General features: G+C 35.4%; 225 protein-coding genes, 1 tRNA gene and 1 pseudogene (1 of these 227 running past the window's edge). 127 read left to right on the top strand and 100 right to left on the bottom strand.

The window, feature by feature from the left end; translation table 11 throughout:
* Positions 1–308, bottom strand: partial view of a DUF7935 family protein gene (locus OMO38_RS01415; protein WP_264748464.1) — the 5' portion only. Its footprint begins 205 nt before the window's first position; the window shows 308 of its 513 coding nt (coding positions 1–308); it begins with the start codon at positions 306–308; its stop codon lies beyond the left edge, outside the window.
* A 293-nt stretch (positions 309–601) separates the two neighbouring features.
* Here OMO38_RS01415 and OMO38_RS01410 point away from each other — a divergent pair, with 293 nt between their 5' ends.
* The gene (locus OMO38_RS01410) at positions 602–1,261 is read left to right on the top strand and encodes an FkbM family methyltransferase (RefSeq protein WP_264748463.1); all 660 of its coding nucleotides are present in this window, start codon (positions 602–604) and stop codon (positions 1,259–1,261) included.
* 4 nt (positions 1,262–1,265) lie between these two features.
* Here OMO38_RS01410 and OMO38_RS01405 read toward each other — a convergent pair whose 3' ends face one another.
* The 8 genes from OMO38_RS01405 to pepE all read right to left on the bottom strand — a co-directional run bounded on the left by OMO38_RS01405 (position 1,266) and on the right by pepE (position 8,538).
* The gene (locus tag OMO38_RS01405; RefSeq protein WP_264748462.1) at positions 1,266–2,198 is read right to left on the bottom strand and encodes a phytanoyl-CoA dioxygenase family protein; all 933 of its coding nucleotides are present in this window, start codon (positions 2,196–2,198) and stop codon (positions 1,266–1,268) included.
* 70 nt (positions 2,199–2,268) lie between these two features.
* The gene (locus tag OMO38_RS01400; protein WP_264748461.1) at positions 2,269–3,186 is read right to left on the bottom strand and encodes a hypothetical protein; all 918 of its coding nucleotides are present in this window, start codon (positions 3,184–3,186) and stop codon (positions 2,269–2,271) included.
* Positions 3,183–3,860, bottom strand: a complete 678-nt coding sequence (gene radC / locus OMO38_RS01395; protein WP_264748460.1) for a RadC family protein — start codon at positions 3,858–3,860, stop codon at positions 3,183–3,185. The genes OMO38_RS01400 and radC overlap by 4 nt, the downstream gene beginning before the upstream one ends.
* 26 nt (positions 3,861–3,886) lie before the next feature.
* Positions 3,887–4,459, bottom strand: a complete 573-nt coding sequence (locus OMO38_RS01390; RefSeq protein ID WP_264748459.1) for a murein L,D-transpeptidase catalytic domain family protein — start codon at positions 4,457–4,459, stop codon at positions 3,887–3,889.
* 63 nt (positions 4,460–4,522) lie between these two features.
* A complete protein-coding gene (locus OMO38_RS01385) occupies positions 4,523–5,191 on the bottom strand; it encodes an ABC transporter ATP-binding protein (RefSeq protein ID WP_264748458.1) in 669 nt (222 codons plus the stop codon).
* Positions 5,192–5,267: 76 nt separating this feature from the next.
* A complete protein-coding gene (locus OMO38_RS01380) occupies positions 5,268–6,425 on the bottom strand; it encodes a sensor histidine kinase (RefSeq protein ID WP_264748457.1) in 1,158 nt (385 codons plus the stop codon).
* Between the two features lie 5 nt (positions 6,426–6,430).
* Positions 6,431–7,804, bottom strand: coding sequence for a D-alanyl-D-alanine carboxypeptidase/D-alanyl-D-alanine endopeptidase (dacB, locus tag OMO38_RS01375; protein ID WP_264748456.1), 1,374 nt, complete (start codon positions 7,802–7,804; stop codon positions 6,431–6,433).
* A gap of 41 nt (positions 7,805–7,845) precedes the next feature.
* Positions 7,846–8,538, bottom strand: a complete 693-nt coding sequence (gene pepE, locus OMO38_RS01370) for a dipeptidase PepE (RefSeq protein ID WP_264748455.1) — start codon at positions 8,536–8,538, stop codon at positions 7,846–7,848.
* Between the two features lie 192 nt (positions 8,539–8,730).
* On the opposite strand from pepE, the gene OMO38_RS01365 reads away from it, so the two are divergent.
* Together OMO38_RS01365 and fsa are read left to right on the top strand one after the other, a co-directional pair.
* Positions 8,731–9,279 carry a tetratricopeptide repeat protein gene (locus tag OMO38_RS01365; protein WP_264748454.1) on the top strand — a complete coding sequence of 183 codons (549 nt, stop codon included), beginning with the start codon at positions 8,731–8,733 and terminating at the stop codon, positions 9,277–9,279.
* Between the two features lie 192 nt (positions 9,280–9,471).
* Positions 9,472–10,125 (top strand): fructose-6-phosphate aldolase, encoded by a 654-nt coding sequence (fsa, locus tag OMO38_RS01360; RefSeq protein ID WP_264748453.1) that lies wholly within the window; start codon positions 9,472–9,474, stop codon positions 10,123–10,125.
* Between the two features lie 48 nt (positions 10,126–10,173).
* Here fsa and OMO38_RS01355 read toward each other — a convergent pair whose 3' ends face one another.
* The 5 genes from OMO38_RS01355 to pdhA form a co-directional block, all read right to left on the bottom strand.
* Positions 10,174–11,019: a GLPGLI family protein gene (locus OMO38_RS01355; RefSeq protein WP_264748452.1), complete on the bottom strand. Its 846-nt coding sequence runs from the start codon at positions 11,017–11,019 to the stop codon at positions 10,174–10,176.
* Positions 11,020–11,032: 13 nt separating this feature from the next.
* Positions 11,033–11,878: a GLPGLI family protein gene (locus tag OMO38_RS01350; RefSeq protein ID WP_264748451.1), complete on the bottom strand. Its 846-nt coding sequence runs from the start codon at positions 11,876–11,878 to the stop codon at positions 11,033–11,035.
* A gap of 14 nt (positions 11,879–11,892) precedes the next feature.
* Positions 11,893–12,759 (bottom strand): GLPGLI family protein, encoded by an 867-nt coding sequence (locus tag OMO38_RS01345; protein ID WP_264748450.1) that lies wholly within the window; start codon positions 12,757–12,759, stop codon positions 11,893–11,895.
* Between the two features lie 158 nt (positions 12,760–12,917).
* Positions 12,918–14,537 carry a pyruvate dehydrogenase complex dihydrolipoamide acetyltransferase gene (locus OMO38_RS01340; protein ID WP_264748449.1) on the bottom strand — a complete coding sequence of 540 codons (1,620 nt, stop codon included), beginning with the start codon at positions 14,535–14,537 and terminating at the stop codon, positions 12,918–12,920.
* A gap of 94 nt (positions 14,538–14,631) precedes the next feature.
* Positions 14,632–15,633 carry a pyruvate dehydrogenase (acetyl-transferring) E1 component subunit alpha gene (gene pdhA / locus OMO38_RS01335; RefSeq protein WP_264748448.1) on the bottom strand — a complete coding sequence of 334 codons (1,002 nt, stop codon included), beginning with the start codon at positions 15,631–15,633 and terminating at the stop codon, positions 14,632–14,634.
* 126 nt (positions 15,634–15,759) lie between these two features.
* On the opposite strand from pdhA, the gene OMO38_RS01330 reads away from it, so the two are divergent.
* Both OMO38_RS01330 and OMO38_RS01325 read left to right on the top strand, forming a co-directional pair.
* Entirely contained in the window at positions 15,760–16,407 is a 648-nt protein-coding gene (locus tag OMO38_RS01330) for a phosphatase PAP2 family protein (protein WP_264748447.1), read from the top strand.
* Positions 16,408–16,458: 51 nt separating this feature from the next.
* Positions 16,459–16,932: a BlaI/MecI/CopY family transcriptional regulator gene (locus OMO38_RS01325; protein ID WP_264748446.1), complete on the top strand. Its 474-nt coding sequence runs from the start codon at positions 16,459–16,461 to the stop codon at positions 16,930–16,932.
* A 124-nt stretch (positions 16,933–17,056) separates the two neighbouring features.
* On the opposite strand, the gene OMO38_RS01320 is transcribed toward OMO38_RS01325, so the two are convergent.
* Positions 17,057–17,437 carry an RNA recognition motif domain-containing protein gene (locus OMO38_RS01320; RefSeq protein ID WP_264748445.1) on the bottom strand — a complete coding sequence of 127 codons (381 nt, stop codon included), beginning with the start codon at positions 17,435–17,437 and terminating at the stop codon, positions 17,057–17,059.
* A gap of 348 nt (positions 17,438–17,785) precedes the next feature.
* Between OMO38_RS01320 and OMO38_RS01315 the strand changes: the two genes are divergently transcribed.
* From OMO38_RS01315 to OMO38_RS01260, 12 genes are all read left to right on the top strand, one after another.
* Positions 17,786–18,181, top strand: coding sequence for an acyl-CoA thioesterase (locus OMO38_RS01315; protein WP_264748444.1), 396 nt, complete (start codon positions 17,786–17,788; stop codon positions 18,179–18,181).
* Entirely contained in the window at positions 18,178–18,747 is a 570-nt protein-coding gene (locus OMO38_RS01310; RefSeq protein ID WP_264748443.1) for a helix-turn-helix domain-containing protein, read from the top strand. The genes OMO38_RS01315 and OMO38_RS01310 overlap by 4 nt, the downstream gene beginning before the upstream one ends.
* A 199-nt stretch (positions 18,748–18,946) precedes the next feature.
* On the top strand, positions 18,947–21,685 hold the full coding sequence (locus OMO38_RS01305) for a heavy metal translocating P-type ATPase (protein WP_264748442.1): 2,739 nt from the start codon (positions 18,947–18,949) through the stop codon (positions 21,683–21,685).
* A gap of 138 nt (positions 21,686–21,823) precedes the next feature.
* Complete coding sequence (locus OMO38_RS01300) at positions 21,824–22,555, top strand: DUF72 domain-containing protein (RefSeq protein ID WP_264748441.1); 732 nt, start codon at positions 21,824–21,826, stop codon at positions 22,553–22,555.
* Between the two features lie 115 nt (positions 22,556–22,670).
* Positions 22,671–23,537: a polysaccharide deacetylase family protein gene (locus tag OMO38_RS01295; protein WP_264748440.1), complete on the top strand. Its 867-nt coding sequence runs from the start codon at positions 22,671–22,673 to the stop codon at positions 23,535–23,537.
* Between the two features lie 178 nt (positions 23,538–23,715).
* Positions 23,716–24,375: a YggS family pyridoxal phosphate-dependent enzyme gene (locus OMO38_RS01290; protein WP_264748439.1), complete on the top strand. Its 660-nt coding sequence runs from the start codon at positions 23,716–23,718 to the stop codon at positions 24,373–24,375.
* Between the two features lie 273 nt (positions 24,376–24,648).
* On the top strand, positions 24,649–25,833 hold the full coding sequence (locus OMO38_RS01285; protein ID WP_264748438.1) for a sigma-54-dependent transcriptional regulator: 1,185 nt from the start codon (positions 24,649–24,651) through the stop codon (positions 25,831–25,833).
* Positions 25,834–25,905: 72 nt separating this feature from the next.
* Positions 25,906–27,270 carry an MATE family efflux transporter gene (locus OMO38_RS01280; RefSeq protein ID WP_264748437.1) on the top strand — a complete coding sequence of 455 codons (1,365 nt, stop codon included), beginning with the start codon at positions 25,906–25,908 and terminating at the stop codon, positions 27,268–27,270.
* 58 nt (positions 27,271–27,328) lie between these two features.
* Entirely contained in the window at positions 27,329–27,847 is a 519-nt protein-coding gene (locus OMO38_RS01275; RefSeq protein ID WP_264748436.1) for a GNAT family N-acetyltransferase, read from the top strand.
* Complete coding sequence (locus tag OMO38_RS01270) at positions 27,844–28,368, top strand: GNAT family N-acetyltransferase (RefSeq protein ID WP_406567257.1); 525 nt, start codon at positions 27,844–27,846, stop codon at positions 28,366–28,368. Before OMO38_RS01275 ends, OMO38_RS01270 begins: the two co-directional genes overlap by 4 nt.
* An 87-nt stretch (positions 28,369–28,455) precedes the next feature.
* Positions 28,456–28,995, top strand: coding sequence for a GLPGLI family protein (locus OMO38_RS01265; RefSeq protein WP_264748435.1), 540 nt, complete (start codon positions 28,456–28,458; stop codon positions 28,993–28,995).
* 2 nt (positions 28,996–28,997) lie between these two features.
* Positions 28,998–29,279 carry a hypothetical protein gene (locus OMO38_RS01260; RefSeq protein WP_264748434.1) on the top strand — a complete coding sequence of 94 codons (282 nt, stop codon included), beginning with the start codon at positions 28,998–29,000 and terminating at the stop codon, positions 29,277–29,279.
* A gap of 144 nt (positions 29,280–29,423) precedes the next feature.
* Here the strand turns inward: OMO38_RS01260 and OMO38_RS01255 are convergent, their stop codons facing one another.
* The 3 genes from OMO38_RS01255 to era form a co-directional block, all read right to left on the bottom strand.
* A complete protein-coding gene (locus OMO38_RS01255) occupies positions 29,424–31,826 on the bottom strand; it encodes an alpha/beta hydrolase family protein (protein WP_264748433.1) in 2,403 nt (800 codons plus the stop codon).
* A gap of 237 nt (positions 31,827–32,063) precedes the next feature.
* The gene (locus OMO38_RS01250) at positions 32,064–32,489 is read right to left on the bottom strand and encodes a DoxX family protein (RefSeq protein ID WP_264748432.1); all 426 of its coding nucleotides are present in this window, start codon (positions 32,487–32,489) and stop codon (positions 32,064–32,066) included.
* 67 nt (positions 32,490–32,556) lie between these two features.
* Positions 32,557–33,432 (bottom strand): GTPase Era, encoded by an 876-nt coding sequence (gene era, locus OMO38_RS01245; protein WP_264748431.1) that lies wholly within the window; start codon positions 33,430–33,432, stop codon positions 32,557–32,559.
* Between the two features lie 228 nt (positions 33,433–33,660).
* On the opposite strand from era, the gene OMO38_RS01240 reads away from it, so the two are divergent.
* Entirely contained in the window at positions 33,661–34,224 is a 564-nt protein-coding gene (locus OMO38_RS01240) for a Crp/Fnr family transcriptional regulator (protein WP_264748430.1), read from the top strand.
* Between the two features lie 210 nt (positions 34,225–34,434).
* A complete protein-coding gene (locus OMO38_RS01235) occupies positions 34,435–34,761 on the top strand; it encodes a DMT family transporter (RefSeq protein ID WP_264748429.1) in 327 nt (108 codons plus the stop codon).
* 97 nt (positions 34,762–34,858) lie between these two features.
* On the opposite strand, the gene OMO38_RS01230 is transcribed toward OMO38_RS01235, so the two are convergent.
* The 5 genes from OMO38_RS01230 to gpmI all read right to left on the bottom strand — a co-directional run bounded on the left by OMO38_RS01230 (position 34,859) and on the right by gpmI (position 39,723).
* On the bottom strand, positions 34,859–35,626 hold the full coding sequence (locus OMO38_RS01230) for a class I SAM-dependent methyltransferase (protein ID WP_264748428.1): 768 nt from the start codon (positions 35,624–35,626) through the stop codon (positions 34,859–34,861).
* Positions 35,626–36,435: a type I methionyl aminopeptidase gene (gene map / locus OMO38_RS01225; RefSeq protein WP_264748427.1), complete on the bottom strand. Its 810-nt coding sequence runs from the start codon at positions 36,433–36,435 to the stop codon at positions 35,626–35,628. Before map ends, OMO38_RS01230 begins: the two co-directional genes overlap by 1 nt.
* Before the next feature lie 91 nt (positions 36,436–36,526).
* The gene (locus OMO38_RS01220) at positions 36,527–36,958 is read right to left on the bottom strand and encodes a BT0820 family HAD-type phosphatase (protein WP_264748426.1); all 432 of its coding nucleotides are present in this window, start codon (positions 36,956–36,958) and stop codon (positions 36,527–36,529) included.
* Between the two features lie 97 nt (positions 36,959–37,055).
* Entirely contained in the window at positions 37,056–38,033 is a 978-nt protein-coding gene (locus OMO38_RS01215) for an acyl-ACP desaturase (protein WP_264748425.1), read from the bottom strand.
* Between the two features lie 148 nt (positions 38,034–38,181).
* Positions 38,182–39,723, bottom strand: coding sequence for a 2,3-bisphosphoglycerate-independent phosphoglycerate mutase (gpmI, locus tag OMO38_RS01210; RefSeq protein WP_264748424.1), 1,542 nt, complete (start codon positions 39,721–39,723; stop codon positions 38,182–38,184).
* 265 nt (positions 39,724–39,988) lie between these two features.
* Here gpmI and OMO38_RS01205 point away from each other — a divergent pair, with 265 nt between their 5' ends.
* On the top strand, positions 39,989–40,312 hold the full coding sequence (locus tag OMO38_RS01205; protein WP_264748423.1) for a translation initiation factor: 324 nt from the start codon (positions 39,989–39,991) through the stop codon (positions 40,310–40,312).
* Positions 40,313–40,314: 2 nt separating this feature from the next.
* On the opposite strand, the gene OMO38_RS01200 is transcribed toward OMO38_RS01205, so the two are convergent.
* The 3 genes from OMO38_RS01200 to OMO38_RS01190 all read right to left on the bottom strand — a co-directional run bounded on the left by OMO38_RS01200 (position 40,315) and on the right by OMO38_RS01190 (position 45,462).
* A complete protein-coding gene (locus OMO38_RS01200; protein WP_264748422.1) occupies positions 40,315–41,214 on the bottom strand; it encodes a leucine-rich repeat domain-containing protein in 900 nt (299 codons plus the stop codon).
* A 95-nt stretch (positions 41,215–41,309) separates the two neighbouring features.
* Complete coding sequence (locus OMO38_RS01195; RefSeq protein ID WP_264748421.1) at positions 41,310–43,463, bottom strand: alkaline phosphatase PhoX; 2,154 nt, start codon at positions 43,461–43,463, stop codon at positions 41,310–41,312.
* Positions 43,464–43,614: 151 nt separating this feature from the next.
* Positions 43,615–45,462: a cytochrome-c peroxidase gene (locus OMO38_RS01190; protein ID WP_264748420.1), complete on the bottom strand. Its 1,848-nt coding sequence runs from the start codon at positions 45,460–45,462 to the stop codon at positions 43,615–43,617.
* A 141-nt stretch (positions 45,463–45,603) separates the two neighbouring features.
* Between OMO38_RS01190 and OMO38_RS01185 the strand changes: the two genes are divergently transcribed.
* A complete protein-coding gene (locus OMO38_RS01185; RefSeq protein ID WP_264748419.1) occupies positions 45,604–46,458 on the top strand; it encodes a nucleoside phosphorylase in 855 nt (284 codons plus the stop codon).
* Positions 46,459–46,578: 120 nt separating this feature from the next.
* On the opposite strand, the gene OMO38_RS01180 is transcribed toward OMO38_RS01185, so the two are convergent.
* A complete protein-coding gene (locus OMO38_RS01180) occupies positions 46,579–47,817 on the bottom strand; it encodes a hypothetical protein (protein WP_264748418.1) in 1,239 nt (412 codons plus the stop codon).
* Between the two features lie 333 nt (positions 47,818–48,150).
* On the opposite strand from OMO38_RS01180, the gene OMO38_RS01175 reads away from it, so the two are divergent.
* A complete protein-coding gene (locus OMO38_RS01175; protein WP_264748417.1) occupies positions 48,151–48,450 on the top strand; it encodes a hypothetical protein in 300 nt (99 codons plus the stop codon).
* 121 nt (positions 48,451–48,571) lie between these two features.
* A complete protein-coding gene (locus tag OMO38_RS01170; RefSeq protein ID WP_264748416.1) occupies positions 48,572–49,378 on the top strand; it encodes an enoyl-ACP reductase FabI in 807 nt (268 codons plus the stop codon).
* Between the two features lie 162 nt (positions 49,379–49,540).
* On the opposite strand, the gene OMO38_RS01165 is transcribed toward OMO38_RS01170, so the two are convergent.
* The 6 genes from OMO38_RS01165 to OMO38_RS01140 all read right to left on the bottom strand — a co-directional run bounded on the left by OMO38_RS01165 (position 49,541) and on the right by OMO38_RS01140 (position 60,366).
* The gene (locus OMO38_RS01165) at positions 49,541–50,980 is read right to left on the bottom strand and encodes a glycoside hydrolase family 30 protein (RefSeq protein ID WP_264748415.1); all 1,440 of its coding nucleotides are present in this window, start codon (positions 50,978–50,980) and stop codon (positions 49,541–49,543) included.
* Between the two features lie 94 nt (positions 50,981–51,074).
* Entirely contained in the window at positions 51,075–51,881 is an 807-nt protein-coding gene (locus OMO38_RS01160; RefSeq protein WP_264748414.1) for a glycoside hydrolase family 16 protein, read from the bottom strand.
* Positions 51,882–52,078: 197 nt separating this feature from the next.
* Positions 52,079–54,301, bottom strand: a complete 2,223-nt coding sequence (gene bglX / locus OMO38_RS01155) for a beta-glucosidase BglX (RefSeq protein WP_264748413.1) — start codon at positions 54,299–54,301, stop codon at positions 52,079–52,081.
* Positions 54,302–54,466: 165 nt separating this feature from the next.
* Positions 54,467–55,897, bottom strand: coding sequence for a glycoside hydrolase family 30 protein (locus tag OMO38_RS01150; protein ID WP_264748412.1), 1,431 nt, complete (start codon positions 55,895–55,897; stop codon positions 54,467–54,469).
* On the bottom strand, positions 55,898–57,445 hold the full coding sequence (locus OMO38_RS01145; RefSeq protein WP_264748411.1) for a RagB/SusD family nutrient uptake outer membrane protein: 1,548 nt from the start codon (positions 57,443–57,445) through the stop codon (positions 55,898–55,900).
* Positions 57,446–57,456: 11 nt separating this feature from the next.
* Positions 57,457–60,366 (bottom strand): SusC/RagA family TonB-linked outer membrane protein, encoded by a 2,910-nt coding sequence (locus tag OMO38_RS01140; RefSeq protein WP_264748410.1) that lies wholly within the window; start codon positions 60,364–60,366, stop codon positions 57,457–57,459.
* Positions 60,367–60,541: 175 nt separating this feature from the next.
* Here OMO38_RS01140 and OMO38_RS01135 point away from each other — a divergent pair, with 175 nt between their 5' ends.
* The 3 genes from OMO38_RS01135 (at position 60,542) to OMO38_RS01125 (ending at position 63,738) form a co-directional block, all read left to right on the top strand.
* Positions 60,542–61,726: an MFS transporter gene (locus tag OMO38_RS01135; RefSeq protein ID WP_264748409.1), complete on the top strand. Its 1,185-nt coding sequence runs from the start codon at positions 60,542–60,544 to the stop codon at positions 61,724–61,726.
* 22 nt (positions 61,727–61,748) lie between these two features.
* Complete coding sequence (locus OMO38_RS01130; protein ID WP_264748408.1) at positions 61,749–62,489, top strand: NUDIX hydrolase; 741 nt, start codon at positions 61,749–61,751, stop codon at positions 62,487–62,489.
* A gap of 70 nt (positions 62,490–62,559) precedes the next feature.
* Complete coding sequence (locus OMO38_RS01125; protein ID WP_264748407.1) at positions 62,560–63,738, top strand: acyl-CoA dehydrogenase family protein; 1,179 nt, start codon at positions 62,560–62,562, stop codon at positions 63,736–63,738.
* 57 nt (positions 63,739–63,795) lie between these two features.
* On the opposite strand, the gene OMO38_RS01120 is transcribed toward OMO38_RS01125, so the two are convergent.
* The 4 genes from OMO38_RS01120 to rsmG form a co-directional block, all read right to left on the bottom strand.
* Positions 63,796–66,495 carry a PD-(D/E)XK nuclease family protein gene (locus tag OMO38_RS01120; protein ID WP_264748406.1) on the bottom strand — a complete coding sequence of 900 codons (2,700 nt, stop codon included), beginning with the start codon at positions 66,493–66,495 and terminating at the stop codon, positions 63,796–63,798.
* Positions 66,492–67,028: a DUF922 domain-containing protein gene (locus OMO38_RS01115; protein WP_264748405.1), complete on the bottom strand. Its 537-nt coding sequence runs from the start codon at positions 67,026–67,028 to the stop codon at positions 66,492–66,494. Before OMO38_RS01115 ends, OMO38_RS01120 begins: the two co-directional genes overlap by 4 nt.
* On the bottom strand, positions 67,028–67,435 hold the full coding sequence (locus OMO38_RS01110; protein WP_264748404.1) for a hypothetical protein: 408 nt from the start codon (positions 67,433–67,435) through the stop codon (positions 67,028–67,030). Before OMO38_RS01110 ends, OMO38_RS01115 begins: the two co-directional genes overlap by 1 nt.
* 65 nt (positions 67,436–67,500) lie before the next feature.
* Positions 67,501–68,136 carry a 16S rRNA (guanine(527)-N(7))-methyltransferase RsmG gene (gene rsmG, locus OMO38_RS01105; protein ID WP_264748403.1) on the bottom strand — a complete coding sequence of 212 codons (636 nt, stop codon included), beginning with the start codon at positions 68,134–68,136 and terminating at the stop codon, positions 67,501–67,503.
* 173 nt (positions 68,137–68,309) lie between these two features.
* On the opposite strand from rsmG, the gene OMO38_RS01100 reads away from it, so the two are divergent.
* The 4 genes from OMO38_RS01100 to OMO38_RS01085 all read left to right on the top strand — a co-directional run bounded on the left by OMO38_RS01100 (position 68,310) and on the right by OMO38_RS01085 (position 71,108).
* The gene (locus tag OMO38_RS01100) at positions 68,310–69,503 is read left to right on the top strand and encodes a pyridoxal phosphate-dependent aminotransferase (protein ID WP_264748402.1); all 1,194 of its coding nucleotides are present in this window, start codon (positions 68,310–68,312) and stop codon (positions 69,501–69,503) included.
* A gap of 247 nt (positions 69,504–69,750) precedes the next feature.
* Positions 69,751–70,383: a peroxiredoxin gene (locus tag OMO38_RS01095; RefSeq protein ID WP_264748401.1), complete on the top strand. Its 633-nt coding sequence runs from the start codon at positions 69,751–69,753 to the stop codon at positions 70,381–70,383.
* A 125-nt stretch (positions 70,384–70,508) separates the two neighbouring features.
* The gene (locus OMO38_RS01090; RefSeq protein WP_129537019.1) at positions 70,509–70,817 is read left to right on the top strand and encodes a thioredoxin family protein; all 309 of its coding nucleotides are present in this window, start codon (positions 70,509–70,511) and stop codon (positions 70,815–70,817) included.
* A 42-nt stretch (positions 70,818–70,859) separates the two neighbouring features.
* The gene (locus OMO38_RS01085; protein ID WP_264748400.1) at positions 70,860–71,108 is read left to right on the top strand and encodes a DUF6952 family protein; all 249 of its coding nucleotides are present in this window, start codon (positions 70,860–70,862) and stop codon (positions 71,106–71,108) included.
* Between the two features lie 142 nt (positions 71,109–71,250).
* Here OMO38_RS01085 and OMO38_RS01080 read toward each other — a convergent pair whose 3' ends face one another.
* The 3 genes from OMO38_RS01080 to OMO38_RS01070 form a co-directional block, all read right to left on the bottom strand.
* On the bottom strand, positions 71,251–71,937 hold the full coding sequence (locus OMO38_RS01080) for a Bax inhibitor-1/YccA family protein (RefSeq protein WP_264748399.1): 687 nt from the start codon (positions 71,935–71,937) through the stop codon (positions 71,251–71,253).
* Positions 71,938–71,963: 26 nt separating this feature from the next.
* Entirely contained in the window at positions 71,964–72,422 is a 459-nt protein-coding gene (locus tag OMO38_RS01075; RefSeq protein WP_264748398.1) for a peptidylprolyl isomerase, read from the bottom strand.
* Between the two features lie 284 nt (positions 72,423–72,706).
* A complete protein-coding gene (locus tag OMO38_RS01070; protein ID WP_264748397.1) occupies positions 72,707–73,741 on the bottom strand; it encodes an acyl-CoA reductase in 1,035 nt (344 codons plus the stop codon).
* A gap of 59 nt (positions 73,742–73,800) precedes the next feature.
* Here OMO38_RS01070 and OMO38_RS01065 point away from each other — a divergent pair, with 59 nt between their 5' ends.
* The 8 genes from OMO38_RS01065 (at position 73,801) to OMO38_RS01030 (ending at position 81,796) form a co-directional block, all read left to right on the top strand.
* Positions 73,801–74,151 carry a 4Fe-4S dicluster domain-containing protein gene (locus OMO38_RS01065; RefSeq protein ID WP_263001857.1) on the top strand — a complete coding sequence of 117 codons (351 nt, stop codon included), beginning with the start codon at positions 73,801–73,803 and terminating at the stop codon, positions 74,149–74,151.
* 117 nt (positions 74,152–74,268) lie between these two features.
* On the top strand, positions 74,269–75,333 hold the full coding sequence (gene serC / locus OMO38_RS01060) for a 3-phosphoserine/phosphohydroxythreonine transaminase (protein WP_264748396.1): 1,065 nt from the start codon (positions 74,269–74,271) through the stop codon (positions 75,331–75,333).
* A 108-nt stretch (positions 75,334–75,441) separates the two neighbouring features.
* Positions 75,442–76,401, top strand: coding sequence for a D-2-hydroxyacid dehydrogenase (locus tag OMO38_RS01055; protein ID WP_264748395.1), 960 nt, complete (start codon positions 75,442–75,444; stop codon positions 76,399–76,401).
* Between the two features lie 7 nt (positions 76,402–76,408).
* A complete protein-coding gene (locus tag OMO38_RS01050) occupies positions 76,409–77,650 on the top strand; it encodes a DUF1015 domain-containing protein (RefSeq protein ID WP_264748394.1) in 1,242 nt (413 codons plus the stop codon).
* 295 nt (positions 77,651–77,945) lie between these two features.
* Positions 77,946–79,343: a M28 family peptidase gene (locus OMO38_RS01045; RefSeq protein ID WP_264748393.1), complete on the top strand. Its 1,398-nt coding sequence runs from the start codon at positions 77,946–77,948 to the stop codon at positions 79,341–79,343.
* A 116-nt stretch (positions 79,344–79,459) separates the two neighbouring features.
* Positions 79,460–79,924, top strand: a complete 465-nt coding sequence (locus tag OMO38_RS01040; protein ID WP_264748392.1) for a hypothetical protein — start codon at positions 79,460–79,462, stop codon at positions 79,922–79,924.
* A gap of 19 nt (positions 79,925–79,943) precedes the next feature.
* Positions 79,944–81,302, top strand: a complete 1,359-nt coding sequence (locus OMO38_RS01035; protein WP_264748391.1) for a M20/M25/M40 family metallo-hydrolase — start codon at positions 79,944–79,946, stop codon at positions 81,300–81,302.
* A 17-nt stretch (positions 81,303–81,319) separates the two neighbouring features.
* Positions 81,320–81,796, top strand: coding sequence for a hypothetical protein (locus OMO38_RS01030; protein ID WP_264748390.1), 477 nt, complete (start codon positions 81,320–81,322; stop codon positions 81,794–81,796).
* A gap of 96 nt (positions 81,797–81,892) precedes the next feature.
* Here OMO38_RS01030 and OMO38_RS01025 read toward each other — a convergent pair whose 3' ends face one another.
* Together OMO38_RS01025 and OMO38_RS01020 are read right to left on the bottom strand one after the other, a co-directional pair.
* Positions 81,893–82,696 (bottom strand): hypothetical protein, encoded by an 804-nt coding sequence (locus OMO38_RS01025; RefSeq protein WP_264748389.1) that lies wholly within the window; start codon positions 82,694–82,696, stop codon positions 81,893–81,895.
* A gap of 188 nt (positions 82,697–82,884) precedes the next feature.
* Complete coding sequence (locus OMO38_RS01020; protein ID WP_264748388.1) at positions 82,885–84,051, bottom strand: aspartyl protease family protein; 1,167 nt, start codon at positions 84,049–84,051, stop codon at positions 82,885–82,887.
* Positions 84,052–84,466: 415 nt separating this feature from the next.
* Here OMO38_RS01020 and OMO38_RS01015 point away from each other — a divergent pair, with 415 nt between their 5' ends.
* The 3 genes from OMO38_RS01015 (at position 84,467) to OMO38_RS01005 (ending at position 85,970) form a co-directional block, all read left to right on the top strand.
* Complete coding sequence (locus OMO38_RS01015) at positions 84,467–85,210, top strand: DUF6261 family protein (protein WP_264748387.1); 744 nt, start codon at positions 84,467–84,469, stop codon at positions 85,208–85,210.
* 104 nt (positions 85,211–85,314) lie between these two features.
* A complete protein-coding gene (locus tag OMO38_RS01010; protein WP_264748386.1) occupies positions 85,315–85,608 on the top strand; it encodes a type II toxin-antitoxin system HigB family toxin in 294 nt (97 codons plus the stop codon).
* Between the two features lie 5 nt (positions 85,609–85,613).
* Positions 85,614–85,970 carry a helix-turn-helix domain-containing protein gene (locus tag OMO38_RS01005; RefSeq protein WP_264748385.1) on the top strand — a complete coding sequence of 119 codons (357 nt, stop codon included), beginning with the start codon at positions 85,614–85,616 and terminating at the stop codon, positions 85,968–85,970.
* A gap of 44 nt (positions 85,971–86,014) precedes the next feature.
* On the opposite strand, the gene OMO38_RS01000 is transcribed toward OMO38_RS01005, so the two are convergent.
* Positions 86,015–86,596 (bottom strand): hypothetical protein, encoded by a 582-nt coding sequence (locus OMO38_RS01000; RefSeq protein ID WP_264748384.1) that lies wholly within the window; start codon positions 86,594–86,596, stop codon positions 86,015–86,017.
* A gap of 146 nt (positions 86,597–86,742) precedes the next feature.
* Here OMO38_RS01000 and OMO38_RS00995 point away from each other — a divergent pair, with 146 nt between their 5' ends.
* A complete protein-coding gene (locus OMO38_RS00995; RefSeq protein WP_264748383.1) occupies positions 86,743–88,545 on the top strand; it encodes an ABC transporter ATP-binding protein in 1,803 nt (600 codons plus the stop codon).
* A gap of 288 nt (positions 88,546–88,833) precedes the next feature.
* Here the strand turns inward: OMO38_RS00995 and OMO38_RS00990 are convergent, their stop codons facing one another.
* The 3 genes from OMO38_RS00990 to OMO38_RS00980 form a co-directional block, all read right to left on the bottom strand.
* On the bottom strand, positions 88,834–89,838 hold the full coding sequence (locus tag OMO38_RS00990; RefSeq protein WP_264748677.1) for a peptidylprolyl isomerase: 1,005 nt from the start codon (positions 89,836–89,838) through the stop codon (positions 88,834–88,836).
* 79 nt (positions 89,839–89,917) lie between these two features.
* On the bottom strand, positions 89,918–90,430 hold the full coding sequence (locus OMO38_RS00985) for an FKBP-type peptidyl-prolyl cis-trans isomerase (RefSeq protein WP_264748382.1): 513 nt from the start codon (positions 90,428–90,430) through the stop codon (positions 89,918–89,920).
* A 249-nt stretch (positions 90,431–90,679) separates the two neighbouring features.
* A complete protein-coding gene (locus tag OMO38_RS00980) occupies positions 90,680–91,753 on the bottom strand; it encodes a branched-chain amino acid aminotransferase (protein WP_264748381.1) in 1,074 nt (357 codons plus the stop codon).
* An 84-nt stretch (positions 91,754–91,837) separates the two neighbouring features.
* Here OMO38_RS00980 and mnmD point away from each other — a divergent pair, with 84 nt between their 5' ends.
* The gene (mnmD, locus tag OMO38_RS00975; RefSeq protein ID WP_264748676.1) at positions 91,838–92,512 is read left to right on the top strand and encodes a tRNA (5-methylaminomethyl-2-thiouridine)(34)-methyltransferase MnmD; all 675 of its coding nucleotides are present in this window, start codon (positions 91,838–91,840) and stop codon (positions 92,510–92,512) included.
* Positions 92,513–92,634: 122 nt separating this feature from the next.
* The gene (locus OMO38_RS00970) at positions 92,635–93,051 is read left to right on the top strand and encodes an NUDIX domain-containing protein (RefSeq protein ID WP_264748380.1); all 417 of its coding nucleotides are present in this window, start codon (positions 92,635–92,637) and stop codon (positions 93,049–93,051) included.
* 22 nt (positions 93,052–93,073) lie between these two features.
* On the opposite strand, the gene OMO38_RS00965 is transcribed toward OMO38_RS00970, so the two are convergent.
* Positions 93,074–93,781, bottom strand: a complete 708-nt coding sequence (locus OMO38_RS00965) for a DUF4294 domain-containing protein (protein WP_264748379.1) — start codon at positions 93,779–93,781, stop codon at positions 93,074–93,076.
* Positions 93,782–93,833: 52 nt separating this feature from the next.
* Here OMO38_RS00965 and chrP point away from each other — a divergent pair, with 52 nt between their 5' ends.
* Entirely contained in the window at positions 93,834–94,910 is a 1,077-nt protein-coding gene (chrP, locus tag OMO38_RS00960; protein ID WP_264748378.1) for a chryseobasin maturation metalloprotease ChrP, read from the top strand.
* Positions 94,911–94,954: 44 nt separating this feature from the next.
* Entirely contained in the window at positions 94,955–95,605 is a 651-nt protein-coding gene (rpe, locus tag OMO38_RS00955) for a ribulose-phosphate 3-epimerase (protein ID WP_264748377.1), read from the top strand.
* Between the two features lie 352 nt (positions 95,606–95,957).
* Here rpe and OMO38_RS00950 read toward each other — a convergent pair whose 3' ends face one another.
* From OMO38_RS00950 to OMO38_RS00925, 6 genes are all read right to left on the bottom strand, one after another.
* Positions 95,958–96,374, bottom strand: a complete 417-nt coding sequence (locus tag OMO38_RS00950; protein ID WP_264748376.1) for a nucleoside-diphosphate kinase — start codon at positions 96,372–96,374, stop codon at positions 95,958–95,960.
* A 329-nt stretch (positions 96,375–96,703) separates the two neighbouring features.
* Positions 96,704–97,630, bottom strand: coding sequence for a ribosome small subunit-dependent GTPase A (gene rsgA, locus OMO38_RS00945; protein WP_264748375.1), 927 nt, complete (start codon positions 97,628–97,630; stop codon positions 96,704–96,706).
* A 101-nt stretch (positions 97,631–97,731) separates the two neighbouring features.
* Positions 97,732–98,814: a bifunctional 3-deoxy-7-phosphoheptulonate synthase/chorismate mutase type II gene (locus OMO38_RS00940; protein ID WP_264748374.1), complete on the bottom strand. Its 1,083-nt coding sequence runs from the start codon at positions 98,812–98,814 to the stop codon at positions 97,732–97,734.
* Positions 98,815–99,190: 376 nt separating this feature from the next.
* Positions 99,191–99,772, bottom strand: coding sequence for a hypothetical protein (locus OMO38_RS00935; protein ID WP_264748373.1), 582 nt, complete (start codon positions 99,770–99,772; stop codon positions 99,191–99,193).
* 38 nt (positions 99,773–99,810) lie between these two features.
* Complete coding sequence (gene dnaX / locus OMO38_RS00930; protein ID WP_264748372.1) at positions 99,811–100,896, bottom strand: DNA polymerase III subunit gamma/tau; 1,086 nt, start codon at positions 100,894–100,896, stop codon at positions 99,811–99,813.
* A gap of 85 nt (positions 100,897–100,981) precedes the next feature.
* Complete coding sequence (locus OMO38_RS00925; RefSeq protein ID WP_264748371.1) at positions 100,982–101,611, bottom strand: TetR/AcrR family transcriptional regulator; 630 nt, start codon at positions 101,609–101,611, stop codon at positions 100,982–100,984.
* Between the two features lie 780 nt (positions 101,612–102,391).
* Between OMO38_RS00925 and OMO38_RS00920 the strand changes: the two genes are divergently transcribed.
* The 7 genes from OMO38_RS00920 to OMO38_RS00890 are packed head-to-tail and all read left to right on the top strand — an operon-like array spanning position 102,392 to position 107,576.
* Complete coding sequence (locus OMO38_RS00920) at positions 102,392–103,066, top strand: MarR family winged helix-turn-helix transcriptional regulator (RefSeq protein ID WP_264748370.1); 675 nt, start codon at positions 102,392–102,394, stop codon at positions 103,064–103,066.
* 1 nt (position 103,067) lies between these two features.
* Positions 103,068–104,531 carry a phytoene desaturase family protein gene (locus OMO38_RS00915; RefSeq protein WP_264748369.1) on the top strand — a complete coding sequence of 488 codons (1,464 nt, stop codon included), beginning with the start codon at positions 103,068–103,070 and terminating at the stop codon, positions 104,529–104,531.
* Between the two features lie 11 nt (positions 104,532–104,542).
* Positions 104,543–105,379, top strand: coding sequence for a phytoene/squalene synthase family protein (locus tag OMO38_RS00910; protein WP_264748368.1), 837 nt, complete (start codon positions 104,543–104,545; stop codon positions 105,377–105,379).
* Positions 105,380–105,406: 27 nt separating this feature from the next.
* The gene (locus tag OMO38_RS00905) at positions 105,407–105,874 is read left to right on the top strand and encodes an SRPBCC family protein (RefSeq protein ID WP_264748367.1); all 468 of its coding nucleotides are present in this window, start codon (positions 105,407–105,409) and stop codon (positions 105,872–105,874) included.
* A 1-nt stretch (position 105,875) separates the two neighbouring features.
* Positions 105,876–106,334: a sterol desaturase family protein gene (locus tag OMO38_RS00900; RefSeq protein ID WP_264748366.1), complete on the top strand. Its 459-nt coding sequence runs from the start codon at positions 105,876–105,878 to the stop codon at positions 106,332–106,334.
* Between the two features lie 4 nt (positions 106,335–106,338).
* Positions 106,339–107,055, top strand: a complete 717-nt coding sequence (locus OMO38_RS00895; protein ID WP_264748365.1) for a lycopene cyclase domain-containing protein — start codon at positions 106,339–106,341, stop codon at positions 107,053–107,055.
* Between the two features lie 41 nt (positions 107,056–107,096).
* Complete coding sequence (locus OMO38_RS00890) at positions 107,097–107,576, top strand: hypothetical protein (protein WP_264748364.1); 480 nt, start codon at positions 107,097–107,099, stop codon at positions 107,574–107,576.
* 74 nt (positions 107,577–107,650) lie between these two features.
* On the opposite strand, the gene OMO38_RS00885 is transcribed toward OMO38_RS00890, so the two are convergent.
* Both OMO38_RS00885 and OMO38_RS00880 read right to left on the bottom strand, forming a co-directional pair.
* On the bottom strand, positions 107,651–108,358 hold the full coding sequence (locus tag OMO38_RS00885) for a DUF421 domain-containing protein (protein WP_264748363.1): 708 nt from the start codon (positions 108,356–108,358) through the stop codon (positions 107,651–107,653).
* A gap of 139 nt (positions 108,359–108,497) precedes the next feature.
* A complete protein-coding gene (locus OMO38_RS00880; RefSeq protein WP_264748362.1) occupies positions 108,498–108,767 on the bottom strand; it encodes a hypothetical protein in 270 nt (89 codons plus the stop codon).
* A gap of 188 nt (positions 108,768–108,955) precedes the next feature.
* Between OMO38_RS00880 and OMO38_RS00875 the strand changes: the two genes are divergently transcribed.
* From OMO38_RS00875 to OMO38_RS00825, 11 genes are all read left to right on the top strand, one after another.
* A complete protein-coding gene (locus OMO38_RS00875) occupies positions 108,956–109,333 on the top strand; it encodes a DoxX family protein (RefSeq protein WP_264748361.1) in 378 nt (125 codons plus the stop codon).
* Positions 109,334–109,428: 95 nt separating this feature from the next.
* Positions 109,429–110,592 (top strand): cytochrome-c peroxidase, encoded by a 1,164-nt coding sequence (locus tag OMO38_RS00870; protein ID WP_264748360.1) that lies wholly within the window; start codon positions 109,429–109,431, stop codon positions 110,590–110,592.
* Positions 110,593–110,798: 206 nt separating this feature from the next.
* Complete coding sequence (locus OMO38_RS00865; RefSeq protein ID WP_264748359.1) at positions 110,799–111,293, top strand: hypothetical protein; 495 nt, start codon at positions 110,799–110,801, stop codon at positions 111,291–111,293.
* Positions 111,294–111,397: 104 nt separating this feature from the next.
* Positions 111,398–112,549 (top strand): ABC transporter ATP-binding protein, encoded by a 1,152-nt coding sequence (locus tag OMO38_RS00860; RefSeq protein WP_264748358.1) that lies wholly within the window; start codon positions 111,398–111,400, stop codon positions 112,547–112,549.
* A gap of 21 nt (positions 112,550–112,570) precedes the next feature.
* Positions 112,571–114,478 carry a hypothetical protein gene (locus tag OMO38_RS00855; protein WP_264748357.1) on the top strand — a complete coding sequence of 636 codons (1,908 nt, stop codon included), beginning with the start codon at positions 112,571–112,573 and terminating at the stop codon, positions 114,476–114,478.
* 66 nt (positions 114,479–114,544) lie between these two features.
* Positions 114,545–115,069, top strand: a complete 525-nt coding sequence (locus tag OMO38_RS00850) for a Crp/Fnr family transcriptional regulator (protein WP_264748356.1) — start codon at positions 114,545–114,547, stop codon at positions 115,067–115,069.
* A 51-nt stretch (positions 115,070–115,120) separates the two neighbouring features.
* A complete protein-coding gene (locus tag OMO38_RS00845) occupies positions 115,121–115,657 on the top strand; it encodes a DinB family protein (protein ID WP_264748355.1) in 537 nt (178 codons plus the stop codon).
* Positions 115,658–115,757: 100 nt separating this feature from the next.
* Entirely contained in the window at positions 115,758–116,363 is a 606-nt protein-coding gene (locus OMO38_RS00840) for a DUF2911 domain-containing protein (RefSeq protein WP_264748354.1), read from the top strand.
* Between the two features lie 17 nt (positions 116,364–116,380).
* The gene (locus tag OMO38_RS00835; RefSeq protein ID WP_264748353.1) at positions 116,381–116,911 is read left to right on the top strand and encodes a GNAT family N-acetyltransferase; all 531 of its coding nucleotides are present in this window, start codon (positions 116,381–116,383) and stop codon (positions 116,909–116,911) included.
* 189 nt (positions 116,912–117,100) lie between these two features.
* Positions 117,101–117,469: a cupin domain-containing protein gene (locus OMO38_RS00830; RefSeq protein WP_264748352.1), complete on the top strand. Its 369-nt coding sequence runs from the start codon at positions 117,101–117,103 to the stop codon at positions 117,467–117,469.
* Positions 117,470–117,471: 2 nt separating this feature from the next.
* Positions 117,472–117,702, top strand: a complete 231-nt coding sequence (locus OMO38_RS00825; protein ID WP_264748351.1) for a hypothetical protein — start codon at positions 117,472–117,474, stop codon at positions 117,700–117,702.
* Between the two features lie 205 nt (positions 117,703–117,907).
* On the opposite strand, the gene OMO38_RS00820 is transcribed toward OMO38_RS00825, so the two are convergent.
* The 3 genes from OMO38_RS00820 to OMO38_RS00810 all read right to left on the bottom strand — a co-directional run bounded on the left by OMO38_RS00820 (position 117,908) and on the right by OMO38_RS00810 (position 119,622).
* Positions 117,908–118,651: a dienelactone hydrolase family protein gene (locus tag OMO38_RS00820; protein ID WP_264748350.1), complete on the bottom strand. Its 744-nt coding sequence runs from the start codon at positions 118,649–118,651 to the stop codon at positions 117,908–117,910.
* A gap of 129 nt (positions 118,652–118,780) precedes the next feature.
* Entirely contained in the window at positions 118,781–119,116 is a 336-nt protein-coding gene (locus tag OMO38_RS00815) for a hypothetical protein (protein WP_264748349.1), read from the bottom strand.
* Between the two features lie 74 nt (positions 119,117–119,190).
* The gene (locus OMO38_RS00810; protein ID WP_264748348.1) at positions 119,191–119,622 is read right to left on the bottom strand and encodes a type I restriction enzyme HsdR N-terminal domain-containing protein; all 432 of its coding nucleotides are present in this window, start codon (positions 119,620–119,622) and stop codon (positions 119,191–119,193) included.
* Between the two features lie 8 nt (positions 119,623–119,630).
* Here OMO38_RS00810 and holA point away from each other — a divergent pair, with 8 nt between their 5' ends.
* The 5 genes from holA to OMO38_RS00785 all read left to right on the top strand — a co-directional run bounded on the left by holA (position 119,631) and on the right by OMO38_RS00785 (position 123,633).
* The gene (holA, locus tag OMO38_RS00805) at positions 119,631–120,668 is read left to right on the top strand and encodes a DNA polymerase III subunit delta (protein WP_264748347.1); all 1,038 of its coding nucleotides are present in this window, start codon (positions 119,631–119,633) and stop codon (positions 120,666–120,668) included.
* Positions 120,669–120,744: 76 nt separating this feature from the next.
* Positions 120,745–121,731: a hypothetical protein gene (locus tag OMO38_RS00800; protein WP_264748346.1), complete on the top strand. Its 987-nt coding sequence runs from the start codon at positions 120,745–120,747 to the stop codon at positions 121,729–121,731.
* Between the two features lie 245 nt (positions 121,732–121,976).
* Positions 121,977–122,918, top strand: coding sequence for a thioredoxin-disulfide reductase (gene trxB / locus OMO38_RS00795; RefSeq protein ID WP_264748345.1), 942 nt, complete (start codon positions 121,977–121,979; stop codon positions 122,916–122,918).
* Positions 122,919–123,039: 121 nt separating this feature from the next.
* Positions 123,040–123,408 carry a fluoride efflux transporter CrcB gene (crcB, locus tag OMO38_RS00790; RefSeq protein WP_264748344.1) on the top strand — a complete coding sequence of 123 codons (369 nt, stop codon included), beginning with the start codon at positions 123,040–123,042 and terminating at the stop codon, positions 123,406–123,408.
* Positions 123,409–123,548: 140 nt separating this feature from the next.
* Positions 123,549–123,633: transfer RNA gene (locus tag OMO38_RS00785), tRNA-Ser, on the top strand.
* A gap of 353 nt (positions 123,634–123,986) precedes the next feature.
* On the opposite strand, the gene OMO38_RS20265 is transcribed toward OMO38_RS00785, so the two are convergent.
* The 3 genes from OMO38_RS20265 to OMO38_RS00770 all read right to left on the bottom strand — a co-directional run bounded on the left by OMO38_RS20265 (position 123,987) and on the right by OMO38_RS00770 (position 126,488).
* Positions 123,987–124,715, bottom strand: a complete 729-nt coding sequence (locus OMO38_RS20265; protein WP_319804171.1) for a T9SS type A sorting domain-containing protein — start codon at positions 124,713–124,715, stop codon at positions 123,987–123,989.
* A 389-nt stretch (positions 124,716–125,104) separates the two neighbouring features.
* A complete protein-coding gene (locus tag OMO38_RS00775) occupies positions 125,105–125,845 on the bottom strand; it encodes an SDR family NAD(P)-dependent oxidoreductase (RefSeq protein ID WP_264748343.1) in 741 nt (246 codons plus the stop codon).
* Between the two features lie 76 nt (positions 125,846–125,921).
* Entirely contained in the window at positions 125,922–126,488 is a 567-nt protein-coding gene (locus tag OMO38_RS00770; RefSeq protein ID WP_264748342.1) for a Crp/Fnr family transcriptional regulator, read from the bottom strand.
* Positions 126,489–127,500: 1,012 nt separating this feature from the next.
* Between OMO38_RS00770 and OMO38_RS00765 the strand changes: the two genes are divergently transcribed.
* The 7 genes from OMO38_RS00765 to OMO38_RS00735 all read left to right on the top strand — a co-directional run bounded on the left by OMO38_RS00765 (position 127,501) and on the right by OMO38_RS00735 (position 132,352).
* The gene (locus tag OMO38_RS00765; RefSeq protein ID WP_264748341.1) at positions 127,501–128,280 is read left to right on the top strand and encodes a tetratricopeptide repeat protein; all 780 of its coding nucleotides are present in this window, start codon (positions 127,501–127,503) and stop codon (positions 128,278–128,280) included.
* Positions 128,281–128,398: 118 nt separating this feature from the next.
* On the top strand, positions 128,399–128,650 hold the full coding sequence (locus OMO38_RS00760; protein WP_264748340.1) for a hypothetical protein: 252 nt from the start codon (positions 128,399–128,401) through the stop codon (positions 128,648–128,650).
* A gap of 111 nt (positions 128,651–128,761) precedes the next feature.
* Positions 128,762–129,199 (top strand): hypothetical protein, encoded by a 438-nt coding sequence (locus tag OMO38_RS00755; protein WP_264748339.1) that lies wholly within the window; start codon positions 128,762–128,764, stop codon positions 129,197–129,199.
* A 355-nt stretch (positions 129,200–129,554) separates the two neighbouring features.
* Positions 129,555–130,469, top strand: a complete 915-nt coding sequence (locus OMO38_RS00750) for a hypothetical protein (protein WP_264748338.1) — start codon at positions 129,555–129,557, stop codon at positions 130,467–130,469.
* A gap of 436 nt (positions 130,470–130,905) precedes the next feature.
* The gene (locus OMO38_RS00745) at positions 130,906–131,508 is read left to right on the top strand and encodes an SMI1/KNR4 family protein (protein WP_264748337.1); all 603 of its coding nucleotides are present in this window, start codon (positions 130,906–130,908) and stop codon (positions 131,506–131,508) included.
* Positions 131,509–131,816: 308 nt separating this feature from the next.
* The gene (locus OMO38_RS00740) at positions 131,817–132,029 is read left to right on the top strand and encodes an HNH endonuclease signature motif containing protein (protein WP_264748336.1); all 213 of its coding nucleotides are present in this window, start codon (positions 131,817–131,819) and stop codon (positions 132,027–132,029) included.
* 11 nt (positions 132,030–132,040) lie between these two features.
* The gene (locus OMO38_RS00735; protein WP_264748335.1) at positions 132,041–132,352 is read left to right on the top strand and encodes an SMI1/KNR4 family protein; all 312 of its coding nucleotides are present in this window, start codon (positions 132,041–132,043) and stop codon (positions 132,350–132,352) included.
* A gap of 358 nt (positions 132,353–132,710) precedes the next feature.
* Here OMO38_RS00735 and OMO38_RS00730 read toward each other — a convergent pair whose 3' ends face one another.
* The 4 genes from OMO38_RS00730 to OMO38_RS00715 all read right to left on the bottom strand — a co-directional run bounded on the left by OMO38_RS00730 (position 132,711) and on the right by OMO38_RS00715 (position 136,550).
* Positions 132,711–133,271 (bottom strand): hypothetical protein, encoded by a 561-nt coding sequence (locus tag OMO38_RS00730; RefSeq protein WP_264748334.1) that lies wholly within the window; start codon positions 133,269–133,271, stop codon positions 132,711–132,713.
* 282 nt (positions 133,272–133,553) lie between these two features.
* The gene (locus OMO38_RS00725; RefSeq protein WP_264748333.1) at positions 133,554–133,898 is read right to left on the bottom strand and encodes a hypothetical protein; all 345 of its coding nucleotides are present in this window, start codon (positions 133,896–133,898) and stop codon (positions 133,554–133,556) included.
* A 531-nt stretch (positions 133,899–134,429) separates the two neighbouring features.
* A complete protein-coding gene (locus tag OMO38_RS00720; protein ID WP_264748332.1) occupies positions 134,430–134,915 on the bottom strand; it encodes a YcxB family protein in 486 nt (161 codons plus the stop codon).
* Positions 134,916–135,839: 924 nt separating this feature from the next.
* Complete coding sequence (locus OMO38_RS00715) at positions 135,840–136,550, bottom strand: DUF429 domain-containing protein (protein WP_264748331.1); 711 nt, start codon at positions 136,548–136,550, stop codon at positions 135,840–135,842.
* A 62-nt stretch (positions 136,551–136,612) separates the two neighbouring features.
* Here OMO38_RS00715 and OMO38_RS00710 point away from each other — a divergent pair, with 62 nt between their 5' ends.
* A complete protein-coding gene (locus OMO38_RS00710; protein WP_264748330.1) occupies positions 136,613–138,121 on the top strand; it encodes a gluconokinase in 1,509 nt (502 codons plus the stop codon).
* Positions 138,122–138,734: 613 nt separating this feature from the next.
* On the opposite strand, the gene OMO38_RS00705 is transcribed toward OMO38_RS00710, so the two are convergent.
* The gene (locus OMO38_RS00705) at positions 138,735–139,631 is read right to left on the bottom strand and encodes a helix-turn-helix domain-containing protein (RefSeq protein WP_264748329.1); all 897 of its coding nucleotides are present in this window, start codon (positions 139,629–139,631) and stop codon (positions 138,735–138,737) included.
* Positions 139,632–139,892: 261 nt separating this feature from the next.
* Here OMO38_RS00705 and OMO38_RS00700 point away from each other — a divergent pair, with 261 nt between their 5' ends.
* From OMO38_RS00700 to OMO38_RS00685, 4 genes are all read left to right on the top strand, one after another.
* Positions 139,893–140,150 (top strand): cyclophilin-like fold protein, encoded by a 258-nt coding sequence (locus tag OMO38_RS00700; RefSeq protein ID WP_264748328.1) that lies wholly within the window; start codon positions 139,893–139,895, stop codon positions 140,148–140,150.
* Between the two features lie 117 nt (positions 140,151–140,267).
* A complete protein-coding gene (locus tag OMO38_RS00695; RefSeq protein WP_264748327.1) occupies positions 140,268–140,756 on the top strand; it encodes a (R)-mandelonitrile lyase in 489 nt (162 codons plus the stop codon).
* A gap of 10 nt (positions 140,757–140,766) precedes the next feature.
* On the top strand, positions 140,767–141,831 hold the full coding sequence (locus tag OMO38_RS00690; protein WP_264748326.1) for a carboxymuconolactone decarboxylase family protein: 1,065 nt from the start codon (positions 140,767–140,769) through the stop codon (positions 141,829–141,831).
* 2 nt (positions 141,832–141,833) lie between these two features.
* A complete protein-coding gene (locus OMO38_RS00685; RefSeq protein ID WP_264748325.1) occupies positions 141,834–142,403 on the top strand; it encodes a sugar O-acetyltransferase in 570 nt (189 codons plus the stop codon).
* 360 nt (positions 142,404–142,763) lie between these two features.
* Here the strand turns inward: OMO38_RS00685 and OMO38_RS00680 are convergent, their stop codons facing one another.
* From OMO38_RS00680 to OMO38_RS00665, 4 genes are all read right to left on the bottom strand, one after another.
* Positions 142,764–143,435 (bottom strand): hypothetical protein, encoded by a 672-nt coding sequence (locus OMO38_RS00680; protein ID WP_264748324.1) that lies wholly within the window; start codon positions 143,433–143,435, stop codon positions 142,764–142,766.
* Between the two features lie 177 nt (positions 143,436–143,612).
* Complete coding sequence (locus OMO38_RS00675; protein ID WP_264748323.1) at positions 143,613–144,533, bottom strand: helix-turn-helix domain-containing protein; 921 nt, start codon at positions 144,531–144,533, stop codon at positions 143,613–143,615.
* 60 nt (positions 144,534–144,593) lie between these two features.
* Positions 144,594–145,424: an SDR family NAD(P)-dependent oxidoreductase gene (locus OMO38_RS00670; RefSeq protein WP_264748322.1), complete on the bottom strand. Its 831-nt coding sequence runs from the start codon at positions 145,422–145,424 to the stop codon at positions 144,594–144,596.
* 131 nt (positions 145,425–145,555) lie between these two features.
* On the bottom strand, positions 145,556–145,942 hold the full coding sequence (locus OMO38_RS00665) for a winged helix-turn-helix transcriptional regulator (RefSeq protein WP_191734872.1): 387 nt from the start codon (positions 145,940–145,942) through the stop codon (positions 145,556–145,558).
* Positions 145,943–146,017: 75 nt separating this feature from the next.
* On the opposite strand from OMO38_RS00665, the gene OMO38_RS00660 reads away from it, so the two are divergent.
* Positions 146,018–146,905, top strand: a complete 888-nt coding sequence (locus tag OMO38_RS00660) for an NmrA family NAD(P)-binding protein (protein WP_264748321.1) — start codon at positions 146,018–146,020, stop codon at positions 146,903–146,905.
* A 67-nt stretch (positions 146,906–146,972) separates the two neighbouring features.
* On the opposite strand, the gene OMO38_RS00655 is transcribed toward OMO38_RS00660, so the two are convergent.
* The 4 genes from OMO38_RS00655 to OMO38_RS00640 all read right to left on the bottom strand — a co-directional run bounded on the left by OMO38_RS00655 (position 146,973) and on the right by OMO38_RS00640 (position 150,916).
* Positions 146,973–147,650 (bottom strand): type 1 glutamine amidotransferase domain-containing protein, encoded by a 678-nt coding sequence (locus tag OMO38_RS00655; RefSeq protein ID WP_264748320.1) that lies wholly within the window; start codon positions 147,648–147,650, stop codon positions 146,973–146,975.
* Between the two features lie 186 nt (positions 147,651–147,836).
* The gene (locus OMO38_RS00650; RefSeq protein WP_264748319.1) at positions 147,837–148,919 is read right to left on the bottom strand and encodes an alkene reductase; all 1,083 of its coding nucleotides are present in this window, start codon (positions 148,917–148,919) and stop codon (positions 147,837–147,839) included.
* Between the two features lie 28 nt (positions 148,920–148,947).
* Positions 148,948–149,841, bottom strand: coding sequence for an NmrA family NAD(P)-binding protein (locus tag OMO38_RS00645; protein ID WP_264748318.1), 894 nt, complete (start codon positions 149,839–149,841; stop codon positions 148,948–148,950).
* 133 nt (positions 149,842–149,974) lie between these two features.
* Positions 149,975–150,916: an NAD(P)-dependent alcohol dehydrogenase gene (locus tag OMO38_RS00640; protein ID WP_264748317.1), complete on the bottom strand. Its 942-nt coding sequence runs from the start codon at positions 150,914–150,916 to the stop codon at positions 149,975–149,977.
* A gap of 393 nt (positions 150,917–151,309) precedes the next feature.
* Here OMO38_RS00640 and OMO38_RS00635 point away from each other — a divergent pair, with 393 nt between their 5' ends.
* Both OMO38_RS00635 and OMO38_RS00630 read left to right on the top strand, forming a co-directional pair.
* Positions 151,310–151,654, top strand: a complete 345-nt coding sequence (locus tag OMO38_RS00635) for an EthD domain-containing protein (RefSeq protein WP_264748316.1) — start codon at positions 151,310–151,312, stop codon at positions 151,652–151,654.
* A gap of 244 nt (positions 151,655–151,898) precedes the next feature.
* Entirely contained in the window at positions 151,899–152,864 is a 966-nt protein-coding gene (locus tag OMO38_RS00630) for an NADH:flavin oxidoreductase/NADH oxidase (protein ID WP_319804169.1), read from the top strand.
* A gap of 414 nt (positions 152,865–153,278) precedes the next feature.
* Here OMO38_RS00630 and OMO38_RS00625 read toward each other — a convergent pair whose 3' ends face one another.
* From OMO38_RS00625 to OMO38_RS00615, 3 genes are all read right to left on the bottom strand, one after another.
* Positions 153,279–153,650 (bottom strand): winged helix-turn-helix transcriptional regulator, encoded by a 372-nt coding sequence (locus tag OMO38_RS00625; RefSeq protein WP_264748315.1) that lies wholly within the window; start codon positions 153,648–153,650, stop codon positions 153,279–153,281.
* Between the two features lie 225 nt (positions 153,651–153,875).
* Positions 153,876–154,598 carry a helix-turn-helix domain-containing protein gene (locus tag OMO38_RS00620; RefSeq protein ID WP_264748314.1) on the bottom strand — a complete coding sequence of 241 codons (723 nt, stop codon included), beginning with the start codon at positions 154,596–154,598 and terminating at the stop codon, positions 153,876–153,878.
* Positions 154,599–154,813: 215 nt separating this feature from the next.
* Positions 154,814–155,503, bottom strand: a complete 690-nt coding sequence (locus OMO38_RS00615) for a DUF2490 domain-containing protein (RefSeq protein WP_264748313.1) — start codon at positions 155,501–155,503, stop codon at positions 154,814–154,816.
* A 382-nt stretch (positions 155,504–155,885) separates the two neighbouring features.
* On the opposite strand from OMO38_RS00615, the gene OMO38_RS00610 reads away from it, so the two are divergent.
* Positions 155,886–158,678, top strand: coding sequence for a SusC/RagA family TonB-linked outer membrane protein (locus OMO38_RS00610; protein WP_264748312.1), 2,793 nt, complete (start codon positions 155,886–155,888; stop codon positions 158,676–158,678).
* An 11-nt stretch (positions 158,679–158,689) separates the two neighbouring features.
* A complete protein-coding gene (locus tag OMO38_RS00605) occupies positions 158,690–160,105 on the top strand; it encodes a RagB/SusD family nutrient uptake outer membrane protein (protein WP_264748311.1) in 1,416 nt (471 codons plus the stop codon).
* Between the two features lie 62 nt (positions 160,106–160,167).
* Here OMO38_RS00605 and OMO38_RS00600 read toward each other — a convergent pair whose 3' ends face one another.
* Positions 160,168–161,187, bottom strand: a complete 1,020-nt coding sequence (locus OMO38_RS00600; RefSeq protein WP_264748310.1) for a T9SS type A sorting domain-containing protein — start codon at positions 161,185–161,187, stop codon at positions 160,168–160,170.
* Between the two features lie 94 nt (positions 161,188–161,281).
* Between OMO38_RS00600 and OMO38_RS00595 the strand changes: the two genes are divergently transcribed.
* The 14 genes from OMO38_RS00595 to OMO38_RS00530 all read left to right on the top strand — a co-directional run bounded on the left by OMO38_RS00595 (position 161,282) and on the right by OMO38_RS00530 (position 171,654).
* Positions 161,282–162,448: a cytochrome-c peroxidase gene (locus OMO38_RS00595; RefSeq protein WP_264748309.1), complete on the top strand. Its 1,167-nt coding sequence runs from the start codon at positions 161,282–161,284 to the stop codon at positions 162,446–162,448.
* 88 nt (positions 162,449–162,536) lie between these two features.
* Positions 162,537–162,668: a hypothetical protein gene (locus tag OMO38_RS00590; RefSeq protein ID WP_264748308.1), complete on the top strand. Its 132-nt coding sequence runs from the start codon at positions 162,537–162,539 to the stop codon at positions 162,666–162,668.
* Between the two features lie 651 nt (positions 162,669–163,319).
* Positions 163,320–163,955, top strand: a complete 636-nt coding sequence (locus OMO38_RS00585) for an XAC2610-related protein (protein WP_264748307.1) — start codon at positions 163,320–163,322, stop codon at positions 163,953–163,955.
* A 117-nt stretch (positions 163,956–164,072) separates the two neighbouring features.
* Positions 164,073–164,840: a hypothetical protein gene (locus OMO38_RS00580; protein ID WP_264748306.1), complete on the top strand. Its 768-nt coding sequence runs from the start codon at positions 164,073–164,075 to the stop codon at positions 164,838–164,840.
* Entirely contained in the window at positions 164,827–165,435 is a 609-nt protein-coding gene (locus tag OMO38_RS00575) for a hypothetical protein (RefSeq protein WP_264748305.1), read from the top strand. The genes OMO38_RS00580 and OMO38_RS00575 overlap by 14 nt, the downstream gene beginning before the upstream one ends.
* A gap of 175 nt (positions 165,436–165,610) precedes the next feature.
* Entirely contained in the window at positions 165,611–166,036 is a 426-nt protein-coding gene (locus OMO38_RS00570) for a hypothetical protein (RefSeq protein ID WP_264748304.1), read from the top strand.
* A 24-nt stretch (positions 166,037–166,060) separates the two neighbouring features.
* Positions 166,061–166,285: a hypothetical protein gene (locus OMO38_RS00565; protein ID WP_264748303.1), complete on the top strand. Its 225-nt coding sequence runs from the start codon at positions 166,061–166,063 to the stop codon at positions 166,283–166,285.
* 10 nt (positions 166,286–166,295) lie between these two features.
* A complete protein-coding gene (locus OMO38_RS00560; RefSeq protein ID WP_264748302.1) occupies positions 166,296–166,985 on the top strand; it encodes a hypothetical protein in 690 nt (229 codons plus the stop codon).
* Positions 166,982–167,815, top strand: coding sequence for a hypothetical protein (locus OMO38_RS00555; RefSeq protein WP_264748301.1), 834 nt, complete (start codon positions 166,982–166,984; stop codon positions 167,813–167,815). Before OMO38_RS00560 ends, OMO38_RS00555 begins: the two co-directional genes overlap by 4 nt.
* Positions 167,816–168,296: 481 nt before the next feature.
* Complete coding sequence (locus tag OMO38_RS00550; protein ID WP_264748300.1) at positions 168,297–168,461, top strand: hypothetical protein; 165 nt, start codon at positions 168,297–168,299, stop codon at positions 168,459–168,461.
* Positions 168,462–168,676: 215 nt separating this feature from the next.
* The gene (locus tag OMO38_RS00545; protein WP_264748299.1) at positions 168,677–169,288 is read left to right on the top strand and encodes a hypothetical protein; all 612 of its coding nucleotides are present in this window, start codon (positions 168,677–168,679) and stop codon (positions 169,286–169,288) included.
* 11 nt (positions 169,289–169,299) lie between these two features.
* A complete protein-coding gene (locus OMO38_RS00540; protein ID WP_264748298.1) occupies positions 169,300–169,806 on the top strand; it encodes a hypothetical protein in 507 nt (168 codons plus the stop codon).
* 35 nt (positions 169,807–169,841) lie between these two features.
* On the top strand, positions 169,842–170,888 hold the full coding sequence (locus OMO38_RS00535) for a PCMD domain-containing protein (RefSeq protein ID WP_264748297.1): 1,047 nt from the start codon (positions 169,842–169,844) through the stop codon (positions 170,886–170,888).
* Position 170,889: 1 nt separating this feature from the next.
* Positions 170,890–171,654 (top strand): porin family protein, encoded by a 765-nt coding sequence (locus OMO38_RS00530; protein ID WP_264748296.1) that lies wholly within the window; start codon positions 170,890–170,892, stop codon positions 171,652–171,654.
* Positions 171,655–171,729: 75 nt separating this feature from the next.
* Here the strand turns inward: OMO38_RS00530 and OMO38_RS00525 are convergent, their stop codons facing one another.
* The 4 genes from OMO38_RS00525 to xyl3A form a co-directional block, all read right to left on the bottom strand.
* On the bottom strand, positions 171,730–172,449 hold the full coding sequence (locus OMO38_RS00525) for a DUF3667 domain-containing protein (protein ID WP_264748295.1): 720 nt from the start codon (positions 172,447–172,449) through the stop codon (positions 171,730–171,732).
* A gap of 264 nt (positions 172,450–172,713) precedes the next feature.
* A complete protein-coding gene (locus tag OMO38_RS00520; protein WP_264748294.1) occupies positions 172,714–173,634 on the bottom strand; it encodes a helix-turn-helix domain-containing protein in 921 nt (306 codons plus the stop codon).
* 64 nt (positions 173,635–173,698) lie between these two features.
* Positions 173,699–174,472 carry an SDR family NAD(P)-dependent oxidoreductase gene (locus tag OMO38_RS00515; RefSeq protein ID WP_264748293.1) on the bottom strand — a complete coding sequence of 258 codons (774 nt, stop codon included), beginning with the start codon at positions 174,470–174,472 and terminating at the stop codon, positions 173,699–173,701.
* A gap of 787 nt (positions 174,473–175,259) precedes the next feature.
* Positions 175,260–177,887 (bottom strand): xylan 1,4-beta-xylosidase, encoded by a 2,628-nt coding sequence (gene xyl3A / locus OMO38_RS00510; RefSeq protein ID WP_264748292.1) that lies wholly within the window; start codon positions 177,885–177,887, stop codon positions 175,260–175,262.
* A 356-nt stretch (positions 177,888–178,243) separates the two neighbouring features.
* Between xyl3A and OMO38_RS00505 the strand changes: the two genes are divergently transcribed.
* Entirely contained in the window at positions 178,244–180,451 is a 2,208-nt protein-coding gene (locus OMO38_RS00505; protein ID WP_264748291.1) for an ATP-binding protein, read from the top strand.
* A gap of 187 nt (positions 180,452–180,638) precedes the next feature.
* Here OMO38_RS00505 and OMO38_RS00500 read toward each other — a convergent pair whose 3' ends face one another.
* From OMO38_RS00500 to OMO38_RS00480, 5 genes are all read right to left on the bottom strand, one after another.
* On the bottom strand, positions 180,639–181,541 hold the full coding sequence (locus OMO38_RS00500) for a carbohydrate kinase family protein (RefSeq protein ID WP_264748290.1): 903 nt from the start codon (positions 181,539–181,541) through the stop codon (positions 180,639–180,641).
* Between the two features lie 330 nt (positions 181,542–181,871).
* Entirely contained in the window at positions 181,872–183,098 is a 1,227-nt protein-coding gene (locus OMO38_RS00495) for an FAD-dependent monooxygenase (RefSeq protein WP_264748289.1), read from the bottom strand.
* A 136-nt stretch (positions 183,099–183,234) separates the two neighbouring features.
* Entirely contained in the window at positions 183,235–184,116 is an 882-nt protein-coding gene (locus tag OMO38_RS00490; protein WP_264748288.1) for an AraC family transcriptional regulator, read from the bottom strand.
* Between the two features lie 573 nt (positions 184,117–184,689).
* Positions 184,690–184,926: a hypothetical protein gene (locus OMO38_RS00485; RefSeq protein ID WP_264748287.1), complete on the bottom strand. Its 237-nt coding sequence runs from the start codon at positions 184,924–184,926 to the stop codon at positions 184,690–184,692.
* A gap of 524 nt (positions 184,927–185,450) precedes the next feature.
* On the bottom strand, positions 185,451–186,293 hold the full coding sequence (locus tag OMO38_RS00480) for a helix-turn-helix domain-containing protein (protein WP_264748286.1): 843 nt from the start codon (positions 186,291–186,293) through the stop codon (positions 185,451–185,453).
* A 372-nt stretch (positions 186,294–186,665) separates the two neighbouring features.
* Between OMO38_RS00480 and OMO38_RS00475 the strand changes: the two genes are divergently transcribed.
* Positions 186,666–189,362 carry a PAS domain-containing protein gene (locus tag OMO38_RS00475; RefSeq protein ID WP_264748285.1) on the top strand — a complete coding sequence of 899 codons (2,697 nt, stop codon included), beginning with the start codon at positions 186,666–186,668 and terminating at the stop codon, positions 189,360–189,362.
* Between the two features lie 113 nt (positions 189,363–189,475).
* Here OMO38_RS00475 and OMO38_RS00470 read toward each other — a convergent pair whose 3' ends face one another.
* Together OMO38_RS00470 and OMO38_RS00465 are read right to left on the bottom strand one after the other, a co-directional pair.
* A complete protein-coding gene (locus OMO38_RS00470; protein WP_264748284.1) occupies positions 189,476–190,456 on the bottom strand; it encodes a manganese catalase family protein in 981 nt (326 codons plus the stop codon).
* A 313-nt stretch (positions 190,457–190,769) separates the two neighbouring features.
* Positions 190,770–191,774, bottom strand: a complete 1,005-nt coding sequence (locus tag OMO38_RS00465) for an SDR family oxidoreductase (RefSeq protein ID WP_264748283.1) — start codon at positions 191,772–191,774, stop codon at positions 190,770–190,772.
* Positions 191,775–192,051: 277 nt separating this feature from the next.
* Here OMO38_RS00465 and OMO38_RS00460 point away from each other — a divergent pair, with 277 nt between their 5' ends.
* The 13 genes and pseudogenes from OMO38_RS00460 to OMO38_RS00400 all read left to right on the top strand — a co-directional run bounded on the left by OMO38_RS00460 (position 192,052) and on the right by OMO38_RS00400 (position 205,510).
* Complete coding sequence (locus OMO38_RS00460) at positions 192,052–193,167, top strand: alpha/beta hydrolase (RefSeq protein ID WP_264748282.1); 1,116 nt, start codon at positions 192,052–192,054, stop codon at positions 193,165–193,167.
* Between the two features lie 118 nt (positions 193,168–193,285).
* Positions 193,286–194,410 (top strand): catalase family protein, encoded by a 1,125-nt coding sequence (locus tag OMO38_RS00455; protein WP_264748281.1) that lies wholly within the window; start codon positions 193,286–193,288, stop codon positions 194,408–194,410.
* Between the two features lie 370 nt (positions 194,411–194,780).
* Positions 194,781–195,158 carry a response regulator transcription factor gene (locus tag OMO38_RS00450; protein ID WP_264748280.1) on the top strand — a complete coding sequence of 126 codons (378 nt, stop codon included), beginning with the start codon at positions 194,781–194,783 and terminating at the stop codon, positions 195,156–195,158.
* Positions 195,159–195,317: 159 nt separating this feature from the next.
* A complete protein-coding gene (locus tag OMO38_RS00445; protein ID WP_264748279.1) occupies positions 195,318–196,112 on the top strand; it encodes an alpha/beta fold hydrolase in 795 nt (264 codons plus the stop codon).
* Positions 196,105–197,217 (top strand): PAS domain-containing sensor histidine kinase, encoded by a 1,113-nt coding sequence (locus OMO38_RS00440; RefSeq protein ID WP_264748278.1) that lies wholly within the window; start codon positions 196,105–196,107, stop codon positions 197,215–197,217. The genes OMO38_RS00445 and OMO38_RS00440 overlap by 8 nt, the downstream gene beginning before the upstream one ends.
* A gap of 112 nt (positions 197,218–197,329) precedes the next feature.
* Complete coding sequence (locus OMO38_RS00435; RefSeq protein WP_264748277.1) at positions 197,330–197,686, top strand: RNA polymerase sigma factor; 357 nt, start codon at positions 197,330–197,332, stop codon at positions 197,684–197,686.
* A 533-nt stretch (positions 197,687–198,219) separates the two neighbouring features.
* Positions 198,220–198,717, top strand: coding sequence for an RNA polymerase sigma factor (locus OMO38_RS00430; RefSeq protein WP_264748276.1), 498 nt, complete (start codon positions 198,220–198,222; stop codon positions 198,715–198,717).
* A gap of 12 nt (positions 198,718–198,729) precedes the next feature.
* Entirely contained in the window at positions 198,730–199,533 is an 804-nt protein-coding gene (locus tag OMO38_RS00425; RefSeq protein ID WP_264748275.1) for a hypothetical protein, read from the top strand.
* 158 nt (positions 199,534–199,691) lie between these two features.
* Positions 199,692–201,830 carry a M4 family metallopeptidase gene (locus OMO38_RS00420; protein WP_264748274.1) on the top strand — a complete coding sequence of 713 codons (2,139 nt, stop codon included), beginning with the start codon at positions 199,692–199,694 and terminating at the stop codon, positions 201,828–201,830.
* A gap of 377 nt (positions 201,831–202,207) precedes the next feature.
* Positions 202,208–202,648, top strand: coding sequence for a hypothetical protein (locus tag OMO38_RS00415; protein ID WP_264748273.1), 441 nt, complete (start codon positions 202,208–202,210; stop codon positions 202,646–202,648).
* A gap of 15 nt (positions 202,649–202,663) precedes the next feature.
* Positions 202,664–204,397: pseudogene (locus tag OMO38_RS00410) on the top strand (RagB/SusD family nutrient uptake outer membrane protein).
* A 9-nt stretch (positions 204,398–204,406) separates the two neighbouring features.
* The gene (locus OMO38_RS00405) at positions 204,407–204,847 is read left to right on the top strand and encodes a metallophosphoesterase (protein WP_264748272.1); all 441 of its coding nucleotides are present in this window, start codon (positions 204,407–204,409) and stop codon (positions 204,845–204,847) included.
* A gap of 54 nt (positions 204,848–204,901) precedes the next feature.
* On the top strand, positions 204,902–205,510 hold the full coding sequence (locus OMO38_RS00400; RefSeq protein ID WP_264748271.1) for a metallophosphoesterase family protein: 609 nt from the start codon (positions 204,902–204,904) through the stop codon (positions 205,508–205,510).
* 254 nt (positions 205,511–205,764) lie between these two features.
* Here OMO38_RS00400 and OMO38_RS00395 read toward each other — a convergent pair whose 3' ends face one another.
* Both OMO38_RS00395 and OMO38_RS00390 read right to left on the bottom strand, forming a co-directional pair.
* Positions 205,765–206,859 carry an NAD(P)-dependent alcohol dehydrogenase gene (locus OMO38_RS00395; protein WP_264748270.1) on the bottom strand — a complete coding sequence of 365 codons (1,095 nt, stop codon included), beginning with the start codon at positions 206,857–206,859 and terminating at the stop codon, positions 205,765–205,767.
* Between the two features lie 309 nt (positions 206,860–207,168).
* Entirely contained in the window at positions 207,169–207,999 is an 831-nt protein-coding gene (locus tag OMO38_RS00390) for a phosphatase PAP2 family protein (RefSeq protein ID WP_264748269.1), read from the bottom strand.
* A gap of 270 nt (positions 208,000–208,269) precedes the next feature.
* On the opposite strand from OMO38_RS00390, the gene OMO38_RS00385 reads away from it, so the two are divergent.
* A complete protein-coding gene (locus OMO38_RS00385) occupies positions 208,270–208,749 on the top strand; it encodes a hypothetical protein (protein WP_264748268.1) in 480 nt (159 codons plus the stop codon).
* 67 nt (positions 208,750–208,816) lie between these two features.
* On the opposite strand, the gene OMO38_RS00380 is transcribed toward OMO38_RS00385, so the two are convergent.
* Together OMO38_RS00380 and OMO38_RS00375 are read right to left on the bottom strand one after the other, a co-directional pair.
* Entirely contained in the window at positions 208,817–210,205 is a 1,389-nt protein-coding gene (locus tag OMO38_RS00380; RefSeq protein ID WP_264748267.1) for a DASH family cryptochrome, read from the bottom strand.
* A 378-nt stretch (positions 210,206–210,583) separates the two neighbouring features.
* A complete protein-coding gene (locus tag OMO38_RS00375) occupies positions 210,584–211,213 on the bottom strand; it encodes a nitroreductase family protein (RefSeq protein WP_264748266.1) in 630 nt (209 codons plus the stop codon).
* Positions 211,214–211,314: 101 nt separating this feature from the next.
* On the opposite strand from OMO38_RS00375, the gene OMO38_RS00370 reads away from it, so the two are divergent.
* The gene (locus OMO38_RS00370; protein WP_264748265.1) at positions 211,315–211,683 is read left to right on the top strand and encodes a winged helix-turn-helix transcriptional regulator; all 369 of its coding nucleotides are present in this window, start codon (positions 211,315–211,317) and stop codon (positions 211,681–211,683) included.
* Positions 211,684–211,845: 162 nt separating this feature from the next.
* Here the strand turns inward: OMO38_RS00370 and OMO38_RS00365 are convergent, their stop codons facing one another.
* From OMO38_RS00365 to OMO38_RS00350, 4 genes are all read right to left on the bottom strand, one after another.
* A complete protein-coding gene (locus tag OMO38_RS00365) occupies positions 211,846–212,364 on the bottom strand; it encodes a DUF2911 domain-containing protein (RefSeq protein WP_264748264.1) in 519 nt (172 codons plus the stop codon).
* Between the two features lie 27 nt (positions 212,365–212,391).
* Positions 212,392–214,083 carry a sodium:solute symporter family protein gene (locus tag OMO38_RS00360; RefSeq protein WP_264748263.1) on the bottom strand — a complete coding sequence of 564 codons (1,692 nt, stop codon included), beginning with the start codon at positions 214,081–214,083 and terminating at the stop codon, positions 212,392–212,394.
* Between the two features lie 100 nt (positions 214,084–214,183).
* Complete coding sequence (locus OMO38_RS00355) at positions 214,184–216,688, bottom strand: PIG-L family deacetylase (protein WP_264748262.1); 2,505 nt, start codon at positions 216,686–216,688, stop codon at positions 214,184–214,186.
* Between the two features lie 381 nt (positions 216,689–217,069).
* Positions 217,070–217,489, bottom strand: a complete 420-nt coding sequence (locus OMO38_RS00350) for a pyridoxamine 5'-phosphate oxidase family protein (protein ID WP_264748261.1) — start codon at positions 217,487–217,489, stop codon at positions 217,070–217,072.
* Between the two features lie 205 nt (positions 217,490–217,694).
* Between OMO38_RS00350 and OMO38_RS00345 the strand changes: the two genes are divergently transcribed.
* From OMO38_RS00345 to OMO38_RS00305, 9 genes are all read left to right on the top strand, one after another.
* Positions 217,695–218,231: a hypothetical protein gene (locus OMO38_RS00345; protein WP_264748260.1), complete on the top strand. Its 537-nt coding sequence runs from the start codon at positions 217,695–217,697 to the stop codon at positions 218,229–218,231.
* 200 nt (positions 218,232–218,431) lie between these two features.
* A complete protein-coding gene (locus tag OMO38_RS00340) occupies positions 218,432–219,106 on the top strand; it encodes a hypothetical protein (protein ID WP_264748259.1) in 675 nt (224 codons plus the stop codon).
* Between the two features lie 225 nt (positions 219,107–219,331).
* The gene (locus OMO38_RS00335; protein ID WP_264748258.1) at positions 219,332–219,955 is read left to right on the top strand and encodes a zinc-ribbon domain-containing protein; all 624 of its coding nucleotides are present in this window, start codon (positions 219,332–219,334) and stop codon (positions 219,953–219,955) included.
* Positions 219,956–220,171: 216 nt separating this feature from the next.
* On the top strand, positions 220,172–220,312 hold the full coding sequence (locus OMO38_RS00330; protein WP_264748257.1) for a hypothetical protein: 141 nt from the start codon (positions 220,172–220,174) through the stop codon (positions 220,310–220,312).
* A gap of 98 nt (positions 220,313–220,410) precedes the next feature.
* Complete coding sequence (locus tag OMO38_RS00325) at positions 220,411–221,130, top strand: hypothetical protein (RefSeq protein ID WP_264748256.1); 720 nt, start codon at positions 220,411–220,413, stop codon at positions 221,128–221,130.
* Between the two features lie 260 nt (positions 221,131–221,390).
* Positions 221,391–222,635, top strand: coding sequence for an amidohydrolase (locus OMO38_RS00320; protein WP_406567272.1), 1,245 nt, complete (start codon positions 221,391–221,393; stop codon positions 222,633–222,635).
* A gap of 14 nt (positions 222,636–222,649) precedes the next feature.
* Positions 222,650–223,318, top strand: coding sequence for an ankyrin repeat domain-containing protein (locus OMO38_RS00315; protein ID WP_264748254.1), 669 nt, complete (start codon positions 222,650–222,652; stop codon positions 223,316–223,318).
* A gap of 68 nt (positions 223,319–223,386) precedes the next feature.
* The gene (locus tag OMO38_RS00310; RefSeq protein ID WP_264748253.1) at positions 223,387–224,241 is read left to right on the top strand and encodes a helix-turn-helix domain-containing protein; all 855 of its coding nucleotides are present in this window, start codon (positions 223,387–223,389) and stop codon (positions 224,239–224,241) included.
* Positions 224,242–224,398: 157 nt separating this feature from the next.
* Positions 224,399–226,393 (top strand): PAS domain-containing sensor histidine kinase, encoded by a 1,995-nt coding sequence (locus tag OMO38_RS00305; RefSeq protein WP_264748252.1) that lies wholly within the window; start codon positions 224,399–224,401, stop codon positions 226,391–226,393.
* Between the two features lie 197 nt (positions 226,394–226,590).
* Here the strand turns inward: OMO38_RS00305 and OMO38_RS00300 are convergent, their stop codons facing one another.
* Positions 226,591–227,076: a hypothetical protein gene (locus OMO38_RS00300; protein WP_264748251.1), complete on the bottom strand. Its 486-nt coding sequence runs from the start codon at positions 227,074–227,076 to the stop codon at positions 226,591–226,593.
* A gap of 240 nt (positions 227,077–227,316) precedes the next feature.
* On the opposite strand from OMO38_RS00300, the gene OMO38_RS00295 reads away from it, so the two are divergent.
* Positions 227,317–228,348, top strand: a complete 1,032-nt coding sequence (locus OMO38_RS00295) for an alpha/beta hydrolase (RefSeq protein WP_264748250.1) — start codon at positions 227,317–227,319, stop codon at positions 228,346–228,348.
* A gap of 181 nt (positions 228,349–228,529) precedes the next feature.
* On the opposite strand, the gene OMO38_RS00290 is transcribed toward OMO38_RS00295, so the two are convergent.
* The gene (locus OMO38_RS00290; protein WP_264748249.1) at positions 228,530–229,918 is read right to left on the bottom strand and encodes a toxin-antitoxin system YwqK family antitoxin; all 1,389 of its coding nucleotides are present in this window, start codon (positions 229,916–229,918) and stop codon (positions 228,530–228,532) included.
* Positions 229,919–230,113: 195 nt separating this feature from the next.
* Complete coding sequence (locus OMO38_RS00285) at positions 230,114–230,347, bottom strand: hypothetical protein (protein WP_264748248.1); 234 nt, start codon at positions 230,345–230,347, stop codon at positions 230,114–230,116.
* Positions 230,348–230,686: the final 339 nt, after the last annotated feature.

Here is a 230,686-nt window from a genome sequence, read left to right as displayed (position 1 = left end):
AACTGTTGAGAAGAATTATACTCAAACTCTTCATTAATCGTTCTTTCCGTAAGAAATACAAATTCATGAGCTGCCAGATCTTTATCAAATTTCTGGATAAGATTGGAAGGTTTGATTCTTTCTAAAAACAGAGTCATTCTTTCATAAGAATGCGTTTTATTTTCAGAATTAGATTTTACAGAAAGTAATTTGATTTCCTGATTTTTTAAATTAATATAGGTATAGACAAACTGTCTCAGCAAAACCAAAAAAGGAATCGCCACAATCAATGCAAAAGCGTACGGTAAATAGTCTGAAAAATCTGTCATAATTTGAGGAAGCAAAATTACTAAATATTTGTTATTTAATCGTTATTTTAACAAGTTTTAATAAAAGCTTTGCCCACAAGTAATTAGAGAAGATAATAAATCGTCAAAACTCAGTTATTTTCAATGAAATTTAAAGTAATTTTACGCCACCGAAATCCCCAAAATCAAGCATGTCTCTTAAAAATTACGTTTCAAAATTTCTTTTTAGCTCAAAGATAAGTCACAGTTTTAAATCGTGGGTTTCTCTCATAGTAAACTCAAAAAGATACAGCTCTAGATTAAAGGAAAACACTTTGGATCTTAAAGACAATGAAACTTTTATTTATCATTTAAAAAGTGGATCTAAAAAATTCGATCTTTTCCTGAGAACATTTAAGGGAGATATCGGTGTTTTTTACGAGATATTTTGGATGAAAACATATGCACAGCATCTGTCTCTTTTAAAAACAAATCCGAAAATCATTGTTGATTTGGGAGCACATATCGGGATGACTTCCATCTATTTATCATTGAAATATCCCGATTCAAAAATATATGCGGTTGAAGCCTCACTGGAAAATTTCGAACTGCTAAAAGTAAACACAGGCTCATTTAAAAATATCATCTGTGTAAATGCTGCTGCGTATTTTGAAGACGGCTTTGTGAATTTCAGCAATGATGAACTTTCGTACAATCAGAAAATTTCAGAAACGGGAGTGTCTACTAAAGCGATCTCAATAGAAACTTTGCAAAAGAATTTTGAAATTCCCCATATTGATCTTATGAAAATAGATATTGAAGGTGGAGAAATTGATTTACTGAACAGGAATAATTCATGGCTTTCAGAAGTTGACAATATCATTATAGAAATTCATCATCCTTATACTTCGTCAGATTTAAATAAAAATCTAATGCCATTTGGATTCAGTATCAAACGAAATGAAGATTCTGTTCTGACGCTGACAAAAGACTAGTGATTTACAACTCAAAAAGTGCAGGTCGCTGCGTAACCTCATGATAACAGACACTCTTTTCATCAAAGTAATGATAAACAAGACTTTTTCTGGTTTTTGATTTGTCCAGATGTGGCTCTCCTCCGTGCAAAATATTGGCATGCCAGATAAGTAAATCACCCTTTTTACCTCTGAAAACTTCTTTTTTCAACCCCAATTCTTTTACTTTGCCTTCCAGGAATTCTTCATAGGCCTTGTAACTCTTCTTCCCTATTTTGAAGGTTGAACCTTCATTATCATAGTCAGAATTTAAAAAATATGGTAGCTTATGACTTCCAGGGATATAATGTAGCGCACCGTTGCTTTCATCAACATCTTCAAGTGCTATCCAAACTCCCAGCAGACCGCCGAGCGGATAAGTCGTCATATGAATACTGTCTGAATGAGTTTTCTGCTGACTTCCGTTGATGAAATTGATACTTTGAAAGAGCTTTGCCTGACCGTCTATTAGTACTGAGAGAAATTCTAACAGCTGTTTGTCATTTCCGATATTTTTTACGATTTCCGAGTGATGAATGACGAACATTAATTTACCACCATATCGGAATTTCACTGTTCCATCAGATATCAGCTTATCAATTTCGCTGTTGATCTGATCAGCAATTTTTTCAGTCAGAAAATTTCTCAGTACCAAAAAGCCTTTATCATCAAATTCGAGAACAGAATTTTGATTTTCATGACTTAGATTTTTGTAAAGATCCGTTTCCAACAATTTTGAATAATCAACCTTCCTTTCATTGGCAGGAAGATTTGAAAAATCTTTGCTTGAGATACTCGAAAAATAACTTTTATCCAGTCCGAACTTTTTATAAAGCGGAATATTATGTTTCAGTTTTTTCTTGTTAAAAAAATTGTAAACGATATAAGGAAATTTATAAGTTCTGATTTTATTGAGCATCTCTGGATTACATTGATAATTACTGTATAAATTTAAGAATAATATTTAGAATTAATCTAAACTAGAATCTTTATTTATTCAAAAATCTGAAAAGGTATTTCGGGCTTAACCATTTAAATAATAACTCCTTTTTAGTAGACTCAATAACAGGAAATGGTTTCAGTTCGGGGCGGAAACCTCTGAAAAATTCTTCAACATTCGGTAATTCACTTCCTTCAAAATCAAAAATCTTCTGATTGATATTTTCTTTAATCACCTGATCGATAAGAATGGAAGCTCCGGAAAGTTTCACATAATTTTTATCATTGAATGTTCCCAGCAAAGCATTTGTTTTGTCGTCTGAATACACTGCGATGACATTGATAATCGCGCTTTGATAGTAATAAGCATAAAAATGGACAAATCCAGAGTGAAATAAATCTTCGAAAATTTTAATAAAACGAACGGTATCCCCTTCTTTATCTGCACCAATTAAATGAGATTGAATAAATTCCTGCGCATCTTTAAAACTGATTGTTTTCACTGTTGAATCAGCAAGAATTTCAGGCTCCGAACGCAGTTTGCGTTTTCTTTTCGGAGAATATTTTGAGTAGATACTTGCATAAGAATCAGGATAAATGATGTAATTTTTTTTCTTTTTTAAATCTGAATGAAAATTATTCGCATCATTAAATGGATAAATTCTGATAAGATAATTTTTTTCTAAGTAAGAGAGAAACTGTTCATTAATTTCAACAGAATCTTTGGCTGAAAAAATTCCCACTTGCTGACAAAGCATAGGATTGTGAACAATTTTAAGTCCAAATTTATACACAAAAGGTATGGGCATTACTGCTTCATAATCATTATAGATTAATAATTCCCACTGTTTATCCGAAGTGATATCCAGAAAATTACTTGCTGCAGAATATTTCCTTTGTTCAGAACTTTCTAAGCATTTGGTATATTTCGCAAAATCAATTTCTGCGTATTTTAATCTTCTGATCATAATATTCCTTCGTCGGCGAAACTTAAATAAGAATTTTGGGTAATGATGAGATGATCAAGAAGCTGGATATTCATAAGATTTCCGGCTTCTTTTACTTTTTTGGTGATGCTGATGTCTTCGGCGCTTGGTTTTAGATTTCCTGAAGGGTGATTGTGCGAAATGATAATTCCTGTGGCAAAGTGTTCTAGAGCTGTTTTAAAAACAATGCGGAGATCAACAATTGATTGGTTAATTCCACCCTGAGTTAGCTGTGCAACATGAATGACCTTGTTGCTTTGATTTAAAGATACTGCCCAGAATTCCTCTGTTCTAAGATCAGCCAAATGAAGCTTAAAAATTTGATAAGCATCTTTACTGCTGGAAATTTGAGGTTTTTCAGGAATTTCCTGTGCTGCTCTCCGTCTACCAATCTCCAGAGCTGTTGCTATAGAAATTGCCTTTACCTCGCCAACTCCTTTAAATTTCATCAGATCTTTGATCGTCAGTAAACTCAGTTGGTGCCAATTGTTGTTGACCGAAGCTAAAATTTTTCTTGCAAGTTCCACTGCTGTTTCATCTCTACTGCCGCTTCCCATAATGATCGCCAGAAGTTCAGAATCAGAAAGTGAATTTTTACCTTTCAGCAAAAATTTCTCTCTAGGTCTGTCGTCTTCGGCAAGAAATTTAATAGACATATTGTGCGAATTACTTGAAAATTAATTTAATAGAATGCGTATAAAATAATTGGTTTTTGCGACCTGTCGATATACTTGGCTGTTTGATCAAATGCAGTTTTTGAGAGCATGGGACAGCCCAAACTTAAACAGGCCAAATTCTCTGATTCCCGGTTTGGAATACAGTGATAAGAATGAAGAACAATCGCACGCTGCATCGCATTGCTGTTGGTAGAATCTAAACCTTGTAACCGATATGCTTTTCCAAACTTGCCGACATAATTTTCACGGATTTCATACTTTCCTAATGAAGACTGATAAGAACCCTCTACGTTTGAAAATCTGAGGTCATTTGATTTAGAAATAACAGAACCCGAACCGTGAGAAACGACTGCCTTCTGCAAAATTTTATCATTTTTCAGATCGTAGACGAAATATCTGTATTTCCCGGAATGCGTTTTAAAATTAATAAAAACTGCAATATCCTGATTGTAATTTTTCCCTTTCAGAAAATCTCTGATTTCAGAAACTTTTGATGCAGGCAAAACCAACTGACTTTGCTGAGATTGTGTTTCTGAACACGAAAAAACAAAAAGAAACAGGTAAAGAAGTTGTTTCATCAAAAGTGTTTTTAAAATTGTACTACTAAAAGTTATCAGCACAAGCTTACCGCAAACAGCAAATTATTCAATAATCAGCCCGTCTTTCATCACCAGTTTTCTGTCTGTAATCTCCGCCAAATTCGGGTTATGAGTTACGATGACAAAAGTCTGGTTGTACTTATCTCTAAGATCAAAAAACAATCTGTGAAGATCATCAGCGTTTTTCGAATCTAAATTTCCCGTAGGCTCGTCAGCATAAATGATTTTAGGAGAATTGATCAGCGCTCTGGCTACCGCAACTCTCTGCGCCTCCCCACCTGATAGCTGATTGGGCTTATGATGTAATCGCTGTGCGATTTTCAAATCTTCAAATAGATCGTAAGCTTTTTCTACAGCTTCTTTTTCATTGGCTCCAGCAATTTTTGTCGGAATTAAAACATTCTCCAGCGCAGTAAATTCCGGAAGCAGCTGATGGAACTGAAATACAAAACCTATATTCTGATTTCTGAATTTTGATATCTGCTTATCACTCATGTTGATAAATGATTCGCCATTGAGTTCGATTTCAGTGTTATAGTTTTTTGGACTAGAGGGACTGTCTAATGTTCCTAAAATCTGTAAAAGAGTAGATTTTCCTGCTCCGGATTCCCCAACAATCGAAACAACTTCACCCGCTTTGATGTGAAGATCAACTCCCTTTAAAACTTCCAGACTACCATAAGATTTATGGATATTACTTGCTCTAATCATGCTTCAAAAATAGTGATTTTTTTTCGCTTTTGGCTTTTTTGAAATAAGGTTTTAGCATCCTTCATTTGTTAAAAAATTATCCTTTTTTAATAATGATTCTGAAGGTTGTTCCTTTTCCAACTTCAGTCTGTGAAATTTTTATATCCCCGTTGTGGTATTCCTGCACTACTCTTTTGGCTAAGCTTAAACCCAATCCCCAACCGCGCTTTTTTGTAGAATATCCCGGCTTGAAAGCATTTTGCGCTTGGTACTTTGTCATCCCGCTGCCATTGTCTTTTACTTCTATCAAAATATTTTTGTTTCGTTCAAAAACTGACATTTGTAAAATTCCCTGTCCTTTCATCGCATCAACGGCATTCTTAACTAAGTTCTCAATCACCCAACTCATCAGGATTTTATTGTGCGGAACGAGAATATTATACGTTGGCAGTAAAAGAGTAAAGTTGATTTTTTTAGAAATTCTTGTTTTCAGATAGTCATAATTTTCCTGAATGGTTTCATTAAAGTTCATGTCATTTAATTCCGGGACCGAACCAATTTTAGAAAATCTTTCTGAGATTGTTCTCAGCCTTTCAATATCTTTTTCAATCTCGTGTACGCCGTCTGACTCAGGGTTTTCCAGTTTCATAATTTCCATCCATCCCATCATTGAAGACAGAGGAGTTCCAATTTGATGGGCAGTTTCTTTCGCCAGACCAGCCCAAAGATAACCTTCATCCGTTTTTTTGACAGTCCGTAAAAACCAGAATGAAAATAAGAAATAGCATAATACAAAAAATCCTAAAAGGAAAGGTGAATACTGTAAATTGTTCAGAATTTTTGAATTGTCATAATAAAGAAACTGATTATTACCGTTAGAAAATTCGAGTTCAATAGGCGGATATTTTTTTGCCATCCGTTTAGCCAAGTCAACAATTTCCTGATTGCTGTTTTCGTATTCTTTCGAGATGTTTTTATGCTCTATCACCTGATCATTTTTGTCTAAAATAATAACAGGGATTGTAGTATTTGAACTGTAAATAGTGAGAAGCAGTGACTGAACTTCCAAACTGGAAGATGTTGCTTCCTGCTGAAATTTTATGGCACTTACCAAAATATCAACTCTCCGCACTTCTTCTCTTCTTAAATAATTAATGACCAACGTTGAAGCAATCACAATAGCAATCACAACGAGCGTCATCAGAGAAAAAATAAACCAGTTGTTGAATCTCGAAAATATGGATCTTTTTTTCAAATTAATTATTTTAAAACATTTAAAATCTTCTGCAGCTCAGTACTTCCGCTTCCTTCATAATTGTTAATAATGATTGAATAAACATATTTTTTACCGTCTTTTGCACTGTGATATCCTGCGTAAGATTTTGTATCTCTCATCGTTCCGCTTTTCATTTTCATTCCGTTATCCTGAGTGGGAAATCCTTCATAGTAAGAATCGAACCAGGTTTGCTTTTTCGCGTATAGTAAGGCCTGAACTTCTGCCTTAGCGGAAACATAATTTTGTGGCGAAAGTCCGCTACCGTCAGCGAAATTAATCATGTTTGAAATTATTTCTTTCGATTTCCAAAATTCTTTCAGATAAGCGACTCCACTTTTGAAACTTGAATTTCCTTTCTTCTCCTTCCCTAAAGTCTTGATTAAATTTTCTCCGTACATATTGACAGATTTTCTCAGGAACCAATAGACTATTTTGTCTAGAGTTGGTGATTCATAAGTGAAAATAATATTGCTTTTGGGGAATTCTAAGATTTTCTTTCCTTCAATTTCAATCTGAGTACTGGTCATTACTTTTCCTGAAAATTCAATTCCTGAATCTTTTAGCCACTGCTGAACTTCTAAACCCAGCTGTAAAGGAGGATTAGGCACAGAACCTGAAACCGTAGTGATTTTTCCTGCAGGTAAATTTCCGTTAATCAATGCGACGTCAGAATAAGGGGAAGTAAAAATCAGACTCTGATCAGAACTTCCGGCTGCTTTCAGGTCATTTAACCATTTAATTCCCGCTAACGGATACGAAAAACTTTTAAAATCTGTTCCGCTGATGTTGATGTCAAATTGATTTTCTCTCCAGTTAATTCCCCAGACTCCGGCTCCGTAGTAATTTCCGAAATCGTCATACGGCCAACCTCCAGGAATGGTCTGATGATCAAAATATGAATCGTCAACAATCAAATCTCCGGATATTTTTTTAATTCCTGATTTTTTAATCGCATCTAATAATTTTTGTTTAAAATTTTCAGGTTTGTAGCCATCATATCTCCAGCTTCCTAAAGTTGGATCACCATTAGAAGTAATAAAGAGGTTCCCATTTAAATTCCCATTTGAAATTGTACCAGAATATGCCGAACTTGTTTTGTAAGTGAAATTTTTGCCTAAAGTTTCTAAAGCAGCTGCAGCAGTGAAAATTTTCTGTGTAGAAGCAGTTGAAAGTCCTTTACTTCCCTGATAATCATAAACAGCATTTCCGCTTTCATCAGCAACATAAAATGACAGGTTAGACGAAATTGCCGTACTGGAATTCATCAGTTTTTTGGTTGCATCATCCAGTTTTTGGGTGATGTTTTGGCTGAATAAAATTTGTGCGGAAAAAGTAAGAATGGCAAACGATCTTTTCATTATTGTGATGTTTATTCAAATATAAAAATTATGAAATAAAATTACAGCTGACTGCCAGATTCAATTTCGTAAGGTTCTTTATCTTTCTCAAAAATTCTTGTCAACTCATTACCTTCTACGGTTATTGTATCATTAATTCTTCTGATCCAGTTACCTTCGCGCAAGCCGACAACCTTCATATCATTTTGTGTCAAAAATTCTTTTATTCTGGTTTCTCTCGTTTCACCGTTATGTCTAAGTTCAGGATTTGGATCTAAATAATGTGGATTGATGTTAAAAGGAACCAATCCCATACAGTCAAAACTTGGCGGATAAACAATGGGCATATCATTCGTTGTTTTCATAGTTTGACCGCCAATATTACTGCCTGCACTGCAACCGAGATATGGTTTTCCGCTTTCAATATTTTGTTTTAATATTTTCATCAAATTTTCCTCATGCAGGTTTTTTACCAATAAAAATGTATTTCCGCCTCCCGTAAAATATCCTTCTGCTTCGTTAATGGCTTCAGTTTTATTATCAAATTCATGAAGACCTTTCACCTTTATATTAATCGTCTCAAAAAAAGACCTTGCTTTTTCTGTATAATCATCATGAGAGATTCCGCCGGGTCTGGCAAAAGGAATAAAAATAATTTCATCAATTCCGTGATATAAATTAATTAATTCTTCTTTTAAATATTCTAAATACGCTCCACCGAAGAGTGTGGAAGTTGAAGCTAAGATGATATTCATGACAGATTGTAAATAAATTGTGACAAAACGTTCTGTGACAAAGATAAGTTCAAAAGATAACGATTCAAAAATTTAGTTAAAAAATAATTCCTGATATTAATAATTTCTAAAAAAACTTAAACCTTCTAAAATTTCTGGTTTTATGGAATTATAATTGAACATTTAAATTAGAATTTTAAAAAATGTAAGATTATGAAAATGATTAAAAGTAATGTTAGAAATCTTTTTTTAGGTTTAATGCTTGCTGGAACTGCAGGTTTTGTGAACGCACAGACTACTACGGAAACAGCAAATACAGCAACAACGAGTCCGGCTCAAACTAACCCGACTATTGATGCACTCAAAAAACAAGTAGAAACAAATCCGAAAGATGCAGAGTCGTTGTCAAAACTAGCTACAGCATATCAGGACGCTTCTGACTGGCCAAATGCAGTCGATACCTGGAAAAAAATATCTGTTTTATTGCCAGATTGGGCACCATCTTACTACAGCCAGGGATATGCGTATCAATCTGCTAAAGATGATGCCAATGCAAAAATTGCATACGAGAAGTATATTTCGACTGTAAAACCAGAAGAACTTGAACAGAATAAAAAAAGTCTGGCATACGCCTATCTGTATATTGCCTTTGCAGAGCAGCAGACAAATCCTAATAAGGCAAAAGAATATATTGCGAAGTCACTGCAGTATGATCCGAGCAATCAGGACGCTGTAAAACTCAGCAAGGCCTTAAATTCATAGTATAGTAAAATCCGGAAACATCTCCGGATTTTTTCTTATATTAAAGATGATGAATGTAAAATTATTCTATTCAGTGAAAAGGATGTGAGATGGACAATATATTTGATGGCTTTGATAGTAACACATTTCGTAACATCTGATCAATCTTTAATTAAGAAGTATTCATTATCTTTGTAAGAATAAATCTATCATATGAAATTTTTTATTGACACTGCTAATTTAGAGCAAATTAAAGAAGCTAAAGACCTTGGTATTTTGGATGGTGTAACCACAAATCCATCATTGATGGCAAAAGAAGGCATCAGAGGTGCTGAAGCAATTAAAGATCATTATAAAGCTATTTGTGAGATCGTAGACGGAGATATTTCTGCTGAAGTGCTTTCTACTACTTACGAAGAAATGATCAAAGAAGGCGATGAGTTGGCTGCAATTCACCCAAACATCGTGGTGAAAATTCCAATGATTAAAGATGGTATCAAAGCATTAAAATATTTTTCTGACAAAGGAATCAGAACCAACTGTACTTTGATTTTCTCTGTTGGACAGGCGCTTTTAGCTGCTAAAGCAGGTGCATCTTACGTTTCTCCTTTCCTTGGAAGATTAGATGATATTTCTACTGACGGTTTGAATCTAATTGAAGAAATCAGATTGGTATTTGATAACTACATGTATGAAACTGAAATTTTGGCAGCATCTATCCGTCATTCAATGCATATTATCGACTGTGCAAAGATTGGTGCAGATGTGATCACTTCGCCACTTCCTCCGATCTTGAGTTTATTGAAACACCCGTTAACAGACAGCGGATTGGCTCAGTTTATCTCAGATTCTCAGAAATTAGCTTAAAATTAAGTTTAAAATATGAACGCCCGAAACTAAGGTTTCGGGCGTTTTTTACTGTAGCAAATCGAGTTCCGACAGATTATTGTCTTTTGCATTATTTTCTTTTGCTCTTTTCTCCTGATCACGCATCATTTTTTCAGCATCGAGCTCTTTTCCATTGCTGTCTGTAAATTTAACGCTGCCACCTCTAGACATCAGCTGTCTCATCCCTTTTGTGGGATTATTTCTTGCGTCTATAAACTGTTTTTTATATTTGTCCTGACTGAGAATAATTAAAGGGTCGTATCTTTTGCGATTATCGTCGCTTATCCATACGTCTTCTGCCTTCAGTCTCTTTACTTCTTTTAAAACAAATGAATGTGAATTTGTTCTGTCTTCAATTTTTACAATCAATCCCGGTAAACCATTGAATTTATACGGGCCATCCTGAATAGGAATTTCTGTGGTAAACCAGGCTATCCATTGTCTGCCGGCAAAATTCCCCACAGCCTTCTGAGCATTAAACTCTCCTACTTTTTGTTGATCAGGAAGAATTTTCCAGTCAATTTTTCGACCATCAGAAACTTTATACTCATCCATATCAATTCGGTTAAAGAACTGAATTTTATAATCCGGATATGTTTTTTCTACGATATGCTGAACACTTCCAAACGTTATCCCCTGAAAATCGTTGCTACCTCTTTTATCTATTTCTCTCATGAGTGAATCTGCCAAAACCTTGTCCCGGCTGTAAAATTTCGAACCGTTTTTTGAAATATCAAGATACATCAGTTCAGTTATAGATCTGTCTTTTGCTGTAGAATCGGTCACAAATTTGTATTCATAGCTGAATCTTTGATTTTGTGCATACAAAAGAATACCTGAAAAAGTAAAAATTGTAAGTAATAGGTTTTTCATCAGTACTTTAAAATTATTTTAATAAGTCCAATTCTAATACATTATTGTCTCTGGCATTATTTTCCTTGGCTGCTCTTTCTTTGTCTTTAATTAATTTTTCAATATCCAGAGGTTTTCCAGACTCATCAATTATATTTATTTTTTGATTACTTGAAACTATCTGTCTTAAACTTTTAGCCGGATTATTTCTAAAATCAAGAAACTGTTTTTTATATTTGATCTCATCAAGTGAAATTGTTGCATTGAAACTCTTTATTTTATTGTCACTTTCCCATTGATAATCTATAGGAAGTTTTTTGATTTCTTTTAATACAAAAGAATGCGATTGGGTTTTATCCTCCAATTTTACAATTAACCCCGGAAGACCATGAAATTTATAAGGTCCATCCTGAATCGGCACATCAGTTGCAAACCACGCCGTCCAGATTCTTCCTGCAAAATTAACGGAAGCTTTCTGAGTATTCAATTCACCTATTTTCTCTTTATCGGGCAGTATTTTCCAGGCTAATTTTCTCTTTTCGGTAACCTTGTACTTATCCATTTCAAAAACGTTGAAGAACTCAATTTGGAAATCGGGATATGTTTTTTCAACTACATAATGCACCAATCCATAATCTAATCCTGAAAAATCTCTCGCATTTTTTTTCAATCTGTCCTGATGTATGGAATCTGCTATGCTTTTTTTCAAACTGTAAAATTTAGAACCTGTTTTAATGGCATCTAAAACCATGAGTTCAGTTTCAGATTTACTTTTTTCAGTAGAATCTTTTACAAATTTATACTCATAAAGGAAACGCTGGTTTTGTGCGGTAAATTGTAAACTGAAAAATGACAAAAATGTGATAAGTAATGTTTTCATTTGGATGTTCTAAATTATTGTAATAAGTCTAATTCCAACAGATTGTTGTTCTTCTTATTGGCTTCTAACTGTTGTTTTTCTCTTCTTTTCATCATTTCATTGGTATCGATAATTTTTCCCGAAGGATCTTTCATTTCAATTTTTCCGCCTTCTGCTAAAAGTCCACGAAGTCCTTTATTTGGATCTGCCCTGTTATCCAGATATGCTTTTTTATATTTTTTATCGTTTAAAACAATAAGGGGTTCATATCGTTCTATATCCTTTAAACTTTTCCATTCTTTTTCATTCCCAAATTTAGCCACACCTTTTAATTCAAAAGTATGTGATTTTGTTCTGTCTTCCAGTTTTACAATTAAGCCCGGCAGACCATGAAATTTATACGGTCCATCCTGAATGGGAATATCTGCAGTAAACCAAGCAGTCCAGACTCTACCGACATAGTTGCAAGTTGCTTTCTGAGTGGTAAACTCACCCACCTTTTCATTTTCCGGCAATATTTTCCAGTCTATTTTTCTGGATTCCTGGATCATATATTCCGAAGAACCTAAGCGTGTAAAATATTTTACAGAGTAGTCTGGATAGTTTTTTTCGATCTGATATCTTATTTTTCCCTTGCTTTTAAATCCCTTTAAATTAATATGATTATCGAAACCTCTCGACTGTTTTTTAATCTCTGCATCCATCATTGAATCAGATTCAAACACTTCTCTGCTGTAGAACTTTGAGCCGTGAGGAAAAACTTCTAAAAGCATGATTTCTGTTGCTGTTTTATCTTTTTCTGTAGAATCGATGACAAATTTATACTCATAAGAAAAACGCTGATTCTGTGCGTAAGATGAGATGCTTAAAAAAGACAGTATTCCAATAATGATTCTCTTCATAGAATTTTTTTTCACTAAAATAGGATATTATTTTTAAAAGACAATGCTTTAGGGTTTAGGGTTTAGGGCAAAATTAGAGAATAAGATGTATGATTTTATAAATTTTAAACAAAAAAACCTCCCGAAATGAGAGGTTTTAGTATAATATAAAAAGAAAATTACAGTAACAAAGTTAGTGGGCTTTCTAAATATGTTTTTAAAGTCTGTAAGAACTGAGCTCCCGTAGAACCGTCTACCACTCTGTGATCACATGCCAATGAAAGCTTCATAATATTTCCTACTACGATCTGACCGTTCTTTACGATCGGTTTCTCGATAATTGCACCTACAGAAAGAATTGCAGCGTTTGGTTGGTTGATGATACTTGTGAAAGTTTCAATTCCGAACATTCCTAAGTTTGAGATAGAGAATGTAGAACCTTCCATTTCGTTTGCTTTAAGACCTTTAGATTTTGCTCTTCCGGCCATATCTTTCACAGCAGCAGAAATCTGAGTGTAATTCATCTGATCTGTATTTTTCAGAACCGGAACCACCAATCCGTCAGGAATTGCAACTGCTACTCCGACATTGATGTTTCCTCTGTGAATTACTTTATCTCCTGCCCAGCTTGAGTTCACCTGTGGATGTTTTCTTAAAGCAACAGCTGTCGCTTTAATCACCATGTCATTGAATGAAATTTTAGTATCTGGCAATGAGTTGATTTCTTTTCTCGCTTCAATCGCTTTATCCATGTTGATTTCAACCATCAGATAATAATGAGGAGCAGAGAATTTACTTTCAGAAAGACGTTTCGCAATAATATTTCTTACCTGAGAGTTTGGAGTTTCTGTATCTTCTCCCTGCACAAAGCTTAAAGCAACCTGCGCTGCTGCATTACTTTGTTGAGCCGTAGCAACTTCAGTTTTTTGTGAAGGCTGATAGTTTTCAATATCTTTTTTCACAATTCTTCCGTTTTCACCAGAACCCTGTACGCTATGGATATCAACACCTTTATCCTGAGCCATTTTTTTAGCTAAAGGAGAGATTGCCACTCTGTCAGACGATGATGCATCAGTAGTTTGTGCAACCGATTTCTCTTCAGCTTTCGCTTCAGATTTCTGTTCAGCTGGTTGATCTTCAGATTTTGATGCCGGTTTTGCGGCACCTACTCCAGAAACATCAGTTCCTTCAGGACCGATAATTGCTAAAACGCTGTCAACGGGTGCAGCTCCACCTTCTTCAACACCTTGCTTCAAAAGAACGCCGTTGAATTCAGATTCGAAGTCCTGAACAGCTTTATCTGTTTCGATCTCAGCTAGAAGATCTCCTTCTTTCACTGTATCTCCAACATTTTTGTGCCACTTAGCTACTTTACCTTCTGTCATTGTATCAGAAAGTCTTGGCATTGTAATTACCTCTACACCTGCAGGAACTTCTGCTGAAGTTTGCTCAACGCTGGTAGATTCATTTTCAGTTTTAGATTCTTCTTCAGACTTTTTTTCTTCAGAACCACCTTCTGCTGCAGGAGCACTACCTCCTTTTAAAGAAGAAATATCTTCACCTTCTTTACCGATAATTGCCAGAATAGAATCAACTGCCGCTGCAGAACCTTCTTCTACTCCTACAAATAAAAGAGTTCCTTCAATTTCAGATTCGAAATCCTGAACCGCTTTATCCGTTTCAATTTCAGCTAAAATATCTCCTTCCTTTATTTTATCTCCTACTTTTTTATGCCATTTCGCCACTTTACCTTCCGTCATAGTGTCGGAAAGACGTGGCATTGTAATAACTTCTGCCATATTTTTTTTAATTTGAAAATTTGGGAATTTGAAAATTAAAAAAGGATGTATTTACGAACTCATTTTCAAATTTTCAAATTAACTTAATTATCGTTTAGTTTTCTAATTGGTCTAAGAATGGATAATCTTCCTGAGCGTAAACGTACTCATAGATTTTCTCTGCAGTCGGGTACGGAGAATTTTCCATAAACTCGATGCACTCTTCTACGAAATCTCTAGATTTGTTATCTGTAGCTTCTAATTCTTCTTCAGTTGCCCAGTTGTTTTCTAAGATTCTCGCTTTGATTAATTCAATAGGATCATCTTTTTTAGCAATCGCAACTTCATCCTTAGATCTGTAAGGTTCTGCATCAGACATAGAGTGACCTCTGAAACGGTAAGTTCTTGCTTCGATGAAAGTTGGTCCGTCTCCTCTTCTAGCTCTCTCAATAGCCTCATAAGCAGCTTCAGCCACTTTCTCAGGATCCATTGCATCAACAGCTAAACAAGGCATTTCGTAACCTAATCCTAATTTGTAGATATCTTCATGGTTAGCAGTTCTTTTTACAGAAGTTCCCATTGCATACTGATTGTTTTCAACCACAAATACTACAGGAAGTTTCCAGTTCATTGCCATGTTGAAAGTTTCGTGAAGAGATCCCTGTCTTGAAGCACCATCTCCGAAGAAACAGATGTTTACTGCTTTTCTGTCGAAGTATTTGTCTGCAAAAGCAATACCTGCACCCAAAGGAATTTGTCCTCCTACAATACCGTGTCCTCCGTAAAAACGGTGTTCTTTACTGAAAATGTGCATAGATCCGCCCATACCTCCGGAAGTACCCGTAGCTTTACCACAAAGTTCTGCCATAATTCTTTTTGGGTCTACTCCCATTGCCATCGGATGGATGTGACATCTGTAAGCAGTGATCATGCTGTCTTTAGTTAAATCCATTGCATGCGTAAAACCAGCCGGAATAGCTTCCTGACCGTTGTACAAATGTAAAAAACCTCTGATTTTTTGTTTTAGATAAAGAGAACGGCATTTGTCTTCAAACCTTCTCCACATTGTCATATCTTCATACCATTTCAGGTATACCTCTTTAGAAAATTCTTTCATGTGCTAGCTTCTTGCTTATTTATTATGAAATAGTTGAGCAAAAATATAAAAAAAACTTTGTTTTTATTATATATAGAGCAATTGTTTTTTTAGTTATAATGTTATATTTACATCACAAAGTTCACTATGGAAGAAAAAAAGACCTCTTTACTATACATTGTTTCAAGAATTATCTCCGATTTTTTTAATCCTTTAGTCTCTTTGGTTATCTATTTTGTGTATTTCAGTATTCAGAATTATACGTTTAAAGAATCATTTACCCATTTTCTTCCTATCTTACTGATGACTATTCTTCCGGTAATAATTTGGATTGTCTGGAATGTAAAAACCGGACGATATACCAATATGGATGTTTCAAACAGAGTACAGAGAAAAACATTATATATATTCATTGCAGTGTGTATTATTTCCTATCTGACATTTAATTATATTAAGAATGGATTTATAGACTTCGTAATGCTTTTTATTTTGGTACTTCTTTTTGCGTTACAATTCAGCAATTTATATATTAAAAGTTCGATGCATACTGCATTCAACGTGTTTGTTTCCGCACTGTTCTTTGCCTTTGACGTGAAAATTGGTTTTGCCTGGCTGGCAATTGCAATTTTGGTAGGAATTACAAGAGTTATTCTTAAAAGACACACTGTAAAAGAAGTTTTTATGGGTGCAGGCATCTCTGTTTTAGTTTCTTTTCTTTATCTTTATTGCAACAATAAGTATCAGCGCAATGATTTACCTACTGAGGTGATACCTGTGGAAACAACAATCAAATAAAAGTTTCCGTGTTAAAAGGATACTTTATTACTTATAAATTTCAGTTCAAATATGAAAATAAATCATCTTACTTCAGCAGAAGAAAACTTAATGAAGCTTTTTTGGGACTTAAATTCATTCTATCTAAAGGATGTTATGGAAAAACATCAAGAACCAAAACCACATCAGAATACAGTTTCCACTTATCTTAAAATATTGGTTGAAAAAGGTTATCTGTCGACAGAAAAGGAAGGAAGAATTTTCAAGTACAGTGTTATCGTGCCTTTCGACGAATACAAAAAGTTTATTTTGAGGGAGCTTACTCAGAATTTTTTCAACAATTCAGGAAAAGAAATTTTAGAATTTTTATTTAAAGAAAATCTGGTTTCTCAAAATGACCTCAAAGAATATTTCGATCTTAAGATTGAAATGAAGCCTGTAAAAGTAAAAGCGCCTACCTTAGAATTCGCAGAAGAAATTCTGAATCCTAAGAAAGACAAAAAAGGAAAAGAAAAGGATAAGAAAAAGAAGAAGAAAAAAGATTAATACTTAATGGATTGCATTTTATTATGGATGCCTGTTACACAGTAATCTAACTGTAATAGAACAACAATTTATTTTCCCTCAAGTAAAGACATAAAAAAAGCGGCTTAAAAGCCGCTTCAATTTTTTACCAACGACTTCCGCCGCCTCCGTTACCTCCACGGTTGTTGTTGTTTCCGTAACCACCTCCAGAGTTACCTCCTCCACGGTTGTTACCATAACTTCCACCTCCGCTTCTGTTATTATCAAAACTTCTTCTTGGTTTTTCTTCTCTTGGCTTAGCCTCAGACACGTTAAGAATCTTACCGTTAAGTTCTTTTTGATTAAGAGCTTCGATAGCTTGAGCTCCTTCTTCGTCACCCATTTCTACGAAACCGAAACCTCTAGAACGACCAGTTTCTCTGTCTGTAACAATTTTAGCAGATGATACATCGCCAAATTCTGCGAATAAATCGTGCAACTCATATTCTTTAGTTGCGTAATTGATGTTTGAAACAAAAATGTTCATTGTAAAAAAAAAATTAAAAATTAATATAAATTCTGGTATAAAAGAAAAGCAACATAATAATGAACATAATATTGATTCCTGATATAAACGATTGCAAGATACAATTAAATTAAATAAATCAAAACTTTTTTTAAACTATTTCAACAAATGTAATTAATTTAATATTAAATTAACATAAAGCTTACCATATCAACAGTTTATAGAACTGAAAAACTTTTGTTACAGTTGATTTCAGACCGGTTTAATCACTTTATTGAGATCATATATCTACGAAATAACCTTAATAAATTCTGTAGAAAGCAATATTTCAGTTTTAAACATTAAATTTGTACTGCAAATAGCAATTACATGAATTACCACACGAGAAAATGGGTAAAACCTGAAGATTTAAATCCTAACCAATCACTTTTTGGAGGAAAATTATTACAGTGGATCGATGAAGAAGCCGCTTTGTATGCTGTAATACAGCTTGAAAATAAAAAAGTAGTCACCAAATACATTTCAGAAATCAATTTTGTAAGTTCTGCAAAACAGGGTGATATTATTGAAATTGGAATTGAAGTTTCAGCATTTGGTTCCACTTCTCTAACTTTAAGATGTGCGGTGAGAAACAAAATGACTCACCAAACCATTATCACTGTTGACAGAATCGTAATGGTAAACCTCGATGAAGATGGCAATCCTTCTCCACACGGAAAAACTAAAGTCGAGTTTGTAAAAGACAGGTTAAGTAATCAGTCATGAAAATCTTCATAAAAAATATGGTATGTAACCGTTGTATTACAGCGGTTGCAAATATTTTTGAAAAATCTGAGATTCAATTTAGCACGATTCAACTGGGAGAAGTTGAAACTGCTTCTGAAGTCTCAGAAAGTGATCTCAACCAATTGCAAAGTAATCTTGAAGAAATTGGCTTTGAAATTATAAAATCTCCTTCCCAGCAACTTATTGAAAATGTTAAAAATCTGATCATCTTAAAAATAGGCCGATTAGATACAGATGAAAATTTTGTTCTTTCAAATTTTTTAAGTGATGCATTACATAGAGATTACAGTTCTTTATCTAAAGTATTTTCTCAAAATGAAAAAACTACGTTAGAGCAATATTATATACTTCAGAAAATTGAAAAAGTCAAAGAACTTTTGTTTAATAATGATTTTACTTTAACCGAAATCGCCGGACACATGGGCTATAAAAGTGTACAACATCTTTCAACCCAGTTTAAGGCTACAACCGGCCACACTCCTACTGAATTTAAAAAACTGAAAGTACTTGACAGAAAACCGCTGGATTTTGTCGGTGTGCTGTAACTTTAGAATTTTGTAAAAAGTTTAAGTGTGACAGATCCATTATTCAACTTTAATTTCTCAATATTATTCTTAAGACACTCAAACACTACAGAGCGAGCACCCTTCTACCTAAAAAATCCCCAATTCTATAACTATTATCCTTAAAATTATAACAGTCTTCCATTTTCATTTTGGAAATTTGTAAAATAAATCTAGGATTATGCAAAAGGAATATAAAGTTTTGGGAATGACCTGTTCAGGTTGTCAAAAGATAATTTCCGAAAAACTCAACAGTTTGGAACATATAGAAGCTGACATTAACCTCCAAAATAATACGGCAGTCATTAAATCTGATCAAGAAATTGATTTAAATGAATTAAATAATGCCTTAGACGAAATAGGAAATTATCAGCTTGAAGACCCAGACAATCCGGAAAAAGCTTTACAAAAACCTCAGGACAGGGTTTCACCATCATCGGTTTATTACTGCCCGATGGAATGCGAAGGCGAGAAAGTGTACTTCAAACAAGGTGGTAGATGTCCGGTTTGCAATATGTTTTTAGTTCCTATTGAAGAAAAACTGGCAAAAGATCCTAATTTTAAGCCTGTTTTTTCTAAAACGAACCTACCCAAAAATTTCAAAGACCACATAGGAGATTATTACTGTCCGATGTTCTGCGAGGGCGATCAAATTTATGATGAAAAAGGCGACTGCCCGGTTTGCCATATGCATCTGGAAGAAATCACCGAGGATATGGTAAAAAATTCAGTTTCAAATCACCATTCTCACTCACAAAGTCAACATCAGGAAGCTCCGAAAGTTACAGATGATATGGCAGGAAAATATTACTGTCCTATGTTTTGTGAAGGAGATAAAACGTATGATTCCAATGTAGGTTGCCCTGTCTGCGGAATGGATTTGGTAAAATATCCCGATAAAAATGGAGATGGCGGCGAAGATGAAACTTTCAATATTTTGAAAAGAAAATTTATCACATCATTGGCATTTACAATTCCGGTTTTCATTTTATCCATGGGTGGAATGTTGATCAATTTTCCGTTTTCACATCAGATTCAAGGGTATATTGAACTGATATTAACGCTTCCTGTCCTGTTTTATTCCGGATGGTTTTTAATGAAGAGAGGTTTTGTTTCATTTAAAACATGGAACTTAAATATGTTCAGTTTAATTGCTTTAGGCGTTTCTGCGGCATTTATTTTCAGCATTATATCTCTCATTTTCCCTGATCTGATCCCACATGAAATCCGTGGTCATGGTCATGAAATACCACTGTATTTTGAGGCAGTTTGTGTGATTATTACTCTGGTTATTTTAGGGCAATTGATGGAAGCTGCTGCTCACAAAAGAACAGGAAACGCTATAAAAGAATTGATGAATCTTTCACCGGATGAAGCTAATCTGATAGTAAATGGCGAAGAAAGAAAAGTCCCATTATCAGAAATAAAAATTGGAGATCTACTAAAAGTAAAACCCGGAGAAAAAATTCCTGTTGACGGAAAAATCATCGAAGGAAATTCTGTAGTTGACGAAAGTATGATTACCGGCGAACCTATTCCTGTTGAGAAAAATTTAGAGGATAAGGTGACCTCTGGAACGATCAATGGCAATCAGGTTTTCATGATGAAAGCTGAAAAAGTGGGTGATGAAACCTTGCTTTCAAAAATTATTAAAATGGTCAATGATGCAAGCAGAAGCCGAGCTCCGATTCAGAAACTGACCGATAAAGTAGCGAAAGTTTTTGTTCCGGTTGTGATTTTAATTGCAGTCTTAACGTTTGTTTTATGGCAATTTTTTGGCCCTGAAGGCAAAAAAACTCTGTTTGCTTTTGTAAACGCAGTGGCCGTTCTTATCGTTGCCTGTCCGTGTGCTTTAGGATTGGCAACGCCGATGTCTCTGATGGTTGGAATTGGTAAAGGTGCAAAGAATGGCATCTTAATTAAAAACGCCGAGGCACTTGAACAGATGAATAAAGTAAACGTTTTAATTACCGATAAAACAGGAACTTTAACTGAAGGAAAACCTTCGGTTGAGCACATTGAAACTTTAAATAATGACGTCCATTTACTTTTAAAATTAGCTTATTCATTAAACCAAAATTCAGAACATCCACTGTCAAATGCCGTGATAAAGAAAGCTCAAGAAGAAAATATTTCGGCGGAAAAAGTAAGTGATTTTGAAAATATTTCCGGGAAAGGTGTGAAAGGAAATATCAGTGGGAAAACCGTTTACTTAGGAAATGAAAATCTTTTGATTTCAAATAAAATTCAAATTCCCGAAAGTTTAAAACAGAAAGCTGTAGAAATTCAGTCAAAAGCGTATACGATTTCTTATGTTGCCCGGGAAAATGAAGTTTTAGGATTGATCAGTTTTACAGATAAAATCAAAGAAAGTTCGCGACGAGCAGTCGAATTACTTCTCAATGACGGAATAGATGTCATCATGATGACCGGTGATAACGAACACACCGCAAAAGCCGTTGCAGATGCTCTTGGTATCAAAAATTTTAAAGCCAACTCTCTTCCGGAAGACAAATTAAATGAAGTAAAAAAACTCCAGCAGCAGGGAAAAATAGTTGCTATGACTGGCGACGGAATCAATGATTCTCCTGCCTTAGCTCAAGCAAATATCGGGATTGCTATGGGAACCGGAACCGATGTCGCAATTGAAAGTGCAGAAATTACTTTATTGAAAGGTGATTTAATAGGAGTTGCCAAAGCGAAAATTTTAAGTGAAAAACTGCTTAAAAACATTAAAGAAAATTTATTCTTTGCCTTTATTTACAATGTTTTGGGGATTCCTATCGCGGCAGGATTGTTGTATCCTTTTTTCGGAATATTACTGTCACCAATGATTGCAGCGGCAGCGATGAGCATCAGTTCTTTATCTGTGATTTTAAATTCGCTGAGATTAAATTCTGTTGATTTAAATGTGAAATAAATCTTTTTGAATATTCTGAAAATTGCTCAAAAAGATATGAAATAAAGCAGATTTTTGCAGACCACAAATATTAATAAGGCACTTTAAAAACAGAGTCATTTCGATCTCAGAGAGTTTATTAACTATTGATCTTTTACAATGCAAGAAAAAAACCTTTACATCGGTTGCTCAGGATTTTACAACAATGATTGGAAGGGAACTCTGTATCCGGAAGAAGCAAAAAGTAAAGATTATTTAAGTTTATATGCTCAGCAGTTCAATGCAGTTGAAATCAATTCTACATTTTACAGAAAACCGACTGCCAAAACGCTTCAAAAATGGTTTGATGAAACTCCGGAAAATTTTAAATTTTTCATTAAAATTCCGAAGACTATCTCTCATGAAAAAAGATTGGAAAACTGCAGAGAAGACATCGGTGAATTCTGCACACATATTCAGACAAATTTAAACGAAAAACTTGCAGGATTTCTTTATCAATTTCCACCTTCATTTAAGAACACTGAGGAAAATTTGAATCTTATTTTAGAGAATATTGATGATCAGTTTTTAAACGTTATTGAGTTCCGCCATGAATCCTGGTGGGACAGTGAAATTTTTAAAATTCTACAGGAACATAAAATTATATTTTCCGGCGTAAGTTTTCCGACAAAGCTGTCAGAAGATGTTATAATTAACTCTCAAGATGTACTTTACTACCGTCTCCACGGAAAACCGGTCCTTTACAAGTCGGAATATTCTGAAGATTTTTTAAATGATCTTGCACATAAAATTAAAGATTCAAAACTAAAATCATTTATTTTTTTCAATAATACCTGGGGAATTTCGGCTGTAAAAAACGGGCTCTATCTTCGGCAAATATTGACTCAATAATTTTTATTAAAATTAAATTAAATCTTAAATTTTTTCACCATTATTGGTATTACAATTGCTAAATTTAAAACTTGAAAATTAACATTTTTTAACAATTTAATATCCATCAATTTCCATGAATAAAACTTTTGTGGAAAAGTCTTTCAACAGGACTTTTCTAGGGATGGTTGCAGTATTCGGTGCAACTTCAATTTTGTTTACAGGTTGTAATCAGAAAAAAGACAAGAAAGAATCTGAAACGGTGATTTCTAAAAAACCTCCCGTCGCAAAGCAAGTTTTGAAAATTGATGATGATGAAATCATTTCAGATAAAAGAGTTATTTATCTCACATTTGATGACGGTCCCAATCGTGGGACAGAAAACCTTCTTAAAATTCTTCATAAACGGAATGTTTCAGCCACAGCATTTTTGGTTGGTGAACATGCTAACGGGAGTATAAGCCAAAAACAGGATCTTGAATCTCTCAGAAAGGACAGATTAATTGAATTGTCTAATCACAGTCATACGCACGCTCACAATAGATATACGGACTTTTATCGAAATCCCGCATTAGTCGTTCACGATTTCGATACAGCAAAAGACAGTTTAAAATTAAAAAATAAAATCGCCAGAACACCGGGAAGAAACATCTGGAGACTCAACAATATTACCTGCACTGACATTAAAAGTTCAAAAGAAGCTGCAGACAAATTAAAGCTTGCCGGTTACAAAGTAATCGGCTGGGATCTTGAATGGAAACCCACAAACAGAATGCAGCTTAAAGATAATCATCAGGTGATGCTCAAAAGAGTAGACAGTATTTTTTTCAATGATCTTGAAAAGACGTCAAGACATTTAGTTTTTCTTACTCATGATCAATATTTGACCGATGCGGATTCTGTTAACGAACTCGATTTGTTTATAGAAAAACTCCAGAAAACAAATCGTTTTGTATTCAGAAAAATCTCGGAATATCCTAAAATTAATGAAGTTTTAAATTAATTTAATCTCCCACAGATCTCACGGATTTTCACAGATGATTGCGTTTAATTACAATGTCACATACATATCTGTGAAAATCTGTGTGATCCGTGGGATAATTTTGCATATAAATTTAAAATCTAAAAGTAATTCCATTATTTAATAGTTTTTCTTTTCTAAATTTCAGAAATTTGCAGGTATGAGTATTCAGGAAAATTACAACAAGATAAAAAATCAACTTCCTTCTGAAGTTGGATTGGTGGCGGTTTCGAAAACACATCCCGTTTCGGCGATTCAGGAAGTGTATGATCTGGGTCAGAAAGTTTTTGGTGAAAATAAAGTGCAGGAACTGGTTGAGAAATATCCTCAGCTTCCAAAAGATATTCAGTGGCACTTAATTGGGCATCTTCAGACCAACAAAGTAAAATACATTGCCGAATTCATTGATACTATTCAAAGTGTAGATTCTGAGAAGCTCTTACACGAAATCAACAAAGAAGCAGGCAAGTACAGCCGAAAAATCAACATTTTACTTCAGGTAAAGATTGCCGAAGAAGATACAAAATTTGGATTGGAAATTGAAGAAGCCAAAAACCTATTTGAAAAATTTGTAAACGGTGAATTTCCAAATGTAGAAATCACAGGATTGATGGGAATGGCAACTTTTACGGAAGATGAAAGTCAGGTAAGAAAGGAATTTCAAAAATTAAAGAGTCTTTTTGATCATTTAAATACAATCAGGCCGTTGCAAACACTTTCGATGGGAATGAGTGACGACTTCCCTATCGCTATTGAGTGCGGAGCCAATTCTGTACGTGTGGGCTCAGCGATATTCGGAAGACGAGATTATTCGATCTAAATATCTATTTCAACAGTTCAGGCTGCATTAATTTTCCCATTGAGTACCGCATTTCAGAACATTGAAGTTGTAAAGGTTTTATTCTATCGCGTGAACTCTTGTCGAAGATCTTTTAAATCTGTATACTATTCAAGAACTTTAAAAACTGATTTTCAGTAAAACCGTTAATATTATTTATATCATTGAGAAAATTAGGCTTTAAAATGAAATGCAATACACTTTTGGGAACGATTTTTGCTAATACTCAACCAAAAAATACCTAAATTTGCGACTATGCAAAAAATCCTTATTGTAGAAGACGAAAAAGCAATCTCCGGGGTACTTCACAGTATTCTTTCGGATGAATTGACCGAATACGAATTTGTTATTGCTGAAGACGGCCTTGAAGGCTACAAACAGGTTGAGAAAGAAGACTTTGCCTTAGTAATTTCAGATATCAAAATGCCTAAAATGTCAGGAACTGAGTTTTTGAAACAAAGCTTAGTGTTAAAGCCTGAGTCAACGTTTATTATGATTTCAGGTCATGCCGATATCGATTCTGCGGTAGCTTGCTTAAAGGATGGAGCTTACGATTTTATCTCAAAACCAATCGACATCAACCGATTGATTACAAGTGTGAAAAATGCTTTAGTAAAGGAAACTTTAAAAAAAGAAAATAAAAATCTTCAGACCGAAAACAAAACCCTGAAAAGAAAAGTCAACAAGAAATACCAGATGATTGGTGAATCTGCTCCGTTGAAAAAAATTCAGGAGATGATTGAAAAAGTGGCTGTTTCTGATGCAAGAGTTTTAATTACCGGTCCGAATGGTGCCGGAAAAGAACTGGTGGCTCACGCTATTCACAATCTAAGTGAAAGAGCGAGAGGCCCGATGGTAGAAGTAAACTGTGCTGCGATTCCTTCTGAATTGATTGAGTCTGAACTTTTCGGTCACGTTAAAGGTTCATTTACAGGTGCTATCAAAGACAAGCAGGGGAAATTTGAACAGGCTAATGGTGGTACTATTTTCCTGGATGAGATCGGTGATATGAGTTTAATCGCTCAGGCAAAGGTTTTAAGAGCACTGCAGGAAAGCAAAGTTTCTCCGGTAGGAAGCGATAAAGAAATAAAAGTTGATGTAAGAGTTCTTGCAGCAACTAACAAAAATATGGCGAAAGAAATCGAGGCTGGAAGATTCAGAGAAGATTTGTATCACAGATTATCGGTTATCGAAATCTACGTTCCGCCTTTGGATGAGAGAAAAGAAGATATCAAATTGTTGGTAGACCATTTTTCTACTTTGATTTCTGATGAACACGGTACAGCTTTGAAAAAGTTTGATGAGACTGCTATTGACGCTTTAAAAGCGCTGTCGTGGACAGGAAATATCAGAGAGCTGAGAAACGTTGTGGAAAGATTAATTATTCTTGGAGGAACTACAGTTTCCGAAGAGGATGTTGCAAGTTTTGTGAGAAAATAATTTAATTATTAATTAAAATAAATTATAAAAAATTTGCAGTATCTATACTGCAAATTTTTTTTGTAAAATATCATGAGTTTTTTAAATAAAAATTACACGAAAGAAGCCCTTACTCTGGCACTTCCAGTAATGCTGACCCAGGTTGGGCAGGTTTCTGTAAACCTTTTTGACAATATCATCGTCGGCAGATTGTTAGGTGCGGATGCACTGGCATCTGTCTCTTTGGGGAATGCAGTGTTTTTCTCCATGTTTGTTTTGGCACTGGGATTTTCTTTTGCTATTCCGCCTTTGGTTTCTGAGGCACATTCTCAGAATGACCGCAAGACTATCAATTCGGTTTTCAGTCACGGTTTTGTAATCAATATGACTGTCGGAATTATTCTGATGCTGGTCTTGTTTGCCGGATTACCGCTACTCTACCATTCTGGTCAGCCGGCGAAAATCATTCCGGATACAGCAGACTTTTTATGGATTATGGCGATCAGTATTGTTCCGTTTATGGCATTTCAGACTTTGAGAGAAGTATCTGAAGGTTTATCCTATACAATTGGAGTGACCAAAGCGACTATTATTGCGAATGTTATTAATATCGTTTTAAATTACGTGTTCATCAAAGGACTTTGGATTTTTCCTGAAATGGGTGTGAAAGGTTCTGCATTGGCAAGTTTAATTGCCAGAATTTTCATGGTAGTTTTCCTTTATTTTGTTTTAATGAAAGAACCGAAAACAAGATTGTACATCAAACAGTTTTCACTGAAAATGCAGGTTTTTTCTAAGCAGATGTTTGAGAAAATGGTAAGATTAGGTTTCCCGACAGCCTTACAGATGTTCTTTGAAGTGACGGCTTTTGCGGCAGCAGCATTTATCTGCGGGCTAATTTCTTCGCATGATATCGCTTCGCACCAGATTGCATTAAGCATGGCATCTTTTACCTTTAACTTATGCATTGGTTTCAGTGTGGCTTCAACAGTAATGATTGGCAGAAAACTCGGTGAACAAAACTTTGTAGAGCTAAGAAAAATAGGAATTAACAATCTGAAAATTGCTTTTCTTTTTATGTGTATTTGCGGATTAATTTTCGTTCTGGGACGAAATATTCTGCCTACATTTTTTACAAAACCTGAAGAAGTAGAAGTGATTATGCTGGCTTCTAAACTGATGATTATCGCAGCATTGTTTCAGCTATCTGATGGAATTCAAGTAACAGCTTTGGGAATGCTGAGAGGTTTGCAGGATGTGAAAATTCCGTCAATAATTACGTTTATTGCGTATTGGCTCATTACCATTCCTTTAGGATATTTTCTTTGTGTCACCTTAAAAATGGGCGCTTTTGGAATGTGGATCGCACTCGGATTGGGATTAACGATCTCTGCATTTATGCTGGTCAAACGTTTCCTGGATATGTCTGCCCGAAGACTTAAATCAAATAAATTATAATATTGAAGCGGTCTTTGGATCACTTTTTTTTGATTATCTTTAAATTTCAATATTAACGATGAAAGATGTAATTGAAACTGAGCGATTGTACTTAAGAGAATTTGATATCAGCGATGCAGAAAGTTTTTTCGAATTAAATTTGAATCCAAATGTTATAAAATACACTGGAAATTCTGCGTTTAAAGATATTGATGAAGCTAAAGTTTTTCTGGAAAACTATTCTGATTATCAAAGAAATGGTTTTGGAAGATGGGCAGTCATCAATAAATCAACGCAAGAGTTTCTCGGTTGGTGCGGATTGAAGTACAGTGAGGAACTGGATGAAACAGATATTGGCTTCCGGTTTTTTGAACATTTCTGGAATCAAGGTTTTGTTACTGAAAGCGCAAAGGTCTGTATCGATTATGGTTTTAATGAATTAAATATAAAAACAATCATCGGAAGAGCTATGAAGGAAAATATTGCTTCTATTAAAGTCTTAGAGAAGATTGGACTTCAATATGAAAGAGATTTTGATTTTGATGGTCATGACGGTGCTGTTTATTCAGTTAAAAATAAAAATCATTCAGTAAAATGATGCAAGATATTATACTTAGACAAATTGGGACAGACGATGTTGAAGAGCTGCAAAAAATTGCAAAAGAAACTTTTTACGATACTTTCTCGCCTCACAATACAGAGGAAAATATGGCTCAATACATGGCTACAGGTTTTACCACTGAGAAGTTAACCTCAGAAATCCAAAATGAAAATTCAGAATTTTTCTTTGCATTAACCAAAGAAGAAGTGATTGGTTATTTTAAAGTGAATTTAGGAGATGCCCAAACGGAACTGCAGGATAAAAACTCTCTAGAAATTGAAAGAATCTATGTTTCAAAAGATTTTCACGGGAAAAAAGTAGGACAGATTCTTTATGACAAAGCATTGGAAATTGCCAAAACAAAAAATTTAGATTATGTCTGGCTGGGTGTTTGGGAAGAAAATCTCAGAGCGGTTCAGTTCTATAAGAAAAATGGTTTTGTAGAATTTGACAAACATATTTTCAAATTTGGAAACGAAGATCAGACTGATCTTATGATGAAAAAAGAATTAAAATAAATTAAAAATTCAAGTGGGCGAATCGTCTTACATTTTCCACGGGAAGGGGATATTTTATATATTTGTCCAGAAAATTATATGAACGTAATGCGAAAATCCCTTACTCTTATCGGCTTTTTAACCAGCCTTTTTTCGTACTCACAGACTAACAGATTTGTATACGAATTGCAATACCGGAGAGATTCTACTGAAGATTACAGAAAGACACTGATGAATCTGGATATTTCCGCCAAAACAGTTAAGTTTTATGACCAGACGTTTGCTGAATATGATTCTATCAACAAAGCCGCCGGGACTACCGTATCAAAATACAGCACCAAAACAGATCAGATTATCTCAAGAGAAATCAATTCTAATAAAAATAATTGGTTCAGAGATTTTTTCGACTACTTTGTTGTGAAAACCAATGATGAAATGGCGTGGAAAGTGATGCAGGAAACCAAAAACTACAACGGCTATTTATTACAGAAAGCTGTCACCAATTTTGGTGGCAGAAGTTGGACTGCATGGTTTTCAAAGGAAGTTGATATCAATGAAGGACCTTACAAATTCCGTGGACTTCCGGGTCTTATTTTTCTTTTGGAAGATACCGAAAAAAACTTCAGCTATCAACTTAAAAAAATGTAATATTGCCGCAAACATATGATACGAATGATTTTGTGGAAACTCATTTTGGCAAAAAAGCCATTACTGTCACCAATCAGAAATTTAAAGCTTACTTGGAAGATTTATACTTAAATCCTACAAGAATGCTTTCTGAAAACATAAAAAATGGAGGTAAAGCCAACTTTAAAAATGAAAACATAGAATCCATAGAAGAACTGAACAGCAAAAAAGGAATGCTTCAAAATGGCATTAAAGGCAGATATATTTTTATTGAAAAAGATAAGCAACCGAATTTTAAAAAGTAATAATTAGTGAAATTTGCTTTTTAAATTTTTTGGCATATTTAAAATGACAAAAATCCTATATTAATGCGATTAAAATAGTTTAGTAAGTCTAAGAGACAAACGACTTTAAAAAAAACCTCGCTCAATTGAGCGAGGTTTTATCATTTATTTCTTCAGACATTTCTCAAGAAACTGATCCTGCTCCCAAAGCAAATGAAGAATATTTTCTTTTGCTGCATAGCCGTGAGATTCTTTTGGCAGAAGAACCATTTTCACAGGTGCTCCTAAATTTTTCAAAGCTTGAAAATATCTTTCGGTCTGTAAGGTAAATGTTCCCGGATTGTTGTCTGCATCACCATGAATTAACAACATTGGCGTTTTCATTTTATCTGCATTCATAAACGGTGACATCGTGTTGTAAATTTCCGGAACATCCCAATAGTTTCTCTGTTCGCTCTGGAAACCAAATGGCGTTAAAGTCCTGTTGTAAGCACCGCTTCTGGCAATTCCACATGCATAATCTTTAGAGTGTGTCAGAAGGTTGGCCGTCATAAACGCTCCGTACGAATGTCCACCGACTGCCACTTTATTTCTGTCGATGTATCCCAGCTGATCTACAGCGTCGATTGCAGCTTTTCCGTTGGCAACCAATTGAGGAATGAAGGTATCGTTGGGTTCAGTTTTTCCTTCCCCTATAATTGGGAAAGCAGCATCATCCAGGACCGCATATCCTTTTGCCGTCCAGTATACAAATGAACCGTAATATGGGAACGTAAAATCGTTCGGGTTCTGTGTGTTTTGCCCGGCTGTATTTTTGTCTTTATATTCTGTAGGATAAGCCCAAATCAATAAAGGAAGTTTTTCTTTCTTCGCCTTTCTGTCGTAGTTGGCAGGTAAATAAAGAGTTCCCGTTAAAGTCACTCCATCGTTTCTTTTGTACGTGATTACTTCTTTGTAAACATCTTTAATGCTTTCAAAAGGATTGGCAAAATTGGTAACTGCTTCAGATTTGTTCGATTTGATATTTTTCTTAAAATAATTCGGATACTGACTTGCCGACTGCTGAATTGTCAACACCTCTCCTTTTGAAGGATTGATGATATCGATGATTTCTTCTTTGGCTCCTTTGAGATTTGATGTGTAGAGTCTTTTCTTCTTTAAAGATTTCATGTCCATTTCATCGATGAATGGATGCTGTCCGTCTTTGGTGAATCCCGCACCGATCAAATAAGCTTTATCACCTTTCATGTCTAAAACGTATCTACCGAAATCATTTTTAGTAGTATTGAAACTTCCCGGATCGCTGTAGACGTCCTGGTAATTTCGGTCTTCAATCACCTGAGATTTTCCGTCATTTAAATCTACCAGATAAGATTTTGTATTTCTGGTGTCGTACCAACCTTCAGAAACGATCGCATAATGATTATTTGTCCAGCTTGTACCTTCATATCTCTGTTTTGTTTTAAAGAAAGACTTTGGCTGTGCAGTAAACGGAGCTTCCCAGGTGAAAACTTCATCTCTGAAGTCAACGGTCTTAGACTGATCGCCACCATCCAAAGCTTCGGCAAAAACTAAAGTTGCAGGCTGGTCGGCTCTCCAGCTCATGTCTCTTTTTCCTACTCTTACTGAAGAAAAACCTTTCGGCATGATTTCATTTAAAGGAACTTCATTCACCACCTTCACTACATTTCCTTTCGTATCGTAAACAGTTGTCGTCATTGGAAATCTGCTTAGCGGAACGATATATGAAAAAGGCTTTTTAAGCGTAGTGAGCATCAGATAATTCCCATCCGGAGAATAACTTATTCCGGCAAATAAATCCTGATCCTTTATCTTTTTTAGATTTCCACTCAAATCTGCATTGTATAATTCTGATGCAGTGAGAATCTCAAAGTTCTTTTCATCCTGTGGATTTTTAAGCAAATCCTGATAGGTTCTGTTCTGCGAAACTTTTCCGTCCGCTGTAGAAACGATGGGTCCTGTTGGAAGATCTTTTGAAGAATCGGTTAATTTTGGTCTGTTTTCTGGAAGAACTTTAATCAGAAAACTTTGAGAATCCTTCATCCAGCTGTACGGATTTCCTAAGTTGGCATTCAAATTATCTTTGGTAATCTTTTTCGCTGTAGCAGTTTCTAAGTCAACCACCCAAAGTTCAACACCTTTATCCGTGGTATTCGTGAAAGCTAATTTTTTCTCGTCGGGCGAGAATGACGTATTGGTAATTTTAGGATTTGTCGGTAGACCTTTGACCTGAACTTCCGTTTTATCATTCATCTTTCTCACTTTCAAATTGTAAGAATAAGATGTTGAACTTGAAATATTTGTTACCGGATTAATTCTCAAACCACCCAGTTTCATTTCCTGCTGATTGAGATCGTCGAGTGTTTTGTAGGTCGGTCTGTATACAAAAACCACCCAGTCTTTTTTCGAGTTGGTCAAAACACTTGGCGGCCTGTCGTAATCTGCAAGTTTAAGGATTTCTGCAGAAGGTTTTTGGTAAGAAATATTTTCCTGCGCCTCGTAGAAGTTGAGAAACGCAAGCAAACAGATGGTTAGTTTGATCTTCATTATCTTTTTTGATTTTGCACGAATTTAATGAAAAGTATTTAACCAAAAAAGTTGCTTCAAATTATATTGAAAACTTAAATGCTGTAGTTCATATAAATCTGTTTAAAATTTTTAAAAGACAAAAATTCGTAATCCAAACACACTTTTTAACAAGATTTATTTTCGTTTTACTTAAAAAACTGACACAAAAAAAAGCGGCAAATTTATTTGCCGCTCTATATATTTTAAATGTTCATCTTACCAATCTGAGGCTCTTCTTCTTTTTTCAATCATTCCATCTATTGAGAATCTTCCAGCGCCCAGTATAACCACAAAAGTGTATATAGTCAGGTAAAGCAGAGCAAGTTCTCTTTTCGCAAATGGATCTCCACCATGCACTACAAATCCTGCAATAATCATGGTAAACATCAAAAATCCCGCTGCGATTCTTGTAAACAGTCCTAAAATGAAAAAAATTGAACAGACAAATTCCGCAAAAACAGTTAGAAATAATGTTGTTCTCAAACCAAGACCTAAAAAATTAAATTCAGAAGCACCTCCATCCAGCAATGTCTGAAGTTTTGGGAAACCATGAGACAACATCGCAAAACCTATAAATAATCTTACTATCAATAAAACGATGTCTATGTATATGGGATTAGTTTTTAAGTTTGAATAGCTCATTAATTAAAAATTTAGTTTAAAGGTAATAAAAATCTTTTAATACAACGATGAATATTGACTTTTTAGTCTATCGGTATCCGAAATTTTTCAAATCTCTGTCGTTCTTTCTCCAGTCTTTTTTTACCTTAACAAACAGATTCAAATGGATTTTTTTTGAGAAAAATTTCTCTAAATCTATTCTTGCTTCTGTACCTACTTTTTTAATCGCTTCCCCTTTATGACCGATGATAATTCCTTTTTGGGTATCTCTTTCTACATAAATAATCGAATCGATAAAGATAATTCCTTCTTTTTCTTTAAACATTTCGGTAACCACTTCTACAGAATATGGAATTTCTTTGTCGTAATTCAAAAGAATTTTTTCTCTGATCGCTTCATTTACGAAAAATCTTTCAGGCTTATCAGTGTACATATCTTTATCATAGTACGCCGGACTTTCCGGTAACATTGATTTCAATTTTGGCAAAATAACATCAATATTAAAGGCATTTAGCGCTGAAATGGGAAGAATTTCTGCCTTAGGAATTCTTTCGTGCCATTCAGTAGCTATTTTTTCTAGTCCTTCCTGGTTGGTCTGGTCGATTTTATTTAATAATAATAAAACCGGTACCGGAATCTTATTTAATTTTTCAATTAGAAATTCTGACTGTTCAGCTTTATCGGTAACGTCCACAATGAATAAGAAAACGTCAGCATCCTGTAAAGAATCTTTCACAAAATCCATCATTTTTTCCTGCAAACCATATTTCGGATCTAAAACTCCAGGAGTATCAGAAAATACGATCTGTAGGTCTTCTTCGTTATAAATTCCAAAAATTCTATGTCTGGTTGTCTGTGCCTTTTGGGTAACGATTGCCAGTTTTTCGCCCATCAATTGATTAAGAAGGGTAGATTTTCCGGCGTTTGGCTTTCCAACAATATTTACAAATCCTGCTTTATGCATATAAAAAAATTAAGTCGCTTTTATTACGATTCGCAAAGTTAGTAAAACAAAATCGGTCTTGTGGTCTATATTAAAATTAGATGTTGAAAAAAGTCTATTTTGTTCGATACATTATAAAAAAATAACAAAACATTTAACCGCAAAAGATTCTAAAGGATTTACAGAAAATAGAAATTTTTAAAAGCTTGCAAAAGGTAAAATGCTTATTTTGCATGATTAAATTTCTTTATGAATATTGATGGAATAATTGATAATATCTTCCCGCTTCCTGCAACTTCAAAGCAAAAATTGAAGCAAAATATCACGGAGGTAACACATCCAAAAGGTTTTATTTTAATGGAATCTGATAAAGTTGTTCCTTATATTTATTTTTTGAAAAAAGGAATTGTCCGTGCATTCGCTCCGTCAGAAAATAATGACATCACATTTTGGTTTGGAGCAGAAGGCGAACCTGTGGTTTCAATGAAAAGTTACGTTGAAGAAAAACCCGGATATGAAAGTATTGAACTTTTGGAAGACTGTACACTGTATCGACTGGAAACTTCAAAGCTGAAAATTTTATACAACGAAGATATCCATATTGCCAACTGGGGGCGAAAATTTGCTGAACGGGAACTGATAAAAACTGAAGAACTGATTATTTCAAGACAGTACAAAACAGCTCTGGAGCGGTATAAGGATTTGCTCAGAGATAAACCATATCTCATTCAGAGAGTTCAGTTGGGACATATTGCTTCTTATCTGGGAATCACCCAGTCTAGCCTGAGTAGAATCCGTGCGGAAATAAGGTGATTTTTTCACATTCACTGAATATGTAGATGATATAGTTTTTTTTAAAATTGATCTGCTTGATTTGCTAAATATTCGGGATGGCATTTCTATTTAAATTAAATATTTCTTTCTAAATAAAATTTGATTATCTCTAAGATTCATTTATTTTTTAACAAATGTAAAATTTAGAGCCAAACTAAATCATCAACTTTGTGCTTTAAATTATTACTCATGAATTGGATTATTTTAATTATTGCAGGACTGTTTGAAGTTGGATTCACAGCATGTTTAGGAAAAGTGAAAGAAACAGCGGGAAACGAAATGTACTTTTGGTTTGGTGGTTTTTTAGCGTGTCTTACAATCAGCATGCTTCTCTTGATTAAGGCAACTGAAACTTTACCTATCGGAACCGCTTATGCAGTATGGACAGGAATTGGCGCCGTGGGAACCGTTCTAATGGGAATTTTAGTTTTTAAAGATCCTGTAAGTTTCTCGAGAATATTTTTCATCTGTACACTGATCGGATCGGTAATCGGATTGAAAGCAGTTTCTCATTAAATTTAATACAAATTGAAATAAATTTTTTCACAAATTTCACAAATATAAAGTCCGAGATAATATCAACAAAAACGTCTTCATAATTGAAGACGTTTTTTTATTTTTTATAAACCACAGGTAAAATCTCGTTGTGATTGAGTCCGTATTTTAAAATTTCTGCATCTGAGAATTGTTTGGAGTAGAAATTGGGTTCAGTTTCAAAACCTGCATTTCTTAAACGGTCAAAATAATCCATCCCATACCAACGCACGTGATCGTACTGCCCAAAATGTTTCTGACGTTCTTTCGGATCTTTAATGGTAAAATCTTCGTAAGTTTTCTCCAAAGAATTTTTCATTGGAACCTGAATAATTCCCCAGCCTCCCGGTTTCAGAACACGGTAGAGTTCGCTCATCGCCTTTGCATCGTCTTCTATATGCTCTAAAACATGATTACAGAAAATGACATCAAAACTTTCATTCTCAAAAGGTAAATCTAATATATCGGCCTTTACATCCACAATCGGTGAGTACAAATCTGCCGAAATGTAATTGAGATTGCTCATTCTTTTGAATTTTCTTAGAAATTCCTGTTCGGGAGCGATATGTAAAACTTTACAGTTTTTTATGAAAAAATCGGTTTCATTCTGAAGATACAGCCACATCTGACGGTGTCTTTCTAAGCTTAAAGTTCCGGGCGACAAAGCATTTTCCCGCTGTTTTCCGTAACCGTACGGTAGAAATTTCCGGTATGACCTTCCGTCAATTGGATCAAAAAACTGATCCCCTTTGAAGAACTGATAAATTAAAGGACGCGCCCAGACACTCATCTGAATAAGCATCGGACGGGGTATTTTATTGAGTAAAAACTTGGTCAGCTTTTTCATTAAAATTCCATTTGGAATGGCTTTTCTTCATCGCTTTCGATGCCTAAAGCTTCATAAATATATTTAAAGGTAGAAAGCAAAACCGGTTTGCCATTCACCACAGCAACGTCGTGTTCAAAATGTGCTGAAGTTTGATTATCAAGCGTGGTAACCGTCCAGCCATCATTGTGAAATTTCACTTTTTCAGTTCCCAGATTAATCATCGGTTCAATCGCAATCGTCAAACCGTCTTTAATCACTTTGCCGCTACCCTGTTTTCCGTAGTTCGGAACACTTGGATCTTCGTGCATTTTTCTGCCTAAACCGTGGCCAACCAATTCTTTAACCACACCATAACCTTCTCTCTCACAGTAGGTCTGAATCGCATGAGAAATGTCTCCAATTCTCTTCCCTCTTACACACTGTGCAATTCCTTTGTAAAGAGAATCTTTGGTAACCTGAAGTAATTTTTTGATCTCAGGTTTTACTTCACCAATTTCAAAAGTATAAGCGTGATCACCGACAAAACCATTGAGAACGGCTCCGCAGTCTACAGAAAGCACATCACCTTCTTTAATTTCTTCCTTACTTGGAAAACCATGAACAACCTGCTCATTAGGTGAAATACAAAGTGAATACGGAAAACCTCCATATCCTAAGAATGCAGGTTCAGCACCGTGATCTTTAATAAAGTCGTGTGCTAATTTATCTAAATATAAAGTGGTAATCCCTGGTTTGATTTCTTTCGCCAACATTCCTAATGTTCTGGAAACCAACTGAGCACTTTCTCTCATCAGACGAATTTCGTCTATTGTTTTTAATTGAATCATTTTTTTACTTAAAATGTATCAACCTAACAGAATATGGGTATAACAATTGTTGATTTCCAGATCGTTATAATAAACTGCTACATTGAAGATATTACCAGAAAAGACCTTTTTTCTTTTCTTTTTTTAATTTTGAATAGGCTAAAACCTCTTTGCCATCTACACGGAATTCTATTCTTTCGTTAATAATATTATAGATCTCTCCCCATCCAGGAAAGCCTCCAATATTTCTGTCATCGATAAACCAATCTGCATCTAATTTTCTGGACTGTGTTTCGCTATCAAAAACTTCACCTTCAAAACTTGAATTGATCGCATAAAATTCAATTCCGTTTTTTCTACAGAATTCTACAGCTTCATCAAGAGTTTTGCCGTGTCTGTAGGTCCAAAGGATCAATCTATACCCTTGAGACTGCAATTTTTTCAACGTTTCAAACGCAAAAATCTTAGCTTTCCCAATTCCGGGATATGCATCATCCACGATTGTTCCGTCGAAATCTACAGCAATTTTTTTATTACTAACCATTTTGTTGTTTTTTAGCTTGGCAAAGATAATAAATAATTAAAAGAGTGCCGAAAAAACATCCGGCACTCTTATTTATAATTTATTGTTAAAAATAAAATTAATGTTTAACCCAACTGAACTGAAACTGTAAGTCCGGAGTAGAAACCCTGTCTGTGATTTTCTGTAATCTTGACGGAAGTTTCATTAAATATTCCTGAGCCTTTTCAGCTTTTTCAGTAAGACCTGTTACGTGTTCGATTTTCCATTCGTCTAACAGATCTTTCATGATGTTGATATAATCCTGACCTGTATAAACCATACATCTCTGCGCCGCATCTGAAAAATGTCCCCAAAGTTCACCTGCTTTCTGCCCAGACTGTCTCATCAGGTGAGCCGGCATTACAATTTTTTTGCGCATCATATCTTCAAATGCAAGAATCATTTCTGAAGGATCTAATTCAAGAATTTTTGCTACGAAATGTTTGTAAGCTTTTGCATGTCTTGCTTCGTCTGCTGCAATCACGCCGCACATTTTTGCTAATTTTCCGTTACCGGACTGTTTTGCTAAAGTACCTACTCTTCTGTGAGAAATATTGGTTGCAGTCTCCTGAAAACTTGTGTAAACAAAATTTCTGTAAGGATCCATGCTAGTTCCCAAATCAAAACCATCGCTGATCAAATACTGTGTTGTAATTTCAACCTCACGCATATTCACTCTTCCGCACAGATAAAGATATTTGTTTAGTAAATCTCCGTGACGGTTTTCTTCACCGGTCCAGGATCTTACCCAGTTTGCCCAGCCTACTTTTTCTTCCTGGTCTACGCCATCTACGCCCATTAACCAAGATTCGTAAGAAGGTAAAGCTTCCTCAGTAATACAGTCACCAATTAACGTCACAAAAAGATCATAAGGCATCTCCCGTGCAAAAGTCTGAATTTCTTCTAAATCGTATCTAAAGTCTTCACTTGAAGGATCCGGTAAATAGTCTGATGGCTGCCAAATCTTTTCTATCGGCGTCAAAAATTTATCCAGAAAAGAACCTACTTCCTTTTCCAAAATACCCATTACCTCTTTTCTTACGAGCTTATTGTACATTCTTAAATACGTTTATAATTTACAAAGATATTAATATTTTATTATTTAAAGCATAATATCCTATGTCTGTCATAAAATGTTTGATTAAATCAAAAAAAAATACCGCAATCTTTACAGACAACGGTATAAAATTTATAATCGTATATAATTAGCTGACTAAAATATCTCCAGTCATTATCGCCGGAATTTCAACGCCCATTACCGATAAAATTGTTGGAGCCATATCACCCAGTTTTCCTGGTTTTAAATTCCACTCGCGATCTTTATCCATTACAATCAAAGGTACTAAATTGGTTGAATGCTGTGTGTTTGGCGAACCATCTGCATTAATCATTACATCAGAATTTCCGTGATCAGCAAGAATAAATACTGCATAACCATGCTCATAAGCTGTTGTTGCTACTTTTTCAATACATTTATCTACGGTTTCTGCGGCTTTTACAGCAGCTTCAAAAACTCCTGTGTGACCCACCATATCTGTATTTGCGAAATTCAGACAGATAAAATCTGCAGTTTCATTTTCAAGTTCAGGTACGATAGAATTGGTGATTTCGTAAGCAGACATTTCCGGTTTTAGATCGTAGGTTGGCACATCTTTCGGGCTCGGGCACAACAATCTTTTTTCACCGTGAAATTCTTCTTCACGACCTCCTGAAAAGAAAAAAGTAACGTGTGGATATTTTTCTGTTTCTGCAATTCTAATCTGAGATTTTCCGTTTCTTTCCAGAATCTCGCCCATCGTTTCGTGCAGAACATCTTCATCGAAAACTACTTTTACATTTTCATAAGTTTTGTCGTAGTTCGTTAAGGTAACGTAGTGAAGATTTAATTTTCGCATAAAATATTCCGGCATATCATGCTGACAAAGAACTTCAGTAATTTCTCTTCCTCTGTCGGTACGGAAATTAAAGCAAATCACCACATCATTATCAACGATCTTCCCTACAGGAACTTCATTTCCAATCTGAGTATCTTTAACTAAAATAATCGGTTTGATAAATTCATCAGTCACTCCTTCATTATAAGAGTTCTGTATAATTGAGGCTGCGTTGGTCGTTCTTTCTCCTATTCCACTTACCATTGCATCATACGCTAATTTCACACGCTCCCAACGTCTGTCTCTGTCCATTGCATAATATCTTCCGATCACTGACGCCAAAGCTCCAGTTGTCGTACTCATGTGCTCCTCAAGTTCTTCAATAAAACCTAATCCTGAGTGCGGATCACAGTCTCTACCGTCTGTAAATGCATGTACATAAACATTTTCATGCAGGCCATATTCACTGGCAGCTGTTAGTAAACCTTTTAAATGGTTGATATGTGAATGCACACCTCCGTTGGAAACCAATCCGATAAAGTGTACATTTTTCTTCTCTGCCTTGGCATAAGCAAATGCTTCCTGAATTACCTCTTCGTGGCCTAACGTTCCATTTTCCACTGCCATGTTGAGTTTCACCAAATTTTGATACACTACTCTTCCGGCACCCAAATTCATGTGTCCCACTTCGGAATTCCCCATCTGTCCTACTGGAAGTCCTACTGCGAGGCCACTTGCCTCTAATGTTGTATGTGGATATTTTTGATAACAGCTATCTATAAATGGTGTATTTGCCTGAGCTAATGCAGAAACTTCAGGGTTTTGACCCAAACCCCATCCGTCAAGTATTGCTAATATTGCTTTTTTTGACATTTTAATTTATTTTTTTAACAAACAAATTTATCGATTTTGAAATGAATTGAAGAATTTGAACAACTTAAATTTTTATTAAAAAGCTTCATGTTTCAAACTCATTTAGAATATAAATTGTTTTTAGTAATTATCTGTAGAAGTAAATGCGATCCGTAGATTGATTATTTTCCACAGACTGTACAAATCAGAACAGATCATTTCTTAAGAAGTTTTTTATGCTTTAGATAAATAATATACTTTTTAAATATTTTATTAATTTTGCTCTATGGATTTACGTGATCAACTCAAAAACCTTTTTCCTGAGCATGAAGAGCAGGAATTTCAGATGCCTGAAGAACAGTTTAAGCAGAAAGAACCTTTAGTTTGCAAGTTTGAAAAGAAAGGCAGAAACGGGAAACCGGTAACCATCGTTGAAGGATACGAAGGAAGTGAGGATGACCTGAAAAAGATTTCAAAAAAAATAAAAACCACACTAGGTATCGGTGGTTCTGAAAAAGACGGAACAATCATTATTCAGGGAGATAACCGTGATAAAATCATGACGATTCTAAAGGACATGGGTTTTAAAACAAAAAGAGTCGGCGGATAATATTAAAAATAAATCTGCGTTTGAGGCAGGGATTCCTTCAGCTCTTGAATTGTTGCTTTTTCCATTGGGTTCCCTACTAAAATCAGTGTCTTCAAATTTTTAAGCTGTTGAAATTCTTTCGGAAGATCCGTCAGTTGATTGTTAGCCAAATTGATGCTCACAAGATTTTTTAAGCCTTTTACTTTAGACGAAATATCTTTAAGATTATTATTGCTCACATTCAAAAATTCTAAATTTTTAGATTTAAATAAATCATCAGGAAGTTTGACAATCGAATTTTGCTGAAGTTCGAGATATTTTATTTTTCCGGGAAATCTCACGTCTGAGAAATCATTAATCTGGTTGGATGAAAGATTTAAATATTTTAAATTTTTGATTTGATCTAAATTTTCTGACACAAAACTTATTTGATTGCTGCTGAGATTGATTTCTTCTAGAGAAGGAATTTCAAGCAATGCTTCAGGAAAAACATTGAGACTATTGGCATCAAAGTGTACTGTTTTCAAGAATTGAAGTTTTGCAAGATTAGGATTTATCTTTGTAAGACTGTTTAGATTGATTGAAAAACTGGTCAGTTTTGTAAGCTCACCAATTTCATCAGGAATAAATTTGATGCTGTTGGCGTTGACATTGAGTATTTCAAGTTCTTTCAGACTGAAGATTTCCTTGTCCATTTTCTCCAGTTTGTTTCCCATCAGATTCAGAAAAAATACAGAATCCATCTTAACAAGATCAGGAGGAATATTGAAGATCCCTTTATCTCTGAAACTCATACTGTAGACTGTCTTTTTACTTTTCAACGCGTCTTCAATATTGGTGTAGGTTGGATATTTTAAAGGATCTATCTGTGCTTTCAATTGATAAGCAGACAAGAGCATGATCATCAGAGCTAATCTTTTCATTGGATTTTTTTTTAAAATGATTTAAAAGCGATTTGTAAAAACAAAAAAAGCCACCGACAAAGAAACTGCCGGCAGCTGAGTAAGAAAGTAAGTAATTATTTTTTGAGAATTTTTACAGTTTTCTGGAAGCCTTCCGCTTCAATATTCAACATCAAAACTCTTGAAACCTGAAGTTGAGATGTGAAATCTAAATTTACAGATGAACTGTTTTCCGTGAATTTCTTTTGGTAAACAATTTTCCCATCCATGCTGTAAGCTGTTACCTGAAGATTTTTCAAAGTCTTAGGAGAATTGATTTTTACCAGTCCTGAAGTAGGATTTGGTGACACTGTAACTTCCGTTTCCTTTACTGTTTCTGTTGTTCCCAGAACGGCACTGGTTCCTAAAAACTGTTGTAAGGCAACGACCATAGTCGCAGATTTTCCTTTGTAGTCGATAACGTTTCCGGTAGCATCAATATCTGTAGCAATGGTAGAGTTTGGATGTTGAATAGAGAAGAAACCAAATTTATGATCCGGTGTAAAAGTAAGACCCGTTGGTTCTGAACCTGCAGGCATAGAAGCAAACAGTCTTACTTTAGGATTTGCCTGCGTGTGATCTGGAGCAACCACCCAAATGTAATTTTTGCCACCATCCTGAAGAACCCATAGATTTCCAAGTTCATCAAACGTTAAATTGTCATTTCCAGATCCCCAGGATTCAGTTTTCATACCGTCTGAAGTATTGAAAGAATATTGTGTAGTAGAGCCTCCCACAAAGGTTTCTACCTGAGAAGCAGTGGTTCCGTTATCCTGCATACGGTACACTTTGCTTAGGCCTTTAGCAGTAAAATATATTTTGCCGTCAATAGGGCTGATTTCAACATCTTCAATTCCATTAAACTGCGTTCCGAGCAGTGAAGACGCCAAGGTTGTCGTATTGTTTTGATCTGCCTGAGTTTTATTAGGAATCTGAACCCACGTTGCAGTCGTGGCTACAGGATTACCATTGCTAAGACCTTGATCTAATTTTAGTACATATAAATTTCCTGAAGAAAGATCGTTTGGTGTATCCATGACGTACTTGTACACCATGTGTGTTCCGCCATCTTCACCGTAGTAAGCTACCGTCCCGGCATTATTGATCACCACATTTTCGTGATTCATAATTCCCATCTGCCAAAGTTTATCTTTAGTTCCATTCGGATTATGAGACATTACCTGAGCCGTCACAGGATCAATTTCCACCAACCATCCGTAATCTTTGTAACCATCACCATTAGTGTCATTACCTGTCACCGATTCTTCAGCAGTGATAATGGTTCCCCAAGGTGTTACGCCACCTGAACAGTTTCTGATCGTCTGTACCAAACTTGTGGCAGAGAAGGTCACTCCTCTTGATCTCGTCAGCTCCCAAAGTTTAGAAGTAGAATTATAATTAATTTCAGCCATCGTCACTCCACCGGGATTGGTCTCATGATTTACAGAAAGATAACCGTCTGTACTGCTTGCATTTTTAGCTACATATCCTGTAAAGTCATTAAGTCCGCCAACGAGTCCACCACCTTCTGTGTAGGCGTCACCTTCTTTTAAAATCATTTGAAATCTGTGCTGGGAAGGAATAATCAGTTTTGAAGTCTGAGTAGTCGGCACAATAGAAGTAAAACAGCTGATGTGAGTTCCTGTACAGGCTGCAGGTGGTGTGACTACTGCAGAATTTTTTAAATAAGCATCAACTGTTAAGTCTGAACTTCCTGAGCTTCTGTTATGTAATTCTATTGAGATTCTGTTAACTCCCTGTACAAATTTATTTTTAGGAATAGAAAATATGTTGATGGCTGTTTCAGCAGCACCATCTATTGTTGTGCTTGATAAAGTAGTGTGCGTCACTACTCCGGCAGGCATGTTATCTCTGATGACTTCTTCTCCGTTGAGATAGACGATAATTCCGTCATCTCTTCTTATTCCAAATTCCATCGTATTGGTAAGATCAGCAAGGTTTACTGTGAAATCTTTTGTAAAATAAGCGGTCAGCAAACCAGTAGCACCATTATGAATAACCGTTGTCACAGGATCGCCGTAACCCAAAGGTCCGTTTCCGGATGCCCACGATGATGTGTCATAATTTGCATCTTTCCAGGTGCTGGCAAGAGCGATGTCATTGTCGTTAAATTTCCAGGATGATCCCAAAGGAAAAATCGTAGTTTGTGCCTGAACTATTGATGCTGTCGTCAATACAAGTGCTGCAACTGAAAGTAGTTTTCTTTTCACTTTTTAATACTTTATTTTTTCTGTTGCAAAACTATTTTATTATCCTCAGCCCTCTGTTAATAAGGTTTTAATTAAATCAATGCAAATATTAATTAATCTCAAACCTTATGTTACGTGGATTAACTTTATGTTAAATCGCCTAACGTTTAAATTATCTTTCTTTTGCTTTACTGATATCCGTCAGTGAATTCAGGAATGCAATAATCTGTTGGATTTCAGTTTCAGTCAGATTTAATTTATCTGCGGGTAAAGTCTGATTGTTGATGCTTAAACCTAAACCTTCTGCCCCACCTTCGTTGTAAAAATCCAAAACTTCTTCAAGAGTACTGAAAGCGCCGTTATGGAAGTAAGGCTTCGTTAGAGTAATGTTTCTTACCGTCATTGTTTTAAATGAGTTTTCGTAGATCCACGAATCTTCTTTTTTTACATTGCTTTTTATTCTTCCCTGATCAGAATCAATTTCTAACGGAGATTTCCTTATTGGATTTTTTGTCACTCCCAAAACTTCAGATTCATTTTCATTAAAAAACGGCGGAACCAGCCCTGAAAAATGAGGAGCAAAATGGCAGGTTGCACAGTTGGCTTTTCCCATGAAGAGATTAAAACCTTTTTTAGCGTCCTCTGAAATTTCTTTTTCATTTCTCATAAAACGGTCAAAATCACTGTCGAATGAATGTAAAGACGCCACATAAGAACTCAGAGCTTTAGAAAAATTCTGTTTGCTAACCTCTCCCTCTGTAAAGGCCTTGCGGAAGGCTTTCTTATACTCAGGTTTATTTTTCAGCTTCCTGACGATGCTTTCATAGCTTGTATTAAACTCCTCATTATTATAGATAACATGCTCTGCCTGCTGTTCAAGATAAAAAGCGCGCATATCGTAGAAAAATCTCTTGGCAAAAACAGCATTATAAAGTGACGGTGAATTTCGTAGAACTGTTTTTCCTTCCACATTGCTCAAAGATTTGGTTTTAAGATCGGTAAATGCATTTTCAGGAAGATGGCACGATGCACAGCTCATTTTTCCGCTATCGCTGAGATTCTGATCGTAGAAAATTTCTTTTCCCAGTGCCCGTAAGTTATCATTGTCTTCAGAATCTTTTAGAATGGTAAAAAAGTATGGATCGAGAAAATCACTGCTGAAAAAGTTTTTATTGGCTACATTCCATCCCGAGAATTCTTTGAGATCGTCCGTATTTCCGTCCCAGCTTCCCAATTCTTCATACAATGGCTGCAGATAATTCTTATAAAATTCAATGCGGTCAAACGTTTCAAAATCTCTGTTTTTATTTAAATAAACAATGCTTTCATCTAAAAGTTGCTGAGCTTTATCAGAATTATAATTTTTAAAATAAGCATCATCCTCCATATACTTTTTCATTCCTTTTAAAGCGGAAGCAGCTTCTTCGGAAATATTCAGCGAGCCCGGCGTATCAAATCCTGTTAATCCCAAAGTATAGATTCTGATTAATTCGATTCTTAACGGCAGTGTTTTGTTATTACCTTTACTTAAACCATTGGTGATTGAGCTTAAATAAAAATTATTATAATTGTTGTATAAATAATCTGTGATCTCAATGATTTTATTTTTCTGGTCGGCTACATCATCAGAAAAAATCAGTTCATTCAAAACCTGCAGGCCTTCAGGCGGAAGTGTGTAGGCAGTAGTTCCGGCAGCTTCTATTCTGAATAATGGTGCTGCGTTGAGATGCGTTTTAGAAAATTCGGGATAATGATAAGCGATAAAAAATTCGATTTCTTTGTATGAATTCCGGGTTTTTCTCAATGAGTTCTGAAGCTGTTCTGCATCTATTTTATCTTCTCTGAAAAGATAAACGTCGGTTTTTAAACTTTCAAGATGATTTTTAAAACTGAATAAACCCTGGGCAACAAATGTCTTTTCGTTTCCAAATCCTTTGTGAACCGGATTGAACGACATTGCGGCAATGCCAATAAATGTAACAAGAATAAATAAAGGATAAAAACGTGCGAAATTTTTCATCCGCAAAACTATCATCCAAACGTTACCGCAGTTTTAACGAAAAATTAAATAATGTTTATATTTTGCTTCATTTAATTTTCAGTAATTTTAAATCCCTGAAAAATTCGGGATACAAAATCTCAATCTAACTATCTAAATAATATGCTCAATAAACTAGCAGCCTCAGAACTGGTACTGAATGAAGACGGAAGTGTTTACCACCTGAATCTTTTACCCGAAGATATTGCCGATAAAGTAATCCTTGTAGGAGATCCGGACCGTGTTCCGAAGGTTTCAAAATATTTCAACACCGTAGAAATAAAAAAGAACAAAAGAGAATTCTACACCCACACCGGAACGCTGCGTGGTGAAAGAATTTCTGTGATGTCGACCGGCATCGGAACAGAAAACATCGACATCGTTATGAATGAGCTTGATGCTCTGGTGAATATTGATCTTCAGAAAAAAGAATTTAAAACCGACCACAAAACTCTCGAGCTTTTCAGAATGGGAACCTGCGGCAGCGTAAATCCCGACGTACAGGTCGATAATATGCTGGTGACCCAAAATGTGGTAGGTCTAGACGGACTGATGCATTTCTATCATGATTACAGTTTTGAAAATGAATTTTCCAGAAACTTTTTAGAAAAATTTCCTTACGAAAAGATTAAGCCGATGCTCTATTTCTCTGAATGGTCTGAAGATCTTGGTGAAGTTTTCAAAGATGCAAAATACCATGGCAACACGGCAACCTTTCCAGGATTTTATGCGCCACAGGGAAGAGAGCTCCGTTTAAAAGCCTTAGATGACAAATTCCTTGAAACTTTAAATGACCTGGGCATCACCAACTTTGAAATGGAAACTTCTGCCATCTATGCTTTCTCTAAACTCTTAGGTCACAAAGCCATCACCGTGAACAACGTGATCGCCAACAGGAGACGTGGAGAGTTCTCAGCAGATCATCACAATTCTGAAAAAAGACTGATTGAATGGGTTTTGGAACGGGTAATTAATTAAACTCAGTTTTATTGTAAGCTGATCATTTTAATAATACGAACAAAAGCAGGATTTTTAGATCCTGCTTTTCTATGTTTGCATTTTACGCAAAATATTAAAAAATTATACGTCAAAATTGATTTAAAACTCATTAATCGTTACATAAAAATGGCCATGCGTCAACGTAGCAGAGCCACTCGTGATATTTGTCAAATTAATCTGAACATTTGTTGCAGAACTCAGTCTTGCATTCGTAATCGAGAAGGTTGTGTTGCCCACAAAATCCGGTGCCGGAGTTACCGTTATGGTCGCTCTTGTAGACGAAGGTTCATTTCCGGCTGGAATAATGATATCATAAACTGTGGTCTGCCCGGAATTTAAAATATTTGTTCCGCCAGTATAAGCTTCGAAACTGATTTGATTTTTTTGAATACTTCCCTTTGTACCCAACTTAAACTGCCCGCTGACATCAATTTTAGTATTCACATTTGGAGTACTGGTTCCGATCCCTACATTAGCAATAGAGTTACCAAGAATGATTGCATTCGCCTGATTGGTCGTAGCGTTATAGCCAACGGCTGTAGAAAACTGACCGGTTGCATTTGCTCCAGATCCTAAGGCTGTAGAATTTTCGCCGTTTGTTTGAGAATTAAACCCTAAAGCTGTTTCACTATTAGAGTTTGTTTTAGAATTAAAACCTAAGGCGATAGACTGAAAACCAAAAGCCTTTGAATTCGCACCGATTGCTGCACTCTCGTTTTTATTAGTCTGCGCATTCGTTCCCAAAGCTACAGAGCTTTGTCCCGAAACATTGGCATTGGTTCCGATAGCAGTACTTTCATTAGCTGTTGTAACAGCATTATTTCCTAAAGCTACGCCATTCATTACTGTGCTGGAAGATGTTCCAAAGCTTACCCCACCATTTGTACCTAACCTGCCGAAGTTTGCTGAATTTACTTTAAATACTAAGTCGTCAAAGTTGACAGTACCCAGTGAAAGATTGGTATTTGCTCCACCGTAGTTTCCAGGATTGTTTCCTGTCGTCGACCATCCACCTGTATTGATACTGGTATTATTACCACTGTTGCTGCTGGCAGATAATGCATTCCACTGATTATTACTCCAGAAATACATTCCGGCCGGAGTAAATCCCCCAGTTCCATTATTCCAAATTACTAAACCTGTAGCAGGCGATGGAATTGTTACAGCATCGTTCACAGAAGTTAAGGCAATGCTTGTAAGCAAAAGACCTTTATTTGGATTATTCAGATGTAGAATCGCAGAATTATCTGGCGTAGAAGTTCCTATCCCTACTTGTGCGTTTATTTTTGAAAATATACATGCACATAGAAGGGAGATGGTTATTAGTTTTTGGTTCATCTCTTAGTTAAAATCTTGTTTCGGTGCAAAGGTAGGGATTAAATACCATAATTCCCACAAATAGAGACATTTACATCATTCTTGTGATTATTCTTTATTAATCTGGGAATTTTAACTAATTATTTTTATTTAAACTACAATTCATGGGTAATAAAAAACGTAAGTCCTGCGACCAGAAAAATGGTGATAACATCACTTTCGTAATTTTTGACTGTGTATATCTTAGGTATGATTCGCCAATTTAAATTTTATGAAAACTTTAACAACCTTTAATTTCTTTAGGAATAGTTCTTGTTTATTCTACAGTATATAACACTTAAATACTATATTATTATGGACAATCAAGATTACAACAAAGCAGAAAAAGCAGTAGATAACACAGAAAATGCATTAAGAGATACAGCAAGTGATGCAAAGTGGAAAGTAAGTGACCTGGCTGATAAAGCTAGAGATTATATCAAAGAAAAACGTGATAATGACCAGGAAGCTACACAGGAAGACTGGCTAGACAGAGTAAAAGCTAATGCTTCTGATACATGGGAAGATATCAAAGATGGCGCGAGCGATGCCTGGGAAAAAACAAAAGATGCTGCTGAAGATGTGAAAGCAGAATGGAACAAAAAAACGAATTAGAAAAATTCAGTCTTTTAAATATATTCAAAGAAAACGGAGTCTTTTTACAAAGGCTCCGCTTTTTATTATGTGCCAAACATAAATTATTGCTACATTTGTAAATATTAAACATTAAAAAATTATGTCATACGGTTTACTTAAAGGGAAGAAAGGAATTATTTTTGGAGCCCTTAATGAACAATCTATCGCATGGAAAGTTGCTGAGAGATGCCATGAAGAAGGCGCTGAATTTATATTATCAAACGCTCCTATCGCACTTAGAATGGGAGAATTGAATGGTTTAGCAGAAAAAACAGGTTCTGAAGTGATTGGTGCAGATGCAACTTCTACTGAAGATCTTGATAAACTTTTTGATGCTGCGATTGCAAAATTCGGGAAGATAGATTTTATCCTTCACTCAATAGGAATGTCCGTGAATGTAAGAAAAGGAAAACATTATACTGATATGAATTACGACTGGACAGAGAAAGGCTGGGATATTTCAGCAGTATCTTTCCATAAAGTAATGCGTACGGCTTGGGCGAAAGACTGTATGAATGAGTGGGGAAGCATCCTGGCTTTAACTTATATTGCAGCTCAGAGAACATTCCCGGATTACAATGATATGTCTGACAACAAAGCATATCTAGAAAGTATCGCAAGAACTTTCGGATACTACTGGGGTGACAGAAAAGTACGTGTAAACACGGTTTCTCAGTCACCTACTGTTACTACTGCTGGTAGCGGAGTAAAAGGTTTTGGTGGTTTCTTAGGATATGCGGAAGATATGTCTCCACTGGGGAATGCTTCAGCACTTGAATGTGCAGACTACTGTGTAACCTTATTCTCAGATCTTACGAAGAAAGTAACGATGCAGAATTTATTCCATGACGGAGGATTCAGCAACACAGGAGTTACCCAGAAAGTAGTTGAAAAATATGATATTTAATAGAAATTAAATTTCTAATGACAATAAGCAAAGCCAAAGTATTTTACTTTGGCTTTTTTGTTTTAAAATTTCAGATTCAAAAAACTTATCTTTTTAGAAAAGCAAAATCGGCGGCACCAAAGGTACCGCCGATTCCTAATAAAAATGTTAATATGAAGTGTGTTATAAGATTACAGTCTGAATAGAATGGGCAGGTGCAGATAATTTTGCAGACATTCCTTCAATCCAGAGATTGGTATCGATATCAGTTTCAGAGTCATTCATAATCACTGTTACCAGCTGTCCGTTTTCATTCATAAACGTTGTAGAGGTTAAAGCGGCTCTGTTTGACGATGTCCCGATTCTCTGCGCATTTGGTTTAATGTATTTAGAAACGTGACCGACATAATAATATTCATAGGTATAGTGAACCTCTCCTGTTTTGGTATCGGCAATAATTGGGGCAAAACAGAAATTTCCAACATGATTGGGTCCGCCTGTTTCATCCAGAAGAACGTTCCAGTCAGTCCATAAAGCAGTTCCTTTATTGAAATCGTTGATCATATTTCTTCCATACAGTTCGCCTAAACTTACGTCGTAGATTTTGGTTAAATCGAACTGCTCTTTACATCCTTCAGTAAATGCTAAAAATTTATCCGGAAAAGCCCTTTGAGTTTCCAATAAATTATCAAACAGCTGAGTTTTGTTGTTCCATGTTTCGTACCAGTGATAACCGATTCCGTGAGCGTATTTTGAAGTTTCAGGATCGCTTAACGTTGTGGTGGCTCTTTGGTAAATCAAATCACGGTTGTGATCCCAAATCATCACTTTTTTATCTTTGAAACCATTTTTCCAAAGCGTAGGTCCTAAATTATTTTTAAGAAACTCTCCTTCTTCTTCAGCCGTATAGATGCAAGATTCCCAAGTCTGCGTTGCCATTGGCTCATTCTGAATGGTCAGACCCCAAACATTGATTCCTCTTTTTTCGTATTCTTTAATAAATTTCACATAATAATCTGCCCAGGTTTGGTAAAACGGATTTTCCAATCTTCCCCCCTTCAGCATATTTTTATTAGATTTCATCCACGACGGTGGACTCCAAGGTGAAAAGTAAAAGGTAAAATTGTTCCCGATTGCCTTTTGAGCTTCTTTGATCATTGGAATTTTAAACTTTTCATCATGCGCAACGTTGAATGATTTTAAAGTTTTATCATTTTCAGTCACATATGTGTAAGAATCGCTGGAGAAGTCACACGAATTCATATTGGTACGAACGACAGTGTATCCCAAACCGTCTTTCCCATAATAAGCTTCAATGATTTCTTTCTGCTTATTTTTTGGAAGTTTATAAAACGTTTCTGCCGAAGCATCTGTAATCGCACCTCCGATTCCGATTAATTTCTGATATTTAAAATCAGGATCAACAAAAATGCAGGCATCTGTTTCTTTTGGCTGAGCCATTTTTTCAAATTTCACAACTCCCTTGTCAACCATTTTTTCACTGGTTTTAGAGTTGGTCAAAATTACTTTTGCTGTTTTTCCTGCATTTTTTTTCCAGTAATTTTGTGCGTTTGCATTAAAAGCCATTCCTATAACAAAACAGCTTACCACTAATTTCTTCATTATTTCTTTTCTTATATATTTAAATCATCGTGTCTAAATTTTCTCTTGAAACTTTATCCACCCTCCAGAGAGGAAATTGTATTTACTTACACTATTAATTTTCGTACACTCTTACGTAATCAATCTCATATTTCTGCGGAAAAACAGAATCGTCAATTCCTTCTTTTCCACCCCAAAATCCGCCCACGGCCAGATTTAGAATAATAAAATAAGGCTGATCAAAAGGCCATGATTCATACGTCTTTTCTTTATTTTCATAGGTGAAAAACTTCTGATCATCGATATAGACATCAATTTTTTCAGGCGTCCAATCCGCTTTGTAGACATGGAACTTTTCGCTGGCATCTTTTACAAACAAAGTGTCTGTCTTCTGGGTATTGATGATATGATTATACTTTTTAGTGTGAACCGATGCATGTACAAATCCTTGGTTGAAACCCACATGTTCCATAATATCCAGTTCACCGTCATCCGGCCATTCTTTCATATTTTCGCTCATCATCCAGATGGCAGGCCATGTTCCCCGACCTTTCGGAAGTTTGGCGCGGACTTCAACTGTTCCATATTGAAATGAAAATTTTCCTTTCGTTAAAAGTCTTGCCGATGTATATTTATTCTTTTCCCAGTTTTCTTTTTTGGCTTCGATCACAAGATTTCCGTTTTCTATTCTTGCGTTTTCCAATCTGTTTTTGGTATAAAACTGAGCTTCATTATTTCCGTAACCGTCGCCACCTACATCATAGTTCCATTTGGTGGAATCAGGCAAGCCTTTGTAATTAAACTCGTCGCTCCAGATTAATTTTCTGCTTGAATCGGGTTTGTGGGATGCACAGTTTAATGATGAAAAAACTAAAGTTCCTCCGATGATTAAATGGAAAATATGTTGAATATTTATTTTCAAAATTTTAAGTTTATTTTTTAATGTTTTCAAAGTTTGTCATGCTGGAAGCATCTCTACAAAGATTATTTAGATTCTTTGACTGCGTCGAACCCTAAGATTTCAGAATGATAAACTCAAAATTAAAAGTTTTCAAAAAACACTCAGTTTTCTACCACCAAAAGCGGGTTTCATCCCGCTCTTAGTTTATAAAATCATATTTATTTTTCCCAGGTAATTCTTTTGGTGTGAACATTTTGAGAATCGGTTCCCACCATAATGTCAAATTCTCCGGCTTCCCAATCATAGTTCAAAGTATCATCATAGAATTTTAAATTTTCAGAAGTCAACGTAAAATTGACCGTTTTGCTCTCTCCTTTTTTAATGAAAACTTTTTGAAAGCCTTTCAATTCTTTCACAGGTCTTACCACTTTTCCCACCAAATCTCTGATGTACAGTTGCACCACTTCTTCCCCATCGTAATTTCCGGTGTTGGTAACAGCAACATTGATGTTTAAAATTTGGTTTCCTTTCAGACTTGCCGAACTTAATTTCATGTCAGTATATTTAAACTGAGTATAACTTAAACCATATCCAAATGGAAATTTCGGGTCGTTATCCAGATCGATGTATGCGGAAACATAATTTCTGTCCGTATTATTTTTCGCAGGTCTTCCGGTATTGTAGTGATTGTAATAAATAGGAACCTGACCCACCGTTCTCGGAAAAGTCATCGGTAGTTTGCCACCCGGATTAACAGTGCCGAAAAGTACGTCAGCAATTGAATTTCCTGCTTCTGTTCCAAGCCACCAGGTGTAAACAATGGTTGGGATATTGTCTGCTGCCCAATCGAAAACCAATGGTCTTCCTGCGTTAATCATTAAAACAATCGGTTTTCCAGTCTTGGCAATTTCTTTCAGTAAATCTTCCTGAACACCAGAAAAATGAAGATTGCTTCTGCTCTTTGCTTCACCGCTCATGGCGTGACCTTCGCCTAAAGTCATAATCACAACATCTGCTTTTTTTGCCGTTTCCAAAGCTTCAGCAAACATTGATCTGTCCTGATCATCAACGTTAGCGCCTTTTGCATACAATAATGTCGAGTTTTTGTCTAACTGATTTTTAATACCATCAAACTGTGTTACAATTCTTTGGTCATCATCTTTAAAAGCCACCGACCAAAAGCCGTGATTGGCGACCGTCTCTTTTCCAAAAGGTCCAATTAATGCTACAGTTTTTGTCGACTTTGAAAGCGGAAGAATATTCTTTTCATTTTTTAGCAAGACAATACTTTTCGAACCAAATTCTCTTCCGAATTTTCTGTGCTCCTGATTGTTTAACTGTTCTTTCTGTCTCTTCTCACTGCTGAATCTGTAAGGATCGTCAAATAATCCCATCTCAAATTTCTTAACTAAAATTCTTCGCGCTGCATCATCAATTAATTTTGGATCAACTTTTCCTTCCTGAACTAATTTCGGAAGTTCGGCCATGTAGGCACGGCTTTCCATATCCATGTCGCTTCCGGCGTTGATGGCTTTTTCTGCAGCTTCTTTATTGTCTTTGGCGTAACCGTGAGGAACCATTTCACCGATGCTTCCCCAGTCCGAAACCACAAAACCTTTGTAATTCCATTGACCTTTTAAAATATCTCTTAAAATATATTTGTTGGCAGTGGCTGGAATTCCATTGATATCGTTAAATGAGTTCATAAAAGTTGCCACGCCAGCTTCCGCAGCTGCTTTAAAAGGTGGCAGATACGTTTCATGTAATTGTCTTAAACTCATGTCAACAGAATTATAATCTCTCCCGCCAACTGCTGCTCCATACGCTGCAAAATGTTTTGCACAAGCCATAATCGCATCAAGATTTCCAAGACCTTTCCCCTGAAAACCTCTGATTCTTGCCAAACCAATCTGCGTTCCCAAGTAAGTATCTTCGCCCGAACCTTCCATCACTCTACCCCATCTCGGATCTCTTGCAATATCGACCATCGGAGCAAACGTCCAGTGAATTCCGTACGCGGAGGCTTCTGTTGCGGCAATTCTTTCAGATTTTTCAATTAAATTTAAATCCCAACTCGCCGCCTGACCCAAATTCACCGGAAACGTTGTTCTGTAACCATGAATCACGTCCTGACCGAACAACATCGGAATTTTTAATCGTGATTTTAACGCCAGTTCCTGAAATTTTCTGGTCTCCTCTGCTCCTGCCACATTTAGCATAGAACCGACTTTCCCTATTTTAATTTCATTTAAAACATTTGCAGAATTAGAATTCTGAGGACCTGTGGCATATTCAAAACCACTGTACTGAACGAGCTGACCTATTTTTTCTTCTAAAGTCATTTTAGAGAGAAGCTCAGAGACTTTCTGGTCGATTGTTTTCTGTCCGAATACGTTGAATCCGAATGCTGTAAAGGTTAATATGAAATAAAGTTTTTTCATTGTAATTTAATTTCTGCTGGAAACTTTAATTAATTTTTAACGCAAAGTCCACTAAGATTTTTTAGCAAATAATTCTGTTGATTTTTAAATTCGCTAAGGCGTTCTACTTAGCAAAAAACACAGAGTTTTCATTCTAAAATTTTTTAAATTCGTCATTTTTAAAATTTAAAAAACATATGTAGCAACAGAACTTGCTGTAATGTTTACTGGAGCTGTTTTGTTGTTATATTTAATATTAAAATTTCCGTCTGTTTTACTGTAATTTTGAACAATCAAAACCGTTTTTCCTTCAGGAGTTTTAAAAGCAACTGTGGACAGGTTATCTGTCTGCGTTGAAGAAATTCTTTGTGAGTTGGCAGGAACAAATTTCGAAGCGTGTGCAATGATATAATATCCTACATTTCTTGTGAAGTTTTCTCTATCTGAAACCGTGATGGCACCTTTGCATTCTGTACAACCTCCCGGAGTGTGAGGTTTGAATTCAGCATCATTGGCCAGGTTCCATTCCAAAGCAATTTTGCTCCAGTTTCTCATCGAACCGATAATTACATTTTTTGTGTGCCAGTTTAAATCTCCATCAAAGGTTCCTTTTGAGCCAGTCCATTGTTCTGTGAAGTATAAATTTTTGTTCGGATGAGATTTGTAAACAGTACTTAAAGCTGAAATATCGCCTTCGTACAAATGAAAAGCTGAACCATCGATATATTGGTTTGCTTCAGCATCGTTTAAAATATTAATAGCGTATTCCGGTTTGTTGCAATTGTGATCGTAAACCACAATTTTAGTTTTAATTTTATTTGACTTAAAAATGGGTCCCAAACTTTGTTTGATAAAATATCTCTGCTGATCTGAAACCATCAGTAAACTCGGATTGTTTCCGGGATGCAAAGGTTCGTTTTGTGGAGTTACAGCATCGATTGTTATTCCTTCTTTAGCCATTCCCTGAATGTATTTGACAAAATAGTTTGCATAAGTATCATAAAACTCAGGTTTCAGGCTTCCGCCAATTGATTTACCGTTATCTTTCATCCAAACAGGAGGCGACCAGGGAGCTGCAATGATTTTGATTTTCGGATTGATTGCTAAAATTTCTTTTAACATCGCAATTAAATCTTTATCTCTTGCCAGACTGAATTTAGATAAAGTGGGATCTGCCTGTCCCTGAGGCAAATCATCGTAAGAAAAAACTTCGCCATCCAGATCAGAAGCGCCAATACTTAATCTTAGATAGCTGATCGAAATCGAATTTTCATCTTTCCCGAAAAGTTCGTTCAGTAATACTTTTCTTTTTGCCGGTGAGAGACGGTTGATTACTTCAACGCTTCCGCCAGTTAATGTATATCCGAAACCGTCAACATATTGAAACTTTTGAGAATCATCAATTTCAATATTCTGAAAATTATTGGATGTGTTTACAAAAACTAAGGGCAATTGTTGCTGCAATTTTATGCTTTCATCTCCTTTTGTAAGCCAAGACTGAACCTGATCTTTAGTATTTATTGCAGATTTGCAAGAAGTTAAAGGCAAAAGTACCACACCGCTAAATAGCAGTGCAGTACTCTTTAAAAAGAAACTATATGATTTTTTACTTAACATTTAATAATTAGGATTTTGTACTAATGCTGTATTTGTTAGTTCGGTAAAAGGAATTGGCAAAATTTCATTTTTACCAGCAGTAAATCCTCTCGCTCCTAATTTTGCCGGAGCATCACCCCATCTTACCAAATCAAAGAATCTGTGACCTTCGCCAGCTAATTCTCTCCTTCTTTCATCTTTGATCGCCTGCAAAGAAACTGGTACAGATGCTAAGCCAACTCTTGCTCTGACAGCATCTAACAATGCCTGTGCTCTTGCTCCTGATCCGTTTAATGCTTCTGCTTCCATTAAATAAGTATCAGCCAATCTGATAGCAATGTAATTTTGGCGGAAGTTAAGCTCCGAGGCTCCCGGTAAAGTAGTTTTATCCGCAGTTTTAGGTAGATATTTATTTAGGAAATATCCTGTATCTCTGAAACCTCCAGAGTATGTTATCTTATTTTCCTGTTTGAATTTTTTAGCATTAAAAATAGTCGCATCCAAACGAGGATCATTCTGCATGAAATTAAATAAATCTTCAGTAACAGGATTAAAACCCCATCCTGAAACCAGATCTGGTGCATTATTAGGAGGTGTTGTAGGAGGAGTCGTCACAACACGTCCATAAGAAATAATTCCAACCATTTGATTAACAGAATTTCCTTCATCTTTACCAGAGCCCCAAAATCCCCAATCTGAATTTCCTTTATTGGTATGCATTACCTCTAAGACAGATTCTGTACTAAATTTATTATCAACAACCCAAAGCTCAGAAAAATTCGTAACCAGTTTATATCCGTATTGACTTGTACCTCCCGGAGTTCCATTGACCATCTCGAACTGAGTTGCAGCGTCGCTATATTTTTTATTGTACAAATAAATTTTACCTAAAATAGCACGAGCTGTACCTTGTGTAATTCGACCTTTCTCTCCTCCATTAGCTGTCATCGGAAGATCTGCAATTGAAGAAGAAATATCAGTTTCTATCTGGGTATAAATATCAGAAACTGTTGCCTGAGGGATATTATAATAATCATCCGTATACTTAATTGTTTTTAGAATCAAAGGTACTTTACCGAATATTCTTACTAACTCAAAATAATATAATGATCTTAAAACTTTTGTTTCAGCGACAAATCTCTTTCGAGTCTGATCATTCATATCAGCATTTGGAATTCTGTCTAAAAGCAGGTTTGCCTTTGCGATTCCCTGATAATAATCTTTCCAATAACTTGCAGGCATGATGATAGGATTGATTGTGAAATTTGACATTCCCTGAATACCAGCACCATCAGTCGAACTACCACCACCTGAAAAGAAATCATCAGATCCTGCGTTAAAAAAAGTTACATTATTTTCAAAACCTCCTGAATATTTTCTCAGCATATCATAAACAGCAACTAAACCACCAAAAGCTTGCTCTTCGTTTTTGAAATAGTTTTCAGAATCAAAAGTTCCTGTATTTTGTACATCTTCTAGATTTGAATTATTACAAGAGACGGCTCCAAAGCTGAAACCAGTTAGTAACAAAACAGTAAGACTTTTATATATAAATCTTTTATTTTTCATTTTTTCTTAAATTAAAATTGAACATTAGCACCAAAAAGGAAAGTTCTCGACTGAGGATAATATGCTCTGTCTATACCAAAAGTATCACCTCCGGCAATTTCAGGGTCATAACCTGTATACTTTGTAAATGTCACAAGATTTTCACCAGTTACATAAAATCTCACCTTACTTGCACCTATGGTTTCAGAAATATTTTTTGGAAGTGTATAGCCAATCTGCACTAATTTCAGACGTAAATAATCGCCTTTTTGCAAATAATAGTCAGACATTCTTGTATAGTTTTGATTAGGATCATCTCTCGTAACTCTCGCAATAGTATTGGAAGTACCAGCACCTGTCCAACGATCAAGAATTGCAGTTTGGTAATTAGCATCCTGAATATCTAATCTTCTCAAACCTTGAAAAATTTTGTTTCCTGCCTGCCCTTGAGCAAAAAGCATAAAATCAAAGTTTTTATAGTTCATGTTCAGTGTAAATCCAAAAGTATATTTTGGAACAGAATTTCCTAAATTTACGTAGTCATCTTCATTAATTCTGCCATCTCCATTCACATCAGTCCTTTTGAAGTCTCCTGGTTTTGCATTGGGTTGAATTAAACCTCCATTTGCATTTTTATAGGCATCAATCTCTGCCTGAGTTTGGAAAATTCCGGCATTTTGAAAACCATAGAAAGAACCATAAGAAGAGCCAACCTGCAATCTAGAAACTGCACCCATTGATTGAAAAGATGCAAAATTTTCAAATATTTTATCATCTTCTAATCTTGTAATTTCATTCTTTAAAAAGCCTAAATTTCCATTAGCAGATATTCCAAAATCATCCCAATTCTTTTTATAACCTAAGCTTACTTCAATCCCATTGTTGTTCATATCCCCGATATTTCTCCACGGGTTATTGATTAAACCTAAATATCCTGGAAGATTTATTCTTCTTAAAATATCCGTAGATTTTTTCTTGTAAACATCAACAGTTAAATCAAAGTTCTTAAATAGCTTTAAATCTGCTGCGATATTTAGTTGTGAAGTTTTTTCCCATCTCAGTTCAGGGTTTTCTAAAGTACTCGGTGCATAACCAATGTGAATATTATCATCACCAAAAGAATAGTTACTTCCAGGAATTAAGAAATTCGCATACTGAAAATCATCAATTGCGTCATTTCCAAGAACTCCGTAACCACCTCTAAGTTTAAAACTATTCACTACATTATTTTCTGGCCAAAAACTTTCGTTCGATATATTCCAACCTAAAGACATTGCAGGAAAATTTCCCCAATGGTACGCTCTTGCAAATTTTGAAGAACCATCTCTACGCATTGTCCCTGTAAAAAGATATCTGTTATCATAATCATAAACAACTCTTGCAAAATATGATGTTTTGTGAGTTTCTTTGCCATCCCAAGCATTTGTACTTCTATCTTTTTGAGGAATCTCAAAATTGAAAGAAGCATCTTGCCAATTATCCACAGGAAGATTAGTGTACGTTACATTTTGTCCGGAAGAAATATTATACTCGTAATATCCCTGTCCTAATAAAACATTTAAATTATGCAGTCCAAATTTATTCTGATAATTTATTGTATTTTCAATATTCCACTCAAATTTCTTTTGGGTCTCTCTAAAAAGGTTATTAAATGAATCATTTTTAGCCGAAGGACTTAAATAAAATTTAGGGGTAAAACCTTGATTTCCCCAATAAGACAATTTTCCATTAAGGCTTGATTTTACTGTAATATGATTGATCGGTTTTAATTCTGCAAAAACATTGGCAACCATATCGTCTGACCAATTGTATCTTCCCAACTGAGTTTGTTGAAAAGCTAATGGATTTGACATTTCTTTATTCACATAATGTGAAATACCATAAGGATTTCCTAATGCATCTCTGACAATATAGGGATTTGTATAATCACTTGGAAAAGGCTGCTGAGAGATTCCATTGGTAACTGTTACAGGAGTTAGAGGATCTAAGTTAATCGCAGAACTTAAAGGTCCTCCAAACTCCCCATTAGAATTAATTCCCTGAGATTTTGTGTGGGTATATGCAAAAGTTTGTCCGATTGTTAAATAGTCAAACACTTTATGAGTCGAGTTGATTCTTGCATTCAATCTTTTGTAATTAGAAATATCTCGCATTACAATACCTTGTTGCTCGTATAATCCAAAAGAAGTATAGAACGTAGATTTATCACTTCCACCACTAATACTGAAATCATGAGAAGAACGCTGAGCACTATTAAAAATCACATCCTGCCAATCTGTTCCTTTACCGTATGCTGAAGGGTTTGAAAATAAAGGATCCCGTCCGTCATTCACATTAGCTTCATTCATGATTGTTGCATATTGAGAAGCATCAAGTAAATCTAATTTCTTAGCAGCACTTCCAACACCGAAAAAACCATTATAAGAAAAATTCAATCTTCCTTTAGCTCCTTTTTTTGTGGTAATAAGAATTACGCCTTTTGCAGCTGAGACCCCATATATTGCGGCTGAAGCACCATCTTTCAGAATTTCCATCCCTTCGATGTCAGCTTGGTTAAGCCAGGCAATATTGTCTACCACAATACCATCTACAACCCATAGTGGATCATTACTTCCTGCCCCGAAACTGGTAATACCACGCACTCTCACAGTTGCTGGAGATCCTGGTTGACCGGAATTCGATATTACAGAAACACCCGCAGCTCTGCCTTGTAACACCTGCTCTGGTCTACCCGCCGGGATATCCTCGATGTCTGAAGCTTTAATACTTGATATCGCTCCTGTCACATTACTCTTTTTCTGAGTTCCGTAACCAATCATAACTACTTCTTCGATTTTCTGTTCCTTCTGAACAGTGTCTGTAGGTGTAGTCTGTGCACTGAAATTTGCCGTAAAATAAAGGGCGGCAATGATTCCTAAACTTCTTGATATTTGTACATTCATATACAGTTAGTTTTTAATTCTCAAATTGAGACAATAAAAATATATTTTTTTTTGATTAATTAACATTTATTTAATAATTATTTTAATATTTCCACTATTTTTGGGGTCTCAAAGGCATAAATAGATGGTTATAATTAGTTAAAATTGACTAAAAAACATTAAAAAAAATCCCCAAATGAGCGTTAAGCAACCCAATATTTCTCTTCCCTTGAAACTTACTTTCCTTATTTTTTCGATGGTGCTAAACTGTATGGGGATCGTGATACTGCAGCTTTCGGAACAAAATATCACTTATGACAAATTGGGATTTCTAGAATCTTTTAAAGACATACCCATTGCTGTCTTCTCCTTATTCGCTGTTAATTTTATCGGCAGATTTGGAACAAAAAAATCGCTGATCTTTGCGTTAATGTTAGTAGGTGTCTGCTCTCTGTTTTTGCCTTTCGTTGAAGTTTTTTGGTTTTTCAAGCTGTGGTTTGCGATCATCGGAACCTGCTTTGCTATCGGAAAAATCTGCGTATACGGAATTATCAGAAACAATATGACCGAAGAAAAATCTTTAGCTAAAATGATGAACAGCGTTGAAGCATCGTTTATGATCGGTATTTTTGTTGTTAATACGGGTTTTGGATGGCTGATTTCCAGTCAATTCGGTGAGTATTGGAAATTTGGATTTATGTCGATTTCCCTCATTTCATTTTTTACGGTCTATCTTTTCATGAAATCTCAGATTGCCGAACCGGAAAATAAAAATATCAGAGTCCTCCCCGATTTATCAGGATTCGGAAAACTTCCCTTCATTCTATTTTTTGCGGTAAGCTTTTTCATAATTTTTATTGAACAGAGTTTTAATTCTTGGCTGCCGTCATTTTATAAAGATCATTTGAAGGTCAATTCTTTTTTCGCACTGCAGGCCTCGTCATTTCTCGCACTTTTTTCATATACTGGCAGAACGATTACTTCAAAAATTATTCACAGATTTTCATTAGCAAGATATTTTATGATGTGTCTGTTTATAATTATTTCTTTGCTGATAATTATTTCAGTTATTCAGTTCAGTTTTACAGAAAATTCCAAAATCCTGTTATTCCTGTTTCCGATTATCGGATTGTTTCTCTCACCTCTCTATCCGGTGATTAACTCAAAGATGATCGCAAAAATTGGTAAAGAGAAAATTAATACATTTACTTCTTTAATCGTAATTGTTTCATCAGTCAGCAGTTCTATCAATTCTATTTCAATTTCATTATTATTTAAAAATCAGATACTTAACTATTATTCACTGTATATTTTGGGGGCAGTAATACTTGTTTCTGTGTTAGCATATTCTTATTTTAAAATTAGCATGAATAAAATTTAAAAAATAATTTTATTTTTACCGCATGAAAACTGACCATAACAGAAACATTGAAACCCTTAAAGAACTTGTAGAGAGCAAAGACTTTATTCCCAATCTATCCGTAGACTGTACGATATTTGGTTTCCATGATAACATTCTGAAAGTTTTGTTGCTCAAATACCATGATCTCGATCTTTGGTCCCTTCCCGGCGGTTTTGTGTTTATCGATGAAGATCTCAGAGAAGCTGCAGATCGCGTTTTGTATGAAAGAACACATCTTAAAGGCTTGTTTCTGGAGCAGTTTCATACATTTGGCAGACTAGACCGTACAGAAAATAATGTTCACCGAACGTTGATACAGAATAAAGGTCTTGATGTTCCCAAAGATCACTGGATTTTACAGCGTTTTATCACAGTAGGTTACTGCAGTTTGATCGATTTTTCTCTTACCAATACTTTCCCCGATGCATTTAACGAAACCTGCGCATGGTTTGAAGTAAGTAAACTTCCAGCGATGGCTTTTGATCATGACAGAGTAATTGCTGAAGGCCTGGAATATCTACGTAAAAATATTGATACTCAAATAGCTGCAAGTAATCTTTTGCCGGAGAAATTCACAATGAAAGATCTTCAGTCTCTATACGAAACTATTTTAGGTGAAAAATTCAGACGAAATAATTTTCAGCGTAAAATACTGAGCATGAATTCTTTAGAAAGAATGGAGAAATTATTCGATGGTTCAGCCAACAAAGCACCTTTTCTTTATAAATTTATCAAAAAGTAGTTTTTATATTTTTCTTAAAAAATTTTCGCAGACCAATTGAAAAGTATTATTTTTAGGAAAATTAAACTACATGTCATATTATCCTCTTACGAGCATTCCCGATTATTTCGGAATTGATGCTTTACTTACCGAAGAACACAAGCTTATCCGCCAGTCAGTAAGAGATTGGGTAGAAAGTTTTGTAATGCCGAATATCGATCAGGCTGCCCAGGACCACACAGATTTACCTGGTTTAATGAAAGAATTGGGGAAAATCGGAGCCTTGGGACCTTACATTCCTGAAGAGTATGGTGGTTCAGGCCTTGATCAGATTTCCTATGGACTGATAATGCTTGAACTGGAAAGAGGAGATTCGGCAGTACGTTCAGCTGCTTCAGTACAGAGTTCTTTAGTAATGTTTCCTATTAATGAGTTCGGTTCTGAAGAACAGAAAAGAAAATATTTACCCAAGTTAGCTTCAGGTGAAATGATTGGTTCTTTCGGTTTGACAGAGCCTAATCACGGCTCAGATCCTAGTTCTATGGAGTCTCAGTTTAAAGATATGGGAGATCATTATCTTTTGAACGGTGCCAAAATGTGGATCACCAACTCGCCTCTTTGCGATATTGCTGTGATTTGGGCTAAAAATGAAGACGGAAAAGTACAGGGACTGATTGTAGAACGGGGCATGGAAGGTTTTACAACGCCTGAAACTCACAACAAATGGAGTTTAAGAGCTTCGAAAACCGGAGAATTGGTTTTTAATAATGTAAAAGTTCCTAAAGAAAATCTGCTTCCGGGAGTTACAGGATTAAAAGGTCCATTATCTTGTCTAAATTCTGCCAGATACGGTATTTCATGGGGTGTTATCGGAGCTGCAATCGACTGTTACTGTACAGCTGTGCAGTATTCTAAAGAAAGAAAACAGTTCGGTAAGCCAATTGGAGCATTTCAGCTGCAACAGAAAAAATTAGCCGAGTTTTTAACTGAAATCACTAAGGCTCAGTTGCTTTGTTTACAGTTAGGAATGTTGAAAAATGACCACAAAGCTACGCCTGCTCAAATTTCTATGGCCAAAAGAAATAATGTAAAAATGGCAATTGAAATAGCAAGAGAATCCCGTCAGATCCTGGGCGGAATGGGAATCATGGGTGAATTCCCGATGATGAGACACGCAGCCAACCTAGAATCGGTGATTACCTATGAAGGAACACATGATGTTCATTTATTGATTACAGGTTTGGATATTACAGGTTTCAACGCTTTTTAAAAACAGTAATTTCGAAAAAATAAAACTTAAGGTGGCTGAAATTATCAGTCACCTTTTTTAATAATTATAAACCTTAATCTTTTCAGTAAAATGAATATCGGGATTCAAAATTTCCAAAATCAGACTTTGAACTGATTTCATTGCATCATCAAGATTTCCTTCTGCAAATTCAAGAGATACAACTCCTTTCTTGGCGTCAGCAAAACTCCAGATTCCTGTATCGATGGGGAAGCCCCAGAATTCCGGTAAACTTTGAACCACGTACTGATAGATACAGAGCTGTAACGCCTGTTTCCTTTCATCTTTATGAAAGTAATTATCAATGTTATCAGAATCTATTTTTACTGTTAAATTTTTAATTTTTGCTGTTTTATAATCGATAATTCGTACGGTTCCATTTAATCTGTCGATTCGGTCTATAAAACCGAAAAATGAGACTTTATCTTTTTTAGCTTCATCCAAATAAAAATCTACGCTTTCGAATCTTCTTTCAATATCGATTATCTCTAATGAATTCCCCTGCTTAATTAATTCCAAATCATGATTGAGAATGTTTTCAATTACCTTTTTGGCAATTGCTCTGTGGATGAAATTCATTCCCTTATCATAGAACTCCGGTTGGTGCTTCAGCTTCTCAATTGCAACGTTTATATATTCATCAATCTGTTTAATTGATTTCTCTAAATCATTTAACTTTAAAACTTTACCTTTTATAACTTCATATATTTCTTGAAGTGAATAATGTACAAGATTCCCGTAGTTTCTGATTGAAAGTTCTTCTTCAATCTCATCCGTTTCAGAAGTATTCAGAATTTTTGACAGGTAAAAATCAATAGGATTATAGAGGTAGCTAGTGAGATGTGATGCCGAAACTTTTTCTTTCCAACTTTCAAGTTGCTCAATAACGATATCAGTTTTTGTAATTTCAATGGGCTGACTCGAAATAGGTTCCGAAGTATTTTCAACAATCAAATGTTCAATATGATGATTACTTTCCATTTCAATCTGTGTGACAAAACGGCTTTTTTCACCTGTATTGACACCTGAACTCAATGCATTAAACATCAGATGAATATTTTTTGCATCCTGAATTAACCTGTAAAAATGATAGGCATAAATACTGTCGTTCTCAAGAAAAGTATGAAGATCAAAATGCCTTCTGATATCAAATGGAATGTAGGTATTCTGCGAATTACCGAGTGGTAATTTTCCTTCATTTACAGAAAGCAAAATAACATTTTCAAAATTTAGCAGACGGGTTTCCAAAAGTCCCATCACCTGAAGTCCTTTCAACGGCTCTCCCTGAAAATCGATACTTTCTGAATTGATGTGCTGATTAATCAAGATCTCCAGCGTCTCCATTTTAATTTCAAAATTATACGGAGTTATCTGATTTTTGATGACCCTAAATGAATTCTCGAAATGGGAAACATTTTCATACTGTATATCATCAAGTTCCATCCATTTAATTTGTTGACAATACACAATTAATTGATCTAAAAACTGATATCCGGAGTCCGCTTTTTGTAACAGATTAAAATATGACAGATCACTCAGCAATTCAGAAAATAAACCCGCAGAAATGTAAACAATATTCCGTTCTTCAATCTTAGATTTAAAATCACTGATTACCTTTTCATCTTCATCCGTTTTCGGAAGCTCTTCCAAAATCGGGAAAATATCACGGTAATAGTACGATGATTTATTCTTTTCTAATTGTTTCTGAAGATAAAAAAGCTGTTTAACCGCATTCGAAAATGACAGGTTTTTCAGTGGAAAACCCATAGTAATGTTAAGATTTTCAACACTGTGCATCACATCCAAACTCGCAGGTAAAAGATTTTCATCAAGCAGAACTACTGCTGTATTAGTGAATGTCTTATTATCTATGTCTTTAAACAAATCGGGAAGCACTTTCGTCTGTGTAACATTCCCAGATACTTCGTAGATTTTTATGCTTTTAGGCTGGTTAAAGTCATCCTCAATCCAACTGAAGGCTCTGTTGTCATTGAACTCTTTCCACAGTTTATGACTTCTCAGAAACTTACCGGCTTCCTGTCTTTCATCATCAAAATAGTAGCGATCCGCCTGAAAAAAGCACTGCGCCTTATCCCACTGCAACAGATTTCTCACAAGCTTCTCTTCTACGGGTGTGAATGCATTAAAACCACAAAAAATAAAGTGTTGATCTGTGTTTTTAGCAAAATCAACTATTTTTGCTTTTGCAGACTCATGAATCATCCCCGGAGTTGCCCAGTTTTTTTCTTTTAATTCCTGCTTCAAAACAGGCAGAAAAACATTCATATTTCTCCAGAAGTTCAGAAACTTTTTTCTCGGAACTTCGTCTTCATCACCTAAATCCTGAGCCCAGTCTTTTATACGCTCCTCGTCAAACATATACCGCAGAACTGCAGCATCGCTCTCAGAAAACTTCAGAATATCGTCCCAGTCCTTCTGCAAGGTCGGAAACCATTTCAAAAAATCCGCAAAATCATCTTTGGGAATAAGATTGAGAGTTTTATAAACATCGAACGCAAACAGCCACAAAGCAATCCCTTGGATCGTTTGTTGATTAACGATGTCGCCAATCAGTTCTTCGATAGTAAAAAAGTTGGGAAGAAATCCCGAATAATTATTTTCTTCTAAAATCTGCCGTATAAAAACGATAGGTCTTTTACCTGGCAAAACGATATTAAAGTGAGACAGATCGATGTTTTGCAAAAGCAATTCATCTATGATCTTATTAAGAAATTTCAAGGTTTTTGGTAGTTTTTTAATTGTTCGAGCTCATCACTGATCATCACATCATATTCCGACTGCTTCTCTCTGTTCATACCATGTTCTGTAACACCGTCATACAAAGCCTGAAAATTTTTGTAGTCTTTAATGATTCGGTTATAAATTGGCTGAAAATATTTATCGTAATCGCTGGTCGTCTTTATTTTTGCGATAATCTCTTTTCTTATTTTCCTGGCGTAAATTTCTGCAATATCAAAATGTTTCTGCTCATGGTTCAAAACATAATCATTGATCCTTTTCTCGTCCTTCCAGGATTTATCTTCGTTAAAAATTGTTTCTATATTTACTTTTGCAGCTCCTTTCGGATTAGAAGATTTAACAACAGAATACACCCAACCACAATGAGTGTAGGCTACAATATCTTTTCCGTGCTGGTTATTAGTTTTACTTTTAAAATTACTCCACACTAATTTCCTGTCTTCCTTCCACTCCACCCGCTGACTCCATAACACATTAGAAATCAAAATAAAAGCTAATAATATACTCCTCATTATTCTACTACAATTGTTTTTGTAATCCAACTATTATCCCCTTTCCAAAATCTAAAAGTATACGTTCCTGCCTGTTGCGGACTGAAATTAAACTGATTGGCCGATTTGTGAGTCGATTGCGTACATACTCCATTGGTATTGAACTGATAAGCAGTAACATCCCTTTCAAAATTTCCGGTGTGAATGTAATCATAACCGTAAAATCCCTGACAGCCTGATGTATAAGTAGAGTAAGTTCTGATACTCTGTACAGAATAAACATCCATGGTGTCATTAACGATTGCTACACTGTCAATCTTTACTTTATCTACTGACTGAATAGTTTCATAATCATCGTCATCTTTACAAGATACTAATGAAATTCCTCCGAAAATAACAGCCAGACCAATGTTTAAAAACGCTTTCATAGTATTGCAAAAATTTATAATTATTAAACGTAAATTACTAAAATTTATTCCATTCAACTACAAAATTATGAATTAAAATTACCTTTAGATAAATAAACCACTTTCTTGGTATCAAAAAAATCTTCATCGAAATAATTCTTAAGGTTAAAAAGCTCACATTTAAGTCCAGCTAATTCTTCCGCTAAATCTCCACCCTTTAGATATAATACTCCATTATGTTTGGGATTGAACTGTTCTTTTTCGAATTTACCTTTCAGCCATCTTAAAAATTCAGGCATCTGCGTTACAGCACGGCTTACCACAAAATGAAATTTTTCTTTCACTTTTTCAGCTCTTCCATGAATTGCTGTAACATTTGTTAAGCCTACTCCTTCTGCAACTGCATTTACCACTGTGATTTTCTTTCCAATCGAATCAATCAAAGTAAAATTCGTTTCAGGAAACAGAATCGCCAGAGGAATTCCCGGGAAACCACCGCCTGTTCCAATATCCAAAACCTTAGTACCGGGAGCGAATTCCATTATTTTAGCCACTCCTAAAGAATGAAGAATATGCTTTTCATAAAGCGATTCCATATCTTTTCTGGAAATAACGTTGATTTTCTCATTCCATTCACCATAAAGGCTTTCCAATTTTAAAAATTGCTCGGTTTGTTTTTCGGAGAGTTCCGGGAAATATTTCTGAATTAATGCTATTGACATACGAAGTAATATAAAAGGCAAAAATAAGTTTTATTTCATATTTAGATAATGTTTTTTAGAGATAATATGTACGCAAAGGTATTTTTCAATGCTTAATTTCCCAAATATAGCGAGTCACATTTCCTTAACATTTAGTTTTTATATATATTTGTTACAAACGACAAAAAGAATACATGAATAAACTTTCAGACCGAGTAAATAGATTAGGATACTCTCAGACTTTCGTAATGTCAAATAAGGCCAGAGAAATGAAGGCTAACGGAATTGACGTCATTTCTTTAACATTGGGTGAACCGGATTTTGATGTTCCGGATAACATCAAACAGGCAGCATTTGACGCAATCAATGAAAATTACAGCCACTACTCGCCTGTTCCCGGATTTTTGGAACTTCGCCAGGCGATTTCAGATAAATTACAAAGAGACAATCAGCTGGATTATAAACCTTCGCAAATTTGTGTTTCAAACGGTGCAAAGCAAGCAATCATCAATGTTTTGGCGGCGATAATCAATGATGGGGATGAAGTAATTCTTCCAACTCCATATTGGGTGAGCTATGATGAAATGGTAAAAATGATGGGTGGAGAATCGGTAATGCTTCCCACTTCTTATGTTACTGATTTTAAGATCACAGCAGAACAGCTGAACGAAGCCATCAACGATAAAACAAAGGCAATTCTGTTCAGCTCACCATGTAATCCTTCAGGTGGATATTATACATTCGACGAATTGAAGTCTTTAGCAAAAGTTATCGCCAAATATCCGCATGTGACGGTAATTTCCGATGAGATTTATGAGTACATCAATTACGAGACAAAAACTACATCTATTGCTCAGTTTCCTGAGATTTATGAGCAGACTGCAGTAATCAACGGAATGTCTAAAGCATTTGCAATGACTGGCTGGAGAATCGGATATTCTGCATGCCCGGAATGGTTGGCAAAAGCTTGCGAGAAAGTTCAGGGACAAATGACAAGCGGCGCAAACACAGTAGCACAGAGAGCTTCGATTGTCGCATTAAAAACTGATCCTTCTGAATACAGATATATGATTGACGCTTTCGAGCAACGAAGAAATGTCATGTTTGATTTAATGAAAGAAATCCCGGGATTCAAAGTTCTTTTACCGAAGGCAGCTTTCTATTTCTTTCCTGATATTTCTTATTACATTGGAAAAACTCTTAATGGTATAGATATTAAAGATGCAGACGACTTCGCCATGTTCCTGCTAGAGCACGCTCACGTAGGCTGTGTTGGCGGTGTATCATTCGGAAGTCCTGAATGCATCAGATTCTCGTATGCCGCTTCTGAGGAGGAGTTGAGAGAAGCGATGAGAAGAATTAAAGACGTTTTGGAAAAAGCGGTTTAAAAGTTTAAATATTTTAAAATATTGATCAGATTTAAGAAGCATCTTAAATCTGATTTTTTTGTCATAGATAAAAGCTTTACATAAACGAGAAATAAATTTCTAATACCTTGAATGTTATTAGATTCGAGTTTCATAAAGTATTTTCCCTCAAAAACAATTATAGATTTTATTAATCGATTACTCTTATTTCAATAGACAAAACTGTGTATATTTGCACCATTAAATATTAATTATAAAACAAGAAAATATGTCTTTAGTAGGTAAAAAATTTCCAAACGTAACGATTGACGCAATGTCTGAAATGGGTGATGATCTTAAAATCAACATCTTTGAAGAAACTACAAAAAACCAACAGAAAGTAATTTTGTTCTGGTACCCAAAAGATTTCACTTTTGTTTGCCCTACTGAACTACATGCTTTTCAGGAGGCTTTAGGTGAATTCGAAAAAAGAAACACTAAAGTAATTGGTGCTTCTTGCGATACAAACGAAGTACACTTTGCTTGGTTGAACGTTTCAAAAGACAACGGTGGTATTGAAGGAGTTACTTATCCACTTTTAGCTGATACTCACAGACAGTTGGCGAATTTATTGGATATCGTTGATCAGGATCTGGAATTTGACGAAGAAGGAAATGAGTATTTCACAGGTTCAAACGTAACTTACAGAGCAACTTATTTGATCGACGAAACTGGAAAAGTATTCCACGAGTCTGTGAATGATATGCCTTTGGGAAGAAACGTAAAAGAATATTTAAGATTAATCGATGCTTATACTCACGTTCAGAAGCACGGTGAAGTTTGCCCTGCAAACTGGGAAGAAGGTAAAGATGCAATGAAAGCTGACAGAACTTCTACTGCTGAGTATTTGGCAAAGAACTAACATAATGTGTTAATTTGAAAATGAGATAATTTGAAAATTAGTCGCATGATTATTTAAAAATTATCTCATTTTCTATTTAATGACATTCTCAAATTAATAGATTTTCAAATTTTCAAATTGAAATTATGTATACAGAATTAACAGAAGATACGCTTCAGAATATTGTAAGTGACAACGAAAAAGTTGTGGTACAGTACGGAGCAACATGGTGTGGTAACTGCAGAATCATGAAGCCAAAATTCAAAAAACTGGCTTCAGAGAATGATGCAATTCCATTTTTATATGTAGATGCAGAAAAACTTCCTGAAAGCAGAAAATTAGCTAAGGTTGATAATTTACCAACTTTCGCTATCTTCAAAAATGGTGAATTGGTAAATCAGGTTCAGTCTAACCAGGCTGAGAGCTTAATTAATCTGTTTAACGAATTGTCATAAGAATCTGCTTAGAGCAAATTTTTGACTTTTAAAAATTTACACATGAAATTACCTGTAATAAGACAGTTTTACCAAAACCAAACTCCTGAAAATCTTGAAAAAACTTTAGAAGTTTTGGAAAGTTTCAGCGAATTCAGAGGTACAAGTGAAGAAGATTTAAATGTTGCCGGAGAATTGATCACCAATATCTGCGGAGCTTTAGAAGTTCACACCAACGTACAGAACGGTATGAGCGAGAAAGATGCTTTAAATTCTTTCGCGCAAAAAGTTTTAGGATCTATTGACAAATAATAGTTAATTATTTTAAGATTTAATAATTGAAATATTTAAAAGATCAATTCAAAAAAAATCCCGATGAATTAACATCTGGATTTTTTTTGGTTTAAAAGTTTTGAAAATTTGTTACTGAAAACATATCAGTCTCCAATTTTAATTAGCTTCTTCTGCTCATTAAAATTCTTAAGATATACCAGAATAGTAGCATAATGGAAGCGAAAAGCTGTAAAGCTGCCCCTACGTATTGCTGTGTTCCATAAGTATCTTTCAGTTTACTTGTTTCATAAAGAATTGAAGCTGACGCTAAAATTACCATTCCTACAGAGAACCAAAGCCCAAGGTTAAAACCGAAAATCATTCCGGCTACGATCAGTCCGAGAGCAATAAAACCACCGATGGTAATAATATTTCTAAGGAACGAAAAATCTCTTTTAGAAGTAAATGCTACTGCGGAAATCCCCGCAAACATTGCAGTGGTTAATAACGCAGCCTGCATGATAAGATTACCAGTCCCGTCTTGAAGTAACGCCACAGAAATCATTGGTAGAAAGATTACTGCATATAACAAAACTGACAGTCCTAACCCAACATACTGAGTAGACCTGCTTTGAGATAAAGACCACTTTGAAGCCATAAAAGATCCTAACCAAAATACACCTAAGACCAAGAGCCAGCTGTACCTCTGCCCGACCATCATGTAAATAAGTTCTGCAGGAACAGTCTGCAATAAAACAGTTTCAACACCCGCAAAAGCTAAAATTGCCAACGCGACATGTAAATAGGTTTTCTTGTAAAAACTTGCCTTGTCAACATCTGTTGAATGCGCAACTAAAACATCTGTCATTATATTATATTTTATTATTTTAAAATTTATTTTGTCTGTTTATAAGGCTTGATGCCCATAATTTTTCCATCTTCCTCGAAAATTGCTGTGATTACCTCTTTAGGATCAGGTTTCGTTTTATCATCTACATATTTATATTGAATCATCGGAAAATTTTCACCGGTCATAAAAGACTGATAACCCGTTTTATAAATCATTAATTTCCTGTTAAAATTAATATCTTGCGCAAGTTTGTCATATACCTTATCGGTAACTTTAGATTTTGTTTTATCAGAAATCATACTTGCCATAACTACTTTATCAGATGCTTTTAAAGCAGCGATAAACTGCTCAAACTTCCCATTGAAAAGTTCTTTCTGTTTCTTATCAAGCTCCAACTTCTGCTCTGTCGTCCGATTATCTTTAATCACCTCTGCTGTTTTTACCTTTTGAGCAAAACTTAATTGTAAAGCTACAAGAGACAAAATGATTGCTATTTTTTTCATTCAATATTTTTTCGTTGATAGGTAAATTTAGCAATAAAAAATTAAAAGAACATATTAAACTTTGTGTGATCCAATCTGATGAAACCATTTTAAATCTTACCTATAAAAATCCTTGTAGTCGTAAAACGTTTTTTCATCCCGTAGATTACACATATTTCACGGAATTATTGCTTAAAATAAATCTGCTAAATCCGCTGAATTCGCGAGAGAAATGTTTCTTAAAAGGTAAATTTCATTTTTATTTTCTTTACAGCTCTGCGAATCCGAAAATCTGTAAGAACACATCAGATAACCTCCAAAAACTGCATTGTATCTGCATTATCAGCGTAAGTATCGAGCCCTGGATTCTGAGCTTCACCAAAATATACTGTTTCAATTCCCAAATTATTCTTGCCCACCACACACTGGATATCTTCATTATTTTCCTGAATAAAATTCTTCACGTCTTCCAACGAAGAATATCTGCTGAAATGAATCACAGAAAGCGGACTGAAAAGTTTCTCATCTTCTTTCAGCATGACAAAATTGTTATCCCAGAATTGATCCTGATTCAGAAGGTAGACCGCACGATTGTAGTCGTAATTGTTGGCGTACTTATTATGATTAATAATTTCTTTAAAATCAATAAAACTTTCAAAAACCCTGTCGATCACAAAATCTTCAGGAATAAAAAGTCTCGTCACATTTCTGCAGCCCAAACCAAAATACTGGAAAATATCCTGAGCCAAAAGTTTCAGTTCTTCTTCCGTCTCATCACCTTTTATGACAGCGACCGATGTTCTGTTTTTTCTGATAATGCTTAAATGATTTTTAAAATAATATTCCAGATATCTTGCAGTATTATTACTACCGGTAGCAATCACAGCATCGAAATCTGTGAGTCTTTCAACAAACTCATATTCAATTTCGTTATCCGAAAATTCTTTCCATTTTTTAAGTAAAAACGGAATCATCTGTTTGTCTTTTGACGATAATTTGATCAACGGTATATGATTGCTCAGCACCACAGAGATCACATCATGCCATCCTACCAATGGTATGTTTCCCGCAAGAATTAATCCTACTTTCTTTGTAGTTTTCGAGGTTGAATATTTGGTAAGCCAGGCATTCAAATTTTCTTCAGTCAGCAAATCCGACCATTGCTTTAAAGCAGATTTTTGATTCTCTATGGTAAACCAAGGATTTTCTATTTCAGATTTTTTCACGACTGATTCAAATTCAGAATCATTTTCGTTAAAATCTTCAGTATTTTCTGCTAAATAGCTCTTAATATAATCACTTAATTTAATAAGTCCTAAAACTTGTTTTTCGATATTCATAATTACTGTAAAAGTGGGGAATATTTTGTAATTTTGTGCAAATTTAAAAAAAATTAGCGATGGCTATTAAAATAACTGATGAATGCATTAACTGCGGCGCCTGCGAACCAGAATGTCCCAACAATGCAATATATGAAGGAGCAGTAGACTGGAAAGCTTCCGAAGGTACCGAGCTAAAAGGTACCGTGACATTACCATCGGGTTTAACGGTTGATGCGGATTCGCCTCAGGAACCGGTGAGTGACGATGTTTATTTCATTGTTACAGATAAATGTACAGAATGTAAAGGCTTTCATGAAGAGCCACAGTGTGCAGCGGTTTGCCCTGTAGACTGCTGTGTGCCGGATGAGGATCATGTAGAATCTGATGAAGCACTGCTAAATAAAAAAGCATTCTTACACGGTGAATAAAAAATACACCGTCTCATACATCATGAGACGGTTTTTTTAACTTTATATTTAAATAAATCTATTTAGAAATAGCAGATTGAGAAATCAGCAAATCTCAACAAAACAAAAAGTAAAAATATGAGCAAAAAGCACAATTTCAGCGCAGGACCATGTATCTTACCTCAGGAAGTATTCGAAAAATCAGCAGAAGCAATTTTAGATTTTAACGGAATCGGTTTATCTCTTCTTGAAATTTCGCACCGAAGCAAAGATTTTGTTGCGGTGATGGATGAAGCTCGTGCCATCGTAAAAAGACTGATGAATCTTGGTGATGATTATGAAGTTTTATATTTGGGAGGCGGCGCAAGTCTGCAGTTTGCGATGGTTCCTTACAATTTGATGAAAGTGGGCGGTAAAGCTGCTTATTTAGATACAGGCACCTGGGCTGCAGGAGCAGTGAAAGAAGCTAAAAAAGTTGGAACAGTAGATGTTGTAGGATCTTCAAAAGACGAAAACTACTCTTTTATTCCTAAAGATTATACAGTGGGTTCAGAATACGATTATTTCCACTGTACTTCAAACAATACGATCTACGGAACTCAAATGAAATCATTTCCTGAAGTTGATACACTGATGGTTTGCGATATGAGTTCTGATATTTTCTCAAGACAGTTAGATTTTTCTAAATTTGATTTAATCTACGCAGGAGCTCAGAAAAATATGGGTCCTGCAGGAGTGACTTTAGTGGTGATCAAAAAAGAAATTTTAGGTAAAACAGGAAGAGAAAATATGTTCTCAATCTTGGATTATTCTCAGCATATTTCAAAAGAGTCAATGTATAATACGCCACCGGTTTTCCCTGTGTATGCATCTTTACTGACTTTACAACATTTAGAAAACAACGGTGGAATTGCAGCTGCAGAAGTAAGAAACGAAGCAAAAGCAAAACTTTTATACAGCGAAATCGACAGCAATCCACTGTTTGAAACGTTCTGCGTTGAAGAAGACCGCTCGTTGATGAATGTTTCATTTAAATTGGTTGACGACAGCAAAAAAGAAGAATTTGATGCTGCGTGGAAAGCTGCAGGCATCAGCGGACTGAACGGTCACAGAAGTTTAGGGGGATACAGAGCGAGTATGTATAACGCCTTACCTATTGAAAGCGTGCAGGTTTTGGTAGATGTGATGAAGTCAATAAAATAACTTAAATTAGGCAACGCAAAAATTGAAAGATGACAAGATTAAAATTATTAAGTGAAATCAGTGAAATTTTTAATAATTAAATCTTTAAATCCTTAAATTGAAAAAAATATGAAAGTCTTAGCTAACGACGGAATTTCCAAAGCAGGAGAACTTGCTTTAAAAGAAGCAGGTATCGAAGTGCTCGACAACAGAGTTGCACAGGATCACGTTATAAATTTCATTAATGAAAATAACGTAGACGTTCTTTTGGTGAGAAGTGCCACCAAAGTAAGACAGGATTTAATTGATGCTTGTCCTTCGCTGAAAATCGTCGGAAGAGGCGGTATCGGAATGGACAATATCGATGTGGAATATGCCATTGAAAAAGGTTTGTACGTTATCAACACTCCCAACGCATCTTCAAGATCAGTGGCCGAGTTGGTGTTTGCACATTTCTTTTCTTTAGCAAGATTTTTACATGAATCGAACAGATTAATGCCGTTGGAAGGAGATACTCATTTCAATGCTTTAAAAAAATCTTTCAACAATGCGTATGAACTTTCAGGTAAAACTTTGGGAGTGATAGGATTTGGAAGTATTGGTCAGGAGGTGGTGAAAATGGGAATTTCTTTAGGAATGAAAGTAAAAGTTCTGACGAGAAAACCAAAAACAAAAACCATCAGTCTAAGTTTTTTTGACGGACAGACTGTTGATTTCGAAGTTACATCTACCAATGATACTGATGCCTTCTACAAAGACACAGACTTTATCAGCATCAATACGCCTAAAACAAATGAATACGTCATTGACACTCCGGAATTTGAAAAAATGGAAGATGGTGTGTTTATTGTAAACACTGCAAGAGGCGGTGTGCTGAATGAAGTAACGCTTGTTGATTATATTGAATCAGGAAGAGTTGCCGGAGCAGCACTGGACGTTTTTGAAACTGAACCGACTCCTGAACTGATTTTATTAATGAATCCTAACCTGTCTCTTACACCCCATCTTGGTGGAAACACCTTAGATGCTCAGGAAAAAATCGGGGTAGAGCTTGCCGAACAGATTATTGAGATAAAAAAGAAACTATAAATAATATATGCCAGTTTTTAAACCTTTCCGCGGAATTAGACCTCATAAAGATCATGAGGCTACATTTCCTACTCATCCTTTAGATAATTTCACTCAGGCTGAAATTACAGAAAAAGCGCAAAAAGAAAAGACTTACATCAATATGATTAAACCCTATGTTGTAAGTAAATCTAAAGATGTAGACCGGAATTTAAGGAAGATACGTTCAACGTTTGAAGAACTTTTGGATGATAAAACACTCGTTCAGGACAGTTCGTCTTACTATTTATATGAGCAGATTTACCCTAATAAACAGGTTTTCAGAGGACTTCTGGGTCTTGCAAGTATTGAAGACTTCTGGAGCGGAAAAATCAAGAGGCATGAAAGTACCATTCCTCAGCGTAAAGAGAAATTGGCTCACTATTTAGATAAAGTAAACCTTCAGGCAGAACCTGTATTGCTCACCTATCCTTCCAATTCAAAGATTGAATTATTGATGAATCATGAAGAGAAAAACGTTCCCATTTTTAATCATGTGGATACTGTGGGCATCAGACACAAAATCTGGAGAATCGACAACCGTCTGAAGCTTCAGCAGTTCAAAGAAGTGATTGATCAGATCGATTCTTTCTACATTGCTGACGGTCACCACAGAATTGGTTCTACGGCACTTCACGCGAAGCGTCTTAAAGATAAAAATAAAAGACATAACGGTACTGAAGCCTATAACTTTGTGTATAGTTTTATTGTATCTAACCAGTCGATTAAAATTCACGATTACAACAGAATTGTGAGCAGCATTGGAGATTTAACTACAGAGGAATTCCTGAAAAGTCTTGAGAAGTATTTCTTAATTCACGAAAAAGAAGAAACTCCTTACTATCCGTCGCAGAAATTCCACATTTCTATGTACATCGATGGGAAGTTCTACTCTCTTCACGTAAAGCACGATCTTCGTTCTCAGGAGATGTCTTTGGATAATTTAGATCATCATCTTTTGGATAAATATATCATTCAGAATATTCTGAAGATTGAAGATTCAGACAGCTCAGATCAAATCTCTTACATTAAAGGAAGTTCAAACATCGAAGGCATCAAACTCTTAAAAGAAAAAGTAGACAGCGGTGAAGGTAAAGTAGGATTTGGAATCTATCCTGTGAGTTTTAATGATATGATTAAAATCTCTGACCTAAAACTTCGTATGCCTCCTAAATGCACATTTATCGAACCAAAACTGGTTACTGCATTATTAATGTACGACATGAAATAATTGGCTGCTCACGATTGGTATTTGGCTTATGGCTTTCCAATTGAAGGGAAAATTAATGTATAATATTCCTCAAAATTATTAATGATTTTGAGGATTTTTTTTATCACTAAATTTTTATTTAAATTAAAATCTTAAAGTTTTTGCTAGGTAAAAACGCCTTATAAAACTTTAAAACAGTTAGTAATTAAAAAAATCTTTGCGAACTTTGGCTTAAAATATACAACCAAGATCAAAATCTAAAATACTTACTTAATTTTTCTTTATTTTTATGCACCGAAAAGAAAAGGTCAGTACAATGAAAAAAATTCTGCTCATCATATTTCCACTCTTTTTGAGTGGATTTTTATTTTCTCAAAAGAAGCCCGTAAAAAAGCCGAAGCCGATTCCGAAATTTAATTACATCGATGAGTTTAAGAAAATTTCAGATGAAATAATGGTCAACGGAACTGCCTATGATAATCTTGGGGAACTGACGAAAGGTGTTGGCCCACGTTTCAGTGCCAGTCCGGGGTATGCAAAAGCCACAGAATGGGCAGAGAAAAACCTTAAAGAAGCCGGTGCAGAAAACATTTGGAAACAGGAAGTGAGAGTTCCCGTTTGGATCAGAGGCCGGGAATCTTTACAGATCAAAGCCGGAAACGGTGAATGGAAAAACATCAGAATGCTTTCTTTTGGAAATTCTGAAGGGACTGGCGGAAAAGATATGATTTACGATATACTTTTAGTTAATGATGTTCAGGAATTGGTGAATCTGACAAGTGCACAGGTAAAGGACAAAATTATTTTCGTCAACTATCCTATCGACCAGAAATTGATCAGTACTGTAGACTCGTATCTGATTGCCGCAAAATCTAAACTGCTTTCTGCTTCAGTGATCGGAAAAAAAGGCGCAAAAGGCTTAATTATCAGATCTCTGACAACTGCCTCAGACGATATTCCACACGCAAAACAGATTTATTATGAACCTGAAGATAAAGTGAAAATTCCGGCAGTTACCATTGGAGTAAAATCTGCAGATGAACTGGAAAAACTTTTAAAAAAGCAAACCGTAAAAGCAAAATTGAACATGACCGCCGAGTCAAAAGGCGAAACCGTCAACCACAATATTATCGGTGAAATTCCTGGGAAAAAAGATGCAAAAGTGATCGTTCTGGGTGCTCAGCTCGACTCATGGGATTTTGCGGAAGGTGCGCATGATGACGGCTCGGGAGTTGTTCAGTGTCTGGAAGTTTTAAGAGCTTTCAAAGCTTTAGGCTACGATAATAATCACACCATAAGAGTTGTACTCTACGCCAACAGTGAAAATGGCGGACAGGGCCGTGAAACCTACGCTGCGCAGGTTAAAAAGAAAGAGGAAAAGCACATCATCGCTTTGGGTTCAGATTCCGGAGGATATTCTCCAAGAGGTTTTTCTCTTGATATGTCGCCACAGAGACGCCGTCTGATTTTCCCGTGGAAAGAATATTTTCTGCCTTACGGAGTTTACGATTTCGACCAGACCTACGCCATTCAGGATATTGCCCCTTTGAAAAAACTGGATATCCCATTGATGGAACTGGTAGTCGACACCCAAAGATATTTTGACTACCATCACTCAGAAAAAGATTCTTTCGATAAGGTGAACAAGAGAGAATTACTTTTGGGAGCCGTTGTAATGACGCAGATGGTTTTTATGATTGATAAGAATTGGTAGATTAAGTAGTAATAAACCAAACTTTGAACTGCTTAAATTATTAAACATCTTTTAAAGTTGTAGCAAAAATCAAGGATCTTAATTTCATTCTATTATTTTTTCAACACCAAAAAAAAATGGAAATCAAGCAATTAAATTTAAATTCAGATAAAATAAATAATGAGAAGCTTAAAAGTATCTACGCTCAGTTTGAAGAGCTTTTGGAAAAAATTAAGCCAAAGAAAATTTCTGATCAGACAAAATACTTTATCAATGGAGAGATTGATCAGATAAATTCAACAGCTTTAGGTGATACAGCTTTATTTAAATTATTAAAGGATAAACAAAATAGCATAATCAAACACCTGGAAAAAGAATATAAGATTGTTCCCAAAAACTATTATAGGAATCTATGGCTGGCCGTCGGAATGTCTGCTTTCGGACTTCCTATCGGAACATTGTTCGGTCTAATTTCAGGAAATATGGGTCTGTTGGCCATCGGTTTACCTATTGGTTTGGGGATTGGAGTTGCCGTAGGAACATCAATGGATAAAAAAGCACTGCAGGAAGGCAGACAGATTGATGTTGAAATAAAATATTAAGTAAACCATTCCTAATTTTATGAAAAAACTTCTAGCAACCGCCACTTTACTTCTAAGCCTAAACCTTTTCTCGCAAACCTGGGAAGACTCCATACAGTTCAACAGAATTTCAACAGAAATTTTAAATAAAGGAAAGGCGTACAACGAACTTAGAGATTTAACGAAAAACATCGGTCACCGTTTAAGCGGATCCGTGGCTTATGAAAAATCGGTGAAATGGGCTGAACAAAAACTGAAAGAAGCAGGCGCTGATAAAGTATGGCTTCAGGAGGTAATGATCCCGGTTTGGGAAAGAGGTAAAGAATCATTACATATTAAAAGCGGCAATGGGAAATGGACGAAACTCAAAATGCTTTCCCTCGGAAATTCTGAAGGCACAAAAGGAAAAGATGTCTCTGGAGAAATCATTATGGTAAAATCTTTTGCCGAATACGAAAAACTCAGTTCAGATCAGGTAAAAGATAAAATTGTTTTCTTCAACTACCCTTTCAGTCAGTCGTACATCGAAACGTTTAAAGGATACAGCGATGCGTCTGCTTACCGCTCAACTGCAGCTATGTTGACCGCAGAGAAAGGCGGAAAGTTTGCCATCGTGAGATCACTGTCATCAGCATTTGATGACGTTCCACATACCGGCGGGATGAGATACAAAGATGGTACTGCTAAGATTCCTGCCGTAGCCATTGGAAATACAACCGCTGATGAACTTGAAAGTCTTTTAAAATCAAATAAAATCACCGCAAAACTCAATTCCAACTGTGGAATGAAAGGGGAAAAACTTTCTCATTCTGTCATCGGTGAGATCACGGGTAAAAAAGATCAGAGCGTTATTGTTGTGGGCGGCCATTTAGATTCATGGGACGTAGGCGAAGGTGCGCATGACGACGGAGCGGGAATTGTTCAGAGCATTGAAGTTTTAAGAACATTTAAAAATTTAAACATAAAAAATAATCATACCATAAGAGTGGTGTGTTTTGCCAATGAAGAAAACGGCGTAAAAGGTGGACAGCAATATGGAAAAACCGTTAAAGAGAAAGCTGAAAAACACCTTTTTGCCCTGGAGTCTGATGCCGGAGGATTTTCTCCAAGAGGTATTGCGCTGGAAATGGATGATGCCAAAAGAAATCAGATCAAAAGCTGGTCACCTCTCTTTCTGCCTTATGGAGCCTACGACTTCGAAGGCAGATATTCCGGGACAGATATTTATCCGTTGAAAGATATGGGAATTCCTACGGCAGAATTGGCACCCGATTCCCAAAGATATTTTGATATTCATCACACCGAAGAAGATACTTTTGAGAAAGTGAACCGAAGAGAATTGTTGCTCGGTGCCACGGTGATGACGCAGATGATTTATATGATTGATAAGAACTGGTAACAGATAATTACGATCTGATGAGAGCTTTATATTTTTTAATCTTTATTCTATTTAACCCATATTTTAATGCTCAGGAGAAAATATTCGGAGAGTATAATAATGATTTTGGCGAAAAACTTATTTTGAAATCAAATTACACATTTGAATACTATTGGAACTTCGATCTTGCATCAAGCTGGAATATTGGCACTTGGGAAATTGATGGAGGTAAGAACATTTATTTAAAGGTTAATGAAATAAAAGATACTTTAAAATCTGATAATAGAATTGAAATGGTTTTGTCTTCAGATAAAATATCAAATGAGATAACCAGTAATGAATATGCATTAAATTTAATTTCTGGTGGAGGTCAAAGTCGCAATTTACCTCCAAAAAAACTTTTCCATAAGGACAGTAAGCTATTTACTTTTTCTAAAACAGGAAAAATTCAAAATAAAAAAATAAAATCATTAATAAAACCTACTGTTAATTTAAAACCTTGGTTCGAAAAATAAAAAAGGTAATAATCACAAAAATTCTCGATACGGTTTTCTTCAAAAACCTACTCGAATTGACGGAGGTAAATAGTAAAATTACCGTTCATTTATAAATCAATTAAACTGAAGATTAACGTTTTTTAATGAACTCTCTTTCTTAACTTTTATTAAATCTGTTATATAAGTTCCCATTACAGGAATCGCCATGCCATCACGAATCTCATAAAATGGAGACAGATACTCCTTTTTTTGATTTGTATCCATTTTTGAAATATCAATCCACGCTGATTTATCAAATTCCATTCTCTCAGCCTGCACCGTTTTATTTTTGATAAATTGATCATATTTATACGGATTACCGGGGCTTGCCCATTTCCCTTCCTTTGTTTTATACATATCAAGATATTGATATTTCGAGTGATAAAGTTTGCCACAATATTCTCCCACAAAGAGCAGAACATTCTGATATTTACTAAAAGATGGTGTGCCGTAATGATCATAAGCTTTAAATTTAATACTGTCATTTATAAATTTACCATAAACTTCAGTATCTACGCTGTATACACAATCGAATCCGCCACCATCTAAGGGTATCACATTACAGTAATACGGATCGGATTCATAATTCATTTTTATTTTCTGTCCGATAAATATATAAAACTGAGTGGGAACTTTCTGCTCACATGCTACATAGGGAACGCAGGGTTCAGGTACCAATTGAACTTTTATATTCTTTGTAATAATATCCGAAACAAGATATTTTTGCGTATAATATTTATACTTGGCAAAGACCAGCGTATCTGTAAGTTTCGCCACTATGCTGTAATTTCCAAGGCTGTCTGCATGTGTTACATACTCCTTGTTCTTCGTAAGATTGAGATAATCATCATTGTCCCAATTTTTTGTTTTGGCTTCCATCTCACGATGTTTCCTTAATGTATCATTTACAGTAATGTGAACATAATTCCTAAATTTTGTAGTATCTCGTGCGATTCCTTTTACTAAAATTTTTTGTGCAAAAGACTGAAACGACAATAATAATATAATAACGAAAATAATTTTATTCACCATGTTTTGTTTGATATGACTATTAATTATTGACAACCTTAATTCAAATACTCCTTCTTCAGTACCGTAAAATCTAAAACCTTCCCATCCCTTTTCACTTTAACGGTAATTGAATCGGTGCTTTTTTCTACTCTGTTCAGCAGATACTGACATGAAGATTCTTCATTTAAATTCTCAAAACTGGTGTCGTTGATGCTTAAAATTTCGTCATCAATCTTTAATGGAACATCATTGCCCTGAAAGACCAGCACCACTTTCGCTTTTAAATCAATAAAACGGTATGCAAAACCAAATGATTCCATTTTTGAAGGAGAGTTTTTGATGCGGTGGAGATATACTTTGTTATTTTCCCAATCGATAATAAATTTAAATTTCTTCAGAAATTCGTTGCCAACCAAACTGGAATTACCGGTCATAATGATTTCGTTTTCAAATTTCTGTCCGGCAAGCATCAGGTCATTAGCCCTGAAATGGTAGGATGACAGTGGTTTTCCGGTTCCGAAAGCGCCTACAGAATTAACGCCGTACGTTTCTACGAATTTTACTTTACCATTTTTAGGATCGTAATTATTTTCGGCAATTTTGATGCTTCCGGTAAATCCTGTATCGAAAGTGAGATTGATTTTTTTATCTAAAATCTGAGATTCTATAATAGGTGTTTTTTGAGGTTTTGGTTTAAAAGAGAAAACAGTTTCATAGCCTTCTGTTGGAAATTGCTTCAGATCTTTCGTAGCCTCGAGCAGGTTTTCAGAATAATTGATTCTCCAGAAAAGCTTCGCCATCTGATTGGCTCCGATGATGCCGTCAATCTGTAAACAGCCGAATTCATGACCCTCCAGATCAACCACCACCGCGCCGATATTTTTAAAAACAATTTGGTCTACAGTCATTTCCGGAAGTACTGTAAAGACCTGTTGCTGCTTATTTTTCTGAGAATCTCCTACATTTCTTTTGTGCTTTTCTTTAAGATTCAGTTCGCTGTACACCGCATTTGAAATGACGGTTGGCGCACCTGTATCAAACAGAAACTGATAAGGTTTTCCGTTAATGCTTACTTTAATTAAAGGAAGTTCGTTGGCAAATGTAAGGTTGATCTTCTCGACAGGATTTTTCAGTACCGCTTCCCCACTTTCGAAAAACCGTTTTCCCTGCGCAGAAACGGATGCAATGTAACATATAAAAAAGAGAAGCAGATTTTTCTTCATGGTGTTATTTTGCACTAAAATAGGGAATTTTTAATAATATGTAAAGATCAACTCGATTCCAGGTGAGTAATTAAGTTTTCTCAGGCATTTCAGCTCAACATAAATTCAGGTATAATTCACTTTAATTTTTTCCAAAAAAATATACTCCCAATTAAAAATTTTAATATTTTTGAATAACACAAAACAAAATACGATGAAAAAAATGCCACTTTGCTTCCCCCTGTTTTGGGTTTGCCATTTCCCAAATTGTGAACATCAAAACCCAAACAAGTTCTCAGTTTCCCAACTTGGGAAAGTCTCCCTCTGAAAAAATTAACCCCGTCCCAATTTGGGAAAGCTTCCCCCGAAACAGATTTTCCCAAAACACACCTATTTTTTTATTGAAATATTTCTAAAACTTCTTAAAACATAAATTATGAATAACAGTAAACTAAGCAGTCTTCATTTGAACGGACTGCAAAACGCAGAATTCGGTCAGTTGATCGTAAGATTTTTTGAAGATTTCAGCAGTTCATCGCTGGATGTCAATGCTGATTTAGATTTTAAAAAGCTTTATGACGCATTGCAATTGCAGATTCCGACGTACAATGCTGCGCTGGATCAGGTCAAAGCAAGTGAAGAATCGAAACAGATTGCAGCATTAGACCATACAAGGGATATGGATGTGCAGGCGCTCCGTTATTCTTTAAAACCTTACAGAAACTCCAGAAATCAGGCTGAGACAGATGCGTTTACAGCTCTGAATCTGCTTCTGTCTGAGTATAAAGATGTGGAACATGAATCATACGAATCTGAAACCAACAAGCTTAACTCCCTAATCAGCAGGTTGCAGGCTACAGAATATGCTGCTCGTGTTACAGCATTGGGAATTGAAAAATTTGTCACTCAGTTGGCAGATTCTAATACGGTTTTCAATAATCTGTTTTCACAAAGGTCTTACAAGACTTCGCAGAAAGTCGTTTTTGATGTTAAGGCCTTAAGAAAATCTCTCACAGATGATTATAAAAAAATGACTGCCTACATATCAGCTCTTGCATCAGTAAAAGAAGATGCATACCACAAAGATGTTCTTGCAATCATTAATAACGGAAGAACTTATTTTTCAAATGTAGTGCTGGCAAGAAGAACTGCCGGTAAAAACAATGTGAAAAAGCCTTAAATGAAAGCCGCCCGACGAGGGGCGGTTTTTTTTTAACTTAAGTATAGGACAATCAAAATTCCCATTTTGGGAATTAATTATATATTTGTAAAATCATTACACAGATGCGAGTAATTTCAAAAAGGATATTGCGGGAGTTTTGGCTTATCCATGCGGACTGTGAGCAGCAACTGAAATCCTGGTATCAGGAAGCTGATGCTGCTGTTTGGAAAAATATAAATGAACTTCGATCTGATTTTCCCAGTGCGAGTATTCTGGAAGATCACCGTGTTTGTTTTAATATTAAAGGAAATCACTACAGATTAATTGTGAAAATAAATTTCAATTATCAAATGATTTGGATACGGTTTATAGGAACCCACGCAGAATATGATAAAATTAATGCAAACAAGATTTAAACAAAATGAATATTAAACCTTTGAAAACTGAGAGCGATTATAACGATGCTCTGGAAAGGCTGGAAATGATTTTCCATGCAGAGCCAGATACTTCTGAAGGCGACGAATTGGAAATTTTAGGAATCTTGATAGAAAAATATGAAAACGAGAATTTTCCTATAGAACTTCCTGATCCCATTGAAGCCATCAAATTCAGAATGGAGCAACTTAATTATTCTCAAAATGATTTAGCTGAAATCATAGGATTAAAGAGCAGAGCAAGCGAAATTCTCAATAAAAAAAGAAAGCTTTCTCTGGAAATGATCAGAAAACTTACTGAAAAGCTGCATATATCTCCAGAGATTTTAATTCAGCCCTATTAAAAATATTACTTAAAAAGCGACTCTTACGAATCGCTTTTTTAAATTTATATCTTATCCAAAATCTTTTTTGGCAGAATCTTCGTCAGCTGAGATTTGTATTCTTTTTCGGCAAGTACAAGCTTCCATGATTTTCTGTCTTTTGAAACCACAACAGCTTTCATGGGAGCATTAATGAGATAAGAACCTTCTTTCGCATTATAAGCCGCATTCCCTTTACCATATTTTGCAATCAACATCTCACCAATTTTTTTTTTCATATCCTCATTCATTGAGCTGACGTCTGCTTTCAGTTTTAAATAATAACTGGTCAGAGAAAAATATTCACCGTCAACCAAATCCGGTTTTCCGACTGAAGCAAACTTCATATCCTGCACATCTATTTTTACAAAGGGATTGTTATAGGTCATGTTCAGCAGTTGCGTGACCTGATCTTTGGGAACCACAGTGAAGAATTTAGGGTAAATACAGCTGATGGTCTGATCTAATTTTTTGTACTTAATCGTATTGGCAAAATAAACTACAGACTTTCTGATTGCCTGTTCGTCTTGGTTACCTTTGGTTTGACCAAAAACAATGGATGAAAATATAGTGAGTAGTATTGCGATTAATCTGGTTTTATTCATCATGTTTTGTCAATGTGATTTAAAAATTCGGTGTTCAAATATATGTAATTTTCCGCCTTAAATTCTCATAATTCTTATGCTCTAAATCTATATTTATACGGTTCTCTATCCGATTTATATCAGTAATTTTGCAGGCAGTTATTTTAAGAATGAAAACATTATTACGTTATTTAAAACCTCATAAATGGTTGATGATTTTGTCATTGGTATTGGCAACCATCAATCAGGTATTTTCTTTATTTGCACCGGCAATTACCGGGAATATTCTGGATCAACTGGTAACTCATCCTAATTTTTTTGATAAAAATAAATTGTTACCCAGAAACTTGAATCAGTTTTTTTATGGCACTGATCTGTATCATGGTGCATTTTATTTTCTTGGTTTGTTAATCGGAACAGCGATGATCAGCAGAATTGCAAAGGCTTTTCAGGATTATGTGGTGAGTGTAATCACACAAAAATTCGGAGCCAATATTTTCACGGATGGTCTTCAACATTCGATGGCGTTGCCTTACCAGGAATTTGAAGATCAGCGAAGTGGCGAAACGCTTTCTGTTTTAACGAAAGTAAGAGAAGATTCTGTGAAATTCATCACCAATTTTATCAATATATTTTTCGGAATTTTGGTGAGCATTATCTTCGTTTCGGTGTATGCCATTCGCCTGCACTGGTCGATTATGCCGGTTTATGTTGTAGGAATTTTCCTGATTGCATTTATCACGAATTTATTGAGTAAAAGAATAAAAAATATCCAGAAAACAATTGTTACCGAAACTACAGGCTTAGCAGGAAGTACCACCGAAAGTCTGCGTAATATTGAGATTGTAAAAAGTTTGGGCTTAACAAAACAGGAAGTGAAACGTCTGAACAACAATACGTACAAAATCCTAGGACTGGAACTTAAAAAGGTGAAGAGCATCCGTTCTTTAAGTTTTATTCAGGGAACGATGGTGAATTTTCTTCAGCAATTGATTACACTTACTCTACTGTATTTAATTTTCAGAAATATCGTTACTCCGGGACAGTACTTATCATTAATGTTCTATGGATTCTTTATTTTCGGACCAATGCAGGAAATAGGAAACATCATCATCTCATATCGTGAAGCGGAAGCGTCACTGCATAATTTTGATACCCTCATGCAGAAACAGGTTGAGGAAAAGCCTCACACTCCGAAACAGATTGGCGCGGTTGAGAAATTAGAGTTTAATCATGTAGCTTTTCAACATCAGAGCGCTTCTTATAAAGCTTTAAACAATATCTCCTTCGAAGTAAAGAATGGAGAAACTATTGCCTTTGTCGGCCCAAGTGGATCTGGAAAAAGTACGTTGGTAAAATTATTAGTCGGATTATACAGACCGAAAGAAGGTTCGATTTTTTATAATGGAATTAACGGAAAAGAGTTTGATTTTGATGAACTGAGAAATCAGATTGGATTCGTAACGCAGGATACTCAACTTTTTGCTGGAACCATAAAAGAAAACCTGCTGTTTGTGAATCCTAATGCTACCGGTGAGGATCTTGATTTGGCTTTAAAAAAATCCAGCGCAACTGCATTAATTGAAAGAGCAGAAAACGGAATTGATACCGTGATTGGCGAGGGCGGATTAAAACTGAGCGGTGGTGAAAAACAGAGAATCGCCATTGCCAGAGCTTTACTGAGAAAACCAAATCTGTTGATTTTTGATGAAGCGACATCCGCTTTAGACAGTATTACAGAAGAGGAAATTACTTCAACGATTAAAGAAATTTCAGAAGAAAAAGAACAGATCACTGTATTGATTGCTCACAGACTGAGTACCATTATGCACGCAGATAGAATTTATGTTCTCGAGCGTGGTAAAGTGATTGAGACGGGTTCGCACGAGAATCTTTTAGATTTAAAAGGATTGTACTATGCGATGTGGAGACAACAGATCGGAGAAAGAAAAATAGTTACACCGGCTCCTTAAATCTCATTCAAATTGAATATTATTAAAGTGAAAAAGCGTTCTCAGGAACGCTTTTTTTGTGTTCATCAACTACAAAAAATTTGTTCTCAGGGCAAAGGAAATTAATCCGATGCTGTAATTAATGATTAAATATATACAATTGGTATTTAAAAATGATTTGAAGTATAAATTAAATATCGGAACTGAACTTCTTGGGAGTTGATAACATAATATGATTGTTATGCTAAAATTTTTCAATAAAAAAGCCGTCTCATAAGAGACGGCTTTCATTCTTTATATTAGATTCGATTAAGGAACTTTTACCAATTCCACATCGAAAATCAACCAAGCGTTTGGCGGAATTACTCCTCCTGCACCTCTTTCTCCGTAAGCCATAGCCGGTGGAATCAACAGGGTAGCAGTTTCACCTTCTTTTAACAAAAGAATTCCTTCGTCCCATCCTTTGATCACTCTACCTGTTCCTACAGGAAACTCAAGAGGCTCACCTCTTTTAAATGAAGAATCGAACTCAGTTCCATTCGTCAATTTCCCTGCATAATGTACAGAGATGTTATCACCAGCTTTAGGAGCTTTACCTTCAGTCTTCTTAGTGATTTTGTAGTAAAGACCAGATTCAGTTACCTGCATTCCAGCTTTAAGATCTTCGATCGCTTTCTTTGCATCAGCTTCAGCTTTCTCGGCCACAGCCTTGTTGTTGGCAGCAATTTTAGATTTACCTTCATTAAAAGTTTTTGCAGCATCGTAACCTTTGTACTCGTCACCTTTACTGAAAATGCTTACTTTTTCAAGTACGATATCAGTTTTTGGTTTGTCCTGAGCACCTTTTTCAACATTAGCAATTTTGTCGATTACATCATCTCCTTTTACAACTTCACCAAAGATCGTATGTCTACCGTCTAACCAAGGTGTTGCTACTTCAGTGATGAAGAACTGAGAACCGTTGGTATTTGGTCCTGAGTTAGCCATAGAAAGGATACCTTTTCCTGTATGTTTAAGGTCGTTTTTCTCGTCCTCGAATTTATATCCTGGATCTCCCATTCCTGTTCCCTGAGGATCTCCTCCCTGAATCATGAAATCTTTGATCACTCTATGGAAGATTGTTCCGTCATAAAAAGGAACACCTTTCGCCTTTGCTTTGTTATCAATTTTACCTTCTGCAAGACCAACAAAGTTAGCCACAGTCACTGGTGATTTTTTGTCTTCAAACTTCACGATCAGGTTACCTTGAGTAGTTTGTAGATTGGCGTAAAGTCCGTCTTTAAGCCCTTCGTAAGTTTCTTTGTCTACGTTCATTTTCTTATAAATTGGTGTACAACTTAGCAGCGAAACACTTGCTGCTGCCAGAATTATATTTTTGTTAAACAATTTCATTTTATAGAACTTTTAATTTTATAATTAAAGGAATATCGTTATCTATTTTATTCTCATCTCCGAAAGTTCCGTATGCCAGTGATGACGGCACCAGAAGCGTTACTTCTTCTCCATCATTCATATATCTCAGTGCATTTTCTACCGCTTTCAGCTCATCAAAATGACCGAATCTTGCATCATTTCTCTGGATAGATTTATCGTAAATCTTAGTCTGATCGAAATCGTACAGATCGTATGAATATGAGATTGGAGAATCATCAGGTCTTCTCTGTCTCTTGTCAAAACCTTCTACCGTCGTCCAGTAATTAAGCTGGGTTGGATAAAATTTAATATCCTGACTATTCACCCAATCCTGAATCTGCTGTCTTTCTAAAGAATTCAGATTTTTCATGCGGTTTCTTGAAACATCGAGATCACTCTTGCTTAATACTCCGCCTACAGGTGGATGCACCTGTGGTTGTGTTCTTTTGCAGCTTAAGAGCCCCAGTACGGATATGAGAAGTAATTTTTTCATAAAAACTTTTGCGAAAATACGCATTTCGGGAATGATTAACAAAACTTGATGAATTTATTAAAATAAAGTTTGAGAATTTTAAACTTGTATTTTGCTCTCTCGCAGATTTTATAGATTTTCTTGATCGATACGTTTGAAAAAAACCTTCCAGATCAACTTGATCTGTTGAATGTTAATTTAAACTTCAATTGGAAACAGACAAAGCCAGGAAAAATCCTGGCTTCGTGTATATTATTTACTTAATTGAAATTAAGCTGTTTCTAAAACATCTTTTTCAACCAAAACTCTCCATCCGAAAGGATCTTCTGAATGGTTAGTCTGTAAGTTAACCAAATCATTTTTCAGAGTAACTGCAAAGCTTTCTTCGTCTGAAAGTCTCGGTAATTCCAATTTCTCACCATTGTAACCTAGCGCTTGGAAAACCGTAGTAACTACCGCTGTACCTACGCCCCAAACTTCTTTTAATGTTCCGTTTTTCTGAGCTTCTACCACATCTTTCACTTTAATAGGTTCTACTTTTACTTCAAAACCTCTTTTCTCAGCCAGCTGAATAAAACTGTCTCTTGTCACTCCGTCTAAGATTTTTTCAGAAGTCGGTGGTGTATAAATCGTGTCATTAATTCTTACGAAAACATTCATTGTTCCACTTTCTTCGAAGTATTCGTGAGTAGCATCGTCTGTCCAGATAATTTGATCATACCCTTCTTCGATTGCCAACTGAGTCGGATAGAAAGAAGCTGCGTAGTTTCCTGCTGCTTTTGCTGAACCTACTCCACCACTTGCCGCTCTTGAATAGTGATCAGAAATTTTAACTGATACTGGTTCTGTGTAATACATTTTTGCAGGTGTTGCCACAATTGCAAACATATATTTATTGGCAACTCTCGCTTTCAAAGCTTCTTCTGTAGCAAAAATTAGCGGTCTGATATATAAAGAAGTACCCTCACCCTGAGGAATCCACTCTCTGTCAATATTGACTAAAGCTTTAAGACCATCCAAAAATATTTCTTCAGTAACTTCCGGCATTGCCAGACGTTTTGCAGATTTATTGATACGCTCAAAATTCTTTTCGGGCCTGAAAAGGAAAACCTGTCCATCGTTGTCTTTGTAAGCTTTCATGCCTTCAAAACAAGCCTGTCCATAATTTACACCCATCATCGCAGGCGTAAACAACAAAGGACCATAAGGAACCAATTTCACATCGCCCCATTTACCGTCTTCATATTCACAGATGATCATGTGATCACTGAAAGTATTTCCAAACGAAAAATTATTGGGATCGAAAGTAGAAATTCTAGAGTTTTCTGTTTTTTGAATTATCATTTCTTAAAATTTTTATGATGTTCTACAAATTTAACATAATTTTTCAAATATAAAAATTTTACATTAAATTTGAAAAAAAATACTTTGGAAAGAGAAATAAGAACCACAAATGATGGTAGTAAAACGCTATTTATCAATGAGTTAAATGAGAATTACCATTCACACCACGGAGCGCTTCAGGAAGCCGAACACGTGTTTATCAAAAATGGATTAATTTTAATAAATGATTACGAAATTAACATTTTAGAACTCGGTTTTGGAACAGGTTTAAACGTTTTGGTGACAATTAATGAATATTTAAAAACTGACAAAAATCATACAATCAACTATTTTACACTTGAGAAATACCCGATAAATGAATCAGAAATCGAAAATTTAGCCTACTTCGATCATTTTGATAACCCAGAATTAAAAAATATTTATCAGAAAATTCATCAGGTGGACTGGGAAAAATCCGAAGAAATTATTAAAGGTTTTAATTTAAAAAAGATTCAGTGTGACTTTTTTGAATTGAAAAACATTGATTTACCGAAGATTAATCTTGTGTACTTCGACTGTTTTGGCGCAAGAGTGCAGCCTGACCTTTGGGAAAAGCCTTTATTTGAAATGGTTTCTGACAAAATGAGTGTAAACGGATTGTTAACAACCTACTCTTCTAAAGGCAGTGTAAGAAGAATTCTACAGGAGCTTAATTTTAAAGTTGAAAAGAAACAGGGGCCACCAGGAAAAAGAGAAATGATTAACGCTGTAAAATTATAACCGGATATTGTGTAAGTGAGAAGATATTTTTCTACTATTAAATACTACATCATTGTAATCTTTGAGCTTTCAATATTTACCTTAAATATTTTTCCTTATTTTAGCTATACAAAATATTTAATATGATTGACAAGATCAATGTGAGGGTCTATGCATGTGCAGTGAAAGACAATAAAGTTCTTACGCTTTTTGAAGAATATGCCGGACAGCCTTTGCTGAAATTTCCCGGTGGAGGATTGGAATTTGGAGAAGGTTTAACAGAGTGTCTGCACCGTGAATTTGATGAAGAACTCAACGTCAAGATTGAAGTTTTAGACCATCTTTATACACAGGAAGATTTCTTAGTTTCAAGATTCAGAGAAAATGAGCAACTTCTTACTATATATTATCTGGTAAAAATTACCAATGAAGAAGATTTTCTGATACTTGATCCATGTATCGAAAAAACAGAGTGGCTTCCGATAAATACTGAAGTTAATCCTTTTACACTTCCGGTTGACATAATTGTTTTTGAAAAATTAAAAGAAAAATTCCTGTAAGATCACTTACAGGAATTTTATATTATTTAGAGGCTCTGAAATCTTTTGCTCCCGGATAAGGCTGTAAATAACCCGAATTCCAGTTGGATTGTAACAAGGATTCTAAAAACTCGTCGGTTCTGTTTTTATAAGGATTATATCGGTCTTTCAAATCAATATCTGCCATTTTGCCTTTTACATTCCACCAGAATGCACTCCATCCTCCACGCATTTCTTTAATAATCTCAAATACATTTTTGCCTGTAGCTCTGTTCATTAATTTAGCAAAAACCTGACCTTCTGTAGTAGTTAAATCTCTCAGCTGTTTCTCATATTGGTCAGCGAGCATGTTCTGTCTGTCTTTAATGTATTTTCTTTTTGCTGCTGTATCCATGACAGTCATTTCCTTTTGAATATCTCTATATTGCTGAAGAGCTGTTAAGAATAAAGGATAAACACGGTACAGTTTTTTGTTGAGGAAAAAATAATAATTTTTATCTAACTGATTGTTGAACTTGGGCTTATTGAGTAAAACCAATTCATCCATCACAACTACAGTTTCTCCGTTTATTTCGTAGATTTTAGCTTTCTGTCTTTCATCATAGTAGTATTGATTGCCAAATTCATCGGTTTTTAATAATTCCTGTGGATACTGATTTAATGGTTTAGCAATAATAGAATCACGCTGCTGACTAAAAAAAGCAGCACTAAAAAAGAAGAGAAAAAGAAAGGTGATTTTGTGAAATTTCATTATTTTTACACGTATTACAACGAAATTTAACTACAAAAATCATTCCTCAAATATGAAATTCGAGAAGAAATCATTGAAATTTTTAGAAAAATATTTAAATACTTCATCACCAACAGGATATGAACATAGAGGTCAGGAAGTTTGGATGAATTACATCACACCGTATGTTGATAAAATTGAGGTTGATCATTACGGAACTTGCTATGGAATTATTAATCCTGAGGCAGAATTTAAAGTGGTAATTGAAGCTCACGCAGATGAAATTTCATGGTATGTAAATTATATTACCGATGACGGATTGATCTATGTGATAAGAAATGGCGGTTCAGATCAGACAATTGCTCCTTCAAAAATTGTTCACATTCACGGAGAAAACGGAATTGTAAAAGGCGTATTTGGCTGGCCGGCGATTCACACCAGAAGTGCAAATCAAAATGAACCCACTCCAAAAATTGAAAATATTTTTATCGACTGCGGAGCAACTACCAAACAGGAAGTTGAAGAACTGGGAATATTTGTAGGATGTATGATTACTTACCCAGATGAATTTTTCGAGATGAACGACCGTTACTTCGTCTGTAGAGCTTTAGATAACAGAATTGGTGGATTTATGATTGCTGAAGTTGCCAGACTTTTAAAGGAAAATAAAAAACAGCTTCCTTTTGGTCTTTACATTACTAATTCCGTTCAGGAAGAAGTAGGCTTATATGGTGCAGATATGATTGCAGATACGATTAAACCAAATATCGCTATCGTAACAGATGTGACACATGATACCACAACACCAATGATCGAGAAGAAAAAAGAAGGTGACCAGAAATGCGGTGATGGCCCAGTGGTTTTCTTTGCCCCGAGTGTACATCATATCATCAGAGAATTAATCATCGATACCGCAAAAAATAAAGAAATTCCTTACCAAAGAGCTGCAGCGAGCAGAGCGACAGGAACTGATACTGATGCTTTTGCTCATTCAAACGGAGGTGTACCAAGTGCACTGATCTCTTTACCTTTAAGATATATGCATACAACAGTGGAAATGGTTTCAAAAGAAGATGTTGGAAATGTAATTCAGTTAATTTATGAAACACTTTTGAACATAAAACCGGAAATGAAACTGAAGTATCATTAATTTTTAAAAATAAAGGTAGAAAAGTAGAAAGAAAAATAGTAAAAATGAAAACTAAACTCATCGCTCCTTCCCTATTATCAGCAGACTTTGGGAATCTGCAACGAGACATTGAAATGCTCAATAATTCTCAGGCCGACTGGCTGCACGTAGATGTTATGGACGGAAGATTTGTTCCCAACATATCTTTTGGTTTTCCGGTGATGAAGACCATTCAGCAGCATGCGAAAAAATTTGTTGATGTACATTTAATGATTGTAGAACCCGACAAATATGTGGAAGAATTCATTGACCACGGAGCCGACTTAGTTTCTATTCATTATGAAGCGTGTACCCACCTTCACAGAACGATCAATTTAATTCAAAGCAAAGGAGCTAAAGCGGGTGTGGTTTTAAATCCTTCGACGCCGGTTTTAATGCTTGAAGACATTATTGCTGATGTAGATCTTGTTTTACTAATGAGTGTAAATCCAGGTTTTGGAGGTCAGAAATTTATTGAAAATACGTACAAGAAGATTGCAGAAACTAAAGATTTAATTTTAAGTAATAATTCTACTGCATTAATTGAGATTGATGGCGGTGTGAATCTTGACAACGCTTCAAAATTATTCGAAGCAGGAGCAGATGTACTGGTTGCCGGAAACGCCGTGTTCTCTTCTGAAAGCCCTGAAAGAACTATTGAACTTCTAAAAATGTAAATAAAAAAGCAGCTGATGAAAGCTGCTCATTGTTCTCAATTTAAGAGAAAGTATTATGGTTATTAGTTTTAATGCTTAGCGTAGATTAACCTGTCTCTCTGTTTCTACTGATGTAAAGATGATCATTTTTTAAGAAAAAAACATCCGTAAAAACACGGAACTTTTTACCGTAAAGCAAATATTATTTAGAAATGACAATTATATTATGTTTTTACAACTAAATTAATAAAGAAAATTCTGAATCAATTTGTTTATAACAGTATTACGAAATAAGGTCTTGTAAAATATAAAGCCATCAACAAAAAAATCCGGAAAAATTTCCGGATTTTTTTATATATAAAAGGAGTTTTAATTAAAAAATCTCTCTTCCTGCAAAATGGAATTGCGCTTCGATCAAAGCATTCTCATCAGAATCAGAACCGTGTACAGCGTTCTCTCCAATGCTTCTAGCAAACATTTTTCTGATTGTTCCCTCAGCTGCATCAGCAGGATTAGTAGAACCTATTAAAGTTCTGAAATCTTCAACCGCGTTGTCTTTTTCCAAAACTGCAGCAACGATAGGACCTGAACTCATAAAATCAACCAACTCTCCGTAAAATGGTCTTTCAGCGTGTACTTCGTAGAATTTTTTTGCGTCAGCCACAGTAAGCTGAGTTAATTTTAAAGCTTTAATTTTGAAACCTCCTTCTGAAATTTTCCCTAAAATAGCTCCGATGTGCCCATCAGCAACAGCATCAGGCTTAATCATAGTGAATGTAATGTTAGACATAAATGTATATTTTTTTTGATGGCGCAAAATTACGAAAAATTTCCAAATTATAATTTTAAATTAACTTTAACACAATATAACGTTTTTTAAGAAATTAAGCACCTCTAAATGGCATGCAAATTGCAATTATAATTCCGATTCTCATGTTTAATTTGAGTTTTCATGGTTATTAGTTTTTACCCAGCTTCGGCTGGGTTTTTTAGTATAGTAAAGCTGTCTATTATTGAATAATCAGCGATAAAATCAACCTAATTTTTAAACATAACAGATTGATTACTTTAAATGAAATCAGTACAATAATTCGTTTTTAAGAATTGTTTTTAATACGGTTAGTTTTGAGAATTCTCCTCAGCCTCTTCCATTAATTTTATATAAGTGGAATATCTTGAATGTTGAATTTCGCCTGTCTCTAAAGATTCAAGAACCGCACACTTTGGTTCGTTAATGTGCATACAGTTATGGAACTTACATTCTTTCCTCTTTCTGAATATTTCAGGAAAATAATGTTGTACTTCTTCTTTTTCAATATCAATCATCGCAAATTCTCTTACACCAGGAGTATCAATCACGTTACCTCCAAAATGCCAAAAATGCATCTGGGCAAAAGTTGTGGTATGTTTTCCTTTAAGATGAGTATCTGAAATTTCAGAAGTACGCAGATTCAGATCTGGCTGCAATGCGTTTACAAGAGTTGATTTTCCACAACCTGAATGACCGAAAAATACTGAAGTTTGGTCTTTAAGAAGATTTTGAAGTTCTTCTAAGTTTAATTTTGAATAAGAAGAGATTTCCAAACTGTCATAACCAATTTCCTGATAGAGAAACTGAATATCTTTAACAATTTCAATTTCCTCTTCATTGAGAACATCGATTTTGTTGAAAAGAATTAATGGTTTTATATTATAGGCTTCACAACATGCCAGAAAGCGGTCTAGAAAACCGAAAGATGTTTCAGGATGTTTTAAAGTAAATATAAAGCACGCAATGTCAATATTGGAAGCAATAATATGCGCCTCTTTAGAAAGGTTGACGGCTTTCCTGATAAGATAATTTCTACGCGGTTCAATTTTCGTGATCCATGCAATATCATCCTGCTCCAACTGAAATTCGACAAAATCGCCTACGGCAAGAGGATTGGTAAGTCTGGTTTTTATCAACTTGAATTTTCCACGAATTCTCGCCTCAAAAATTTTACCGGTTTCCATTTTTAAAACCTGATACCAGCTGCCTGTAGATTTAATGATTTTTCCTTTCATATATTGAATGCAAATATAAGGAATTAGGATTTAGGTAATAGGATTTAGTTTGAGCATATCTAGCTTATTAAATTCTAAATCCTAAAACCATTTGTCCTTATTTATTTTCTGTCGATCATTATATTATTTTGCTTTTCAATAGATTCTTCGTGAATCGCTTTAAAAACTTTCTCGATAAAATCCTGCGACATACCCGTTTCTTTTGCTTTTTGAGTTGCATACTCAGTAATAACCTTCCAGCGTTCAGGCTGAAAAATTGCAATGTCATTTTCTTTTTTAAGTTTTCCGATTTGTTCAGAAATTTTCATTCGCTGAGACAGAAGTTCTATCATCTGGAAATCGAGATCTGAAATCAATGTTCGGTGTCTTCCCATTTCATTATCAAAACCAGCAATTCCTGAATTTCTGACTTTTAAATTTGAAATCAATTCAGCCAAAACTTCTGGTGTAATCTGTTGCGAAGCATCACTCCACGCTTCATCCGGATTAGAATGTGACTCGATGATAGCACCCTGGTAACCAACATTTAATGCCTCCTGTGTAATATCTGCCAGACCGGTTCTGTTTCCACAAATGTGTGATGGATCGATTAACATAGGAATATTCGGGTATTGGCTTTTAAAGTCTAAAGCAATCTGCCAATTGGGATTATTTCTGTACTTCGTTTTTTGGTACGTAGAAAAACCTCTGTGAATGACGCCTAAATTTTTAATATCCTGTCCTAAAAGTCTTTCCAAAGCACCAATCCACAATGCTAAATCTGGATTCACCGGATTTTTCACTAAAACTGTTTTTTCAGTTCCTTTTAAAGCTTCAGCGATTTCCTGAACAGTGAAAGGATTTACTGTTGATCTCGCGCCAATCCAAAGAATATCTACATCTGCTTCTAATGCTGCTGCAACGTGATGCGCATTAGCAACTTCTGTTGCAGTTTTAAAACCATATTCCTGTTTTACTTTTTTTAACCAATTTAATCCGATTACTCCAACGCCTTCAAAGCCGTTTGGTTTTGTACGAGGCTTCCATATTCCAGCACGGAAAATGGGAACCTTAGCGTTCGTGTCTTTTATTCTCTTCGCTGTTTCAAGCATTTGCGCTTCGCTCTCTGCACTGCAAGGTCCCGCGATCATCATCGGCTGAGGAAACTCTTTGATCCAGTCGTTTTTTAAATCTGTTAAGTTCATATTGTTAGTATTATTTATTTTTAAATGATGCATTCAATGACAAAGCCTTATAAAGTTACTTTATAATTCTTTTCAAAAAACGCGGTACAAAATTGTAATGAAATTGGAGATGGAAAATGATTATTTTCCTGTATTTTTTGAGAAAGAAATTTAATTAGCTATACCAATAAAATCGATAATAGTTTCTAAAATTTCTATAATAAACAGTTGTAAAACTAAAATAACTGCTAAAAAATTCAGCAGCTGTAGTATTAGACAGATATGGGAATAACAATTTTTCCACTTTGATCTTAGGAGTTGTCTATTTCTAGTTTTAAATATAAATAGTGGTAAAAAAAAGATATCTTCAACACTAATATTCAGCAAAGATATAAAATTAAGTCAAATCAAACTTCATTAAATCGTCAAGATCTTTCAACAAAGGATTAATTTCTACAAATCTTTCAAACTTCTTTTTTGTCGTAAGTACCTCAATTTTAAGATTTTGAACATCCTGTTTGTATTCTATTTTGATTGCGTAATTATTTACTTTTCTTTTGAAATGATTAAAAAATTCGCCACTAATCTTATCAAATTCTGCTCTTGCAGACTCTGAAGGATAGAGAACCTGAACTAATTTTTCATCAATTTTCACCAGCTTAAAAGATTTGATCGCATTAAATACAAAAGGATCTTTGGTGCGAAGCTGCATGAGCATAAGATTCCACTCAGACTGGAGATCTGTTTCTGTAAAGTGATGTTCCTGAAGATTTTCAGAAGTTTCAGAAACCATTTCTTCAACTTCCTGTTTCTCTTCTTTATTGATGAACGAATTGATACTGAAGCCTGATGAAGTCTTTGGTCTTGAAAGTGGTTTTGAAGCCGTTTTAACAACATTATCCGTCGGAGTCTCGACAGCAACCGGCGGCTTGGGCGTTACTTCTACTTTTTTTTCTACAATATCAACTTTGGAAGGCAATAGCACTTCCTGCTTTTCATGAAGAAAGGGAGCTAATATTATGAACTTTTTTTTTTAGTAACGTCTCCAACAGCTGTTAAAGAAGCAAGTTGCATTAAAGCAATTTCTACTGTAAGTCTCGGATTTTTAGAATTCTTATAATTAATATCTGCATGATTGCAAATCTCAATTCCGTCGATCAACTGCTGAGCATTCCATTTCTGAGCCTGCTCTACAAATTTTGATTTTGTCTGCTCTCCCACTTCAATCAAGTCAATCGTTGAAGCATTCTGAGCCATCATCAGATCTCTGAAGTGATTTCCCAAACCTGCGATAAAAATGTGCGGATCAAATCCCCTTTTTACAATTTCGTTAAATGCAGAAAGCACCTCCGGAATTTTATTTTCCTTAGCGAAATCTACAATTTTGAGATATTGATCGTAATCTAAAATATTAAGAACTTCAGCAGCCTTGGCAAGAGTAATATTTTTCTGTGAAAACGTAGACAGCCTGTCAAAAATTGAAAGTGCATCTCTTAAAGCTCCGTCAGCCTTTTGGGCTATTAAATATAAAGCATCATCCTCATATTTAATATTTTCTTTTTCGGCAATACCTTTCAAATGATCCTGAATGTCAAGAATTGTGATTCTTTTGAAATCATAAATCTGACAACGGGATAATATGGTAGGGATAATTTTATGCTTCTCAGTGGTGGCAAGAATAAAGATTGCGTGCGCCGGCGGTTCTTCCAAAGTTTTCAGAAAGGCATTGAATGCTGCTGATGACAGCATATGAACCTCGTCAATAATATATACTTTATACTGACCTACCTGAGGTGCAAAACGAACCTGATCAATCAGTTCACGAATGTCATCAACTGAGTTGTTTGATGCAGCATCTAATTCATATATATTATATGCAAAACCGTCTTCTGAAACAGAACCGTCTTTTTCATTAATCTTTCTTGCTAAAATTCTCGCACAAGTCGTCTTACCTACTCCACGCGGGCCACAGAAAAGCAAAGCCTGAGCTAACTGATTTTCTTCAATTGCATGCTCTAAAGTATCTGTAATATGTGATTGCCCAACAACCGTATCAAACTGTTGGGGGCGATATTTTCTTGCAGATACTATAAAGTTTTCCATAGCCCAAAAGTAAGAAATATTGTTTTAATTTGAAAGTATAAATTTTCAAATATAGATTGGTGCGCAGTTAAATTTTAGAAAGTAATTATTTTTTCTGATAAGCGAAATCTATAATATCTACGATAGCTTTCTCGATTTTCTTTCTGCCGTCTTCAGTTTTTGTATCTATTCCGCAGAACGTAGTTCCGTTGTGTGCAGTATATAAATTCAAATGATAAATTCCGGCAACAAGCAATGCAGTAATTGCTCTGTACTCTTCAGATTTTTCGCCAAAATGAGGATCTGTGATGTTTGTAAACAAACCTTCTCCTACTTCCTCACGCTGTTCAAATAATTTTTTAAGAACCGGGCGGTTCTCTGAAAGCTCCCAAACAATGATCTTTTGAAGCTCTTTATTTTTTCTTAAACTTTCATACTGGTTCAGTAACGCCATCTTAGACATTTCTTTACCACCATCAGAAAGATCAACATTCATCTCCTTCTCGTCTACTCTACTCCAGTAATCCTGAGATCTGATATACTCGTCAATAAGCTTATCTGTACTTCCGAAGTATTCGTAAATTAATTTTTTATCGAAACCTGCAACGGCCGCGATTTTACTAACCATTAATCCTGAATAACCTTTGGTTTTCAAAATTTTCCCAACTGCGTTAAGCAATTTCTGTTTGGTTTTCTCTTTATCCCTGATAGGACCTTGTACAACTTTTCTAGGCATCGTCTATTATTTAAAATTGCATTAAGCAATTAATTATTTTAATTTAAAATTGATAGTCATTCAAGAGTAAACCTGATAACTATCGATTTTGTTTTTTAAATATTATTCTTTTCATAAAAAAGACAGAAAAAAATTCACAGATTTCCTGCTTTCCTGAAAAGATTCATAATAAGTACGATATTAATATTGTTTTGGATTTGGCTTAACTCTAAATTATTTTTTCATAAAAATTGTGATCTACCTGATGTTATATCTGCAAAGTTATCAAAAATAGTTATCATTAAATTTAACATTTTTCTGATTCCTAATTGACAGGAAAATAAGTAAAGTAAATTTACATATAAATCTTTTATGTTCAAATAATTTTTTGAGAGTCACTAAAATTATACCAAATAAAGTTAGTCATTAATATGAGTCTTTTCTATTATTTAATATAAAACATTAAAATAATAAAATATTAACAGCTAACAGACTCATTTTATGAATGATTACACAATGCAATTTGGATTTATTTAAGAACTTAGTGAAGTAAATTTAATACAAATATAAAATTATTGTTATTTATTCTACAAGATAACTGCGTAATTTCGATAGCTAAGCAATTCTGAAACTTAATAGATAAGATGCTTTCATTTGTAGTATCCTAAAATTTCCATCAAATCTTATAATTCTCATTTTATAAAAAAAGAGAGATTATGGAACCATTTTTGATAATAATATTTTATAAATAAACTTATAGTAAATATTAATGTTTATTTATAAACTATTTAATTTCATAAGATGGATTTTGATTTAGTAAAAGACACGCTTACATTATTGGAGGAATTTAATTTGACTAATAAAAGTTCAAATTATCCTTCTACGATCGATGGTTTTAAATCATGGATTTTCGATCAGGAATCAACAAAGCATACTGTGCATATTCAAGATTTCCATTGGGACGGCAAGGAAAATGGCCGAAGCGCAGAAAGTGTTATCAGCACATTATTAGTTCATCTAAACCGTTACGCAAAAACATATTCTAAATCTGCTATCTCAGATTCCGACTTCTCAACTCAGGAGGATTTTATTTATTTGATTAATCTTAAATCTTTCGGTGCTATGTCAAAGACCGATTTAATTAAAAAAAATATCCACGATAAACCCGTAGGAAATTTAATTATTAATCGTCTCCTAAAGCACGGTTGGATTGAGCAGAACAACTCAGATTTTGACAAAAGGATTAAGTTAGTTCAAATTACCAAAAAAGGTATCCAGTCTCTCGAAAAACAAATGTATAAAATCCGTAAGGCCACTAAAATTGTCTCGGGGAATCTTACCCAATCTGAAAAGACTGAATTGATCAGAATTTTGAACAAGTTGGAAAATTTTCACCATCCCATTTACAGTAAGAATATTGACAGTAAAGATTTGATAGAGACTGTTTACAGAGATTTTTCATTTGAAAATAATTAATATGAGTAAGATAGCAATTATAGGATCAGGATTTTCAGGTTTGTCTGCTGCTGCTTATTCTGCGCAAAAAGGTCACGAGGTACATGTATTTGAAAAAAACGGCAGTCTGGGAGGTCGAGCCAGAAAATTAATTACAGATAACGGATATACTTTCGATATGGGTCCAAGCTGGTACTGGATGCCGGATATTATTGAGAATTTCTTTACAGACTTTAATAAAAGAACTTCAGATTTTTTTGAATTAGTTCCTCTGAACCCTCAGTTTGAAATGGTTTTTTCTGATGGAAAAATGCAGATTCCGCATGACTATGATGAGATGAAAACTCTTTTTGAAATTACTGAAAAGGGTGCAGGAAAGAAGCTGGATGACTTTATGAAAGATGCCCAGTACAAATATGAAGTGGGCATGAAAGATTTTGTCAACAAACCCTGTCATTCATGGTTTGAATTTGTTTCTCCAAAGATTGCTAAGAGTGCTTTAAAATTAGATCTACTTTCAAACTTCCATAAATTCGTCAGAAAATATTTTAAGAATCCAAAACTGATTATGCTGATGGAATTTCCGGTGATCTTCTTGGGAGCCGCTCCAAAGGATATTCCTGCATTATACAGTTTGATGAATTACGGTGGTTACAAACTTGGAACATGGTATCCAATGGGAGGATTTTCAAAAATCATCGATGCAATGTCTGAAGTTGCAAAAGATCAGGGTGTGAAATTTCATCTGAATTCCAATATAGATTCAATAAAAATCAATCAAAATAAAGCAACGGCAGTTTCTGTCAATGGAACAGATATTGAATTTGACACGGTGATAGCATCGTCAGATTATCATCATACAGAAAACAGCTTAATTCCAAAAGAATACAGAAACTACAGCGAAGACTACTGGAAAAAAAGAATCTTTGCACCTTCTTGTTTGATTTACTATTTAGGATTTAGAGAAAAAATTCCAAATCTCAAACATCACACTTTGTTTTTTGAAAATGATCTTGATCTGCATACGACAGAGATTTATGATGATAAAAAATGGCCTACAAAACCACTGTTTTATGTCTGTTGTCCGTCAAAAACTGACTTGAACGTTGCACCTGAAAACTGCGAAAATGTTTTTCTTTTAATGCCGGTTGCGACTGGATTGGAAGACAGCGACGAAGTAAGAGAGAAATATTTTGACGAAATGATTCTGAGACTCGAAAAACACACAGAAAGTTCAGATTTAAAATCAAAATTAGATTATAAGAAAAGCTACTGCATTAAAGATTTCAAGGAAGATTATAATGCATACGAAGGAAACGCTTACGGATTAGCCAATACACTTGCCCAAACCGCAGTTTTAAAACCTTCTTTAAAAAATAAGAAAATAAGCAATTTATTTTATACCGGACAGCTGACCGTACCGGGACCCGGGGTTCCGCCAGCGATTATTTCGGGAAAAATTGCAGCTATCGAAGCCACCAAATAACCAAGAATGCTATGAAAACACTTTATGACGATCTCTCATACAAGATCAGCAAACAGACTACCAAACAATACAGTACAAGTTTTTCATTAGGGATCTTGGCATTGTCACCAAAAATCAGAAACTCAATTTACGCTATCTACGGATATGTACGTCTGGCAGATGAAATTGTAGACAGCTTTCACGATTTTGACCGCTCTACTCTACTTTCCCGTTTCAGAGAACAGACCAATCAGGCGCTTGAAGAAAAAATTTCTCTAAACCCTATTATGCAGTGTTTTCAGGAAACAATTCACCTTTACGAAATTGATGTTAAATTAATTTATCAGTTTCTGGACAGCATGGAAATGGACCTTCAGAAAATTGATTACAATTCAGATTTATACAAACAGTACATCCTGGGTTCTGCAGAAGTTGTAGGTTTGATGTGTCTTCATATTTTTGTTGATGGAAACAAGGAACAGTATGAAATTTTAAAACCTTCTGCTATGAAATTGGGTTCAGCTTTTCAAAAAGTAAATTTCCTCCGGGATCTGAAGGACGATTATCAGGTTTTGGGGAGAACTTATTTCCCGAATGTTGACATTTCTTACTTTGACAATTCGGTAAAAGAACATATTGAAAATGATATTCAACAGGAATTTAAAGAGGCTTTAGAAGGAATTAAAAACCTTCCGAACTCTGCAAGATTTGGTGTTTACCTGGCTTACCGATATTACATTTCTTTATTCAGAAAAATTAAAAGAACTCCTGCCAAAAAAATCATTAATCAACGAATAAGAATTTCTAACGGAAGAAAATTTTCTCTGATGATGAGCAGCTATGTTCAATACAAAATGTCTTTTTTATAGAATTTAAATTTACTTCAAAACATTAAAATGGTACATCAGCTTAAAAGGGAACAACAGATAAACTGCGATATAGAAACTGCCTGGAAATTCTTTTCTGCAGCTAATAATCTTTCTAAAATCACTCCAAAAGATATGAACTTCATCGTTCGAACAAAAATGGAGAGTGATGAAATTTATGAAGGAATGATTATCGATTATTATGTTTCTCCACTCTTTGGAATTAAAATGGACTGGCAAACAGAAATTACACAGGTCAATCACCACAGAAGTTTCACCGATTTTCAGAAAAAAGGGCCATATAAACTGTGGAATCATTTTCATGAATTCATTCCCAACGAAAAAGGTGTTCTGATAAAAGACACTGTAGACTACGAACTTCCACTGGGATTTTTGGGTGAAATTGCACACAAACTTCTTGTTAAAAATAAAGTAGAACACATTTTCAGCTACCGCTTCAATATTTTGGAAAAAATGTTTAACCAGAAACAAAACTAATATGAATTTTTTGATTGTAGTTGCTACATTTTTTATCATGGAAGGAATTACGTGGATGGTGCACAAATATATTATGCATGGTTTTCTATGGACGTTGCACCGGGATCATCATGACCACAGCAATGAAGGGCACATGGAAAGAAATGATTATTTCTTTGCCATTTTTGCTATTCCTACAATTGCTCTAATGTATTACGGAACGGTGAATAATTTCAATGCATACTTCTATATTTCTATAGGGATCACTCTTTACGGGATGGCCTATTTTTTTGTACATGACATCTTTATCCATCAACGTTTTAAATTTTTAAGAGATACTCAAAATCCTTATCTGCTTGCGATAAGAAGAGCTCATAAACAACATCACAAACATACCGGAAAAGAAATGGGAGAATGTTTTGGTTTCTTATGGGTGCCTATAAAATATTTCAGAATGTATTTCAATAAAAACAAGAAATAAAACCATGTGGCAGTACACCTATCTCGCAATCAACTTTTTCACTGTGATGATATGCTTTTTGTTTTCATTTCATCCGAAGATAAAATTTCACAGACATTTTAAAGCATTTTTGATGGCTTCAACTTTGGTAGCTGTCTTTTTTATTGCCTGGGATGTTTGGTTTACTAAAAATGGAGTTTGGTGGTTCAACGACAGATATTTAATTGGGAAAAGACTTTTCGGGCTTCCTGTTGAAGAGCTGATGTTTTTTATCTGCATTCCTTTTTCATGTGTTTTTACATATTTCTGCTTAGATAAATTTTTTAAACTTGACTGGAAAGTAGATATAGAAAGAATATTTGTAATTATCTCGATCACTCTTCTGCTTTGCTTATCTGTTTATTTCGAGCAGAAGATCTATCCTTTTGTAACATTTTTAACAACAGCAGTCAGTCTTTTTGTTCTGTATTTCATTTTAAAAGTTCGATGGATAGGTAAGGCATCTTTTATTTATTTAATTCTAATGCCAGGCTTTCTCGCAGTAAATGGAATTTTAACTGGAACAGGTCTCGATTCACCTATTGTCAATTATAATCCTAACAAAATAATCGGGCTTCGAATTTTCACTATTCCAATCGAAGATACGGTTTACGGATATGAAATGATATTGTGGAATCTGTTTTTTTTTAGTTTATTTAAATCCAAAGAAATTACTACGGATCAGCATTTTGAAAAAAAGTAAAAAATTTTCTTTTTTTTAATCAATTTCATACCACATGAACAATGCGAGGCATAGTATTTGCAACGCTTCTTGGAGAAACCACTTATACCACAAATATTATGAACGTTACAGATTTAAAAATTAAAAATCTGGTAGATTATAGAGGCCAGATTTTCACAATTACAGAAATTTTCCAGAATGAAAACAGTAATTATTCTGTGAAGATTGAAAACGATTATCAGTGTCTGGCTGTACCAGCAGATTCTATTAACCCTATAACTATAAATGAAGATTGGCTAGTGAAATTTGGATTTTTGAGAACTTACAGTTCAGATCACAGAATTCGCTATGAGAGACCTGAGACATTTATAAAATACGATATTGATTTAAGTTCTAAAAAGATCGTAGATGGCCTCAAGATTTATGGAAATACCATTAAATGTAAATACATCCACGAGTTTCAGAATATTTTTTCAAGCCTTTTCGGTAAAGAAACAGGAATCTCTATGAAAAGTATTTTTAAAAACGAAGCAATTGCTTAAATTGACCAACTCAAATTATATATATCTTCATTACAGAAATCCTCAGCTTTGGCTGAGGATTTCTTTTTTTAGCATTAAGTTATTCTTCTTTTATTACTGGCTTCAACCCACTTTTTCTTACCACAGTTTTTACAAACTCCTGCCTCACCCGGATACTTTTCTTCTGTATATCCACAGAAAGTGCATGAATAGTGACTCTTATGGTTAACGGAATGCAGCGGATGATCAAGTGAGTGCGGCATCACGGGGAGACCATATTTTACATCCTGTTCCTCATAGAAAAATATACTGATGTCGCCAGAAGTTTCTTCGATGGCGGTTTCTATCTGCCCAAGGTGCGAAACGCCTTTCAGTCTCAGTTCTGAAAAAAATTCGTCGCTTCCCAGATTTTCTTTCTTAAAATTATCAATAGAAAAAACTCCGTTCTCGATCAGGCAGATCGGTTTACCTTCCAATATAATTTCGATTTTTTTAAATCTTCCTATACAGTATGTTAGCAAACTGTAAAATAATATAATCACGATGAAGACCATGATTGAGGACATAATTCCCACATCTTTGTAAAACATCGGGTCACCCGCGGCAGAACCTAAACCGATAATGACGACCAGTTCAAAAACAGAAAGCTGCTTCACTCCCCTCTTCCCCAGCACACGTAAACCGATAATGATGGTAAGAAACATAATGACTGTTCGCAAAACGATTTCAAGCAAAAATATCCATTCTTCGCCGCCGAGAAAAAATTCTTTCCAGTTAAAATTTAATAAAACCGAGAGATACATAAGTTATAATTTCAAAAATTGTTGTCAAAAAATACGCCAGCGAAACATCTTTTACAAAAAAACCTCCGAATCTAAATTCAAGATTCGAAGGTTCTCACTTTTAATATAAATGTTCTAAACTTTTGATAAGTAAAAAAAATTAGTTTTTCAAATCGAAATACGGTCCGTACTTGCTCTGCTGAATTATTTTCATAAAATCATCAAATGCAGGATATCTTATTCCGGTTGCAATGTCGATTACAATTTTGTTGAGATTGGGTTTTATTTTTAACCGAATCTGATCAAAACTGTAATTATCAGCCTCACACAAAAAACTTTTTATTTCACTGAATTTAATGCTGTCTATTACAGCTGTCTTTTTCGTCTTCTGAACCTGCTTTTCGTCCAGAAAAAATTTAATTCGTTCCATAAATTTTAGATTTGGTAGTGATTGCTAATATACGAAATTTTAGCGAGATAATTATGATTACAGTCACATTATCAGAATAATATAGTCACCGTTCACAAAAATTTCCCATAATATATTGGATGTTTTAAAATAGATATCATGGCTTAAGTGGTCTGGATTTTGTCTTACCAGTTTTATAAAATATTATTATGGACAGTAAGAACATTTCAAGAATAGCTCTCGGCACAATGCTGATAACAGCAGGAATTGCACATCTCACTTTTGCAAGAAAAGATTTTCAGGCTCAGGTTCCAGATTGGGTTCCTTTAAAAAAAGATGACACCGTAGTCTACTCCGGTGTAGTTGAGATTGCTTTGGGTGCAAGTATTATTGCAACCCCGAAAAAATACAGAAGTCTGTTAGGAAAAATTACAGCCGCATTTTTCACAGCAGTTTTCCCCGGAAATATATCTCAGTATAAAAATAGAAAAGACGCATTTGTGTTAGATACTGACAACCGAAGAATGGCTAGACTATTTATGCAACCACTGCTTGTAGCCTGGGCTCTCAAATCAATGAACAAATAATTTATTTGTAATCAGATAATTTTAGATAATCCCAATCAATAATTTTCCACATCAATATTCAAGAATGATTATTTTTGTGGAAATTATATTTAAAAATGAAGAATGCAGTAAGCTGGGCTTTGGTTTTATTTTTAACCATTACCCTACTCAATAACTGCTTACAGACCAAGACCTACAAAGAAATCAGGGAAAAACAGTCTTTCGTTGATCAGTTAAGACTTGCATATTCTTCAGGAGATCTTACAAAATGGCCAAAACCAATATTGGATCCATCAAAACCTTTATTTTCCGAAATTGGTTATTTACCAAAAGTTATATTTCCGGCAGACAATCCCTATTCAGAGGATAGAGCTTCATTGGGAAGAACCCTTTTTTACGATCCACGACTTTCCAATTCCAACCAAATTGCCTGTGCTTCATGCCACGATCCTGAACTGGGATGGACAGACAATAGAAAATTTTCTTTCGGCCATGACAGACAACTGGGATCTCGAAATGCAATGACGATTATGAACAGCGCTTTCGCAACATCTCTTTTTTGGGACGGACGAGCTGCAACGCTTGAAGATCAGGCTAAGATGCCCATTGAAGACTCGAGGGAAATGCATGAGCACATCGATATAGCTACTGAAAAGATTGTAAAAGTAAAAGGTTATGAAATGCTTTTTGAAAAAGCTTTCGGCGACAAAAAAATTACAAAAGACCGCATTGCCAAAGCTATTGCTACTTTCGAAAGAACAGTTATCAGCCCGGCAAGTAAATTTGATCGATTTATTGATGGTGATAAAGATGCATTTACAGACTATGAGGTGATGGGTCTTCACCTTTTCAGAACGAAGGCTCAGTGCATGAACTGTCACAACTCCGGATATTTTTCCAATAACCAATTTGAAAATGATGCAACTTCTTTATTAAGTTCAGATGAGGAGGATTTGGGTCAGTATCTGATTACTAAGAAAACTGCGGATGTAGGAAAATTTAGAGTTCCCTCTTTGAGAGAAGTCGCAAAAACAGGCCCATGGATGCACAATGGCTCGTTTAATACTCTGACTGAAGTTATAGAATTTTACAGCAAAGGAAATCCTGAATCTTCAAAAAACCGCTCCACCATTCATGAAGGCGCTGTACTGAATTCCGAAAAATCGCACCTGTTGAAACTTTTAGATTTGACAAAAGAAGAGATCGCACAGCTGGAAGCATTTTTAGGAACTCTCAGCACACCAACGACAAGACCGGTTCCCCCGAAGATGCCTAAATAATTACAATCGAAGATTTATTACAAATCTTTTAAGAATAGCTAGTGCATTTTTTTAAAGGCATTTTTGAAGCTGAAAAATATTCTACTTTTTTTTCTAAAAGTTTGTCACCGTAAAAATTGTAATACCCTACCCGATTTTTTTTGATTAGTTCTATTGTTTTGTTGCAATAGTAATTTTTTTTAAATTTAATTTCAAAAAACACAACAATGAAATATCAGGCTACCTCAGAAAAATTTACGCATTTCAAAATATCGAAAGATAACAAGCAGATCGGTCAGTTGATCTATAAAAGCTGGTTTAATTTCAACGCCGAAATTGAAATTTTAAATTCAAAATATCATATTGTGCCCAAAGGTTTCTGGGGAACCACCGTGGAAGTTCTTGACGGAAAAACTGTTTTACTGAAATTCACCATGAACTGGGACGGAAATATCGTCATGAATATCTATTTTAGTGATGTTGAAAAAAATTACACCTTCAGCCACAAAGGTTTTCTCAGGGAATCATTTGTGCTGAGCGACGAAAAAGGAATGGAACTTTTGGTCATGAAACCCAATATTCAGTGGCGAAGTATGAAATACGATTACCACATCAATACTTCTGAATTTTTTGAAACATTCGATGAAAAAAATATCCTGCTTCTCACTTCCCTCCACTGTGCTAATTATTATATGTCGATGATGATGGGAATGGGTATTTAATATTTTTTACGTTTTTTAGTGTAAAAGCTGCAATAAAATTTCTCTTTCAATGGATATAATTTGCTTTTAAATTTTATCTATATTAGTTCAACCAAAATAGCCAAATGACGAAACATCAACGACGTGTGAACGAAGTTCAGCATTTTTTCGATAATAAAGATACCGTTTTGGGTTTCAGAAAACTGCTCGACTGCGCCATGGATACGCAAAACATGGATATTTACAGGGAAGCCATCGAGCTTACAGACTGGAAAGAAAAATTTCCGACCTACACCGACGAACTGATTGAAAAATCAAAAATTCTGCTCGAAAAAATTGAAAAAATCCCTGTGCATGAACATGCTGTGGAAAAATCTGTACTTCGTGCAAGAAATATTTTAAAATCCTATGGCAGCAACCGATTTTCACTCGGTCCCGTTTCGATGGAGATTAACAAAGGGCAGGTCTACGGTTTGGTGGGCGAAAACGGAAACGGAAAAACGACGTTGCTGAGAATTTTGGCGAAAGAAATTTCCTTTAATGAAGGCGAACTCCACTATTCGTTTAATACTGAACCCAAAGATGAATTCGACCTATGTACAAAACTCGTCTACATCCCACAGCGAACGGAAAAATGGTATGGAAGTCTGAAGGATAATCTGAAATTTGTGCTTTCAAATTATGGTGTGAAACCCGAAGAAAACGAAACCCGAACGCTGATGATGATCGCACGCCTCGGACTTTGGAATTACAAACATCTGAAATGGAGCGAACTTTCGTCCGGATACAAAATGCGTTTCGAACTGGCAAGAACACTGCTCAGACAACCTGAAATTTTGCTCCTGGATGAGCCGCTGGCGAACCTTGATGTATTGGCACAACAGGTTATTCTGGAAGATTTAAAATCGATTGCCAACTCGGTCAACAATCCGATTGCTCTGATTTTGAGTTCGCAACAATTGTATGAAGTGGAAAAAGTTTCAGACAAAGTTATTTTCCTGAAAAACGGTCATTACAAAGATAATTCTGAACTGAATAATTCCGAAAATGATGGTTTAATTATAGAAATCGACACGCAAAGTTCAAGAGAAAATCTGCTGGAAGTTTTCAAAGCTTTTCAACTTGAGAAACTGAACTTTAATGGTGGAGTTTACGTCGCATATTTCTCTGCAGATACCGAGTTTTATGATGTGATGTCAGCGCTTGGAAATGCTAAAACCGACATTGTCTACATCAGGAATATTTCATCTTCCACCAGAAGGTTTTTCGTTAATTAATTCCTCATTAATTCAATTACAATGCAAAAAATCAATCAATTCAATCAATATCTGCTTGAGAAATATCCGACCATTTGGAATACCAAAATTGTCTGGATGCTTTTGGCGGGAATGATCGTTCATATCTTATTTTTCATAATCGGTTATGTGTCACACATCAACCCGAAATCCCTGCAAAAAACGGAAGTGATTGATGATTATTACCATGACGGAATTATTTTTGTTCACCTGATCATTTCCATTCTGATGATCGTAGGATGGCTGATTATGATGTTTAAAAATAATGCTTTCAAAAACTTTTATCCCAATTCTAAAGGAAAATTGTTCTCTCAGTTTGTTCAGTATTTTGTAATTATTTTTGTCTGTACCACTTTTTATTTCTCGTACATGATTGGTTTCAGGATGTATATCAATAATAAATATCCTAATGCCGAGATGAAACAGAAGATTGAAACCATCAACCTCGGGAACGCTTTTCTCAGTCAGAACTTGGAATTATATACTCTCGATAATAGGCTTTCACCAAAACCTTTTTACGATTTGTATTGTGAAACAGATATCAAAAAAGTAGACCGTACGAAGAAGTATTTTGTGTATTACAACAGGGTCTATCAGTACTTTTCGGTGTATTCGAAAACATCTTACCAGAAAGATAAAAAGAATAATTTTATCATTCCCCAACCAGAAAGAGATGAAGATAAAGAAGTGATCTACAGAAGAAATGATAACGATACATCTGAGACATTTTACTTTAAAAAAGATGTGGTAGATGTTTCTTCTTATATAAAAACGACTAGTCTAAGTTTCTACAATTTTTCAGAAGTGTTTTATGATTACAAATCTAATGGTGACACTTTCTTAGACAGCTATAGTCTGTATAATAACAATCCTGACAATATTGAGTATAAAAGGAAGAGAGCAATTATTAATAAAAAGACATCCGAACTTTTAGATAAAAAAAGTTCTGCTGAAGTAGAAAAATTATTATCTCAATTCCTGAAAATATCCAATCAGTTTGCCATTGAAAATAATCTGGATGCTAAGCAGTGGACAAAAATGGTTTATGCAACGACAGATTTCAGTGTGCGATATTTCACTAAAAAATATAAACCTTCACCTGGTGAACAATATGATGTAAATAGCAGGCCTAATACTGCCGAAGGAGACTACGAAACAGTTGCTGTTGATTCCGAAGTAAGTGCTTTAGATGCTGATGCAGCCATCGTTAATCAAGATGGTGAGATCGTGACTGACAGTATTCTGATCAGAGATTTCAATCCAGCGATGATAGAGCAGATTTCACCGGAAGATTATTTCAAGAAGAACACTACAGATTATTATTACTATACCGACAACCTGAAGGACTTTCTGAAAAGTGTAGACTATGTAAAATCTTACGATTTCTTCTCCGGGAATATTCATATTTATCTTTGGATAGCGTTTTTCTTATCGACATTTATTTTAAGTTTCAGAATTACTGGCTTAAAATCACTGCTGTTCAGTGTTATCAGTGCAGGAGTTCTGCTTTTGGTCGGGGTATTAGCAACCTCGCTTTTTTCCGTTTCTGTACAAAGACACGAAGAGTATTTTGCCACATATTTAGCTTTAATTATATCAACTGCTATTCTCCTGATTCCTCTAACAATGATGACTAAATTTAATAAGCTCATCACCTCAATTTTTGTCAATATTTCACTGAATGGATTTGTACTGTTTGTTCTGCTGATCTTTATTCTGATTTCAATGTATCAGAGAGACGCTTGTCGCGGAACAGTTTATGATCCTGATCGAGGTGTTGCTTACGAAGATTGCCAATCTATTATAGAGTCACTTGAATATATGCTCAGTTACATTCTCTTAGTAGTAGGATTTATTTTTATCTACTTCTACTCAAAGATCCTGCTGAAGTGGAAAGCCAGACCGGAATAATTTTTTGAACTATAATCAAAGCCTCATGAGTTTTTCTTGTAAGGTTTTTACAAAATATGACAGGAAATGAATATTGTTGAGACCTTACTTAACGCAGACCTATTTAAAAATACAAAAACAGTTGAAAGACATTCTTTTATAAGTCTGGAAGATGATATTGATACAAATATTTATTTTGTAGAAAAAGGAAGCTTGAGGATATTTATCAGAGATGAGTATGAAGAACGAATAATTCGTTTTGGATACACCGGAAATATTATTGTAAGCCTGGATTCATTTTTGTCGGGCAATCCCTCAAGTTTTTGTATTCAGGCAATTAAAAGGACTGAAATAAAAATCGCATCAAAGAGAGACTTCTATGAATTCATAAATTCTTCAGACGAAAATTTAAAATTATGGTCAATTATTTTGGAAGATTTGATTTTGCAACAAATTGAAAGAGAAAAAGATTTATTGATTAATTCTCCAAAAGAAAGATTTTTGAGAGTTTTAAAAAGAAGTCCGCAACTTTTTCAGGAAATTCCTAATAAATATATTGCCAATTATCTCCGCATGAGTCCGGAAACTTTGTCAAGGCTTAAAAAATCTTGATTGCAATCAAGATTTATAATTTTTTAAAACAGGAAATTTGCAATAAAAATTATGAAAATTCAGTCCCAGCAATTGCTTAATGATTTAAAAAAAATCACCGATGAAAATTTAGAATTTGCTGAAATACTCCTACATGAATCAGATGCAAAACTCAACTTCAGAGCATCTGAAAAAAGCTGGAGTATTTTAGACTGTTTAGAACATCTTAATCTTTACGGTAAATTTTATCTGCCCGAGATTGATGAAAGAATCCGAAAATCAAATACAAAATCGAAAGATATTTTCATCTCCGGTATTTTAGGTAATTATTTTGCTGAATCTATGCTCCCAAAAGAAAAATTGAATATAATGAAAACATTTAAGTCAATGAATCCTATGGGAAGCAATCTTGACAGAAGTGTTATTAAAGAGTTTATCTCTCAGCAAAAACAAATAAAAACTTTTTTAAGTGATGCCAATAAGATAGACTTAAACAAGGTCAAGACCAGTATCAGTATTTCGAAATTGATCAAATTAAAATTGGGAGATACATTTCGTTTTGTTATTTATCATAACTGGAGACATATTGAGCAGGCTAAAAGAATTTAAAGCATTGAAAAAACATCTAGTCTTAATTTAACAAATTTTATCAAACTCAAAAACCAATTTATCCTATCCATTTTGTAATTTTAGCGAAATTTAAAATAAAGTGAAAAAGTTATTATTTGCAGTTTGCATATCGGCTTCGGCTTTCAGTTTTGCACAGGATTATTCGGTACCGGCAGCCAGTCCGCGTCAGAAGGTTGAACAGCAGTTTTCTATGTCTAAAATCAGTATTGATTATGGAAGACCAGGCGTGAAAGGGAGAAAAATCTTTGGAGAACTGGTTCCTTACGGACAGGTTTGGAGAGCGGGTGCGAACTCATCTACAAAAATCACCTTCGGTCAGGCAGTGAATTTCGGCGGAAAAATGGTTCCGGCAGGAACTTACGGATTGTTCATCGTACCGACGGAAAAAGACTGGAAAGTGATTTTAAATAAAGATTTCCAGCAATGGGGAGCGTATACGTATGATGCTAAAAACGATGTGGTGGATGTGACGGTTCCTGTAAATAAATTGGCTGACAAACAGGAGTGGTTTGAAATTACCATTAATCCAACAGACGAAAACTCGGGAAATCTTGTTATTAAATGGGATATGGCTCAGGCTGAAGTAGCTTTGAAGCCGGCAAAACCTGATGCAGTTACTAAAATTGCTGAAAAATTAAAGGAAATTAAAAAAATAGAAGCCGACGCTGCCAAAACAAAAAGTTAAGAATAAAATTTCTAAAGATGAATTTTTCTATACAGCCTGTTTTGGAAAACGGAGAATACCAATTAATCCCCTTGCTGCAAGGGGATTTTGAGTTGTTATATGAGGTGGCTTCCAATCCGAAAGTCTGGGAGCAACATCCCAATAAAGACCGCTACAAAAGAGAAGTTTTTGAAAACTTTTTTAAAGGTGCAATGGAAAGTCAGGGCGCTTTTAAAATTGTAGAAAAGTCAACCGGAAATATTTTGGGAAGTACGCGTTTTTACGATTTTGATGAAGCTAAAAAAAGCATTTTCATTGGCTATACTTTTTACGGAACCAACTCCTGGGGAAAAGGCATCAATCCACAAATTAAAAAACTGATGATGGATTATATTTTCCAGTTTGTTGATACAGTCTATTTTCATATCGGAAAAGAGAATTTCCGTTCACAGATTGCTTTGGAAAGATTGGGAGGAAATAAAATTGCTGAAGAAGAAATTGCCTATTTTGGAGAACCGACACGAACAAATTTTGTGTACGAAATAAAAAAGGAAATTCATTTTGGTTAAAATTAGTTTCGCGCAGATTTTGATGATTGAGCAGATTTAAAAAATGTATTTTTTTGTTCCGCTTAATTTACAAAATGCTAAATGTATCTTTAAAAATGTTTTGTAAACTTTTATAAGTGAAACGGCTTTGTGAAACGCTAAAAGATTTAAAAAAAAACTTTGTGACCTGTGTTTAAAAATACAAACAATATGAAAAAATATAAAATTCAGAAATCACCTTTCACTGTCCCCACCAACGACGGAAAACTGATCGAAGAACACTGGGGAAACTCAACTCAAACTCCGAATATTTCAATTGCCCACATGGTTGCGCCACCTAATTGGAGCGAATCCCATCAAACTCCGGAATTCGATGAATTTACGGTCATTATTTCAGGTAAAAAGAAATTTGAGATCGATGGTGAAGAGGTTATCTTAGAGAAAGGACAAAGTATTATGATTGAAAAAGGAGCAAGAGTCCGGTACAGCAATCCATTTGCAGACATCTGTGAGTATATTGCGATCTGTCTCCCTGCGTTTTCGATGGATTTGGTGAATAGAGAGCAGAAAAATAATTAATTATGGGATTACAGATATGTCCAAAATGTAAGGAACGGTCTTTCACGTGGTTTATCAGCGGGAAAACCCAGTTGACAACTTGGAGCTGTTTCGATTGTGATTACGAAGCAAAACAGACTGACAACGAAGAGCAGGTTTGCGAAAATTGCAAAGAGACATCAAAAATTAAATTGAAAGACAAAGAAAAAGAATATTCGTGGTGTTCAAATTGCAATACGACCAGTGAATTATGAACAGAAACAACCTCAAAACTGAGGTTGTTTTTATTTTATATTCTGTAAATTATTAGTGTTTATGTGTATCATCATAACACTGAAGCTAGCAGTCATTAGTAATTCAGGTGGAATCTCAACACTCTGAAAATTGAGCAGTTTAGCTTCCTTCGGAATGACAAACATACGTGCAAAAACTACTCTATTTTTATAAAAGATATAGAAATTATTTCAAAATTTCTTTCAAAAACATCAACGTGTGATTCCAGGCTCTTTTTGCCATCACAGGATTGTAATCTGCAGATTTAGGATCAGTAAACGTGTGTTTTGAATTAGCATAAGTGATGATCTGCCAGTCGGCTTTTCCTTCATTCATTTCTTTTATCAGGTTGTTATAATCTTCGGGCGTTACACCTTTATCCTCTGCAGGATTTTCCACTAAAATTTTAGTTGAGATGGCATCATTCGGTCTTGACTGATCTTTTCCAAGACTGCCATGAATGGAAACAACTCCTACCACAGGCAGTTTTCCTCTCGCAGATTCCAAAGCTCCGGTTCCTCCGAAACAGTAACCGATAACTGCGATTTTTTCAGGAATGGCTCCGTTTTTCTTTAATTCTTCTAAAGCCAAAGAAATTCTTTTCTGATAAGCTGCAAAATCTTTCTTATAAAACCCAGCAGTTTTTGCCGCTGACTCATTGTCGGTCGGTACATTTCCTTCCCCATAAATGTCAGCTATGAATGCTACATAACCCTGTTTTTCCAAATCGGCAGCGGCGGTTTTTGCTTCGTCATCAATGCCTTTCCATGCTGGGAGAATAAGAACTCCCGGAAGTTTCTTCCCTGCATTCGATGTTACCAATCCGTTGAGTTTTTGTGAACCGTCTTGATAGGAAACTTTCTTAAGATTTTGGCTGAAAAGTGTTGCCGAAGCAAGCAAACTTGCGCTGATGAATATTGATTTTATCATATTTTGTCATTTAAGAACAATGTACGCAAATACCATGCACAAATTTCACAAAAAAAAATACTGATAGTATAAAAATAATCAAATTTGTAAATAGAAGCGAATAGGGCATCACTAAGATACTTTAATTTTCTACTCTAAACATTCCTTCCAAGCAAGCAATATTTCTTTCCAATCGTTTAGGGGTATTATTCTTTTATCAAAACCTTCCTGCCACAATTCAAAATGAGTAGGCGTTATATGTGCAAACCAATAATTTCCCATACCGCATCCATAATCTGGATCTTCAATTAGCGAAAAATTACCAGAAATTGCTAAATCCAAGTCAGCAATGAACTCATCCACATCATCAGGATGTCTATAATTATAAATGTAATTAGCAATGGGATTTCCTGAAATAATTCCATGAAATTTCTCGAATGATTTTTGCATGGTCAAACCATATTTTTGCAGTAGTATATCGTTCAATTATAAAATATTTAAATATGATATTCGCTTTATAAAATAAATTTAGAAATCTAAATGCGGGTTATTACTACAAATTACTCAGCTCTATAAAACTGATATTCTCCATCCTCATAATACGCATTAATATGCTGCAAACCATTCGTTAAAACAATTTCAGAAGCTCCGATTATTGAATTGTATCTTGCAGTTTGTTCGAAAGTTTTTTCAGTAAGTTTAATTTGTGGAGCTTTACATTCAATCAGAATTTTAGGCTGTGCTTTTTCCGTTACCAATAGGTCGATTCTTTTGGTTAAACCATTTAAAACGATCTTTTTTTCTGTAATTAAGGCGGATACAGAGTAGGATTTTACCGTAAGATAATAATGAATCCAATGCTGTCTCACCCACTCTTCAGGCGTCAGCAAAAGGTAAGTTTTGCGAACCAAATCATAGATAAAAAACTTATCTTTGTCTTTCTTGAATTTAAAATCAAAAGTTTCCTGAAAATTGAGTTTGGGAAGTTCCATTTAATAAGATGAAAGAATTAGATTTAATCCTCAAAAATATTAAAAATAAAGAAGTTTTACCGATTTATTTTTTCCACGGAGAAGAACCCTATTTTATTGACGTTGCTGTAAAAGCCCTTGAACACGACTTTTTGGAAGAAGACGAAAAAGCTTTTAATCAAACAGTAACGTATGGTAAAGATACCACCTATCAGGAAGTGCTTTCTTTAGCGAGACAGTTTCCGATGATGGGCGACAAGCAGGTGATTATTGTAAAGGAAGCGCAGGATCTGAAATTTAATGATGAAGAAAGCAGAGCTTTGGAAATGTATGTTGAAAACCCTGTACCTTCGACGGTTTTGGTTTTTGCTCACAAGCACAAGAAGCTTGACAGCCGAAAAAAGGTTACCAAAACTTTAACAAAAACAAATGCGCTTTTTCTGAGCGAATCTTTTAAAGATCACAATCTTCCAAAATGGATTGCTGATGAATGTTTAAGACTGAAAATAAAAACAGCTCCGAATATTTCTCATCTCCTTGCAGAATATTTGGGAAATGACCTCTCCAGAATTTCCAACGAATTGGGAAAGCTGAAAATTATTTTAAAAGAAGGTCAGACTTTAGACGGGACGATCGTTGAAAACCACATTGGTATCAGCAAGGAATTCAATGTTTTTGAACTTCAGAAAGCTTTAGGTACAAAAAACGCGAACAGTGCATTTAAGATTGCTCATTTTATGGGTAAGAATCCTAAAAATAATCCTTTTGTGATGTTGCTTTCGAGCCTGTACAATTATTTCTCAAATGTAATTATTTACAGTACCATGATTGGCCAGTCGCCCCAGTTAATTGCTTCTCAAATGGGCGTTAATCCTTATTTTCTGAAGGATTATGCTGAGGCAGCGAGATTGTATCCTTTAAAACATTCTACCCGAGTTATTTCTATTTTGAGAGAATTTGATATGAAAGGAAAAGGTCTAGGCGCCGTGAATATGAGTGAGGCAGAATTGATAAAAGAATTGGTGTATAAAATCATCAATGTTGATAAGATTAAGATGAAAGTTTAGTGGTGAATGGTGATGCTCAATTTTGCGATGCATATACCTTTCTTACTTTTTATTTTTAAACTTTAATTATTTAACAATGATAAAAATAAAGTTTCTATCTGCTGTTTTAATTTTGTTTTTTCAGTTATTCTATTCGCAATTCAAATTAAAATCAATTTCTCCATCCATTAACCAAGAGGACTCTTTAAATGTTAAAATCATTGAAACTGTAGAGAGATTTTTAGAAACTCAGGATCCGAAATATTGGCTTGAATCTGATTTTAAAAGATTTAAATCTCCTTATTACGAAATTATTGGTATTGAAAGTGGAAAGATGGAGAGCAACTTCTATCAACCTTCATTAATGGAAATTATTCCAACAAATGAGGCCGATAAGAAAATTGTGAAAATAGCTTACATAGGCTATAATGAGAAAACGAAATCAAATTTGATTAAAGCAATCTATAATATAATTGCTGTAAAAAGAAATAATGAAATTTTCTTAAGTAAATACATTGATTATTACACTAAAGATTGGATCATCAAAAAAGAAGACAACATTACTTACTACGTTTCTCCAATGAAGACGTATCATATTGAAGAAGCTGAAAAACAGAGAAAAGACATCATTCAACTTTCCCATTTTTTTAAGATCGAAAAGTTTCCAATATTATATTATTCAGCAACTTCCCCTGAAGAGGTTTTCAAACTGAAAGGATTTGATTATCATCCGATGATGTACGCTGATACGTCCGGTGGTTTTGCTGCAGATTATGGTATTATCATCTCTGGAAACAACTCGGAATATTACACTCACGAAATTGTTCATCTGTATACTGCCAAACTTTTTCCAAAGATTGACCCTTTTTTTGATGAAGGTATGGCAACGTATTTTGGCGGAAGCGGAAAGTTTGATTATCAATGGCAAAAAGAAAAATTAAAGAAATTCCTAAAAGAAAATCCGGATTTTGATGTTTTGAAACACCTTAATATTTACGAAAGATTATATTTTGAAAAAGAAACTCCGATACCCTACGTGGTATCTGCAGTTCTTTGCGAAATGATCATTTCTAAATTTGGTTAAGAAAGGCTATTCTCAGTTTTCAAAAACGGAACTTTAGCTCAAGAAGGACTTATACATTTTTATGAAAATAAAAATAATATTAATATGGAATTAAAAAACTTTTTAAAACTTAATCCATGATTGAATTTTATAATCGACAGCCAACATATTTGATATTGACAACTATCATTAATTTTACTTTAATAAAACATTAAAAATTACGAACTTTGTGGTCTTAAAATTAAAATCTTTTTGAAAAGAGAATTATGGAAGAAAATATTTTAGATTGTGTGATCGTAGGATCTGGACCTTCTGGTTTTACAGCAGCAATTTATGCAGCGAGAGCAGACCTGAAACCACAGTTATATACAGGTTTGGAACCGGGTGGACAATTAACGACGACGACTGAGGTTGATAATTTCCCTGGTTATCCTGCAGGAATTACGGGTCCGGAAATGATGATGGATCTGCAGAAGCAGGCAGAAAGATTTGATACAAAAGTACATTACGAAATGATTACCAAAGCCGAATTTTCTAAAGAAGTTGGCGGTGTTCATAAATTATATGCTGGAAATAAGGAACTTTTCGCTAAAACTGTAATTATTTCCACCGGCGCCACGGCAAAATATTTGGGCTTAGATGACGAAAAAAAATACAACGGCGGAGGCGTTTCTGCATGTGCAACCTGTGACGGTTTCTTCTACAGAGGAAAAGATGTTGTAGTTGTAGGAGCCGGAGATACTGCTGCTGAGGAAGCAACTTACCTTGCGAAACTCGTTAATAAAGTGACGATGTTGGTAAGAAAAGGTGAATTCAGAGCCTCAAAAGCGATGATTCACAGAGTTGAAAATACACCGAACATTGAGGTGAAATTTTACCATGAATTAATTGGTATTGAAGGTGAAAATAATTTAGTTGAAAGAGCAGTTGCTATCAACAATCAAACGCAGGAAAAATCTACGATTGATGTTCACGGCATATTTATCGCTATTGGTCATAAGCCGAATACTGATATTTTTGTGGGACAAATTGATTTAGACGAAAACGGATATATCGCAACAGAAAAAGGATCTACAAGAACCAATCTTCCAGGAGTTTTTGCTGCAGGAGATGTTCAGGATCACATCTACAGACAGGCAATTACAGCGGCAGGAAGCGGTTGTATGGCTGCAATGGATGCAGAGAAATATTTGGCAGAATTGCATTAATTTTTAATGTACAAAATATAATAACGCACCTTAATGGGTGCGTTATTTTTTACTTTGCAAATTGAGATTTTTTAAAATCAGTTCATTAAATCTGATATTATCGCAATAATAAATATCGCTAATGAGAAACATTCTATTCATCTTCTTAGGTGGCGGAGTCGGAAGTGTTGCCCGTTATCTTATGTCTTACTTTACCCAAAAGCTTTGGACAGTGAATTCTTTTCCGATGGGAACTTTTTTGGTCAATATTGTAGGATGTCTGATTATAGGATTTCTGACATCCTATTTTGTAAAGGTTGACAGTTATCTGAAATATCTTCTGATTACAGGTTTTTGCGGAGGATTTACTACCTTTTCAACTTTTTCAGTAGAAAACTATTCTCTTTGGCAAAATCAGGATTATTTCACATTAATACTTTACGTGATTTTAAGTGTTGTAGTTGGTTTTGGAGCTGTAGTTTTGGGCATGAAACTTCAAACCATAAATTAAGAGATAAAATTGAAGAAATAATTAAACTGATTCTTAACGAATTAATAGATAATCTGATACTTTATATAAATATTATTTTGTCAGAATTGAAAAACATTCTATATTTGCACGACTGAAAACGAAGAGAAATCTTAGTTGAAGGAGAGATGGCAGAGTGGTCGATTGCGATAGTCTTGAAAACTATTGACTGTAACAGGTCCGGGGGTTCGAATCCCTCTCTCTCCGCAAAACGGGAAACCAAAATAAGCTGAAACGCTGTAAACATCAATGTTTGCAGCGTTTTTTTGTTTTACGCTAGTATGTTGTTTACATGGATCGAGGTGTACAAAAGCAGTATACGATTAAGATGCTGCAACATCTTTTTTCTAAATTTCGCAAGAATTTCGTCATCGCAAACACCCACGAATAAAGGATTTTAGCCATTTTACAGGTAAAATAAAAATAAAATTTGACAAACACATTATTAATTGTTACAAATATTTTTTTATTCGAATTTCTATTAGACTGTGGTAATTGAACTAATCGTTTTTAGATAAAATACCAAAATAATTTATTGAATATAATGAAGATGACCTACTTTAATTCTTCGCGATTTTAGTTTGCTGGATGATATCTCCATTTTTATCTGAAAGCACTAAAATATAGGTACCTTTCACAAACTGTTCCATATTAATTTGTGACACATTTTTATACGATCCCAATTTTTGACCAATCATATTGTATAATGTTGCATCAGCATTTACTGAAAGGTGAAGCAAATTTTTCACAGGATTAGGATACGTTAAAACACTTTTTTTTACAGTTTCTTCCGTTGCTAAAAATGATTGACAGTCTGAACTGTAAGTCGCGGTCGCATCTTTAGCCCAATAAGTTCCTATCATGTTGCTGTTATCAATCTGAATACACAGAAGATTAGGATTATTTGCAGAATATAGCCATATCAGGGAACTATTGTTTCCATTTTTAACATTGAGTGTTGTTAACTGATTTTCAGCACAACCCAAATAAGTTAAAGCAGTATTGTGGCTCACATCTAACGTTGTCAGTTGATTGCCATGACAAAACAGATCGGTTAGGTTTACAAAGGCTTCAATTCCGGTAAGATCTGAAATGTTTTGATTTCCGATATGTAATGCACCACTGTATCCAATTGCTTCTGAAATTTGTATATCTCCATCACCATTCATGTTGATTAAGGGGCTGGTGAGCAATAAGTTTTTAAAATTAATGTCAGGTATATGAACGTTTTGTGCTTGGATTATGTTGACAGTGAGAAGGCCCAAAATATAAAGTAATTTTTTATTCATATTGAAATTGGTAAGAGTCATATTTTTACCAGGGTCGGCTTTAGAATCGTTTATCGGAAAGAGTTTTCAAGTACTTTTTAAATTGTAAAAATTGTCAGCAAATATAATAAGAAAAACTCCATTTATTATAATGGCTACGATATATATTCGATCATAATCCCACATAATAATTTATCAAAAATCTACAAAATCAAAATAATTGTTTTGTGGGATTTTAAAAGTAATTATTAACTCTTTGGGTATTTCCGAATTGGGACATTTGAGAACCGTCAGTACAAATATAGTGCAAAGGCTGATAGAGCACAATTGTTGATGTACTCCGTCAGCCCCATTTTGGCAATACCTTGTAACAGGCAGTATTTTTAGTTTCCTTAATACTTCACTGTCTTTTACCAAAGACAACTTGCAGGTTCTGGAAAGTATTCTTCGCTAATAAACTTTCCTGTTGGTCCCTTTTCGTCAATCATAGCATATTTAGCAATTCGTTTTCCTGCTTGTTCAGGAGTACTTGTACCTTGATGTCCTGTAAAATCAGTTTGGGTATAACCTGGGCAAACCATATTTATTTTAAATTTACTACTATCACGAAGTTCATACGCAAGATTTACAGTGTACATATTTAATGCTGCTTTACTTGATTGATATACCGATGTTTTAAATTCATTTGTGGGACTTTCTGGATTAGAAGCAATTGTAATTGAAGCCATAGCAGTACTTACATTTACAATTCGAGGTTGTTCTGATTTTTTTAGTAACTCAACAAATATTTGCGTTACACTTACTACGCCAAATAGATTAGTTGCAAATACTGAATAGAATTGTTCCAATGTGGCAGTAAGTGCTGATTGTGGAAAACCACCAGAAATTCCTGCATTATTTATCAAAACATCTAATTTACCTTGTTCCTTTTCAATGATGTTTTTAGCTGACAAAATAGATTTTGAATTGGTAACATCTAATTCAATAGCTTTTATATTTCCAAACCCATTTGCTAATAGATCATTTACTGCTACTTCTCCTTTCTGAATATCTCTACAACCAATGTAAACAAAATATTCATTTTGTAATAACTCTTTTGCTGTGGCTAAACCAATACCTTTATTAGCCCCTGTGATCAATGCTGATTTCATTTTTTATTCTTTTTTAAATTAATAATGCAAAATTGCAATGAATAAAAATGAGCTGATTTACCATTTGGTAAAAATTCTAACGTATATTTTTTCTAATTCTGCTTAATGATTGTTGAGTAACTCCTAAATAAGATGCAATATAAGTTAGAGATATTCTATTGATAAGGGATGGGTGATTATTCATAAATTCAAGATACCGAGTAGTAGCATCTTCTGAAATTACAGGACTTTTTCTCGATTTTTGATAAAGGCATTTTTGAACCATTTTGTTTTTGATATTATCCCAACCTACAATGGTATGAGTAAGCTCATCCCAATTATCTTTTGAAAATAAAATCAGTTTACAATCAGTACAAGCCTGCAAATATTCAGTAGATACTGTATGAGCTTCAAAATTAATATAGTCAGCTATAAGGCTATTTTCAGTTATGAAACATCGGGTAATTTCTTCACCTTTATTATTGTAATAACAACCACGAACAACGCCGTCTACAAGGAAACCGACTTGTCGGGGAATTTTTCCCGCTTCCGAAAAATAGTTTTCTTTCGAAAGTTTTAACTCTGTCGCTTTGCCTGCAATAAGGTCAATTTGCTGTTTGTTCAAGTTGCCAAATTGCAAAATATATTCTATAAATTCTTTCATTGTCGCAAAGTTAGCAAATAGCTACGTCTGTCATTTACCAATTGGTAAAAAGCAGTTTGTGATGCCATTTTTTTTAATTGGCTTGGGTGTCCTAACATTGCCTGTAACTTTTATATAAGGGTTGTATTTATATCGCGTATCTATTATTTTTATGTATTAAGCCAATTTCTAAAATTTGGGTAAGAAAACATAAAATCACTCTTTTTTACTCTTTGAATAGAATCATTTTTGTAAAATTCATAATTATAAAATTTACATCCCTCTTTTGTTATATCTAAAATATAAAAGTCTCTGCTTTTTTCTGTTGAAGTTGAATCTCTCTTAAATTCTAACTCATAAAAAAATCTATGATTTTGAGCTTGGAATTTAGACATTACTAAAATAGTTAGAAGTGAAAAAAATATTTTATACATGGTGTTTTTATACATTTAAATTTTAAAAAATCATATCAGTAAAGTAAAAATGGAATAAGCAAAAAAAAAATAAAAGTAGAGTTTCTGTTGATCTGAGAAGAATCTTATTTGTGTTTTTGATGAGCATCAGGACAAGATTGAAAAAAAATGTATATTAGAGGATAATTAATTTAAATTCAAGCAAATGTTAGTAATATCTTTTCGACATATCATACTATTAGCAATAATACTTATCCCTATTCTTGTTGCTGTAGGTTATGCCATATATCGTGTTGTAAAATATGCTATGAAAAAAGCAATCATAGAATCTCGTCAAAATAATCATCAGCATTAACAGAACACCGCTGAAAAGAATCTATCAAAAATAAATGTTTTAAAATTTTTGAAAAAAAATTCACTCAGTCTGACTTGTTTTCTAGTTTTTTCTTTTATAAAGTTTTAGCTCAATATACAACTTCATATATTTCCCATCATAATGATCCAAACAGGGATGTTGGTGTTGACACAAAAAAATATTGTTATGCAGCTACCCATGGGAAACTACCGCCAGGCAATACATTAGAGGTTTATAGATTATGATATAAATAAATTAAAGAAAAATGACGGAACAGGAAGTTGAGAAGTTATTGCAGAAAATTAGCAATCAAAGAATGTTTGGTGAGGCTGAAAAAGCGATTGCTAATCTTCATATTTTAAATAATGAATTCCCACAGAACAAGCGGTATTTAGCGCTTTTGGCAAGCGCTTATTTGGATGTAAATGCAGATGATGCGTCATTGGAATATTGTAATAAAGCCTTAGAAGTTGATCCTTATTATTCAGAGGCTTTCGAACTGAAAGGAATGATTGCAGAAAAGAAAGAGGACGACGACTTGGCAGAAAAATATTACAGGGAATCTATTTCGCAGGAAGTTCCATTCAAAATGGGATATCTTAGGTTAGTACTTTTATACTACAAGTTAGCACGTTACGATGATGTTATAATGGAGGCTGAACACTTGCTTGCAAATTTTGATAAGAACCGAGATGAATCTTCGGCAGAAGATCAAAGAAAGATATTTGCGCAATGGCTTTCTTTGACTTATATCAGGCTTTATTCGTCCCTCATCCGCACGGAGCAATTTGAAAAAGCCATTGAAAAAGTGAATGAATATGTAGCATTTAGAAGTACTTATGTTAAAGATCCCTATCAATTCCTAACAGAGGACGAATTACTATTCAAATTATATCATACGATTCAGGATCCTGAAAAAATGGAATCTTCTGAAGATAGAATTTTAAATCATTATATGGTTCCCTCTAACATTGTTGCTGCTATGAAAAAGGATGTAGAACAAGGGTACATAGAGAGTGCTAACCCCGAAAATTATCAGCAGTAATAAGCTTGAAATAAGCGTCTTCAAAGTAGACTTATATCGTATCAGAATGATCGAAACTCCACGGACTCCCGTAATTATAAATATCTAAGAGACATCTAACAGCCCACAAATTACTATTATGCAAGATAAGATAGAAGCAGTAGTCTATAACTTTAAAATACAGAAAAGTAGCTCCTTTAAAGGGAAAGTACTTTTGAATTTAAACGCTTCGGGAAAATTCAGTTTGTCCTGTAATAAGCTCGATGCCGGAGACTTAAGTTTTATCTTTACTAATATGGAATACAACAGTATTAATACCAAAGACCCATTAATATTCAATCCGGTGACATGGCATTACAATTGGAAATTAAACCTTGCAGCTATCACTTAAAAAAAATCATTCAAACCCCTGTGGAATAATTATAGGAACAAGCACAGCAATACTGCTAATAAAGTTCAGTTTCTTGTCCTGGAAAAGCTATATTTTGAAACGCCACTGGGAATGGAATATGACACTTTTTCCAATGGCGTTTATCTTCCTTTTTTCAATGATTCCAAAGGCATGTATTTGACCGGAGAGCATTACCGTGGATTAGATTTACTTTTAATACCTCTTAATATTCTGGTTAAAACTATGTTTTTGTGTAAGGAATTAAACGACCGTGAAGTTCTTCTTGAAGGTTGTATCGAATTTAATGAAGAGGTAATGGAAAAATTACTATCAAATCAAAATTTTAAAGTTAAAGCGAGAAGCTACCATTTTTCACTTGACTTTTCAATCGATTCCAAAATAGAAATTGTGATTGAAAGGATTACAAATGTTATCAAGAAAATTACATGCCGAAACATAATTTCGGGTGACGATGAGCTATTTGAGGAAACAAATTTGAAGTTTGGACTGATTTTGACAGTTACCAGGGTGGAATACATAAAATTGTAGATAATAAAAGATATACTGTTGAAGAGTGGGAAGAGCTTGAAAGGGAAAGAAAAAAGCCAGGAAGGAACTTTTCGTTATTGGATGATTAATGATTTATCTCCACCAACTAACTTAAGCATTCAGCTTGTAATCATATAATTGAAGGAGAACAGTAATCGTATCTTTATAACTGATTTTAATTGCGTTAGCTGCTGTTTGTAACAGAATTAATCCGAAAACTATAATCAGAGCAGGACATTCATCGCGGGACAATATGCGGTTCTCGCCCAATTAGAAATCCAATAAGTTCAAAACATGTAAAACAATTTTTCAAAATAATTCACGTACATTTGATAAAAAAGATAATGACTAGAATATGAAAGAAATACTTGAATTACTGGGAGTTGATAAAAGAATTATAGATTTATGTGCTGGAAAAATATTTTTTTTTAGCAAATATAGTGCATGGGAGTATTATGATTTAGATGAAGTAAATTCACAAAAGAATTTTGCTTTCCCTCCATTTTTCTTGCCTATTATAATAAATTATGACTCAACTCCTATTTCGTACGGTCTGACTAAGAATTGGTTTACCAACCGGGAAGCAACTTTTTCGTACATGGAATTTTCTGATCAATTTTTGACTGCGGAAATTGCTAGAACGCCGGATCAATTTATTGATACATTAATATTAGAATACTTCATTGACATTATAGAAAATATTGACATTTCAAATATTGAAAAAAATCAAACTTTAAATCGTTTAGATTTAAAATATAATTTTGATGAAATTAAGAGATTATCAGGATTAAACTCAACTGAGTGGAGTTCTGAATTAAAATCATTCAAAGAAAAACAACCATTGTGGATGTACAAGATGCAAAACGTTAGTGATTATACGGGTTTCTATCCTTCAGCAGGAGAACTTCTTAACACAGACGCAATCCAAGAGAGTTCATATTTTGAAATAACGAAAAAGGAGTGGATTGGCTATAATGCTGAAAAGAAAGGGTTTTTCTTATTTCGAAATGAACCTAAATATAAATCGGTAAATGATATTCCAAAATGGCTACAGCCTGATCAAGACAAAAAAGATCTTTTTGATTTGTATATTACTACCTCTCAATTGAATAAAGCTTGGCTAATAATAAATGGTCCGGGTTTCACACCATCAGAAGTTAGTGCTAGATTGCAAATTTTAAAACAGTTTTCAAATGAAAAAGCGTTTCATCTTTGGGTCAATTTTTGGTGTGCAAGATACGGGGAAAGTGATAGCTTTGTATTTATTTAAGGAATATTAAGATTTAAAATTTTTGAAAATACTTTGTAATATAACCCACCTGGAGGAATTGAAAATTGGCTTTTTTTGCAAAGTTTCAGAATTATGCGATATATTATCAATGATATAAAGATCATGGAAAATTATGAAAAATTTGTGTAACATGATAAGCCAGAGGTGAACGCAGTAACAAATAACGAACCAATTCCATTTACAAATGGCAGACCGGAATTTTAGCAAATGGAAGGTTGGAGATGATTTAAAAGTTGATGGAATGAAAAAATGAAAGAAGAATATGGTTTTAAGAAACAAAAAGAAGCTTAAGATTGGTTAAGTCAGCAAGTGACAAATCTGTACAATTAATCCCCACATATTTACATGGGAATGTTCCTCATAAAGGAATTGCTTCTGATATGAGAGAATTGAATGGAATTTAAAAAAATAAATCATGAGTAATATCTTTAATAAAATTGAGAATTTAGGAGGTGTTAAATACCTAAATATTGAAGATTTAGAATCATTGCAAGATGAAGGTTTGTCTTTTGTTAAAAAAATTATGGGCAATATTCCTGAAAGTGAAATAATTGAATTTACATCCAAATTTGGTAACAGCAGGTTTATCAAAGATGTTTTTGCGAAAAGTGTGAATAAGTTAGGATTTTTACAATCAGGGAAAATTGAAATTGGAACGATATTCGGATGGGGCCAATCACGTAAAAGTATAGAGTCAATAATAAATCAATACTGTTCAACAGATCAAATAATAGTTAAGTTTTTTCCCATATTTGATGGATATCCAGGTGATATTATTTATTATTCATTAGAAAAAAACTCTTTCGGTAAAATTTATTACTGGCACCATGGGAGCGATATTGAAGAAAAAGATATATTTATTGCTAGCACATTAGATGAATTTATTGATACTTTTTTTATTGATGATGAAAATGATATTAACGAGAAACCTCTTTCAAACGAAGAACTTGAACAGATTAATGCAAAAAGAAAAAAAGTTGGTTTATCCCCAATTGATAAATTTAAAAATATTATATAAAAAAAATATTTATTTAAAATTTGTAATTATCATAGAAGCTGTTCGGTAGGACAGCTTTAATTATTGTGTAAAAGTTTATAATTTTGATATTGGAGGCAACGATAACTATTATGTGACTGAAGATGTGATTTTTGGTGCATAATGGATATGCTAGCGTAGAGGAACTCCAAAAAATAGACGATAGAGGATTTATTGGAGTTGAAGCAATGCCTAATGGATGATTTAATTACGCAAATAGTGATGCACTGTATCCAGTAAAGCAAGGACAAACAAATACAATACCGATACAATATTCTGGTTATTACAAGATGGATTTTGGTGACGCAAGTTTAGCAGCATTGGGACAAAAAAGTACACCAAAAGGATATGTGTGGCATCATTTAGATGATTATGATCCATTAACAAATACAGGAACAATGCAGTTGGTGAAGCAACAGGCTCATAACGGAATTTCCCACGTCGGAGGTTGTAGCCAGTATAAAGCTGCTACAGGTTATTCATATACATTTAAAACTTGGTAAATATAATTATAATGGAATTTGAACAGACAGAACAGCAGACTACTGGATTTGAGATTTCAGAACTTGAGAAAACAAATGAGATTAATCTTCCTAAAGATTTTGTACAACATTATCTAAATTATAACGGTGGTTACCAACAATACGAATACGTCAAAGGAGTGAAATCCTTTAAAAAAGACTTTGTCAAACTTTTGTTCAGGCTTTTTATTAATTACCGCACCGATTCCCCCAATAATTGCTCCAATGCTTACATTATAGAAAAACTCTTTACTGTCAGAAGTTTTTACAGCCTGCGATTGATATCGGTTGAATGGCAACAGTAGAACAAAACTTAATACAAACTTCAGGATTTTCTTTTTCATTGAGGTAATAAGGTTATTATTTATATATAAGATTTTGATATAAATTAATTTCTAAAATAACTTGTCTCCACTACTCCATTTAATATCAATAATAAAAATTGCTGTAGAATTGTAAAGGATCGCTATTAAATCCTGCCTTTATTTTTTAGGAATTTTCAATATTCTTAGGATTCTACCTGATTAACATAATGATATCAATACCCTTCCAATCAAAATAAATTAAACAGAAATGTGATGCAGAATATTTACAGTTTAGAATTTGATTGATCTACCTCCTGATTTACGTTCGCATATTTTAAAAGTCTTCCATTAGACATAATTAGTCAATAATGCTTCTGAAATATCCTTTAGCATTAGTTATCGAATCAGTTGGATTAAATTTTATCTGCAATTCTATTTTTCCAAAAATACTGTCACCTTTTTTATATTGAGATTTATCCAGTGTTAATTTCTGTTTCCTCACAGTGTATCTTTCGGATTCTAAAAAATCAAACATTCTTATGTTATCAGTATAAAATTCGGATGATGTGTAAAAGAAATTTCCAAATTTTGATACTGTTATATTAACTCCAGTAAACCCATCACCACGGTTAAAATTCAAAAAATAAATGTGATCAGATCTCACACTTTTGGTAATGTTAAAGTTGAAAGATATCGTATCATCCATTCTTCCAAATATTTCTAGGTCTGTACGTATTTTTGCAGAGTCTAACATAATGAAAGCTGGATCAAAAACTTTGGAATTAAGATTTTTTACTGCCCTTGATTTTCCGATATTTTTATCAATATCAATCTTATTCCATTTTGAAACAAAATAGACTATTCCAAGAAATGAAACAGTTATCATGATCCAGAAAATAGATTTTAATTTTTTTGTCAATTTAGAAAGTGGAGTTTGAAAATTACAAGTGACCATATTTTCGCAGTTCGGTAACAATAGATCATAATATACAAATGCTTGAGCGATTCTACAGACGGGCAGATTACAGATTGAGGCGACAATTTCCGCCAACCATGTTGTAAAAATTTTCTTTTTTTCTGATACTGAAAGCAAATTTCATTGCATCGTTAATACTACAAATCTGCTGACTGAGATATCATACCTTTTTTACTTTTAAATATATTTGAGCGGATCATCCTTCTTTCATCTGAAAATGAATTTTTAGATGACAACAAATTCAAATCTATTGTCAGAAATGTTATTTCCTTTAATACTTGTAATTATTTGGATAAAGACGCATTGCCCTTCTTCGAATTCCCTATCCTGAAAAGTTGCAAAAGAATCAAATGAATAGATACCTTTTCTGTTTAGGATAACATCAACTTCTAATTCATAACTATCAGTCACAGTGTTGTAAACAGGAGACGAACTAAAATCATCAATTTTCTTCCCTTTTACAAAGTTGACGTTATTGTCCTGAAAAAGCTCAGAAAGATGTATCCTCAAAATTCCGGAGGATTGTTTTGTTGTCTGAAAAATATCAATGTCCTTTGAATTGACTTTCATTTTCGATGGGACTGAAAATTTCAACTTTATTGTTTCACCCTTGGCATATGACTGCTTGGTGGGAGAAATCAGTATCAAATCCTGCTCGTTTGACAAGTTGGTATATTGATCACACGGATTCTCGCCTCTATTGTCACACTGCATCATCAAAGGAATCAAAAATACTGACAAAAAAATATTCAAGAAAGTAAATTTAAACATCACGTCTTTTTAAATTTTATTTATTAGCGATTACTATTTCACTGTAGGATTTACTTATCTAAATCGTCCGTCAAATATATACAAAATATTGAATCTGTTTTAATAAAAACTGTGTATTAAATAAGTATTTATTCTTATTATAGAATAATTCACAATCGAAAAAGTGAAATATTGTGAATCAAAAAAAAATTTAATGTAAAATAATTATTAGTTTTACAGCTAAATAAATCAACGGAAGATAAAAAATAAACTACTCTTACCTTCTTTATTATCATTATTTTCTCTAAATAGTGCACAAACCAATTTGTTTGAAGAGTTCATTTGGTGATTTTATTTAATTGTTTTTACAGATCCTAAAATTTCCTGAATCTGCTTTATTTGATGTGTAGATAGATCTTTTTTAGGAATTAGGATCGCAGACAAATTGTTTTGATAGATTAGAAACCAATTTTTCTTTTCAGCTAACTTATAGATTTTCGTCCAGAGAATTTCCATATAAAATGATTCTCCTTTGATCTTTATCTTATCATCAGATAGATCTATATCGAGCGTTTCCCTCAAATGATTGCTTGAGTAATAATTTCTAATTATTGTAGTCAGTATCACGGTCGGCTGAATCACAGCGATTAAAAGCAAAGTAATATATTGATAAACAACAGGTTCAGGAAGATTGAGAATATCTAAATGGAAAAGCGTAATCCAAAGCACGAGTAATAATGCGAAACATATAAGAAAAATCATTACAGGCTTTGAGTATGCTAAACTAAATAATAGTTTTAGATATTGTCTGATGGTTACTTTTGCTTTTAATTTCATACGATCATTATTGCGAAGGAAATATAAAATATTTCATGAAAAAACAGTTACAACTCACATACTATCATAAAATTATGTAGAATTATTTATCTTTTAATTTTGAAAAATAATGATTTCCGATATTAACACCAGTTGCAATTACCGCACCTCTTATTAATGACCAAAATAATATTTCGTTTATTTTACTTGTCGTGTAATGATGATCATCATAAAAATTAATTTCCATCCAAAATATAATTACTGTCATTATCAACGCACCTAATACAATTTTTTCTAATTTTTTTTATGTCCATACTTTCAATATAAGTAATTTTTATCAGTTGATAAGCTGTAATATCGTTTTCTATGACTTATAAATGCAACTTCAACCGGGGATTACTGCTGTTATGTATTTTTTGTCAGTTTAATAATAGAATATAGCTTTAAAATCTTAAGCACTTATCGTTCAAAATACTTCTCTGACAGTTTGACGCTAAAACATGTCACAAACTTTCTCTTCATCTCATAAATTCCGAAATGATGTAATGAACTGCAGAAATATATTTGTTTTCTGAATAATATCCGATTTCTATTTCGTGATTCCATAAACCAATCACTTCACATAGTGGGTCAAGCTGAATACAAAATTGGAATTTGTCGTTTTTGAATTCAGCATAGCTATCTTCTGATTGAAACTTCAAACGCCTGTAGAATAGAAGTTTGCTGAAAATTTCAGATAATCATCTTTAACTTTTAAATAAATTCCTTTGCCAAAACCAAAATACGCTTTTCAAATTCGTGGCTGTAATAAACTTGTTTACATTTGGTATGTAAATTTATACATTCTTTATAAAATTTCTATATCAGTTACTATTAGATTTTGTAATTCCAGATGTTCCATTGCAAAACTTTGTAGTAAACATTCTCAAATGAGCACACTACATTTTATTGATTAAAATAATGTATTTTCATTGGTATTCCCAGACTGTCTAAATTACCGTCCTCAAAAGAACTACCGGAATTTATCATCTCCTCAAGGGTTACTGCGAGGCAGATCGAATCTAAAATGTCATCTGCAGAAACATGTTTTCTTTTAAAATTACTCATTGAATTATTAAAAATGACTTCTGCCCTATCGGAAAAACTCTTCAATACTTGCAATCTTTCCTGCTGGCCCTCAGCGGTCTTTTTATTGTATTCCATAGATTGCTGACTGTTCAAAAAATGAAACGCTACCTCAGGATGCGATTCTTTGATCTTACGTACAAGGCTTCTGTTGTTTTGTAAAAGTTGATCGACTTCCCTGATCTTCTGAACTATACCCCACGATTGTTTGGAAATACCTTTCTTAATTATTTCTCTATTTATCTGATTAGCTTCCTCATATGTTGAAGCATATATTGACTCGCGACACGGCACTGAAAACAGACTCGGTTTTCTTTTTTTAGATAAAATTTTTCGGGCTATCGTTTCGCAATTTCTTTCTTTCAAATCAATATTGGAGAGACCAACTGGCATATCAATCATGAACATACTGCTTTCCGGATAAAAATTGATCAGATCTGCCAAACTTTTGAAAAGGTCTGCAGTATCGCTTTTCATTGACACAGCTACCCAGCCATACTTACAGCCATCAATACCTATTAATTTTTGCATTTTGTCAAAATCTAATGTAATTTAGATCGTAAATATATCACTTAAACTTTTGATTAAAAATTATGATAATAGGATTAGATATTGGTACCTCGTCTACAAAAGCCGTTGCATTTGACCTGAAAGGCAAAGTCTTGGCAATACAAAACATTTCTTATCCTATACTGAATCCTTCTGAAGGACATTACGAACAGGATCCTGAGGTTATTTATAATGCGTGTATTGAGTCGATTGCGCGTGTAATGGACGAATTACACGGCATTGATAAGATGCTGCAGCCTTTGTGTATTTCGGTGAGCAGTGCCATGCACGGACTAATAGCTGTTGACAAATCAGGAAAACCGCTCACGAATTGCATCATTTGGGCTGACCGGAGAAGTGAAGATATAGCTACCGGATTGAAGGCAAAGGAAGATGGTAGAATATTATATCAACAGACAGGAACGCCCATTCATCCCATGTCTCTGCTTTGCAAATTAATATGGATAAAATCGTATGATGAAAAAGTGTTTGCTCGGTCCCATAAATTTATTGGTATTAAGGAATTTCTTTTTTACCGACTCTTTGGCACCTATGTGGTTGATCATTCCATTGCATCGGCTACGGGACTATTTGATATTCATAAGTTAGTGTGGTCTGAATTAGCACTGAATCTCGCAGGAATCTCTGGCGAACAGCTGTCTACACCTGTCCCGATTGACCATGTTTTGGTATTGCAAGACAGAAAAACAGCAGCCTCGATGCGCATCTCAGAAGGTACTTCATTTGTTATTGGAGGTAGCGATGGCTGTCTGGCTAATCTGGGAGTAGGAGCTGTGACACCAGGAGTGGCTTCCGTAACTGTTGGCACCAGCGGAGCTATACGGGTTACCTCTCCGCTGCCAAATCCGGAGCAAGAGCAACGGTTATTCAGCTATCTCTTCAGACCCAATGAATATGTAATTGGAGGAGCAGTCAATAATGGTGGTATTTTGCGAAATTGGTTCCGAAATGCCTTCCTAAGCGAATCGATCAAAAAAATTAAGGATGAGGATTTTACCGAGCATCTAAGCGAAATAATAGATTCAGTCGATCCGGGATCAGAAGGTTTAATTTTTTTGCCGTACTTAACTGGTGAGCGTGCTCCGCACTGGAATTCCAATGCAAAAGGAGTGTATTTTGGAATACAGTTGCAGCACACCTCTGCCCACTTTGCGCGGGCTATGATGGAGGGCATGCTGTTCGCAATCTACAGCGTTGGAATTGCGTTGGAGGAAAACACTGGCCCAATTCAAAAAATCTATGTAAGTGGCGGTTTAGCTCGGTCACAGAATCTGATTCAAATGTTAGCAGATATTTTTAACAAGCCCGTTTTCGTTAAAGATACAGTGGAAAGTTCAGCATGGGGAGCTGCGCTCATAGGTATGGAAGCATTAGGAATTACGCCAAATCAGCCTGCGGAAGATCACACAACTGCAGATATAACAGACAGCACTGAACAATTTTATGAGCCGAGTAAAGAAAATCATGCAGTGTATTTAAAAAATTTCACAAAATTTCAGAGACTTTATGATAAGCTGGAAGACGAGTTTTAATTATATATCCATCACTATGACTATTAAGAATCTTCCTCCATTGGGCATATAATTTCGCACTTAAAGGAATAAAAAACTGTTTATTTAATTGTGAGTAAGCTCAAATATGAGGCTACTTAATATCTTACACACGACAGAATCGTGCGGTAGAAAGGGTTTGAAGATGAAACGACAACCAATAAGGATTACGTATTATTTCCCCTTTTTTATTTAAATGTTTTCCCTTTGCAAAGCCATTTGAACTGTAAAGTAGTGTCTTTTTTATGAATGGCAAACATCTAAACTACCCTTCCTTTTTATTATAGTATCTCCCAGCTCAACATTATTAGAATTTAGCATCTAATTATTATATACCATAATATTAAATTTTTCACCAGTTATAGGTTTGGAACCATTAATCTTTATCAATGTTAAATCTATATTTGATTCTTCAATAATTAAATTATAATCGTCCGGATAAAAAGCTAACTTCACCTCATTACAATCTGTTTTAGTACAAGAGTACATTATAAATAAGGTTGTTAAACATAGTGTTATTTTCATTTTTTGAGACTATTATTAATATTGCACAATTCGTCTCTAGAACAATTATTGATGCTGAAATAATCAATACTCAATTTAAACTCCTATATTCATTAGGTGTTATACCTGTTTTTTGTTTAAATAATCGGGTAAAGTGTTGTTGGTACTTAAATCCTAAATCAGCTGCAATTTCACTTAGGGTTTTCGAATGGTCAAAAATCTTATTTTTTGCTTCGTCGATTAATTTGTTTTGAATGTAATCTAACGCTGTATTTCCCGTTTCCTTTTTAATAAGATCACCAAAATAATTCGGGGAAAGAAATAATTCTGCTGCGCAGTAAGCCACAGTTGGCAAACCAAGTGTTAATGTTTTCTCAGACTTGAAGTAATCATCAAGAAGGCTTTCAAAACGTATTAGAATATCCCTATTCACATTAGTTCTTGTGATGAACTGACGGTCGTAATACCGCATGCAATAATTAAGAAACAACTCGATATTTGAAACGATCAGGGTTTTGCTGTGCTTGTCGATGTTAAGGTCCATTTCTTCGCTTATCTTTTCCAGACATTCCACAATGGTCTTGCGTTCCTTTTTTGAAAGATGAAGGGCCTCACTGACTTCGTAAGAGAAAAAATTATAGTCTTTAATAGTTTTACCAAGTTGTGACCCTTTTATAAGATCAGGATGAAAAACAAGACCGTAACCTGATGGTTTTATAGCGACACCTTTGCTGTCTATTCCGTAAACCTGACCAGGAGAAACAAAAACTAATGTTCCGTCTTCGTAATCATACGGTTGGCAACCGTAGGTCATATCACCGCATTTTATGTTTTTCAGAAAAACTGCATACAACCCAATCTGCCTTCTAAAATGCTGTATAGTGGGTACTTCATTAAAATTGACAACACTCACCAAAGGGTGCAATGTATCTACACCTGCGTAGTCATTATACTGCTTTACCGTATCAATTCGTTCTACCTGATCCATATCGTAATTATTTACATTACAAAAGTAATCATCCTTTTGGCTTCAAAAATCGATTTCACTCAAAATATGTAAAAGTGGTAAATAAAACAGTATTTTGTATAAACTTCTACTTACTGATAATCGCGAGATTTGTACTGTAGTTATAGAAGCATAATAATTTATAAAATTTCTGTATTGATCTGTCCTTGTTTTCATGCTACATTGAAGCTTTTCTGTAGACCGGAACTATTTAAACGATCATTTTACCGAAAAAAAAATTCTATGAAATTAAGAATAAGCATAGGTGAGAAAACAGTATTTCCAGGATTGAACGATCAACATGAAACTAGAGATTTTGCAGCTGAAATTACGCTGATCTTGAAACTGGAAGATTACGGCACAACTGAGAAAATAAGTATGCTGAATCACGAGCTGGCTTCAGAAAATGTACCAAATGGATTTAGCCAGCCAAAGGTGAACTTACTTATTATTAACTTTAGGAGAATTTGGCTTTATTCTATAAAGATTACAATAATCTAACATATTGACTTCATTAACAGAATTATCTCATGATTATTTATTTTCAAGTCAGTGGCATAAAGCAACTTAAAATGTGAATTAATCCAATAATAAAATCTAATGATAAAATCATTGAACATGATTATTGCAGTAGTGCTGGCAGGAACTTCATCTGCTATAAACTCTTGCAGTAACAATAAAAATCAAGAAAAAATGACAACAGAAAACACCACAGCGCTCTTTCCGCAGGGAGAAAAAATCAATAATGGATACTTTACAGGAAACGCTTATCTACAAACCCTTTTGGCCAAAGATAAAAACAATGAATTTGTTTTAGGCAGTGTTACTTTTGAACCTGGAGCCAGAACAAATTGGCATACTCATCCAAAAGGTCAGGTTTTGATTGTTACAGAAGGAAAAGGTCTGTATCAGGAAAAAGGTAAAAAATCAAAAATCATCAAAAAAGGAGACGTGATCAATATACCTGAAAATGTAGTGCATTGGCACGGAGCAACTTTTAAAACAAAAATGGTGCATATTGCTATTACCAATTATGAAGGCGAAACTAACGCTACATGGCTTAATCCTGTAACGGATGAAGAATTCAAATCTGCAAATCAAGACTAAATAATCACCAATGAGCAAAAGTAAATTTCTAAAAGCAATCGTATTACTCATACTTACCATGAATATCCCGACAATGAACGCACAACAGAACGAAAAAACAGAAGCCAACCTTTCAGCACCGCAAAAAAGTCTGGTGATTATTTCATCATTGACAGCAACGGGAAATTTAGATAAGTTAAGTAATGAATTGAACAAAGGTTTGGATTCAGGATTGACCATTAATGAAATCAAGGAAGCATTGGTTCAGTTATATGCATATTGTGGTTTTCCCAGAAGCCTAAATGCGGTCAATACTTTTAAAACAATTGTAGATGAAAGAAAACTTAAGGGAATAAAAGATCAGGAAGGCGAAAAAATAAAAGTGGAAAATAATCCTGTAAATAAATATGAGCAAGGTAGAAAAGTTTTGGAACAATTGACGAAAATACCACAATCAAAACCTGCACCGGGTTTTGGTGAGTTTGCTCCTCGTATTGATGTTTTTTTAAAGGAACATCTGTTTGCAGATATTTTTGTGAGTAATGTATTGACCTACCAGCAAAGAGAGCTTGTGACTATTGCGGCTCTTGCTTCGATACCGGGAGTTGAAAGTCAATTAAAATCACATATCAATATGGGTAAGAATACCGGGATAACCGACAATCAGCTTGAGCAGTTATCAATGTTAATTGAATCCAATGTCAGTACCAGTCAGGCAAATACGGTTAGAGAAATCATTAAAATACCATTACTGCCGGCTACGAAATCTGATATGATGGTACGGATTTCTGAAATTGAAATATTACCTGAGTATCTGGATGAATACAATTCCATTTTAAAAGAGGAAGCATCTGCATCAGTGAAGAAAGAGCCGGGAGTTTTGGCTATTTTTCCGATGTCACAAAAAGAAACTCCAACTCAGGTAAAGATCATTGAGATCTATGATGGCCAGGCGGCGTATCAAGCTCATTTGCAGACACCTCATTTTCAACATTACAAAGCGACTACTTTAAAAATGGTAAAAACCTTAAAACTGATAGATATGAATAGTCTGGACCCTGATACGATGACCGAAATCTTTAAAAAATTAAAATAGCAATGTCATTACCCAACATATTTGAAAGATTAAAGGCAGGGGAAACAATTTCAGCCGATGATCCGCAAGCACACAAAATAAGACAGGCATCATTCGCCACGAAAAAACTAACCACCCAGATGAATAATTCTTCTGATCCATTGGAAATAAGGGAACTTCTTAGTCAGATAACAGGCAGTGAGATAGATGAAAGCACGACACTGTTCCCCCCATTGCACATAAATTATGGTAAAAATACAAGGATCGGTAAAAATGTATTTATCAATTTCGACTGTGTGTTTCTGGATCTCGGAGGAATCACAATAGAAGACAATGTTTTTATTGCTCCCAAAGTCAGTATTCTCTCAGAAGGTCATCCCATCAATCCGGAAGAAAGGCACTCACTTATTCCCCAGGCAGTACATGTTAAAAAAAATGCATGGATTGGAGCCAATGTAAGCATCCTTCCGGGCGTTACTATCGGAGAAAATTCAGTGGTGGCAGCAGGTGCAGTCGTTTCAAAAAATGTTCCGGATAATACGGTAGTCGGCGGAATTCCAGCAAAGATTATAAAAGAAATCAGATCAAAATAGAGAAGATAATTAACAGCCACACTAAAAGGAGAAATTTATTCTACAAACGCTGTTACAAGTGGAGATATTCTGCTCGCAAGTCCTTTGTTTCTCACAAAAAATAATTCCAAAAGGATTAAAATAATCATATTTTGAAAGAAAATACGCATATATTTAGCAATGTGATTAAATAAAAGTGCGCAGATATATTAATCGTTTTTTTGAAAATTAGTCAAACGTTTCTGGGCTCCTATGCCACATGCGCAACAATAGATCAGTTATTTAAGTAATTCCTTGCTAATCGATTTTATGTACCTCTGGTTAAGACTCCCTTGTCAATCAACATACAAGATTAACTGTTTTTTAAATTAAAAAAACAATTTATATTTTTCCTGTCTCTTTTTGTGTAAGATTAATATAATTAAACATACAAAATGTCGCTACTGCCCCAAACGTATGCCACAAAAAATGGGTTCCAAAGCTAAACCATTCCCATTGATCTGCAACACGAAATGTCAATGCCAGAGCAAATGACAGAACAGCAAAACCTACCCATTTTCCAGCTTTCCACTTTGTATAAATAAGACATCTTACTACTGAGAAAATTACAAATGAAGCCATCATCGCATAATTGATATTGATAAACAAACCAATGTTATCTATCAATATCCAATTTCTCAAAGCAAACATAAGAAGTAGATAACTGAAAATCATCAAAACAGCGTAATGCCATTTTGTACTCTTTGCAATAAAGTAAAATCCGGCAGACAGACACAGCAGCATGATAGGCAACCAATCCATTACGATAAACACTGGCCACTGTCTGAATGAATGATATATAGTTCCGCCAATTGCACCTATATATAACAGGATTAAACAGTAAGTTAAAAATGGATATCTTTTGAAATTCCCTTTCATTTTACTGCTCCAAAAAATTGCTAAGACTAAAAAAAATACAGCAGTAATTGCATTTAATGGCTCGGGGAAAAATCGAGTCATATCTGTTTCAGTATACAACATGCCTCCGTCAGGAGGTATTCTGTTTATCGGCATAATCTAAAATTATTAAAGATTTCTATACTTTAATGATCACTTCCACTTCATCCAGATTCTTAGGAAAAAACCGAATAAGTTATTTCGTTGTCCTCCATTGATAAGGCGTTCATTTTGTCTTAAGATCAGATACAAATATATTGTTTATCGGCATCATATTATAAACTTGCTCCAAGATCAATTAAAAGACTTTCTGAATTCTAAAGGAGAAATTGAAGTTTTAGTCTTGAACAGATTACTGAAGGATTGGGAATGCTCAAATCCTAAGGCATATGCTACCTCTCCTACAGAAAGATTTGTTGTGGAAAGGATCTGTTTTGCCTCAACGATCAGTCTGTCGTGTATATGCTGCTGAGTACTCTGCCCTGTGAGGGAACGCAGCATATCGGTCAGATAACTTGCCGACAGATTGAGTTGGTCTGCAAAGTATGAGACAGATGGCAATCCGAGTTCTGCAGATAGATCATCTTTAAAATACGCATCCAGTAAAGTCTCGAATTTTTCAAGAAGATTGCTACCTAATGCCTTTCGCGTAATGAATTGCCTTTTATAAAAACGATTGGCATAGTTAAATAATAATTCAAGCTGAGAGATGATCACATCATGGCTGAAATCATCGATCCTCGCATTCAATTCATTTTCTATAAAATTAAAGAGGGAAAGAACAGTATTTTTTTCTTCTTCTGAGAGATGCAAAGTCTCTTTGATAGAATAGGAAAAGAAACCAAACTTTTTGATCTTTTTAGCCAATGGATAACCCAAAAAAAAGTCGGGATGGATAAACAAAGAAAACTGAGAACAGGCAGAATCTTCTGACCCTTTGCCTCCCATAATTTGACCCGGTGCCGCAAATAAAAGTCCGCCCTGATCAAAGTCGTAGTAATCCTGACCATATTCTATCTTTCCGCTTAATTTTGGTTTATATGATATCTTATAAAAACCTAAAACATGACGACGGTGCAGCTTATCATCTGGCATAAAACTGTGAGCCTCGTTGATCAGGCTGATCAGCGGATGCTTAGGTTCCGGCAGATCAAAAAAGAGATGTGCTTCGGTGAGTGATCTGAATTTTTTAGGTGTCTGTTCGTCTTTTTTCATAATTCTTTATTAAAGATAATAAAAACCGACTATAAAAATAATCGGTTTTACATAAAATTATTAGTTGCCTTGAGCTGATCTCGAAACTTCATCCCAAGATTCCCATAAGGCGATCCGTTCTGCATAGATCCCTTTTATCAATGGCAGGTTATGACTGCCCATATGAAAACGCAATGGCGGGTTTTCAGAATCTACAACTTTGAAAAGCGCCTGTGCTGTTGCATTAGGATCTCCCTGCTCAAACGTTGAAAGGCTTTTAATAAATTCTGCTTTTAGATCTGTGTAAGCTTCAATATTCCCTGAGAATTTTAATGATTCCTGACTGCCGAATTCTGTGGCATAGGCACCCGGTTCTATAATGGTGACTTTAATCCCAAACTGCTTCACTTCTTCTGATAAACTTTCGTGAATGGCTTCAAATGCCCATTTAGAAGAACTGTAATATCCAAGGACGGGCAAAGTGAAGTGTCCAATGTTGCTTGAAGTTCCTAAGATATGACCAAAACCCTGTTCTCTCAAAATGGGTAATGCTGCCTGAATAACACTTACCGGACCGATGATATTGGTCTCGTACAGGGCACGTATCTCATCCGCAGTTGCTTCCTCAATAGTGCCGACCAGTGAATATCCTGCATTGTTGAGAACAATATCCAGTTTTCCGAAATGTTCGTGGGCTTTCTTAACAGCTTCTTTGACCTCATCAGGATTTGTGACATCCAGCTCCAGGGTCAATACCTGATCGCCATAGTTTTCTTTAAAATCTGAAATGCTTTCCAACTTTCTTGCTGTAGCAACCACCTGATCACCCCGTTTCAATGCAGCTTCTGTCCATACACGTCCGAAACCTCGGGAAGATCCCGTAATAAACCATACTCTATTTTGCTGTGTCATAATATTTTATTTAATTTTTACACGACAAAATTAGAAAGACGGTCATTCATATTTGTAGGCGAACCGCAGATGTTTGTAGGCTAATGGCAGAACATTCGGTTAAACAGAAATTTTCATTTTAATCACTGCCTTTAATTTTTATCTGAATGAAATGATCTGATGACTTCCTGCCGATTCGACAATCCAAATTCTATCAAGGTATTCAGCACTGTCCAAATTTCCTGAGCATGGGTAGTTAAGACATAATAAGTGATATCCTTGGTAGGCGTGTATTCGACTTTCTTTTGAATCAGCTGGTGTGCTTCTAACGTCGCCAATTCAGAAGTAAGCACTTTAGGGGAAATTCCTTCTGAAACCTCAAAAAAATCCTTAAATCTCAACTTTTGATGATAATGCAGATTCAGTAAGATACAAAAACGCCATTTCCCGCTCAGGAGATCCAAAGTATCCCGTAATGCTAAAAATCTCTGTTTTAAAATCTGTTCATTATCTATACAGGGTTTTATCTTCTTTTCCATTATACTTTCCTAAAGGTTAGTCAACACAAATATACCAAACATGGAAGGTAAATTTGCTCAAAATAAATTTTTACAATGAAAAGAATATTAGTAACAGGTGCCACCGGAAATCAAGGAAGTGCCACAGTGTATGAACTGTTAAAAAATGATTTTGAAGTGTTTGCGCTGACGAGAGATCCACAATCTCAGGAAGCTTTGAAATTAAAAAGTGCAGGAGCTGTTTTAATTAAGGGTGACTTGGAAAACACTGACGTTTTGAAAGAGGTGTTTCAAAAAATTGACGGACTGTTTTTAGTCCTTCCCGGTGTATGGGTTTCGAGCAAAGAAACAGATGAACAGGAAGCTGATTTAGGGATCCAAACCATTAAACTGGCGGAGGAAAAAGGAGTTAAATTTATATTGTATTCTTCGGTTATGGCTTCTGACAAGCAGGACAGATTTCGCCCAAGATTCAAGTTTACCATTGAAAAATATTTACTGCAAAGTGCATTGCAAGGTGCTGTCATAAGACCAGCCTCATTTATGGAAAATCTTCTTTTACCAAGTTTTGGATTAGGTGACAACAAGTTCATTAACCCTTTACCTAAAGAAACAGCCATATCATGGATCACGACAAAAGATATCGGAACATTTGCGCGCATCATATTTCAGAATTACAAAGATTTCAATGGTAAAACAATTGACTTTGGTGGTGAACTTTTCGCCCCAAAACAGGTTCTTAAACTGCTGGAAAGAAAACTGGATCAGCCACTCGAATTTGTTCAGGTTCCGTTAGAAATACTTTATCAACAAAGTGAAACATTTGCCAATTTAGTTGAGATGGTAGCAACAGAAGGATATGATCCAATCGATACTGAACTTATCTCATCCTGGCTACCCAAATTGACAAGCTTTGAAGAATGGTTGGATGATACAGGGATTAAGAAGATCAGAGAATTACAGTCTTCAAATGACAATAACTAAGAATTTATACTTTGAAAAAAAAAGCGGCTTTGCCGCTTTTTCTATAACTTAATAAGTTGAATATTTTCTAGATAAGTTTTAGCAGTTCCTCCGCCACTTTTTCAGAAGAGGCAGGATTTTGTCCTGTAATCAGTTTTTCGTCAACTACTGCATAAGGATTCCAGTCTTCACTTTTACTGTATACACCGCCATTCTTTTTTAACACATCCTCGACCAGGAACGGAACAACATCAGTTAGTTGAACAGCATCTTCCTCAGTATTGGTGAATCCTGTAACATTCTTACCTTTTACCAAATATTCACCATCTATTTTCACATCTTTCAAAACTCCGGGTGCATGGCAAACAAATGCCACCGGTTTATTATTGGAATAAAAATTAATAATCAGTTGCTGTGAAACTTTATCTTCAGCCAAATCCCACAAAGGGCCGTGCCCTCCAGGGTAGAATATACCATCGTAATCCTCACTGCTTACTTCCGATAATTTGTGAGTGTTTTTTAATTTTTCTTTTAGTAACCCATCATTATCCATTCTTCTTGTAGCATCAGTCTGAGATGAAGGATCTTCACTTTTCGGGTCAATGGGAGGCTGACCACCCTTCGGAGATGCCAATGTGATCTCAACTCCATTATCAGCCAATGCATAGTAAGGCGCCGCCAATTCTTCTGTCCAAAATCCTGTCTTTAAACCAGTATTTCCTAACTTATCGTGACTTGTAAGCACGAATAAAACTTTTTTGCTCATTTTATATCTATTTAATTTATTACTACAAAGTTGGAATTTATATTTGTCTTGAGCACAGGATCTAAGTCACTATTTTTATGTGATCTAGATCACTTTTTTTTGATACGCAGAAAAAAGAATAATTATTTAATGTGTCTAAATGTTCCTTTATTCTGGAAAACGCTAAGCCAAACAGCCGTTAATATGTTATTTCGTTAGAAATGGATAATCAATATATCCCTCTTTTCCACCTCCGAACATGGTCGCACGGTCAGGCTCATTCAACGCAGCATTATTTTCAAAACGCTCGGGCAGATCCGGATTGGCAAGGAACAAAGTTCCAAAGGAGATCAATTTTGCAATACCTTTTTCCAGTTCCGCTTCTCCTGAGATTTTGTCGTAACCCGCATTGGCAATTACCGTTTGCTTAATTTTTTGCCCGAACATATCTATTTCATCACCAGTGGGATAATGGTCTGGAGAAGGAAAATATGGGCTGCGTTTCATCAATTCCACATAATTGAAGTCCAGTTGGTTCAGTTCAGAAATTAAATAAGTATAGGTTTCCTCCGGATCATTCAAGATCATATCTCCATACGGGTGAAGGGGTGAGAGCTTGATACCTACTCTTTCTCCTCCGACAGCATTGATCAATTCCTGCATCACCTCAATCACAAAGCGGGATTTGTTCTCGAAACTTCCTCCATATTCGTCAGTTCGTTGGTTGGAACTTTCCGCCAAAAACTGATTGGGCAAATATCCATTCGCAGCATGGAGTTCAACGCCATCAAAGCCTGCTTCTATCGCATTTTTAGCGGCCTGTCCAAAATCTTTGATGGTCTGTTTGATCTCCTGCACGGTGATTTCCTGCGGCGTTTCATATTCTTTCATCCCCTGTGATGTGAAATGTTGCATTCCGGTAATGGGCAGAGCTGAAGGTGCCAATGGCAATTTCCCACTTCTGTCAACAGAATGACCTGCACGTCCGGTATGCCAGAGTTGCGCAATGATTGATCCACCTTTTTCGTGCACAGCGGCTGTAACCTTCTTCCAGGATTCAATTTGTTCCTGTGTAAATATTCCGGGAGTAAGAGGACTGCCTGTTGCCTCTTCACTAATTCTGATGGCTTCAGTAAAGATCAGACCTGCACCTACTCTTTGCGTATAGTATTCTACGGTCATTTCGCCAACGAGTCCATTGATATCTGCACGGCTTCTGGTCATTGCAGACATCGCCATTTTATTTTTTAAGGTTAAATTTCCTAACCGTGTTGGTTCCAGTAATTTCATTTTGATAGTCTTTTATGTATGTTTATAATTAATTGTTGTATGCTGGGAGGTAGATATTATTGACAAATTCTTCGGCAGTGGTGTTTGTAGTTGCTGAATCGTCTCTTTGTTGGTAATTCATAAATCCCTGTTTAATGGCGACTGCCATCCCTAAAAGATTATCTACAAAATCTTCCGAGAATCCATTTCCTAAAAATATCTGTTTTGCCTGCTCCACAGGTATTTGGACGTAAGGCAGTCCAGGATTGCCAATGCCCTTACCGATGACCGTCGTAAATTCACGGTAGGTATAGTCTCTTGGTCCCATTACCGGACGAACACTTTTTCCTGTAAAATCTAGGTTAGCCAGATGTGCTGCGATAACTTTTGCTACATCCTTTGTTGCTACCATCGGTATGGCATGATCACCATCTGCAGCAGTTCCATTGATACCTTTTCCTTTCACTAAAGCAATTGTTCTTAAGAAGTTTTCCATAAAATAAGCCGAACGGATGTGTACTACATTTACATCTTTCAACTGATTTAACCTTACTTCCTGCTCACCGGTTCCGGCCATCATTCCATTGCCTTCGTGCATATGAGAGCCCAAACTACTCATATTCACAATATGTTTTATGCCTGATCTTTCAATCGCTTCAATAAAATTTCCGGTGATCTGTCTTTGGTAGGTTCTTGTATTTTCAGCTTTCGTATTGTCCGGAAGTATGAGAAATGCGCCGTCTGCATTTTTGAAGCTTTCGGTTAGTATTACTACATTATTTACATCACCTTCAATTATTTCTGCTCCCCTATTCTTAAGAAGCTGTAACTTCTCAGGATTTCTGGTGATCAATTTTACAAGATATCCTTCATTGATCAGAATTTCTGCCACTTTACTACCTACTGTTCCGGTAGCGCCAATGATTACAATTTGCTTTTTCATAAGTCTTTATTTTAATATTATTTGTTGTTATTAACAGTACAAAGATGCTTCAAGTTAAAACTGAAAACTTGTATCAAATCACTGTTTTATTGTTTAAAAGTATTAATGAAGATTACCGCTGTAAATCCCGCCGTTAAGAATTGATCTCTACAACAACTTTTCCGATAAAGCCGCCCTTTTCTGCGTATTGATAAGCTTCCTGCGTTTGCTCAAACTGAAATATTTTGTTTATTTCAATCTGTAATCCTTGATTAACCTCAGACACCAATTTCTCTGAGTATTTTGTAGAAGGACCGGCTAAAACAATGATGTGTTTTTTACCTGTAAATAGATTTTTGAAGATCGAAGTTGGAATTTCAATGGGCCGCGGTGTTGGATTCAGAAATTTCGACCGAGGCTTCATGATTTTTCTTGCAGCAGTGTAACCCATCTTTCCAGATAGATCAATGACAATATCATAAAGAATGTTTTGAGAAAATACATTTTCTTTTGAGTAATCAATTACTTTTCGAGCGCCCCACTTTTTTGCAAATTCTGTCCCTTTTGTACTGGTGACCGCAGTAACTTTAGCTCCTTTCTGTCGTAATAACTGAAGTAAAAACATTCCAAATCCACCGGTTGCACCATTGATCAAAATCTCTGTATCTTCATCGATATTACCCATTTTTTCCAGAGCTGTCAGGGCAGCCGTACCTACAACAGGAATAGATGCAGCTTGAGGAAAACTAATTTGCGTGGGTTTTTTCCACACCAAAGAAGCAGGAACAGCGATATATTCTGACGACGCACCATCTTTCATCATATTTTTTACTACTCCAAAAACCTGATCACCCTTTTTGAAACCGGAGTTTCCTGCATCTTCTATAATACCTGAGAAATCAGCTCCCGTTTTTTTGGGGAATGAGGAACCTGACATCAGTTTCATTTCACCTTTTCTAATTTTCCAATCCATTGGATTAATGGAAAAAGCATTTATTTTTACTAACACCTGATTAGATTTAATCGTTGGTTTGGATTGTTCAGCAGATTGTAATACAGTTGTATTTCCGAATTTTTGATAAACTATTGCTTTCATACTAATTGTTTGTTTTAAAATTATAGTACAAATTTGCGAACAAGCCAGATGGGAAACTTGTATCAAATCACTGTTGTTATAGAATAAGGTGTTTTTTGAGATTTATAATCATAATAAAGGCATCAGCAAAATACTGACAACTCTCTATGTTTTAGACTAAAATTAAAAAACCTGGAGAAAGCGTGTAGAGAAGCATTGAGACCGGTATTTTAAACACCAGATAGAACCAACTTTCTCTTTTAATTTAATGCCTTTCAACACATAAATCGGGTTTCAGTTTTAATGGGATTTCTTCTTATCAATAAACGTAAAATGGCAGCGCACAAATTTGTGCGTGATTGACTTGATGTACCTAATAAAGTAGTTTTGTACCAACTTATAAATAAAGAAATAATGATCAAATTTACGTTTCTGGTACAGAAGCTACCACACATGAGCCTTGAAGAATTTATAGACTATCACAAAAACAAACACGCTCCTTTATTCTGCTCCATCCCCGAGACAGAACTCTATGTTAGAAAGTATGTAGTTAATCATCCGATAATCGCTGAAGGTTTCCCCAAGCCTTTATACGATGCTGTGGTTGAAATCTCATTTGACTCTTTTGAAGATTTCAATGCATTTTTCTCGTCAGAAAACTATCTAACAATCGTTCATCCAGATGAACCCAATTTTTTTGATACTGAAAACTATATTGCAATGGCAAACAACGAAACAATCGTTAAACCCGGCAAATAAGTAATAATCTTATAAGTAACGCACATTTAAGTCACCCGCTTAGATGTGCGCTGCTGATTTACAGCATCACGAACTTTCTTATTGCAGACTGGCTAAATAAAGCTGTTTCGTTATAAGTAGAGAGTTGTTAACTGATAACCAAGCATTTTTACTTAAATAATATAAAATAGTCTGCTACTTACATCAGTGAACTACTTCACAATTTAAGTTTTTAAAATAAGTATAGTGATTATACAACAATTAAATGAAAGAAAAACCTCAACCAAAATTATTTACTCCTTTTAAGTTGAAAAGCGTAGTGTTACGTAATAGAATTGCCGTGCCGCCTATGTGTCAGTATGTGTCAGAAGAGGGTATGCCAAATGACTGGCACATTACCCACTACGCCCAGTTTGCCCGGGGTGGTGCCGGACTGGTCATCGTAGAAGCTACTGCTGTATCTCCGGAAGGACGGATTACACCAGGATGCTTGGGAATTTGGAATGATATACAGATGGAAAAACATAAAGATATAGCCCTGGCTATTAAAAAAGCAGGAGCATCTCCCGGGATACAGATCGCTCACGCCGGAAGGAAAGGAAATTCAAATATACCTTGGGAAGGCAATGATCATATCCCCAAAGGTCATGCAAAAAGTTGGGAAATTATTGCACCTTCAGCTATTCCTTTTGGGAGAGCTTTATCCAAAGTTCCAAGAGAAATGTCAATAAAAGATATACAACGCGTTACAGAAGATTTTGTAAGTGCTGCGAAACGTTCACTGGAAGCAGGATATGAGTGGCTTGAACTACATTTTGCACATGGATATTTGGCTCAAAGTTTTTTTTCTTCCCATACCAATAAGCGTACGGATGAATATGGTGTTGATGCAAAAGGGCGTAGCCGGTTTCTATTAGAAATTCTCAAGGCCGTTCGTGAAGTTTGGCCTGATCACTTGCCATTAACGGCAAGGTTTGGTGTGCTAGAATTTGACGGCAATGATGAGCAGACTATGATAGAAGCAATTGAACTGGTCAAAGAATTTAAAATCATAGGATTAGACCTTCTGAATGTGAGTTTAGGATTTACTATCGCAGAAACAGATATTCCCTGGGGGCCGGCCTTCATGGCACCAACAGCTGAACGTATCCGCAATGAAACCGGACTGCCTGTAGCTTCTGCCTGGGGATTTGGCGAGCCGGATCTAGCTGAAAATGCCATTCAGAAATGAAGAACTTGATATAGTAATGATTGGCAAGGCGCATTTAGCCAATCCACATTGGACCTTCTACGCTGCATCAAAGTTAGGTCTGGATAAACCTTCATGGGTACTGCCCGTTTCCTATGCTTATTGGTTAGAGAAATATAAAGTTTAGGAATTGATAATAGGAGTTGTTCGGCAATACACTTTCAAATAATTGCTAATTTTTAAATTGACAGATCATAATCTGGAGTAATCATTTGTACTAATTAGAATTCAAACGGGATGAATTGCGGTATTCTGCCCGTTTGATGCCTTGCACAAAATACTTATAAAAATAAAGACAGCTCTGCAATAAAATCACATGCATGAACCTGCGATTAAACGGGTTGGGCGTAGATGTAGACAGAGCGATTTTAAAAATAAATTAAATCTAACATTTGATTAGACTACATGCTCAAATTTTGGGTCGTTTTTCATTGCTTTTTCAATGACCGACTGATTTTCCTGTCCCCATCTTTCGATTTCATAAATAAGTGGTAATAGATTTTCTCCAAGAGACGTAAGTTTGTATTCCACTTTACTGAGCTTGCCATCATAAATTTTTTTAGTGATAAAACCATGCAGCACCAGTTCCTCCAATTGTCTGTTCATCACACGTCTATCTGCTTTTGGAATCACTCTTTGTAACTCACTGGGGCGCAAAAATCCCTCAGAAATATAATGGATGAGCATCAGTTTCCACTTTCCGTTTAGAATTTCTTTAAAATAGTGCAGTCCACAATATAAGCTTACGGGTATTTTTTTTTGATACATATGACATCCATATTTATGTATAGCAAATTTACCCTTTTAAATCGACCGCTTAAAAGATCTGCTTAAAAAAGTGCGCCTCTTTATATTAAATTCACATTTTTAGTAACCAGATCATATAGATCTTTATCATGATGATATTGTTAACCCTTACATGAATCACTCACAGAGCTGATGTAGGTGTTAAAGGTCATAGTCAGAAAAAATCTCCATTTAAAATTTTAATTGCTAGAATACCTTGATCAGGTCGCTGTTGAATTTTAAAGCTTTGGGGGGCATTCCAAACATTTCATACATATACTTATTCCATTGCGGAAGATCATAGAAACCGGTATCGTATGCAATATCAGTGAGGCTTCTTTCTTTTTCTGAGAGCGCAATGTAGATTGCTTTGCGCATCCTTGTCCACAAAAGATACTTAGACAAACTGCTTCCAGTTTGCTTTTTAAAAAGCGAGGCCAGACGTGATGGTGAAAGGAAAACAATATCTTCAAAGGTCTTTGGCGTAATATCAGATTTGAAATAATTTTCAGCAATATACTCTACGATCTTCGTAACACGTTCGTCATAATTGTTAGGAGGCAGATCAGAAACCAAGCCATCAATGAGAACATTGATATCCACGCTATCTTTTGGAGTTTTGAAAAACTTACTGGTTTCCGATGGTTGATCAAAGACGATATACTCTTCATTTTCCTTAAATCTGCTTGCCAATTCCAAACCGATATTTGAATAGGGCTCAATGTTTAGAATATTCAATGTTCCATTTTCTGCTACGCAGAAATGAGAAATGTGTGGCTTTATCAAAAAGCCGTGAATGCCCTCAAATAAAGTTCCGTCAATAGTAGAGTTGAAAGGAGTGTCATTCGAAGTCACAATCTGGTATGCTGAATGGCGATGAATTTCCACAGTAAGATTACGGGCCTGAAGAGCGAGGATAAATGGATTCATTGAATTCTTTAACTATGGTAAAAATACAAAAATAAGACTGGACTTATGTTAAGATTAGAACAAGATTGACCTTCATGGCTTATAATCATGAACCTCACAAAGCAGAAGCAAACAATAGTATATAAACTAAGATATGCAGTGAGATTTCACTAATTGTTAATAATGCTTTTAAAATAACAGATTTTGGAATCAGATATTTAAAATTGCTTAATCCACTACAGGTTAAGAGTTAATGATATTCGATACACGTTTTCCAGCTCTCGCTCAATGGGTCCCTGATTTGAAATCAGTCCGTAATCAAAAGTTGTTTCTATTTTTTTATTAAACCTGTAGCCGATCGATACATAAGGTCGGTTCTGATCAAAAAAATGTCCATTAACATTTTCTTTTTTATACAGGTTCAAAAATATTTCATTCTGAATACCAATAAAGAATCCCTCAGAGAAGTCTATGTTGGCTATCAATGGATATTGGACACTGAGAAAGGCTCGGCCCCTAATTGAAAATTTAGTATCATCTTCAGTTAGAAAGCGTTGTTCAACCCGTGTTCTAAAGCTCCACTCCATCTTATCCCATTTGAAATCATGTTGATACTGCTCATAGATACGATTCTCAAAAGTATATTCTTTTCCATTTTCCTCTTCTATCCAGTCGCCCTTGTATGCATATCCTAAAGCAAAAAAGTTCTTTGGATTAATCTTATAGGCAACTGCCCCTCTCAGCAGGATTGCAGATGTATTTTTTATTGGATTGTTACTTCTGACTTGAGCATCAAAAAGAAAATCAAATTTCTTAGATATTTCCTGGGTATACGTCAGAAATACCCAACTCTGACTGGATTGACCGTATACATAATATTGACAGAACGCAAATATCATTATTGCCGAAAATAATCTTTTCTTCATTTTTTATGGGTATCAATTTTATCCTTTATTCGTCAGGATAATTTAAACCTGATGATTATTATCTGTGCACTATTGCATTAGCATGTCTATCAAAAGAACATTGACAATCAGTTTGCAAACTTATGCAAATGGATCTTAATAAATTATGTTTATAGCATAATCTTAAAATCATAAATTCATCTTTAAATCTAATAGGTCATTTATTTAAAGCTGCAACAAACCTTTCTCTATAATTGATATACGTTATTTAAACTTATCATTTAAGCCCTATTGATTCATAAAGAAACATTTTGTTTTGATTATAATTTACTATACTTTTGCGCTTTAATTTTATTAATTCTAAATAAACGCGAAATACTTTAAAGTATCAGCTGTAATTGTAATGAAAAGGATTATTGCCAGCGCCGTAGTTGTATGCGGTTTGTCAGTTACGAAAGCTCAATTGTCAACCTCGAAAAATATTGATACATTAAAAACCAAAAATATTGATGAAGTTATCATTACCTCTTCTTATGGAACTCAAAAACTCAAAGAGGAAGTAGTAGGCTCGATTGTAACGATAAATTCTCAGGATATTATCACAAGTCAGCCTTATGAAAGTATTGATAAGATGATTATCGGTTTAACTCCGGGGGTACAGATTGTCAGCAATACAGAACTGGGAAAGCCTGTCAGTATTAATATCCGCGGTCTCGGAAGTATGATTCCTATTAATGGTCTTCCAGGAACATCAACACAGCCTCTCATTGTTGTGGACGGTGTTATTATGAGAGAAGATATGCCTTTTAATGAAGCGTATTTTGATGGTGGTTCCACTGCGGAGATTAACCTTAACCCTTTGGCAAGATTCAATTCAGATAATATTGAAAGCATCAACATTCTTAAAGATGCCGCAGCAGTAGCGTTGTATGGAGCAGAATCTGCAAATGGCGTCATTCTGATCACCACCAAGAAAGGAAGAAAAGGAAAGCCTGTCTATACATTCAGTACCCAATACGGAGTATCTGAAAGTATCAACAAAATAAAATATTTAAACGGTCAGCAGTACGCCCAACTCCGTAACGAATATAATAAAAACAATAGTGCCAACGGAAACGGATCTTATATCTGGGACGGAACTGATGTTGACTGGTTTGAATTGATGAACGGAAATGGAGATTTTTTCAGAACCAATTTTACAACGAGTGGCGGTGGAAAATATTTCACCTACCGTGTGGGGATTGATTATTCAAAAAATAATGAATCTAAAATATTAAACTCACTGGAGAAGAAAGGAATTGATGCTACGCTGGGATTTAATTATAGAAAACTTAAAGTCAATCTGTACGCAGCATATAACAATTTCTTAAAGCAACAGCCAAATACTTATTTCAATCTTATTTTATCACCCACCAGTCCTGTTTACGATCAAGATGGTAATTATGCACTGTCCGGGAGTGTTGGTATTCCCAATCCGTTGGCAGCAGCCAATCAAAACATCAGCAGTGTCGACAATAATTCGCTACTTTCGAGTATTAATGTGAGTTATGATTTGGCGAAAGGTTTAAAGGTAAGCAGTTTATTTGGTGTTGATATTTCAAAAAAAGACAATATAGACTGGAAATCTGGACTTAATCAAAGTGGTATTACAAGCAATAATTATGGTAGAAGCCGTCTTTTTATCTCCGACGGATTCCGGTGGAACTGGAGCGGACACCTGTCTTACGAGAAAAACTTTGGTAATAGACACCATTCAGATATTCTCATAGGAAGTGAATTGAGACAAAATAAAGATTCAAAAGAAGCTCTTGTAGGAAGCAATTTTATCGACTATGCAGTGTATCAAAACCCTCAGTTGGGTAAAAACTACACCTATAAAACGCTGACTCAGGAAAGCAGTGGCAGAAGTTTTTTCAGCCAGCTAAACTATGATTACAGCAAGAAATATTTCTTAACCGCAAGTTTGCGAAGAGATGAAAGTTCTACTTTCGGTCCCGACACCAATGCGTCACTGAATGGTGCAATAGGTGCATCTTGGGTACTTTCTAATGAAAATTTTCTGCAACAAAATGAACTCATCAGCTTTTTGAGATTACGGGCTTCATGGGGAATGACAGGAAATTCAAGAATTGGAAGTTACCGGTCAGCCGGCTTATACAGCGTATCTCAAAACGGTTTTATTTATGATTACGATTATGCTTATCCGCAAACTTCATCACCTCAAAACAGAATGTTATCCTGGGAAAAAAATGAAAAATGGAATTTAGGATTGGATTTCAGTTTATTTAAAAAAATTGACTTTACAGTAGAAGTTTTCCGTAACAATCTTTCTGATGTCATTGTCTCAAGAACTGTTCCTTTAGAAAGCGGTTATGGCTCAGCAGAAATCAATGGTGCTGATATGTACAACAAAGGACTTGAAATTTCGATGCGTGGAAATTGGCTCAGCAGAAAAAACTTCAGATGGAATACTACTTTCAATATTTCAAGTGTACAGAATAAAGTCACCGATTTATTTGGACTGCAGGATGAGTTTTCAACGGCAGCAAACGCCCGAGCACAGAAAATTGGAGCTTCTACTTCGGCAATATGGGGATATCACTGGATCGGTATTAATTCTTCAAATGGTCAGGACCAGTATTTAGTTAATGGAGAGATAAAAGACGCTAATCAGTTTACTCAGGATGACACCACCTACTCTATTATCGGAAATTCACAGCCTGATTTAACCGGTGGCCTAAGCAATTCGATCAGCTACAGAAAATTTACTTTCTCATTTCTCATAAATTTTGAAATTGGTGGAGATGTGATGGTGGAAGATGAAATTATTGATCAGCACAGAATTTTAAGCAACCGAAATATGAGTGTAAATGCTTTAGATTATTGGACGGGAGCTGGAGATACCAACGCAGTCAACCATATCCCAAAAAGCAATAACAGGATTATTCCCAACAGTACCAAATTTATCTATGACAATACCCATGTCAAACTACAGAATATCAATATCAGCTATCAGCTGCCACTTCAACAGATAAAAAACAGTTTCATTAAAAACGCGAGCATTTTTGTTGACTGTACAAATGCTCTGTATTGGTATAAAGAAAAATCTCCCGCAGGCAGAAACGGTATCAGAGAATTCAGGTATCTATATCCTGAAATGAGAACAGCAAGCTTCGGTTTTAAAGCAAATTTTTAATGATCAGTATTATGAAAAGATTAATTTTTAGCATCATCTCTATTGTCTCTCTTGCTTCTTGCAGCGATTTTCTTTACAGCGAGCCAGTAGAAAGTGTTTCTATTACAGAACAACTGGGTTCTAAGCAGGGAATGCTTGAATCTCTAAACGGCGCCTATTACCAATTGAGATCCATTTACTTCACAGAAGCAGCTCTTACGTATGGTGATTTGCTGTCAGGAAATCTGAAATTTTCACCTTCAGCATCATCCGGAAACATTTCAATTGATGCTACTGTCAGCAATGTGTATCAATTTGATGATCAAAAAATGGACAGTGATTTATCGCTTTTCTATTCTGATATGTATGGGATGATCAATAATGTCAACCTCATTCTGCAGTACGCAGATCAATTGCCGGATGCAACAGTCGCGGAAATCAGCGAGATCAAAGCGGAAGCACTGGCTTTAAGAGCATTTGCTCATTTTCATCTTTATAAATATTATGCTCAAAACTACACCTATACGGCAGATGCTTCACATTTAGGTATTGTATACAACACAAAACCACTGACAATAGGTGAAGACTACCCTTCCAGAGGGACGGCTGCCAGTAATTTCACTTTGCTTGAAAATGATATTCAAACCTCGATTTCTCTCTTTCAGGCAACGCCGGCCATTCCAGTAGGGCAAAAGAAAAACTTCATGAATATTGATGCTGCTAAAATGCTTGCCGCAGAAATAGCGTTATGGAAAAACGATTGGCAAAAGGCCTACGAATATAGCAACGCTATGATTACGGATACATCCACTATACTTACTCCTTCAACTAACGTGGCAACTGATTGGGCACTATCTGAATCTATTTTTGAAATTGCCAATACCAACAATAATGATTTTCCTGCCGCTACCATTTATAACTTTATGAGCGCAGCAAACAAATCAAATTATGTCGCCACAGATGATGTGTACAGTCTGTATTCTACAAATGACTTAAGAAAATCACTATTTGAATCACAAAATTTAAAAACGACGACCTCTGCCGGATCTCCTAATTTACCTTATCATTTTACTAAAAAATATAAGATGAAAACCGGAAGTTTAATTTACCGTTTAGGTCTCGCCTACTTCATTCGTGCTGAGGCGGGTTTAAGACTGGGAAATTCTTCACAGGCACTGAATGACATTAATACAATAAGAAACAGAGCGGGACTGACTAATCTAACATCAATAAACCTGGATCTTTTGTTGGAGGAAAAAAGAAAAGAGTTTGTGTTTGAAAACCAATACTTTTTTGATCTAATGAGAAATCATAAAAATGTTGTCAGAAATAACGGATGTCTCTCAAATAACTGCAGCCCCACCTATCCCAACAACAAATTTGTATTACCCATCCCCCACGCTTCTATTACCATCAACTCGGCGATGCAGCAAAATCCAGGATATTAGAAGTCACTACACTTGATAAAAACCCCTGTCAAATCTAGATTTTAACAGGGGTTTTATTATAATTATTTTTTCACAATTTTAACCGTAGAAATATTTGCACCACTATTAATCCTCAAAAAATAAATACCTGAAGAAAGAAACGAAACATCAACAGTTTCATTGGGACTAAAGTTTCCTTTTTTAACTAAATTTCCTGCAGCACTGTAGATTTCGATTTGCAATTTTTCTTTGGTTAATAATCTGAAATCATGCTCCACCAGTGTATTCGAAATTAGAAGATTTTTTGTAACAGGAAGATCATTGGTCGACAATGCTGCACCCATTACATCAGTCCACGAACTTCCCAATCTCATCTCGTCAATCTCAATATTCCCTATATTGTTAGCCTGTCTCAAAGCTACGCTTGCTACCTGCGATAGTTTTGATGAAGATCCAAATGCACTTGAATGGGTTGGATTTCCCTGAGAAGCCAGCGACGGATTCATCCAAAGACTTGTCTGTCCGTTTGCTCCGGTCATATCATATTTGATGACCACCAAATAGGTTGTACCTACCTGATAATTGATAGGATTTGCACTTCCATAAATATCATTTACCGTAGTACTTCCCCCGGTAGTATTCAAAATACCAATATTAAAGGTGTCTGCGGCTGAGCCTTTTCTTAACGAAAGTCTGGATACAAGACCAGTACTTCCCAAATCATTTCCGGACAAAGCTGAAAAGTGCATGAAATATCCCGGTGCAGTGGTTACAGAATTAGCTGCAAGCGTGCCTACATCGGTAATTTTCATTAGGAATGAAACAAATGCGGTAGTGGTGACCGGTTGTGAAAATGCAAAATTAACATCTTCTGACTGCGTTGATGTTAACAGTATTCTGTTTCCCGAAGGAGTTGAAATTCCGGTAAAGTTTAAACTGTTTCCAAGGTCGGAAGCTGTCGTCAGGGTTGATACCTGACCGATTGTTCCACTGTGTGAGGCCCAGCCGTTAGATGATAATGATCCTGAAAAATTGAAGTTTTGGAATTGTGCAGACAATAACAGTGAGCCTGTAACTGCCAATAATGTAAAAGTTTTTCTCATGAATTTAATTTAAAATTAGTCTAAACAAAATTAACAATAAAAGATTCATATAGAAACATTAGAATCATTATTTTTGCTGAAAATTATCAGGAAAATGACGAATGCTTTGAGCTGGACTTTGATTGTTATCGTAAGTGTTTTTTTGCTGAACAACTGCATACAGTCGAATATTCGTACAAAAGTTTACCAGAAGCAGTCATTTATCAATAAGATCAGAAAATTATATTCGTCAGGTGATTCTTCAAAATGGCCAACACCTATTCTTGATCCAATGGCAGTTCCTCATTTTGCAGAGATTGGTCATTTACCAAAAGTTGAATTTCCGGCAGACAATCCTTACTCTGTAGATAAAGCGCTTTTAGGTAAAACTCTTTTCTACGACCCAAGATTATCAGGTTCTAATCAAATTGCATGCGCCTCATGCCATGATCCCGAGCTTGGATGGACGGATAATAAAACTTTATCTTTTGGCCACGATCGGCAACTGGGTTCCAGAAACGCAATGACAATTATGAATATTGCATTTGCAAAATCACTTTTTTGGGACGGAAGAGCCGAAAGCATAGAAAAGCAATCTCATATGCCAATTGAAGATCAAAAAGAAATGAATGAGCATATCGATATTGCCACAGAGAAGATTGCAAAAATTAAAGGATACGAAGAACTCTTTGAGAAAGCTTTCGGAAGTAAAAGCATTACAAAAGATAAAATCGGAAAAGCAATAGCTACTTTTGAAAGAACTCTGATCAGTCCTCAAAGTAAATTTGACAAATTTATTGATGGTCAGTCAGCACTATACAGCGATGACGAAGTAATCGGTCTTCATTTATTCAGAACAAAAGCTCAATGTATGAACTGTCATAATTCGGGATATTTTTCCAATAACCAGTTTGAAAATGACGGAACTTCTTTATTGGGTTCAAAACAGCAGGATTTAGGACGTTACTTAGTGACTAAAGATCCGAAGGATGTAGGAAAATTCAGAGTACCAAGTTTACGAGAAGTAACGCGAACCGGACCATGGATGCACAATGGGGCATTTACTCCACTGCGCGATGTACTTACCTTCTACAGCAACGGTAATCCTGAACCACCAAAGAAAAAATCAACAGTTCATGAAGGAGTTAATTTAACATCTCAGAAATCTGAAATGCTTAAGTTTTTAGATCTGAGCAGTCAGGAGATTACGCAGTTAGAAGCTTTTTTGCATACTTTAAGTACAAGAAATCAAAGAATCACTCCGCCTGTTCTGCCAAAATAATAATTTTTGGAGTTCAAGATTAGACTTCAGCAGGCTTAACATCTAGCAACAGTAACCTTGCCAACCTTACCTGCATTCAACAGACTGAATGTGTAAAGCAACAAACGAGCAAGATTTAAATGTCACGATGGTTCCGCCTATGCTCATCCAGCCATTTGTAGAAAACGGAATTTTATATGGAATTGATTTGTATGGAAAAGTAACATCGAACTGGCTTTGAACCACCAAATTTTGTCAGTCAACATTACCGATAGCGGAAAAAAGATGGCAGGAAAAAATTCAGATTCAACATTCCTCACTTTCCCGCACCATCAGCAAGGAAAGCCTGCAATTGCTCGCCAAAGAATATAAACATGACACCGAGATCAGCTATCAAACCAACGCAAATGGCGGAACAACAGTGGTTTTGTGGGTTCCGAAGAGTGGAATCAGAATGAGTGAGAATGGATAATGAATGATGAGATTTGATTTTAAATTAAATAAATATACAGGTTGTAAATGGTTTTGATTAGCACCCTCAAAATTTTTATAGTTGAATCATTGAACTAAACTGCGCGTATCTCAACTAATGGATTTTTATATGAGCGTTTGTTTCCGTTATTTTTGAATTAGCAGAAATTTTATAACGAATCAAATTATTCTATGCCTAAAAATAAATATCGAATTTTAAACTTATTTTTCGCATTACTTTATACTGAAATCATACATGATTATCATACACTTAGCAAGCAAATCTTTTTACAGCAAAAGACAGAATAGATAGAAATAATGATAAATTTACTAAACAAACTTTTAAGTTTGATGGACATATAACGGCGTGATTTTAAAAATTGGAAATAACGTAGCACACAAACATTAGAACATCAAAAATATGACACGAACCCTTTTCCTTTTATGCCTTATTTCGCAATGGTTTTGTAGCCAGAAAACTGAGTATTTCTCTGATTCTAAAACCGTTATAAAACCCAATCAATACAAACTTAATGTTTCCCAGAAGAACAATAAAACCGAATCGGTTGTCAATTTTGAGTTATTCAAAAAAACAGGAAAGAACTGGGCAAAATTACAAACCGCAAATTTCAAGAAAGAGGCGGATTTTGGCTTATTTGTTTTCACCGATGAAGATTTGAACAACGATGGATACAATGATGTGAAAATCTCTTTTTCCCAAGCTGGAAGAGGTTCTAATGAACTCAATAAATTATTGATTTTCAACCCAAAAACCCAGAAATTAATTGAAATTATAAATTCTCAGGATTACCCAAATCTCCATTATAACTCTAAAAGAAATTGCGTGAACTCTTATTCTTTCTCCGGCGGAAACAGCACTTATTTTTTAAAAATCAACAACAATCGTTTGCAGGAATTTGCAAGAGTTGATTTTGCAAACGACAGTGTTTCCAGTTATAAAATTAGTCATGAAGAAGAAATTTTAATACAGAAAAAGCCCTACAAATCTAATGATGCAGCGGTATTCTTTTCAGGCTTCGACCCGATTGAGGAGTGATTATTTGAAGATTTATTTATAAAAAATTTATGACTCGTAAAGGAAAGATTATGAATTGTAAAAGGTCTACCAATTTTCTATGTTTTATAGTAATTTTAAAATATTAATCACAGAATAATGAAAAATATGATTTTAAGTTTAATACTGTTACTTGGTATTTGTGCTTGTTCTCAAAAAAGTGATATTAAACTCAACCAAAACCAGAATATTAATACCGATAATTTTATAGTGGAAATAACCAAAGAACTTAAAAGTTATCCCTCTGAAAAATTTTTCAGTCTTGGTTATGTCAATAGCTGGTGTCGCTCTGATGTTTTTGTGAACGGAATTAAAATTACAAAAAACTTTGGTGATCAGATGGGAAGTACGGGTGTAGAGATTAAGGCTTCGCTTGATATTTATGAAAATTATGGAGAAACCAATGTTCCAGATGTTCCGCTGTCGAAAGTTTTTTTAGAAAAAGAAAACAGCATTTGGAAAATCACCGAAATCAAATTCATCAATCGGGAAGAAACGCCGGCGAAAAAAGTGGATTTTTCGGGGAAATGGTATGCCGGAAATGTAAAACTTCACATTAGTAAAGATGGTTTAGGATTCGAGTATCACGGACAATGTATGTATTTTTATCCCATCAAAAAATTGAATAAAACAGAGTTTGAAATGATTTGGACAAAAGAAATGGATTGCAGTTTCGACAATGGCGTGAACGATACTTTTGGACTGAAAAAAGTACCAGAAATAGGAAAACCTTTCGCAAAATACAAACTGAAAAACAATATTCTTTACGCCGAATATTACTACAAAGATTGGGTAAAAAAATATTCCGAAAAAGTGCAGAAAGATGTTTTCACAGAAAAATATTTTAGGAAAAATGAGAGCAATTAAAATTCACATCACATTCTTCTTAACGATTTTGGCTTCCGCTCCGTTATTGGCGCAACTTACACCTTTTGCGATAATCAATGACAGCGATGGTTACACCAATATCCGTTACGGAAAAAACAAAAAAATAGTTGACAAATTACACAGCAACCAAGTTTTCGCCATTCGCAGTATTGTGGATGACGATGGATGGCAAGATTGGTTCTGGATAGATTATCCCGATTATGCCCAAAGAAAAAAACCGTTTGAGAGATTTGTGAACAAAACCAAAGATGGAATGATTCATAAAAGCCGTATGAAAGCGCTTCCCGACTTGCCTCAATGGAAAAAATCGCTTGAAGACAGTACGTTGGTTTGCACTCGTGGATTGGATAGAATTACAATTCGCTATGGGAAATTCATCAAAAAAAATCATACTTATCAAAAAGTAGGGCAAGATTTAATTGTAAAAATTGATGGGAGCGAACCTTGGGGAATCGACGGAGTTTTACACGACAATACAACGGAAATAAAATCGATAACAATAGAAATCAACAAGCAGAAGTATGAATTGCCGCAAGAAGCCATCAAAAATATGTTGAGACCTACACCATTTTAGCTAACTTCGGAGTTGCAGAAAGTAGCGACGAAACTTTGTTCCTTTACATGAGCAACAGCGATGCTGCAGGTGGTTACGATGTGGTTTGGACCATTAAATCTGGTAGAGTCGTGAACCAATTTATTTACAGAAATTTTTAAAATATTGGTATAGATTTATAAATTAAAAACACAATATGAAACTAATCACAATCCTACTTACAGCATTCTTTCTTATTCAATGCAATGCGCCACAAACAGAGGGAATATCATTTAGTGAAACTACTTTTTCCCAAAATGAAAGCCAAGACAGATGGTTAGAAAACACGAAAGATGAACTGCAAATTTTAACGTATGCAGAAAATGCAGATAGTGAAAAGCTGAACGCCTTTTATCAACAAAAAGCAAAATATATTTTCTTAATTGGCGGTGGCTGTTTTACAGCAGAACCATCAGAATTGGAAGCTAAAATAGCCAAAGACACTTTATTTATCATTTGGCACCAACCCAAGTCTCCTTGTCCGCAAGTTGGAGAACGTTCCCAAACCAATATGGCTTTGGAAATTGATAAAAAGCTGTATCCAAATTATAAAAGTTTCAAAGTAATCATTAAAGAGGAATAAAAATTTGCACTAATAACGCACAAAATGAACAAAAGCAATCTCTATTACTTCCTCGGAATACTTCTTCAAGCCTTAGGATACATCATACTTTATATAGCATTCTTTATGTCATTTTCATATTATTGGCTGCTTTCATTAATGATTTTAGCAGGAATTTTTCTCATTATAAAATCCGAGAAGACAACTTTGATAAGAGCGATTACAATAATCGCAGTTCCGATTGTAATCGCAACTTTACTTGTACTTTAAAATTTATAAAATGAAAAATATATTGAGATATGGTCTATTATTAATGATTTCCTTAGTCTTCGGGCTGCAATCATGCGATAAGAAAAACTCGAAAACATCTCACCTCGATACTGCAGATTCAATTAAAGAGTCGTTTCAATTTACTGAAATAGGAAGAAAAGAAATATCTGTTATCAAATTTCCTGACTATTGGAATACTCAAACTTATAGCGATAGTGAAGCACCACCAATGACCAAAGAAGCGGTGTATTTCGAAGAAAAACTAAATAATTTAGATTATTTTGATTCGGTAAAAGGGCGAATGATAGAGACTCAGTTTTACAATAATTTTTTAACTGAAAAAAATCAAAAAATTGATTCATTATTTATCTTAGATTCAATTTCAAATAAAGAAATAAGTTTTGTTTACATCAAATCCTATAAAACCGAAAATGGGGAATATGATTGGCCACCAACATTCCACGAAATTGATTTACTTATATTTTCAAATTCTAAATTTAAAAAGAAAGTAAATATCTATTCATGCCAAAATTATCCATTTGCTGTTGGATTGAGACTAGGCTATCTCAATCGTGAAGGAGATTTATCTGTAAAGGAATTTGACACCGACGAAGAAAAGACAGCTTTCGTGAAAGAAGAACATATCAAGATTTTTAAGGACGGAAGTACAAAAACAATTTATTCTATTGAAAAAAAATGAAAAAGACAGTTACATTCCTTCTATTATTAATGATTTCTGTTGGTTTTGGCTTGCAATCCTGCGAGAAGAAAACTGAAAAACCAATTGACAAGAGCAACGAAACAAATGATACCGTAAAAACCACACCCAAAATTTCTGTAATTAAAAAGAATGACAGTTTGCTTATGCAGACCGATTTGAATATTGTTACTTCCTTAAATGTCAACAAAAAAGGCGAATTCTTCGAAAACGGAAGCCCGCTTACAAAATATCTCGCTTTAGAACTCATCGACAAATCTTTATTCGAAAGCAAAAGAAAGACTGCAGTCAATTTTTTGGTTGCCGATACCACTTCCATTCAAAAGAAAAACGGAATTATAGAATTGGTTTGTAAAAACAAAACTGTGAAATATACCGATGTGGCTTCCGATAACGACGGAATGCAAATATTTTCCTATATCGGACAGTTTGAATTTCTGAACAAATATCTCATTGCAGGCTCATACTACGAAGGTGGCGACTACATTTCCATCGACAAAATCACTGGAGCCGAAACCAACACTTTTATAGATTTTCCCTACGTTTCGCCCGACAAAAAAAATATCATCTGTGTGAATTCAAACGGTTATGAATCTACGGCAGATGTAGAACTTTACGAAATTTCTGGCACCAAAATAAACCACGTGATGAGCGCTAGTTTCAAAAATTGGATGACCTTGGCAGAAAACGACGAAATGTTTTGGAGTAGCGATGGATATTTATATTTAAAAGTTCACAATGCCAAAACTTTCTGGAAAGAAGACGGGCATTATAACGACAATTATCAATACATTCGGATTAAAATTATTTAAAAACAACAAACAAATGAACCATAATTTTACAATACTATTTTTTACTGTACAATTTCAATTTTAGCAAATTGTAAGAATACAATTGCAACAAAAGAAGCAGAAAAATTAGAGTATAAAGGAACTGAAAAATCAAGACTCGCTATTGACGAAAAATTTTTAAATAATCATTCTGTCGATGCTGAAACTGAAATTGCTCTTTATTATAATTGTTACTTATTTTTCCTCTTGTTTGGTTAATCCTCTATCTAACCATTAGAAAAAATATAAAAATTATAATCAAATAATTTATTGTTTGGTTATTGCTGTCGTTACTATTTATTCCATGTCTTATTTTCCATCAACGATGAATTATGGGGTTTTGAGGGTAGCATGAATATAAATTCACAAATAATAATCTCCTTGATAATGATATTAATTTCTACAATTATTTTGATGAGCATTCAATTATTTAAAAATAGGAAATCTCTACATTCAATAGCAAATGGATGCTGATGAAATTCTTACTGTTAATAAATTTACAAGAATAGACAACAGTACATGTTTATACATTGATGTTTATCCTGCAAATAAAATTAAAATAGCCGTTGTCTCTGCCAAAGTTGTCGATAGTGAAAATGACTTTGCTTTATGGGAAATTGAGATTTAGAGGTGGTTAATGACGACGATTGAAAATGTTAAAAAATTTAGACATATAAAATATTGCTCTAGATATTGACCTTTCTAATTTCATAGAATCAGTTAAGTTCATTCAGAGCCTGATTCACAAACATATTCTGTTATTTCTATTACATCCTTATAATTTTCCGTACTTACATTAATTATTACGAATAATTATTATCTTTACTTATCAAAAAATATTTTATGAAAAGCTCTAGTTTCAATGCAGCAGTTGCATGCATTACGCTTCTCACCGTAACATATTGCAGCAAAACACCAGAAAAGCCGGTGCAAGAAACACAATTGGTGACTTTTCCTAAAAATAATGTAGAAACCAATTCTGATGTAAAAGTAGATTCTATAAGCACCGGTGAAGATTCTTTAGCTTTACAAATTAAAGACTACATCAATACCCAATACCTAAAACCCGAAGACCTTAGGGCAATCGGTCAATCAGAAAGAAAATTCAATTTCGATCAAATTGATTTGAATAATGACGGAAAAAGAGAGATTTTTATCAATTTTTTCACGCCTTACTTTTGTGGTTCCGGTGGCTGTAGCCTTGTACTTTTAGATCATAATTTAAAGCTGATCAACAAATTTACAGTAACACGTACTCCCATTACTGTAGACTCCAAAACTGAAAACGGATGGAAAGTCCTGTGGCTTAAGGATGGAAATTCCTGGAAAATTTTGACCCATAAAAACGGAAAGTACCCATCTAATCCATCAATAATCACAGTCACAAATGAAGCTCCCGACAGCAATAACGTGAAGCTTTTTGAAGGTCATACTTCTAAAGATTATCCATTCTAAAAATTAATATCATGAAAAAAACAGTATTCTCAGCACTTTTGTTTGTGCTTTTTTCTTTTACAAACCTCTACAGTCAGAAGATTAGTGACGGCGCCACAGTGGATGTCAGCGGATTGGCTGTCACCTTTAATATTCTGAATAAAGAATCCATTAATGTCGGTGGAAAAAGCTTTGACCGTTACAAAGTTTCTGCAAGCGTAACGAACAACAGCGGGAAAAGCATCAATATGAGACTGGCAAATGCACCACAGATCGTAACCAATATCGGTTTGGTAGAGGTTAACTGCATCAATGCGACTGGAGCAAAATTAACTGCAAAAAAGATTGATTTAAAACCCAAAGCTCAAAACCTCAACGTTACCTACTGGGCATACACGAAAGAAGGAAAATACGAAAGTTCTGTAATCCCGGTGATCGCAGGATATTATCTTGACCCGGGAGATACTGTGAGTGACAACGCTATATTCATCGTTCCGCAGGGCGAGGAGCCTAATGTTTCGGTGAGAAAGCTTCAATAGTTTATGAAAAGTTTTATCATTTAAATTGATCCAAAATGAAAAATTTCCTTTACCTCATCACACTTTGTTTTTCTATCATTTCGTGTATTCGGGAAGCACCTTTGAATCCCGAAGCTGATATTGAAGAATTCACGATTGACGCGCAGTTTTTATCTTCTACCACAATCATTGATCAGGCCAACAGTAAAATACTGATTTATTTAAAACCTGATGCCTATCAAAATGGAGTATCGCCAACTTTAAAGTTATCGAAAGGAGCAACGGTAAGTCCGGCATCAGGCACGAAGCTTAATTTCAGTCAGCCTGTTTTCTACACCGTGCAGTCTGAATCAGGTGAGAATCAGAAAATCTACGAGGTAGATGTAGTGGAAATCGGAAACTGGACTTTTAATTTTGAAACTTGGACCGCCAATACCACAGACAAGTATGAATTTCCATTGGATAATAATGTTCAGCTTTGGTCATCAGGAAATCCGGGAGCTGCTTTGGCTGGTGTTGCTCAACAGGCAGATGCATATCCAACAAAATCAACAGTCAACGGACTCAACGGAACTAAAGCTGCAGAGATGCGCACCATTCCGGGAACCACGCTGTCGGAGTTTCTTGGTATTAAACTGATTCCGGGATCATTCTTTTTAGGAGATTTCAATGCAAATCAAGCACTTATCAATCCATTAGCGGCTACAGAATTCGGACAGCCTTATTTTGAATTGCCGGATAAATTTACCGGATACTACAAGTACAGTCCCGGAGCGACTTTTCAGGATCAAAACGGAAACGCCGTTTCGGGACAGACTGACCGCTTCTCTCTGTATGCAGTACTGTATAACGGGCCAACAAGATTAAACGGTACCAACATCAATACTTCTGATCAGGTGGTCGCAAGAGCAGAACTTCCTAATACCACTTCTCATAGAGCTTTTACAAGATTCGAAGTTCCTTTCAACTATATTCCGGGAAAAGTTGCCGGAAATAATCTGATGGTAGCGATTGTTGCCTCATCAAGTTATCAGGGAGATCAGTACCGTGGTGCAATTGGAAGTAAATTGACGGTTGACAGTTTAAGAATTATAGCTAAATAGTATGAAAAAGATATTTTACATCACACTAGCCATTGCTGTAATGCTTAGTCTTAAATTGAATGCACAGAATGTAAACTCACAAGACAGCATCAGCAAATTTCAGTTCAGAGTGACCGCCGGACTCAATATTGGCGGATTAACACCGATTCCATTGCCTAATAATATTAGGAAAGTGAAAAGCTATAATCCAGGACTTAATCCTTCGATTGGTTTGGAAGGATTGTATAAGTTTCACAAAAAATGGAGCGTCGGCATTAATCCCAGAGTGGAATACAAAGGAATGAAGGTGAAAGACAGCGTACTTTATTTTCATACCATGATTCAACAGGGTGAGGGTCCGGAGGCAGCTTCGTTTGAAGGAGATTTCACAGGAACAAATTACACTGAAGCCAAAAATCTTTATCTCGGTGTTCCGGTATTTGTACAGTTTACGCCCGGAAAAAAATGGCACTACCGTTTGGGAGGTTATTTTGCATTTCTACTGAAGCCTGAATTCCAAGGCAGTGTTTCAGACGGCTATATCAGAAACGGTGGTTCTAAAGGTGAAAAAGTTATCATCTCATCCGCAACCTTTGACTTTGCAGACAAGATCAAAAAGTTTGATTACGGTATTTATGCGGGAATCAACAGAGATATCTGCGAAAAATTTTCTCTGGATCTGAGTCTTCAGTGGGGATTGGGTTCTGCATTTCCATCAACATTTACAGGAATCAGTTTCCCGATGCATAACGTGTTTGCACAAATTGGCGGCGGATATAGATTTTAAAATAATTCTAATAAAAGTATAAAGGTGATGCACTGTGCATCACCTTTTTTAATAATAATATTTCTTTTAGTTCAGCTAACCGGTATAACCTAACGCAACCACAGTTAGTCCTACTAATAAAGTCGCTATAACCAAATACATTAAATAACTTAAGATACTTTTTATTAACACTTCTCCTACTTTCATTTTACTAAAGAACTGTCTGTTCGTCCAAAAAATCAAAATAAAATCTATTACAAAAAGTAGATTGGTCAAAATATTAAAACCCGACCGATCTTTCACAAAATATAAAACCGGTAGAAAAAGGATGTGAACGCCAAGTCTTTGTGAAGTTTTAAATGCTTCAAAAATAATGATCTCATAAAAATTGTATTTTGTTTTTTTAAAAAGAATATAGGTCGTCAGCGTATATATTGGTAGAGTTGCAACTACAAACCAGTAATAATGTTCAAAAACCCTTTCCAATATTGCACCCGAAGATTCATCCAGTGCAGAACGGTGGTTCAGATCTAACAGATGATATATTAAAGCATAGATCGTCGCCATAATGATTACCATCGAAATTGGTCTAAAATGATTCACCCTTTTTCCTTCTATGTAGTCATAAATCACAATGCCTGGCTTTTCGAAAAGTTTTTTCAGGGAGTAGCCTATTCCTTTATCGTAATGAAAAAGACCGTGCTCAATATCTTCCCAGAGAAATTCGTGATTGATTCTTTTGGTCTTTGCCGACTGGCCACACTGGTTGCAGTAGTTTCCTTCAAACGAGTTTCCGCAGTTTTTACATATAGTCATACAGTGAGTTTTGAAATTGGCTAACAGTACTCTCTTAAAATACTCTCATACAGTATAAAATTACCAATTCTTTCTTTTACCATCATTATAAATGAGGAATGAATTTAAGTTAAAAAAGGATTTCATATTACTATTTGACTTCAACATCCAAAATAATTTCGGCTTAAATTATTACAGAAAGGCTCTTTAATTTATCTAAATCCTGCCAAGTGTTCACAATTATAAACTATAAAAAAAGATAAGTTTCTAAAATATGGACTCTTCTTAATTAAAAGACTTCCTGAATTCTAATGGAGAAATTTTAGTTTTGGTCTTGAACAGTTTACTGAAGGACTGTGGATGTTCGAAACCTAACTCGTAAGCAATTTCACTTACAGTTAAATTGGTCGAGGTCAGCCTTTCTTTAGCTTTTCCGATGATCTTTTCGTGAATATAACTTTGTGCATTTTGACCAATGAGCGTTCTGAGCAGATCACTGAGGTAGCCTGGTGAAATGTGCAGCTGATCTGAAAGATATTGTACAGTTGGTAAACCCGTATGCAGAGATTCCTGATTGTTTAGGTAGTCTTCCAGAATAGTTTCTGTTTTCTGAAGAATATCATTATTGATCATTGTGCGTGTAATGAACTGCCTTTTATAAAACCGGTTTACGTAGCTTAACAGCAGATCAATCTGAGCAATGACCACTTCCTGACTGAATTCGTCAACACGGCTGTTCAGTTCCTGTTCCATAATTCTGTACACGGAAAGGATAATTTCTTTTTCTTTGTCTGATATATGCAGAGCTTCATTAGATGAATAAGAAAAATATCCATACTGTTTTATTTTTTTTGCCAACGGATGGCCAAAAAGAAAATCGGGATGGATCAGCAAAATGTAGGCATGCGTATCCTGATTGTACTCTACTGTTCCCACTAATTGATTTGGTGCTAAAAACAGCATACTCCCTTCATTGTAATCGTAATAGTCCTGTCCATATTTCAGTCTGCCATTGTTTTTGGTGATCAGAGTGATCTTATAAAAGCTGAGGACATCATAGATGGGCGCCATATCCGTATTGAAAGGATTGGTTTCATTGAAATGCACAAGACTTATGAGCGGATGCTGCGGTGCAGGCAGTCCAAAAGCCCGATGGCTTTCTGAAATGGATATAAACCGAATCAGTTTTTCGTCTTTATTTTTCATCTCATAAATTTATTAAAAAACCTGTGATGACCAATGATCAGCACAGGTTTGTCAGTTTGTAAATTTACCACGGCAGGATATTATCAGGTCCGGCAAAATTGGCAGGTCCTGTAAAACTCCCATTTGGCAAGTCTTCAGCAAGCGCTACTCTTATCGGTTCTACAGAGCCTTCTTCCACAGTATCAGTTCCCTGAAAATTGTTCAGAGCCGTTGCCGTAAAGCCTGGACTTACGAGATGAACTTTAATATTTGTATTCTCTAACTCTATAGCTAAAGAAAGAAATATACCGTTAAGTGCCGTTTTTGATGCGCCGTAAACTGCATCGAAAGACGAGCGGTAGGGATTTTCTGGGTTTGAATTGATCCCAAGAGAACCCAAAGCACTCGAAACTGTAACAATTCTTGCTGCTGGTGATTTTTTTAATAAGGGTAAAAATGACTGTGTGACCGCTAGCGTAGAAAAAACATTTGTTTCCCAGACTTCTTTCAGCTCACTAAGCGGTGCAATGCTGGCACTCTGTGACCCTAAAACTTCCTCCATAGTACGTCCAGGTTTACCGGCGTGGGAAATCGCAGCGTTATTTACTAAAAGTGTTAGGTAACCATGATCAGCTTCAATTATTTTAACTGCTGCCTTAACCGAATCTGAATCTGTAATATCAAGCTGGATGGCTTGTACATCTCCGGTAATTTTTGCAACGGCTAATTCCCCTTTTTGCAGATCCCGGGAACCCAAATACACTTTATAACCATTTTCTGCAAGGGCTTTTGCAATTTGAAATCCTACACCAGTATTGGCACCTGAGACAAGCGCGACTTTAATTTCATGTGTTGACATAAGTTTGATTGATTTTATTATTACAGCAAAGGTGACTATTCCTCACAAAGTATTTGTAGCCAAATCGACACCCGTTGTAGTCTTTTTGAGGATTATTTTTTTGATCAGTAAATTACTTAGTAGAAAATCGGAAACGTTGAAATAGAATTCAGAACCAAACACCTTAAAAAGTCCACTATAAACAATAAAATCATTATAATGACATCGTTGAATTCGTATTAATTATTCGGAATTTTAATTTGTCTAAGAAGGATATGAAGGTCGTAGTTACAGAGAGTCAGCTTGTATTTCACATGAATTTTAACGACCAACTGCATTATTGAATCATTGTTCTGTGCATATCCTCAGAATCTATAACTTTCTGATTAATGTGATAAATGATTGTTTCTAAGTATTCTTTGAGCGGTGCATTGCGATTTATTTTGTCGGAAAAATCAGGAACGATTATCAGTGAGTGCGATACTAGATTTTCAGTAAAATTAATTTCTCCGCTCATCCGATATTCTAAATTAAAATCTTCAGCTATCAAAAACTCCAGATACTGGATGACTAACTTTTGAAAACTTAATTGATTATACATGGACTGAATCTTTAAAGCAACCTGCTACCCTCTTTGGGAGACTAAAACTATGCCACTGCAAATCAAAATCCTTTTAAGAATTTATATAATTTTTAATTTGTTGAAACACTATGTCTGTGCAATATCTGTTTATAATTGGCGAAAATTTTTCTTTTCAAGAGCATTTGTTTAGAACTGATAAAAAAACGTAGCTCAAAATAAAAAATCTTATCTTACTTTCAATATCATTTTATTCAAATCCTTATCCATTGAACTACTGCCAATTTCTATCTCGTATTTTCCCTCCTGAACAGTCATCTCGCCTTCCTTAACACTCCACCATTTCAATTCCTTCTCACCAATCGTAAATTTCACTGAAGCGGTTTCACCACCTTTAATGAAAACTTTTTTTACAGCTCTTAAATTTCGGATGGGACCTTCTGCATCATCAATCTTGCGTACATACAATTGTACAGTCTCCAGTCCATCAACAGTGCCAGTATTAGAAACCGGAATTGTAAAATCGACTGTATTGCCTTTTTTTATCTTTCTTTTCTCTGCCTTAATTTTTCCATACTTAAAATTGCTGTAGCTCAGACCATACCCAAACGGATAAAGTGGCTCACTTCGAAAATATCTGTAGGTGCGACCTTCCATATCATAGTTTTCGAAATCGGGAAGCTGATCAATATTTTTATAAAAAGTGATAGGAAGGCGTGCTGAAGGGTTGTAATCTCCGAAAAGAACATCTGCCACTGCTTTTCCACCTTCCTGTCCCGGATACCATGCCTGTATAATTGCCGAACTGGTCTCTGCTACTTCTCCCAAAGCAATTGATGAACCTGAACAGTTGATAAACACAATCGGCTTTCCTGTCCTATGGAGTTCTTTAAGAAAATTCAACTGTACCTCCGGAAGATTAATGTCTGTACGGTCACCTCTTTTAAATCCCGGAAGATCAACACCCATTTCCTCTCCTTCCAGCGATGGAGAAATACCGCCTGCAAAAACAATGATATCCGCATCTTTTATTTTACTCAAAGAACGTTGATAATCAACCGCTTCATTGTACCCAATATCAAAATTCAGCTGGGCATCCCCGCTGCCGTGAGCGAAGATGATTTTTATATGATAGGATTTTCCACTCTCTCCCTGAAAACTGTGGTTTAATTTTCTGGCTCCGTGTCCGGTTTTTGCTTCTTTCACCAACTTATCATTCACCATCACCTGCACCTTTCCATTTATGTACAGTTGAAGGGTCACCTCTCCCGATTTTGTGGGTTTAAATACCGTTTCATATTCAGCTGAAAAACCGGTCAGCTCAACACCCGGTGCAAAAACAGTATTGCCAGATGTACAGAGGTTAAAAGGATGCGCAAGATTCTGTACTACCTTTGGAGAACCTTTAGTTTCAGGATTATTCCAATATTTTGCATTAACTCCCTTTTGATTTTTAAAGGAACATTCAGCATAAGCACTTTCGAAGACAGTATTCTCAACCAGTCCTGTTCCCTGTTCAAAAATTACATCCGACGAATTTTTTGACGCTGACCTTATTCCATCCAGAATGGTTACTGTTTCTTTAGGGGTACCATTATAATTTCCCCACTGCATCACAGGATCATTGGCATTAGGACCCATCACGGCGATTTTCATTCCGTCTTTCTTAAGTGGAAGTATATGATTTTTGTTCTCTAATAACACGATTGATTTTCTTGCAGCTTCCAAAGCGAGTTCTGCATGTTCAGTAGATGCGATAACAGAAGGATCAATTTTAGACCATTGAACATCTTCCAGATCATCCATCTCACCAAGTCTGAATCTTGCGATTAATAATCTTCGTACTGACACATCGATATCACTTTCTTTAAGATCTCCGTTCATTACTGCGTCCTTCAGCTTTTTGTAGCTGGAACCACACTCCAGATCAGTTCCACTTAATACTGCAGCAGCCGAAGCTTTGATTGCATCACTGTGGGTTTTGTGTGCATTTTCTTTATAAAAATCAGCAATCGCTCCACAGTCTGAAACCACGATTCCTTTGAAGCCCCATTTTTTTCGTAATATCTGCATGAGGAGTTGATCATTGCCACAGCAAGGTTCGCCTTCAAAACGGTTATACGCACACATCACCTCCTGTACGTCACCGGATTTTACCAATTCTTCAAAAGCAGGAAGATAAGTTTCATATAAATCACGAGGTTTAATATTTTTAGCATCGAATGAATGACGGTTCCATTCAGGACCTGAATGTACGGCAAAGTGTTTGGCGCACGCATGGACTTTATCATACTGATCAGTAAACCGTGGCCCCTGTAGTCCTTTAACTGCCGCCACACCGAGCAATCCTGTCAGATACGGATCTTCACCATACGTTTCTATACCACGTCCCCATCGTGGATCCCTCAAAATATTAACTGTCGGAGTCCACATGGTCAGACCCTGGTAGCGTTCGTAATTTCCCTGTTTTGAGAAAATAGTATTCTTTGCTCTTGCCTCGTCTGAAACCGCATTGAATACCCGATAGACAAGATCTTCATCAAAACTCGCAGCCATACCGATAGGTTGTGGAAATACCGTTGCCAAGCCTGCTCTTGCTACTCCATGCAATGATTCATTCCACCAGTTATACTTTTTTATACCAAGCCTTTGAATGGGGCTTGAAGAATCCTGCATCAGACTTATTTTCTCTTCAAGAGTCAGCCTTTTCAAAAGATCATCAGCTCTATACTCGAATCCTAGTTTTCTGTCTTTAAAGGCAAATTCCTGAGATTGAAAACGTCCGCTGAAAATGACTGTCAGTGAGACAAGAAATAATTTATACCAGGGATAGTAAATCTGTGCAATCGATTTCATTAAATTTTCATTTGTATAATAATAGTCAAAATTTTTGACTCAGCCAATCAGTAAATCAGTTAAAGAAATTTAACTACTACAACAGACCTATACACAGCACTGCAGGCTTTTTTAAATTAAATTCAACTGAATTTTATCACCTTACGATGATGATGCTTTACAGGAATGAGATAAAGATCTACAGCCAACCGATAAAAGAATCAACAGTTTCATTTTTTATGAATAAATCTTTTAAATAAACCATTCATATCAAATGAAAATAGTATATTCGTTTAATTTCAGAAAAATTTTCGACTCATTTTGTAAGGCTTTTGTCCTTAGTAAGCAATAATCATTTATAATAAACAATAAATTATATGGTAAAAGACGATTTGGATTTGTGCAGCAAAGAACCGATCCACATTCCGGGTTACATTCAAGCGCATGGCATCCTGATCATCATCGACAGCGAGGGTATTATAAAATACTGCAGTGATAATTTCACCCAATTCGCCGGGCTTACGGTAGATCATATACTTGAAAGTCATATTTCCAAATACAGCAAAGTTTTCGGGAAATCAGAGAATAACAACTTTATCTTGGATCTCATCAACCTTTCGTGGCAGGGTAAAAATTTTAAACCTATCAATCCGTATCAGGTGGAAATTGATGGGATGATTTATAATCTGATCTTATCACTTTCCGATGATCACTATATTCTCGATTTTGAACAGGAATTATCAGATCTGTTTTCTGATCCTCAAAATATCGTCGGTGCCAGTCTTTCACAGATGCTGGCCGATAAAGACATTGATGCGATTTTACGGAATGTAGTGCAACAGGTCAAAAACATTATCAGTTATGACCGTATTATGGTTTACCAATTCCATGATGACGGACACGGAGAGGTCGTGGCCGAAGAAAGAAATGATCAACTGGAAACATGGCTAGGATTGCACTACCCTGCCTCTGATATTCCTGAGCAAGCGCGTAATCTTTACAAGAAAAATCTAACCCGGCTTATCAGTAATGTACATGAGCAGAATATCCCGCTTATGAGTACAGCCGAAGTACCCGCCGATCTCAGCAACAGTACATTGCGTGCCGTGTCACCAGTTCATATACAGTACCTGAAAAATATGGGCGTGACTTCCAGTTTCAGCGTATCCATCATTGTTGATGATGAACTTTGGGGATTGATTGCATGCCATAATTATTCTCCCAGGTTTATCAATTACAGACAGCGGGAAACTGCAAAATTAATAGGACAAGTGCTCAGTTCATGCATCGGGCTGAGAAATCAGGAGAAAAATCAGAAAGAAGACATGAAGCTGCAGACTGCAGTACTGGATGTCAGCCGCAGCCTTCATAATGAAAAGATTGCAGATTTTATAGAAACCTGCTCGCCAATTTTATTGAATGCTTTCAAAGCTACGGGCATTTCATTTCTTTATGAGGGCGAAACTACGAGTATTGGTACCGTTCCTGAACTTTCTAAAATCAAAGAAATTTCAGAATTTTTATATGATGCCGCAAACGAAGTTTTGATTACTGAAAACTCTAAGATAGATTTTCCTGAATTACAGTTAGAGTCTGTGGACTTTGCAGGTTTTGCAGGATGCAGACTTACCAAAGATATCAAAGACTGTGTGATCGTATTCAGACCTGAGATTATACAGACCGTAAAGTGGGCCGGCGACCCAAACAAGATTATCAGCCACGATGAAAGAGGGCAACCCTTCATATCGCCGCGAAATTCATTTGAAGAATGGTCACAACAGGTTAAAGGCAGCTGTCTGAAATGGTCTTCATCAGAAATCAGAGCCATAATGGAGATCAGAGATGAAGTTAATTTTGCGGTGGGAAGAAAAACTGCTGAACTCAGAATATTGAACGAGAAATTACGGGATGCCTACTCTGAGCTTGATGCCTTTGCGCATACAGTATCTCATGATCTTAAAATTCCTTTAACCACAATTAAGGCATTTGCTGAATTAATCATCAGAAAATCAAAAGAAGACGACATAAAGATCATGTCGACTAAGATTGTTGATAATTCAGACAGGCTCAACCAGATGATTAAAACTGTTCTTGAATATTCTAAGGTGGGACAAAAAGATGTGAGAAAAGAATCTATTGATATGTCTAACCTGATTAATGATATTGTAGGTCAGCTGTTGATGAGTAATTTGAATGCAAATTTAAATTTGGTCGTTAAAAGTACACCTGACTTAAGTGGCGATCCAATTTTAATCTTTCAGGTGTTTTTAAATCTTATTGAAAATGCGGTTAAATATTCGCACAAAACAGAATATCCTGTCGTTGAAATTGATGGTCAGTTGGAAAAAGATGAAGTGATTTATACCGTGAAAGATAACGGCGTAGGAATGAGTAGCGATCAGCAAACGAAAATCTTTGGACTATTCAACAGAGTAGGAAAAACAAATGAGTATGAGGGCAGCGGAATAGGTTTGGCTACTGTCAAAAAGATCATTAACAGACATGGCGCAACCATTGGTGTTGAAAGTGAAGAAGGAAATGGCAGCACTTTTACCGTAAAGTTTCCGAGAAAAACAGGTTCATAGAAAATTATTAAATTAATTAAAAAGATGGTGGTAAAATTGCCACTGTAATTTAATTTTAATGATCTATTTCTAAGTAAACAAATTCCTACTTTCATAAATAAAAGCCTTACAGTGTAAGGCTTTTTTCTTGAAATATGTAATTGTGAATATTTTTGAAAACTACACTTTTTAAATTAATGTTAGACATTTAACCCTTAATCATCATTTCTATTTCTGAACTTTCGATCTTCGGATTTGCTCCTGAATAACTTGCGACCAAAGCACCTACTGCGCTTGCGAAATCAAGAGCTTCTTTAGGATTATAATCTGTCAGCAGTTTTGAAATAAGACTGGCCAAAAAAGAGTCTCCGGCACCCACCGTGTCTGCCACTTTCACTGGATATCCTTCATGTTTATATAAATCATTATTCCACAGAAGAATAGATCCGTGTTTACCCAAAGTTACACAGATCGCTTTTGCATTTGTTTTTTCTGCCAAAAAATAGATGGTTGATGTTAGATCATCAGATTGATAGCCCATTTCTTGAGCTACTTCAAGTATTTCCTCATCATTAAATTTGATAAAGTCTGCCTTACTCATCAGCTTTTCCAGGAGCTGAATACTGTAAAATGGTTTTCTTAAGTTTACGTCAAAAACTTTAAACACTGTATCATTTGATTCCAGTAAAGAGAACAGAGTCTTTTGAGAAACCTCATTTCTGCTGGCAAGACTGCCATAGAAAAAAACGTCGGCATCTTTTACGATATCCTTGATTTTTTCATCGACACTGATAAAATCCCATGCGGACGGAAATCTGATCTCGTACGTGGCAGAACCACTTTCATTTAAGGAGACCTGCACAATTCCTGTTTCATATTCCTCAGAAACATTGATTCCCGAAATTTTAATTTCATTCTGTCTGGTATAATCCAAAATGACCTTTCCGTCTTCGTCATTGCCCACCGCGCTGATCATTGCCACAGGAAAGCCATAAGAAGCCATCCTGAGAGCAATATTAAGAGGTGCTCCGCCAATTTTCTTTTCTTCTCCGAATACATCGAAAAGTACTTCTCCAAAACTTATGACATTAACTTTTTTATTATTTAACATTGAATATTTTTTATAGTGATTGAACCGCACGAAGTCGGCGATACACTAAAATACTCAATTTTTTCATTCACAGTACAAATTCTGCCGGTAAAAGTAATTTAATCGGTGACATAACACGTAAACATTAAAATCTATAGAATCATTATCAGTATGTTGTTTCTAACTTAAAGAATTCATAGACATTACAAATCTTGATTGAAATTCAGTTTTTTACAAAACAAAAACGCACAACTCTAAAAGTTGTGCATTTCAAAAAATCATCATTTGTGTTATCTTGAAATTTAAAAATGATACTGTTGATGCCAAATACACACTGTATCATTCGTTCTTTTATTTGAAATTATTCTCATAATTCGGTAAAACAAAGTCCTTTTTATCTTCTTTTTCAGTCCCTGAAAAAAGATTCATTACATATTTAACCGGTTTACTTCCGGCTATCTTAACGACTTTGTTGAGCAGAGTAACACCCCACTTAGATTCCGGGTATACAATTCCAGGTATGCCGGGAGGTAGTTTCTGACATTTATCAACGTATGGCCGCATTATTTTTTCGTAATTTTTAAAAGCTTCATAATGATCTTCTGCTTTTGACAGCTCTCCGGCAAGTACGTAGGCGCCTGCCATCGCCAGATCGGTACCCTTGCCCGCAATAGGTGTGGCACACCAGGCAGCATCACCTGTGATAACCACTCTCCCCTTACTCCATTGCTTAGCTTTCACCTGACTAACTCTTTCAAAATAGAAATCCTTGCTATCTTCAATTTCGTTAATCAGCCTTTCAGATTCCCAACCTGTTCCATTTAAGTGACTGATCAAAACTTTTTTCTGCCTGTCTTCCGGAAGATCTTTATATTCATTCTCTTTAGCTAAAAAGGTTACTGAAGCTCTGTTTTCGCCATAATTGTCAGGTCTTAGCATGAAAACGATTCCCCTCGGAGCATTGTACCAGCGTGCCCATCTGCTGTCTGTACTTTTTTTGGGGATTGTAAGATAGGCGGTATGTAACCCTAAATATTTGTAATGAGGACGACTTCCAAAGGCCAAATCACGGGTAGCAGAGCCAATACCCTCAGCAGAAATCACAATAGAAAACGCTTCCTTTTTACCGCTCTTAAATTCAACTCCAATATCATCTTCCGTTTCCTTTAAATGAACAATATGATCACCGAAAATATAGTTAACATCTTTGGAAGATTGTTCGTAAAGAATTTTCACCAAATCTCCACGTAGGATTTCCAGTTCCTGAGTCATACTCATGGAGCTGTCGGATGGAAATTCTGCCAGTGTCTCATTTTGTGAATCAACGAATCTTAATCCTACTTCGGTTGTATTACGCGCACGAATTTTTTCTACGATTCCCATTTTTAGGGCAACCTCTTTTGCAGGTCCCTTTACATCAATATTTTGACCGCCAAGTCTTAACTCAGGCGCACGTTCGACGACCGTTACTGTAAAACCATATCGGTGCAGCCAGTATGCCAATGTAGGGCCAGCAATGCTTGCACCAGAAATCAATATTTTTTTATTTTTCATATTACAATTATATTTTTTCAACATCACTGCTGTTTGAAATCCCAGATTGGCATGCAGCTGAATTACAGCAACAAAGAAAGATTACAACCTCAATATAAGTTCTTAATAAAATGCACGAATTCTTCTACTAAAGAGCCATATCTGGAAAAATTATTTGCTTTCAATATTCCGATCTGATAATTTTCCGGTCATTTCTAAATGCAGTTGGAGATCTGCCTGAAACTTTTGAAAACAGTCTCGTAAAATACTTCCAGTCTTCGAAACCGAGATCAAAGGCAATTTCCTTAACACTTTTACCGGTGTATAAAAGCATGCGCTGTGCTTCACCTACAATTTCCTGTTGAATGATTGTGGTAGCTGAAAAACCTGTGATTTTCTTGACTGTATCATTGAGATAGGTTACAGATATACTTAGTTTTTCTGCATACATCGAAGGCTTTTTAAATTCCCTGAAGTCATTCCTTACCAAAAACTTAAAATTCTGTGTGATCTGTACCGACCGCGACTTTGAAGCTTTTTCACAATGTAAATTCTTGGACCAGTGAATATTTGCCAGTTTAAGGTATAGTGAGCTGACCATACTATGTAACAGGTTCTTCTCGAATGGAGCACTAATCCTGTTGCTCACGCAAGAATGTAAATTGGATAGTAAATTATTTAAAAAAGAAAGATCATTATTATTAAGTTCTAAAACGCAAATTTCACTATTGGAATGCTCTAAAGAACTGATAACCTCGCGGTCAATTATTTTACCGTCAAAAGCCATTACCCAACCCTTGATAACAGAGGATTCCGAAGGATGATGTACCTGTTCCGGACTGACCAGTAAGACAGATGGTCCCGACATCATCACGCACTCATTATCAACAAACATTTTAATCAAACCCTTCTCTAAAAGAAATAAAGAATAGTAATCGTGACGGTGCGCTTCCGAGGTATTCGGTTCATCTTCTGAAGGAACGTATGATGCCGACATAGGCGATATCATGATATCACAACCTTTTCCTGACAGCAGATGCATCTCGATATTATCTTTGCTCATTGGATTTAAAGAATTTTCTACTACAAAATTATTGTAATTTATCCTGATAAAGTCTAACTAAAAACTGTATTAGGTTCACAAATCACATTAAATAATTTTTGCGTGAAGATATGAACGGTTTCGTTGAATAGTTATTATTTAAATCTGCTCAACGGAGAGGAATTAGAAATTCAGAGTTCACATTTCAAAAATGACATTTCACAAACTGAAAATTCAAACTAAATAAACTTTTAAACTAAATATGAAGTAAACGAATACAAACAGTATCTCAGATACTTTCATAAAGTTTTAAATAAAGAGAACATAGAGCTTTGTATCTGAAAAGCAAATACGTTAGATAATAAGAGACAAAATTTACAACGGCCTATCTTTTCAGATAAGCCGTTTATTAGTTTATTGCTGACCTCAATATGATAGATCTCCATTATTGATTACATTGTTTTGAAAAAAAGAGGATTTTTGGCTGATCAATATTTTAATTTGCTATCAACATACACATTTCTGCAGCGAGAAATGAGATACCTAAAAATCCACACAGCAATTCAGAGGCATTTTCTGAACTGCCGTGCACGACTAATCCTGATTTTCGCTCAGCTCCAGGCGATAGACAATAAAATTTCCGTCAGATGAAAACCGAATGCATTCCTCAAAATTCTGATCTTCCTTAAAGGAAGGATTACTATGCAAAAAATTAATCATTTCATTCTGATTTTCAGGAACGACAATGTATCGAACACGATTGTTAACATTAAACTCTTCTGCAAAGTTCTTAAGTCTATGAGTGCGCTCTAATGCCTGTTGGTAGTTCATTTTAAAAAGTTTCTATTATTTCTTAGTTTTATTTAAAGTTCTCTCGCTTCTGAAATACTGTGGTGATTTCAATTTGATAAAAAATATGAGACGTTTACTTTCTTCATAATGTTTCTACCCTTATAGAAATAACCAAAATATTTACCTGCATAACGATAAGCAATTATATCATCTAACTCCTTAAAAAATCACATTCAATTTTAAATTTCTTTTAATTAATTATGATAATAATGAATTATAATATAATTGACGGCACGAATTTACAGTCTGGAATGAAAAGTTAGATTATTAAAAAAGACATTTTACTTGTGAATTTTTACCGTTCATCAAATGTCTGAAGTAATTTTTTGAATAGAATAAGTACGTTTAGAAAATGAAACTTCCAAAATATGGGTGGAGATTAAAAATGGTATCAAAAACTTTTGTGCTGTGACTTATCTTGTAAACCATGATGATATGTTGCCCAGAAGTTGCGGAATTAAACTGGTTTTAAAAGCTGAAAGAATTCGTGTAGGAAATATCCACTATCCAAACATCCGTAATTCAGTAGGATTTTTACCCGTATGTTTTCTTAAAAAGTTTGTAAAATTACTTTCACTGCTGAAACCGAACTCAAATGAGACTTCAGAAATTGTCAGGTTTGAGTGAGTCAGAGCGATCACGCATTCATTACAAAATTTCTGAATAATCATTTGCTTGGCAGTCTGCCCGTAAAGTTCTTTAACAATATTTGTAAGCTTTCTTTCTGATACAAAAAGTTTTGATGCATAGTAAGAGACCGTCCGATGAATCCTGACGTCTTTTTGTAAAAGCGTTTTAAAACTATTGCCAATTGACAGCATACTTATAGCATCTCCTTCTTTCTCATTAGCAGGACGGATATACCTTAGAGCATCCATCAGTAAACCCTCAATAATACTGTGTGCAACAGTTAGATATAAATCCTGACTGGAATCCTTAAAATATTTTAATCTATCAGTCATTTGTAATTTGATGTATTCTTCGGTACCAAAATAAGGGATTGTATGAACGTGGCTATCAGTACTAAAAAACACTTCAGAATTTAAGAACAGGCTGTCTTTCTTCGACTTTTCATAAAATAACGGGGTAAAAACAATCACATAAATATCTGAATGAACAGGCTTTATAAATTCCACGGTTCTAAACGGGCTTAAAAATACAGCCTGACCGCCGGTCACAGACACTATTTTTCCGTCAACTTTTAACTCGTAATCATTTAGAAATAAGTAGATACAAAAATACTCCAATGTATTAAATTTCAACAATTTATCATTCCGGTCTATGGCATTCTGTAAAAGATCGATATTAAATCCGAGCTCTTTTAATTGTGTTGATAAATTATACATTAAAGTTTAAACTTTTTACAAAAATTTTAAGCCCACTGCTTTTAATTGGATAAAAAACATATTGAAGAACGCAAAATTACTAAATCAAATGATCAAATGTGCAAAATCTTTAACAATGCTTTTCAGTTCAAAATTTATTCTGCTATAAAAGCTTTTACATCATCAATAAATTCTACTACATTTGAAGCATTTCCATATTCTGAAATCTTTCTGATTTCTTAGTTATCGATCTTAAAATCTGATCAATTTCAATTGATAAAATTCTATAATCATCCTTTTCTAATGCATTAATTTCTTCAATCTCATAAGTAGCAAAATACCCCTATCAATAAATTTAGATCTTTATTATATCTTAGCACTTTCTTACTAACTATGAACACAATTGATACCCCGATATTAGATACATTTATAGAATCATCCCCTTTTGGAATCTGCATCATAAATGCCGAATCACAGCTTGTGGAAATGACTAATGATAAGTACAGTAATTTGTTTGGAGAAATTAGAGAGTCATGGCTGGGAAAGTCAGTAGACGAACTGACTGAGATGGGTCATCCAATAGACAAAAAAGTAATATTAAATGTTGTTGGTACTAATACGACTTTCAATGCTCAGGGGCTGAAATTAAAAGTTAATCACCATGGCAAAGAAGAGCAAATCGACATCTCATTAACATACTCACCCATTACAAACCCTGACGGTTCGGTAACTAAAGTAACCATTTGGGCAGTTGAAAATAATGCGCGTACAATTGAGCTTCAAAATGTTGCTACAGAAAAGCAGAATTTAAATGTTGAACGTCAGCGTTCGTACGAATTACTTCATGAAATTCCCGCAGGTATAGCGATATTATCCGGTAAAGATTTAGTTTTCGAACTGATTAATCCATTATATCAGGATTTAGTACCTGGAAGAACATTATTGGGTAAACCAATTTTGGAAGCATTGCCTGAATTAGTAGGGTCAGAAGTAGAAAAATCATTAAGGAAAGTATATCAGGAAGGAAAACCGTTAAGTTTCAGTAATGACCAGGTTAGACTTTCCAACTCAGTATCAGAAGAGTTAGAAGACCGTTATTTTACTTACCGGCTCCTACCAAGATTTAATTCTGAAGGATCAGTGGACGGTATTTTTATATTTACTTTTGAAGTCACTCAGCTTCTTGACAGTAAAGTAAATTTAGAAAGAACAAGTAATAATCTCAATCAGATTATTAACATGCTTCCTGCATCAGTTGTTATTATAAGATACGATAATCTTATCGTGGAGATGATTAATGACGCCAATCTGGCCTACTGGAAAAAGACCAGAGAAGAAGTAATCGGAAAACCTTTTCTGGAAATCCTACCCGACCTGGCAGATCAGCCATTTGCTGGTCAGCTCAGAAAAGTTATGGAAACCGGCGAAATCATTGACGTCAAAGAAAGCCCGGTACTTTTTACAGAATCTGATGGAACCATTAGGGAAACTTTTGTTGATTACACTTATCAACCTTTAACAGGATTAGACGGTAAGCGTGATGGTGTTTTGGTAATGTCTTTTGAAATTACAGACAGAGTTAATGCCCGTAAACAGATGCAGCTGTATGCCGATCAGCTTTTATACGCAAACGATCAGTTATCGATGCTTTATAACAGGCTTGCTAAAAGTGAGTCACGGTTCAAATTTGTTTTTCAAAAAGCTCCGGTTGCCATTGGCCTTTTGCGGGGAAAAGATTTCATTATCGAGTCTGCCAATGAAAAGATTCTGGAGGTCTGGGGCAAAACAGAATCAATCGTAGGAATGACTTTAGCAGATGCACTTCCTGAAATTCAAGATCAACCGTTTCTTGGACTCTTAGAAGATGTATTTACAACTGGAAAGCCATTTTATGCCAATGAAATCAGAGCCATGCTTATGCATGAGAATGAATTAAAAGAGATTTTCTTTAACGTAGTTTATCAGCCCATAGCGGATGATGATGGGAATATCGCTGATATACTGGTTGTGGCTACCGATGTCTCAGAGCAGGTGAATGCACGATTATCAGTCGAAAAAAGCGAGGCTTACTTTAAGATGCTCGCCGATTTGGTTCCGGCAAAAATATCCAACGCACTTCCTACCGGTGAAGTGACTTTCTTCAATAAGCAATGGCTGGAATTTGCTGGAATGAATTTTGAAGACATGCGCGATTTCGGATATTACCAAATGATGCATCCTGACGAAATTACAGATTTTCAAGTCGGTTTATCAGAAGCAGCAGCAAATGGTAAAGCCCATGTTTCCGAAATGCGGTTCAAAAATTCTGACGGAAAATATATTTGGCATTTAAACATTGCTTCACCTATTTTGGATGAACTTGGAACGGTTACGATGTGGGTGGGCTCGACTACCGATATCCAGTGGCTGAAAGAAGAAGAGCAGAGAAAAAATGATTTTATAGGTATGGTTTCTCACGAGCTTAAGACTCCTATTACATCAGTAAACACCTATCTTCAACTACTATTACGAAAGGCAGAAAAAGCCGACGATCCGTTTTTACAGAAGGCCTATACACAATCTCTGAAACAGATTAGGCATATGACAGATATGATTAATGGATTTTTGGATGTTTCACGTTTGGAATCAGGAAAATTACATCTTGAAAAATCAGATTTTGACTTTTCTGAACTGATTGAAGAAGTCTGTATTGATTACCAACTCCAGTATTCTACGCATCATATCATTCTCAATTTCGCTGATGCGGTTACCGTTCATGCTGACCGTTTAAAGATAGCACAGGTTCTTAATAATTTAGTGGGAAATGCCGTTAAATATTCAGAAAACGGCACCAAAATTCATTTGTCCACTGAAGTAAATGACAGAAAGATAAAAGTCATCATTAAGGACGAAGGAATGGGAATCAAACCTGAAAATATTTCAAAACTTTTTGACCGTTATTACAGAGTTGAGCAACAGAGTAAAATTGCAGGATTTGGAATTGGACTTTATTTAAGTGCCGAAATAATTGAAGCGCACGATGGTAAGATCTGGGCAGAAAGCGAGTTTGGTACAGGTTCAACCTTTTACTTTGAATTACCTGTAAAATAGATTAGAAAGATGCTGCTCCGACGCATTGGTAATAATTTACATTTAAAAAAAAGCCCATAAAAACAGTTGTTTCTATGGGCTATTTTATTAAATCAATTTAGATGAATAAAGCTTTATTTCTTTTTATTGCTTTTAGTTTCATCAGTCTTTTTGCCTGGTTTAATACCGACATTCTTTTTAACTTTACCTCCTGATTCTTTAAATTCGGTAAAAGCATCAGCCAAAGCCTGCATTTCTTCGTCAAGGCCCGGTGCAAATTCCTCCGGACGTTCCGGTGCTTCGGGAATAGGGTAAGATTCACTTGGCTCTTTCATCGTGGTAAGTTCTGTACCATCATTGAAAGGTGACGGACCGCTGAAAATCTTTTCCATTAAAGAACCGTCCATACGGAAAGTGTACTGCTCTCTGTGCAGACCCAAATCCAACAATCTCTTTACTTCAGGGAACTGCGAAGAATCAAATTTTGGAACCGGAAGAACTTTACCCCAGTCTACTCCGAGAGTTTCCAATGCTTTCGCAAAAGCTGCCTGATGTGCTTCATCTCTAACAATAAGGAAAGCCACAGTTGCACGCAAAGTTTTGTTACTGCTCATTTGATAAATTCTGCACTTCTGAATTCTGCCCGTAGCCTCTACAACAAGATTATCCATTAAGTCCAGAACAAGATTTCCATGGTTGTGAACGTAGCTCCCACTCCACGGATTTCCAGCGGCATCTACCGGAAGCGCTGCCTGAGCGCCAACGATGTAGTGATGTGGATTCTGCTGGGCTTTGGCCATTTCCAAAGCTACGCCACCACCTTTACTTGGAGTTTCATATTTATCACCCTGATATCTGGGAGATCCGTCAAGCAGTTGAGAGATGGTTTTGGTAATCAGCTCTACGTGAGAAATTTCTTCTACACCCACACCCTGGATTAAATCCATGTATGGCGTTGCTTTCCCTCGGAAATTAAAACTTTGGAAAAGATACTGCATCATCGTACGCATTTCGCCGAACTGCCCTCCCAGTCCTTCCTGTAAAGCATTGGCTGCAGAAGGATCCGGTTCATCAGAAACTATTGGACTGATAAGATTTTGTGAGTGGTAAAACATAATTTTTAAATTTTATTGGTTACCGATTGATCAACTAAGACTGTGCCACAAAACCTGAATTTCAAAGCTTTAACATATTGAATATGAATGCATTCAGCGTAAAAATATTACAAAATACTTTAATTGAAATACGGTATGATCTAAGTCACAAGAATCATTTTTTTTCGATAAATTTTATCCCACCCCGAAAGATTATCTCAAGATCTGCAATGATCATTTTAGAGAAGTAAATATAATATCTTTTTTCAGCCAAATAAATGAAATTAAAAAAGACTGCCCAAAAGCAGCCTTATATTTAAAATGGATGATGAAACTAAGGTTGTCCGTTTCCACCAGCCGAACCGTAAATTTGCCCTGTTGCAAAACTTGCGTCATTGGCAGCAAGCTGTACAAATATTGAAGCAAGTTCAGCAGGTTGACCCGGTCTTCCTAACGGAGTATCTCCTCCAAATTTTTCTAAGTTTTCCTGTGTTTGTCCACCACTCACCTGTAAAGGAGTCCAAACAGGTCCCGGTGCAACACCGTTCACCCGGATGCCTTTAGGACCTAACTGTTTAGCCAGAGATTTTACATAATTTGTTGTTGCAGCTTTAGTCTGCGCATAATCATACAGATCAGCAGACGGATCATAAGCCTGAACTGAAGACAATCCGATAATACTTGAACCTGGCTTCAAATGAGGCAAAGCTGCCTTTGTGATCCAAAAAGGTGCGTAAATATTTGTTTTAATCGTCCAGTCAAATTCTTCTGTGGAGATATCAAGGATAGATTCTTTACTTTTCTGATGCCCCGCGTTGTTGACTAATATATCCAGGCCACCGAGCTGTTTTACTGCCTGATCAACCAGTTTTTTGCAAAATTCTTCACTTCTGATATCTCCCGGAATTGCAATGGCTTTTCGGCCTTCTTTTTTAATCAGCTCAATTACTTCTGCTGCATCTTCTTCTTCAGCAGGAAGATAATTGATGGCGACATCAGCACCTTCCCTCGCATATGCAATCGCAGCCGCCCTGCCTATTCCGGAATCACCTCCGGTAATTAATGCCTTTCTTCCTACCAAACGGCCGGAACCCACATACGTTTTTTCTCCGTGGTCAGGCACAGGAGTCATTTTACTACCTAAACCAGGAAATGGCTGGGACTGACGTTTAAATGGCGGTTTAAAATATTTAGTAGTAGGATCTGTAAGATCCGGAGATTTTTCATTTCTCGTTTTACCGGATTGCGACTGTGCTAAAGCAGTTGGCGCAACTGCAGCTACAGCGATTGTCGCTGCTATTTTACCAATAGCATTGCGTCTTGTTATTTGATCTTCCATAATGTAGATTTGGTGTGTTAAAAGCTTTCAAGGATACAAATGATATGCCGCTAAAAATCGGTGAAATTATATGAGAAATCTTCTCAAGCTTTTAAGAGCTTTATATTTCAAATAATCATTCAGCACCCAAAATTTAGAACTGAAATGAATATTACCTAATCTGCTCTCATTGCAATTAAATATTTTTATTTAAATGATATTGATTATATAAGTACATTATGTAATAATTATTGGCACATTATTAGATAAATTTTTTCCAATCACAAAATTATCTGATATGAACAACAAATTGATTAAATGGTCAATCGCTGCATGTGCACTGACCGTGGCAGTATCATGCTCAAAAAAAAATGAAACAGCACAGTCTGTCGATCCCAAGTCTGCAGATTCTGTAAATGTTTCTCAATTGAAACCGACAGGAGCTACACCGGAATGGGGGAAAACAATCAAACCCGAAATGCAGGCTGTTATGGAAAAACTGGCAAGCTATGGCGACAAACCCATTGAAACTCTAACTCCGGAAGAAGCCCGAAAAAATCATACACCTACCGATGCGGTTATGGATTTGGTGAAGGAAAACAATATTGCAGTTCCAGCACCTAAGGTTGATACGACAGGAGTAAATATAAATGTTGCAGGCGGTAAAATTCACGCCAGAGTTTATACACCGAAAACCGGCAAAGCATCGTACCCTATTATCGTTTACTACCATGGCGGAGGTTTCGTTATTGCAGATCTTGACGTTTACAATGCGTCGGCGCAGGGATTGGCAGAACAAACAGAGGCAGTAGTGGTATCTGTAGCTTATCGTTTAGCTCCGGAAAATAAATTTCCTACCGCACACAATGATGCTTTTGCTGCTTATGAATGGGTAGTTAAAAATGCCGCAACAATTAAAGGTGATGCTAAAAAAATCGCAGTGGTCGGTGAAAGTGCCGGAGGAAATCTTGCCGCCAACGTTTCTATAATGGCCAGAGACAAAAAGATTATGATCCCTCTACATCAGGTTCTTGTCTATCCGATTGCACAGTCTGATATGAATACTGCATCATATACGAAGTACGCGGGCGCAAAACCTCTGAACAAAGCCATGATGGAATGGTTCACAAAACATTACCTGAATAATATGAATGAAGCGAAAGATCCAAGGATTTCTCTCATAAATGCTAATTTGGCAGGACTTCCTCCAACAACGATTATCACTGCAGAAATCGATCCGCTACATGACGACGGAACGATGTTGGCTGATAAGCTTTCTGCTGCAGGAGTAAAGGTGAACAGCAAAAATTACGATGGTGTTACTCACGAATTCTACGGGATGGCCATCGTGGTACCACAGGCAAAGGAAGCTCAGGCTTATGCTGCTGAACAACTGAAAGCAGCTCTCAAATAATATTGCTAAATCTAAAATTTGAAAATATAAAAATCCCCATGATTAAATTGGGGATTTATTTTTAGAATAAGAGATAATCATTACAAGCAAATTCAACATTACCAAATCAATCTATATTATGAATCAGCAAGAAAACAATGACATTAAAAATTATGTAAGATATTCAGACGAGATCGAAGTAAAGCAACCCAACGAAGATGAAGACAGCCGCGCCGTGGTAGAATCTATGGCGAGAGTTAATAAAATAATGTTTGAGAGATATCGTCATGCCGTACGTGATGCTCATGCCAAAAATCATGGAATTCTTCGCGGAGAATTGGAAATTTATGGCAATCTACCGGAACATCTGGCTCAAGGTCTTTTTAAAGAACCGCGGAAATATCCGGTAATCATCCGGTTCTCCACTGCACCAGGAATGATAGAGCCAGACAAAAAATCTTCTCAGCGTGGAATGGCCATTAAAATTATCGGTGTGGAAGGCGAAAAGTTTTTAGACGAAGATAGAGATGCTTTAACTCAGGATTTTCTTTTAGTCAACTACCCGATCATTCCAACAGGAACAGTTAAAGATTATCTTGATCAGCAGAAAAAAGTCGAGGAATATATTAATACTCCTGAGCTTTTTCAGAGTGTTCAGGGTGCAATGCTTGTTGCGGGAAGAAAAATTAAAAATTTAATTGGAAAAGAAGAAGACCCCAATCATTTCAGCATACCCGGATCGCATATTTTGGGTGACCGCTATTTCAGTATGGCCGCAATACGGTACGGAGATTACGTGGCTAAAATTTCTATCGCTCCGAAATCGGAGAATGTTGCATCACTTCACGGGAAAGATATGGATGAAGATTTAATGAAGAGTGAACCGGAAAGTTTTCTAACCACTATTGTGAAAAACTTTTTTGAAAATCAAACTGCTGTTTACGAACTGTCTGCACAGTTGTGTACAGATCTTGAAAAAATGCCGGTAGAGGACGGTTCTGTTCAATGGATGGAAGAAGACAGTCCGTTTCAGGCAATCGCAAGTTTGACTATCAGTCCGCAAAACACGTTCAGCCCGGAACGAAGAGTGTATGGTGATGATGTTTTGAGCTTTAATCCATTCCACTGCCTTCCAGAACACAGACCGCTCGGTAATATCATGCGTGTAAGAAAGCTCGCCTATGAAACCTCATCTAAATACCGTCATCATATGAATGCAGCGCCACGGATAGAACCTAAAACCATTGATGAACTGCCTGACTGACAATGTTAAAAGCCTTTCTAAATTTAGATCAATTCCAACGCTACCAAATTTTCTTCAATTAGAATCGAAATAAAACCTGTAAATAAAGCTCCTGAAAACAAACGTTCTAAGGAGTTTTTTTATGACAATATTTTTGACTAACATAGGCCAATCGACATTTTTATCTAACGTACAATTTTATTTAAATAAAATGATTGGATTAGAAAGTATTAAGAAAGGAATATATTTTGGTTGACATTGATGATGAAGTCTGGTATTGAAGTTGATTAGTGATATGAAGATAAGGTTTAACAATTAAAAAAATTAAGAATATCGATTCGAAGTAGTTAAGGATAAACACTTCTTGGTTCTATTCTTGCTAAGTAAAAGTATGAGAAAGATATTTTTGGTCGAAGATGATCAGGCAATCAGAGAAATTCTGGAATTATTCCTAATTTCTGAAGATTATTTGGTGCAGTCATTTGCCAGTGTAAGTGAGTTTGCGGCAAGAGATCACAACATTAACCCTGATCTTTACCTTTTTGACGTCATGCTTCCTGATGGATCTGGCGTAGATTTATGCAAAGAAATTAAGTGTGATGTATCCAACGACGGTGTCCCAGTTATGATTATGAGTGCGCATGCTAAGCTAAACGAGCTAAGCAGCCTGTGCAAACCTGATGATTTTATAACGAAACCTTTCGATATTGATAATTTACTGTACAGAATAAAAAAAATTATTGATAAAGACATCCCGATGCCTATCTAAGCTACGTCTCAGACTAATATTTTCAATTCGATTTACATTTTATCTGAAGAATTATTTATTCAAACAACATATTCTAACAAATTCTACTTTCTCTTATTTAAATAAACTTGTACATACTTGATTAAGAACACCTATCTTTACTAAAAATATTCGGTTTGAATGAGTGTACTTAAAAGAAATAATGTTATTACTAAAGGTGTCGGCAACGAGGTTATGATGTTTGCACATGGTTTTGGATGTGACCAGAATATGTGGAGATTTGTATATCCAGCATTTGAAGACCGTTTTAAAATTATTCTTTTCGATCATGTGGGAGCTGGCAATTCTGATCTCTCTGCATACTCATTCGAAAAATACGACCATCTCGAAGGTTACGCCAATGATATTATTGAGATTGCTAATGAACTCAATGTTAAAGATGGCATCTTCGTAGGACATTCTGTAAGTGCCATTATGGGTATCATCGCTGCAGATAAGTCTCCTCATATTTTCAAAACGTTAATTTTGGTCAGTCCCTCTCCTTCTTACATTAATCAGGATAATTATATCGGTGGATTCAGCAAAGAAGAAATCAACGAACTTCTCGACTCGATGAATAAGAATCACTTAGGCTGGTCGATGTCTATCGCACCAATCATTATGGGAAATCCTGAAAGAGAAGAACTTTCACAGGAACTTTCCAACAGTTTCTGTAAAACCGATCCAGATATTGCGAAGCATTTCGCAAGAACTACATTTCTGACAGACAAACGTGACATTCTTAAAAATACAAAAGTTTCTGTATTAATTTTACAATGCAGCAACGATATTATCGCACCTGTGGAGGTAGGTCAGTATATGCACGATCAGATACCTGAAAGTACGCTGGTTGTGATGGATGCTACGGGACACTGTCCAAACCTGAGTGCTCCTGAAGAAACCATACAATCGATCAACAACTTTTTATATGCCTAATGAATCACTGCCTTTAGCGGATGAAGATTTCAATGATTTTTTTGAATCAGCACTTTGTGGATTTATTACAACAGATCATCATGGTATTATCGTAAGGGTCAACAGAAAGGTCGGTGAATGGCTCAACATTGATCCTGAAAAAGTGAAAGGAAAACGTTTTTCAGACATTCTCTCTGTGGGAGGCAGAATTTACTTCGAAACCCACCTGTTTCCTTTATTGAGAATGCAGCATTATTTTGATGAGGTTGCTGTTGAACTTGCGGATACTGGAAATGGGAAAATTCCCGTTTTCATTAATGGCTATGAGAAAAAAGATGAAGAAGGAAAAACACAATTTATAAGATTTACACTCTTTCGTGCTTCAGACCGCAGAATATATGAGGATAATCTTCAGGAATCTAAGCAGCTTGCAGAATCCAGTCTCTTGCTGGAGCAACAGCAGGCTGTAATACGCGAACAGTTTATTGCTGTGCTCGGACACGATCTACGGAATCCACTTGCAGGAATTATGAGCGCTTCTCAACTCTTGGCAAGAAATGAGATGAACGAAAAAGATCGGAAAATGATCAACATTGTTCAAGCCGGTTCAAAACGTATGCTTGAGATGATCAATAATATTATGGATCTTGCCCGCGGACGTCTTGGAGGAGGAATTACTATTCATCCGGAGCGTATTGATCTGGAACTTTTACTTAAAAATATCAGCGCAGAACTTTCCATCGCGTGGCCGGAACGAAATATTGAATCCAGTTTCCAAATCAGCCGACCTGTAGAATGCGATCCTGCGCGTCTATCTCAAATGGTTTCCAATCTGTTAGCCAATGCACTCACCCACGGTTCGGCTACCGATCCTGTGGTATTACACGCTGAGATTAATGGTCATGTTTGGGAAATTTCAGTGATCAACCGTGGAAAACCTATTCCTCAGTCGATATTGGATCACCTCTTCCATCCTTTTCACCGGAATTCAGATCACGCCAGCAGCAATGGACTCGGTCTGGGTTTATACATTGCTTCAGAGATTGCAAAAGCTCATCACGGTGAACTTACCGTACATTCAGATGAGGAACAGACCTGTTTCACATTCCGTGTACAGTTAGGCTAAGCATTATAAATCCTTATTTGGTTGCAAAAAGCAAAATGTAATATTAGCGTCATATTAGCGCAACACGAATTGATTACTTTTGCCAAACATTGAAATAAATGTATCCTTTGCAATGGAATATTTTGAAAAAATATATTTAGATTACAAACATCAGGTATACTTTTTTGTCAAAAAGTTTATTTCCACTACGCAAGATGTTGAAGATGTGGTGCAGGAAATTTTTGTACATCTCTGGAAACACTCTGCTTCTCTTAAAAATTCACATACTTTAGACTCCATTATCTTTAAAACCACACAACAGGAAGTTTCTAATTTTTACAGAAAGAATAAAATGCTCTTCTCTTTTTCGGATGAAAATCTGATAAAAGATGAAGCAGATAAATTTGGATTCACATTTCCGAATAGAAACAGAAGAAGGATTCTGAAACCGATTTCAGAATCTGTAATGGATCAACGGAGGGATAAGTAAAAATAATAAACGAAAATATTATTGGATGACGGCAGCAGGTACCTCTCTTCGGAATTTCATTCTTTTCTAAAAATTTTAAAATAAGAGAAACAGCAAATAATTCGTCAAAGATAGTTTTGAAAATAAGGTTTCTAAAACCTTAAGGATGTCGATCACAGCCGACTAATTTAATGAAACACCAAAAAAATAAATAATCCCTGATTTGAAGAAATTTTTGCGAGGGATTATTTTTTGTTGACGTACTGCCGTTCGAAGATTTGCGTTCGGGCTTGCAAGATATCATATCAGATTCGTAAGGCTTTTACGCGATTGAGCGTTGTTATATTAGTGTGCTCGAGTTGAATTGCTCAAAAATTGTTTTAGTGTTTGAAGCTAATTGGATGTTGGAAATTTTAATAAAAGTTATCAAAAATCAATAATTTAAAGAGATTTATTTATGGGTTTGATAACAATTCTTGCTACAGATTCAATATTCTTTCAGAATGTATGTAACATTTTGAGAATTATTATACTAACTGAAGAGTTTAGAACTCATGACGGGGAAAGAAAGAGAGTATCTCGAAAAAATCGATAAACATAAGGGGGTTATTTTTAAGATCTCCAAAATGTATATGGATAATTTTGATGATCAGAAAGATCTTTATCAGGAAATTATCTACCAGACCTGGAAGTCCTATGCTGACTTTCAGGGCAAAAGTGATTTCGCAACCTGGCTCTACCGTACTGCACTCAACACGGCTATTCTTTTTTTGAAAAGTAAAAAAAAGCGAAGTTTTATTAATAATCAAAGTTTTGAAAACATTCTGATTCAGCAGGATCAGTACAGTGATGAGGATGACCGCAATATAAAGCTGATGTATGACGCCATTCATCAGCTTTCTGTCGTTGATAAGGCTTTGATTTTCTATTTTCTTGAAGACTACAGTGGTAAACAGATTGCTGAGCAGTTGGGAGTTTCTGAGGTCAACGCACGCGTAAAGCTGAACCGGGCAAAAGCCAAATTAAAAAATTTAATAGCGAAGAAAAAATAAAAACAGAAAAATATGGAAATAGATAATTTAAAGGAATTTTGGAATAAAGATCAGGAAGCTCTTCCAGAAGTTCCTCTGGAAAAGCAGGATGAAATTTTTTCTCCTCTGGAAATGATCAGAATTAACATGAAGACCGAATTCTGGCTTTTAATCATCACCTTACCAAGCCTCTTGTATGGTTTTCCTTTCGACAATACCAACGTTAATATTACAAGGATTGCTGCTTTTGAGGTTTTTTTGACCATAGGTTTCATGACTTATTTTTACACCCGCTTTATCAAGCTTTACAGAATGTTGAGAACCACGGGAATCAATACCAATTATGATCTTTTCAATATGAAAACCCAACTTCTGGTAAGTAAGGAAATTTATATTTCTTACTATATCTCCTATATTCCTTTAGCATTTTTAATCAGCCTTATCAATGTTAATTTTCATTTGGACAATGTATATTACATCACTGTTTTTGGTTTCAGTTTTTTGCTTTCAGTTCTTGTTGTTTTTATCATGATTCGATTTTGGATACACTATATGTACGGAAGACATATTTCTGAACTTGTTTCGGTAATAGATGAACTCAACGGTATTGCAGTACAATCTTATGCTAGTGAAAAGAAGTCTTGGTTTGAGAGATCACAATTATATTTAAAATCGAAATTTGGGCTCAAAGGGCATATTTTAAATACAATTCTATGGTTTATCTCATCTTATATTCTGCTAACTGTAGCTTTGTGCTTGGTGATCGTGATTGCTGTTGTCATCGGAATAAAACTGGATTATATTGACAAACATCTTTTATTAAAAGTTCTTGAATAAACGTGTGATAACTGATTATAATTATAATCAGTAGTTAAATACATAGATAGTACAAACCATTTGACTACATAAATAGATTTATTTTAAATATATTTCAATAAAAGATGTAACATTTTTGAATATTTAATACTAACTGTAGAAAATAAATCAAAATATCTATGAAAAAAACACTTATCATTTCAAAAGCATTGGCTGTTTTATTTTTGGCGGCAGTAAGCACAGAAACTTTATCTGCTCAAAATAATAAGGAAAATACCAATCACTCATCTCCAAATTTACCGGCAATACAGAAAACTTCTGACCTGGGCGTTTTTTATTCTGATTTTTCGGAAAGCAGTTTGTCTGAATCAACCCTGATTTCTTCTTTAGGAAAATGGCTTGGCGGAGGTAAATATGATACTTTTAAGGTTGAAAAAACCTGGAAAGATGAATTGGGAATAAAGAAAACCATTTATCAGCATTTCTACAAAGATATAAAAGTGCAGAGCGATATTATTGTAGTGCATGAGAGAGATGGAAAAGTTTTATTCGTCAACGGAGAATTTGTGAAAATTGATCAAATTTTCATTCACAATCCAGTTTCATCTCAGGAACTCAAAAACATTATTGCTTCAGATAATAGAACTGATTCTGAAAACCTTACACTTTCTATTATTGAGAACGTCATTTCTAAAAAGATTGATTCAGGAAAATTACAGCTTAATAACAGTACGATGGTTTCTGCATATTCTTCAGTAAAGCCTATTTTCTCCAAAATATACTATATTGATAATATAACCAAGCAAATATTTAACAGCAATACTCTTATTCACAGCGACCATATTGGTAATATTGACAGTCATAAACTAATTCATACGTATAACTGTAATTTAAATCTTGTACCTCAGAAAAGTCAATTTTCGTTACTTATTGATACTCCAGGAACAAGCACTACCTATTATAAAGGAAACCAGCCTGTGGTGGTTGATTCAAACAATGGCGAATACAGACTGAAGCACAATGCAAGAAAAGTATGGACGATGGATGCGACTAACTGGGGAACCACCACAGGATGGGCAGTTACCAATGATGGATATGTGGTAAGAACTACAGGATCAGGATCTTCTGCTATACCTTATATTGCAGAATATAGTAATACAATACCTAATTATACAGCCAATGGTACAAAAGCTGCCGTAGAGGTGCACTGGTCTATACAGAAATCAAATGATTATTATTCTGATATTCATAACCGTAATAATTTTGATGGAAACGGTACTCCAATCGCCTGCTACTACAATGTAGATTTCAGTACAATCAATACAGGTGTGCCAGCAGGATATGGCGCCAATGCTACTGCAATAACGCTTGCAGGTGGAAATAATAATTACTATGCCATGGCATTCGGTAATGGACAGGGAACTTCCCTGTCTCTGAATCCATTCGTAGGAATTGATGTAGGAGGTCACGAATATTCTCACCTTGTTGTAACCACAAACGGAACAGGTGGTTTGACTTACCAAGGTGAATCCGGAGCGTTGAATGAAGCTTTTGCCGATATACTAGGAACATCAATAGAATTTTATTCTGCGCCAGCGCAAGCCAATTGGACTATTGGTGAAGGTTTGACAAATTTTGCGCCAGGCTTTCTAAGAAGTATGTCTAATCCGGAAACCAGCCCACCAAGTTTAAATGGAGGTGCTCCTCAACCAAATATCTATGGTGGTGCAAACTGGGCTCCAACAGGAGCAAACGCTCCAGACAACGGAGGTGTACACATCAACAGTGGCGTTGCCAACAAGTGGTTCTACCTTTTGTCTGCAGGTGGAACTCATAATAACAAAACCGTAACAGGTCTTACCATTCAGAAGGCTGAGAAAATTGCCTACAAAACCCTAACAGGTGGATATTTAACCAATAATTCTAATTTCGTTGCAGTTTACAATGCGTCAAAACAGGCGGCTGTTGTACTGTATGGCGCTGGTTCCAATGAAGTGCAACAGGTAGAAAATGCCTGGTGTGCAGTGGGTGTTGGAAACTGTCTGACACTTGCGGTAAATGAAAGTAGTCTTTTCCAGTCTGAAAACATTAAGACTTACCCAAATCCTGTTACCAACGGTCAGTTTACAATAGATTATGTAATGAAAGGTAATGCGGAATACGAAATCTATGATCTTTCAGGTAAGCTGGTAAGCACAAAACAAAAACTTGAGAGAGGAAAGAACAATGTGACTTTATCTGGCGTTGATGCAGGTGTTTATTTAGTGAAAATCAGTGGAGAAGGAACAAGTGTGACAAAGAAAATTATAGTGAAGTAGACCTACTTTGTGATATGATAAAGTTCCGGCAGAAGATCTGCCGGAACTTTTTTTTTTCTTACAGATCAATGATTTTACAGAAATTTTTCATGATGACTGTGATTATCAAACAAAAGCAGCTTTACAAAGTTTTCAACTGCAGAAATTAAGAATTCTATTCCCTATTAAAATGTTTTTTATGCTTCATTTTCTCATAACTGGCGAATATTCTGTTCCACATTAAAAACGAACGGAGATAAAATTTTAATATGGTTCTGATAATAGTATCCAATCATAAATGTTGCAATTGCAGGAAGAGAAAAATGAACCCCCTATTACCAAGATACACTTACGGTTTTAATATGGGTTTATATTATAAAGGCTTCAGGTTATAAGCTTTGATACAGGGTGTCGGAAAAGTTGACGGCTATCTGGATGCACATTATGTGATTCCCGCAGTCAACTCCAGTGCTGTGAAACCTTGGCAACTTGATTACTGGACACCTGAAAATACCGATGCTGAATTCCCACGTGTTTCGCTCACTTCCACAAACAATACGCAAAACTCCACCAAGTGGATGAGAAGTGCAGCTTATATGCGTCTTAAAAATCTTCAGATTGGATATGAAATACCCAAGTCTTTTACAGAAAATACATTTCTGCAAAGTATTTACCTCTACCTCAACGGACAAAATTTATTGACTTTCACTGATTTTTATGAAGGGTATGATCCGGAGATCAATTACAATCTCGGAAGTACTGACGGCGTTGCGCTTGGAGGCGGAAATTATTATCCACAGGTAAAAACAATTTCTTTTGGAATTGATGTTAAATTTTAATAAAAAAAAAAAAAAATGAAAAACTTTTTAAAAATATATTTATTTGCCATACTCACTTCGTGCTCAAGTGCCGATATGGATCTGGAACCGCTGAACGGGCCAACATCAGGTAGCTTCCCTGCATCGTATGAGGAAGGAAAAATGGGTCTTTTCGCTGCATACAGAAACTTAAGTACAATCGATGCTGCGAGCACTCCAATCTGGCACGTGATGGATAATATTACAGATATAGGATACGCAAGACCGGGAACCAATTATACATCACCCATCACAAGTTCTATCACTACAACGAATGCATTAACCATTAAGCCATGGGAAATTCATTATAAAACCATTGCAAGATGTCACGCAGTACTCGATAAAATTGATGAAATACCGGGACTTACCGCAAGTCAAAAATCAGAACTGGGTTCAGAATTGAGATTCGTCCGTGCTTATGCCTATTCTCAGCTTATCGAACTTTATGGAGACGTTCCGTTAATAAAATCAGCAGTTACTTTAAGCAATGCTAATGTCGCAAGGACTCCGATTGCAGAAATTCAGCAGTTTATTATTGCAGAACTTGGCGCTGTTGCACCTCAGCTTCCTGTATCACAATCGCAGTTTGGAAATGTGCGCGCCTCCCGTATCGCCGCATTAATGTTAAAAGCCAGAATTGAACTTTACTCGAAACAATATACAGCAGCAGCGGTTACCTCGAAACAGGCATTGGATGCTGCAGCAGGTATTTACAGTTTGACACCTTTTAATGCATCAGTCAATTTTACAGGTAAAAGCCATACAGATGGAGAACCTGATCCGAGTAATATTTTTGGACACAATGGATTTTCAACGAGCAAAGAATGGATCTGGGTGGCAGAATTCAATATGAATGTTCCCGGGTATCTTCATAATCAGCAGTATTATGCAGCATCCCGTTTAGGTAAGGGTGTCTGTTATTGGGGACCTACTCAAAATCTTATCGATTCTTATGAAATGACCGACGGCCTCAGCATTCTGGATTCCCCACTTTATGACAATGCAAATCCTTTCAAAAACAGAGATCCACGGTTGGATATGTATGCAGTACGTCCTCATTCAAGATATTTGGGATATCAGTTTGAGCCTCACGCTTCTTTCACAAAAGTGAATAACTATTGGACGGCCGGAGCTCCGGCCCAAGTTAACAATGCTGATGCAACCAATGCTTACCGATCTTTCAGTGGTTATCTCTGGAGAAAAACAGTTGATATTTCAGATTTTAATACGACATCAGTAAGTGGAAATTCAGATTTAAATGTGGGGATCTTCAGATTATCAGAACTAATGCTGATTTATGCAGAAGCAAAAATTGAAGCTAACCAATTGGATAATTCTGTTTATGATATGATTAATCAGATTAGAACACGTGCTAAAATGCCTGTTTTACCAACGGGAATGTCACAGGCTCAGCTGAGAAAAGCGCTTCGGTATGAAAGAAAAGTGGAATTGGCTAATGACGGATTAAGATGGTACGATATCAGACGTTGGGGAATTGCCAATAATGTAATGAATGGATATCTGTACTTGAACCGTAATGCAAACAACTGGAACAAATCGGTGGTTACCGGTTTTGATGAAAGTGCAAACCCTATTTATAATCATTCGCAGGCTTCAGCATCTTTTTCAACTCAATAGGTTGTTTACACTATTAATAAAGATGAATACTGGCCAATTCCACAATCTGAAATGGATGCAAACCCATTATTAAAACAAAATCCCGGATATTAATTCTAAATAATGAAAAAGTACATATCGATATTGCTGCTGCTGGTGTCTCCAATAGTTTTCGCACAGGAAAAATTTCAGACTCAAAAATTAGATAACGAAAAATCCTGGAGCGTCATTCTCATCCCGGACACCCAAAACTACGTAAAATGGAACAGAAACCAACCTGTTTTGGATCTGATGGTAAGATGGATCGAGGATAATATTTCTAACCTCAACATTAAAATGGTTTGTCAGGTTGGAGATTTAGTGGAACATAACGATATTCTGAACCAGGGCTACGACGGTGATCAGAGTGCAGATGACCAATGGAAGTCTGTGCAGTCAATTCTCCGGAGACTGAATGGAAAAGTGCCGTATGTAGCTGCTACTGGAAACCATGATTTCAGTATTAATGAAGAAGGCAGAAGGTTTTCCCGCTACAATGAGTTTTTTCCTTCTAATTTTAATTAATTAAATCAGAAATATCTAGCACAGAACTTTTATAATGACGCTGGTGCACCAAGTATGGAAAACTCAGTTCTGGAACTTAAAGGATTAAATGGGCAGGATTATTTATTTCTCAGCCTTGAATTTGCACCGAGAAATAAAACGTTAGAATGGGCGAAAAAAGTATTGGAAATGCCTCAATATAAAAATCACCAGTCAATTCTGATTACGCATGCATTTCTTAATAATAAAGATAAAAGAACAGATAAGGCCAATTCATGGTTTATGTATGAGCCATTTCTTGTTGACAATATTCCACAGAAGTCAAAATCAATTGAGCTTCCGGAATCAAATAACGGAGAACAGATTTGGCAAAAACTCATACAGCCATCTCAAAATCTTCAACTGGTACTGAGTGGTCATATTTCAGGAGAAGGTTTCCGTGTTGACCAAAACAGTTATGGGAAAAATGTGAACCAGATGCTATTTGATATGCAGAGTGAAGGTGGCGGACACCGTGATGGCAACGGTGGTGATGGATGGTTAAGAATCTTAGAATTCTATCCTGACCATAAAACCGTAAAAGTAAAAACCTATTCGCCTCTCTTCGGCGTTTCACCAACCACTCAAAAATATGCCTATAAAAAAGATCTGAGAAACGAATTTGTTTTTAAGCTTGCAGAATAACATAAAGATCTAATCATAAAGAAGGAGACACTTTTATATAAGCTGTCTCCTTTTTTATTTATTCAAGTTACTTAATAATATTTTTTAAAAAATAAATTTTGAATGTATTCAATGTCATTAAATGCTATTAAAAAAACAAAGGTTACGTCTGCTAATGATCTTTATCAGCAGGAATATTAATTTTACAGGCCACTTAAAAACAAAAAGTGCACATTTCAGTATATGCACTTTATTATTTTTTTAAAAAAAGTCAATTATTTGGCCATATCAATGACATAGCGAAAACGGACATCTTCATTTTTTATCTGATCAAAAGCATCGTTAATATCTTCAATTTTAAGCATTTCGACTTCTGGCGCAATACCATGTTCTGCGCAGAAATCCAGAACTTCCTGAGTTTCTTTGATACCTCCGATTAATGATCCTCCAACCGATCTGTTGAATTTGGCAACCTCCATATTATTGAGTGGTTTATCATACTCTCCCAAAAGTCCGACAGTAACTAAAGAACCTTTAACTGCTAACAGAGGAACATATAGATTAATATCAAATGCGGTCGGAATTGTGATCAGAATAAAATCAAAAGCCAGCTCATGGGCTTCCATGTCTTTTTTATCATTTGAAATAATAACCTGATGAGCACCCAACTTCAGCGCTTCATCACGTTTTTCTTCCTTCGTCGTAATCGCAGTAACATCTGCACCCATCGCTTTTGCAATCTGTACGCCCATGTGGCCAAGACCACCGATACCTACAATTGCAACCTTAGAACCTTCCTTAATGCCGGCATTTTTAAGCGGACTGTACGTGGTAATCCCTGCACAAAGTATTGGCGCAGCACTTGACAGCTCAAGTTTTTCAGGAAGTGTCAGTAAAAATTCTTTATTGACAACAATATGACTGGAATAGCCACCAAATGTATTATAATCAGATTCGGGATCATTAAAATACCCGTTGTAAGTCATTGTAGCACCATATTCTCCCAAACAAAGCTGTTCTTCACCATTTTTACACGATTCACAGGTTTGGCAGCTGTCGATCATACATCCTACTCCTACAATCTGATCTTTTCTAAAATCTGAAACTTCAGACCCCGCTTCAACTATTTTTCCGATAATTTCATGACCGGGTACACAAGGATATCGTGTGTTTTTCCAGTCATTATTGACCTGGTGAATATCACTGTGACAAACTCCACAATAAAGAACTTCAATGAGCACTTCATCGGATTTGGGTTTCTCACGAACAACGTCCATCTCCTTTAGTTTTTTCCCGTTAATTAAATCTCCGGATGCACCGAAACCTTTCACACAGAATTGATTGTCCTTATTCACAATGCTTTTTTCCATAATGTTTACTATTTTGTAATTTGGTGTTAAATCTGAAATCTATTTCTTCAGATATCTTGACATCACAATATTCAGACCAAGAACTCGGTTCTGACAGTATCATTCTACTATTATTCTTCTCTGAACATTATTATTGATCTGTGAAGAACTAATATATTGTTGGTTTAAATAAAATGAAACAAAATAAAGCTTATGACGAAGTTTACAAGTATTAACTATAGCCTTCAGAGATACTAAAATATGTTAGCGGTCGCTGAAAATTGCAGATACCGAATATTCCGTGAGTTACCATCAAAATATTTTCTGCAACTAATTTTTTCGGAACTGGCGAATATTCTGTTTCACAGTAAAAACGAACGGAGATAAAATTTTAATATTGTTCTGATAATAGTACCCAATCATAAATGTTGCAATTGCAGGAAGAAAAAATATGAATCCCTCACTACCAAGATAATGATCTGTCAGCAGACCGGCTGAGATTAGGATCCACCCGGATACAAAATAATAATTTGCGAACTGGAAATTCCGATACTCAAATTTATTTTTGCGGTAAGGAATAATTAAAAAACTGATGTGAGCAACAATGGCACCCGTTAAAATATCAATGACATGATGCTGATAAGTAGTCAATGTAGATATTCCAACCAGAATAAGACTGATCATTAAAAAGATCCGCCATTTGGTAAGATCTCTGAACACTGACCAGAAGATAAAGGCAAACGCAATATGCAGAGATGGAGACTGGTTGAAGGGTGAGTCAAATATTTTTAAAAATAAAAAAGGAAGATTTAAAACATCATTTGATACTTCAGGTTTTGTAAACGAAAATTGTAAAGGAGTTGTAATGAAAATTATTCCTGCTGTAATAATTACAAAAAGCATTCTCCATGTCAGAATTTTCAACTGATATTTATCTCTACATGAAAAAAATACCATGCAGAAAAAAAATCCGCTTGCCATATACGGAATGATCGACAGAGGCAGAAACGGGATAAATTTTTCGAAGTCAAAAGTGAAGGATGGCAACTGATCTAAAGAAGAAGCATACCAGGTCGCTGCATTGTAAACCGTCATAAATACAACGGTACAGAGAGTCAGTGCAAACGCCTGCTGGCGGATTTTCAATTTCTTTTCAGTCATTTACTTTTTTCTTAACATAATTATTTTTTAAAATAGAAGATCTAAAAATGATGATTCAGTATCAAATTAAAAACAATCCGCTTTTTGTTCTTCAATTGTCTTGCCAATGATTTCTAATCTTCCTAAGAATTACCGTGCAGTGTTATCATAATTCGTTAGGAATATTTTTTTAAAAGAAGCTTTAACAGGTTAACTACTCCTTTTACGTTTCCAAACATAAAGCGGCAGCGATTTCTTCAGTATATTTGTCAGTACTTAAAATTTGGAGCTGTGAATAAAATTTCAATCGAAAAAGATGTATCTCAGGAGACGATCGATAATAATGAGGAGAATTTGAAAATAGCTCAGATGAACCTTTCAGATTTCAATGAAAGAATGGGTAAAGATTATGACCTAATCTGTAAATTCACAAACGGAATTCCGCGTTTCTTTTTACAGCAGGAGCTTAGATATCCTGAAAATACAAATACAATCGCAAGTCAGATAAACTGGCTTTTAACCTGGAAACGGGAAATTAATGACAGAGGCTACTTTAAAATATTTTTTAATGATATCGAAAGGGAATTTGAAAAAATTAACCGGTACCATACGCCATACATTCAGAAGGATAAAGTATACTATAAATTAGTCGAAAATTTTAAAAAGAAATATACAGATTACACCCCTTTAGGATTTCTAAATCAGGAGGATGAAAATTATGTAAAGGAGGAAATCAATAAAAAATTCCTGCAACGCATTGGCGAGCAATGATCTTCAACTGTGAAAATTGCATCTAAACAAATTAATTTTCACCCAAAACTGAATATAAAAACAGTTTTTAAACTTTGATCTTTTTAATCAAATTTATCGCTCTCTCCCACTTCGGAAAGATTTCAATCGGTTTAGGATAATCCGGAAAATCAGATTCCCAAGGAATTAACACTTCAAGATCATTGCTATCTTTTAATTCCGGAATCCACTCCCGAATAAAATCCTGTGCTTTATACTTATTCGACTGATGGATGGGATTCGTATAGTAAATTTCAAATGCCTGCATGTGCCAGTTCATCCAGTTTGAAGTGACATCGTAGTCGATCAGTTTGCTTTCAAAATATGCAGCTCCCCAAGTCCAGTCGATATTCAGATCATGAACAAAGTAGCTGGCACAGTTCACACGACCACGGTTACTCATGTAGCCTGTCTCGTTCAACTGCCGCATGTGTGCGTCCACAAAAGGAATTCCGGTCTGTCCTTCACACCATTTCCTGAAATTTTTCTTATTGTTTTCGAAAGGGATTTTTTTATTTTTGTAACCTTTGGTTTTGAAAATTTTATCTCCGAATTTCATTCCTTTGAAGGTAAAATAGTCCCGCCACACCAACTCAAAAACGAGCCACCAGGTGCTTTGATTTTTTTTCACTTTCTCTTCGTATTCTTTTACCTTTTCAAAAATTTCTCTTGCAGAAATACAGCCTAAAGCAAGATATGGAGAAAATTTCGAACTGTAATCCAATCCCTGTGACTGGTTTCTGCTCCATCGGTAGCCCGTTAAAAGTTCAGATTTAAAAGTATAATACTGAAGTCTTTTTAATGCTTGGGTTTCTCCGCCTTCCAATAGAGGTTCTGCGGCATCATATTCTTTTTTGGTAAAATCAAACTTTGTACAGGATGGGAATTTTGTGCTTTTCACTTTTTTCACGCTCTTCAATTTGGTCGGTGCTTTAATAACTTCTCTTGGCTCCGATTCATTTCCTGCTGGAATTCGGTATGCTTTACTCGACAGAGGAATTTTTGAAATCGTAAAAGGAATATCGTCTTTATGATACAGCGTTTTTCCCCAATAAAAATGAAATTTAACCTTAGGCAAAATGTCCTGAATTTCTTTAATCAGATTGAGCTCTTCGCTCGCATATTCTTCCTCCGCATAAACATCTGAAATACCGTACTTCTCCACCAGTTCAGGTAAAAGCTCTGCCGCGGAATCCGAGCCTATGATCAAATGTCCACCCACCTTTTCCAAATTTCTCTGTAGATCTACCACGGACTGTTCGATAAATTTAAAACGGTTAATATCCCAGTTTTTAAATCCTAAATCCAGTTTTTTGAAATTGCTTTTTTCTAAAGCATAACAGAAAATCAGTTCATCACATTCCTGAACCGCCTTTGTCAACGCTTCGTTGTCGTGAAGTCTTAAATCATTTTTAAACCAAACCAATCCTGTTTTCATGCCAGTTTTTTTTTAATGATAACAAATTCAGAGCCTATTCATCTATAAACTGGTTTTATTTTGATGGTTTTGAAAGTTTTCCAAATTTGATACCTGACTTCGAAAAAGATTTTAATTTATCTGTATGAACACAAAGCAGTGTCAGAGAACGATGTTAAATTTAAACAGCATGAGAAACAAAACTTTGAACAGCAATTTCCGTAGATCAAATTTAAATTTACGCTCCGTTAAATCTGATTAAAACTAAAACAGACGATCAAAGAGAGTAAATAAGCCCAAATGCAATTGATCAATTAAAAAAGCCCAGACAATATCAGGGCTTTGTAATGGTTTTATTAAATTCCTGAGATATCAGGAACTTTACTCACTTGTAGAATATTAATTTATTCTTGTAGAAAATTCATCGATAGGAAGTCTTGCCTTCTTTGCTGATGCGAGATAGTCGTTCTCAGCATCACGATAACCTAATGATAAAATTACTGAAGCATGAAGCCCCTTTTCGGTCAAGCCTAAAACTTCATCAAATAAAATAGGATCAAAACCTTCCATGGGTGTTGCATCCACTTTAAGTTCCGTCGCAGCAATCAAAGCCGTTCCCAAACCGATATAAGCCTGTTTATCTGACCAGATTGCATTCTGCTCAGGTGTCTGGATAGAGAAATACTCCGTCAAACTATCCTCTAACAATTTCAGTCCTCCCTGTTCCAAATTCCGCTGCTTTTCCATCATGTCAATATATTCATTTATGTATTCATTAGTGATTTTGTTGAATCCTGCGAATACCAATAAGTGAGAAGAATCGTAGATCTGCGTATTGAATGAACCTTCACCAAGCTTTTTGCGCAGCACAGGGTTGGTGATGACAAACAGTCGGTACGGTTGTATTCCACAGGATGAAGCCGTAAGATTGACAGCTTCTACAATTTGAGCGACTTTTACCTCACTGACCTTCTCATCTGAGTATTTCTTAACAGCGTAACGCCATTTTAAATTTTTAATTAATTCCATTTTTTATTTATAAGTTGTGTGCAAAATTATCATTTCAATGTGTATATTTGTAACTAAGTGACAAAAAGTTATAGTGACAAACAGGTAACCAAGTGAATGGTATGGAACAGGAATTTGATTTAGTAAAAGATTGCAGCCAAAAAATATTGGCTATCAGTGACACAATGGAGATTTTAAACGGGAAATGGAAAATGTCCATTATTGCGTGTTTGTGCTATAAACCGATGCGATATTCTGAACTTCTGAAAGAGGTTAAAGGTATTTCAGGAAAGATGCTCAGCCGTGAATTGAAGGATCTGGAAATAAATGAACTGATCGACCGTCATGTACTGAATACAGCACCTGTCGCAGTGGAATATCAGATAACAGAGTACGGGAAATCACTGAAACAACTGACCAATACAATTGCAGACTGGGGATTTATCCACAGAAAACGTATTATTGCCGGAATGAAAACTAAAGTTGAGTAGCAAATTTTTAATTTACAACTCGAACTCTGCATCACTCAGGATCATTATTGATCCAATCATCAGAATAATATGAATTGATGAAAGTGTGAAATTTAATTATCATAAAAGTTTGAAACAAAAAAAATCCCGAATCAACGGGATTTAAATTTCTTAAATTAAGAATTATTTTATTTCAACCGGAACCGAGATTTTATCCCAATCCATTGTGAATCCATTGCTGTTTACTTTATAAACCAAAGATTCCTGTTTTGTCTGTAAAGGTTTTGTTTTAACATCAACACGCAAAGCATCTTTAGATTCTTCGTATTTGTAAGCGCCCCACTGTTTTGACTCTTTGTTAAAAACTGCAGTCCACGTTCCTGATTCTTTAGGTACCAAGAAAAAGCTGTATTTACCTGCTGGTAATTTTTTACCCTGAACAGTAATGTCTTTGCTCGTTTCAAAAGTGGTTGCTTCATTGGCACCTGCACGCCAAACTTTATCATAAGCCACTAAATCACCCCAGATTTTACGGTCTTTAACAGATGGACTCGCGTAAGCGATTGTAATATTTGCATCTTTAATCTTTCCACTTGCTGTAGCCGCTGGACTTGCAGGTTTTTTAGCTTCCTGTGCAAAAGCATTCACTGAAACCGTCATTGTAGCCAAAACAACTGCAACAGTTTTAATCATTGTTTTCATATTATCTTTTATTGATTTTTTATTCAACTACGAAGTTACATCTTTCGGCTTATAAAACAGTAATCCGATTGCCGAAAATATAAGCACTGCCGCTGCCCCGATGACGTTGAGCCAAAGGAAAGAAACGATATCGAACTGATAAACGGCTATCACCGCTATTTCTGCTAAAATTGCTGAAATAAATACATTCGCTCCATTGATTTTTTTAAAGTAAAAGGCAACCAGAAAAATCCCCAAAATCGGCCCGTAGAATAAGGATCCCAAAACATTCACCGCCTCAATCAGTGAACCCATCTGAGTGGCAAACATCGCGACACCGATCGAGAATATTCCCCACGCTAAAGTATGTAGGCGACTGTACTTCAATTCAGTTGCATCATCCGGAATTTCTTTTTTAAATATCAAATGAACATCTTTCAATGAACAGGCGGCCAGGGAATTCAGCGCTGCAGAAATCGAACCCCAACTTGCCAGAAATATAACGGCAAACAGTAAACCTATCATTCCTACAGGCAGGGTATTTTTTACGAAATACAGGAAAATATAATTGGTATCGGTTTTTTCAGCGTTGTAGTTTGACTTATTAATAGCTTCCTCTACCCTGCCGTGAAGTTCTTTCACTTCGGTTTGTGTATTTTTAAAATCCTGAATTGTTTTTTGAAGTTGAGGAGAGTTGTTTTCTTTTAACTTTAAAATTTCTTTCGATTCTGCATTAAATTTTGTCTGCAAATCCTGATGCTCTTTTTCAAAAACCGCTGCCTGTTCAGGTTTTGTGTCCTTTAAAAATTGATAAGATCGTTCATTAAAATAAACCGGAGCCGGTTTCAGGGAAAAGAAAGCGAAAAGCAAAGCACCGATCAACAGAATTGCAAACTGCATCGGAATTTTAACCAACCCGTTCAGCAGCAAACCCATTTTTGCATTCGTATTGTCTTTCGCAGTGATGTACCTCCCGACCTGACTCTGGTCTGTACCAAAGTAAGAAAGTGCCAGGAAAAAACCGCCGATCAATCCGCTCCAGATATTGTATTTATCCTTCCAGTCAAATTCTGTAGTGATGACGTTGAGCTTTCCGGATTTTCCTGCCAGATAAAGTGCGTCACTAAAACCAATTCCATTCGGCATATTTTGAATAAGTAAATAACCTGCAAATGCCATCGTTCCAAGTATAATGAGAAACTGTAATTTTTGCGTGTGAGCGATTGCTTTGGCACCACCTACATAGGTGTAAATCAACAGAATTCCACCTGTTAAAACATTAGTCAGATAAATATTCCAGTTTAAAACGCTTGATAAAATGATACTCGGAGCGTAAATACTGATTCCTGTCGATAAACCTCTGGAAAAAAGAAAAAGCATCGAGGTCAGCACCCTTGTTTTCTTATCAAAACGGTTCTCCAAATATTCGTAAGCCGTGTAAACATTTAGACGCTGAAAAATTGGTATGAAAGTAATGCAGATCACAATCATCGCCAAAGGCAGACCAAAATAATACTGAACGAAACGCATCCCGTCGGTATACGCCTGTCCAGGTGCTGAAAGAAATGTAATGGCACTTGCCTGCGTGGCCATAATGCCGATGAGCACAATGTACCAGGGCATTTTGTTATCTGCTTTCAGGTAAGATTCGTTGCTTTTCTGTCCACGACCGATAAAAACCCCGTAAACTACCACCGCAACCAGTGTGAAAATAAGAACGGTCCAGTCTATATTGCTCATGCCCAGAATTTAGTAAACAGATAATAAAATATGATTTGAACTACCAGTGCGGCAGCCAGTAGTATGTACCAGGTATTCCAGTTTTTAAATTGATTGCTCATCAGTTTTTCTGTGCAGATAAAAAGTTTAAAAATAAACGTGCAGCACCCACATTTCCTGCAGGCAGCTGTCTGAAAAATGCCAACGGCGTGTAAATAAAATTCCCCTTTCCGTATTTGGCATATAACGTTGATCCCTGCAAAGGCTCTTCACCGGTGTCGTGCATTTCAAAAAGCGGTTCATACGCTGCATCCCATTGATCTGGAAAATAGGCGCCACGCTCCTGTACCCAACCGTTAAAATCATCCGCAGTAATCTTGTTCGGGAAATTAAGTAATTTATGATCGGAATTTAAAATCGTAACGACTGCATTTTCTTCCGTAACCCGCTTATTGGCAATGCTGAAGTTATACATTCCCAATTGGTCAACCGTTGTATCCTGATTGGTGTTGTACTGCATTATCAGATTACCACCGGCTTTAACATAAGACCATAAAAATGGCATCCAGCGACCCAGTTTTTTCTCAGTGTTATTGGCACGAACTCCCATTACGATCGCATCGTATTGCGAAAGCTTGGTGAGACTTCCATTACCGCCAGATAGATCCAGATTCCCATAGAAATCTCCATCTTTCAGGACATCTACCCGAATACCAGCAATGCGCAGAAACTCCGGAATGAAATCGCCTGCACCTTCTACATAGCCTACTTTTTTAACCTTCGCCTGAATATCGCCTTTCATCACAGCAACCGTTGCAGGCGCAAAATATTGAAGAGAAGGCAAATGCGGATATTGAATTAATACCTGTTTTTTATTATAAGTTGCTCCGTCTGCAACAAAATTGGCATCCAATTGCAAACGGTTCGAATTGATTGAGGCAAGCATGGTTTTTGGAATAACATAATCAACTGTAAATTCTTTACCATTGATTGATTTTAAGTCCCCGCCACCTAACCTTTCTCCGTTAAACATTAGATTGACTTTTCCATTACTGAACTGTTTATTTGAATTAATCTTAAAATTTAAGCTTAAATTCAAATCTTCATTTTCTTTAATTAAATATAGCGACTGAGCAAATTTCAGTTCTAAGGCAGGAATAATACGCATGGCTTCCACCACATCACCCCGCACCGGATCTAATTTTTTGAAAGACAATGGAAGTCTCACCTGAAACTTTTCTGAACCAATTTTTAGATCAAGCAAAACATTCAGTGGTGATTCTGCTTCCGGCAAACCGATTAAAGTTTCATTCGGAACAGAAAAAGTGGCTGCGTCCGTAACCGGTTTCGCCAACCAATACGGTTCTGTAAGTGCTGCATCAGCAGGAATCTGAATTTTATGTTCTATAGTAATTAATGAATCTTTTGACAGTTTTCTAGTAAAACTTTCAGACTGATTCAACCATTTTACATTTTCCAAAACAACAGGATTTTCAGCTCTTGAAATCAAATTTAATTTAAAGTTATACTGATCTCCGGCAACAGCTTCAGCCTGATTGGTCACAACCTCACCCATAAATCCGGCACAGCTTAAAATAATTTGGTCAAGAGATTTTATTTTATCCTTTTTCAGGTCTGAATCCTTTAGCGCCATGACCTTTTTTCGTAACGCGAGCAAGGCGGGCAAGCTTAGATCAGGCTCATTAAAATTAAAAGCAGAAATAATTTTATCCAGTGACTGATCAATATCAGCGTTTCCTTTTGCTGTCCATGATTTTATTACGCCATCGAAAAGTGTTGATTTTGCGGGCTCACCGGCAACGTGACTGAAATATTCAGTTTTGATTCCGGCTACAGACTGCGTTCCTGCACCCTGACTTTTATGCAGACTTCTGCTTAATCCTGCCAGTTCACCATAGCCCATTCCCAACTGCGCATCGTATTGCCCAACGGTAATTTTCAGTTGATCTTCAGCAGTGGTATTGTTAGACCCGAATCGGAAAGTATTCCATAACACACGTTTTGGTTGCCATGCATTGACATATTTTAATTGATTGGGGAAAGCCGTTTTATCTCCAGCTAACCTGAACGCTTTATCTGCTACCACAGCAGATGCTGCATGTTGTCCGTGACCAGCCGCCGCAGTTGGCGGAAAACGACAGATGATCACATCGGGACGGAATTTTCGGATGACCCAAACTACATCAGCGATAATCATGTCCTCATTCCACTGTTTAAAAGTATCGGCCGTATTTTTAGAAAACCCAAAATCAATCGCGCGGGTAAAAAACTGCTGGGCACCGTCTAACTTTCTTGCTTCTAAAAGTTCATGCGTTCTGATCAAACCCAAAGCAGCTCCCTGTTCTGTTCCCAATAAATTCTGACCGCCATCACCTCTGGTTAACGATAGGTAACCCGTTTCCACATTTTGTTCGTTGATCAACCAGGATAATAATCCAGTATTTTCATCATCGGGATGAGCCGCCAGATATAAAACTTTAGGAATATTTTTGAGAGTTTTGAGTTCGCGGTAAATTTCAGATGATTTTGAAGGACGAACCTGCTGGCCCAAACAAAAAACCGAATAGAAGCCAAGAATAAAGACAGTGATTACTTTTCTGAACATTTGAATTTGCTTTGCGGGGCAAATATAAGTAAATGGTTTTTCTTTCAGGCTTTAAATAAATAATCACATATTTGCTGATAATTTGCTCATTTAAACAGATTAAAAACAAGGGTAATTCTTTATTCTAAAGGATACTGAAATTGTAATTGAAGAAATATTTAAGCAAATGCAAAAACCCGCCATGAAAAAATCTGTGGCGGGTTTTAGAAAGATATTTTAACCTAAAAGTGTGTTGAACTTTCTCAGAATAGAATCCTGCAATCTGTAAAATGACGTAAAATCAGTTTTAAGAAATAAGTTTAAAGGAAGAAGTTCAGAAGTTGAAAATCTGCTGTTTCCACTAAAAATGATTACAGGAATATTCTTTAAAATTGATTCAATTTAAGAAGAAACATATTCTCCCTCCTCCTCTTTGTGCCAGAATGTTACGCGTTTTGAAGTTACTTTAATCAAACAGATACCAGGCGTTTCTATACCCTCCGGAAACCATTGTTCAAGACCGTCAACCCACTTATCTTCCAGAGTTTCCTTATCCTTGGTAATCGTTGCGGTACCGTAACACTCGATGAACAGCATATCGTCAGTCTGATATACCAGACTTACCTTGTCATCTTTCTCGATTTGACGGACCCTATTACTGTCTTCAAATGTGAAAAACCATGAGTCTCCATCATACTCCACTTTACCATTGTTGCTCATTGGTCTTGAATGTACAACCTGTCTTCCGTCTGTTGTGGTCATCATGCAGAAGTCGAGGTCTTTCATTTTTTCTGCGATTGTTTTCAGTGATGCTTTTTTCATTTTAAATATTCTTATTTGTTTTGGTGTTAAATTTACGGGGCATCCCGTCCTGTGTCTTAACCAAAACACGTACCGATATGAGCGAAAAGTCTTTCATTCAAATTTTCTTCGTCAGTTGAAATTTTGTACTTTAGGTAAAAGTATCTGCTTCAATTTTCGCAGTACCCAAGTTCTTGTTCATTTTGTCAATTTAAAATTCATCAACATGATTAAACAATTATCTATAGCAGTCTCCGTCATTTTCATTTCCTGCGAAAAGAGTGAAAAGTCTAAGCTCGTAGAAAAAAATTATATTCCCACAGAAATCCAGGCAAAAACCATCAATGCGGAACCCAATGAAATCAGGATAGACAGAGAAAAAGCAATTTCTGCTCTGTCCTTTATCAACGGGTATATTGAAAACTCAAATAAATTGAATCAGGGAGTTGATATGCTTGAATGGGTGAGTTCAAATAATTTAACCACAAAAAAATTTAGAATTGAACTAAAAAAAATAATTGACGATGCCAACAAAGCTGATCCTGAACTGGGAATTGATTTTGACCCAATAGTCAACGGTCAGGACCATCCCGACAAAGGTTTTGAAATTGAGCAGCTTGATAATACAGACTTTATGATCGTTCGGGGAATTGACTGGCCAGATTTTAAACTTACTATAAAGATGGTTGAAGAAAATGGAAACTGGCTCGTTGATGGATGCGGAGTTGTCAATATCCCATCAGCAAAAAGAGCGAAACGATAAGAAGACCATCGTTGGAAACTCCTTAAGTAGCCGTACATTTAGAACAATGACCATTTTTACAAATACATGTTATTCTTCTTCAGGTGAAATCTTTTGCAGATTGGCTGATTTTTTTTATCTTTATAACTAGTTAAAAAATGAAACCAAGCCGGATTAGACTTAACGCTTCGGTGGTCAAAATACTATCCAAACACAAAAAAATGAAAAACAGATTAAGTATTGTTTGTAGATTATCAATTGCTTTAGTAATGGTATTCTCAAGTTCATTTTCCTACGGGCAGGAAATCATTAATAACAGTCAAACAGAAATAGTAAAATTACCTGCAGAAAAAATTGTAAGATATTTTAATAATTTTAACGATCATCATCTTACTGATCATTCGCTTAATAAAACGAAAATCGAATCTGTCACCAAAAGCAATAATAGCACTACATTTTATCTTTCTGAGAACAAAATTTACGAATCCGCTGTTATCGTAACGAATTTAAATGCCTATCAGAAAGCTGTGAAAGAGAAATCTGTGAAAGCGAACATTTTAATGCTATTCAAAGGGGAATATAATGCGGAGGTGCTCAAACATCCTATCAAACCAATTATCAACAATTCATTTTCTAAAAACGGAATACTTAAATGGAAAATCACGGTTGAAGGATCAGAAGAAAATTCAGCAAAATTAACCTTCACATTCGATTCTTTAGATAAGATAAATAAACAGAAATTTATCACCCAATTCTCAAAAGGTATTGACAATCTCTTTAACTATACTATTCAAAAGATATTTGTGACAGAGAATTTTAAACGTGATATACTCAACTATTTAGCAAAAAGTTCAAAAGCTGACGCTACTGATGTTCAACCGACCAAAGGCAATTAAAAAACTTCTGCAGACAATTTTTTAACAGAAGGTAATACGACTTTTATTCATTTTTTATAAGTACCTGCTGTAATGAATAATCAGCATTTGATTATAATCAGAAATCTTAGTGATAATAACAAAATAAAAAATTCCATATCTGTCAGCGATCAGGATTTTTTTCAGGGAAAATAAAAGTCAGATCAAAAAAATTTCAATTATTAAAAACACTAAAAAAAATACACTATGATCATTTTCGGAACACGAGCCAAAACATTAGTCCCAAAGGAAACTCAATCCTATGACTGCGAATACTGCCATACAAAAGGCAGTGTTACTTTTGCTTTTATAGCGCGATACTTTCATATTTTCTGGATTCCTATTTTTCCCACATCGAAAAAAGGAATCAGCCAGTGCAGCCACTGCAAACAAGTGCTGTATGCACATGAAATGAGCCCAAAGATGAAGCAGGATTATGCCAATGCATCTGCGAGCGCAAAAAGACCAATTACCCATTACTTTGGATTGTTTATTATTGGCTTAATATTCTGCGTGATTATTTACGGAGTTTTCACCAATTCAATGAATGAGACTAAATATCTGGCCAATCCAGCAGTAAATGATGTCTATAGAATCGAGAAAAACGGCAACTATACGCTTTATAAAGTTTCTGAAGTAAAAAGTGATACCTTAATTTTCAAACCACATAATAAGGTGGCGGAAAAGTACATGAAATTATCCGAACTGCAGAGGAAATATAAAAATGACTATTCAGATGAAACGATTAAATTCACCAAGGCTCAAATCAATTCAATGAAAGAAAGTTCTAAGAGTGATTTTGGGAAAATCTACAGTATTGAGCGAGAATAAATACATTCTTCAATAAAGATTTATTGAACCCGAAATTTAAATTAGTAATCAGCTTATTGATGCCGATTACATAATTTAAGATAAGACTTTGATAATTAAACAGGATGAATTGAAACTGTTATAAACTGCTAATGACAGAAAAATCAATTGCGGATCAGTAATATTACAGAAAATTCAGTTATTTGCCTTGAGCTGAGTGATCTGAAAGAAATATCTATGAATGAAGCAGCCACTGATTATCTCACCATCTACAAAACTCTGCCAAAAGTTGGTGAAAAAAAAATACCTACGGAAGGGAAAGCTAAGGCGGTAAGAAGGATGAACTTTTATGGATTGACAGTGATTTGCTTGACATAAATGGGATGAGTTGACTTACAATTTAAACAAAGAACTAAGTAATGATGAAAACACGAAAAAAATTTGATTTCGAGTAGTATGTATAATCTTTAATATCAATGATCAATAGAAATCACGATTATCTGCAAGAAACCAAAAAGACCACTGAGAATTTCGCCTCAAGGTATCTTGGGCCGATTTTATATTTGATATTTTTTCTGACGAGTCCACTTTTTGTCATCGTGGGAACCTTTGTTCTTACGCCGATTTTTTATTTAGGTTTATACAGAAACATTAGAATTACCAAAAAGTTTTTCCTTGTTTCGTTTGGTGTTTATTTGTTTCTGTCTGTGATTCTGTCGCTCTCGCCAAGACTTCAATTTGAAAGTTTCAAATTTTTTCATCCCAATTGGCAAGAAGTTGACGGCAAAATAACAAGTTTCAAAACAGATTGGACGCCCACAACCAAAAACTCTGCCTCTTCAGCAACCGCCATGATCAGTTATGCTTACACGGTGGACGGAAAGCGCTACGAATACTACACCAGAGATGCAGTAGCCCATTACTCAAACCAGATATGGAATACCGAAAGCAATAAAGAGAATTATAAAAATCTGTTGGAAAAAGCATTACAAAACCACATTAAGAACAGAGAGTATAAAATCTTGATAAAGAACAAAACCATGAGCAAATTATTCATTCCACTGGATTATTTCTCCAGTCCGTACTCGTTTTATTTTCAATTCCTGATCATCATTTTGAAATTTTTAGGTGTGTTGGCAATAATAATCTTTTCACCAGCTTTTTTTACTTTTTTAAAGGAATTTTTGAGAAGATGAAGGTTTGAAAATTCGGCAGAAATATATTTTCTGCATTGTTTTCTGCACATTTTTCTGATCAAACCTGTCCTTGCCGTCTGAGCTGTTTTATTTTTAATAAATTGTACAAACAATTGTATAAACTGTACACTTGTAAGATTTTATCTGTTTATAATTTTGTATAAAATAAATTGTAGAGCAGATTAAACGATATATCACGCAAAGATTTTCTTAAAAACTCAGCATTGGCAATGGCTAGTCTTACATTAACCCCAAATATTATGGCAGCACCTTCTATTTTTAGTGATGAAAATATAACAGCAAGTAGAAAACTAATTCTAAAAAATGTCCGACTAGAAATTGGTTTTGAATATGAAGAAAATGAAGTCATCTCAACAAAGACGGATTTGTTTCTCATCGAAATTGAAAACGGTAAGATCATCAATATATCGCCAAACAATGCCAATGCAAAAGCAATTGATGTAAAAGGATTTCTAATGCTTCCGGCTTTTAAAGATATGCACATCCATCTAGATAAAACCTTCTACGGCGACAAGTGGCAGGCAGTAAGAAAAAGAAAAGGCGGTGTAAAAGGAATGATTGAGCTGGAAGAAAAACTGATGCCCGAACTTCTTAAAACGTCTACCCAAAAAGCAGAAAAGATGATTGAACTGCTACATTCCAAAGGGACTTCTTTTGCCAGAAGCCACGTGAACATTGAACCGACTTCAAAATTAGATTCACTGAAAAATCTGCAGATAGCATTAGAAAATAAGAAGAAAACTTTTGGTGCAGAGTTGGTTGCGTTTCCGCAGCATGGTGTCTTTTATAAAAATTCAGTCCCGTATCTGAAGGAAGCCGCAACCATGGACATCGATTTCATTGGTGGTGTAGATCCTTACACCATTGATGGAGCGATTGAAAAGACGCTTGATTTCACAGTGCAGCTGGCATTAGACCATCAAAAAGGAATCGATATTCACTTGCACGAAACGGGAGAATCCGGCTTGAAAACAGTGGAATATCTGATTGATAAGGTCAACGAAAATCCTGCTTTAAAAGGGAAAACTTTTCTGAGTCACTGTTTTATTTTAGGTAAATTAGATAAAAACAAGCAGGAAGAAATCGCCGAAAAATTAGGAGATGCAAAAGTCGGAATCGCTTCTACCATTCCTTTTGGAAATCTCATTATGCCGCTTCTTACCTTACAAAATCATGGAGTAACAGTCTACACAGGAAACGACAGCATTGTCGATCACTGGAATACGTATGGTATCGGAAGTGTATTGGAGAAAGCCAACCTCTACGCACAACTCTATGGCCAGTCCACAGAATTTATGTTATCGAGATGTTTAAAACTGGCGACAGCAAATGTTCTTCCACTGGACGATCAGGGCAATCAGCAATGGCCAAAGGTTGGCGACGATGCGACTCTGGTCTTTCTGGATGCAAGCTGTTCGGCCGAAGCAGTTTCTAGAATATCCGATGTGAAATCATTGATTCATCAGGGAAACATCGTTTTTTAACTAAATTAAAATCAATGAAAATTTTATTTTTTCTATTCGTTTTTTGCAGTGTCAGTGCCTGCGAAAAAAATACAGTTCAAACTTCAAAAATAAAAGGGATGCAGCAGGAAGATCTAGTCAACATGGTGATGAAAAATGACATTACAAAAGTAAAAGAAGCCTTAGAAAAAGGCAGCAACGTCAATACAACCGATCAAAACGGAAGATCACTTTTACTCATTGCGGTAATCAGAAAACAAAAAGAGATGGTAAAACTTCTTGCACAGTATAAAGCAGACGTGAATCTCCAAGACGTGCAGAAAGACAGTCCGTTTTTATATGCAGGAGCCAGCGGACAGACAGAAATTGTAAAATTATTCCTACAGAACGGAGCCCGATTCGATATTTTTAACCGATATAACGGAACTGCTTTGATTCCAGCCTGCGAAAGAGGTCATGTGGAAACCGTCACAGTTCTCGCCGATACGGAAGGTTTCCCTATCGATCATGTAAACAGACTGGGTTGGACCGCGCTTATGGAAGCTGTAGTTTTGGGTGATGGAAGCACAAAATATCAGCAGATCATTCAGATTCTAAAAAATGCAGGTGCAAACATTGACATTCCTGACAAAGATGGCGTGACAGCTTTACAACATTCCAAGTCATTAGGTTTTAAAGAAATTGTGAAAATATTAGAGTCTTAAGATCTGAAATTTCATCTGGCTGCATTTCTGTTTTAAATTTTACTAATTTTAAGCAAAAATCAGTAAGGATGAATCAGCAGTCAGATCACTTTCCCGTTTTGGGTATTCAGGATTTCAGTGACAACGGAAATTCGGGAGGTCAGATTCTGTTCAATGAGCTTCATGGTGAACGGTCGATCGATCTGCCACACAAACACGATTTCTTCATCATTAATATTTTTAAAAAAGGAAAAGGAACTCATACCATAGATTTTGTTTCCCACCCGATTCAGGATCATCAAATCCATTTGGTTTTCCCGGATCAGGTCCATCAATGGAATATAGAAAAAGGAACAATCGGTTATCAGTTGATGATTAGCAGATCCTGGTTTGAAAACCTTCTCTCGTCGCTTAGATTTTCGTCTTTATTTTATCAGAATCATCCTGTTATAAATCTTTCAGAGAATTTCTGTCAGTCTGTGTTATATGAATTTAACTGCGTTCAAAAAGAAATGGAAGAACAGAATATTCTGTGGGAGATGGTACACAGGCGGTGTGAAATCATTGGTTTGATGATCAGTAAGTCTGTTGAGCCGAGTTTCAAAGATTATGAAACCAAGCACTCCAATCCTGTTATTTCTAAATTTTCAAGTTTAATCGATCTTCATTTCAAAGATCAGCGCTCTGTTTCTTTCTACGCAGAGAAACTTCATATTTCGGCAAATTATTTAAATATTATTTGTAAAAAGAATCTCAACACATCTGCTTCATCATTAATTCACAATAGAATATTACTCGAAGCAAAACGGCTGCTTAAAGTTTCTGAAATGTCTGTAAAAGATATTGTATATGATCTTGGATTCTATGATCACGCCAGTTTTTCAAAATTTTTTAAATCTAATATGGGCATGACGCCTACTCAATTTAAAGAGAAGATCTTTTAACTACAAGACCGAATTAGATAATTGACTGGAAATTTTTTTAACAAAAGAAACAAAGTATATTTTATAACTTAACAGTATAGTAAGTAACATTTTCTCGCATTTCGTTTAACTCTGTTTGCGGTCAGTAAAAAGACTTTTGCATATCTTTGCCAAACTTATGAGTACGCAAGAAACTTTGTCCGATAACAGCTTTAGCTTCGATCTGATCATTCAGGCCTTAGCCTCTTCTCCGGCACCGACCTCCATTTATTCGGGCGAAGATATGATCATACGTTTTGCCAATGAAGGAATGTTGGCGCTTTGGGGCAAAGACTCTTCTGTGATAGGTAAACCCTTGATGGAGGCTATTCCGGAACTGGAAGGACAACCATTTATGGCACTCCTCCAGGAAGTTTGGCGTTCAGGTAAAACATATTCAATACATGAAGCACCTGCAAAACTCATTAAAAACGGTGTTGAAGTATTGGATTATTTTGATTACGAATATAAGGCACTTACCGATCGTCATCAAAAAACATGGTGCATACTCAATACAGCACTTGAAGTGACCTCGAGACGTGAATTTCTGCAGCAGCTAAGGCAAAAAGAAGAAAGAGAACATGCGCTAAATGAAGAAATGGCTGCAACGCTTGAAGAGCTCACTTCCACGAACGAAGAGCTCAACAACTCTCTGAAACAACTCGATCAAAGCAGAGAATATATCCGGACAATTATTGAACAGGCTCCTGTCGGAATCGCCATGCTTAAAGGATCTGATCATATTATTGAAATCGCCAATCCTGCCATCTTAAATATTTGGGGCCGTAAAGAATCGGAAGTTATTGGACGGCCTCATGAGACTGCACGGCCAGAATTGCGCGGCCAGGCTGTAAATACTTGGCTAAAAGAAGTTTTCAGAAGTGGAAAACCTAAGATCAACACTGAGTTTACAGTAAGACTGCATCATGAGGATGGATTGCGGGAAGCAATAGTTAACTCTATTTATCAGCCTATTTTCTCAGATCGAGGTGAGATTTCCGGCGTACTGGTTATTATTGAAGAAATAACTCAGCAGGTTTTAGAGCGGCGAAAGAATGAAAATGACCAGTCGATGTTGGCTTTGGCTATCGATGCCGGAGAGCTTGCAACTTTCTATTACCAGCCTGCTACGAACCTCTTCTCGGGCAATAAATTGCTGAAAAACTGGTTCGGTTTATCATCGGAAGAGAATATTGATTTATCCATTGCATTAGCGGTGATCGTGCCAGAGGATCGCGACCGCGTGATCAAAGCAATTTCCAAGTCACTTGATAGAGATTCTGAGGGTCATTATTTTATAGAATACAGAATTCAAAACGATACAGATAAAAAAATAAGGCTTCTACAGGCCAGTGGAAGAGTTTTCTATGATCAGGATGGAAATCCGCTTAGTCTCAATGGAACTCTAAGAGATATCACCAAGCAAAAGAAAGAAGAAGAGCGCAAAGATGATTTTATGGGCATGGTCAGCCATGAACTCAAAACTCCACTCACTTCACTGAAAGCTTATATACAGATTATGCAGAGAGTGGCTTCCAATGAAGAAGACTCTAAGCAGTATAACATACTGGAAAAATGTTTAAAGCAGGCAGATTACATGAACAGTATGATTAATGGTTTTCTTAACGTATCGAGACTTGATTCCGGACAGCTGCATATTGAGAAAACAGCGTTCGATTTCCAATTACTGCTTTCAGAAATTGAAGATGAAGTGTTCTCAACAAATCACAGTAGAAAATTTATTTTCAAATCGCCAGGTCCTACAGAAGTAGTTGCAGACCGTGCAAAGATTTCACAGGTAATTCATAATCTGATCGGGAATGCAATTAAGTACTCCCCTTTCGAAGCATCGATCATTGTGGAGTTTGTAAGTATTGCTGATAACAGTCTGATGGTGACCGTTCAGGATAAAGGAATCGGTATCTCTACAGAAGATCAGGAGCGGATATTTGACCGATACTATCGGGTAAAAGATATGAGCAGCAGATCTATCGCAGGTTTCGGAATCGGACTTTATCTTTGTAAAGAAATTATCGAACTACATAGTGGCACTATTCAGGTACAGAGTTCTAAGGACGAAGGTTCTACTTTCTCATTTATTTTACCAATCAATGGACAGAAGCTTAATGACTGAAATTGAGCTTGTGAAGTATCATTTTAATGAATAATTTAGAAAAATTTATACAAAGACGATTAATAAAGCTTTCAGACATTTGTTTAAGTAATTCTTTTAGCTGTTAACTTTCCGATAGTGTAAACAATAAGAGAAACTCTCAAAAACTCCAAAAATCTTAAATTATCATGCGGGATATGCGATCGAAAATGACTTTTTTAGCGGAGAAGCATCCAAATTCCAACGCCAATACCTGCATAAGTCGCCACCGTTAAAATATCTGACAGCGGTTTTGAAAAGCGTCTTTCTGTAATCGTTTCAGCGTTGATTTGACTCTTATGTAATTTAATGATTTGTTGAGGCCTTTTCACTGGATGGGCAACCAGGCTGTCTCCTTCCCAACGGTCAACTATTAGTTTATATGATCTTCCATCAGCCTTTATTCTGTAATTTTTAGTTGGCTGAAGCTCATTTTGGATATTAATCGGAGCAGGTGCCACCTCATTAGCGGTTTCCTGAGGTTTTTTGTTTTGAGTTTCCCCCGCAGTACTGTTTCGCTGAGCCGAAGCAATATTACCATCAGCAGGCTTCTGCATTGACTCCTTTCCGTTTTCAGGTAATACTTCCGCACGCTTTTTCCGTTGATAGGTATAACAGCTGGTAAGAAAAAATGATAGTATGATGAGATAGAGATATGTTCGCATTATTCAAATTTAAGAATTAAACGCATTATTTCGTATTTTCTTTTAAGTGATTTTGTTTTTAGAGCTAAAATATGATTAATAATAAAAATTATAAGGCATCAATTAAAATTATCACTTCTGCATGATAAATTTCATATCCATAAATAATCTACTCTTAATGTATTATTTTTGTGGTATGTATAGGCTCTGAGGTACCAGCCAGTGCTATTAGCTTAACGATGCATAAAATTAAAAATAACTATGAAATTAATTTTAAAAATATTGAAGTTCGTCGGAAAACTTATAGCAGGTATTTTATTTTTGGTGTTGCTTTCCGGATTGTGTTACCGCATCTTCAGTCCAAAACCAGTTCCTCCCGGTCAGCTGGTTGATGTAAACGGCAGCAAAATTCATGTCAGAATAGAGGGTGAAAAGCAGGATTTACCTACCATTATCATTGAATCCGGCGCGCATAGTAATACCGATATGCTGCATTGGCTGGCAGAAGGTCTGAAAAGTAAAACGAGAGTGATACGCTATGACAGAGATGGAAAATGGTTTAGCGAATCGAGTGATGAGAAACGGTTATCACCTGAATTTTATGCTCATCAGCTTCATGATTTATTAGAAAAATCCGGCGAAAAACCACCATACATTTTGGTGGGTCATTCTATGGGAGGACCATACAGCAGAATATTCAGAGACCTGTATCCAAAGGAAGTTGCAGGAATTGTCTTTATAGATTCCAGCCATCCTGAACAGTGGAAGCGGTTAGCTCAAAAAGAGCTGGTACCAAAAGGACAGGCTAAACTTTTAAAAGCAGGATCTATCATGGCAGATTTAGGTATTTTAGGTTCTTATAATACGATATTGAGTAAGGAAGTGCATGATGGCGACGGATTACCAAAAGAGTTACACGGCCGATCACGGTTGTTGACAGCAAATTCCGGAGACGTTTACCGTATGTTTTTAAGAGAAAATAAACTGACTGACGAAGTCCTTCTACGAGCAGGAAAAGCTAAAAAATTAGATTCATTACCTGTTTTGGTCTTTACTGCGACGGAACAGTATAAAGAATCTCAAAAACAGAAATACAGAAAAGAAGGAATTGACCCTGAGAAGCAGGTTCAGTTATGGTTTGACATGCAAAAAGAGCTTACAGAACTTTCTTCTAACGGAAAACAGATGATCATGGATGCAAGTCACGGTACGATTATTACAAAAAAAGAGAACGCTGACAGAATAAATAAAGAGATCATTTCACTGGCTGAAAACATTGTAAAGAAAAAGTAAATACATCTTTTTTCATTATCCGTTTTTAAAAACCGAAAACTCAGCAGCACGTCTATTCCACTATTATCAGCGGAAATTTTACTAAGAGATATATCTGTAAGTTTCAGTTTCTGTGGCTAACTGTAGAGAAAAATGTTCCTCATTCTTTTTAAAAATAAAGTCAGAATTTAAAATATATAACTCATGCTGAAAGGCTGAGGAAAATATGAATTTCTATCCAGATGCTGAACGATAAAGCAAATAAAAGACAGTACCACAGCACATCAATCTGTTTACTGAGTTTTATCCAGAAAACTACGATAAAAAAAAGCGGACAGGTCACCAAATAAGTCAGAACAGCAATGGCTAAAACCATAAAAATATCGTACTGAAAATCATCTAACAGCAGTGAAAAGCCAAAATGCAGAGACCACACTATAAGAGGTAAACTCAGGCATAGAAGCCACTTCCACAACTTCTTCAGGATCAGCTTTTCAGCCGACTGACGGTAATTTTTAATAATTAAGAAAAGTGCAGCTATCCATAATAAAATAAGTACAGCAATCTGAATTCCTTTATTTCTGACGGTATCGGAACGCGTATTAATATTTTCAGATTTTACAGACTTATTATTTTCGAAATGCAGAATCTTCGTACGCTCTCCATTTACAAATGTTATTTTGCTGATCAGATGACCTTTAAGATCGCGGAAAACCCAAACAGAATCTTCGATGCCCTTTTTATAAAGACCTTCGATAACAGTCTTCCCATCCTTTTTCCTCATAAATTTCCCGTCCAGTCTTCCACCGTTGAATCTTACAAAATCTTCGCCTTCAGGAATTTTTATTTTTAAGGATGTAATTGTACCTGGAGCAATCTTTTCTGTGTTACTTCCAAGTATCCGGGAGATGTCTTCATCTAACTTTTCAATTTCCAGATTTTTGTTGTAATCATCATATTTCACCGGTCTCTGTGATGTGTAGACTTCATCTATTTTTACAGCGAGTAGTGAATCAAATTTGTAAAAAGCAAAACCTGAGTACTGTAGGCTGTCTACGGGTGTACCCGACTTTAAAAGTATATATTGTGGCTGATCAAAGCTTTGCAAATATCTCGGTTGACTGGTTGAATAAAATGAAAACACAGCAACAGCTGCTATCAGATAAGGATTGATCTTCAGTCTCCAAACTGTTGTGTTCAAATTTTGAGGTTTACTGTTCAGAAAAAACCACGCGATGGCTATAACCGGTAATGTCAGAAGATCGGTAAGATCGACTGTTCGTTCAATCCTGAAAAAGGTTTTGCTGAAAAAGTCAATGAACGATTGTGAATATTCGCTCTTCCAGTAGATGAAAAATAACGCAGTCCCTATAAATATTCCTGATTTGTATTTTGGTTTTAGAACAGACCAAAAAATTGGAAATATAAATAATCCACATATATCTGAAAGCTTACCGGTAAACTGGTTATGATAGGCTTCTTTAAGATAAAAATCGTTCAACAGCAATAATCCCAGGCATATGATAAATGGCAAAGAAATTATCGGTCTTAAACGGTCTTTCATAGCTGCATATCTTGATTGCTCTGTCATGTGGAGATTATAATATTACTGATCTAAATTAAAGTAAAATGTGGATATTTTTTAATTAAATCATTTGTTTAAATTCTTTTATGTTTACAGATTTATCATTTTGAAATATTTTCATTTTTCTTCTCAATGAAAAGTAATTCACTAAGTCTATAAAAAATAAAGAATAAGCCTTTTCTTCGAAAAGGCTTATCAGTTTTAGAAAGTAAAAGGTGCTAATTTGCTGTCCCCTTTTTCTATTTCGATGACACTGCTTTTCAGGAATAATGCCGGAAAGAATTTTGAGGAATTTTCCTGTTCGTAAAAGACACCTTTTGTGTTGCTGTCGTCTGTGAGAGCTTCTAATATCTGCTCATGAATTTTTTTAAAATCTTCCTCATTTACAAAACTTAGAGAAAACTCTTTAAAACTGCTGATAATTTTTATAGTCATAATTGTAAGTGCCACATATGAGTGGTGATCTTGAAAACTTGACTCAAATGTGTGCCAAACTTTGAGCAACACCCAAAACAGGAAGTTTCATCTCTTTAAATTTGTTTTGCGCTAATAATATTTGTTTCGGCAAGCCGTTGAATTTATCCAATCGTTAGTGGTTGGTCGGTGTTTTAAACAATTATTTAAATTTACTCAACTGGGATATTCAAAGCCGGAATATTAGGTTTTAATTTGAGCACTTCATAATAAACATTTAAAACTTTTTCAAGGAACCTGCAGTTTTTGTATTTTCTTCATAATCCGGTTTATTTCCTGCGACAATACTTTCGGAAACAC

It is taken from the genome of Chryseobacterium kimseyorum (genome assembly GCF_025971945.1).
Classification (GTDB): domain Bacteria; phylum Bacteroidota; class Bacteroidia; order Flavobacteriales; family Weeksellaceae; genus Chryseobacterium; species Chryseobacterium kimseyorum.
Note: the sequence above shows the minus strand (reverse complement) of the source record. Positions and strands in the feature narration are given on the sequence as shown.

Coding starts and splice junctions, on each gene's coding strand:
- OMO38_RS01405 (WP_264748462.1), bottom strand. CDS start 2,198: ATGCTCAATAAAATCAGAACTTATAAATTTCCTTATATCGTTTACAAT.
- OMO38_RS01400 (WP_264748461.1), bottom strand. CDS start 3,186: ATGATCAGAAGATTAAAATACGCAGAAATTGATTTTGCGAAATATACC.
- radC (WP_264748460.1), bottom strand. CDS start 3,860: ATGTCTATTAAATTTCTTGCCGAAGACGACAGACCTAGAGAGAAATTT.
- OMO38_RS01390 (WP_264748459.1), bottom strand. CDS start 4,459: ATGAAACAACTTCTTTACCTGTTTCTTTTTGTTTTTTCGTGTTCAGAA.
- OMO38_RS01385 (WP_264748458.1), bottom strand. CDS start 5,191: ATGATTAGAGCAAGTAATATCCATAAATCTTATGGTAGTCTGGAAGTT.
- dacB (WP_264748456.1), bottom strand. CDS start 7,804: ATGAAAAGATCGTTTGCCATTCTTACTTTTTCCGCACAAATTTTATTC.
- pepE (WP_264748455.1), bottom strand. CDS start 8,538: ATGAATATCATCTTAGCTTCAACTTCCACACTCTTCGGTGGAGCGTAT.
- OMO38_RS01365 (WP_264748454.1), top strand. CDS start 8,731: ATGAAAATGATTAAAAGTAATGTTAGAAATCTTTTTTTAGGTTTAATG.
- fsa (WP_264748453.1), top strand. CDS start 9,472: ATGAAATTTTTTATTGACACTGCTAATTTAGAGCAAATTAAAGAAGCT.
- OMO38_RS01355 (WP_264748452.1), bottom strand. CDS start 11,019: ATGAAAAACCTATTACTTACAATTTTTACTTTTTCAGGTATTCTTTTG.
- OMO38_RS01350 (WP_264748451.1), bottom strand. CDS start 11,878: ATGAAAACATTACTTATCACATTTTTGTCATTTTTCAGTTTACAATTT.
- OMO38_RS01345 (WP_264748450.1), bottom strand. CDS start 12,759: ATGAAGAGAATCATTATTGGAATACTGTCTTTTTTAAGCATCTCATCT.
- OMO38_RS01340 (WP_264748449.1), bottom strand. CDS start 14,537: ATGGCAGAAGTTATTACAATGCCACGTCTTTCCGACACTATGACGGAA.
- pdhA (WP_264748448.1), bottom strand. CDS start 15,633: ATGAAAGAATTTTCTAAAGAGGTATACCTGAAATGGTATGAAGATATG.
- OMO38_RS01330 (WP_264748447.1), top strand. CDS start 15,760: ATGGAAGAAAAAAAGACCTCTTTACTATACATTGTTTCAAGAATTATC.
- OMO38_RS01325 (WP_264748446.1), top strand. CDS start 16,459: ATGAAAATAAATCATCTTACTTCAGCAGAAGAAAACTTAATGAAGCTT.
- OMO38_RS01320 (WP_264748445.1), bottom strand. CDS start 17,437: ATGAACATTTTTGTTTCAAACATCAATTACGCAACTAAAGAATATGAG.
- OMO38_RS01315 (WP_264748444.1), top strand. CDS start 17,786: ATGAATTACCACACGAGAAAATGGGTAAAACCTGAAGATTTAAATCCT.
- OMO38_RS01310 (WP_264748443.1), top strand. CDS start 18,178: ATGAAAATCTTCATAAAAAATATGGTATGTAACCGTTGTATTACAGCG.
- OMO38_RS01305 (WP_264748442.1), top strand. CDS start 18,947: ATGCAAAAGGAATATAAAGTTTTGGGAATGACCTGTTCAGGTTGTCAA.
- OMO38_RS01300 (WP_264748441.1), top strand. CDS start 21,824: ATGCAAGAAAAAAACCTTTACATCGGTTGCTCAGGATTTTACAACAAT.
- OMO38_RS01295 (WP_264748440.1), top strand. CDS start 22,671: ATGAATAAAACTTTTGTGGAAAAGTCTTTCAACAGGACTTTTCTAGGG.
- OMO38_RS01290 (WP_264748439.1), top strand. CDS start 23,716: ATGAGTATTCAGGAAAATTACAACAAGATAAAAAATCAACTTCCTTCT.
- OMO38_RS01285 (WP_264748438.1), top strand. CDS start 24,649: ATGCAAAAAATCCTTATTGTAGAAGACGAAAAAGCAATCTCCGGGGTA.
- OMO38_RS01280 (WP_264748437.1), top strand. CDS start 25,906: ATGAGTTTTTTAAATAAAAATTACACGAAAGAAGCCCTTACTCTGGCA.
- OMO38_RS01275 (WP_264748436.1), top strand. CDS start 27,329: ATGAAAGATGTAATTGAAACTGAGCGATTGTACTTAAGAGAATTTGAT.
- OMO38_RS01270 (WP_406567257.1), top strand. CDS start 27,844: ATGATGCAAGATATTATACTTAGACAAATTGGGACAGACGATGTTGAA.
- OMO38_RS01265 (WP_264748435.1), top strand. CDS start 28,456: ATGCGAAAATCCCTTACTCTTATCGGCTTTTTAACCAGCCTTTTTTCG.
- OMO38_RS01255 (WP_264748433.1), bottom strand. CDS start 31,826: ATGAAGATCAAACTAACCATCTGTTTGCTTGCGTTTCTCAACTTCTAC.
- OMO38_RS01250 (WP_264748432.1), bottom strand. CDS start 32,489: ATGAGCTATTCAAACTTAAAAACTAATCCCATATACATAGACATCGTT.
- era (WP_264748431.1), bottom strand. CDS start 33,432: ATGCATAAAGCAGGATTTGTAAATATTGTTGGAAAGCCAAACGCCGGA.
- OMO38_RS01240 (WP_264748430.1), top strand. CDS start 33,661: ATGAATATTGATGGAATAATTGATAATATCTTCCCGCTTCCTGCAACT.
- OMO38_RS01235 (WP_264748429.1), top strand. CDS start 34,435: ATGAATTGGATTATTTTAATTATTGCAGGACTGTTTGAAGTTGGATTC.
- OMO38_RS01230 (WP_264748428.1), bottom strand. CDS start 35,626: ATGAAAAAGCTGACCAAGTTTTTACTCAATAAAATACCCCGTCCGATG.
- map (WP_264748427.1), bottom strand. CDS start 36,435: ATGATTCAATTAAAAACAATAGACGAAATTCGTCTGATGAGAGAAAGT.
- OMO38_RS01220 (WP_264748426.1), bottom strand. CDS start 36,958: ATGGTTAGTAATAAAAAAATTGCTGTAGATTTCGACGGAACAATCGTG.
- OMO38_RS01215 (WP_264748425.1), bottom strand. CDS start 38,033: ATGTACAATAAGCTCGTAAGAAAAGAGGTAATGGGTATTTTGGAAAAG.
- gpmI (WP_264748424.1), bottom strand. CDS start 39,723: ATGTCAAAAAAAGCAATATTAGCAATACTTGACGGATGGGGTTTGGGT.
- OMO38_RS01205 (WP_264748423.1), top strand. CDS start 39,989: ATGGATTTACGTGATCAACTCAAAAACCTTTTTCCTGAGCATGAAGAG.
- OMO38_RS01200 (WP_264748422.1), bottom strand. CDS start 41,214: ATGAAAAGATTAGCTCTGATGATCATGCTCTTGTCTGCTTATCAATTG.
- OMO38_RS01190 (WP_264748420.1), bottom strand. CDS start 45,462: ATGAAAAATTTCGCACGTTTTTATCCTTTATTTATTCTTGTTACATTT.
- OMO38_RS01185 (WP_264748419.1), top strand. CDS start 45,604: ATGCTCAATAAACTAGCAGCCTCAGAACTGGTACTGAATGAAGACGGA.
- OMO38_RS01180 (WP_264748418.1), bottom strand. CDS start 47,817: ATGAACCAAAAACTAATAACCATCTCCCTTCTATGTGCATGTATATTT.
- OMO38_RS01175 (WP_264748417.1), top strand. CDS start 48,151: ATGGACAATCAAGATTACAACAAAGCAGAAAAAGCAGTAGATAACACA.
- OMO38_RS01170 (WP_264748416.1), top strand. CDS start 48,572: ATGTCATACGGTTTACTTAAAGGGAAGAAAGGAATTATTTTTGGAGCC.
- OMO38_RS01165 (WP_264748415.1), bottom strand. CDS start 50,980: ATGAAGAAATTAGTGGTAAGCTGTTTTGTTATAGGAATGGCTTTTAAT.
- bglX (WP_264748413.1), bottom strand. CDS start 54,301: ATGAAAAAACTTTATTTCATATTAACCTTTACAGCATTCGGATTCAAC.
- OMO38_RS01150 (WP_264748412.1), bottom strand. CDS start 55,897: ATGTTAAGTAAAAAATCATATAGTTTCTTTTTAAAGAGTACTGCACTG.
- OMO38_RS01145 (WP_264748411.1), bottom strand. CDS start 57,445: ATGAAAAATAAAAGATTTATATATAAAAGTCTTACTGTTTTGTTACTA.
- OMO38_RS01140 (WP_264748410.1), bottom strand. CDS start 60,366: ATGAATGTACAAATATCAAGAAGTTTAGGAATCATTGCCGCCCTTTAT.
- OMO38_RS01135 (WP_264748409.1), top strand. CDS start 60,542: ATGAGCGTTAAGCAACCCAATATTTCTCTTCCCTTGAAACTTACTTTC.
- OMO38_RS01130 (WP_264748408.1), top strand. CDS start 61,749: ATGAAAACTGACCATAACAGAAACATTGAAACCCTTAAAGAACTTGTA.
- OMO38_RS01125 (WP_264748407.1), top strand. CDS start 62,560: ATGTCATATTATCCTCTTACGAGCATTCCCGATTATTTCGGAATTGAT.
- OMO38_RS01115 (WP_264748405.1), bottom strand. CDS start 67,028: ATGAGGAGTATATTATTAGCTTTTATTTTGATTTCTAATGTGTTATGG.
- OMO38_RS01110 (WP_264748404.1), bottom strand. CDS start 67,435: ATGAAAGCGTTTTTAAACATTGGTCTGGCTGTTATTTTCGGAGGAATT.
- rsmG (WP_264748403.1), bottom strand. CDS start 68,136: ATGTCAATAGCATTAATTCAGAAATATTTCCCGGAACTCTCCGAAAAA.
- OMO38_RS01100 (WP_264748402.1), top strand. CDS start 68,310: ATGAATAAACTTTCAGACCGAGTAAATAGATTAGGATACTCTCAGACT.
- OMO38_RS01095 (WP_264748401.1), top strand. CDS start 69,751: ATGTCTTTAGTAGGTAAAAAATTTCCAAACGTAACGATTGACGCAATG.
- OMO38_RS01090 (WP_129537019.1), top strand. CDS start 70,509: ATGTATACAGAATTAACAGAAGATACGCTTCAGAATATTGTAAGTGAC.
- OMO38_RS01085 (WP_264748400.1), top strand. CDS start 70,860: ATGAAATTACCTGTAATAAGACAGTTTTACCAAAACCAAACTCCTGAA.
- OMO38_RS01080 (WP_264748399.1), bottom strand. CDS start 71,937: ATGACAGATGTTTTAGTTGCGCATTCAACAGATGTTGACAAGGCAAGT.
- OMO38_RS01075 (WP_264748398.1), bottom strand. CDS start 72,422: ATGAAAAAAATAGCAATCATTTTGTCTCTTGTAGCTTTACAATTAAGT.
- OMO38_RS01070 (WP_264748397.1), bottom strand. CDS start 73,741: ATGAATATCGAAAAACAAGTTTTAGGACTTATTAAATTAAGTGATTAT.
- OMO38_RS01065 (WP_263001857.1), top strand. CDS start 73,801: ATGGCTATTAAAATAACTGATGAATGCATTAACTGCGGCGCCTGCGAA.
- serC (WP_264748396.1), top strand. CDS start 74,269: ATGAGCAAAAAGCACAATTTCAGCGCAGGACCATGTATCTTACCTCAG.
- OMO38_RS01055 (WP_264748395.1), top strand. CDS start 75,442: ATGAAAGTCTTAGCTAACGACGGAATTTCCAAAGCAGGAGAACTTGCT.
- OMO38_RS01050 (WP_264748394.1), top strand. CDS start 76,409: ATGCCAGTTTTTAAACCTTTCCGCGGAATTAGACCTCATAAAGATCAT.
- OMO38_RS01045 (WP_264748393.1), top strand. CDS start 77,946: ATGAAAAAAATTCTGCTCATCATATTTCCACTCTTTTTGAGTGGATTT.
- OMO38_RS01040 (WP_264748392.1), top strand. CDS start 79,460: ATGGAAATCAAGCAATTAAATTTAAATTCAGATAAAATAAATAATGAG.
- OMO38_RS01035 (WP_264748391.1), top strand. CDS start 79,944: ATGAAAAAACTTCTAGCAACCGCCACTTTACTTCTAAGCCTAAACCTT.
- OMO38_RS01030 (WP_264748390.1), top strand. CDS start 81,320: ATGAGAGCTTTATATTTTTTAATCTTTATTCTATTTAACCCATATTTT.
- OMO38_RS01025 (WP_264748389.1), bottom strand. CDS start 82,696: ATGGAAGCCAAAACAAAAAATTGGGACAATGATGATTATCTCAATCTT.
- OMO38_RS01020 (WP_264748388.1), bottom strand. CDS start 84,051: ATGAAGAAAAATCTGCTTCTCTTTTTTATATGTTACATTGCATCCGTT.
- OMO38_RS01015 (WP_264748387.1), top strand. CDS start 84,467: ATGAATAACAGTAAACTAAGCAGTCTTCATTTGAACGGACTGCAAAAC.
- OMO38_RS01010 (WP_264748386.1), top strand. CDS start 85,315: ATGCGAGTAATTTCAAAAAGGATATTGCGGGAGTTTTGGCTTATCCAT.
- OMO38_RS01005 (WP_264748385.1), top strand. CDS start 85,614: ATGAATATTAAACCTTTGAAAACTGAGAGCGATTATAACGATGCTCTG.
- OMO38_RS01000 (WP_264748384.1), bottom strand. CDS start 86,596: ATGATGAATAAAACCAGATTAATCGCAATACTACTCACTATATTTTCA.
- OMO38_RS00995 (WP_264748383.1), top strand. CDS start 86,743: ATGAAAACATTATTACGTTATTTAAAACCTCATAAATGGTTGATGATT.
- OMO38_RS00990 (WP_264748677.1), bottom strand. CDS start 89,838: ATGAACGTAGACAAAGAAACTTACGAAGGGCTTAAAGACGGACTTTAC.
- OMO38_RS00985 (WP_264748382.1), bottom strand. CDS start 90,430: ATGAAAAAATTACTTCTCATATCCGTACTGGGGCTCTTAAGCTGCAAA.
- OMO38_RS00980 (WP_264748381.1), bottom strand. CDS start 91,753: ATGATAATTCAAAAAACAGAAAACTCTAGAATTTCTACTTTCGATCCC.
- OMO38_RS00970 (WP_264748380.1), top strand. CDS start 92,635: ATGATTGACAAGATCAATGTGAGGGTCTATGCATGTGCAGTGAAAGAC.
- OMO38_RS00965 (WP_264748379.1), bottom strand. CDS start 93,781: ATGAAATTTCACAAAATCACCTTTCTTTTTCTCTTCTTTTTTAGTGCT.
- chrP (WP_264748378.1), top strand. CDS start 93,834: ATGAAATTCGAGAAGAAATCATTGAAATTTTTAGAAAAATATTTAAAT.
- rpe (WP_264748377.1), top strand. CDS start 94,955: ATGAAAACTAAACTCATCGCTCCTTCCCTATTATCAGCAGACTTTGGG.
- OMO38_RS00950 (WP_264748376.1), bottom strand. CDS start 96,374: ATGTCTAACATTACATTCACTATGATTAAGCCTGATGCTGTTGCTGAT.
- rsgA (WP_264748375.1), bottom strand. CDS start 97,630: ATGAAAGGAAAAATCATTAAATCTACAGGCAGCTGGTATCAGGTTTTA.
- OMO38_RS00940 (WP_264748374.1), bottom strand. CDS start 98,814: ATGAACTTAACAGATTTAAAAAACGACTGGATCAAAGAGTTTCCTCAG.
- dnaX (WP_264748372.1), bottom strand. CDS start 100,896: ATGGAAAACTTTATAGTATCTGCAAGAAAATATCGCCCCCAACAGTTT.
- OMO38_RS00925 (WP_264748371.1), bottom strand. CDS start 101,611: ATGCCTAGAAAAGTTGTACAAGGTCCTATCAGGGATAAAGAGAAAACC.
- OMO38_RS00920 (WP_264748370.1), top strand. CDS start 102,392: ATGGATTTTGATTTAGTAAAAGACACGCTTACATTATTGGAGGAATTT.
- OMO38_RS00915 (WP_264748369.1), top strand. CDS start 103,068: ATGAGTAAGATAGCAATTATAGGATCAGGATTTTCAGGTTTGTCTGCT.
- OMO38_RS00910 (WP_264748368.1), top strand. CDS start 104,543: ATGAAAACACTTTATGACGATCTCTCATACAAGATCAGCAAACAGACT.
- OMO38_RS00905 (WP_264748367.1), top strand. CDS start 105,407: ATGGTACATCAGCTTAAAAGGGAACAACAGATAAACTGCGATATAGAA.
- OMO38_RS00900 (WP_264748366.1), top strand. CDS start 105,876: ATGAATTTTTTGATTGTAGTTGCTACATTTTTTATCATGGAAGGAATT.
- OMO38_RS00895 (WP_264748365.1), top strand. CDS start 106,339: ATGTGGCAGTACACCTATCTCGCAATCAACTTTTTCACTGTGATGATA.
- OMO38_RS00890 (WP_264748364.1), top strand. CDS start 107,097: ATGCGAGGCATAGTATTTGCAACGCTTCTTGGAGAAACCACTTATACC.
- OMO38_RS00885 (WP_264748363.1), bottom strand. CDS start 108,358: ATGTATCTCTCGGTTTTATTAAATTTTAACTGGAAAGAATTTTTTCTC.
- OMO38_RS00880 (WP_264748362.1), bottom strand. CDS start 108,767: ATGGAACGAATTAAATTTTTTCTGGACGAAAAGCAGGTTCAGAAGACG.
- OMO38_RS00875 (WP_264748361.1), top strand. CDS start 108,956: ATGGACAGTAAGAACATTTCAAGAATAGCTCTCGGCACAATGCTGATA.
- OMO38_RS00870 (WP_264748360.1), top strand. CDS start 109,429: ATGAAGAATGCAGTAAGCTGGGCTTTGGTTTTATTTTTAACCATTACC.
- OMO38_RS00865 (WP_264748359.1), top strand. CDS start 110,799: ATGAAATATCAGGCTACCTCAGAAAAATTTACGCATTTCAAAATATCG.
- OMO38_RS00860 (WP_264748358.1), top strand. CDS start 111,398: ATGACGAAACATCAACGACGTGTGAACGAAGTTCAGCATTTTTTCGAT.
- OMO38_RS00855 (WP_264748357.1), top strand. CDS start 112,571: ATGCAAAAAATCAATCAATTCAATCAATATCTGCTTGAGAAATATCCG.
- OMO38_RS00850 (WP_264748356.1), top strand. CDS start 114,545: ATGAATATTGTTGAGACCTTACTTAACGCAGACCTATTTAAAAATACA.
- OMO38_RS00845 (WP_264748355.1), top strand. CDS start 115,121: ATGAAAATTCAGTCCCAGCAATTGCTTAATGATTTAAAAAAAATCACC.
- OMO38_RS00835 (WP_264748353.1), top strand. CDS start 116,381: ATGAATTTTTCTATACAGCCTGTTTTGGAAAACGGAGAATACCAATTA.
- OMO38_RS00830 (WP_264748352.1), top strand. CDS start 117,101: ATGAAAAAATATAAAATTCAGAAATCACCTTTCACTGTCCCCACCAAC.
- OMO38_RS00825 (WP_264748351.1), top strand. CDS start 117,472: ATGGGATTACAGATATGTCCAAAATGTAAGGAACGGTCTTTCACGTGG.
- OMO38_RS00820 (WP_264748350.1), bottom strand. CDS start 118,651: ATGATAAAATCAATATTCATCAGCGCAAGTTTGCTTGCTTCGGCAACA.
- OMO38_RS00810 (WP_264748348.1), bottom strand. CDS start 119,622: ATGGAACTTCCCAAACTCAATTTTCAGGAAACTTTTGATTTTAAATTC.
- holA (WP_264748347.1), top strand. CDS start 119,631: ATGAAAGAATTAGATTTAATCCTCAAAAATATTAAAAATAAAGAAGTT.
- OMO38_RS00800 (WP_264748346.1), top strand. CDS start 120,745: ATGATAAAAATAAAGTTTCTATCTGCTGTTTTAATTTTGTTTTTTCAG.
- trxB (WP_264748345.1), top strand. CDS start 121,977: ATGGAAGAAAATATTTTAGATTGTGTGATCGTAGGATCTGGACCTTCT.
- crcB (WP_264748344.1), top strand. CDS start 123,040: ATGAGAAACATTCTATTCATCTTCTTAGGTGGCGGAGTCGGAAGTGTT.
- OMO38_RS20265 (WP_319804171.1), bottom strand. CDS start 124,715: ATGAATAAAAAATTACTTTATATTTTGGGCCTTCTCACTGTCAACATA.
- OMO38_RS00775 (WP_264748343.1), bottom strand. CDS start 125,845: ATGAAATCAGCATTGATCACAGGGGCTAATAAAGGTATTGGTTTAGCC.
- OMO38_RS00770 (WP_264748342.1), bottom strand. CDS start 126,488: ATGAAAGAATTTATAGAATATATTTTGCAATTTGGCAACTTGAACAAA.
- OMO38_RS00765 (WP_264748341.1), top strand. CDS start 127,501: ATGACGGAACAGGAAGTTGAGAAGTTATTGCAGAAAATTAGCAATCAA.
- OMO38_RS00760 (WP_264748340.1), top strand. CDS start 128,399: ATGCAAGATAAGATAGAAGCAGTAGTCTATAACTTTAAAATACAGAAA.
- OMO38_RS00755 (WP_264748339.1), top strand. CDS start 128,762: ATGGAATATGACACTTTTTCCAATGGCGTTTATCTTCCTTTTTTCAAT.
- OMO38_RS00750 (WP_264748338.1), top strand. CDS start 129,555: ATGAAAGAAATACTTGAATTACTGGGAGTTGATAAAAGAATTATAGAT.
- OMO38_RS00745 (WP_264748337.1), top strand. CDS start 130,906: ATGAGTAATATCTTTAATAAAATTGAGAATTTAGGAGGTGTTAAATAC.
- OMO38_RS00740 (WP_264748336.1), top strand. CDS start 131,817: ATGGATTTTGGTGACGCAAGTTTAGCAGCATTGGGACAAAAAAGTACA.
- OMO38_RS00735 (WP_264748335.1), top strand. CDS start 132,041: ATGGAATTTGAACAGACAGAACAGCAGACTACTGGATTTGAGATTTCA.
- OMO38_RS00725 (WP_264748333.1), bottom strand. CDS start 133,898: ATGAAAGTCAATTCAAAGGACATTGATATTTTTCAGACAACAAAACAA.
- OMO38_RS00720 (WP_264748332.1), bottom strand. CDS start 134,915: ATGAAATTAAAAGCAAAAGTAACCATCAGACAATATCTAAAACTATTA.
- OMO38_RS00715 (WP_264748331.1), bottom strand. CDS start 136,550: ATGCAAAAATTAATAGGTATTGATGGCTGTAAGTATGGCTGGGTAGCT.
- OMO38_RS00710 (WP_264748330.1), top strand. CDS start 136,613: ATGATAATAGGATTAGATATTGGTACCTCGTCTACAAAAGCCGTTGCA.
- OMO38_RS00705 (WP_264748329.1), bottom strand. CDS start 139,631: ATGGATCAGGTAGAACGAATTGATACGGTAAAGCAGTATAATGACTAC.
- OMO38_RS00700 (WP_264748328.1), top strand. CDS start 139,893: ATGAAATTAAGAATAAGCATAGGTGAGAAAACAGTATTTCCAGGATTG.
- OMO38_RS00695 (WP_264748327.1), top strand. CDS start 140,268: ATGATTATTGCAGTAGTGCTGGCAGGAACTTCATCTGCTATAAACTCT.
- OMO38_RS00690 (WP_264748326.1), top strand. CDS start 140,767: ATGAGCAAAAGTAAATTTCTAAAAGCAATCGTATTACTCATACTTACC.
- OMO38_RS00685 (WP_264748325.1), top strand. CDS start 141,834: ATGTCATTACCCAACATATTTGAAAGATTAAAGGCAGGGGAAACAATT.
- OMO38_RS00680 (WP_264748324.1), bottom strand. CDS start 143,435: ATGCCGATAAACAGAATACCTCCTGACGGAGGCATGTTGTATACTGAA.
- OMO38_RS00675 (WP_264748323.1), bottom strand. CDS start 144,533: ATGAAAAAAGACGAACAGACACCTAAAAAATTCAGATCACTCACCGAA.
- OMO38_RS00670 (WP_264748322.1), bottom strand. CDS start 145,424: ATGACACAGCAAAATAGAGTATGGTTTATTACGGGATCTTCCCGAGGT.
- OMO38_RS00665 (WP_191734872.1), bottom strand. CDS start 145,942: ATGGAAAAGAAGATAAAACCCTGTATAGATAATGAACAGATTTTAAAA.
- OMO38_RS00660 (WP_264748321.1), top strand. CDS start 146,018: ATGAAAAGAATATTAGTAACAGGTGCCACCGGAAATCAAGGAAGTGCC.
- OMO38_RS00655 (WP_264748320.1), bottom strand. CDS start 147,650: ATGAGCAAAAAAGTTTTATTCGTGCTTACAAGTCACGATAAGTTAGGA.
- OMO38_RS00650 (WP_264748319.1), bottom strand. CDS start 148,919: ATGAAATTACTGGAACCAACACGGTTAGGAAATTTAACCTTAAAAAAT.
- OMO38_RS00645 (WP_264748318.1), bottom strand. CDS start 149,841: ATGAAAAAGCAAATTGTAATCATTGGCGCTACCGGAACAGTAGGTAGT.
- OMO38_RS00640 (WP_264748317.1), bottom strand. CDS start 150,916: ATGAAAGCAATAGTTTATCAAAAATTCGGAAATACAACTGTATTACAA.
- OMO38_RS00635 (WP_264748316.1), top strand. CDS start 151,310: ATGATCAAATTTACGTTTCTGGTACAGAAGCTACCACACATGAGCCTT.
- OMO38_RS00630 (WP_319804169.1), top strand. CDS start 151,899: ATGAAAGAAAAACCTCAACCAAAATTATTTACTCCTTTTAAGTTGAAA.
- OMO38_RS00625 (WP_264748315.1), bottom strand. CDS start 153,650: ATGTATCAAAAAAAAATACCCGTAAGCTTATATTGTGGACTGCACTAT.
- OMO38_RS00620 (WP_264748314.1), bottom strand. CDS start 154,598: ATGAATCCATTTATCCTCGCTCTTCAGGCCCGTAATCTTACTGTGGAA.
- OMO38_RS00615 (WP_264748313.1), bottom strand. CDS start 155,503: ATGAAGAAAAGATTATTTTCGGCAATAATGATATTTGCGTTCTGTCAA.
- OMO38_RS00610 (WP_264748312.1), top strand. CDS start 155,886: ATGAAAAGGATTATTGCCAGCGCCGTAGTTGTATGCGGTTTGTCAGTT.
- OMO38_RS00605 (WP_264748311.1), top strand. CDS start 158,690: ATGAAAAGATTAATTTTTAGCATCATCTCTATTGTCTCTCTTGCTTCT.
- OMO38_RS00600 (WP_264748310.1), bottom strand. CDS start 161,187: ATGAGAAAAACTTTTACATTATTGGCAGTTACAGGCTCACTGTTATTG.
- OMO38_RS00595 (WP_264748309.1), top strand. CDS start 161,282: ATGACGAATGCTTTGAGCTGGACTTTGATTGTTATCGTAAGTGTTTTT.
- OMO38_RS00590 (WP_264748308.1), top strand. CDS start 162,537: ATGTGTAAAGCAACAAACGAGCAAGATTTAAATGTCACGATGGTTCCG.
- OMO38_RS00585 (WP_264748307.1), top strand. CDS start 163,320: ATGACACGAACCCTTTTCCTTTTATGCCTTATTTCGCAATGGTTTTGT.
- OMO38_RS00580 (WP_264748306.1), top strand. CDS start 164,073: ATGAAAAATATGATTTTAAGTTTAATACTGTTACTTGGTATTTGTGCT.
- OMO38_RS00575 (WP_264748305.1), top strand. CDS start 164,827: ATGAGAGCAATTAAAATTCACATCACATTCTTCTTAACGATTTTGGCT.
- OMO38_RS00570 (WP_264748304.1), top strand. CDS start 165,611: ATGAAACTAATCACAATCCTACTTACAGCATTCTTTCTTATTCAATGC.
- OMO38_RS00565 (WP_264748303.1), top strand. CDS start 166,061: ATGAACAAAAGCAATCTCTATTACTTCCTCGGAATACTTCTTCAAGCC.
- OMO38_RS00560 (WP_264748302.1), top strand. CDS start 166,296: ATGAAAAATATATTGAGATATGGTCTATTATTAATGATTTCCTTAGTC.
- OMO38_RS00555 (WP_264748301.1), top strand. CDS start 166,982: ATGAAAAAGACAGTTACATTCCTTCTATTATTAATGATTTCTGTTGGT.
- OMO38_RS00550 (WP_264748300.1), top strand. CDS start 168,297: ATGGATGCTGATGAAATTCTTACTGTTAATAAATTTACAAGAATAGAC.
- OMO38_RS00545 (WP_264748299.1), top strand. CDS start 168,677: ATGAAAAGCTCTAGTTTCAATGCAGCAGTTGCATGCATTACGCTTCTC.
- OMO38_RS00540 (WP_264748298.1), top strand. CDS start 169,300: ATGAAAAAAACAGTATTCTCAGCACTTTTGTTTGTGCTTTTTTCTTTT.
- OMO38_RS00535 (WP_264748297.1), top strand. CDS start 169,842: ATGAAAAATTTCCTTTACCTCATCACACTTTGTTTTTCTATCATTTCG.
- OMO38_RS00530 (WP_264748296.1), top strand. CDS start 170,890: ATGAAAAAGATATTTTACATCACACTAGCCATTGCTGTAATGCTTAGT.
- OMO38_RS00525 (WP_264748295.1), bottom strand. CDS start 172,449: ATGACTATATGTAAAAACTGCGGAAACTCGTTTGAAGGAAACTACTGC.
- OMO38_RS00520 (WP_264748294.1), bottom strand. CDS start 173,634: ATGAAAAATAAAGACGAAAAACTGATTCGGTTTATATCCATTTCAGAA.
- OMO38_RS00515 (WP_264748293.1), bottom strand. CDS start 174,472: ATGTCAACACATGAAATTAAAGTCGCGCTTGTCTCAGGTGCCAATACT.
- xyl3A (WP_264748292.1), bottom strand. CDS start 177,887: ATGAAATCGATTGCACAGATTTACTATCCCTGGTATAAATTATTTCTT.
- OMO38_RS00505 (WP_264748291.1), top strand. CDS start 178,244: ATGGTAAAAGACGATTTGGATTTGTGCAGCAAAGAACCGATCCACATT.
- OMO38_RS00500 (WP_264748290.1), bottom strand. CDS start 181,541: ATGTTAAATAATAAAAAAGTTAATGTCATAAGTTTTGGAGAAGTACTT.
- OMO38_RS00495 (WP_264748289.1), bottom strand. CDS start 183,098: ATGTTGAAAAAATATAATTGTAATATGAAAAATAAAAAAATATTGATT.
- OMO38_RS00490 (WP_264748288.1), bottom strand. CDS start 184,116: ATGAGCAAAGATAATATCGAGATGCATCTGCTGTCAGGAAAAGGTTGT.
- OMO38_RS00485 (WP_264748287.1), bottom strand. CDS start 184,926: ATGAACTACCAACAGGCATTAGAGCGCACTCATAGACTTAAGAACTTT.
- OMO38_RS00480 (WP_264748286.1), bottom strand. CDS start 186,293: ATGTATAATTTATCAACACAATTAAAAGAGCTCGGATTTAATATCGAT.
- OMO38_RS00475 (WP_264748285.1), top strand. CDS start 186,666: ATGAACACAATTGATACCCCGATATTAGATACATTTATAGAATCATCC.
- OMO38_RS00470 (WP_264748284.1), bottom strand. CDS start 190,456: ATGTTTTACCACTCACAAAATCTTATCAGTCCAATAGTTTCTGATGAA.
- OMO38_RS00465 (WP_264748283.1), bottom strand. CDS start 191,774: ATGGAAGATCAAATAACAAGACGCAATGCTATTGGTAAAATAGCAGCG.
- OMO38_RS00460 (WP_264748282.1), top strand. CDS start 192,052: ATGAACAACAAATTGATTAAATGGTCAATCGCTGCATGTGCACTGACC.
- OMO38_RS00455 (WP_264748281.1), top strand. CDS start 193,286: ATGAATCAGCAAGAAAACAATGACATTAAAAATTATGTAAGATATTCA.
- OMO38_RS00450 (WP_264748280.1), top strand. CDS start 194,781: ATGAGAAAGATATTTTTGGTCGAAGATGATCAGGCAATCAGAGAAATT.
- OMO38_RS00445 (WP_264748279.1), top strand. CDS start 195,318: ATGAGTGTACTTAAAAGAAATAATGTTATTACTAAAGGTGTCGGCAAC.
- OMO38_RS00440 (WP_264748278.1), top strand. CDS start 196,105: ATGCCTAATGAATCACTGCCTTTAGCGGATGAAGATTTCAATGATTTT.
- OMO38_RS00435 (WP_264748277.1), top strand. CDS start 197,330: ATGGAATATTTTGAAAAAATATATTTAGATTACAAACATCAGGTATAC.
- OMO38_RS00430 (WP_264748276.1), top strand. CDS start 198,220: ATGACGGGGAAAGAAAGAGAGTATCTCGAAAAAATCGATAAACATAAG.
- OMO38_RS00425 (WP_264748275.1), top strand. CDS start 198,730: ATGGAAATAGATAATTTAAAGGAATTTTGGAATAAAGATCAGGAAGCT.
- OMO38_RS00420 (WP_264748274.1), top strand. CDS start 199,692: ATGAAAAAAACACTTATCATTTCAAAAGCATTGGCTGTTTTATTTTTG.
- OMO38_RS00405 (WP_264748272.1), top strand. CDS start 204,407: ATGAAAAAGTACATATCGATATTGCTGCTGCTGGTGTCTCCAATAGTT.
- OMO38_RS00400 (WP_264748271.1), top strand. CDS start 204,902: ATGGAAAACTCAGTTCTGGAACTTAAAGGATTAAATGGGCAGGATTAT.
- OMO38_RS00395 (WP_264748270.1), bottom strand. CDS start 206,859: ATGGAAAAAAGCATTGTGAATAAGGACAATCAATTCTGTGTGAAAGGT.
- OMO38_RS00390 (WP_264748269.1), bottom strand. CDS start 207,999: ATGACTGAAAAGAAATTGAAAATCCGCCAGCAGGCGTTTGCACTGACT.
- OMO38_RS00380 (WP_264748267.1), bottom strand. CDS start 210,205: ATGAAAACAGGATTGGTTTGGTTTAAAAATGATTTAAGACTTCACGAC.
- OMO38_RS00375 (WP_264748266.1), bottom strand. CDS start 211,213: ATGGAATTAATTAAAAATTTAAAATGGCGTTACGCTGTTAAGAAATAC.
- OMO38_RS00370 (WP_264748265.1), top strand. CDS start 211,315: ATGGAACAGGAATTTGATTTAGTAAAAGATTGCAGCCAAAAAATATTG.
- OMO38_RS00365 (WP_264748264.1), bottom strand. CDS start 212,364: ATGAAAACAATGATTAAAACTGTTGCAGTTGTTTTGGCTACAATGACG.
- OMO38_RS00360 (WP_264748263.1), bottom strand. CDS start 214,083: ATGAGCAATATAGACTGGACCGTTCTTATTTTCACACTGGTTGCGGTG.
- OMO38_RS00355 (WP_264748262.1), bottom strand. CDS start 216,688: ATGTTCAGAAAAGTAATCACTGTCTTTATTCTTGGCTTCTATTCGGTT.
- OMO38_RS00350 (WP_264748261.1), bottom strand. CDS start 217,489: ATGAAAAAAGCATCACTGAAAACAATCGCAGAAAAAATGAAAGACCTC.
- OMO38_RS00345 (WP_264748260.1), top strand. CDS start 217,695: ATGATTAAACAATTATCTATAGCAGTCTCCGTCATTTTCATTTCCTGC.
- OMO38_RS00340 (WP_264748259.1), top strand. CDS start 218,432: ATGAAAAACAGATTAAGTATTGTTTGTAGATTATCAATTGCTTTAGTA.
- OMO38_RS00335 (WP_264748258.1), top strand. CDS start 219,332: ATGATCATTTTCGGAACACGAGCCAAAACATTAGTCCCAAAGGAAACT.
- OMO38_RS00330 (WP_264748257.1), top strand. CDS start 220,172: ATGAATGAAGCAGCCACTGATTATCTCACCATCTACAAAACTCTGCCA.
- OMO38_RS00325 (WP_264748256.1), top strand. CDS start 220,411: ATGATCAATAGAAATCACGATTATCTGCAAGAAACCAAAAAGACCACT.
- OMO38_RS00320 (WP_406567272.1), top strand. CDS start 221,391: ATGGCAGCACCTTCTATTTTTAGTGATGAAAATATAACAGCAAGTAGA.
- OMO38_RS00315 (WP_264748254.1), top strand. CDS start 222,650: ATGAAAATTTTATTTTTTCTATTCGTTTTTTGCAGTGTCAGTGCCTGC.
- OMO38_RS00310 (WP_264748253.1), top strand. CDS start 223,387: ATGAATCAGCAGTCAGATCACTTTCCCGTTTTGGGTATTCAGGATTTC.
- OMO38_RS00305 (WP_264748252.1), top strand. CDS start 224,399: ATGAGTACGCAAGAAACTTTGTCCGATAACAGCTTTAGCTTCGATCTG.
- OMO38_RS00300 (WP_264748251.1), bottom strand. CDS start 227,076: ATGCGAACATATCTCTATCTCATCATACTATCATTTTTTCTTACCAGC.
- OMO38_RS00295 (WP_264748250.1), top strand. CDS start 227,317: ATGAAATTAATTTTAAAAATATTGAAGTTCGTCGGAAAACTTATAGCA.
- OMO38_RS00290 (WP_264748249.1), bottom strand. CDS start 229,918: ATGACAGAGCAATCAAGATATGCAGCTATGAAAGACCGTTTAAGACCG.
- OMO38_RS00285 (WP_264748248.1), bottom strand. CDS start 230,347: ATGACTATAAAAATTATCAGCAGTTTTAAAGAGTTTTCTCTAAGTTTT.